The sequence below is a fragment of the Akkermansia muciniphila genome (assembly GCF_002884975.1).
In the GTDB taxonomy this organism is placed as follows: Bacteria; Verrucomicrobiota; Verrucomicrobiia; order Verrucomicrobiales; family Akkermansiaceae; genus Akkermansia; species Akkermansia muciniphila_C.
This window is the reverse complement of sequence record NZ_PJKB01000001.1, coordinates 517,329-748,014: the sequence shown is the minus strand read 5'-3', so window position 1 is coordinate 748,014 and position 230,686 is coordinate 517,329. Positions and strand designations below refer to the sequence as shown.

Here is a 230,686-nt window from a genome sequence, read left to right as displayed (position 1 = left end):
TTTATTGTGATATTATTTGGAAAATAATATAAGAGGTACTATATGATTCCAATGATGAAGGAAACAATGAAAGTTTGATCTTTTCAAAATCAGGTGCAATGACTTTGTGATCTGCCCTCCGAAGGGCTTGACGCTGGCGGGGGGGAGGGGTAAGCTCTTGCCCGTCAAATTTTATGAAGGAAGAGATTGTACGCATTCAACGGGACGCCCTGGCGCGCATCGCCCAGGTGTCTGACAGGCGCGGCGTGGAAGACGCGCGCGTAGCCATCCTCGGCAAGAAAGGGGAACTGACCATGGCCCAGACGGGCATGAAGGACGTTCCCAGGGAGGAAAAGCCCGCCGTCGGCCAGTTGCTTAACGAGGCCCGCAAGGCCATTACGGAAGCTCTGGACGCCAAGCTGGAGGAAGTGCAGGCCCTGGCGGACAAGGCCGCCGTGGCCGGCGTTGACCTGACGCTTCCGGCCCGCTCCCTGCAGCCGGGCGGCCTGCATCCCCTCACGATCGTGCGGGATGAAGCCATCCGCATTCTGCGCCACATGGGCTTTGCCCTGGCGGACGGCCCGGAGATTGAGGACGAGTTCCACTGCTTTGACGCGCTGAATACGCCGGAGGACCATCCGGCCCGCAATGAGAAGGATACGTTTTACTTTGATTCCGGCAAGCTGCTGCGTACGCACACCTCCACCGTGCAAATCCGTTCCATGGAGAAGCAGACGCCCCCCGTGCGCGTGATTTCCCCCGGCTCCGCCTACCGCCGTGACGAGATTGACGCCACGCACCTTTCCGCCTTCAACCAGCTGGAAGGCCTGTATGTGGATACGGACGTTTCCGTGGGCGACCTGAAAGGGACGCTGGAATATTTCCTGCGCGCCCTCTTCGGCTCCGATACGGAAGTGCGCTTCCGCCCCCATTTCTTCCCGTTCACGGAACCCAGCTTTGAAATTGACGTGAAGCTGAAGGTGGACGGCCAGGAACCGCGCTGGGTGGAGATCGCCGGCTGCGGCATGGTGGACCCGAATGTCTTTGAAGCCGTGGACCGCGAACTGGGGCTGGAACCCGGCGTGCAGGCCCGCTACACGGGGCTGACCGGATTTGCCTTCGGCATCGGCCTGGACCGCCTGGCCATGATCCGCTGGGGCATCCGGGACATCCGCGCCCTGATTGAGAACGACGTGCGCTTCCTTGCCCAATTCCAATAATTTTTACCTTACCCAGATATGAAAATTTCCCTTAACTGGCTTTCCCAGTATATTGACCTGGCCGGCCTGAGCGTGGATGAAATGTCGGACATGCTGACCTTTGCCGGCATTGAAGTGGAAGACATCCGCCAGCAGGGCGTGGACTCCCCGTACGTGGTGGTGGCCCGCGTGGCCTCCGCGGAACAGCATCCCCAGGCGGACCGCCTGAAGGTCTGCCAGGTGGACGTGGGAGACGGCACGCTGCACCAGATCGTGTGCGGCGCGCAGAACTACAAGGTGGGGGACAAGGTTCCCTGCGCCCTGCCGGGAGCGGTGCTGCCCGGCAACTTTGAAATCAAGGTGGGCAAGCTGCGCGGCGTGGAATCCCGCGGCATGCTCTGCTCCGCTTCCGAACTGGGGCTGCCCGACAAGGAGCACGGCCTCTGGATTCTTCCGCAGGAGCTGGAAATCGGCACGCCGATCTCCCAGGTCGTCAAGGCGGATACGATGGTGGAAGTGGAAGTGACGCCCAACCGTCCGGACCTGCTTTCCCACAACGGCATGGCGTATGAACTGGCCGCCATCTCCGGACGGGAGTACAGGCCCGTTTCCATTGATGACGCCGGGGTGGAGCTGGAACCCGCCGGGGATTTCGTGCGGCTGGACCAGCCGGACCTGAACCCGTACTACACCGCCGTGAAAATCAGCGGCGTGAAGGTGCAGGAAAGCCCGGAATGGCTGAAGGAACGCCTGGTCGCCATCGGTCTGCGCCCCATCAACAACATCGTGGACGTCACCAACTACGTCCTGCATGAACTGGGCACGCCCCTCCACGCGTTTGACGCGGCGAAGGTGCAGGGCGGCATCGTCACCCGCACCGCCTACGAAGGGGAAACCTTCAAGGCCCTGGACGGGCAGGAATACACCCTCAACTGCACGGACCTGGTCGTTGCGGACCAGTCCGGCAAGGCGCTCGCCATCGGCGGCGTGATGGGCGGGGAGGAAAGCGGCGTGACGGACGCCACTACGGACGTCATTCTGGAATCCGCCTGGTTCAAGCCCTCCTCCGTGCGCGCCACGTCCCGCAGGCTGGCCCTGTCTTCCGACTCCTCCTACCGCTTTGAACGCGGCACCTCCGCCTGGAACGTGTTGCGTGGTTCCGTGCGGGCCGTGGAACTGATTCTCCAACTGGCGGGCGGCACGGCCTCCCAAACGTATGTGGCCGGCGCCCCCGTGGCGAATCCGGCCCATGCCTGCATGCCTTCCTGCGGGGAGCCGGACGGCCCCGTTTCCGCGTTCGCTTCCCTGAAGCAGGGGAAGGGTGCCGCGGTGACCAATGAACTGGGCTTCGTGAAGCTTCCCTGGGAGGCTCTGGACCAGATGTCCGGCGGTTCCATTTCGCATGAGGAAGGCGCGCGCATCCTGGCGGCGCTGGGCCTGATGCAGGTCCCGGACGCCCCGGAATGCTGGCTGATCCCCCCCCACCGCCTGGACCTTACGCGCCCGTGCGACCTGCTGGAGGAAATCGTGCGCGTCTTCGGGCTGGACGGCATTCCGTCCCGCTTCTCCGGCCCCTTCGTCACGGAATCCCCGGTAGACGTGGCCTACAATTTCCAGATGGGCCTGCGCCGCAAGCTGGCGGCCCTGGGGTTCTATGAAACCCAGACCATCAAGCTCATCGCCTCTGAAGCCGCTGACGGCACGATTGCCCAGGTGAAGGACGCGCTGCCCCTGCGCCCCCTTCAGGACGGTGACCTCATCCGCGTGTCCCTGCCGCTCAGCGAGGACCACTCCGTGCTGCGCCCCGCGCACACGCCTGGCCTGATTGCCGCCGCCGTGCGCAACAGCAACCAGGGCGTCTCCGGCCTGCGCTTCTTTGAACTTGGCCGCGTCTTCCGCAATACGGGCGGCGGCAAGGGCAGGGACATTGAAACGGATACCCTGGGCATCCTGGTTTCCGGGGACCGCACGGCGCGCTCCTGGGCGGACCCCAGGCCGGAACAGGCCTCCTTTGAAGACCTGCTGGCCGTGATGGAAGCGCTGGCTCCGGGCCACCGCTTTACGCTGGCGCCCGCCAAACCGCGCGAACAGGCCGCCCTGGGGGCGGATGTGCAGCTTGACGGGAAGGCCTGCGGCTACTTCGCCCGCCTGTCCCTGGCGCGCTGCCGGGAGCTGGGCCTGGACCAGCCCGTTTACGTGGCGGAACTGGACCTGCGCAAGATGCAGGAAGTCCTCACCGCGCCCGTGAAGGCCGCGGAACTGCCCCAGTTCCCCGGCTCCTCCCGTGACGCGGCCATGGAACTGCCCCTCTCCACGCCCAATGCGGACATCGTGAAGGCCATTGAAGCCGCACGGGAAAAACTGCTCGCCGGCTACTCCTGCTTTGACGTATTCACGGACCCCTCCGGTGAAAAGCTCCCGGCGGACCGCAAATCCATTGCCTACACCTTCCTGTACAGGGACCCGGCCAAGACCCTCACGGCCGCGGAAGTGGACGCCGCGCACCAGCGCGTGCTGAAAGTCCTGGCAGACAAGGTAAAGGGCCTTTCCTTCAGATAACCCCCCAACAGGCCGCGCGTTTCATGAACCGGAACGCGCGGCCTCCTTTTTACCTTCCATGCACCTGCCAACCCTGCGCCATGCGGGCCTGATAGCTGCCCGTGTCCTGATGTTTTCGGCGTGGTTCGGCCTGTCCGTGTGGGCGGCCGGGGTGGTGTTTTACAATGTATGGGGCGGCGCCGTTCTGGTATGGCTTTACGTAGCCGCCATGGCCTGCGCTTTTGTTTTCCGCAGGAAGCGGCCCGTATTCTGGCGCGCCTCCTGGGGTGTGCTGGCCGTGCTGCTTGTGTATTACCTGTGCATTCCGGCGACGAACGGCAAGGAATGGCAGCCGTCATGGAGCCGCCTGCCCGCCGTGGAAATCAACGGGAATGAAATCCTGGTGAAAGACGTGCGCAGCTTTGTTTACCGGACGGAGCAGGACTTTGACGTGCGCTACGTGACGCGCCGCTTTGACCTGGACAAGCTGGCCACGCTGGACTTTGCCGTGAGCCACTGGGACGGAATGGAATTTGTGGCCCATACCATGCTCTCCTTCGGCTTTGAGGATGGGAAGCATCTGGCCCTGTCCGTAGAGACGCGCCTGCCGGAAGGGGTGGAGCAGGGGACCATCCCGGGCCTCTACAAGCAGTTCAACGTGATTTACATTCTGGCGGACGAGGAAGACCTGTTCGACTTGCGCACCACCTACCGGAAGGAGGACATGTACCTGTACCGCATCAACATAGACAGGGAGAACCTGAAAAAGGCCTTCCTGGGGTTTGCGGAGAAAATCAACAGCCTCCATGAACGCCCGCGTTACTACAACACCGTCACTGCCAACTGCACGACGGAACTGGTGGATACGTTCAAGAATTACCTGGGCGTGCGCCGCTGGCAATGGACTCCCGTTTTTAACGGCATGTGCGACCAGGACGCCTATGACCGGGGAGAGCTGCTCCATCTGCCCGGAGAAAACTTCCGGGAACTGAAAAAACGCTCCTTCCTGGGGCATGGCGGGGAAGGGCTGGACTGGGCAGCCCTCCGCCGCCGCTGGGAGGAGGGCTGGCGCACGGAATAAGCCGCACCGGTTAAAGGGTGGCGAACTGGAAGTGCATCCAGTCGTAATCCCGTGCGCGCCCCAGGGATACGGCCCCCTCCGCCTCCACGAACTGCCAGAAGGCCGCGTACTCCGGTCCGGACAGTACCGCTTTTGGTGCAGGGATGTTCAGGCCGTTTCTGTCCGGGTCCATGTCCACGGCGATGCCCCAGGCATGCATGGACGTGGCCTTGCCGCCGATGATGGAGCGGTTGTTGAAGCAGCCGCCGTACAGGTCCAGCCCCAGTTCCCGCACCTTCTCCATGCCGTAATGGTCCAGGGTGGCCTGGAAAATGCGGGTGAGCGGTTCCGCCACCAGCTTGTGGCAGCGCATGGTGGAAACGGTCGTGTCCCTGTCCCACGCAAGTCTCATGATGTAGGGCAGCCTGACGCTGGTCAGGTTGCTTTCATCCCCCGCCCGGCCGAAGATGGATTTTCCGGAGCGCACCTCCTCCTGGCTGGGCCAGGAATGCTCCGGCTGGGAGATCTCCAGTTTTTCCATCAGAGCCTGGGCCGTCCGGGGGCCGGGGATGCCGTCCGCATCCAGCCCCAGATGCTGCTGAATCAGTTTCCAGTGTTCTTTCATAGGGTGTCACGCTAGGGGCTTCCGCCGGGAAGTTCCACATTTTTCCTGCCAGCGGCATACCTGCCTTTCCGGAGGGCGCAAAAAGACGCGGGCATTCCTTTTATGTTGCGGAAAGAGTTCATTCTGCTATACTTTTACCCATCTTTTATTTTATGAATTCAGAACCATCCAACGTTGTCAAATTTTACAATGGAGAGCAGATTCCCCTGGAACTGCACAAAGTCCGTGTCGTGCAGAAGCTGCACCTCGTTCCCGTGGAACGCCGTCTGGAAGCCGCGCAGGAAGCCGGTTTCAACACGTTCCAGTTGAGCACGAATGACGTTTATCTGGACATGCTGACGGATTCCGGCGTCAACGCCATGAGCGACAACCAGATCGCCGCCATGTTCCGGGCGGATGACGCCTATGCCGGTTCCCAGAGCTTTGACCGCCTGAAAAAGGCCGTGCAGGACGTCTTCGGCAAGGAATACCTGCTTCCCGCCCACCAGGGCCGCGCCTGTGAAAACATCATCGCCCGCACCTTCGTGAAACCCGGTGACGTGGTTCCCATGAACTACCATTTCACGACCACGCACGCCCACATTGACCTGAACGGCGGCAAGATTGAGGAACTGGTGGCGGATGAAGCCATCAACCCGGTCAGCACCAACCCCTTCAAGGGCAATCTGGACCCGGCCAAGCTGCGCGACTGCATCGCCCGGCACGGAGCGGACAAGATTCCCTTCGTGCGCATGGAGGCCTCCACCAACCTCATCGGCGGCCAGCCCTTCTCCATTGCCAACATGCGGGAAATCCGCGGCATTTGCGATGAATTCGGCATCATGATGGTGCTGGACGCCTCCCTGATCGGGGAAAACGCCTACTTCATCAAGATGCGGGAGGATGAGTTCAAGGACTCCACCTGCGCTGAAATCCTGAAAACCATGTGCGGCCTGGCGGACCTGGTGTACTTCTCCGCCCGCAAGGTTTCCTCCTCCCGCGGCGGCGGCATCTGCACGAATGACCGGGCCATCGCCAAGAAGATGGAGCACCTCGTTCCCCTCTTTGAAGGCTTCCTGACCTATGGCGGCATCTCCGTGCGTGAAATTGAAGCCATGGCCGTGGGCCTGTATGAAACCACGGACCTGACCGTGATTTCCCAGAGCCCCTCCTTCATTGAATACTTCATCGGCCAGATGGTGGACATGGGCATTCCCTGCGTGACCCCTGCCGGGGGGCTTGGCGCCCACATTGACGCCGGGCGCTTCCTGCCCCACATTCCGCAGGAGGACTATCCCGCCGGGGCCCTGGCGGCGGCCTTCTTCATCGCCTCCGGCGTGCGCGGCATGGAACGCGGCACGCTCTCCAGCGTCCGCGACGAAAACGGCAACGACATTCTGGCGGATGTGGAACTGCTCCGCCTGGCCTTCCCGCGCCGCGTCTTCACGCTCTCCCAGGTCAAATACGTAGCGGACCGCATGAAGTGGCTCTACGACAACCGCGACCTGATCGGCGGCCTGGAATTCGTGGAGGAACCGCCCGTCCTGCGCTTCTTCATGGGCAAGCTCCGCGCCAAGAGCGACTGGCCTGAAAAACTGGCGGCCAAGTACCGCCAGGACTTCGGTGAAAGCCTGTAAAACGCGGCTTCCCGTTCACAACCGCATTTCAAGGGCTGAGCCGTTCGGTTCAGCCCTTGTTGCGCCGGGGCGCGGCAAGCCTCTGCGGCCATTCAACTTTAATGGAAAGATTTGAGCAGGTGCCTGCTGAAATGCCGGAAAGGCTTATCCTGTTTTACTGCTTCCCTTGACCGGACGGCTGGCCGGGCTGCTCCTGGCTGCGGATGAACTCAAGCATGGCGCGGATGTCCTCCGCGGCCATGGCCATCTTTGACTTTTCAATCAGGAGGTTGCGCCCCGTCATGATGTAGGAGGGGAAAACGCGGAGGCCCATGGCATGGAAGGGCGTCCTGCGGAGTTGATAGGTGGAGCCGGAGGGAATGGCGTTTTTCCCGGTCCTTTTGCGGACGATCAGGTTGAATGCCTTCTTGGCGACATCCCCCATCAGCATCACGGCGCGGAGGTTCGGGAAGAGGGACAATTCCCGTTCCAGCACGGGAAGGCTCTCTTCTATCATGGCCTGGGGAACCGTGGTTTCCCTTTTGGGCGTCTTGACGGCGTTGGTGATGTAAATGCCATTATCCGTCACCTCCCGGATGGAAGCGGCCTGAAGTCCGGCCCGGCGGAACAGGGGCAGGGCGGTGGACAGGTACAGGGGCGCGGGCGCGTTCCCGTAAAAGTCATCTTCCGGGCGCTCCGGAACCACCTCATTGATCATCACGGTCCGGATGGCGGCCGGGTCCAGGCGCAGGGGCGGCAGATGCATCCCCTGCATGGCCCTGGCTTTCAGTTCTTCCGTCAGGTCAATCATGGGAAGGAGCCGGGATCAGAAGTTGATCAGGCCCTGCTTCCAGCATATCCAGACGGCGGCGGCCGCAATGAGAAGAAGGATGAAGAAAGCGGTCCCGGCGGAGGATTTTTTCCTGGCCTTGGGCAGGGCCTTCCGCGCTACTCCTCCGGCCTGCAGGGTGCCTGCGGCGGCCATGGCGTTAATATAGTCGTTCCATGCCTTGGCGGAATGGAAGCGGTTGCGTTCATCCGGAGACAGGGCCTTGTCAATTCCGGAAAGGAAGTTCATGGGGTATGTCTGCCGCAAGGCGGCGTAACCGGTCACCTTCGGGTTGCGGTCCACCACGGAACGCTGGTCCGCGGGCTGGGGAACCTGGCCGGTGAGCAGTTCGTAGAACGTGGCTCCCAGCTCGTACATGTCGCACCAGGGGCCGATTTCACTGCGGCGTCCCGGATAGAATTCCGGCGGCGTGTAGCCGGGGGTGATTTGGACGAGGCCCTGGTGCTGGAGGGTCTTGGTGCGTACGGCGCCGAAGTCAATCAGCTTGGGCGTGCCGTCCGGCTGGATGAAGATGTTGCCCGGCTTGATGTCGCAATGGTACACCCCCATGGCATGAAGGTAATGCAGGATATCCAGCAGGCGGAACAGCAGGTCCGTGGCCCGGGCCGGCTCCATGCTCTGCCCGGTGGCGTGCATGGTGGTCATCAGGTCGAACAGGGTCTGCCCCTGGATATTCTCCATGACGTAATAGCAGGTGCCGTTGGCGTCAAACATGTCAAACACCTGCACCACGCCGGGGTGGCTGAGCTGGGCCAGCACGGACGCCTCCTGCCGGGAGTTGGAAATGCTCTGGGCAAAGTTGACGGCGGTCTGTTCGTCCCGCGGGTGCACGAACCCGGTTTCCATGTCCCGGTAGGCGTAGGCGTCAGGCATGCATTCCTTGATGACGACGTACCGGGAATTGGGATTGTCCAGAGCCAGGTAAGTGATGCCGAAGCCTCCGGCGTTCAGGACGTTTAATATTGTATACTTGTCTTGCAGAACGGTATTGTTCGCAAGCGGATAAACCAGGGTTTCTTGTTCCATGTCAGGGTTGGGGGCGGGTTGGGGCCGGGAAAATCTTTAATTCAATACGCAAGTTCTGTCAAGAATCTCTCTGCCGTGTTCAATAGCAGGAAACCCGGAATTCATATTCCTCCACGCTGCCGCGCTCCAGGCAGGCGGCCAGCCAGTCAAACAGGGCGCCGAATTCCCCGCCCAGGGTTTCCCCGGTATCGGCTTCAAGCGCTTTCACCCGGCCGGAAGCCAGGCGCACGGGCGTTAGCTCCGCCAGCAGGGCGGCGCATTCCTCATCCCCGGCCTTGAAAATCTCCTCCGCTCCCGGCAGTTCGCAAAGCCGTTCGTCCGCAATTTCCAGGCAGAGGACTCCTATGCCGAATTCTGCGGCCAGGCCGCGCAGGGCGGCGCATTCGGAATCATCCGGAAGTTCCCCCACGATGACGAGCTCCCCGCACTGCGCCCAGCGGGACGTGGCCAGGGTCCGGAAAAATTCCCTCCTGCCGTCTTCCCCTCCTGGCATGCGGGCCACGCATACGCCACGGATGCCCATCATGGGCGCGCCGATCATGCGGCGGCGCTGCAGCGCGCTTTTGTCAAACACCAGCGCGTTTCCTTCCCATTCCCCTTCCGGCCATTCCACCACGGCCAGGTCCGGCTTTACCCAGGAGGCTCCCGTTTCACTGGTGCTGAATACAAAGACGCCGCGGCCCGTGGTGTCATACTGGCGCACCGCCAGAGCCAGGGCCTTGGCGCGGCAGTTCAGGGCGTCCGGTTCGTTTTCCCCCAGGAACAGGGGCAAAAGCCCCCTGGCGGCCGGCTTTCCCTCCCGGTCCCGCACGCGTTTGTAATAACCCTGGCCGCGTTCCACCTTGGCGATTTCAGAGTCCGGCTCGGAGGCCATGAAGGAGAAATGATAGCGCAGGGAGGCGTCTGAATATTCCTCCCCCAGCCTCAGGCGGACCAGGCGGATGAGTTCGGTTCCCTTGATGGCCTGGGCCGGATCGGAAGGCAAAAGTTCCGGGAGCAGTTCTTCCAGTTGGGATCTTAAACTCATACGCGCCCCATGAGAGCACGGGAGGGGGGCTTCTTCAAGGCGGAAGGAGTTCAGCACATGAAATAAAAAGCTCTTTTATTTGTTCCGGAATACGGCAAGATGGTCCGCATGGCATGGATTACCTCCGGTTATATACCTTCGCCCAGGCGCATGGCCGTAATCGCCGGTACCACCTTCACGCAGCTGGTGCGCATGAAGGTGTTCCTTTTTCTGGGCCTCTTTGCCGTGGCGCTGCTGGCCCTGAGCTCCTTCCGCCTGAGCGCGGTGCTGGGGCCGGAGACCGGGGGAATCAATGAACTGGTGCTGCTGAAGAACTCCGCTTACGGCGCCATGCGGGTGTTCGGCCTGTTTTTCTGCGTGGCGGCCACGGCCCTGATTATCCCCAAGGATGCGGAGGACCGCATCCTGTACACCATCCTGTGCAAGCCGGTTCCGCGCATTGACTACCTGATGGGAAAGGTGCTGGGTGTGCTGGCCCTCACCCTGGTGGCCGTACTGCTGATGGACGCCGTGATGACGCTGGTGCTGTGGCTGCGGACGGATACGGTGGTGGCGGAGCAGATCGCCTCCCTGAAAGGGCGTTATACCGTGGAGGAAATGCAGCCGTACCTGGACCGGATACGCCTCCAGGGCGCTACCTGGAACGTGCAGACGGGGCTGGGCGTGATGATGTGCGAGTTCGTGGTGCTTTCCTCCCTGACACTGCTGATGTCCTGCATTACCAACGGAACCATCATCAGCGCGCTGCTGACGTTCATGGTGTACCTGGCGGGGCTGTTCCAGACGCAGGCTCTTTCCCTGTGGGTGGGCTCCGGAACCGGGGGTGTCTCCTGGTGGGAGCTGGCGGGCAGCCGCCTCTTCTCCCTGGTTTTTCCGAACTTCCAGATTTATTCCGTAACGGATTCCGCCCTGAACGGGCAGATGATCCCCCTTTCCCTGTTCGGCACGCTGGCTCTGATGACGCTGGGGTATTTTGTCTTTCACATGACGCTGGCCGCGTGGCTGTTCAGAAAAAAGGAATTTTAACCTGGAGACCTATGGAAGACATCATCAATGCGCGTTGCGGCTGGGCCGGAACAGACGAACTGTATATAAAATACCATGATGAAGAATGGGGGAAACCCGTCACGGATGACAAGACCCTCTTTGAATTTCTGGTGCTTGAAAGCGCCCAGGCGGGATTAGCCTGGATCACTATCCTCCGGAAACGCGAAGGATACCGGGCAGCCTTTCATGGCTTTGATGTGGAGAAAGTAGCGCAGATGACGCCAGAAGACATCGACCGGTTGATGCAATTTGACGGGATCGTCAGAAACCGGCTGAAAATCAATAGCACAGTCAATAATGCAAAATTATTTATGGCTATCCAGGAAGAATTCGGCAGTTTCTACAAGTATGCCTTGTCATTCTTTCCCAACCGGCAGCCTGTTGTTAATAATTTCAAGACTCTGAGTCAGATTCCCGCCACATCTCCCGAGTCGGATGCCATGAGCAAAGACATGAAAAAACGGGGTTTCAAATTCTTCGGCTCAACGATTTGCTACGCTTTTTTCCAGGCAGCCGGGTTTGTGAACGACCATGTGGAAGGCTGTTTCTGCAAAGGGAATTGATCATCATTACCTTTCATTTTCACAGACCGTCATTAATATTATTTTCTATAAAGCGCTTACGTTTTTAACCGCAAAAAATCTTCAACTATGAAAACAGGTATCATTGGACTGGGAAAAATGGGCGGAGCCCTGCTGAGGGGGATGCTGAAAGCCGGAGCGGTGGTTCCGGAGAACGTCTGGGTGTACGACCACCACCATGAAAACGTGCAGGCCCTTCAGGAGGAATACCCCGGCGTTCATGAAGCGCCCACGGAGGCAGCCGCGGCGGATGCGGTGGAAGTTCTTATTCTGGCCGTAAAACCGAATGGAATTCTGCCGCTTATCTCCTCCCTCTCCGAGCGCGGCGCAGAACTGCCGCTGTTGATCTCCATAGCTGCCGCCATCTCCCTGGATGACATGGAAGCCTGCGCCAGTGATGGAACGCGCATCGTGCGCGCCATGCCCAATACCCCGTGCATGGTGCTGGCCGGCGTCATTGCCTACAGTGCGGGCACCGGCGTGACGGATGAAGATGAGGAAGCCGCCCGGCGGCTGCTTTCCGGCTGCGGCTCCGTTTACAAGGTACAGGAATCCCAGATGAACGCCGTTTCCGCCATTTCCGGCTGCGGCCCCGCCTACATGTTCACGGTGCTGGATGCTCTTTCAGACGCGGGCGTAGCCATGGGGCTGCCCCGGAAAACCGCTCTGGAGCTGGCCGTGGGAACCATGCTGGGTTCCGCCCGCATGCAGGAGCAGACGGGGAAGCATCCCATGGCCCTGCGGGATGAGGTAACCTCCCCCGGCGGCACCACCATTGCCGCGCTGAACGCGCTGGATGAATGCGGTTTCCGCAATGCCTGGATCCAGGCCGTGAAAAGAGCCGTGCGGCGGGCGGAGGAGATGGAGGAGCACTGACGTGCGCCTGTGAGCGGTTTTTCCCCGGCAGGAAAGCGCAGGAGCACCTCTATTTGCTCCGGAACGGCGTTTCCCTCTGCTTCCGGAGTTCCGGATTTTGCAGGTTGAACTGGACCTTCCTGATGGATTGCAGAGGGATTCTGACCTTTCCGACCGCGGCGGAGCGCCCCTCCATGAAGCCGTCCCTGAGGGACTCCAGATTCAGGGAAAGGATGCTCTGGTCCGTCAGGAAAACGCGGGTGTCCGACGCCTCTTCCGGCAGTTTCTTCTCCCCCTGGTTTTTCTGGTCCAGGGCACGCACCTTGGCCGTGGGAAGGGTAACGTCATAGTGGTCCGACTTAATGCGGATGGTGCCGTTTTCCTGGAGGGAGATGGCGCCTCTGAGCACGTCCCCGTTCACCAGCAGGGCTTTGTCCCTGGGGGCGTCCCCGTCATATTTGGAAATAATGTCTTGTTCGTCCGCCAGGTGGGGGAGCGCGCCGTTCCAGTCAAACACGTTCAGGTTGAACATGGCCATGTTCAAGCCGTCATAACCGCTCACGACAAACGTGTTGCCCGGTTTGAACTCATGTTTTTTGGAGGCCTCCTTCTCTTCTTCCTCATCCCCGTTTTCATTCTCAAAGATATTGTCCATCTCCTTGAGCTCTTCCCACCGGGCCACCTGTTCGCCGTTAATGTACAGGTAATAATTTCCCTTTTCCGGATCCGCGTAAAAATGAACGTCGGAACGTTTAATGGTCTTGTCCGCATACCAGTTCCGCGCCGTATCCCGCTTGACCCTGCCGAGCGTCCGGTACTGGCCGGAGCTGTTCTTGGCAAGTTCCGCCTTTTCCAGGGAGAGGGCCAGGTCAATGCTGCTTCCGGAATCAGGATTCTGCCAGAGGGAAAGGGTAATCCGGAATGTATTGGTATGGTAAAGGGAAAACTGCACGTGGAGCCGGGACGGCGTGGGGAAGGTGGTTTGAAGGTCCGTATTGTTGGAGCCGCGCATGATCCAGTAGCCGTTGCGGCATTCCGGCAGCATGCTGTTGGCGGAGGATTTCCAGCCCTGAAGGGATTCCGTCGCGTTGCGGAGGTAGGCTTTCTGGGAATCGAATCCGATGTGCTGCACATACTTCCTGTTGACGGGAAGCAGGCCGCCCCACGCGGTTTGCAGTTGAAGGCTTTCCGTATCCAGCGCCTTCAGCGTGCCGTAAAATTCATCCCCGTTGGCAAGACGGATGACGGAAAACTGGGCCGGAATGTCCAGCGGACGGGAAGAAACCAGCTCGTCCAGTTCCTCCACCTTTACATCCACAGGCTTGGAAAGGATGGTGGACCGGACTTTCATGTACGGGCTGTCCAGCGTGTCCAGGCTGCCCGGCAGTTTTTCCCCGGATTTAAGCGTAATGACCCCTTCCGCCCGTGCACCGGGAAGATGGGCGGCAGCCAGCAGGACGCAGGCGCCCAGGAAAAGCGTTATTGCTTGTTTCATATGGTGGAGGGCATCAGGGGGTGGAGCGGGTGGGCTGTGCGGAATTCAGGAATTCCACGCGGGTGATATTTTTCAGGGGCAGTGAAATCTGGCCGAGCTGGGAATGCCGCAGGATGATTTTTCCGGAGTCCATGCTCAGGATGTCGCCATGCAGGCGGGAGCCGTCCTTCATCAGGATGCTGTGGCCCACGGGAGTACGGGAGTCATCCTTTTTTTCAGGTTCCGCGAAAAAGACCGTATCCAGATACCTGGCCGGGATGGAGAGCTCCCGGGGAATGTCCGGATATTCCTTGTCTGTGGAAAGCGTCAGTACCTTGTTCCTGCTGTTGTAGCTGCTGACGGAACCGGGAATGGCGTCCTCCTCCCTGGTCAGGACAAGATCCGTATCCGCGCTCCCGTTCTTGGTGACGGACTTGGCGCTCAGGGTGATGGAGGAGAGGGCAAGCCTGCTGATGGTCAGGGAGACGTGCCCTTCCATCTGAAGGCCGAAGGCGTCCCCCTGCAGCGGCTGTTCCGGGGGGCTGGGATCCGTCATCAGCTTGGGGGGCAGGTCTCCCACAAGCAGCTCGTAAACCTGTTCATGGTCTCCCTGCCGGGAGGCCGTCAGCCTGATGTCCACGCCTTCCGTCAGGGTAGGCGTTGGGATGTCCACTTCCCCCAGGATAATGATGCCGGACTTCTGTTCCCTGAGCAGGGTGCACTTGCCGGGGGCGATGCTCAGCATGAGCCTGTTCAGGCTGCTCCCGGAATTGGACCGGAAGGCGATATTCTCATTCCCTCCGAAGCAGAAGACAATGCCGGCGCGGTCATTGTTGCCGTCCATCGTCATGGTGGTGCGGAAGGTGAAGGAAGACGGGTCCAGGCCGATGTTCTTGTACAGGGGCGTCCAGGTGGGATAGTCGCTGTTGCCCAGCCTGTACTGGTACTTGTCACCCTGGATTTTCGGTTTCAGGGCGTTCATCAGTTTTCTTCCGGCCTGGGTGCGGTAATCCTCATCCCCCCTGTTGCTGGAATAAACCCAGCTGTTGTCAAAGATCAGGGGTTCCTGCCAGAATCCTTTTTCCTGGATGGTGTCCAGCCGGAAACCGGCCACCTGGCTGCGGGGGATGGAGCGTTCATTGCCCAGCATGTCCCGGTACTGCACCTTGTCCGGCGTGATGGAGATGATATTGCAGGGGATGATGTCCCGGTGCCCGGTAGCCATGAAAATCTTGTCTCTGGAACGGAGGTCCGGGGAGGAGGTTCCGGTGAAATAAAGGGCCCGGATTTCCGACGGGAGGATAACCGCGTTCTGGCGCATGGCCGGGTGCTTGATGACGATGCCCTGTTTGCCGTAGGAGACGATCTCTCCGCGGAGGCGGTAGTTGCTGTCCGTGACTACATCCACGACGGAATTGCCCCAGGCGGTCGGCAGGAACACCGGAGCCAGCAGGAGGGAAAGGAGGATGCTATTGTTCATAAATGGGTAGAAATCTGTAATTGAGCGCCAGGGAGAGCAGGGCCGCGGAGGTGGAGTAGGCCGCGGAATGGTCGGAAAGCCAGGACCCGTTGGGGGTCTGGGAGGCTCCCAGATAGCGCATGTTTTTATAGTTCCATTCCTTCCATGCCTCCTGGTCTGCATGGAACAGGGCCTGGGACATGTAATATTCAAAGTAGAACGGGTAGGAGGAATCCCGGTAATTCATGTTCTTTTTCAGGTAGGCCAGGGAGTCCTTGAAGGAGGGGTCCGCCTTGCGGCGCGCCAGGGACAGCGTCAGGGAGCCGATGGCCGTGAGGGTGACGCGGGGGCCCGTCGGGCTGGTATACCCGTAGGCTCCCTTCTTGTCACGGCAGGAGGCCATGTACTTGAGGCCGCGTTCAAAGGCCTCGTCCGGAACGGGAATGCCCGCGTTGCGCGCGGCAAACAGGGAGACGATCTGGCAGCCGGTCACCGTGCTGTCCGCATCCGTGGACTCCGGGGAATAACGCCAGCCGCCCGTCTTGTTCTTCTTCTGGGCGGTCAGCGTCAGGGCCACGGCTTTCCGCAGGGCGGGGCCGATGCGGTCGTCCCGCACCATGCCGTAAGCCTCAGACAGCGCCAGGGTAGCGAAGCCGTGGTTGTACATGGAATCCCCAATGTAGCCGGACCCTTTGTTCTGCTTGGCCAGGATGTAATTTACACAGCGGCGCACCATGGTGGCGTACGGGCCTGTGTTCGGGTCGTCCCCGTGGGCCAGCACGGACATGAGGCAGAAGCCGATGATGCCGGGCTCCTGCCCGTAGGTGCCTTCATAGGTTCCGTCCGTTTTCTGGGCGTTCTGGAGGTACCGGAGCCCTTTCACATACATCAGCTCCACCTGGGGCGGCACGGGGGAGGACATCCTCACGGGGGACTGGGCGGCGGCGTTCTGCGGGATAGCCGCCATGCAGCAGGCGAGGAGAAGGGTAAGGAGGATGGGGGCTTTTTTCATCGGGGAAATGGATTAATGGTTCTTCATGGGGCAGGCGCGTGCCGCGTTCATGGCGGCTACTTCTGAAGGGTCTTGTTGTAGGCGTCCAGCGCCTTGCGGAATTCGGCCGGCATGTCATCCGCGGACATGCCGGTGGATTTGGGGACGGAACGCGTTTCCGTAGCCATGTCCGGGTTGGAGACTCCTTTTTCCTGGGTGGAGGCCATGTTGGATTTCCCGTCCGCGCCATGTCCGGGATTGTTCCCCTTGCCTTTCTGGGAGCCGTTTTCTCCTTTTCCCTGGCCTTCTCCGTCCCCTTCCTGCTGCTCCATGGCCTGGGAATCACTGTCCATGCCCAGGAGCTGGCGCAGCATGTCCATCAGGGCCTGTCCTCCCGGCTTGGGTTCTCCGCCGGCGTTGGTCATCTTGGCCTTGGCAGCCTGGTAAATCAGCTCAATCACTTCCGACTGGGCGGCCAGCGTCTGGCCGCCGGTATTGTATATCTCCAGCAGGTCCACGGCGTCATTCATGGCATGGCGGCATTTTTTCAGCAGTTCCACCACTTCCTCATTGGTCTCTCCCATGATGAGGTCGGACGTGTCCGCCTGGAGTTCGTCCTGTTGCCCGGCCAGTTTGGCGGCCGTTTCCTTGTGCTTGGCGGAATATTCCGGAGCGGAATCCGGAGCGGCGGCGCAGGGCAGGGAAAGCGCCAGAATCATGGCTGGAAGGTTGGCGGTATTCATGCGGCGGGAGGGGTGGGTGCTTTGCGGTGTTCCTGTTCGGCGGCGCGGGTGCGCATGCGGATGTCCTGTTCCTGCTGGATCATGCGGATGACCTTCAGCATGAACTCAAACTCGGCGTCGGAAATGGAGTTCTGGTCTCCTCCTCCACCGCCGCCGCCACCGCCGCCGCGGTTCTTCTTATAGTCGTCTATCAGCTTGGCCCAGTGGCGCAGGGTGGAGGCGTACAGGCGGGACTCGTCAATGGAGCGCGCCGTGATCGCGTTCAGGATGTTTCCGTGCACCAGGTCCAGCTTTTCCCGGAGGGAGAAGGCGGTCATCTGGTTGTACAGATCACTGTAAATGCGTTCCTCCGTGCGGGACTTGTAGTAACTGAGGTCCTCCAGAATCCAGCCTATGTCCTGCGTGGAGGCGTTTTGAAGGGTGGCGATGGTTTCCATCTCCCGCTTGGTGGAGGGGTCCAGTTCATCCATGGTCATGCCCACGATAATGTTGATCTGGCCGGCCAGGGCGTTCGCGATGGAATCTTCCTTGCCCGCGGCCTGCTTGAGCCGCGCCACGAAGGTGCTGGCCTCCATGTCCTGCGCGGACTTGGAAAGCTGGTTCATGGCGTCCTTCAGGGCCTGGGTGGCGTCGGAATGGGAGCTCTCTCCGTCGTCCAGGTCCTTCCGGCTATCCTGCGCGGAGCGGTTCTCGGAGGCGGAGGCCCGGAACTGGTTCTGCGCCTTCTTCATGGGACCGTTGGGGATGGGTTTCAGCATGGAGATGCCCTTCATGAATTCCTTCATGCCGGCGGGATCTATCTGGGAATTGCGGGAGGCCTCCTTGAACAGGTCTTCCGAGCGGTTGAGCAGGTCGCTTAATTCACGCCTGTTGGCCTGTTCCTCGTCAGCCAGGGCATGCAGGCGCTCCTGGGTCTCCGGATTCTTCAACTCACTGCCCTCCATTCCCTTCATGCGCCTGGCCTCGTCCGTCATGGCGTCCATGCGGCGGATCATGCCTTCCAGCTCACTGGTGATGCGCTCCAGTTCGTTGCGGATCATCTGGGCATGCTCCGACTTGGAGAGGACGAAGATGATCATGGGTTCCGAATAAACGCGTTTGCCTCCGGGCTTGTAATCCTGCGTAAAGCCGCGCACGACGACGCGCTGGGGGGACAATTTCAGCGCTCTGGCCTGGAACAGGTAAGTGCCTTTCAGGCTGGTTTGCGTAGGATGGCCGTCCGCCAGCCCCTTTTCCCCGCGCAGGCCCGGGACGGGCTTGCCCGCCTTCGCCGGATCCGGAGCCGCGGAGCCGTTCTCTTCCTCGTCCTCGTAAAAAGACTTCTCCCCCTGCCATTCCACCCCCATTTCCCGGAGGCCGAAGTCGTCCGCCGCTTCCACTTCCAGTTCAATGCTGGTGTCTTCCAGCACGTAGCGGTCATTCTCCCCGCCTCTCAGGTAAATGGACGGCTGTTTGTCCTCAATGGGTTCCAGGCGTATCCGGACGGGCTGTGAGGCCGCCAGCCCGTCGCGGTCCGTCCAGGTAAGTTCTATTTCCTGCGGGTCCTTCTCCAGGCGGATATCCGGAATGATGACGCTGCTCCCCTTCACGCGGAGCGGTTTTCCCTGCGCGGTGACCGCGGACAGCAGGTTCTGGGAAGCGGTTACTTCCAGCGTCAGCGTGGAGCCTTCCGGAGCGGAAATGACCCCGGCGCGCATGGCCTCGTGCCCGTCGGGACGCGCCATATAGGCGGGGTAGGCCACCGTGGCTGTGGCGCCCAGCAGGGAGGGGCGCGCCTTCGGAATGATTTTCAGGCGGCGGGCGATGTCCCCCGCGAAGAACTCCAGCCTGTCCGGCTGCTGCATGGGCGGAATATGGATTTTATAAGCGCCATCCGCCAGGGGGGCCTGCTGGCGCACCCTGTTATGGAAGAAATATTCTCCCGTTTGCGGGCGCGACCTGGTGGTTTCCGCCAGCCGGAGTTCATACAGGAAGCTCTCCCCCAGGGGGATGACCAGGGAATCCGGCGTGGGGTTCAATTGGGTGAACGTGTAGCGTTCCGGAGGATTGAACGGGCGGAGCCAGCGTTCCAGGGCATTTCCCGCCGCTTCCGGGGTACCCAGGCATATGGCCGCCGTGCATAAGGCCAGGATGGCCAGCAGGACGAACAGCTTTTTGTGGCTGGGCCTGGGAATGTTCACCGTCAGGTCCCGCGCGGAAACTTCACGGGCCACCTGTTCCATGGCGGCCGCTTTCAATTTTTCAGAACTGTACTGGTAGCCGTACTTTTCGGAATCCAGTTCAATGACGCCCAGGAGCCGGTCGCCCAGGGCCGGATCAGTCCGGGAAATCAGGCGCGCGAGCTGGGCCTCCTTGCGCCGCTGCCACACCCACCGGAAACTCCACAGGGGGATGAAAACCGCCAGGCCGCCCACGGCGGTGAAAAAAAGAATCCAGCCCACGGCGGAGGGCGTTTCCCACAACCTGTCGGAGAGATACAGGAAAAGATAGGAGAGGATCACGGCAATGCCTGCAAGGCATGCGGCTTCCAGCATCTTAACCGTTCTGAGACGGCGCCGGAAGGAGTGAAGCTGCCTGACCAGCTGGTCAGGGAGTTTAACGGTAGTTGAGGAGGGCATGCTTAATCCCGGTATTTACGCTAATTACATCGTTTTTGCAAGCTCGCCGCGCGTGATGGAGTAAATTCACATTCATGGGGCTTGAAGTGTTTTTCTCGCTGGACTTTATAGTTTGATTTCCTAAAATAACGCTGCGCTTTAAATCTGGCCTGGTTTGCGCATGACTAAAAACCAACATATTAGGCCTTACCCATTGACTTCGCCATGCAACAGGGAAACAAAACAACGGCTCCGGAGGTTGACTTCGGAGAATTCGCACCAGCCACATACGCCGAATGGCGTGAGGCAGCCGTCGCTGCCTTGAAAGGGGCTGACTTTGACAAAAAGCTTTTCACCAAGCTTGTGGAGGGAATCACCCTGCATCCCATCTATAACAAGTGGGACGAACACGCTCCGGTGATGCCTGCCGGGCAGTTCCCGTACCGCCGCGGCACGCGTGCGCTGGGCTACATGGAAAAGCCCTGTGAAATTGCCCAGAGCATTCCTGCCTCCACCCCGGAAGATTTCAACAGCAAGCTGCTGCATGACCTGGACCGCGGCCTCACTGCCGTGAACGTCCAGCTTAACTGCAAGTGCGGCCTGAAGCTGCGCAAGCAGGCTGACTGGAATACCGCCCTCAAGGGCATCCAGCTTGACAAGCAGCCTGTCTACATCACCCCCGGCTCCTGCGGCCTGGGCACTTTCTCCATGTTCCTGAACACGTACAAGGCCGCCGGCTTCAACACGGCGGACCTGAAGGGCGGCGTTTTGTACGACCCGGTGGGCAAGGCCGTGATGAAAGGCTCCCTCTGCGGGGGGAAGGGCATCTGCGCCTACTATGACCAGATGGCCGTGATGACCAAATGGGCCGTTGCCAATGCTCCCGCCTTTCAGACCATCGGCGTCAGCGGACTGCCTTATGCGGACTCCGGCGCTTCCGCCTTTGAAGAAGTGGGCGCCATGCTGGCGACTGCCGTGGCCTACCTGCGCGCCATGGAGGAACGCGGTATTTCCGTGGATGAAGCCGCCGCGCACATGCGCTTTACGGTCTCCGTCGGCGCCAACCTGTTCCTGGAAATCGCCAAGATCCGCGCCCTGCGCGAACTCTGGGCCATCATTGTAAAGGAATGCGGCGGCAATGAAGAAACCGCCAGGATCAGGCTTCATGCCCGCACCTCCTTCTGGACCCTCTCCAAGGTGGACCCCTGGGTCAACCTGCTGCGCGGTTCCGCCCAGGCCTTCTCCGCCATCATGGGCGGCGTGGACAGCATTGACGTGCTTCCCTTTGACTCCGCCGTGCGCATGCCTGACGAATTCTCCCGCCGCATTGCCCGCAACTGCCCGCTGATCTTGCTGGGCGAATGCAACCTGGACAAGGTGGTAGACCCCGCCGGCGGTTCCTGGTACCTGGAAAACCTGACGGACGAAGTCTCCCGGAAAATCTGGGACGTCTTCCAGGGAATTGAAAAGGAAGGCGGCATCATCAAGGCCCTCAAGGCCGGTTCCATTCAAAAGAGCGTGAACGCTACCGCCGCCAAGCGCTATCAGCTGGCCGACCAGCGCCGCCAATCCATCGTGGGCGTCAACCAGTATGTCAACCTGGCTGAGAAAAAACTGGAAACGCCGGAAGGCTCCGCCTGCGCCGCTCCCAAGGGCCACGGCTGCTGCAAGAATGCGGACGTACAGCTCCCGGACGTGGAAATGAGCGTGGACTCCGCCTGCAAGGCCGCCAGTGAAGGCTTCTCCACCTGCCTCATCAACAAGGCCCTGGTGGCCGGCGCCGACTGCAAGTGCGGCGAACCGCTGGAAATGGAAGCCCTGCCGAAGCGCCGCCTGGCGGAACGCTTTGAATCCCTGCTTGCCAAGGCCGATGCCTGGGTGGAGGAAAAGGGCTCACGCCCGATGGTGTTCTTTGCCAACATGGGCCCGCTGCGCCAGCACAAGGCCCGGGCGGACTTCTCCCGCGACTTTCTGCGCGCCGGCGGCCTGGACGTGGTTTACCCGTCCGGCTTCCAGACTCCGGAAGACGCGGCCAAGGCGGCTGCGGAAAGCGGCTGCGCCGTGTGCGTGATCTGCTCCACGGACGACACCTATCCGGAAATCGTTCCCGCCTTCTGCAAGGCGCTCAAGGAAATCAAGCCGGACATGATGGTGGCCCTTGCCGGTTATCCGGCGGACCATGTGGAAGCGTTCAAGGAAGCCGGCGTGGATATCTTCATCCATGTCAAGGCCAACTGCTACGACACCGTTGAAGCCATCCAGAACAAGATCGGCCTCTAAAAACCACCAACCTATTTCATTCAATGAGCAATATTCCTGATTTTGCATCCGCCTCCTATCCTGAAATCAAGGCTGGTGCCCCGGCTGCGGCTTCCGAAACGGAAACGTGGATGACCAATGAACAGATTCCCGTGCCGCCCACCTACTCGGAAAGCGTGTACGACGACTGCCTGCACCTGGACTTTACCGCCGGTGTGGCCCCCAACCTCCGCGGACCGTACGCCACCATGTACGTGGCCCGTCCCTGGACCGTGCGCCAGTACGCCGGCTTCTCCACGGCGGAGGAATCCAACGCCTTCTACCGCCGCAACCTGGCGGCGGGCCAGAAGGGCCTTTCCATCGCCTTTGACCTGGCGACGCACCGCGGCTATGACTCCGACCACCCCCGCGTGGTGGGTGACGTGGGCAAGGCCGGCGTGGCCGTGGACTCCATCCTGGACATGGAAATCCTCTTCAAGGGCATTCCGCTGGACAAGATGTCCGTTTCCATGACCATGAACGGCGCCGTGCTGCCCGTGCTGGCCTTCTACATCGTGGCCGCCCAGGAACAGGGCTGCACGCTGGACCAGCTCTCCGGCACGATCCAGAACGACATTCTCAAGGAATACATGGTGCGCAACACCTACATCTATCCGCCTGATCCCTCCATGAAAATCATTGCGGACATCTTTGAGTTCACCTCCAAGTACATGCCCAAGTTCAACTCCATTTCCATCTCCGGCTACCACATGCAGGAAGCCGGCGCCACGGCGGACCTGGAAATGGCGTACACGCTTGCGGACGGCCTGGAATACGTGCGCACCGGGATCAAGGCCGGCATTGACATTGACGCCTTTGCCCCGCGCCTCTCCTTCTTCTGGGCCCAGGGCAAGAACTACTTCATGGAAGTGGCCAAAATGCGCGCCGCCCGCGTGCTGTGGGCCAAGCTCATCAAGCAGTTCAATCCCAAGAACCCGAAGTCCCTGGCCCTGCGCACGCACTCCCAGACTTCCGGCTGGTCCCTCACGGAACAGGACCCGTTCAACAACGTGACCCGCACCTGCATTGAAGCCCTGGCCGCCGCCTGCGGCCACACGCAGTCCCTGCACACGAACTCCCTGGACGAAGCGATCGCCCTGCCGACGGACTTCTCCGCCCGCATCGCCCGCAACACCCAGCTCCATCTTCAGGATGAAACCACCATCTGCAAGGTGATTGACCCGTGGGGCGGCTCCTACTACGTGGAATACCTGACCAATGAGCTTATCCGCAAGGGCTGGGCCCACCTTCAGGAAGTGGAAAAACTCGGCGGCATGGCCAAGGCCATTGAAACCGGGCTGCCCAAGATGCGCATTGAAGAAGCCGCGGCGCGCCGCCAGGCCGCCATTGACTCCGGCAAGGAGCCCATCATCGGCGTCAACAAATACCGTCTGGAACAGGAAGCCAAGATGGACATTCTGGAAGTGGACAACACCACCGTCCGGGACGCCCAGATCGCCCGCCTGCAGAAGCTGCGCGCGGAACGTGACTCCGCCGCGTGCGAAGCCGCGCTGGAAGCCCTGTCCGAATGCGCCCGCACGGGTGAAGGCAACCTCCTTGACCTTGCCATCAAGGCGGCCAAGGCCCGCGCCTCCCTGGGTGAAATCTCCTCCGCCCTGGAAAAACACTTCGGGCGCCACAAAGCACCAATCAAACTCATTACCGGCGTGTACGCTCAAACCTATGGTCAAGATCCGCTGGTGGAGGAAGTCCGCAAGATGACGGACGACTTCGCCGAACGCACGGGGCGCCGTCCCCGCATCCTCGTCGCCAAGATGGGCCAGGACGGCCACGACCGCGGCGCCAAGGTGGTCTCCTCCGCCTATGCCGACCTCGGCTTTGACGTGGACGTAGGCCCGCTCTTCCAGACGCCGGAAGAAACCGCCAAAATGGCGATTGAAAACGACGTGCACATGATCGGCATGAGCTCCCTGGCCGCCGGCCACAAGGTTCTGCTGCCCGCCCTGGTGGAGGAACTTGCCAAGCAGGGGCGTCCGGACATCCTGGTCTTCTGCGGCGGCGTCATTCCCGCCCAGGACTATGACTTCCTGAGGGAACACGGCGCGGTGGCCATCTTCGGCCCTGGCACCAACATCCCGGAAGCCTCCAAGGAAATCATGGAAGCCCTCAACGAGCAGTACGCCGACTAAGGCCCTCGTTGGGAAAACAGCCTCAATCCTTAGGGAGCCGGATCACGGGATCCGGCTCCCTTTTTTTGTGAGCTCCCCGGACTCTCTCCATGGGGGAATGGCAGTGAATAGACCTGATGGACAGAATGGACTTAATCTTTACTTTGTCCATGAAGTCCATGAAGTCCATTTCCGCGGCAATGGAACAGCCCTGCACCCACAGAATTCTCCCCTCTCTTTATTGCTTTTGCATTGCCCCCCGTCGTCAAATTCCGTAATCTCGCCCAGCCGTGAGCCGCACCTACCGCCATTGCCTGGACTGTAAAAAGGAATTGATTCCCGCTGATACCGACATCTTCCGCGTGATTGACGGGGAAGGAGACGGTCGCCCGGACGTATTTGCGGACCAGATGGGAGACCGCGTTCTGGTCTCCACGCGGGACTGCTCCATCCCTGCGGATTTGGAGCGCGAACTCCGGGAACTGGATATCCCCGTGTTCCACAAAAGGCTGGAACAGAATCAGAAGGAAGCGCCCGTGCAAATAGCCGGACCGGAACTCCCCCTGCAATTCACGGTCACGGAGCAGGGCGTGCGTTTCAAGATAGACATGTCCACCGGTTATTCCCAGGGAATCTTTCTGGACCAGCGCGACCACCGCCGCCGGGTGAGGGAACGGAGCGGTCCCGGCATGAGGGTGCTGAACACCTTTGCCTACACGGGGGCCTTTTCCGTTTATGCTGCCCTGGGAGGGGCTCAGACGACCACGCTGGACCTGGCTCAGCCGTGCCTGGACTGGGCCAGGGAAAACTTCAGCCTGAACGGCATTGACCCCGCCACCCAGTATTTCTGCAAGGGGGACGTGCGCCGCTGGCTGGAACGGTTCTCCAGGCAGGGCCGCACCTTCCACGGCATTATTCTGGACCCCCCCACCTTCTCCCGGGATGACCGGGGAAGGGTGTTCCGGGTGGAATCCCACTATGGGGAACTGGTGGCCCAGGCGCGCGAATGCCTGGAACCCGGCGGCTGGATGCTGTGCACCAGCAATTGCCGCAAGCTGAGCCACGCGGACTTCCGCAGGATGGTGGCGGAAGCCGTTCCGGGCTTCCGGCTGACCCATGATTCCATGCCCCCGGACTTCACGGGGGAGGATTATCTGAAAAGATTGTGGATAGATTGGAAATAAATATTTTATGAAAATTTTTCCTCACTTCCGCTGACGCATTTTATCCTTTTGAAAACCGTCCCGGTCTGGTAGGAAACCGCCCAATTACTTTTTCCATGAAAAAACTAGCCTATGTTGCGGGACTCTTCGCGCTTACGTGCGCCCCTCTGCTTGCCGCCCTGTATGAAAACCTGGAAGTGGGAATGGACAAGGACCAGGTGCTGAAAACCCTGAGGCAGAGCAAGCAGCTTGAAGGGCCGCCCACGGATGCCCTCCTTTCACGCACCGGCCTCAACGGCGTATTTAAGACCAGGCAGTCCATCGGCGGCCAGACCTTTTCCCTGAACTTTGACTATGACCCCTCCGGCGGTTTGAGGGCCGTTGTTTTCTACTCCCGCAGCAAATGCCGCGGTTCCGAGTATGAAACCAAGCTGAAATCCGCCTACAAGGCGCTTCTGGTGGGCCTGACGGAAAAGTTCGGGGAGCCGGCGAACATGCCGGAATGGGTGGCCAAGGAATCTCTCCAGGAAGGCCGCATCCAGTACATGCACATGTGGAGGGTGTCTCCCGGCGTCTTCCTGATGTCCGGCCTGGGCAACATGGGAGCCATGGAGGGATACTTCCCCATTTTCCGCTTTTCCGGGCCGTCCGGCATGCCCCCCAAGTCCAAAAGGGACCGGGAGGAACTGAAAAGGGAATGGGCCGCCATTCCGGAATTCCCCGGCTTGAAGGAAGCCGAGCTCCACATCTCCGACGCCGTGCGCGCCATGGGCTCCAAAAAATATGAGGACGCCTTTGAATGCTTCCAGCAGGCGGCGGAGCTGGGCAGCCCCCGCGGCTACTGGGGCATGGCGTTCCTGTCTGAGCTGGGCAAATACGGCGTGAAGAGGGACAAGAAAAAAGCGGATGAAATGAACCGCAAGGCCGCTGCTGCGGGATATGCCGCCTCCGCCTCCAAATTCGGCGCCACGTGGCCGGATGCCGCGCGGGCCCTGGGCCTCTCCGCCGCGGCAGCCAGGGAACAGCTCCATATGCGCCAGCGGGCGGCTGCGGAAGGCTATGCCTCGGAACAATACAACATGGGCATCATGTACCACACCGGTTTTGGCATGCCCAAGGACCCTGCCAAAGCCCGTGAATGGTTCCAGAAGGCGGCGGACCAGGATGACGTGCAGGCTAAAAGCATCCTGAAAAAACTCCAGTAACTCTTTTTCCAATCCATTACTATCATGAGCCTATACGCACAACAACTCGTTCGCTACCCTGAACTGGGCATCTCCCTTGACTTCTCCAAACTCCCGCTGGATGACGCCTTCCTGTCCTCCATGCAGGGGCGGATAGACAGGGCGTTCGCCGACATGAAGGCGCTGGAATCCGGCGCCATTGCCAACCCGGATGAAAAACGCATGGTGGGCCACTACTGGCTGCGCAACTCCGCACTGGCTCCCACGCCGGAACTGAAAGCCGCCATTGACGCTCCTCTGGCGGACGTCAAGGCCTTTGGCCGGGACATTTTGGAAGGCAAAATCACACCTCCCGGCGCGGAACAGTACTCCGCCGCCCTTGTCATCGGCATCGGCGGTTCCGCTCTTGGCCCGGAACTGGTGGCAGATGCCATCCCGGCCGCCGGGCTGGATATGTTCTTCCTGGACAACACGGACCCGGACGGCATGTACAAGGTGCTGGAAACCCTGCCGCTGGAAGAAACGCTCGTCGTCGTCATCTCCAAGTCCGGCGGCACGCCGGAAACCCGCAACGGCATGCTGGTGGCCCAGGACTTCTTCAAGAAAAACGGCGTGGAATTCGCGCCCCAGGCTGTTGCCGTCACGGGCGTAGGCTCCAAACTGGACAAGACGGCTGAAACGGAAGGCTGGCTCAAGCGCTTCCCGATGGAAGACTGGGTGGGCGGCCGCACGTCCGTCATGTCCGTAGTGGGCCTGGTTCCTGCCGTACTTCAGGGCGTGGACGTGGATGAACTGTTGGAAGGAGCGCGCCTGATGGATGAAAAGACCCGCCGGGACTGCGTGAAATGCAACGCCTCCATGAAGCTGGCGCTGGCCTGGTACAAGGCCACCAACGGCAAGGGGGAAAAGGACATGGTGGTTCTTCCTTACAAGGATGCCCTGGTGCTCTTCTCCAAATACCTTCAGCAGCTCATTATGGAATCCCTCGGCAAAAGGCTGGACCTGGACGGCATTGAAGTCTGCCAGGGCATCTCCGTATATGGCAACAAGGGTTCCACGGACCAGCACGCCTATGTGCAGCAGCTCCGCGACGGCGTGAACAACTTCTTCGCCACCTTCATTGAAGTGCGGGAATGTTCCGCGGATGCGGTGGAAGTGGAAGCGGGCGCCACCTGCGGAGACTTCCTCCAGGGCTTCCTGCGCGGCACCCGCCAGGCTCTGGCGGAATCCGGCCGTTCCTCCATCACCATCTCCATCCCGGAAGTGAACGCCAAGACGCTCGGCATGCTGGTCGCCCTGTTTGAGCGCGCCGTCTCCTTCTATGCCTCCCTGGTAAACATCAACGCCTACCACCAGCCCGGCGTGGAAGCCGGCAAAAAGGCCGCGGGCACCTTCCTGGCCCTGCTGGGCAAGGTAAGGGCGGCCCTTGGCTCCACCCCGGAAACCGCCGCCCAGGTGGCTGCCCGGCTGGATGCGGACCAGGAAGCCGTGTACCACTGCCTGGTGCACATCGCCTCCAGTGATTCCTCCGTCAAGTGGGTCCAGTCCTCCTGCGCGGATGAAGACACCTTCTGCAAGGCGTAAAAATAAAAAACATATTCCTTCCCACGGACGCTTATCTGGTTGATAAGCGTCCGCTTTTCATTTACAAGGAAACGCCCCTGTGAAGCCTGCCGCCGCTGCTGGCGTCTTTGTGAATCCTTAAAGCTGTTTTGAAGACCCCCATCTTCAGGCGGACAATTTATCCGTTCCGGAAAACTCGGGTTAATTTAATATTCTCTCTCAAGATCATGAAACCTATCCTTCTGGCGGGAAGCTGCCTGCTGGTTCTTTCCTCCTGCTCCATTACCCAGGAAAGCCCTGTGAACATAAAAGGCGTTCCAAACGTTTTTTCTTCCACCGCCTCGCAAGAATTGCAGAGGGCAGGGGAGGAAGCCTGCCGCAAGGCCGGGTATAGTAACCTCAGTTCCAATATTCTGGTTTTTTCCACGGATGTATCTTACTATTTTTTGGGTTCGTGGAGCGTGGACCGGGTGGCAAGGAAACAAAAGGAGATAAGGTATAATTCGGAACCTCCCAATGTACGGATCAAGGGTAAAATGACGGTAGCCCGCACCCGGAATTATAGAATCCCGGGGATCATTCTTCCATTACTCCGTTGGACGGGCGGCACCATTTATGTGGAATGTCCGGTGGATATCCTTTATTACGAGCCGGATTCCTCCTTCCGGGAATCGCTTTGAAAAATGGAGCCGGGAGCACGGAGGCGGGGAGAAAAAGCGGAAGGTATTTTTCCCTAAAAACCATAGAAAACATTTCCGTTTTCCTTACAATTTCGAGTTGACAAAGCGAGGGGCGGCGGGCATCCTTACTCGACCCTAACTCGCTATCGGGTCTTTTGTTGGCTCCTGTGGTTGATGTTTGGGCAGAATCATTAATTCGACTACAATAATCGATATGTCCACCAATTCCTGCGCATGCAGCGCATCTACTGACAAATTCGTCTATTCCTTCGGCGGAGGGTCCGCCGACGGCAATGGCAGCATGAAAAATCTTCTGGGCGGCAAGGGCGCCAACCTTGCGGAAATGGCCCGAATCGGCCTTCCTGTCCCTCCCGGATTCACCATTACCACGGAGGTCTGCACTTACTACTACGATCACGAATGCACCTATCCCGCCCAGCTTGACGCGCAGATCAAGGAAGGCGTCGCCAGGATGGAACAGATCCTGGGCCGCAAGTTCGGCGATACGGAAGCCATGCCCATGCTGGTGGCCGTGCGTTCCGGCGCCCGCGAATCCATGCCCGGCATGATGGACACGATTCTGAACCTCGGCCTGAATGAAAAATCCGTGGAAGCCATGGTAAAGGCCACGGGCAACCCCCGCTTCGCATGGGACTGCTACCGCCGCTTCGTCCAGATGTACGGCGATGTGGTGCTGGGCGTGCAGAAAAACCCGGATGAAGACCACGAACCCTTTGAAGCCGCCATCGCCGCCATCAAGGAAGAACGCTACGGCAGCCCGGATGTGGAAGACACCAAGCTCTCCGCGGACGACCTGAAGGAACTGGTCTCCCGCTTCAAGGCGCTGGTGCTGGAACGTACCGGCCATGAATTCCCGGAATGCCCCTGGGAACAGCTTCAGGGCGCCATCGGCGCCGTGTTCGGTTCCTGGAACAATGACCGCGCCATCGTTTACCGCCAGAAATACGGCATCCCGTCCGAATGGGGCACCGCCGTCAACGTGCAGGCCATGGTGTTCGGCAATACGGGTGAAGAATCCGGTTCCGGCGTGGCGTTCACCCGCAACCCCGCCTCCGGCGAAAACGAATTCTACGGTGAATTCCTGATGAACGCCCAGGGTGAAGACGTGGTGGCCGGCGTGCGTACGCCCGCTCCCGTAGCGGCCCTTCACGACGTGATGCCCGCCGCCTTCAATGAACTGATGCGCATCCGCGAAGTGCTGGAAAACCACTTCCACGACATGCAGGACTTTGAATTCACCATTCAGGACCGCACCGTGTACATGCTCCAGACCCGCAACGGCAAGCGCACCGGCGTAGCAGCCTTCCGCATCGCCTGTGAAATGGTGGAGCAGGGCCTGATCGACTGGAAAACCGCCGTGCGCCGCATCCCCGCGGACCAGGTGGACCAGCTGCTGACCCCCATCTTTGACCGTGAAGCCATCAAGCAGGCCAAGATGCTCACCCGCGGCCTTCCCGCCGGCCCCGGCGCCGCCACCGGCCGCATCTACCTGAACGCGGAACGCTGCGTGGAAGCTGCGGACAACGGTGAAAAAGTGCTTCTGGTTCGTCTGGAAACCTCTCCGGAAGACCTGCGCGGCATGATTGCCGCTGAAGGCATCCTGACCGCCCGCGGCGGCGTTTCCTCCCACGCGGCCCTCGTCGCCCGCCAGATGGGCAAGGTCTGCGTCTGCGGCGCTGATGAAGTCATCGTGGACTACAACACCCGCACCGTCACCGTTGGAGGCATGACCTTCAATGAAGGCGACTACATGTCCATCGACGGAACGAGCGGCCTGGTGTACGCCGGCAAGGTGGAAACCTCCCCCTCTGAAATCATCCAGGTTCTGATCTCCAAGACCATGAAGCCGGAAGACAGCCGCACCTACCAGAACTTCGCCAGGCTCATGCAGTGGTGCGACGACTGCACGAAGATGAAGGTCCGCACCAACGCGGACTCCCCCTCGCAGACGGAAGCCGCCCTCGCCTTTGGCGCCACGGGTATCGGCCTCTGCCGCACGGAGCACATGTTCTTTGAAGGGGACCGCATCGACTTCGTCCGTGAAATGATCCTCTCCACCAAGAAGAGCGACCGCGTGGCCGCCGTCTCCAAGCTCCTTCCCTACCAGAAGGGCGACTTCAAGGGCATCTTCAAGGCGCTCAAGGGCCTGCCGGGCACCATCCGCCTGCTGGACCCCCCCCTGCACGAATTCCTTCCCCAGACGAAGGAACAGCAGCTTGACCTGGCCCAGAAGATCGGCATGCCCGTGGAAGTCATCATGCGCCGCGTGGCTGAGCTCCATGAGTTCAACCCGATGCTCGGCCACCGCGGCTGCCGCCTTGGCATCGCCTACCCGGAAATCACGGAAATGCAGGCCCGCGCCATCTTTGAAGCCGCTGTGGAAGTCTCCCAGGAAGAAGGCTTCTCCGTGGTGCCTGAAATCATGGTTCCCCTGGTTGCCTTCAAGAAAGAGCTGGACATCCAGAAAGCCATCATTGACAAGGTGGCCAAGCAGGTATTTGAAGAAAAGGGCGCCAAGGTGGACTACCTCGTAGGCACCATGATTGAAATCCCGCGCGCCGCTGTCACGGCTGACGAAATCGCGGAAACCGCCCAGTTCTTCTCCTTCGGCACCAATGACCTGACCCAGACGGGCCTGGGCATGAGCCGCGACGACTCCGGCTCCTTCCTGCCGCAGTACCAGGAACTGGAAATCATCAAGAAGAACGTCTTCGCCTCCATTGACCAGGCTGGCGTCGGCAAGCTGATGAAGATTGCCGTGGAACTCGGCCGCTCCACCCGTCCGGACATCAAGCTGGGCATCTGCGGTGAACACGGCGGCGACCCCGCCTCCGTCAAGTTCTGCAACACGCTGGGCCTGACCTACGTGAGCTGCTCCCCCTACCGCGTCCCGACCGCCCGTCTGGCCGCCGCCCAGGCAGCTCTGGAACAGGCGTAAGCCTTTTTTGTTAAGGGTTAATAGACAGCCCGTGGTTCTCCGGAACCACGGGCTTTTTTGTGGAGACGGGGGAGGGATGGACTAAAGGGACTTGATGGACGGAGTGGACCAAATATTAAATAAGAAGATTATTTGCCCCGGTATTTGCGCTGCTCCATGCGTGCGCGGGTCATGCGTTCACGGATGCCGCCGTTCTGCATGAAATCCTTTTCCTGGGCTTGAATCAATTTAGCAAGCAGGCCAAGGGCTACGTTAATGAGGATAACGGCTGTATTTGCCCCAAAATGGTCCGGGCGGAAATTCCTGTGCTTGCCCACCCACCGGATAACTTCCTGTGCGGAAGGAAACCTGGCCCTGATCAGCTCTTGCGCGTAAAGGCTGTTATTTTCCCACTGTTCCAGTCCCCGCTGGCGCAGATAGGAAAGGTAGTCTTCCTTTAGTTCCTGAAGGCTTCCCTTGGCGATTCCCGTCAGTTTCAATTCAGACGCTTTGCTGACTCCTGAATCCACGCTCCCTTCCGCGATATTCTGCATGCCGGAACGGGCTGCCTGAACCATCTGGTCATAAGTCCGTCCTTGGTTTTTCACGTATTTATTGCAGAACCGGAAGGTGAAATCATAAATGATCTCCGCAATCCGGTACACCACCAGATTCCTGTATCCTCCATGCTTGGGAATAAATCCATGAGACATTCCGTCCATGGAGTTCATCCTGTCCATTTATTCCCATTTTGTCCATTAAAATAATAAAATACCAAACTTCCTCACCCCTCCAGCGCCCTCTTCAGCAGCTTCCGGTATTCCCCCGCCGGAACCTCGTACGTGCCGAATTTCAGCAAATGCGGCGTAGTCCACTGCGTATCCAGAAAAAGGAACTGGTGCGCACGCAGGTACTGCACCAGGGCCACCAGCGCAATCTTGCTGGCGTCCGTTTTCCGGTGAAACATGCTCTCCCCGAAGAACGCCTTCCCCAGGGAAACCCCGTAAAGTCCCCCCTGCAATCCTTCCTCATCCCAGCATTCCACGCTGTGGGCAAAGCCCATCTCGTGAAGCCTGCCATACACCTCCTCAATCTGCCCGTCTATCCATTGTTCCTCCGGTTCGTCCGTCCGGGCGCAGGCATGGACCACCTCCGGAAAGGCGGCGTCCATTCGTATTTCAAAAGGTTTCTTTTTCAGAATCCGCTTGAGTCCGTGCGGAAGGTGGAAGCGGTCATCCAGAGGAATCAGGGCGCGGGGGTCCGGTTCATAGAAGGAGATTTCCCCCGTTTCCGGATCCGCCATGGGAAAACACCCCTGGCAGTAGGCGGAAAGAACCAGTTCCGGTGTCAGTTCAGGAGTCATCTGATTTGGTCCAGCAATTTGCCTAGAATGGGGGAATTCAGGGCCTTGCGGTCCGGGGAGGCCATGGGCAGCTCGTGCACCTTGTCCAGGGGGACCAGTTCCTCCCCTTCCTGAAAGGCCGGGGATTCCGTCACATGGTGGATGTAGCGGGTTACCTTGTAGCGGGTGACGCTGTAGGTCTGTTTCAGCACATGGGGCAGGGAAAGGGTATGGTCATCCTCCCGCTGGGGGAAGCGGTACATCCCGGCGTGGCGTTTTCCTTCCGGGCATTTTGCCAGCAGGATGGACTTGCTGCGGAGGTACAGAATGTCGTGGTGCTCCACCCGCGTGATTTCCGGTTTGGGATTCTTGACGGGGAGCGTTTCCGGCTGTTCCGCGGAGCAGAAGGAGCGGACGGGGCACAGCAGGCAGTCCGGCGCGCTGATCCTGCAATAGGTCTGCCCCAGCTCCATGATGGCGGAATTGAATTCACGGGCATGTTCCGGGTCCACCAGGCTTTCCGCCCGGGTCCACAGGTACTTCAGGCCTTCCGTGGAATCCACGGGCACGGAATAATTGTCAATGCGGGCCAGTACGCGCGCCACGTTGGCGTCCACGATGGGGGCCGCCTTGTTGAAGGCGAAGGAAAGAAGAGCCCCCGACGTATACGGGCCGATGCCCGGCAGGCGTTTCAGCCCTTCCGGGTTGTCCGGGAACTCTCCGCCGAATTCGTGGACAATCTCCCTGGCGATGGCCTGGAGGGAACGCACGCGGCGGTAATACCCCAGCCCCTCCCAGGAGCGCAGGGCCGTCTGTTCGTCCACGGCGGCCAGATGCCCCGGAGTGGGAAACTGGCGCATCCACCGTTCATACCTTCCCAGAACGGTGGGAATGGTGGTCTGCTGGAGCATCAGCTCGGAAACCAGGATGTGCCACGGGTCCGTGGTCCGGCGCCACGGGTAATCCTTCCCCTCCCGCCGGAACCACTCCACCAGCGCCTTCTGGAACGCCCGGAGGTCAAAATCTGGAGCGGAGTCAGGCATGCTTTTGTTCCAGGGCTTGGCGCATGGCGGAGATGTCCGGCTTGATGCCGAACCAGCGTTCAAAGGACAGGGCTCCCTGGTGAACCAGCATGGAAAGGCCGTTGGAGACCCTGGCTCCCTGGAAGCGGGCTTCCATCTGGAACGTGTCGTCATGCGTCTGTAAATCATACACCAGGTGGTGGGCGGAGAGCAGGGCCGGCGGCACGGGGGACGGGTCCGTGGGCTTCAGGCCCAGGGAAGTAGCGTTCACAATCAGGTCCGCTTCCGCCACGGCGGCGTTGAAGCGCGGCGTGTTGTTCAGGTGGGCCGCCAGGCGGTCGGAAGCGCCTTCCAGCCTGTGTTCGTCAATAAAGAAGGAATTCAGCCTGTCCTTCAGGGACTGGAGCTTTTCTTCCGATCTTCCGGCCAGTGTCAGACGCTCGCAGTGCTGCATGGCGCAGGTGTACGCCAGGGCCAGTCCGGCTCCGCCGCAGGCGCCCAATAGAACAACCTTCAGATCGCGCAGGTCCACAGAGAATTCCTCCCGGATGGCGCGCGCAAAGCCCGGGCCGTCCGTATTGAAGCCGGAAACGGAGCCGTCTTTCTGAAAGACGAGCGTATTGACGGAGCCTGTGGCGCGGGAAAGGGCATCCGTATCGTCGCACAGGGAACACGCCGCCTGCTTGTGGGGCACCGTTACGTTGGCGCCGGTGAATCCCTTCTCACGGAGCAGGCGCACCACGTCCGCGAACTCTTCCGGAGAAGCCTGGATGCGGATGTAGCGCGCACGGATGCCCGCGGCATCCAGCGCGGCCTGCTGCATGGCGGGGGATTTGGAATGGGAGATGGGGAAGCCGATCACGGCCAGTCTGGCGGGAACGGGTTCTCCGGCATCAAACGGATGTTCTTCATCCAGAAGATCGGCCAGGGTGTAGTAGGGTTTCATGGAAAGATAGAGGAACAGCCTCAGGCGTTCACGCTGTACTATGAATAAAATTCCGCCGGATTTCAAGGCAAACGCCGATCATTCCTTCTTCCGGGCGTTTTTTGCCCCGTAGTCCGGAACGCGAGGAGGCGGCGCTGTTTTTTCCGCCGCCCACCGGGCAGGAGGTCAGCAGTTGATGCCGGCCTTCTTCGCCTGGCTGCATAGTTGCCTGACGTGCAGACGGTACATTTTCCCGTCTTTGATGAAGTGTGTCCCGCATTGCCTGAAGTCAAAATGGACCTTGCTCCGGATGCATTGTTCCCGGATGGATAAGACCCATTCATAATTCAGGGGCCTGGCGCAGCTGTTGGATTCTCCGCCTGCGACGACCAGTTCAATCTGGTTTAAATACGGGGCCAGGTCCACCTGCTCAAGAAGCGGCTGGCAAATGATGTTTTTATGCTTGATGGGAAGCTTGTTGAAGATGGGGAGCCTGAAATCCGCCCTGTCCTGGTTTTCCACCGTGCAGCCTACGGTGACGTTGTCATAGCCGTCCGCCCAGTCACCGGGGATGCATTCCATGAACCGTTCAATTCTTTTGGTCAGGAAAATAAAATTCAGGTCCCGGCGTTCCCGGATCATGTCCCAGCATTCGCCGCGCCACGGGTCCGCCTCCCGGATGAGAAAATCCGTGGAGAAGCCCAGATACACGGTCTGGCCGGATTTCATTCTGTAATCTCCCTTTTTATTCTTCAGCACGGGGGCATGGAACTTGTCCGTTTTCACGATCTCGTCCGTATTCATTCCCCTCCGTCTGTCGGCTTGATGAATATAACAGAATTTGCACCCGGCGCTGTACCGGTGGCATCCGCGCCATGGGTTCCACATAGCCATTTGATTGATTCTGATGGATTGGAGCTGGGGAAAACATCAGCAAGGCGGAACCCGGAAGCTGGCCGGGTTCCGCCTTGAAATAACAGGTACGGGAATAATCCGCTTATTCCCCGCAGCCGCCGTCCTTGTAGCCGCAGGAGCGGCAGGACTTGCATTTGCCGTCCTGGACATAGGCCAGGGAATGGCACTGCGGGCACAGGGAAGCGCCGTTGAGCATGGTCCCTTCCGGCGCCTTGCCGGCGGGAATCTCCGGAAGAGCCGGGGTCTGGGTGTGAACCGGAGTGGTGATGATGCGGGGGGGCAGCACGCTCACCGTGGTATCCGGAGACTGGCCGGGAAGGCTGACGCTCGGGATGGAGAACACGTCCCGCAGGCGGTAGCCGTTGCTTTCCGGGAAGAGCCACGCCAGAATCTTGGCGATCAGGTCCACCACGGAGGCGCAGGAGCGGATTTCCGTGCAGGTATCCGCCTCCGTATCGTCCCCCACGCGGCAGAAGCCGGAGGGCTCAAAGGAGTAATTGCGGAAGCCCTTGACCACTTCCTTGAGCGGCACGCCGAACTGGAGGGCCGTGGAGAGCAGTTTGCAATAGGCTTCAAACATGCCGGAGGCGAAGGAGCCCACCTGGCCTAGGCGTCCGAAGACTTCCCCGCAGGTGCCGTCCGCATACACGCCCACCGTCAGGTAGCCCGTGAGCTGGCCGCCCACGGAGAACTTCACGGTCTGGCCCAGGCGGCGGCCGGGCAGCTTGCGCTGGCGCGGCTTGGAGGCCTCCGCGATGATTTCGTCAATGGCTTCCGTTCCGGCGTTCACCAATTGTTCCCAGACGTGGTTGGCCTTGAACATGCGGGTTTCCGGCGTATCCACCACGTAAACGGCGTTCGCCTTGGATCCGGCGCGGAAAATGGCGATGCACTTCACGCCCAGGTCATGGGACATGATGAGGGAATCGTAGACTTCCTGCACGGTGGCGGAGACGGGCATGTTCACCGTCTTGGAGCAAGCTCCGGAAATGAAGGGCTGGAGGGCGCCCAGCATCAGCACGTGCCCGGCGGGGGAGATGGCGCGGATGCCGTTGCCGTTGGTGGCGGCGCAGTCAAAGACCGGAAGGTCCTTCTTGTCCATCCACGGGATGGATTCAATGTGGGCCGAGCCGTTGACCACGGTCAGTTCATCCGCCGTCAGCACGGACATGTTGGCCGGGTTGCTGATGTAGGCCACCTTTTCCTGGATTTCACTGCGGGATTCCGTGCCGGAGAGCAGGCGGCGCCACGCGAGGCGCACGGGGCCGGCCTGGTCGTTGCAGGGGTCCACGATGATCTGGTTCACCACGGCGTCCATATTTCCCTGGAAGGCGGAAATCAGGCCGTCCAGGCCCGCCACTTCCAGAGCGGCTTCGTTGACGAAGTCTTCCGGATACCCCAAGGAGCGGAGGCCTTCCAGAGCCAGGCGGTTGAACATTTTCAGAGAGCCGCCGCCCGCAAGCTGCTTCCACTTCACCAGCGTGTAGTCCGGTTCAATGGAGGTGGTGCCTTCATCATAACAGCCCAGCGGAGCGGAGATGGTGCCCGTGGGGGCCATCACGGAAACGAAGGCGTTGCGGTGCGCCGTAGCCTTGGCAACCTTGGCCCACATCCCGGAGGCGGCTTCCGCCAGTTTGGCGGCGGGGGCGATGCGCTCCTTGTTCATCATGGTGGGCGCCTTGAAGCTCTTGAGGTAGGCGTGCAGGGCGTAGGAGGCGGTCAGCCCCTGCGCTTCCGGCAGCACTCCGCCAGCGTTGGCGATGATGTTTTCAATCAGGTCGTCCAGAGTCTTGGAATCCTTCTGGGAGGGCAGGGCGCTTGCCAGCTTCTGGGCCGCGTTATGCAGCCGGAGCACGGCCAGGAGGTCCTTCTTGCTGGCGGGGTATTCCACATAGGAACCCAGTTCCGCGCCCATCTCCGCGGAGGCCGTCCAGCAGGCTGCCGTCAGGGCGCTGCAAAGCTGGGAGGAAATCCAGCGGCCTTCGTCGGAATCGTACGGAACGCCCAGGGCCATCAGGGAGCCGCCCACGTTGGCGAAGCCGATGCCCGTGGTGCGGTACTTGTAGGTGCCTTCCGCGATCTCTTCAATCGGGAAGCCGCCGCGTTCCACGTTCAGGTCCGCGCAGACCATCGCCAGGCGCGCGGCGTGGGTCAGGGCGTCCGCGTCAAAGACGGGCTTGCCGTCCTCGCCCTTCGTCAGGAAGCGGTAGGCGTTGAAGGAGGAAAGGTTGCAGCTCGTATTGTTCAGGAAGACGTATTCGGAGCAGGGGTTGGACGTGGTGATGGAGCCGATGGATTTGACGGGGTTCCACAGGTTGATCACGTCATTATTGTGCACGCCGGGCTCCCCGTTTTCCCAGATGGACTTGGCCATGGCTTCCAGCAGCTCCTGGGCGCGGAAGGTCTGTTCAATGTGGGCCGGGTTTGTGACCCAGCGCGTGTAGGTATTGCCGTTGTTGGCAAGCGCCTGCCAGAAGTCGCCCTTCAGGGAGACGGAATGGTTCGCGTTCTGGTGGGAAAGCGTTTCCCCGTACAGCAGGGCGTCCATGTGAGGGTCAAAGCTGTTCCGCGTAGCCAGGGGCAGGGAAAGAATGAGGCGGGCGGCGGCTTTTTCCGCCGGAGTGCCGGCCACCAGCTTGGTTTCCGCAATCTGCTTCAGTTCCACATGCACGTTGTGCTCGCGCAGGATCACCTTGGCGATGTCTTCCTGGCGGTTCTTCGTGTTGATGAATTCAAAAATGTCCGGGTGGTCGCTGAACATCAGCACCATGCGCGCGGCGCGGCGCGTCTTGCCGCCGGACTTGATGGCCCCTGCCATGCGGTCCCAGCCGCGGTCAAAGGAAATGGGCCCGGAAGAGCGGCCCTTGCCGCTGATAGGCTCCTTGGAGGAACGGAGGGTGGAAAGGTTGATGCCCACGCCGGAACCGGAGGCGAAAATGCGGCCTTCCGTGGTCAGGTGGTCCAGGATGTCCTCCATGCTGTCCCCCACTTCCGTCAGGAAGCAGGCGGAGCACTGGGGATATTCATACGTGGACTGGACCGTGAAGGTTTTCAGGTTATTCTTGGTGCCCTTGGTGTGGTAGGCCTTGTTGCCGTGGCCGGTGTAGTTTTCCCGCAGGTCCGGGCGCCCCCAGCGCCACTGCTCCCAGTGGCCGATGTTGAACCACACGGGAGAGTTGGGCGCCCATATCTGCTGCACCAGCATGGCCTTGATTTCCTCATTGAAAATCTCCGCGTCCTCCAGCGTGGCGAAGTAGCCTTCCTCCCAGCCCCACACGGTATAAGTATTGGAAATGCGGTCGTAAATATTGCGGAAGCTGTCTTCATATTCCAGGGACCCCGGTTCACTGCCGAAAAGGTACTTGTCCGCCGTGATCTTGACGGCATTGTCATCCCAGTGGGCGGGGGCTTCCAGTCCCAGGCGCTCGTAAATGGTCTTTCCGGTCTTCCAGTCCATGATGCGCACGTCGCGGCGCGTCCAGTCCACTTCATCATAAGGGTGGACTTCATTATGGGAAAATCTTCTGGTGAATTTCAAACCGCCCAGCAGGTCCTTCCTCTGGGGGAGGATGATTTCCTGTCCTGTGCGCAGTTTAAGCGTAGTTTGCGAGTTGTCTGTAGTCATGGCTTGCGAAATGGAAAGCATTTGGGAGGAGCCTCCCGGGGAGCAGCGCTTCGTCGCGGGGTTGGGGCGGCGCGTAGCGTGTGCATTATCTACTGAAAAATAATCGTGATGAAAAGGAAATATTGTACAGTCTTTTTTCATGTGTGCCACATCTTGTGTTTTCTACCTCTTTTTGAGAAATTACGCTCCTCTCTTGCGTAAATTTTTTTTGTCCGGCTGACACTGCATTTTTTTCGCTTGACGCACCCATGCCTGCGGAACATCCGGCGCCCCTTTCTGCGGTGCTCCTCTCATGGGAAATCCCGGCAATAAGAAGACGTTAACAGCCCTTGGAAATGGAAACCAGCGGGTGTTTCAAGGCCTGCCGCGACTTATGGGGAAATGGCTGTTGAATTTTATCAATGAATGAATTGTGTTGATAAATAACATGAGGCTTTCTTGGATTGTTGCTGATGGGTTCCCGCACGGTTGAAACTGGATTCCCTGATGGGGCGGGCCGGAACTTTTCATGCTTCCCGGAAATCACGGGAATCCCGCCTTCCCGGAGCCTGGAACGGTTTTTCCGCCCTCCGCCTCTATTCCGGCAAGGCCGGGGGCCTTTTCATGTTCCTTAAATCAGCCTTGATGAACGGAATGGGAAACGTTATTTTAAAGGTCATGAGATTAGCTACCCTCATCTGGCTGGCCAGCGCCGCATGTTGCATGCCGGGCATGGCCGCGGAGCCTGAGCAGCATGAACAGCCCGCTGCGGGAAAAGCGCTGCAGCGCCAGTCGCGTAACCTCTCCATCCAAAGCGTTGCCCCGGTGCCCGGCCTTCCGGTTCCCATGGACCTGGCGCAGGCGGACGGCATCCGTCTGAACGCCCTGGACGTTACCGTAGCCCTGAAACAGCACCAGGCCTTTCTGGTTTACACCTGCGCGCTGGATATTCCCAGAGGGGTAAAGGGTAAAACCATCTCCGTGGGCGTGCCCTTCCAGTATGCCCCGCCGGATGAGCAGGCCAATGCCGCCACGCCGGAACCCCTGCGCATCCTTCCGTTCACCAAGGCGGTGCAGGACGTCGTGACGTCCGTGGATGACTTGAAATGTGATTTCTCCCTGGTGGAGGGGAAGCATCTCCAGGAGGACGCCCCCACCATGTCCCCCGTAGCCGGAATTACCCACTGGCTGGTGGCCCAGGTTCCCAACAAGGCGGGAACCCACGTGCTCACCTTCCAGTTCTCCGTACCTTATATACAGGATACCGTCATCACTCCGGACCCGAAAGTCACGGTGGGGGAACCCCGCCTGACGCTGCTCACCTCTCCGGTCATGACCTGGACCGGGGGCACGCCCAAGGCGGTGGTGAATGTATATAGCTCTGAAATGACCAACCAGTCCGTCAAGCTGGACCCCTCCGCGGACGCCAAATCCATCGTGACCACGCCCAAGGGCGTTTTCACCTGGTCCCTGCTGGGTGCGGACGGCCGTCCCTACGCTCCTTCCATAGTGCTGGCGCCCGGTCCCTCCTGGGTGCTGGACAAGGACGGGCACGTCACCATCCGCAGTGAAAGAGGGAAGCTTACGGACCAGTATGACGTGACGGCCAGCTCCACCCTGGACAAGGACCCCTACGGCGCCCCGTGCTCACCGGACAACCTGAAGAACGGCACCGGATACTGGGCGGAAGGCGTTTCCGGAGACGGCCAGGGGGAAACCCTGGAGCTCAAGCTCAATAATCCGGGGCGTTTGCTCGGCATCATGCTGGAAACGGGCATTTCCCCGGTGACCAATCCGGCACGGGATTCGGAAGCGCGCCGGCACCCCAACATCGCTTACTCCATGTTCAGCCGGCCCAAGGGCATCCAGGTGACGTTGAATGGGGACTATACCTTTGACGCCACGCTGCGGGACGACTGGACGCCCCAGATTGTGGTTCCTCCCTATTACAAGCAGCCTGTCCGCACCATTAAAATCAGGATAGATTCCAGCTATCCCGGTACCGGCACATCTGATACCTACATAGGCATCCTCAAGCCGATCGTCAAATAGAAGGGCGCGTCACGGGACTCTCCTGCCGCCATTCCTTTAAGGGTGGAACAGGGAACTGCCCATGCGCCCCTTGGGATAATGGCGGAAGGGGAGCGTGAGCAGATACATCAGCACAAGCGCCGGAACCTGCATCCACAGCAGGTACCAGGGCCACGGGCCGAGCAAGTCCAGCACGGAGCCTCCCGCCGGCGTAGCGACCGTAAAGCCGTAATTGGTCCCCAGGAGCATGTTGACCGGATGGATAACGGCCAGATACACGTTGGCGAACAAAAGAGCCCACAGGAAGTCCCAGCGCGCCGGTTTCCATTCCAGGGCCAGCGGCAGGTAAAGGGCCGTGATGACCGTCACTCCGTGGGACAGGAAGAAGGCGAAGTACGTCCAGGACGGAAAATCATGGGATACGGAAGGAGTGATGAGGCCCTGAAGGGTGGCGCACAGCACGCAGTAATACACAATGGAGCGCAGCAGGCGGGAGGGTATCCACAGGCTCAGGGCGCAGAACACCTGCATGACGGAGCAGAAATGCAGGGGGAGCATCCCCGCCCAGCTCTTTTCCGGTTCATCCGCCAGTATGGCGGCCAGATCCGGAACCAGGCTGAACAGGCAGGCAATCCCCAGCCAGAACGTGGTGCGGTTCCGGACGGCTTTTTTATAGGACTGCCCCAGTTCCATGATGCACAGTCCCGCCGCCAGGAGAACGGCCAAAGCCGCCCAGTGGGAAACCCCTGCAAATTCCAGTGGAGGGACGCCGTTCATGCAACGGCTACCATAACAGATGGAGGGGCCCCGGCGCAACGTGAAAAGCGGGACGGGTTTCAGTCTTGCAAATTCGCCCTTCCCGGGCATACTTGCCGGCGGAATGAAACAGGGCTTGTTCATAGGGGTCAGCGCTTTGCTGATCATGGCCGGTCTGACCGGATGCGACGATTCCAGTGAACGGCGCGCCCGTTATGCGGAGAAGAAGCCTGCTCCGCGTCCCCTGGAAAGAACGTTTGATCCTCCCAGGAAAATTCTTCCTCCCGCCGCTCCCGTGAAAAAGGCGCCCGTGTGGATGGATTACAAGGGGGAGGACATGCGGCAGTTGACGGAGCTTTCCGGCCGCAAGGTGCTGATTGTCTTTTACGCTCCATGGAGCCGCCCTGCCATGGACTACGTCCAGGCGGTCAAATCCTACGCCGCGGCCCAGGACGGCAAGGCATTTGCCGTGCTGATTGATGCGGACGCCTATCCGGACGTAGCCCGCAAGTACCGGCTGGAAGCCGTCCCCCTGACGCTCCTGTACCTGGAAGGAATGAAGCTGAAGGAAATGGTGGGCTCCCTTTCCGCGCCGCGCCTGAATGAACTGATTGAACAGACCATACGGGTGCAGTAAAGGAACTGCCTATGATTGGGAGGTAAAACCCACGTGATCACCCGTGCCAGGGACATGGCCGCTTATGTGCAAAAGCTTTTGGGCGATCCGGACTATGCCGACGGCCAGGATACAGGCTATTGCAACCCGCAGCCGGACGACATTATTGTGTTTGCCGGAAAGGGCCACGCAGGAATGTGCCCGGGAGACAGTAGAAACGGATCAGGAGATAACGTACTACGCCCGCGTCGTCCAATCTCTCCGGGGGGACATTCCTGTGGAGGCTTTGATCCAGTGGAGCTGGGCTGCCAATAAACACTCTGCGGTCAGCTCCCCTAAAACGGAACTGTATTCCGGTAATTATATGTATTATGCCCTTGCCTCCTCCAAGGAGGTAAAAAACTGCCGGACACGCCGGAATCTTTTGCTCCGGCGGACAGTATCCCCGGCCTGGATACCTATGATCTGGGAAACGACGTCATTTACTTCCCGATGACGGAGAGCGGTCGGGGCCAAGCTATAAGGAAACTCCTTCATATCGAACCCGCCAGGATCACCGCAGAATCGGAGGCCGCCCGCTTCCAGCCCTCTTCCGGCAAATAACGTTCTTTCTCTCCTTCTTTCCGGCAGGCCCTTCCTTGTTGCCCGGGCATGCTTCATCCCTCCCGTCCCGTTCCTTTCAGGAAGCAGGCCTTTTTTGTATTTCAGCATTCCTCCCTGTCCCGGACAGGGAGGAAAAAACATGAAAAAACCGGTTCACGTTTCCGTGAACCGGTCCTGAAAAAGGGGGAAGGGTTAGACGCCCAGGTTGAACGCCTTGTGCACCACCCGGGCCGCTTCCTCAATGTCTGACTCGTCCACCATCACGGCAATCTTGATCTCCGAGGTGGAAATCATGCCGGTCTTGATGTTGGCGTCCGCCAGGGCCTTGAACGCGGTGGCGCCCACGCCGGAATGGGAACGCATGCCGATGCCCACCAGGGAAAGCTTGGCAAGACCCGCTTCCGTTTCCACCTTCACGGTGGAACCCAGGGCGGCCATGACCGGCTTGAGGGCGGCCTGGGCGCGGCCCAGTTCATTGGAAGGCATGGTGAAGGACTGGCGGACGTAGCCGTCATGAGCGGTATTGGCCAGAATCATGTCTAGGTTGATTTCCGCTTCAGCCAGGGCGCCCAGAACCTGCGCCGTATAGCCGATCTGGTCCGGAATGCCGGTGATGGTGACGCGGGCCTGGTTGCGGTCAATGGAGATGCCGCGGATGACGACGGCTTCCATGGAGGGAGTTTCTTCTTGCACGATTGTACCGGGGTTGTTGTTCATGGAGTTGCGAACTTCAAAGACGACGCCGAATTTTTTGGCGAATTCCACGGAGCGCGACTGCATCACCTTGGAACCGTTGGATGCCATTTCCAGCATTTCGTCATATGAAAGGGTTTGTATTTTCGTGGCGTCTTTCACCACGCGGGGATCGCAGGTGTACACGCCGTCCACATCTGTAAAAATCTGGCAAACGTCCGCTTTCAGCGCGGCCGCGATGGCGATGGCGGAAAGGTCCGACCCCCCGCGGCCCAGCGTCTGGACCATTCCTTCTTCCGTAGCCCCCTGGAAGCCGGCGCAGATGAGGATGTTGCCTTCCTGCAGGTACTTGTTCATCAGCGTGGGGTTGATGCTGTGGATGCGTCCGCGCGTATGGTTGCCGAAGGTGGTGATGCCCGCCTGAGCCCCCGTGAAGGACATGGCTTTTTCTCCCAGCTCATGAAGAGCCATGCAGAGAAGGGCAATGGATTGCTGCTCGCCGGTGGCCATCAGCACGTCCAGTTCGCGTTCACAGGGGGATTCGGACAATTCCTTGGCAAGGCTGATCAGCTTGTCCGTCACGCCGCTCATGGCGGAAACGACGGCCACCACCTGGTTGCCGTCCCTGGCGGTATCATGGATGCGGTGCGCCACGTTGCGGATGCGGTCAATGGTGCCGACGGAGCTGCCTCCGAATTTTTGAACGATAAGAGCCATGTAACAGGATGATTATGTGAGTTAGGATTGAGGGAGAAGATGTTCAATGCGGAGTACGCGGGGCTCCGCCGCCACGCAGGAAATACGCGCAATTTCCGCCAGGGCCTTCTGGAGCTGGCCCCACGGGCAGGTGTGCAGGATAAAGACCAGGTCATTCCAGGGTTCCCCGTTCTCGGCAATGTGGCTGGGCGCGGAGGAGGTGGCGGAAATGCCGATGCCGAAGGTTGCCAGAATGCGGGCTATTTCCGCAATGACGCCGGGCTGGTCCGCCACCTGGAAGCGGACGTAATACGGAGTGACCGTATCATTGATGTGCATGACTCCGCAGGACTTGGCGTAAGGATTGAAGCCCGTATGGTACTCCGGATAGCGGCTCTCACGCATGGCGGTGATGACATCGCTGATGACGGCGGAAGCCGTGGGATTCTTGCCCGCCCCGCGTCCGTAGAACAGCGTTTCCCCTACAATGTCTCCCGTGACGGAAATGGCGTTGAACACGCCGTTCACGGAGGCCAGGATGTGCCAGTCATGGACAAAGCAGGGCTGCACGCGCAGTTCCAGGGCGTCTTCCTGCCCTTCATGGTAGCGGATGACGACGAGAAGCTTGATCGTATAACCCAGCTTCCTGGCAAACTCGAAATCGCGGCTGGTGATGTTCTCAATGCCGCTCACGTAAATCTTGTCCGGGGAAATGGTGGTGCCGTACGCCAGCATCGCCAGGATGAGGGCCTTGTGGGCGGCGTCCCAGCCGTTCACGTCCAGGGAGGGGTCTTCTTCCGCAAAGCCCAGCTTCTGGGCCTGGACCAGGGCGTCCGCATAATCCGCCCCGTGTTCCCCCATGGCGGAAAGAATGTAATTGGATGTTCCGTTGATGATGCCTACAATGGAACTGATATGGTTGCAGATCAGGGAATTCTGAAGGCTCTGGATGATGGGGATGCCGCCTCCGGCGGAAGCTTCAAAATAAATGGGCGTGCCCATTTCCGCGGAAAGCTTGAAAATCTCCGCTCCGTACTCCGCCAGAAGTGCCTTGTTCCCCGTGACGACGGGCTTTCCTGCCCGCAGGGCCAGCGTCACCAGCTCGTAAGCCTGGCGGGTGCCGCCGATCAGTTCAATGACGATATCTATTTCCGGATCGTTCACCAGGTCATTCCAGTCGTCCGTCAGCAATTCCCGGGGAACGGCGGTTTCCCTGGGTTTTTCCAGGTTGCGCACGGCAATGCGCTTGATCCTGAAAGGGATCTTGCTCCGGGCTTCCAGAAGGGCATGGTTGCGGCACAGCGTTTCATACACGCCGGAACCGACCGTTCCCAGCCCAGCAAGCCCAAGTTGTATAGGTTTTTCCGTCATTCCTGCGGGGCGATTATGCAAAAAAATCCCTGTAACGCAAGAGCTTTTACCGTTCCGGAAGGCAGCATGACCGCACCCCGGACAGCGTGGAAACAAGGGAGGAAGGAAAGGGGGTGAATAAAAAAGACAGGCAGGTCTGGAAAGAAAGCCCGGAAAAGAATGAATACCGTTTTTGATAAGCGGAATGGACCTGGAATACTTTTCCTGTATTCCATCCGGCGTTCTTGCGAGGAACGGCGGCGCGGCTATCGGAATACGGGCTCCGTCCGGGCCGCAAAGCGGTTTCCTTCCCATGGCGGGTAAACCGGAAAGAACAAAAGGGCAATAAAAAACCCTCCGGGGAGGGAGGGTAGAATTGGCAGCCCCACCAGGACTCGAACCTAGAAATACTGAACCAAAATCAGGTGTGTTACCAATTACACTATGGGGCTGTCTTGCGCTGGCAATCCTGCCGTTGCGGGGCGTAGTAAACCATACGGGGCGTGGTCTGGCAAGAGAAAAATGCCCCGTTTCCGGCGTTGGAAGGTCAATGCCCCGGCTTGATGATCCGGGTATAGCTCAACCTCTTGAACATCAGCATGGGAATGGCTACTCCGATCACCAGGGAGAAGATGATGAAGAACGCCGTGATGCCATTCTTGCAAATATCCACGATCAGCCGGTTCATGGTGGCCGTATCCTGGTTCTCCTGCATGAACTGCATCAGGGCCAGAATAGTCTTGTAGGCGTACACGCCCGGAATCATCGGCAGCAGGGAGGGGAACGCGAAAATCTCCGCAGGGCACTTCACCAGCTTGGCCGTCATGACGCCCAGCATGCCTATGGTGAAAGCGGCGATAAAGGTGGCGCTGGAAATGTCAATGGACCAGGAATGCAGCATGTAAAACCGGAAGGCGTGGCCGATGGCCGCCAGCAGGGCGGAAACGGCAATGGCGCGCTTGGGCGGATTGGAGATGACGGCAAACCCCGTGGCGGCGATGGCTGCCATCAGGCCGTCCAGGAGGATGGAGGATAGGAAATCCGGGCTCATAAGCTGTTTACCCCCACGATGAGCATGGTTGCTGAAAGGCCGATGGTGATGCAGGTAATCATCATGATGGAATGGACGCCGCGGGAAATTCCCATCAGGATGTGGCCGTGCATCAGGTCCATGATGGAATTGATCATCTGGACGCCGGGCACCAGGAACAGGACGCTGGTGGCCAGGGCAATCTGCGGCGTAGCGCCGATCTGGAAAATGACGGCGCACGCGGCCGCCATGGAGGCCGCGAAGGCGGAAAGAATGATCACGCCCAGCGGATTGTATTTCCGCCGGGAGAGCTGCTGCTTGACCAGGAAGCCCAGCAGGGTGGCCACAAACACGGTCAGCATGGCCCACAGGTCCCCGTTGAACAGGCGGCAGAAGGCGGCGTTGCCCACGCTGACCAGCAGCAGGTCCGTCCAGCGGGAAAACCTTTTAGTACGCACGATGGAGCTGAACGCCTGCTCCATCTCCGCAATGCTGACGTTGTTATCCACCGGGAGCCAGCTCAATTCACTGAGCTGCTGGATCAGGTTCAAATTGAACGCCAGGGGCTTCAGCTTCCGGACGGAGGTGCGGCGCAGCGTCTCGTCATCCTTGCAGATCAGGCTCATGGTGATATTGCGCTGGAAGATGGTCATATCCGCGCTATACCCGTACGCGGCGGCGATGCGGGAAATATTGCGCACGGCGCGGTTGGTGTGCACCCCTGCGCCCATGAGCGTGGTGGCGTACTCCAGCAGGAACTCTGACAGGGCCTGTATTTGGTCGGTATGCTGCATAGGTGGAAAGCGGAATAAAAAAGAGGAAGGTCAGGAATGGGCGGCCTGCTTTCTGGCGGCGTAATCCTTCTGCTGGTCCTCCCCGGTGGCGCCTACGGTAAAATAAGTGCTTTCCGGGTGGGAGAACACGAGGGCGCAGACGGCGGAGACAGGCTGCATCATCCAGGTCTCCGTCAGGCTCATGCCCGCTTCCTCCTGTGCATGGAGGAGTCTGAACACGGTTTCCTTCTCCTGGTGGTCCGGCTGGCTGGGATAGCCGCAGGCGGGGCGCACGCCGGACTCTTCCGGAATATTCCACAGGAGGCGCAGCTTGTCATGGGAGATGGAGGCAAAGGCTTCCACCAGGCGGTCCGCCAGGGAGCTGACCAGCAGGGCGCGGTAGGAATCGTTCCTTTCTTCCCATTCCTTGGCCCAGCACCTGGAACCGTGGATGCTGACCGCGATGGCCCCCACATAATCCTTCACCCCCTCGGGAGCGATGAAATCCGCCAGCGCCAGCCGGGTCTTTCCCTGCTTGTCCAACTGCTGGCGCTGGGTCAGCAGGGTGGCCTGCGGAACGTTTCTGGACTCATCCGTCCAGACGGTGATATCATCATGGCTGGCCGTGGAATTGGCAGGGAAAATGCCGATCACGCCGCGGGCCTGGTAACGGTTCTCCCTGACGGCCTGCTCCAGCAGGTCGCGGGCGTCCTGGTACAGGGCCGCGGCCGCCTCCGCCTTGGAGGGATCCTTCGTCCGGAATTCCTGGGCGGCGCGGTTCCAGGAGCCGTGCAATTCCCAGGCGTGGAAAAAGGGTGTCCAGTCAATGCGCTCAATCAGCTCCTCCACGGTCACATAATAGCGCGGATTGTCACTGCAGCAGCCGCAGCTCACGGAGCTGTGCAGGCTGCCGATGGAAACCGGCCCCAGGCGTGCGGGCACGGGGGGGACGTAACCGTCCTCCGCCCCCTTCCAGCGCAGTTCACGGGCTTCCTCCAGGGACAGGAGGTCGCGGACGGGCTTGTTTTCATGCCTGTTGCGCAACTCCTCCTGCCGGGCCTTCACGGCGGCGATGTAGGAATTCTTCTTCCCGCTCACCAGGGAGGCCGCCGCGGGGACCACCTGGGAAGCGTCCACCGTATGCACCACGGCTCCCTTGTAATGGGGGGCGATTTTCAGGGCCGTATGCAGGGCGGACGTAGTAGCCCCCCCCACCATCAGGGGAATGGTCATCCCCCGGCGCTCCATCTCCGCGGCCACGTGGGACATCTCCTCCAGGGAAGGGGTGATCAGGCCGGAAAGCATCACCAGGTCCGCCTGTTCCGCCTCCGCCCGGTCCAGAATGGTATCACAATGGACCATCACGCCCAGGTCAATCATCTCAAAACCGTTGCAGCCCAGCACCACGCCCACGATATTCTTGCCGATGTCGTGCACGTCCCCCTTCACGGTGGCGATCACCGCCTTGCCCGTCTTGGAGGAGCCCTTGCTGTCCGCTTCAATATACGGGGTGAGCCATGCCACGGCCTGCTTCATCACGCGGGCGCTCTTCACCACCTGGGGCAGGAACATCTTGCCGTCCCCGAACAATTGGCCCACGGCCTTCATGCCGTCCATCAGCGGGCCTTCAATCACGTTCAGCGGGGAGCCCAGCTCCTGGAACGCCTCCGCCGTATCCGCGTCCACAAACTCGGTAATGCCCTTGATGAGGGAATACTCCAGGCGCTTGGCGACATCCTGTTCCCGCCATTCCAGCACAGGCTTCTTCTCCGCTCCGGCTTCTGACTTCTCCGCAGCCAGCTTTTCCGCGTAATCCGTCAGTCGCTCCGTGGCGTCCGGATCCCGGTTCAGCAGCACGTCTTCAATCAGCTTCAGCCTGTCCTTGGGAATATTATCATACACCTCCAGCATGCCGGCATTCACGATGCACATATCCAGACCCTGCCGGGTGGCGTGGTACAGGAAGGCTGAATGCATGGCCTCCCGCACCGGGTTGTTCCCGCGGAAGGCAAAGGACACATTGGAAATGCCGCCGGAAATGTGGGTGTGCGGCAGGTTTTGGGAAATCCAGCCTGCGGCCTTGAAGAAATCCAGGGCGTAATTGGCGTGCTCCGGAATCCCGGTGCCGACGGTCAGCACGTTCGGGTCAAAAATAATATCCTCCGGCGGGAACTGCACGCGGTTCACCAGCAGGTCATAAGCCCGTTTGCAGATGCGGACGCGGTCGTCGTAATTGGAGGCCTGCCCCTGCTCGTCAAAAGCCATCACCACGGCTGCCGCGCCGTACCTCTTAATCAGGGACGCCTTCTTCAGGAACTCCTCTTCACCCTCCTTCAGGGAAATGGAATTCACGATTCCCTTGCCCTGCATGCATTGCAGGCCCGCTTCCAGCACTTCCCACTTGGAGGAATCCACCATGAAAGGAACGCGGGCGATATCCGGCTCCGCGGAAACGAGGTTCAGGAACCGGACCATGGCCTCCGGCCCGTCAATCAGGCCGTCGTCAAAGCAGAAATCCAGCACCACGGCGCCGTTCTCCACCTGCTGGCGGGCGATGGAGACGGCCTCCTCATAGTTCCCTTCACGGATCAGGCGCGCGAATTTGGGAGAACCCGCCACATTGCAGCGTTCCCCCACGAAAAGGGTATTCTTCTCCGGAGTGTGGTTGTACGCCTCATAACCGGACAGGCGCAGAATGGGCTCCTGCATGGCGGGAACGCGGGGTGCCAGGCCTTCCACGGCCGCCGCAATGGCGCCGATATGTTCCGGCGTGGTGCCGCAGCAGCCGCCCACGATATTCAGCAGGCCCAGGGACGCATACTCCTTCATGAACCGGGCCATGTCCTCCGGAAGGAGGTCATACCCGGTGGGGCTGAGCGGGTTGGGAAGCCCGGCGTTCGCGTAAATGGACACATGGCAATCCGCCAGTCCGGAAAGCTCCTCCGCAAAGGAGCGCATCAGGTCCGGCCCCAGGGCGCAATTGATGCCCACGGAAAAAGGGCGGACGTGGCGGATGGAATTCCAGAACGCCTCAATCGTCTGGCCGGACAGCGTGCGTCCGGCCTTGTCCGTCAGCGTGACGGATACCATGACCGGAACGGCGGCGTCCGGCTGTTCCTCAAAAATCTCCTGAATGGCGAACAGGGCTGCCTTGGCGTTCAGCGTGTCAAAAATCGTCTCCACCAGCAGCAGGTCCGCGCCCCCTTCCAGCAGGGCCAGAACCTGGTCGCGGTAGGCTTGCCTCAGCTGGCGGAAATTCACGGCCCGGAACCCCGGATCATTCACGTCCGGAGACAGGGAGCAGGTGACGGGCATGGGACCGATGGATCCGGCCACCAGGCGCGGCCTGCCGTCTGACGCTTCCGCTTCGTCGCATGCCTGGCGGGCAAGGGCGCAGGCGGCCAAATTCACTTCCCGGACCAGGGACTTCAATTCAGGGGCGTCCACCACCTCCTGGAAATACTCCTGGTCCTTGCGGCGCCCTTCTTCCGGACGGTGCCAGAAATAATCATGCTGGCCGATGCTGGTAGCGCTGAACGTGCACGTTTCCAGGATATCCGCATGCCCCGTACCCAGAAAGCGGCAGTGGATGTCCAAGATCACCTCCGGTCTGGTCAGAACCAGCAGGTCGTTATTATTCTTCAGGTCGTTGGGGTAACGCTCCGTATCCGCAAAACGTTCCCCGCGGTAATCCTCCTCTCCCAGCCTGAACTTCTGGATATTGGTGCCCATGGCGCCATCCAGGATAACAATCCTTTTGCTCAATTGGTCCTTCAGATAATCAAGGCGTTCGATTCTGGATGCTCTGGTCATATGGCGCGGAAAATCTACCGTTCGTCCGCGTTTGGAACAAGGACAATTGGCGTCACGCTTGCCGTGGAAACAGGCATTCATGGCCATGCGTTTTTAAATCCTTCCATTTATTCTCGTTCTGTCCCGCGAGAATGGATGGAAAATCCGTATTCAGGGAGAGGACTGGACGCAAAATATCCGGGATGCCGTATAGCTGGTGATTGAAAAAAAGCACGGGAACGGTGTTTCTGAGACTTCCTGATATGTTTTTAGTAACGATAACGGTAATTTCCCATATTCAACAACAGCCGGAAGAAAATCTACGGGAAGGTCTTCTTTTGGCCGGAGCCGGCCCCGGGTATTTTCTATGGTGCTGCCCTGCGTCAAACTTTGCCGGTAACGGCAAAAATCGGAGAAGATCGCCCAAGATTTGATAACAAGATGTTAATAAAATGTGTATAACTATTGAGGCTGGTCCGGACATGGGAATGATCCAGGGTGGTTTGCTATCCTTTCCTGAAGCCTGTCACAAAAAATGGAAGGGCGGGGGAAGAATAGATTTTCTATTCTCCTGTTCGTCTTTTAAATGTTGGCTTGGAGGGACTCATTCCATTTCCATTCCCGTCTGGGGCTCTGCATTCATGATTTGGCGGGGTAAAAATAGGGTAGGTCGGATACCCTCCAAAGAGGAACCGTAATGTAAATAGAATGTGAATAATATGAGAATAACTAAAGGAAGGGATACGTAAAAATTAATGAAATAAATGAATTATGGTAAAAAAAATGAATGGAATCGTGAGGAGAGGTTCTGCCTCTCCCGGTCCATGCCGGAGAATTCTCCATTCCCATGGAACAGGTACTCCCGATATTTCCTCTATGTAAAACTGGTTTTCCCCAGTAGGTTAAGAACTTCAGCCCCTTAAAAAGAAATTTAATTTATCTGAATAAAGACGGATTTCTAATCCGTTCAACGCAGAGTGTACATGGACCCCATGGAGGAAAAAGCCGTTTCCAGAACTGGGAATTAACAGAATTTCCTCGGAGTCTTCACAGCATAACCAGCTGGAAACAAGAACCTCCCAGACCTTGAGAAATCATACTTACGAAAAGGAATTCCACTTCGCTGTGCTTCGGATGTTATATATTATGCACGAAAGCCGGAGGTTTCCGTCCCTGATTGGATGCTCAAGGAACACCCGGAGTTTTTCCTTCAAATCATTTCCCCTTAAGCTAGGAACTTGACCGCGGATTAGAAATCCGCTAGACTGATTTCAGTGGGTGTTTTGACATTTTTGGTGTCAGGCCGCTCCAATTAACTACGTGATATACGACGAGAAAGCCGGGCTTCCCTGAAGTGGGGAGGCCCGGTATTTTATCATCGCGGGGGAACGCTTCCGTTCTCCGGTTACCGCACCGTGTGAACCATACCCTTTCTTTTAAAGGTAATGGAGGATGTTCTGAAAAAGTTCCGGCGGCAACTGGCACAGAGCCTTACTCGGCCGTTTTAGGAGCCTGGGGCTTGTCTTCCGGGAGGATGCCGGGAGGCACGAACAGGGCCGTGGACGGAATGATGACCGGGGCAGGGATATCGGGCCCCGACCAGGCGACAGACATATGGTCCGGCCCACCGTCCTCCTTGTGAATCACCAGCAGAAAATAAAACCGGCCAGCTTCCAGCTGAACAGGCTCGGAAGCCTGGTTGGGCTGGTTGCTCCAATTATGGGGATCGGAATACCCTTTCACCGTAGCAATGCAGGCCATATCCTTCTGGGTGGCGTCCTTGCCAAGCCACAGCTCCGCGGAATCGTCGGAAGACAGGTAAAGACGGTACTTGCCGCTGACGGGTACCCGGAGCAGGGCGGAATAACGGGCTCCGTACTGGTCGCCCAGATTAGTTACATCCAGGCTGCTTATCCTGTGAACGGCTGATGCCGCTGTCTCAAAAACCTTCCCGTGCGTTAAATCTCTTACTGAGCTTCCCGGAATACCGAACCATAACTCCTGCGCTACGCCCGGGGAAGGCTCCCCGGCATCGGACGGGCCGGAAGCGGCTTCCGTCAGCAAGGCGCCGCACAGAAGGCTCAGGATGGGTAAAAAAACGTTCATGGATGAATGGGGCAGAGGGATACTCTCTGCAACGACTACGGACAGGATAGGGGCAACCTTTCAAAAACGGCGTCATTCCCGGGGTTCGGTGTCATGGGGGCTCTCCTGCTCCTGGCTGCCGTCCTTCTGGCGGCGGGAACCGCTTCTCCAGATCATCCAGCCGATCAGGAACGCCAGAACGCCCAGCCCGGCCACCCGCCGGGGTGTGGAAATGCCGCTCTCCGCCGTGGGAGCTGGCTGTCCGGCGGTTGCGGGTGGTTCCTGCGCGTGAAGGGAACCTGCCAGGAAAAAAGCCGCCAGGGCGGCAGCGGAAAGCATGCGATGCTGGAAAAGGAGCCGTTTCATCTTTCATGAAAGGTAAAACAGCCGTGCATCCCATTCAAACACATTTATTTGGGCTGTCCCGATTTCCGGGCGGACGCGGATGGATGAATCTTCCCCGTCGGAGATTTCCCGGAAAAATCCTCCGTCCGCATCTTTTTTTGCAGAAAAAGCTTGCGCGCCTGCGGCAATAATGATACTTTCTTCCCGTCCTCAACAGGACGCACCAAGACGAAAGTCAAGGGGTATTAGCTCAGTTGGTAGAGCGCCTCAATGGCATTGAGGAGGTCAGCGGTTCGAACCCGCTATGCTCCACCAAATAAAGGCCTTAAAGCATAAACGCTTTAAGGCCTTTTCCGTTTTATCAACCGCATTGAAAGTCTGGCGGTCAGTGTTTGGTAGAAGGAAGAGAAGTGGAACAAAAGATCTCATTTCAACATTTGTTGTTTGAGGAGACAATCTTGTTCCACTTCTTGTATGAATGTATGATATTAAGGAAATAAAAAACAGGTTTGAAACGTTGATTCTGTTTTGTTGTCCTTTACTTATTGGCGTGGAGCTGGTCAATCAGTGCCTTTCGGTCTTGGTATGCCTGCGAAGGAATTGTTAGCTTGCCATAATGAGCGTCTGCTTTTTTCCAAGCCGCTTTCCACATAGCATTAGATAACGCAGGCAGAGCGGAATCTGGAAGCAATTCTTCCGAATAAGCCATGAATTCCCGTTCATCCGGGGTCTTTGTTCTGAATTCCCCTTTGATTAATTGTGTTACATGCATCCTTTCATGACGCAGGGTGGAAATGCACTTGGCAAAAACTTCCTCCTCGTTAGTAGGGCTTGTCAGTATACGACGCAAATATGCAGGTTTGAACTTGATGCAGGGAGAGCTTTTCGTTCCTCCCGTTTTGGCATGCACGTGGTCTCCTTCAAAATCTTCCACTTTGAGTTGGTAGGTTTTGTCCCCTTGAAAATAGGTATTGTTCAGAAAGTTGATAGCTTCATCATTTTGATTATTAGTGAGGTATGTTTTAAATGTATCCAGATTGCTCATGATAATTGGTTAGTGTTGACCAGGAATGGGAGGCGGTTGATTCTGCCATGGGAACGCTCAGCCTACAGATTCCGGTAATGTTGTTCCTACTCTTTTATTAGTTGGCTTTTCGGATTCTGCCGTGTTGTCTGTCGACACCACGACTTTATCTTTGTTCAGGGCTCGTCCAAGTTTACCCTTTCGAACGGCATTCTCCTTTTTTTTAAAATAACGGCGAACTTTTCAAAAGATGGATGCATCGCAAGAATAACGTCATGGAAATAAACGATTCCATCGCTTTTAGAGGCAGAAACAGTTCTCTCGTACATGATGACGTTGCAGTAAGACGGATGCCAAAATGCCGCTAGGGTGGGGCGACATGGGCAATGATGCATTCATCATTTGCTTGCTGGGCCAACCATTTTATCAAGATATATTTTAATTGTGATGTTGGGGTTAAGTGTACTTTTCCCAGGGACTTACATCACCCTGAATTACCTGAAAAAGGGGATGGGGAAGGATAGATGTAGTCTGATATAATAGGGAATACTGCCGGGGAGACCTTTTTTGGAGCTTGGTCAGGAGATGGTGGAATTCGTGTTCCAGTTGTTTATCCGGAACGAGGAGACGGGGAGGCGGTTGGCACTCGCAGGGAGAAATTTTGCTTAAATCAAAGTTGTAGCCCCTGCGGACGGCTTCGTCATGGACGGCTTTCAGGTAGGCGTCTATGGTCTGAATGGGATTTTCCGTTTCCCGGAAGCGGATGAGCTGGGGATGGTGCGTATAGCCTTTCGTCTGGCCCAGCAGGACTTTCCGGGCGAGCAGGCCTTCACGCCACAGGGCAACCAGGCCGATGGAGTCCAGATAGGAAGGATGAAGGGACCAAAGTCTCATGGTTTTTTGGACTGTGAAAGGCCATACAGCGTTGATTTTTCCTGTGCAGCAGGCAAAAGGCCATAGAGGCGGATATTGAGTTCAGGCGATTCTGCAAGAGAGAAGCCGTTTCAGTCCAGGAGTTTTTCCAGTGGGTCTTTAGTTGCAGAAAAGAACTGGAGAAATGTACGGGAACTCCCGGACTCCGGAAATCGTGGATGGGGTAAGGGCTTTCCTTCACAGGGCCAGAGAGTCTTTTATTATGCTTTGGCTGTCAGGAAGCCTTCATTTCATGAAGGTTTTTCCGGACAGCCAGGATGGATTTTTCTATGTGCCCGGATAGCGGAACGCTCCGGGCAGTAAGTTTTCATCCGCCCGACATGCCGTACTCCAAACGGGAGAATGAGGGAATGGGAAAGCCCCTCTTTATTCCTGTTTGGAATGCTTTTTCATCAGCCGCGCCAGGGTTGGCTGAATGGCTTCCGCCATGAGGCGCTGCCCTTCCGTGTTGGGGTGCAGGGGGCCGGCTTTTTTCCCGTTGATGACGACAACTGCCGGGTCACAGAATAATTCCTCCCGTACCTTGCCTTTGGCGTCCAGAAAGACATTCCGGATGTCCAGAAATGTAACAAACGGATTTTTGGCATAGAGGCGTGCCAGCCTGTCATTGACGGCCATATCCATTTTAAATTTTTTATCCGGGTATGCCGCTGCGGCCACGTGCCAGTTGTAGATGTCGCTGGGAAGGATTCCGACCAGGAGAATGGAGGCATGGGGGAGTTTGGAATGGACTTTGTCCACCACGCGGCAGATGCCGTTGAAGGTTTCTTCTTCCGTATTGCCGCGTCCCGTGTCATTGGTGCCTATCATGATCTGGACCACTTTGGGGGAGACATGGTCCAGGATTCCCTTTCCTCCGATTCTTGCAAGGACGTCATCCGTCGTATTGCCGTTGAAGCCTGCATTGAAGGCGTTGTAGGGAGCATAGTATTTTTTCCATATGGGCAGAAAGTCCTGGCAGGGGAGGTTGTCTTTACGGTAGTTGTCCGTGATGGAGTCTCCAATGGCGACCAGGTGCACCTGGCCGGGGTCCATCCCGTCGATTTTGGCGGGGCGGGGCACTTTTCCTCCCTTGTACTGCGGGTCCATCCGGTGCAGCAGATCGGCTAGTTCATCGGCAAGGATGGAGTAGCCTGTGGATGACAGGTGGATGCCGTCCATGGTGCAGGCCTTGCGAAGGGCGCCGGAGTTGCCTTCCTGAAGCACCAGTCCGGGATTGGAGAAGAAGACATGCCGTTTGTCGGCCAGGCGGGAGAGCTGCTTGTTTGTTTCCCTGATGGCGTCAATCAGGTCTTTTTCTTTCCTCGGCAGAATGCCCAGCAGGAGGATTTTGGAAGAAGGGCATTTCCGGCGGATAAGGGAGATCAGGGCCCTGGTGTTGGCGGCGCATGCTCCGGGGGTGTCCTTCCTGTGGCCGAGGTTGTTCGTTCCGATCATCAGGATGATGACCCGCGGAGAGATTCCGTCCAGTTCTCCCTGCTGGATGCGGTAGTAGGCATTGTCCACGTAGTCGAACCCGAATCCCATGTTGGTGACGGCATGGGGGCCGAACAGCCTGAACCAGGAGTCCTTCCCATATTGCCCGAAGCCATCGGCCGGTTCTCCGGCCCAGTGGTGGGTAATGGAGTCTCCGATGAAGACGTATTCGGGCTTGATGTTCCGGTGGCGTTCCTTGACGGCTTCATGGCGCTTTTCCCAGGTGTAGGCGTGGTCCCGGTGCTGGGCTTCCGGTTTCAGGGTGGGCGGCAGGGACTCCGCTGCTTCCGATACAACGGGCATCAGGAGGAACAACAGACAGAGAAGGAGTTTTTTCATGCAAATAATAACGTCCCTGTTTCCCCCGTTCTATCTTCCGTTTTTCATTCTGCGTCATTGGCGGTAAAAACGGCAGCTTGCGCCATGCCCATGAATTGCACAGTGAGCCTGTCGTTGTCCGGGTCAGGCCAGGGATATTTCTCCCTGGATGTCTTCGGTGCCCGGTTCCGGAAGCGCGGGGTTCCTGACGGGGACCGTTTCCGCGGTGGAGGAGTCCGCCGTCCTGGTGCTGATGGCTTCCAGAATCAGTTCCACCGTGCGTTCCAGTCCGTAGTCGGACGTGTTGACGCACAGGTCGTAAAGGCGGGCGTTGCCCAGCTCCTGCCCGGTATAGTGCAGGCAGTGGGTGCGGCGGCGGGAGTCCATGGTGTCCATGGTTTTGGCTACGCGGGCAGGTTCCACTCCGTAGTTTTCCATGACGCGCTGCATGCGTACGGACGGATCCGCATGCAGGAAGACGCTGAACAGGTTGGGCCTTCCTTTCAGGATGAAGTTGGCGCAGCGGCCCACAATGACGCAGGCGTGTCTGGCCGTGATGTCCCGGATGACTTTGCTCTGGGCCAGGAAGGTGGCGTCTTCCGGCGGCAGTTCCTCCGCCGTGTAGGCGTAGTTCTGGGCGTAGAGTTCATGCAGGAAGCGGCTGGTGAGCTGTTGTTCATGCTTGCGGATGTAGTCCGGGGTAAGGCCGCTCCGGGAGGCGGTGAGGTACACCAGTTCCGAGTCATAGAATCGGATTCCCAGTTTCTCCGCCAGCATTTTGCCGATGGCGTGGCCGCCGGAGCCGTATTCCCGGTCAATGGAGATGACCAGCGGAGCGTCCGGCGCGTAAGCGGCGGTACGGGCCAGCGGAAGGAGTTCTCCCGCCGCGCCGGGGCGCGACAGCCGTTCCAGCAGCCTGTCCGGCCAGAAGACGTGCCTGTTGAAGAAGCGGACGATCATTCCCACCAGGACGGCCGCTACAATGGTTCCCTCCCGGATGCCCGCCAGGCCGGGAAGGAGCGTCAGGGAGCACACCAGGCCTATGCAGACCAGCGTGCAGTCCACACTGGTTTTCACGGCCCCGAATTCCCATTTGAATAGTTTGACGAAGGCCAGGCTCATTCCTTCCGCGGCCAGCAGGACGGCATCCGCCTTGACCTGGAGAAAGACGCCGAAGCCGATGACCAGGCAGCTCAGCAGGCAGAGTACGGTGGACCACAGGTAGCCGCCCGGTTCCAGCGGGGCCATCAGCCACATGGAGAAGTCCGTCAACGCCCCGAAGAGGAATACCACGGGTATCTGAAGCAGATGCGCCGGACGGAAGTCCTTTTTCAGCAGGGCCGCCTGCACGGCCACGAAGGTCAGGTGCATCAGGATGGTGACGGTTCCCATCGTCAGCGGAAGCGCCAGGCTGAGCACATACGGCGTGCAGGAGATGGGGGAGACTCCCAGGTTGGCCTTGGCGGACAGGGCGATGCCCAGGGACATGATGAAGAGCGCCACGATCAGGACGGAGCACCGCAGGATGTGTTCCCCAATGCTTCTCCGGACGTGATGATCTGCCATGATACCGGATGTTAGCCCTTCTGTCAGCGTCAAGTCAAGGGTTCAAGGGGAGGGAACGGCTTTTTCCCTTTCCGTGTGCGGGGGAGAAAGGTCCCCGGTCTTGTCAAAGGGCGCCGTTTTTCCTATTCTTGCGGGCAGATTCCGTTTCAAGCTTATGCCCAAGAAGAAGGAGGTAAAGACGAACGCCATGCGCCTGCTGGATACCCTGCAGGTTCCCTACAGGCATTATTCATATGAGTGCCATGAGTTTGTGGATGCCCGGCATACGGCGGAGGCTCTGGGGCTGCCGGTGGAGAAGATGTACAAGACGCTGGTGACGGTGGGCGCTCCCCGCCAGTATTACGTGTTCGTGATTCCCATTGGCGCGGAGCTTTCCCTGAAGAAGGCGGCGCGCGCCGCAGGCGCCAAGGCCGTTGCCATGCTTCCCGTGAAGGATATTACGGCGGTAACCGGATATGTCCGCGGCGGCTGTACGGCCCTGGGGATGAAGAAGAAGTTTCCCACGGTGATTGATTCCAGCGCGGAGGCCCTGCCGGAGATCGTGGTGAGCGGCGGCCGCCTGGGGTGCCAGATAGAACTGGATCCCCTGGATTTATGCCGGGCGGCGGAGGCCGTTTTTGCCGATGTAGCGGAGGCTTCCGCTTCCTGATGATTTCCGGTATTCCGGAAAAGGGGGAGGGCCGGGGTAAAAAGCTTTTCACGGAGGATTTTTTTCTATATTCCTGTTCCAGTCCGTTTCTCCGTTGCCATGGGCAGCCGCTCCGCTTCCTGTGCTTACGCAGGGGGCCGGATGCTGCACTTTGCATGAAGGAAGGGGAACGGTTCCGGCTTATGAGAAGAAAAGACAGGGAAGTAACCCGGCGGGAGGACCTGCTGGAGATGATGGCGCGGTTCAAGGTGTGCCGCCTGGGCTTATGGGACGGCAGGGAGGTGTACGTGGTGCCCCTGAACTTCGGTTATGAAGAGCGGGACGGCTCCCTGGAGCTGTTTTTTCACTGCGCCGGGGAGGGCCGGAAGCTGGATATCCTGCAATCACGCCCGGAGGCTTCTTTTGAAATGGACGGCGACCATGTGCTGGTGGAGGGGAAAACCCCGTGCCTGTACAGTTATGCCTATGCCTGCGTGATGGGCAGGGGGATGGTGGATTGTCTTCAGGAGGATGGGGAAAAGATGCATGCCTTGAGCCGCATCATGCTGCAACAGACGGGGCGGGAAGCGGCTTTTACCCCCGCCATGGTCCGCGCCGTATGCGTCCTGCGCCTCCGGGTGGAATCCATCAGCGGCAAGCTCCACGCATGCCCGGAACCTCCTTCCGCCTGATTTCCATGTCCGGAGACTCCGTCACCCTGTTTATCCGCTGGAGCCTGCCGCATTGGGTGGCGCTCGGCATCGTGGCGGCGGCTGCGGGCGCTCTCCTGTGGGGCTGCCGCCGGCTGGGTATGGAAAAACGCGTGCTTGTCGGCAAGGTACTGGGAGCCGTTTTCCTGCTCACTTTTTTGGTTGAAACCTTCGGGCGCATTGTCCGGGAGCACTGGGAACCCTGGCAGGACCGGCTTCCCCTGCATTTTTGCAGCCTGATGACGCTGGCCTGCTTCATCGCCCTGTGGTACCGCAGGCCCTGGGCGTGCGCCGCCGCTTATTTCGGCGTGCTGGCCGCCAGCATCCAGGGGCTGATTACTCCCATGCTGTATGAGGGGTTTCCCTCCGGCGCCTTTTTTGCCTTCTTCGTGGGGCACGGCCTGCTGCTGGTTTCCGCCCTGTACATCCCCGTGGTGCTGCAATGGCGCGCACGCCCCTGGGACGACGTGAAAACGCTGGCCTTGTGTGATGCGTACCTGTTGCTGATCATTCCCGTGAATATTTGGCTGGGCACGAATTACGGGTTCACCCGGCATGCCCCTCCCGGAACCGTTCTGGAGTACTTCGGGCCTGCGCCGTGGTACTTCCTGACGCTTCAGGTTCCGGCGCTGATTGTGCTCCGGCTGCTGTACCTGACGGTCCGCCCCGGGAAAAAGCAGGAGTGTTCAGGGGAAGATGCCTGACCGCCAGTTCCTATTTCAGCGTTTTCAGGTCTTCCTTCGTGAACAGGTGGATGTCCTTTTCACGGGCATGGCGTATCTTTTCCGCCCATTCCGCATCCGCCAGCAGCGCGCGCCCCACGGCAATGAGGTCGAACTCCCCGGCTTGCAGCCGTTCCACCAGCGGTTCCAGGCTGGCGGCTTCCGCCTCCGGGCCGCCGTCAAAGGCGTTCGTAAAATCTCCCTTGAGTCCCACGGAACCCACGGAGATGGTGGGTTTTCCGGTGAGTTTTTTGGTCCATCCGGCCAGGTTGAGGCGTGAACCCGCAAACTCCGGTTCCCAGAATCGGCGCGTAGAGCAGTCAAAGATGTCCACGCCCGCCTCCGCCAGGGGCGCCAGAAAGTCTTCCAGCTCCACGGGGGAATACGCCAGCTTGGTATCATAATGGCCCGTTTTCCATTGGGAGAAGCGGAAGATGATGGGGAACTGGCTGCCTACCGCCTTGCGTACGGCATGAATAATGCGGCTGGCAAAACGGGTGCGGCCCACCAGGTCGCCGCCGTATTCGTCCGTGCGCCTGTTGGTTTCCTTCCAGAAAAACTGGTCGATCAGGTAGCCGTGCGCTCCGTGCAGTTCCACGCCGTCAAAGCCCAGCCGTTTGGCATCCGCCGCCGCCCGTGCAAAAGCGTCAATGACTTCTTCAATCTTGGCGATGCTCATGGGTTCCGCCGTTTGCTCCAGCGTGTTCACGTCTATTCCGGAGGGGCCTATGGGCGGCAACTCCGGGTTGGGCAGGTTGTCCCCCTTGAAGGGCCGGTCCATGCCCACGTGCCAGAGCTGGGGGACTATTTTGCAGTCCGTGGTATGGACGGCTTCCAGCACCTTTTTCCATCCCCGCAGGGAGGCGCCGCCGAAGAAGTTGGGATAATTGGAGCAGGGGGAAGCGCTGGGCTCGTCAATGAAGGTGCCCTCCGTAATAATAAGGCCCACTTCATGCTTCGCCCGGCTCTTGTAATACTCGGCCACCTGGTCCGTGGGAACCCCGTTGGGGGAAAATCCCCGCGTCATGGCCGGAAGGACAAGACGCGTCGGGGTGTTGAGCTTGCGTGAATGAAAAGGCTGGAACAGGATTTCCATGTCCCTGATTTTAAGTTCGTCCTGTGCGTTCATGAGAATAAAAAGGCGTTATATCCTGACCTGGCCCCGTGAATGGGCCGGGATGGTACAGGAATGAGACACTTTACGGTTCCCTCCCGTTCATCCCTGGAAAATTTGATCACGGGATTCATGGGGTTTTATCCCTTCTCCGGAAGGGAGAGAAAATTCCGCAGCAGGAGCGCTCCGTCCGGGGTCAGGATGGATTCCGGGTGGAACTGGATGCCGTACAGGGGAAGTGACTTGTGGCGGATCGCCTGGATGTTCCCGCCGGAGTCTCTGGCCGTCACGGCCAGTTCTTCCGGCCACGGGGCGGAGGCAAGCCGCCAGGAATGATACAGGCCTGCGGGGAATTCCTCCGGCAATCCGTCAAGGACAGGGCATGATTTTACCCGGCGTATGGATTCCCGCGCCCCGTGCAGCGGCTGGGCAAGGTGTTCCAGCTCCGCCCCGGAATGGACGCCCAGGATTTGATGCCCCAGGCAGACGCCCAGCACCGGGGTGAAGGACGGCAGCCTGTCCAGAAGGCGGAAGGTGGCCTGGTGGCACGCGTCCCGCACCATGCCGGGCCCCGGAGACAGGATGAGCTTTTCCCCTGCCTGGACCGCCTGTTCCAGTTCCGGGGAATCATTGGGAACTACGCGCGGAACGGCCATTCCCGTCACCCGGACGAGTTCCGCGAGATTCCAGGTAAAGGAATCCCGGTGGTCAATGATCCAGACGTTCGGTTGACTCATGGCGCGCACATGATAAAGTAATTCCCGCCAATGTACACACGGGAAGAGACCATCCGCCGCATGAATGCCCTGGGCCGTGCGGAACAGCCGTTCTTTTTCGTGATCTCCCATGACCTGGAGCACAACCTGCTGGTGGAGCCTGCCGGAGCAGGGGAGGGGCGTACGGCGGCCTTTGCTCTTCCCCTGGGAAAGATGGAACTGAAGGGGGAGGCCCCTGCGCTTCCGGAACGGATACGGTTCACTCCTTCTCCCTGTTCCATGTCCCGGTATGCGGAGGCGTTTTCCTCCGTCCGGAAGCATCTGCTGAGGGGGGACTCCTACCTGCTGAATTTGTGCGTGGCCACTCCCGTGGAAACCAATCTGGCGCTGGTCCACCTGTTCCGGTTCGCCCGCGCGCCCTACCGGATGCTGCTGGGGCCGGACGCCCGCGTCCCCGGCGTGCATGGCCGCGGATGCGTCTGCTTTTCTCCGGAACCATTCGTCACGGTGCGCGGACGGACCGTCTCCACGTTTCCGATGAAGGGAACGGCTCCTGCCGCCACGCCGGAAGCCCGCCAATGGCTGGAGACGGATGAGAAGGAGAACCGGGAGTCCGCCACCATTGTGGACCTGATGCGCAATGACCTCTCCATGGTGGCGGCTGGCGTGCGGGTGAAGCGCTACCGCTATATCAGTTCTGTGGAAACGCGCGGCGGCGCCATCCTGCAGTGCAGTTCTGAAATTTCAGGCACTCTCCCGGAAGACTGGCGTTCCAGGCTGGGGGAGATGATGATGAAGCTGCTGCCCGCCGGAAGCGTGACCGGAGCGCCCAAGGAGGCCACCTGCCGGGCCATTGCGGAGGCGGAAGATATGGAACGGGGATTTTACACGGGGGTGTTCGGTTTTTTCAACGGGCGGGAACTGGATTCCGCCGTCGCCATCCGCTTCATGGAAGAGGCCGGGGAGGGAATGGTGTACAAAAGCGGAGGCGGCATCACCGTCATGAGCCGCATGGAGGAGGAATACCGGGAAGCTATTGCCAAAGTTTATGTGCCGTTTGATCTTTGAAACCGTAAAATGGAAGGATGGAGCCCCCTGCCTGCTGCCCTGGCACCAGCGGAGGGTGGAGAGGTCCATGAAACTTCACGGTGAGGGAGGTGCCTCCGTTCCGGATCTGGCCTCCGTGCTGGAAGGGTGCCCCGGTCTGGAGGGCGCAGGCGTTTACAAATGCCATATCACGTATGATACCCGGGGAAGGGTGAGACCCCCTTCTTATGAACCTTACCGCCCCCGGATGGTGAAAAGGCTGCGGTGCGTGGAAATTCCACGGCTGGATTACTCCTGCAAGTGGGAGGACCGGACGGAGCTTCAGGCGGCAGGGCTGGGGTTGGGCGAGGATGAAGAAGTTCTTATCCTTCAGCATGGGATGGTGACGGATACGCGGTACAGCAACGTCGTGTTCGGGGACGGCTCTTCCTGGGTAACTCCGGAGACGTTCCTTCTTCCGGGCACCAAGCGCGCATTCCTGCTGGCGCGCGGAGCCATTGAAGCGCGTTCCTTGAAAGCGGAGGATATAGGAAAATTCCGGTTCTGTTCCCTGATAAACGCCATGCTGGACCCCGGTGACGTGGTGGTGCGTACGGAGGATGTTCTGCTGTAACCGCGGGAAAAGCCGCAGATGAGGGGGAAGGGACGTTGTTTTCCTTTCATCCCGCCGGGCATAAAAAACGGCCATCCCGTAAAAACACGGGACGGCCGCCGGTTAGGAAACCGCTTTTAAATGGCGCCGCAGTAGTGGGCGCAGCACCACATGGCGCGGGGATGGTGGAAGAAGGACTTCCAGAGGCTGCCCTTGAGGGTGTTTGCCCTGGAGCCGTCCTTGTTCAGGTAGCCGAACCAGTCGCCGTGCTTCACGTCCTGGAAGTGGGAGAAGGCCCAGTTGTGCACCATGTCGTGATAGATGGCGTAGCGTTCTTCCCCGGTGAGCTTGTAGGCGAGCGTCATGGCGATGAGCGCTTCATCATGCGGCCACCAGAATTTCATGTTGTGCCAGTATTCCTGGACAGGCTTGCCATACACGTCCGTGAAGTAAAGCAGGCCGCCGTTTTCCTTGTCCCAGCCGCGGGCGAACGCCCAGTCGATCATGTCGCAGCCCACCTTGATGAGTTCCGGATCATTGCCGCGGTGGCGGGCTTCCTCCAGCACGAACCAGCCGCCTTCAATAGTATGGCCGGGATTCAGCGTGCGTTCGTCAAAGTGGTCAATGATGGCGCCGTCAGGGCTCACCACTTCCATCACGGCCTTGAGTTCCGGCTTCATGAACAGGGTGCGGAGGTCATTGATGCAGCGATTGATCCATCCGGTGTAAAAGCCGTCCCCGTCACCCAGGTACTTGCGCAGTTCCTGGGCGGTCGCCAGCGTGATCATGCGCGTTCCCAGTCCCGTGGAGGGACGGTTCCCGGTGAATTTGGGAACCATCTTGCCGGGGGTGAAGCAGATGTCCGTGAAGATATCGAACCAGTGGCGGGCGGCCCTGGCGGATTCCTCGCTTCCCACGGCTTTTGCGTGGGCGGCAAAAGCGATGGCGGCGAAGGATTCACTGTACGCATAACGGCGCTTGCGGATGGGGGTGCCGTCCGCCTCCACATGGAAGTACATGCGGCCGTCGGAAGGGTCCACGCATTTGGCCGTCAGGAAGGTCAGGGCGCTTTCCGCCCATTTGAGCCAGTCCGGGTTCTTTTCAATGCTGTTGTACATCGTCAGCAGCATCCAGGCCATGCGGCCCTGGGCCCACACGGATTTATCCGTGTCCACCAGGGTGCCGTCCGCGTCAAAGCAGTGGTAAAGGCCCCCGTTCTTCTCATCAAAAGCGCGGGGGAACCAGAACGGCAGAACGTTTTCCAGAAGCTGGCGGCGGTAGAATGCGCCCAGGACGGGCAGGTCAAGTGTGGCAGCCATAAGGGGGAAGCGGTTTAGTTCATGGACCACTGGAAGAAGCCGATGGCTTCCAGCTCGGAACGCAGTTCCTTGAGCTGTTCCGCGGTGGGGTTGCCCTGCGGCAGGCGGGCCGGGCCCAGGTCCACGCCCAGCCAGCCCATCAGGGCCTTGGCGCAGCCCATGTAGCCCTTGGAGGCCAGGATGTTGATCATCTGCACGGATTTCCACTGGCAGTCGCGCGCCGTTTCCACGTCCCCTTCCTCAAAGGATTTCATCAGCTTCTGGTACAGGGCCGGGGCAAAGTTGAAGGAGCTGCCCACCGCGCCCCTGGCGCCTACGGAGAGGGCTCCCGTGAACCATTCGTCCACACCCCAGGGGATGTCCACGTTTTCATCAAAGTTCAGCGTGGTCTGGTACAGGGCCAGGTCCGGATTGGTGAATTTGATGCCCGCAAAGTTCGGAATCTGTTCCTTGGCCAGCTTGATGAAGTCCACGGGATTGAAGCGCACGCCCGTCAGCACGGGGATGTCATAGTAGTAATAGGGCAGGTCGGGAGCTCCGGAAGCGGCAAAGGCGCAGCATTCCACCAGGCGCTGGACGGTGCCGGGCTTGTAATAGGAGGGGGAAAGGGAGCTGGTGGCCACAAAGCCGCATTCCTGGGCAAAGGCGGCCAGTTCGCGGGCGTCCCAGACGCTGTTGGAGCCGGTATGGGCAATGACGTCCACGCCGTGCCTGGCGGAAGCTTCCTTCCAGGCAGAGTAGATTTCCTTGCGTTCCGCAAGCTGCATGGAAGAGGATTCTCCGGTGCTGCCGGTAATGAAAGCTAGTTTGATGCCCTGGGCGGCAAGCAGTTTGGCCTGGGCGTCAACAATGGAAGGATTCAGGGAGCCGTCCGCCTTGAACGGGGTATGTACGGCGGCCACCAGGCCGTGGAGTTTCAATGTGGTGTTCATATATAATAAAGTGATATGAAAATGATTCGAAGGAAATAATGGCAAAGGGCCCCGGGAAAGACAACCCCTGAATCCTTTTGAATCAAAAAAGACCACATAAAAAAACGCGCATTCTCCAAAAGGGAATGCGCGCCGGAGCAAAAGCTGATTCAAAACATTAGCGGACAGGCTGTTGCTTGATGAGGGAAAACATGGCTCTGGCCAGGGATTTCGGGTGCGTCAGCGGTAAATCACCATCATAGCACCAGATCATCACGCCACCCAGCTTCTGGTTTTTCACATACGTGCATTTTTTCTTAATGGTGGTCATGCCGTTAAAATAGTGCTCCTGGCCGTCGATGGTGCACAGGTCCGTACCGGGGGCGATGTTGGGATAGAGCTGGATCACGTTGGAATAACCTTTCTGGGCATCCCAGTTGCGGTTGGAGCGCGTCTCGTTCGTATAGAACGGCAGGCCGACGACGATTTTGCAGTCCGGAATGCTTTTCCTGCGGATGGCTTCGATGTCCGTGAGCATGTCCGGATAGGTGGAGTGCTGTCCGGCACGGTCATAGCTCATGAGGTTGACGAAGTCCAGCAGGTCCATCATTTCACTGGTGGGCGCCAGGTAGTACGGGTTGATCGCCGCGCTCAGGGACATGCCGCTGGCACCCATGGCGGAGCGTACTTCTCCCAGCAGCAGGCAGAAGTTGTACCATTCGTTGGTGTTGTCCGGGTATTCCCAGTCAATGTCTATACCGTCAAATCCCTTTTCCTTGGCAAAGGAGACGAGCTGGTACGCGAATTGGCGCCTCTTCTCCGCATTCCCTGTGAAAGCCGTCAGCCCTGCGTCACAGTGGGCCACGCCCAGAATGATCTTGCTGCCCGCCGTGCCGCGCAGTTGTTTAAGCTTGTCCAGGCCGGCCAGGAACTGGGCGTTGTCCTGTCCCGTCAGGTTTCCCTGGGCGTCACAGCCCACGTTGAAGTAAATGAGGTCCGTGAATGATTTGAAGTGCTGGGGGGTCAGCTGGTCGGGATTCCACCTCATCAGGTTGGTGCTGCGGTAATAGGGCACCACGCGGAACTGGTAGGGGTACACCTGGGCGAAGCCTTCCGGGGAAGGATTGGTGACCGCCACGTTTGAATCTTCCAGCAGGGCTACGCCCGTACAGGAGGCGTCCACCTTGTTCAATCCCCGTACACGAAGAGGGTTAATATCCACGCACAGCCAGAAGTAGTTGTCACCCGGGGAGAGCGCCTGGCTTCCCTCGAACTGGAAGGTTTTGGCCCCCTTGGAGATGGTGTTGAGAATAGGGATGGCCCGGCGGTTGAGCTGCTCCGCATTCGGGGAGAAATAGGGCGTGGAGCCGGAGTAGAAAATCCGGGCCTTCGCGATGTCGGAAACGGTGGTGGTTCCGGCCATGGAGAAGGACATTCCCTTCAGGATCTGGCTGGTTTCCGTGACGGTCACCTTGATCTTCATGATGGCCTGGCTGGCCGCGCCCGCGTACAGGACGGAGTGCGTCTGTTCACAGGATGCCGTGGCGGAAGCCGCGTACAGGGGGGCTGCGCCGTACAGGCCCAGGGCCAGGGCGCACATGCCGGTTTTAAGAATATTATTCATGTTTTATTAACGGGTTAATTGTTTTTAGAGGGTGCGCTTTCTGACGGCGAGCATGCCGCCTGCGGCCAGAAGGAGCAGAAGGGCGGCGGCGGGTTCCGGGACTACGAGGCCGTTGGAAATCCAGTCCAGATGCAGGGAATTGTTCTCATCCCAGCGCAGTTCCCAGTGGCCCAGCTCCAGGGCAGGGTCATAGCCTTCCAGGCCCAGATGCCCCACGGTGACGGTAGCGGAGTTGGAAAGGGAGGAGAGGATTTCCGAGAAGGAGCCGTCCATGCTGGTGACGCCGGAGGCATCCATGACCAGGTAGGACTGGTCACTCTGCCAGATGGCGGAGGTGTAGTCCACCCGGTCATCCCCCAGGGTGAGCGTGCCGCCCAGCGTCAGGGTATCCGCATGCAGTTCCAGGCCTGCCACGGAGCCGCGGGAAAGGTCGATCGTGATTCCGTTGGAGATGTCAATGACATTAGCCGTCACGGAGAAGCTGCCTTCACCCGTACAAAGGACGGTGACGTTGTTCCCCAGGGTCAGCGTGTCTGCGTTCAGGCTGCCGGTCCCCATGACGGAGAGCTGCGTGCCGTCTTCCAGCCGCACGTCCGCCGCATTCAGGGTGGACTGTTCGCCGATGTGGAGCGTCCCGCCGCTGACCGTGAAGGAGGTGCGGGCTTCTTCCGTGCTCCAGTCTGCGGAATGGTAGCCGTAGGTCGCTCCCTTGGTGACGGCAAACGTGCCGCCGTAGACGGTCGTATTGGCCCGGATGCCGGACTGGCTGTTGGCACCGGACATGGCGACGGTGCCACTGGATCCGGCGGCGTCATTGATGCTGATGTCCGCCACGGATTCATCCTGGGAGCTGAGGCCGTCTTCAAACAGAATCCGGCGGTTGTCCCCCGCATTGAAGGACCCCGTGGAACCGTCGTTGAAATGGATGGCGTTGTAAACGCTCCCGTCCTGGGCCGTGTTTCCGCGGAAAATGATGTCCGCCTGGTCCGCCGTCAGGGAAACGGAACCTCCCGCCTGCAGGTTGATGGAACCCCCGGTGTTTTCCGCACTGTTGTTTTCAAACAGTACCGTTCCCGTATTGCCGGAAATGGAAACGTTGTAGGCGTCCAGGGCGCCTCCTTCATAGGCGGTATTGCCGGAAAAGGCGGCAGAGCCGGAATCGGAAATGGTGATGTCTCCATAGGCGCTGATGGCTCCCCCGTAGGAAAATGCGTGGTTGTCTGAGAAGGTCAGGGAGCCAGCGCCGGAGAAGGTAACGTTTCCGTCAGAGTAAATGGCGCCTCCGCTGCCGCCGCGGGCCTCGTTGCCCGTCATGCTGAAGGAGGAGGCGGTGTCAACCGTTACGTCTCCGCCTGACCAGACGGCGCCGCCCGCGCCGGCTTCCGCAATGTTGCCGGAGAAGGTAACGTGGCCCACATTGGACCACTCCACGGCTTCATAATCGTTATTGATGGCTCCGCCGTTCTCGCCCGCCGTATTTCCGGTGAAGGAGATGTCTTCCGCAATGTCGGAGAAGTTCAGGCTGCCCGTGGTGCCTCCCGTATGGATGGCGCCCCCGTTCGTCATGGCGGAGTTCCCGGAGAAGCTGATGGCCCCCGTGTTGGAGAAGGCCGCGCCGCCGGAGGCGTAAATGGCCCCGCCGGAGGCGGACTCATCTTCGATTGTACGTACACTGTTGTTGGTGAACGTAAGGGCTCCCGTGTTGCTGAAGGTGACCGTATCGTTGGCGGCAATGGCTCCTGCGCCGTAAAGGGCGTCCGAGTTGGACATGTCAGCGGCATTGTTGGAGAAGGTCAGGCTGCCGATGTCCTGGAAGGTGACGTTTTCCGAGAGAATGACGGCCCACTTGGCTCCGTAGTTGTCCATGTTGATTCCGTGGTCGCCCGTGAAGGTGATGCTCTGGAGGGTGTTGTTATACCCGCGGCCGCCTATCCAGCAGTTGACGTTTGCTCCCAGGGCTCCCAGATTCTGGTCCGCCGTGAGCGTAAAAACGGTATCCGTATCCGTCAGCACGCTTCCCGCCCATGCCTTGGAGCCCAGTTCCAGAGCGGCACGGGTCATGATGTTGAGCGTGCCCTTGTTGTTTTCCGTGTTCAGGAGAATGCCTCCTTCGTGCCAGTTAACCATGTAGGCATAGGAGCTGCCCCCCATGTCCAGCGTGGCCCCGTCCTGAACGTCGATGACGTTGGAAAGGGTGTGGCCGTTCATGAAGAACAGGGCGCCGGAAGCGATGCTTACATTGCCCAGATTGCCGCCGGTGCCAAAGGCGTTATCCACATCCAGCGTCAGCTTGCCGGAGTCCACGCGGACCACGCGTCCGGAGGAAATGGTATTGGCCCTCTGGATGACCAGTTCCCCGGCGCCGGATTTAATCAGGCTCAGGCCGGAGAAATTGGCGGTGGTGGGGTCTCCGTATTCATTGGACGTGTTCTTATTGGCAAAGACCTGGTTGAAGTAGAGTACGGAATTTTCTCCGATGGAGAGAGCCAGCGCACTGCCGCCGCCGGTTTCGCAGACGATGGCGTCCTGGTACTGCGCATTGGAGGAAGTCCATGTAAGTGTTTGGTTGGCCCCCAGTTCAATGGTGGCCGTCGTGCCCCAGCCGGCAATGTAAATGCCCCGGCTGGCCGTGCCCCCGGATTCATACCCCTGGGAAATGACGATGCGGCCGGAGGTTCCGGAAGCGAATTTAAGGGCGTAAAAGTTGTTGTGCAGCTTGCCCAGGGAGGCGGAATCATACCCGAACTGGTTCAGTTTGAGCGTTCCTCCATTCAGCGTGATAGTGGGGGACTGGAAATTGGCCGTGTAAGTGCCGTTATGGAACAGACGGCCGTTGCTGGCGTCCAGCACGGCTCCTGCACTGATGTTGATTTTCCCGTTAATCCGGTTGTTGTCCGCGGCCGTAATGTTTCTTTCCCCGGTAAAGACCAGCGTGCCCGCATTGATATTCCAGGCGCCGCTGGCCGTATGCGTTCCGCCCAGGGTGACGGTGCCGCTCCCTGTCTTGGTAAGCGTGGAAGTTCCTGTGAGGTTGGTATCCAGGACTTCATAGGAATCTTCCGCATTGGGTGCGTCCAGAATCAGCCCGGTATTGGAAAGAGTGGCGGAACCGCCGTTGCTGCCCGCGGCCGTGCCCGTCAGGGTAAGGGAACCCCCGTTCAGGGTAACGGACGCTCCGTCGTAAAGCAGGCCGGAGGCCGTTATTCCGTTTCCAACCGTGATGGAGGAATTCGTCTGGAACCGGGCCGTATTCCCGCTGTTCCAGTCTGTGGCGGATCCATCCATCTGCCACGTTCCGGAATCTGTCCAGGCTCCATTGCCTCCATTCCAGGTATAGTCTGCTCCATAGGCCGGAATGCAAGAAAGGCAACTGGCGAACACGCCAAAGAATAGTGCGGTTGTTTTCATGTAGTTTCTAACAGATAGGGTAATATCGAATAAAAAAGGGAAAACAAGAACCAACTTGTTTTCCCTTTAAAAAATCATGCTTAAAATTAAATTACCTTCTCCAGCGGAGCATGCACAGGGAGGCCAGCCCAAGCAGGCTCAGCGTGGCGGTGGCGGGTTCCGGAACGGGAAGGGCCGGATTGGCGGCCAGCGCGGCAATTTCCGCATCGTTCAGAACGCCGGAGTATAATTGAAGATCGTCCATGGTGGTATCCGCGGAGGATGCCAGCTTCAGGGACTGGACGTTTCCGGTGAAATTGACTCCGGAAGCGGTGATTCTCCGCTGTCCGTCCAGATAGATGTTCAGTTCCCCGTTCTGGAAGGTGATGATGATATTGGAAAATGAATCCTTGGAAACCGTCAGGTTGGCCCAGTTTCCTACATTTCCGCCGCAATAAGCCGCCCATGCGCCCGCGGTGGAGGTATCACCCGAATCCTTTTGAAGGTACATGTTCTGGTTATTGCCGGACGTGAAGGTCAGCATGCTGTTCCATTTGGTTGTGGAATGGTTGCTGCCCGGGGAGAAATCCTTCACGGCAATGGAAAGGCTGAAACCTTCCGTAGTATTCAGGCCAAGCCCGGTGCTGGAAGATCCCAGCGTAAGCTGTCCGCCGTTCGCGCGGCTGTCATATCCCAGACCCTCGTATCCTGCCGTATAATTCATCCAGCCTCCCCCGCTGAAAGTAGCGGAACCGGCGTCCGGTCCGGCCAGATTATTGCCGTTCAGGGAAGACAGGCTGCCGTCGAGCTTGTTGAAATCATAAAAATATTTCAGTTCGGCGGCCTGGGCCCCCAACCCCGAACAAAGCAGAAACATGGTAAGGTACAGAGACGGTTTCATCAATTTATGAATAAAGTAATTAAACAAGGGCAGTATCGGATTTACAATCCGGAAGGTGGCTTCAACTTAAAGAACTTCTTGTAAATAAATAAAGTTCCCGTATCAGCCGTGTTTTTTTATTCCTACCTTATATGTGGGAATATTTGTCGTTATGTTTTTGAGCTCAAAAAAATAGGTTGACTTCCGGATTGTAAATCCGCCGTAAAGTTATCCCATTCTTGCTGATTCACTTAGGGAAAATGAAACGATCGCTGGCAGGCGGAATGATAAGTCAAAATATCACGAATGTTCCCGTTTTTGACGGAAAACGCTTCCGTGCTGCATGAGCGGCTTTTTTAATGGAATGTTCCGTGCGGCGGAACGTTTTTCCTTTAATTCTTTCCGTGCAGGGACGGGATGGGAGCCTTGGCCGGAAGGGTGTATAATTTTTCAATATCGTCCAGATACCGGGAGATGGGGGTATTGGCCGGCTGGTCCTGTTCACGGAGCAGTTTGACGGCTGCCGCGTAGGAGGCAAAGGTTTTGCCGGTCCCGGTCCGCGTATTGATTTCATACCAGTCCATGTAGTCCCGCACGCGCCGGGCGGTTTTCATGGAAAGTTCCCTGATTTCCCGGAGCTGGCTGATTTTGGGCGCGGCTTCCCGGCTGTGGATCTTTCCCGTTTGCATCAGGGCGGCCAGTTTGGCGTATTCCACAATGACGGGCCGGTAGGCGGGAAAACAGCGGCGGCTGAGATTGAGCAGGCTGCCGGAGACGTTGGAGAGCTGCCTGTTCAGGTCCGTCAGGGAATTGGCCTGTTCCAGGTCATCCAGAGGGAAGGTGGCGGTGGTCCGGGTGTCCGGATCATACTTCACCAGGGTGAGGGCCTCCTGAAGGTGCCGTTCCGTTTCCGTGATCGTAAGGGTTTCCGTCAGGGGAGGGGTAGCCATGCGGGAAAGCTGGAGCGTCCACCATTTGTGAAGGGAGGATGGGGTCAGGTTGAGCTGCGGAAAATGGCGCTTGATGAGGTTTTTGGGGTCGTCATTGCCCAGAATGGCCTGGTCCAGAAGCTGTTTCATCCCTTCCGGGCCGTTTTCCTGGTTCAGCAGGCAGAGCACCAGGGCCCCGCAGGAGGTTTGATAGGCGGCGTAGGAAGTGGCGTCCAGTTCCTTTTCCGGTTCTTTGCAGTTCAGAATTTCTTCCGGAGTCATGATGCCTGACTGCTGGAACAGCGTAGAGTACATGGCACGGTCCGCCTCGTTGTTGTGCCACAGGACGGCCTGTTCCAGCCCGGAAATGAGCCAGGGGGGGAGCGTCACTTCATCTGGCAGGCCTTCCACGTCCACGGCGCGCAGCATCATTTCATAAAGCAGGGTGGAGACGATGCCGTGGCGGAGCCTGTCCTGGTTGATGCCGCGGCCCAGGTGGATGAAAATGTTGTAGGAGAGGCTGTTTCCCACAATCAGGGTTTGCAGGCGGATGGGGTTGGCGGGAACGGGGCTACCCGGCTCCCCCACCAGGCGGATGATGATTTTATTTTTCCATTCATCAGGCTGCTTGAGGATTTTCACCAGGGCGGTGCGTATGGAATCCGCACGCGTGGCGATGGCTCCGGCCAGCAGGGCGTCCATTCCGATGACGTGGAACTGCTTGGACGTGGAAATGCTGGTGAACGGCTGGCGTTTGATGGACGGCCCGTCCCTGCCGGCTCCGGCGGGGGCTTCCTCCGGCTGCTGCGGGGCAGGGGGAACGGGGCTGACGTTGGAGCTGCCTTCCGGAACGGCCCGGTCTGAAGCATCGTCAATCAGGGACATGTCCGGGACGGGAACGGAAGGCGTTTCCTGTGGCGCCTGCGGTTCCGCGGCAGAGGCTTCCTTCTTCTCCTGGCCCTGAACGGGCGGCAGGAGAAAAGCCAGCAGCAGGGCGGCGCATGTTCCTCTGAATTTCATCAACAGGGGAGGTTAGTCAAATTGTTCCGCCAGGCAGCCGAAGTCTTCTTCCGCGTGCCCTTCACGGCATAGTTTCCCCATGATGGAGGAGACCAGGGCGGCGGCGGGCGGGTGGATTCCCTTTTCCGCGGCCAGTTCCTGGGCGTAGATGCTGTCTTTCCGCATGTTGTCCAGGGAGAAATGGGTGCTGAAGTCGCGCTCCGCCATCAGGGGCAGCTTGAAGGCCGCCAGCGGGGAGGCGATGACGTTCCGGGAGATGGCCTGTCCCAGCAGTTCCGGGGAAATGCCGTATGCCTGGGTGATGGACAGGGCCTCGCTCAGGCTCTGCACCATGGTGGCGGAGACCATGTTGGTGACCAGCTTGACGACGGTTCCGGCCCCTACGCCGCCCAGATGCAGGATGTCCCGGGAGCTGTGTTCCAGAATGGGCCGTATGCGGTCCAGGGTGGAGGAATCCGTTCCCGCGTAATAGACCAGCTCCCCTTTTTCCGCAGGCAGGCGGGAGCCGGTGAACGGGCAGTCCACATACGTGCAGCCGATGGCGGAGCACATCAGGGATAGTTTTCCTACGGTGGCCAGGTCAATGGTGGAATGGTTCAGGATGATGTGTTCCGGGGTCAGCGCGCCCCTCATTTGTTCAAACACTTCCACGCAGGCGTTCCTGTCCTTGAGGTAGAGCTGGATGATTTTGGAAGCGCGGGCGGCATCTGCCGGCGTGGGGACCGCCTCCGGAAAGTCTTCCCGGGGCGTGCGGTTCCAGACGGTGACCTTGTCGCCCAGGCTGGTCATGTGGCGTGCAATCCGTGAGCCGATGAGGCCCAGGCCTAAAATGGAAACTTGATACATGGCTGTTTTCAGGAGAAAGGGTGGGGAGGGAAGCGAACGTCAGGAGCCGATGCGGAAGCGGCTTCTCCTGCGCGGCGCTTCCTGTTTTTCCGGCCTGGGCTGTTCTGCGGCGGCGGTCGCAGCTTCTGCCTGCGGCTGTGCGGGAAGAACCGTGGAGCTTGTTTCCCGGACTTGGGATTCCAGGGAGGCGGCCGTGGTTTCCGGACGGTGGCTGACGACGATCTGCTTGGGGCCCGCAGACGGTTTTTCCACGGCATTGGGGTCTTCCGCCACGCTGGCGGGCACCTCATAGGCGTCATGGGGGATGGCCGCCGGATCGCTCACAGCCGCCAGCTGCATTCCGGGTTCATTTGCGGCGTCCGCCGGGGCATTGCCCGGAGCCGTTTTTTTGACGGGAAGGGTGGTGGTGCCGGTGATGGCCAGTTCCAGGTCGGAATCCGGCAGTCCGCCGCAGCGGATGGCGGCATCATAACTCTTGCGCGCTTGCGCCGTGCGGCCCAGGCGGGAATAAGTCCAGGCCAGGTTGAAATGGGCGTCCGATGATTCCGGCTGGATTTTCAGGGCGTTTTCAAAATGCCCCACCGCTTTTTCATAATTGCCGGCGCTGGTTTCCAGGTTGCCCAGGTAAAGCAGGGCCGGAGCGTTGGCCGGGTCCAGCCGGACGGTTTCCGTCAGGGAGGCGATGGCATGCTGGTCCTGTCCGGAGCGGTACTGGGCCACGCCCATCATGAACCACGCGGGAGAAGAGGATGCGTCCAGCTCCGTGGCCTTTTTCAGGTATTCTATGGCTTCCTCCGCCTTGTTGCGCTGAAGCAGGATGGTGCCCAGGTTGACCAGGGCCGGAACGTGGGCCGGCTGGAAATCCAGCAGGGTGCGGTAAAGCTGTTCTGCGGCGGCATAGCGCTTTTTGGCGAAGGCCTCCGCGGCGCCCTGTCCCAGGGCTTCCGCTTCCAGCTTCCTGCGCACGGTGGTTTCCATGCTCCGGTTCAGCGTTTTTTCCTGGTCCGGCGTGATGGCTCCGGAGGAGATGGCGGCCAGGCGCGCCTGTTCCGCAAACCGGGTTTTCAGCTCATCCATCTGCCGGGTAAGTTCCTCCACCTGGAGGTTTTTCTGTTCCAGGGCCTTCTGGGTGCGGGCCAGGGCTTCCGTCTGGGCCTTGTCATTCTTGGCGGACTTGGCCGCTTTGGTTCTGGTCTGGGTGCGCGCCTGTTCCAGGTCCTTTGCCAGCTGGGCGGCCTTGTCCCGTTCTGCGGACAGGGCCAGCGCCAGCTTGCTGATTTTTTCCTTCTGCTGGTCCGTCAGGGGAATGTTGATCTTGTTGTCGCTGGCGATGGCATTGACAATCTGCTGTTCCGCCGGAGTAAGCTTGATGGCTTCTTCATTATCCATCAGGGAGGCGATTTCCGCCGTTTCCGGGTTCTGCTGGTGCAGGCGCTTGTACGTGCTGATGAGGAGGGAACGGCTCTGGTCCTGCACGGAAAGAATGCGGAGCTGCTTGGCTATGGTGGAGCGCAACAGCTGGTTTTCCTCCAGCAACAGGGGGCTTTTGCCCGGATTGGCTTCCAGCTTGGAGAGCTCCACGTCCGCATTGATCAGCTTGGTATTCAGCTCCGTAATGCGTTTGCGGTAACCAATGTTTTCATCCCGGATGGCAATGAGCTTCTGCTTCAGGTCCGCGGATTCGCCGCGCGCCTCCTCCAGGGCTTTCAGGTTGGCCTTACGCTGCTCTTCCGAGTCCGACTTGGCCGTCTCCAGGGCGCTTATTTTATTCTGGGCGTCCTTGAGCAGGGCCGCCAGCGTCAGGTTGCGGTCCAGCAGGTTCCTGGTCTTATCCGGACTGTTGAGTTCCACCAGGGCGGCGAGCTGGTCGCGTTCCTTCTTGAGGGCGTTCCTGTCATCCGTGACCTGGGCCAGCTTGTCCTGGTGCTCCTTGAGCTGAAGCTGCAAAGAGGCTATCTGCTCCAGATACTGGGTTTTTTCCCGGCTCAGGGTGGCGACAGTCAGTTCCAGTTCATCCACCCGCTTGGTGAGGGTCTTGAGAAGCTTGTTGCTGGTATTCCTCTCATCGTCCATCTGCTTCCTGACCTTGAGCAGTTCATCCCGGTAGACGGACTCCCCGGCGGACGCTACGGCCAGTTTTGCCAGAATGTCCTCCTGTTCCTTCCGGGTGCGTTTGAGCGCCAGAATCAGGGCCTTGTTCTCCATGGTGGTTTTGTCCAGCAGCCTGCGGATGCGCTCGTAATTGCTTTCCACCACTTCCGGGGCCGCGCCGGGGGCAACGGAGGAGGACGGAATGGTGTTGACCAGGGGCTCGCCGGGACGGTGGGGGAATTCCACTCCCTTGTAGCCGGGGGGAAGGGCGATGTTGGGCTTGGGCCGGGGGCGCGGCGCGTTGGCCGGGCGTTCCAGTTCCAGACCGGGGCCGGCGGGCGCGGCGGCGGCCTGCTGCTGGGCCAGTTTCTGCCACTTGTCCAGATTCTCCCTGTTGAGCTGGCGGCGCGTCTGGAGCATGTTGGGCTTCCATTGGGGATACTCCTTCACCAGGCGCCCGAACTTGTCTTCCGCCTGGTGCGTAAGGCGGATGGCCCCTATATAGTCCCGTTTTTCCACCAGGTCCGCGGCCCTGGTCACCAGCTTTAACGCTTCCAGGTACATGTCCGCAGGGTCCTGCCTGGCCCCGGCGGAGACGGGCATGGGGCCCGGCACATAAGTGCCCTGGGCCAGAAGGGGCAGGGCGCCGCAGGTCAGGGACAAAGCAAGGGTAATGCCAAGAGGGAGAGGAGTCATCATGGGGAGAAGCTTTGTTTACATACTGTAAACCATCCTGAATCGCAAGGATAAACCGTGTCTTGTGCTTGTGTTCGCGGGGGTAGGTGCTAGACTCTCGCCAATCCTTGATTTTCCTGATGAATATCTCCGTTTTAGACCGTTTTTTGAAGTATGTTTCCGTGGATTCCCAGTCTGATGCGGATTCCTCCGCCGTTCCTTCCACGCCCGGCCAGACGGCTCTGGCCCGGATGCTGGCCGCGGAGCTGGAGGAACTGGGGGCGCACGCGGAACTGGATGAGGCTTCCGGCATCGTGTACGCCTCCATCCCGTCCAATGTGGACAGGCAGGTTCCCGTCATCGGCTGGGTGGCCCATGTGGACACGGCCCCGGGCGTCTCCGGCAGCGGCGTGAAGCCCCGCATCGTGCCTTCCTATGACGGCGGAGACATCATTCTGGACCGGGAACAGGGAATTGTGCTCTCCCCGTCCGTTTTTCCGGAATTGGGCAGATATGCGGGCCAGGACCTGGTGGTGACGGACGGGACCACCCTGCTGGGTGCGGATGATAAGGCGGGAGTGGCGGAAATCATGGATATGGCCGCCTCCTTCCTGCTGCATCCGGAACGCCCTCACGGCGAAATACGGATTGCCTTCACGCCGGATGAGGAAATAGGCCGCGGAGCGGACTCCTTTGACGTGGCGCGCTTCGGCGCAGACTTTGCCTACACCGTGGACGGGGGAGCGGTGGGGGAAATTGAATACGAGAATTTCAACGCGGCCTCCGCCGTGGTGACGGTGCGGGGCACCAGCATCCACCCGGGCAGCGCCAAGGGACGGATGCTGAACGCGTGCCTGGTACTCATGGAATTCCAGGGGATGCTCCCCGTGTTCCAGAACCCGGCCTTTACGGAGGGCTATGAAGGCTTCTACCATCTGGACTCCCTCCGCGGGGATGTGGAGCAGGCGGCCGGAGAATACCTGATCCGGGACCACGGCAAGGAGGAATTTGAACGCAAGAAGGAATTCATGCGGGAGTGCGCGGCCCTGCTGAACCGGAAATACGGGGAGGGAACGGTGCGGGTGGAGGTGAAGGACTCCTATTACAACATGAAGGAAAAGATTCTCCCCCACATGCACCTGGTGGAACACGCCCGCAGGGCCATGAAGGCCGTGGGCGTGCAGCCGGAAATCATTCCGGTGCGCGGCGGCACGGATGGAGCCCGGCTCTCCTTCATGGGGCTGCCGTGCCCCAACCTGTGCGCCGGAGGCCATAACTTCCACGGAAGGTATGAATACGTTCCGGTCCAGTCCCTGGAGAAAATTTCCGCCATCCTCCAGGAAATCGTTTCCGGATACGCAAGGTACGGGCTGGAGCCCCCGGCGGCGGAAAAACAGGAATAACGGGGAGCTTTTCCCGCAGAAACCCGGAAGCCCCCTGAAAGGGGAAAGTGCTTGCTTTTTTCCCTTCCGTCATGATCATGGCGGTCCACCGTTTTTTATAACCCCTGCATACACACATTTTGATATGAGCGTGATTCCCAATGTCCTGGCTGAAAGGTACGCATCCTCCGCCATGAAATCCATCTGGTCCGCAGAGGGCCGCATCATTCTGGAACGCGAATTCTGGATTGCCGTGATGAAGGCCCAGAAGGATTTGGGACTGGATATTCCGGACGGCGTGATTGAGGCCTATGAACGGGTAAAGGACCAGGTGAACCTGCCCGCCATTGACGCCCGCGAACGCGTCACGCGCCATGACGTGAAGGCGCGCATTGAAGAATTCTGCGATCTGGCCGGGTGCGAGCATATCCACAAGGGCATGACCTCCCGCGACCTGACGGAAAACGTGGAACAGCTCCAGATCTGGAAATCCATGCAGATCATCCGTGACAAGGCCGTGGCCGTGCTGAACCGCATGAGCGCCCTGTCCGGACAGTGGAAGCACGTAACCATCGCCGGGCGCACGCATAACGTGGCCGCGCAGACCACCACCATGGGCAAGCGCGTCGCCATGTTCGGGGAAGACATCGTGCACGGCCTGGGGACCTGGATTTCCCTGATGGACCGTTACAGCGTCCGCGGGCTTAAAGGAGCCGTAGGCACCCAGCTTGACCAGCTCTCCCTCTTCGGGAAGGATGCCGCCCGCGTCCTGGAACTGGAGGACCGCGTGTGCGCCCACCTGGGCATCCCCTCCAAGTGGATGAACGTGGGGCAGGTATATCCCCGTTCCCTGGACTTCTCCGTGGTTTCCGGCCTGGTGGAACTGACCTCCGGCTGCTCCTCCTTTGCCAAGACCCTGCGCCTGATGGCCGGCCATGAACTGGCTACGGAAGGCTTTGCCAAGGGGCAGACCGGTTCCAGCGCCATGCCGCACAAGATGAACGCCCGCTCCTGCGAACGCGTCAACGGCTTCCACGTCATCCTGAAGGGCTACCTGATGATGGTTTCCGGACTGGCCGGGGAGCAGTGGAATGAGGGGGACGTATCCTGCTCCGTGGTGCGCCGCGTGGTGATGCCTGACTCCTTCTATGCTGCGGACGGCCTGTTTGAAACCTTCCTGACCGTCCTGAACCAGATGGGCGTGTATGAAGCCGTGGTGGCCGCGGAACTGCGCCGCTACCTGCCTTTCCTGATGACCACCACCATCCTGATGGAAGCCGTCAAGCGCGGCATTGGCCGTGAAACCGCCCATGAGGTCATCAAGGAGCACGCCGTAGCCGTCTCCAACGACCTGCGGGCCGGAAAGATCATGGAAAACAACTTGCTGGACCGCCTGGCGGAAGACGGCCGCCTGGGCATTGACAGGGCGGCTCTCCAGGACATCTTTGACTCCAACTCCTCCGCCACGGGCATGGCTGACGCCCAGGTGGAGGCGTTCCAGGCCATGGTGCGGGAGCTGACGGGCAGGTTCCCGGACGGCGCATGCTACATGCCCGGAGACATCCTGTAAACAAACGCCGGAAGAAGGCGCGCGTCACGCACGCATTGCATTTTCAGACGCCGTCCATCCGGGCGGCGTCTGTTTTCATGCCGGATGCGTACATGTTTTTTCAATTTCTTTGCGTCAGGAGAGCTTGACGAATCAGAAGGTTGCCAGTAAGCTTGAATCCAGTAAACGGGCGCGTACGTTGCATGCGCCTTTGCAAGCAACCCTCCTGTTAAACAATTTTCAATATGGAAAACCAGCAGCTCAGCCTTTTGGACCGTGTGTACACCGTTCTCAGAAAGAGAGGGGAAGAAACGGAATGGATCACTTCCGCGGACAACCTCAATCTCAGAACAGGCATCGCGTTCGTCCCCTGTGATACGTTCACGCCCGTGAGCCTCCTGTACACGATGATTGATCATCCGGAGACGCTGGTCATTGACGTGCTTTTCGCCGCCAAGGTGCCTGAACACCGCCGTGTGGAAGTCAGCATCATCCTCAGTGAACTGAATGCCGACCAGACGGCAGGCGCCTTCCAGCTGGACCCCAACAGCGGTTACGTCTACTACCGCCAGTCCTTCGTCCTGGAAGGCATGGACCTCACGGAAGCCCAGTTTGCCCAGTTGATGAAAAACATTGAAACCGTGGCTGTGGAAACGGCGGAAGCCTACTCCCACATCATGGAGACGGAATATCCCAAATAACGGGCCGCGTTCCCCCCGGAGCTGTTCATGAGCGAGGCCCCTCACAAAAAGGGAACATCCTGGTCCATAGGCATCGGCCTGGGGATCGTCGCTCTTTTGATCGGCACGGCCATTATAACGGACCCGTCTTTCTCCTCCTCGGGAGAAAAGGGCAAGGCATCCTCCTCCGGAACGGTGGAACCCCTGCATTTGCAGGAAAACGCCCTGACCATTTCCGCGCCCGGCGTGGTGAAGGCCTCCCACCTGACCATGCTTTCTCCCGGTGTTTCCGGAAAGGTGGACAAGGTGCATCCCCTCTTTAACGCGGGAGAAATCATCCTGAAGGGGACCCCCTTGCTGGAGCTGGAAAAATTTGAATACCGCGCCCGGCTGGCGAACGCCCAGGCGGAACTGGAACAGGCGCGCCTGGACGTTTCCACGGAACAGGCGGAAGCCCTGAAAGCCATTAAAAAAACGTACAGCTCCGTCTCCAAAAGCGGAAAGGAATCCGAGCTGGTGCTCCGGGTGCCGCAGCGCCGGGCCGTGAATGCGCGGCTGAACGCCGCGGAAGCGTACGTGGCTGAGGCGGAACAGGCCCTCCGGGATACGGTGCTGGAAGCTCCCTATACCTGCCAGGTGGTGGAATGTTCCGTAGGCGCCGGGGCCCGCGTGGTTGCCGGGCAGCCCGTGGGAAAGGTGATCCCCCTCCAGGAGCGGATGATACGCGTTCCCGTGCCGCTGGAAGAATTTTCCGCGCTGCCCAGGGATGAGCAGGGCAAGGTGAATACGGCCCTGACCGCCTCCTGTGTGCTGAACAACGGAAAACGGCTGCAATGGCTGGGCCATGTGACGGCGGTGGATTCCGCGCTGGATGCCGAGCGCAACTCCGCGGTGCTGATTGCCTCACTGGAGCCTAACGCCTCCCACGTTTCCGAATGGCAGGTGGCTCCCGTGAACATGGCCCTTCAGGTGAACATCAATGTGCAGGTTCCCTCTTCCGTATGGATTCCCTCCCATGCCGTCAGGGATGGAAGCTCCATCCAGGTGAAAACCCCGGAAGGCATGCAGGAGCGCAAGGTGCACGTGGTGGCGCTGAAAGACGGCAAATCCCTGGTGACCATTCCGGAATTCCAGGAAGGGGACGCCCTGGTTCTTTAAAACCTGCCGGGAGGCCTCCTTCCGCCTTCTCCGGGAAAGCCATTCTTTCCAAAGAGGTTCCGGCAACCGGGACCGGAACCGTAAAAAACCATGCCGTCCGCAAGGGAAGGCATGGTTTTCCATACAAGGCGGTTTCTTGTTGTCAGCGCCTGTCCGTTCTCATGTCAAACACCAGCACCTCGAAGGGCTGAAGCTCCACGCTTACGGGCTTGCCCTGTTCCAGTTTCAGCGTCTTGACGCGCTGGTCCGGATAAGAGGCCTTCATGGAGAAAACCGCAGGCTGCCCTTGAACGGGCTCAAAGACGGTCTTTGCATCCAGGTCAATCGACCGCGGCTTGTCGTCCGGATTGCGGAGGGCCAGCGTGCAGCCCCGCGGGCTCCAGGCCGCATAACCGTAAGGTTCCAGCTGGTCCGGGTTGCCGCCCACCCAGTGCGCGTCCGCCAGAACATCCTGGAAGCGCCGCGCCCAGCGCGCTCCGGCAGCTATGTCATCCCATGCCTTTTTGTCCATCATGGAGGGGGTAAGGTAAAGCTCCTGAAGATTGGCTCCGGAACCAAAATAGATGCGGGCGTCATTTTTCAGGTCCTTGTTATCCTGTTTTCCGTCCTGTCCCTTGCTGACGCGTGCCGCCTGGAATTTGGTGCCCAGCACCATGCCATGGTGCATGATGGAATTCAGCGGATAAAGGGGCCCCGGTTTGACAATGACGTTATAGCAGGCGCCGTCGCGGAATGTGATCCACTGTTCGCGGTCATTTCCCTTGCCGGTCCAGCCCACGTCCGCCGTACCGCTGCGCCAGGTGGAATCCACATGATTGAGCCAGAAGGGAGAGGGCCAGGTGCCTACCGTCGTGTTAATGAACAGACGGGGATTCTCCTGGCGGAGTTCCCTGGCGATGGAAAGAAGGGCCATGAAATGGGGGCTGATGCCGTCTCCGGCCTTGTCCCATTTGAAATAGGTCACCTTGTCCTTCTTCATCAGGTCGGAACAGCGCTTCTTGAACCACTCGTAATACTTGGGGAAGGAAAGGTCAAACCCTGCGGCGTCCGCGGGAAGAATGCCCTTGTCCTTGGCGTGCTGCACCCGTTTTTCCGGGCCGAAATACCCGCCCAGCGGGGAAATCCAGATGCCGAACCCGGCGGGAATCCTGCCCACCGCCTTCACGACGGGGCCGAATCCGTGCGGAAATTTTTTGGTAGAAGGCTGCCAGAGGTCTTCATTAACGTCATCCCACCCGTCATCCAGTACAAAGCCGTCCAGCTTGACATGGCGGGAACCCAGCTCCTTCCCGTATTCTCCGGCGGTCTTGACGAGCGTTTCCTCCGTAGGGTCCAGGCCGTCGTCATACCAGCCGTTATAATGCAGGAACTGGTGGTACGGCGCGGCGCGCTCCCGTTCCAGATAATAAAGAAAGCCGCGGCGCAGCTGGTTTTCCGGCCATACGCCCAGCACCGTAGTGAAGGTTTGGGCGTTTCCGGGCCCCATGGGCAGGTTGCAGTCAAACCCGACGGTTCCCGTTCCTCCTCCGGCCTGCGCCCTGGCTACGGGAAGCTCAATGCCGGCAAACGTGCCTTCCCGCTCGCTGACCAGGGGGCTGCCCGGTACGGAGCCCTTCACGGCCAGGGAATGGTCCTGCAAATCAATCAGCTGGATTTTCTTCAAATTCACGTTCCTGGACGCGTCAATCCTGTAGGTCTCCTTCACGTAGGAGGAACCCTTTCTCAATTCCGCCTTCCAATGGACCGTCAGCCCGCTTTTTTTATCCCTGAAGGTGGCGGAAATCACCGCTCCTTCCTGCCGTTCCCCCAGCCGGGAACTTGCGGCGTGCCCCTTCAGGGCGCTGATGGCGGGTGTTCCTTCCATCACAAACCGGGAGGAGGGAAGGTTGTAGCCTTCCTTCTCCGTGGAAAGGCGGAACAACTCCGGAGACTGTTCGCCGGAGGCGGGATTTTCCGCCTTGGCGTCCCGTTCCCGGTTCACGATTCCCAGGGGAACCAGCCTGTTGCCGGAAACCTTCCATGAAGCGCTCAGAACGTTGTTGCTCAAGGTATAGACATCCCCATCCCGATGGGCGGCGGGGGGGCCGGGAGGCGTTCCCGGATAAAATACGGACGCCGCGGCATCCTGAAGGCAAACGCAGGTACAGGCAGCCAGGGCAATCGCCGGAAGGGATGATGAATGCATGATCCGGAAGCGTCCACAATCTGAAAGCATCCGTCAATTCAAAAATACGGAGGAACGGAGAAGACCTGAAGGCATCCCCGTTCCTCGGTGAAATGAACAAACGGCTCAGTGGGCTTCCAGCCAGTTGCCGCCCGTTCTGGCTTCCACCAGGATGGGAACGCCGTTGGGGAGGGGCAGGGCGCTGATCATGGCTTCCTCAATCTTCGGGATGAGGTCCGTTTCATCCTTGTGCAGGTCCACCAGCAATTCATCATGAATCTGGAGGATCAGCCGGGACCTGGTTCCCTCCAGCAATTTATTCACATGGATCATGGCTATCTTGATCATGTCCGCCGCCGTTCCCTGAATGGGTGTGTTGATGGCGGTGCGTTCGGCCGCTGACTTGATAGTCTTGTTGGCGGAATTGATCTCCGGAATCATTCTCCTGCGGCCCAGCAGGGTTTCCGCGTAACCGGTCTTTTCCGCCTTGTGCACCAGGTTTTCCATGAAGGATTTGACCACGGGGAACTGGGTGAAATAATTCTCAATCAGGGTGGCGGCCTCACTGCGGGAGCAGCCCAGCCGCTGGGAAAGGCCAAAGGCGGAAATTCCGTAAATGATGCCGAAGTTCACCGTCTTGGCCGCGCGGCGCATGGTGACCTCCACCTCGTCGCGGGAAATGCCGTACACCCTGGCCGCGGTTTCCGTGTGAATGTCCCTGCCGGCCTGGAACGCCTCGCACATGGCGGGGTCTCCGGAAAGCGCCGCCATGATGCGCAGCTCAATCTGGGAATAGTCCGCGGAAAGCATGGTATACTCATCGGAAGCGGGGACGAAGGCCGTGCGGATCAGGCGCCCCTGTTCCGTCCTCACCGGAATATTCTGAAGGTTGGGGTCCTGGGAGGCCAGCCGCCCGGTGGTGGTCAGCATCTGGTGGAACTGGGTGTGAATGCGGCCGTCCCGCGGGCAGATGTACTTGGGCAGTGCGTCCAGGTACGTGCTTTTCAGCTTCATGTTCTCCCGGTAGGCCAGGATATCCGCCACAATGGGGTGGCTGGGGGCCAGGGCGGAAAGGGTGTCTTCATCCGTCACGAACTGGCCCGTCCGCGTCTTCTTGGGCTTCTTCACCAGCTCCAGCTCCCCGAACAGGAAATCGCCGAGCTGCTTGGGGGAATTCAGGTTCAGGGGGTGGCCTGCGGCTTCTTCAATCCTGTCCCGCAGGCCGTCAATGATGGCGCCCACCTTCACGGAAGCCTTTTCCAGGGATTCCGGAAGCACGCGTATTCCGGTAAACTCCATGTCAGCCAGCACGGGCAGCAGGGGCAGTTCCACCGTGCGGAAGAGTTCCTGCATGCCGCTCTCCTGCACCTGCTTTTTCAGGATGCCGGAAAGCTGGAGGGTAATATCCGCGTCCTCTGCGGAATACTTGCCCATGACCTCCACGGAAATGCCGCTGGTATCCAGTTCCCGCTTTTTGGCTCCCGGCGCGGCGATGTCCTTCAGCTTAATGGTGGAATATTGCAGGAAGCTCTCCGCCAGAAGGTCCAGGTCATGCTTCATGCCGGGAGCGATCAGGGCGTGAGCCAGCATCGTATCAAAAAAGGGCCCCTTCACCCGGATGCCGTTGGCCCGCAGGATTTCCAGGTCAAACTTCAGGTGGTGGCCGATCTTTTCCGCGGTTCCTTCCAGGAGCGGCCTCACCGCTTCCATATCCTCCGGCCCGGAAACGGGCAGGTACCATGCCTTGCGCGGTTCCGCGCAGAAGGCGATCCCCCGCAGCTCGTCCGTCAGCGGATTCTGGCCCGTGGCCTCCGCTTTGAAACACCAGGAATCATGCTTTTCCAGTTCGGACGCCATGGCGGCGCGGGCTTCCGCCGTATCCGCAATAAGGTATTCATGCTTGAAATCATCCGCCGTTTTCAGATGGCGTTCCTCAAACAAATCCATTTGGCCCGCGTCATTCCGTTGCCTGGGCTGCGCAGGAGCGGCGGGCGCTTCCACCACGGGCTCCGGCGTCCCGGCCGGGGCAAACAAATCATCTGCGGGAATGGGGGCTTTTCTGGCTTCCGGGGCTTTCTTGCCGAACAGCTTGGACTGCATGGAACGGAACTCCAGCTCCTGAAGAATGGCCAGCAGTTCCTCCGGGCTCGGTTCCTTCCTGGCCAGGTCTGGCAGGCTTACCGTCAGGGGCACTTCCCGGTCAATGGTGGCCAGTTGTTTGGAAAGTGTGGCCAGCGCGCCGTTCTCCTCCACCATCTGCCTGCGCTTCCCCTTCAGCTTGTCCGTGTTGGCCAGCAGGTTCTCCACGGAGCCGAACTCCCCGATCAGCAGCTTGGCCGTCTTTTCACCCACGCCGGGAATCCCGGGAATATTGTCGGAGCTGTCCCCCATCAGGGCCAGGATGTCAATCACCTGGTCTGCGCGTTCAATGCCCCAGTGCTCCTTGAGCTTTTCCAGGTCAATCACCTCATGGTCGTTGCCCCGCTTGCCGGGACGCCACAGATAGCAGGTGGGGGAAATGAGCTGGCCCAGGTCCTTGTCCTGGGAGACCATGTAGGTCTTGAACTCCTTCGTATCGTCCGCCAGGCGGGCCAGCGTGCCTATCGTATCATCCGCCTCATACCCTTCATAGCGCAGGATGGGAATATTCATGGCCTCCAGAAGCCGGAAAATCAGCGGCATCTGCGTGCTCAAGTCTTCCGGCATGGACTCCCGGTTGGCCTTGTAGGCCGGAAAAAGCTGATGGCGCTCCGTGGGAGCGGACGTATCAAAGCAGGCCGCGATGTGCGTGGGCCGCTCATGTTCCAGAATGCCCAGCAGCGTATTGGCAAAGCCGTACACGGCAGACGTGTTGACTCCCTTGGAATTGCGGATGGGATTGGAGAAAAAGGCAAAATGGGCTCTATACGCCAGAGCCATTCCATCCAGAATAAAAAGGCGCTTGGAAGGGGAATCAGTCATTTCTGCCCCACTCTACCATGCGGTGCAGGGGGACGCTACCGTTAAATGCGCCCCCGGCCGCCACTTTCCGTAAACCTTGGGCAACGGATAAAAACTCCGGTAAGCGGGAAGACGGAGGAAACGGCAGGAGCCGCGCGCAGGCGGGAATGGAGCCGTGCCTGGAGCGTTTCCTCCCGTCAATCATTCTTCTTCCAAGGTTGATTTCCATGTCCGGAACGCTATCATTCCTCCGCTTACATGACTTACACCATCACTCCCTTGATTGGGGAGCAGGCCATCAATGACCGCGTCAAGAAACTGGCCGCTTCCATTGACGCCGACATGGCGGGGCGGAGCTACGTCCTGCTTCTGCTGTTGAAGGGCGCCCTCCCTTTCGCAACCCTGTTGATGGGGCATTTGAAATCCCGTCCCGTGGTAAAAGCCGTGAAGGTCACCAGCTATGCGGGAATGGCGGCCTCCGGCTCCGTTGTCTGGGAAGGTGACTGCGGCTCCTTCCATCCGGAGGAACCCGTTCTGGTGGTGGATGACGTGCTGGACACGGGCGCCACGCTTGCCGAAGTCTGCCGGGAATTGAAAAACAGGGGAGTGAAGCAGGTGCTCACCGCCGTGGCCGTGGACAAGCATTGCTGCCGCAAAGTGCCCTTTGAGGCTGATTACGTCGCTTTTACCCAGGGAAATGACTTCCTGGTGGGGTTCGGAATGGACCTGGATGAACGTTACCGGGAATTGCCTTATATTGGAAAAGTGGACATGGATTGAAATAATCCTGTTTCAAATTGAACAACCTGCTGAATAAAAGTGTCCAAGTACGTTGGAGCGGTAGGATGATCCGCCGTCCCGCGTTCAACCAGGGAAACCGGAAAGGAGAACCAAGACATGAAAATCAACAGGGCAAGACAACAGGAAAGCGTGGCCGTCTTTGGCCATGAAACGTCCCTCATCAGGGATGTTTTGGACAATCTGGAACTGGAACACGCGCTGACGTGGCTGCTGGAGGCCATCAGCGGCCACCAGTCCGGAGAAACGGATGGAGAACCGTGGCATCTGTACCAGACCACGCTGTTCGCCATGTATGTGGATTATGACAACGGCATGGTGCGCGTATCCGCCGCTCTGGCGTGCCATGATGCGGACCTGGAAATGTCCCTGAAGGACTTTGTGGAAATATTAAGCCGGGAAGCCGCCAAGGAGGCGGACCCGCTCCATTACACCCCGGGCACCCCCAGGAACCGCATCCACCGCTACCGCAACCCTTATTTCAAGCGCAGGCAGGAAGAACGGGAACCCGACATCGGTTTTTATTCCTGAACGCGGGTCCCTGCTGAACGGGGCATCCTTTCCAATGGCCGGTTTCCGTCGGGAATCCGGCCGTTTTTTATGGACCGGGAAATACGCTCTTTTGCAAAGGCCCGGAAACCGGGTTATCCATGCGGGGCACAGGGAGAAAGAGTGACAGAACTTCCCCGGCAAGGTATGAAGAAAGGGCCATGAATACGTGCACGCCTTCAAAGTCCCTTACCGGACACGGACACAGGATCAGCCTGCGGGCGGCAACGGAACGGGACGCGGAGGCGTTCCTGTCCATTTACGCGCCCTATGTAGCGAAGACGGCGGTTACGTTTGAATATGAAATTCCTGCCACGGAAGAGTTTGCCGCCCGGATCAGGCGCGTACAGGAAAAATATCCCTGGCTGGTCGCGGAAGCGGACGGAAAAATTCTGGGATATGCCTATGCGGCCCCTTTCCATGAACGGGCGGCTTATGAGTGGGCCGTGGAGCTTTCCGTCTATGTGGCTCCGGACAAAAAAAGATTGGGCATCGGCGCCAGGCTGTATGAAGCCCTGGAACTCATTCTGAAGGAGCAGGGGATACTGAACCTGTATGCGTGCATTGCCTGCCCGGAGAAAGAGGATGAGTACCTTGCCGCGGACAGCGTAAGGTTTCATGAAAAGCTGGGATTTCAGATGGTGGGAAAATTCCACCGGTGCGGGTATAAATTCCACCGCTGGTACCACATGGTCTGGATGGAAAAACATATCGGCCTTCATGGGGAGAACCCGCCCGGAGTCAAAAGCTTTGGAGAAATTGGACCCGTGATCGGCGGGATACTGGAAGGAAACTGACAGGCTTGTTTCCCTTCTCCTGGGATAAAAAAACGGACTGGTAATAAAAATAGTGCTTTTGCGGCACGGTTCATCCAGAATAGCGCCGCCATGACCGCTCTTTCCGCCACCCCTGTCTTTCAGGGCCGTTTGCCCTGGGTGGAAATTGCGCGCCTGCTGGCCACGCTGGTGGTCATCATGCAGCATGTTCCTTCCGCGGGATTCCCTCCCAACCAGTGGCTGATCGGGCCTGCGCTGGCGACGTTTTTCCTGCTGGCGGGGTATTTTTCCGCTCCCCGCCTGCTGGGGGCGGGCGCGGGCAAATGGACCGCCGGGCGGCTGATGTCCCTGCTGCGGCCGTACCTATTCTGGTGCGCGGCCTATTGGCTGCTGGCGGGGATGCCCGTTTCTTCCGGCGCTCTGGCTTCCGTGTTCGGCCTGGGCGCGTGCCCCATGCTGACTCCCATGTGGTTTCTGCGTGACCTGATGGCGTTTACGCTGGCAGCGTTTCTTCTTTCCAGAGTCCGCTGGGCTCTTTACACGCTGGGCCTGCTGTGCCTTTTCCTGAACCGGTGGGATGATTCCCTGGCATGGCCCAGCCCCTACATGTTCGGGGATTTTGTGCTCGGCCTCATGCTGGCGTCTTCCGTGCCGGACAGCCTGAACCGCTGGGAAAAACTTCCCCTGGCCGTCCACGGCTCCATTCTGCTGGCCTGTGCGGCGCTGGTCTGGGCAAGCTGTACGGATACTTTCCTGATTCCGGACGCCGCTTTTTCCGGGCTGGCCGTGCTTGCCTTCCTGAGCTTCGGGATTGTGCTGAAAGCCGTCAGTTCCGGCGCGGCCCGGCGCATGGCGGAATGGGCCTCCGGCAGCTTCTTCGTATATTGTTCCCACATTTTTGTGCTGATTGCCCTGACAGGTGTGGAAATGTGTTTTCCATCCCCATGGCCAGCCTGGGTGTGGTGGTGTTTGGCTCCCGTGGTTTACATGCTGGCGCGGGGCGTTTATTTGTTGATTAAACGGTATTTCCCGCGCGCCCTCGTCCTGATGACCGGGGGAAAATGACCTCCGGAGCCGCGGGGGAAGGAGGCTGGGATGGAAAACCACCCCCGCCTCATGGGTCAGGGAGCCGCTACGCGGAAATCCTGCGCCGGAATGGCCTGCTTCCTGCCACCTTCCTTCTGCCAGAAGATGGAGGGAAGCCCGGAAAAGCCTTCCGTCTCCACCAGGAGGGAATGCCAGCCCTTCTCCAGAGGGATGGGTTTCAGGCCCGTCTGGGCAGTTGCGCCTTCCGTGGTATTTTCCCCCATGGAGGAGGATACCTCCGTGCCGGGCTTGTAACCGTATTCCGCATCCAGCAGATGGGCATCATGCAGCCTGACGAATGCCCTGGCCCCCTTTTTCGCCGGAGTTTTCATGAAAAAGACGTATTTTCCCGTTTCCGGAACGTTCAGATAAAGCACTCTTTTCATGCTGCCGTCCTTCCGGCTGGCACTCCGGGCGGAATCCGCGGCCAGGGGAAGCAGTTTTCCGGGCATTTCCTCTTTCCGGAGGGCCGGAACGGGTTCTGCATCATAGGGCCTCTGGGCAAAGGTACCGCGCTCCGGGTGGGTATAATCGTAAATGCGCCTCATTCTCAGCACCTTGTCATGCATGATGGGCTGCATCTTTTTCCCTTCCGGCGTGTCCTTCAGGTCATGGCGTTCCGCCGGGTCCTTCGCGGTATCGTAAATTTCAAACGGGTCCGCATGGGACTGGATGTTGGTGCGCACCCCCTTGTATTTGCCGATGTAGACCATCTGCTGGTCGCCCCGGACGGCGTTTCTTCTGGACGGGAGAAAATCCTGGTAGCCGGGCGTCGTTGTCTTGCTCCGGGACATCTTGGCGCTGTATTCCATGTACAGGCGGCTGTCCGGCTGGGTTCCCTTGTTCAGCAGGGTGGGGAGCAGGGAAACGCCGTCGCTCCGGAAGGGAACCCTGACGCCGCCGATGGCGGCCAGCGTCGCCATCCAGTCGTGGAACTGGGAAGGATGGTCACTTGCGGACCCGGCCGGAACATGGCCGGGCCAGCGGACGATGGTCGGCACGCGGAAGCCGCCTTCCCATGCGTCCTGCTTGATGCCGTCAAAAGGGCCGTAATTGCGGAAAAACTGCGGATTCTGGCCGCCTTCGTCATGGGGCCCGTTGTCCGACGTCATGATGATGACGGTGTTCTTGTCAATATTCAGGTCCTTCAGGGTCTGGATAAGGTCTTCAAAGGAATCGCTCAGCCGCGCGATCATGGTGGCGTACCTCTTCTGCGCCATGGGCCACTTCTTGTCGGCATACCGCGGGTAGATGTAGGAGTTGATCTTGCCCTCCGCGGTATTCACCAGCTTGTGGGGCTCTCCCAGCCATTGCACGCCGCCCTTCACGCCGCGGCCTTCCGGGTAGGGTCCGGTGGGTATTTGAAGCTGGGAGTGGGGGGCGATGTGGGTCAGCGCCAGGAAAAAGGGCTGGCGGGGATTCTGCCGGTTCGTGTCCACAATCCATTTTTTGGCGCGGGCCGTCAGCAGGTCCACGGAATACGCCTTGTCGCAATCCGCCGTGATGCACTTGTCCCCGTCCCATATTCCGCTTCTTTTGGTCGGGGCAATGGGGTTGGGGTCTTCCTTGGGATAATGGTGGTGGCCGCTGACGTGGTCCAGATAGCCGAAGTAGTAATCAAAACCGCGTTTGGTGGGGTAGGCCGTGGAATCCTGCGGGGTGCCCGCATGCTCCCGGCCGCCGCCTATCCCCCACTTGCCGATGAGGGCCGTCCTGTACCCGGCGGACTGCATGACGGTGCCGAGGGTGGGGGCATCTTCAATGGGCAGGTCAAAGGACCTGTCCCGGATCACCTTGGCATGGCCCTGGTGCACGCCCGTGAAGAGGGAGCTGCGGGCCGGGGCGCAGAGCGGGGCGGAGGAGTAGTGGCGCGTCAGCGTCATCCCTTCCCGTGCCAGTGTCCGGAGGCCCGGGTTATCCATGGCGGGAAGCCCCTCTTTCATGCGCTGGTCCTGGTAGGAGGGCAGGTCCCCCCAGCCCATGTCATCCATCAGGATGAGGATGACGTTGGGACGCTGGGCGGCCGTGGCGAAGGGGACCGCCAGCAGGAGGGCCAGCAGGGAGAATAAATGTTTACCTCTCATGGCAGCAGAAAGACGGAATCCTACTTTTCTCCCCCGGCCTTGGCATAATAGCTTGGATCGGCAATCCAGCGGTCTCCCGATTTTTTCACCGGAATGAAGCTGACGCCCCATGACTGGAAGTCCCCCGTGTACGGCTGTTCAATCAGGATTTTGTTTTCTCCTGCCTTGACCTGGAAGGGAACCGGAGGACGCGCCCACCAGAACTCTTCATTGTCAAAGGATATTTCATTGGCGGGAGAATTCCAGGTGTGCTTCTCATAACGCCGCTGGCCTGCCAGCTTGTAGGTCTGGGGATTCTTCACTTCCTTGCCGTTCACCCATATCCTGGTGCCGCACTGGGACCATTCCCCGGCAGCCGGGACCCCGGAACAGCGCCTCGTGGAGCGGGCCGGAGCGTCAAAACCCACCATGGCGTACATGGTGCCCGCCCTGGGCGCGTAAAAAGTCGTCTCCGCCCAGGCGGTGTTCCCCGGCTTTGTTTTGGAGAACAGGCCTTCCGCTCCAGCACGGGTGCGGAAGTACAGATTGCCGCCGCGCGCCTGGACCGGCTCCATCCCCGCGGGGGATTTCCCCGCCAGCAGGCCGTTCCTCACTTCTTCCTGCCTGTCCTTCGGAACGGGGCCGAACACGGTCCATTCCACAAAGGAATCCCGCCAGTAGGGGAAAGGCTTGTTTCCGGCCAGGGCTTCCATGCGTTTTTCAAACAGGGCGAAGGCCTGGTAGGCCTCCGTATCCTTCTCCGGCAGTTTGCCGGCAAAGCGGGAGCCGTCCTCCGGAATGCCCTTCCAGCTGCGTTCAGCCATGGCGAACATGGCGGGCCACTGGGGGCTCTGGATGGGAATATTCTTCTTGTCCTCCACCCGGGTATCCGGCCACAGGCACTGGATGACGCCCAGGGAGTGGTCGTCGCTCTTCGCCGTCCCGCAGGGCTGGCGGAAGAAATTCCTGCGCACCAGGATGCCGGGGTCAAAGGAATTGATGTAGCCTGCCGTGGAATCAAAATAGGGATTCTTCTGCTTGGCGGGGTCCGGCAATCCTACGGAATTTTCGTCATTCCACAACTGGGCGTAGCTGTCTCCGGAAACGGGCAGGTCGTTGTTGCCCGCCCACTGGATGGGCTGGCGGCCCAAAGATTTAACCTTGGCCGCCATCCGGTCCGCAAACTGCTTCCCGTTGGGAATGTGGATTTCATCCGCGCCGATGTGCAGGTAGGGAGACATCTCCACCGGAATTTCCTTGCAGAATTCTTCCAGCAGTTCCTCCAGTATCTTGATTCCCCTGGGATCGTGCATCGGAAAGCCAAAGCAGTTCTTGAAGTACGTGCTGTGCCCCGGCATGTCTATTTCCGGGATGATCTGGATGTGGCGCTTCCTGGCGTAGCGGAACAGGTCCCGGATCTGGTCGTAAGTGTAGGTGTCGTTGACGTCCCGGCCCTTGATCCTCTTGGAGGGATCATTCAGCACAGGGTACTTTTTGCACTGGATGCGCCATGCGGGGTAGTCCGTCAGGTGCCAGTGGAAGGCGTTCATCTTCAACCGGGCCATTTCATCAATATCCGCCTTGAGCGTCTCAATGGGACGGAAATTGCGGCCTACGTCATGCATGAAGCAGCGGATGGCGAACGCCGGGCTGTCCTTGATGTCGCAGCACGGATAATCCCCCCCGGCTCCCAACTGGTCCAGCGTCCTGCGGGCATAGAAAACTCCTGCGTCCGTGGCGGCCTTGATCGTGATTCCGTTGGGACGGACCTGGAGCTCGTAGCCTTCCTTGCCAAGCGTCTTGACCAGGGCCGCGTTCTTTTTCACGGTAACGGGAGCCTTTTTAGGGCATTTCCCCGTTTTCCAGTCCACCTGGGACGGGAAGGGGATGAGGGGCACAGGCGCGGCTTTTTCCTGCTGCAGGGGGTGCGGGGAAGTCCAGTCACCGTAGGAAGAGGGGGAACAGAGCATTAAGCCTGATGCCAGCAAAAGGAGGGAAGGGGCTAATCGCATAACATTACTACACTTAAACGAGGAACTGTCTTTCATCAAACTCAAAATGGAGAGAAATTCCGGACTTGGGGATGTTCCGGTTCCTGCCGCATTATCTCCTCTTTCTCCTCAGGCACAGGCTTCCCAGCCCAAGCAATGCGGCAGCGGCCGAGGAAGGCTCCGGAACCGTGAGGCCCTCCATGCGGAAATTTTTTACGGTAAGCACCTGATAAGCGTAGGAGCTGTTAAGAACATCGGTATTCATCACTAGATAAAAGGTGGCTCCCTGGTCAAACAGGGCGCCGTACTCCTCTTTGGAAATCGTCCAGCTATAGGATTTGTTGCTGACGCTGCCTGCCAGTCCGGAAATTGTGGAACCAGCCTGGAGAAAGGAATCTCCCTCTCCTCCCAGGCTGTACCACAAGCTGAAATTCTGGGGTTGCCCCGTTCTGCTGGTATTGGAAAGACCTCCCGTGTCAAAGGATATTCTCAAGGATTCATAATCGGCCAGGGTATTCACGGACAATTCATTGAATTTAACGGCAGTAAATCCTCCCCCTGCGCCGCTGGCGGAAATCAGATTGGTAGCGCCATCCGCCGTCACGGAGGCAAGCGTACCGGTATCGTTATTCTTGTTGCCGGAATACCATCCCGCATCCAGGGAGCCAAGGACGGACTGCACGGCGTTTGCGGAAGGCCCTCCATTCGCGATCAGAGCGCCTCCGGAGGAATAATCAATGCGGGAGATGGAGGTCTCCCCCATCTTCAGCTCCGGAATGATTCCGTCCAGGGAACTCCAGATTTCCGCTCCATGCGCTGACAGGGCTGCCGCTGTGAATAATGCCGGAAAGAGAATCGTTTTCATCTGTATATCACTTGCTGTTGGAAAGCAAAAAGCCCGCGCCGCCCGGCGCGAATTTCGCTTTATTCACGAAAACGCTATAGAATTTATAATCCGCTAGAGAAACATCAACAAGATAAATCAACTTAATTAACTTACAGAAATATAACAGCGAAAATATCCAACATTATTTTTTCTGTGGCTTTCATATTTCGGGAAGCCACGGGAAATGGCGGAAAGATACTGACCATAAATCAGGAAAGAGAAAAATCCGTTTGACAGCGGATTATAAATCCTGAAACACAATTTTAATCTCCGTTAACGCAATAAAAATCAGGAGATTAATAAAAGAAAAACCGTTCGTCGAAAAAAATTATCCTATCCGTATGCGGATGGAATGGACGGCCTCCCTGCCGAATTGCTCCTTCAGTTTCCCCAGCAGGGCGCCCTGCCACTGCTGGAGGTGGTAGCGCATGGCGGGCTGGAGCACCTGCACGGTGGCCACCCCCTTGACGATGGACAGCAAATTGGCCTGCTGGCCCAGGAAGGGGCCCGCGGCGGCCATCCAGCCTTTCCGGAGAAGTTCCGGATCCATCCCCTCTTCATCCAGGGGCAGTTTGGAGAGAATATCCCCCAGCAGGGATTCCGCCGTATGGATATTCCGCGTTTCACTGGTTCCGGGGGAAACCTGGAACCAGTCAGCCAGCGCCTGCCGCACCTCCCGTTCGTCACGGGAAAGGTATTCATACCGGGCAGGGGAGGCGTAGGGATCCGGACGGTCCCGGTCAGGGACGTATGGAGACTGCGGAAAAGGCATGAATATCAACTAAAAGCCCGGAGCGTTGAATGTCAACAGCCCCGGGCGGTTTGAAAAATAGTATGGAACTATATTATTCGCCGTCGTCACCGATGGCTTCCACGGGGCAGCCTTCCATGGCTTCCACGCAGGCAGTCAGTTCTTCGTCGTTGTCAGGCTGCTTCTTGACGTAGGATACGCCTTCGTCATCATCCCGGCCAAAGTTTTCCGGAGCCGTTTCACGGCAAAGGTCGCAGTCAATGCAGGAGCTGTCCACGTAAAACTTGCCGGGGACGTTAAGAGGTGTTTTTTCGTCGATATCTGCCATATGTGTGATGGGTTGTATGAACTGCTCCCACTATTTCCGCATTTGGCTGAATTTTGCAATCTTTTTTGTTGCAGGAATGAGTCAGCATAAGGAAGAATGCCGGCGTGCCTTTTCCGGAAAAGAAGGCTTTTCACCATGAATACCGCTTCCCCCTCCCCCCCCCGTCCGCTGCCCGTCTGGGCAGGGCTGCTGCTGGCGGCCCTTTCCGGCGTATTGACGGCCTGTTCCTTCATTCCCGTGGACTGGAGCGGCTGCGTATGGATAGGCTTTCTCCCTCTGCTGACGGCGCTGTGGTACGGCCCCCGCCGGAAGGGGAGGAAAGGAGCCGCGGCGTATGCCCTGTACGGCTGGCTCTTCGGCGTGGTGTACTACGGCATTTCCTTCTGGTGGGTGAATGAGGTCAGCACGCTGGGCTATATTCCGCTGATGATTTTTTACGGGGGCCTGTTTCCCGGCGTCTGGGCGCTGGTCATGGGCGTGTTTTTCCGTCCGGACGCGCAGCCCCTGCCGGATGCGCGGCAGGCGGGGACGGACCGCAGGACCGCCTGGAAAGCCTGGGCCATGGCGGACATGCCGCCCAGCGCCGCCGCCGCGCTGGGGGGAGCGGCCCTGTGGGTGTGCCTGGAATGGGTGCGGGGCTGGCTGATACCGGGCTTTGGCTGGAACAACCTGGGCGTGGCCCTGTACGGCAATCCCCTGGCCCAGTGGGCGGAATACGCCGGGGTGACGGCCCTGGCCTTTATTCCGGTAGTCTTTTCCATCTGGCTCTGGCGCGTCTGCCGCCGGGCCGGAACCATGGTGGTGCATGAAGGCAGGCGCACCGTGCCCTGGGACTTCTTTTCCCTGGTGTCCGTCCTGCTGGTCATGTTTGTGGCGGGCGTGGTTTGGACGGCGCGCTACTCCCCCCAGTCTGACGCAGCTACCGGGAACGGCAAATGGACCGTTCCCGTCATGACCGTGCAGTTGAACCTGAGCCAGAAGGAAAAATGGGACGCCGCCAACAGGGGAGCCGTTTACAAGGCTTTGCTGGATACGACGGAGCAGGGGCTGCTGGACCTTCAGGCCCGCACCCTGGAGGAGGCCGCCAAAAACGGGACGGAGGCCTCCCTGGACCTGCCGTCCTGGGTGATCTGGCCGGAGAGCTCCTTTCCCATCTCCACATTTTACCTTGATTCCACGGGGGAACGCTTTCCGGGCCAGGACAACGTCAACTTCCTGAGCGCGGAGGAGGACTACGTCCAGGCCATCCGGAACAATCTGTGCAACTTCATCCTGCTTACGGGAACGGATGACATTTACCTTTCCGATGAAGGCCGCGTGGCGCGGGCCTACAACTGCCTCACCGTGTTTGAGGGGGACTACTCCACGGCCAGGCCGCATGCCAAGGCCATGCTGGTTCCCTTTGGCGAATACATTCCCATGCGTGAGACCTTCCCGTTCCTGGAAAAGGCTTTTGAAGCCTCTGCCGGAACGGCCATGGGGCTGAATTACACGCCGGGAACCTCCACTGAGCCCGTTCCCGTTCCCATCCGTCCGGGAAGCTCCGCCACGGTGGGCGTCATCCCCCTGGTGTGCTTTGAAGACGTGGTGGGGGGCTGGGTGCGCCGCTTCGTGCGGCAGGAGCCCCAGCTGATGGTGAACGTCACCAATGACGGCTGGTTCAACCGCTCCAGCGCCAATGAACAGCACTGGCGCAATGCGGCGTTCCGGTGCATTGAACTGCGCCGCTCCATGGTCCGTGCTGCCAATACCGGGGTCAGCGTGGCCCTGGCGCCCAACGGCGCGGTCATTGCGGATTTGAGGGATTCCTCCGGCTCCCCGTTTACCAGGGGGGTGATGAACGCCACGCTGCCCGTGGGCTGTACGGAAATGACCCTGTACGCCCTGTTCGGGGACTGGGCCGTCCTGGCCTGCTTCCTGCTATTTGCGGCTCTTTTCCTGCGCAGGATGAATGCGGGAAAGAGAAACGCCGGACCCGTGAAGGACGGCGTTTACCGGCGCGGCGCTACGCCCAGGTAATTCCGGACCTGCTTGAACGCGGGGTAGGAAATGCCGGACTCATGGCACCAGAAGGCGGAGGAAGAGCCTCCGTCCAGATTCAGCGCCGTCTTTACCCGGAAATCCCCCAGCGCTCCGGGAGTAGCCAGCCAGTCCGCCAGTTCCTTCAGCGTGACGGAGGATGAAACGCCGATGCACCACCGCTTGCCGCCGTCCGTGGCGATGAAGGTGCGGTAGGTGGACTTCTGCGCATTAAGTCCCTTGACGGCTGCGCCGTTCTCCACCAGAAAGGGGCCGCCCTGGATGGCCGCCTGCATGGCGGGCAGTTTTTTCATGCGTTTCAGCGCGGAACTGCGGACAAGGGCCAGACCGCTTTTGCCGTCCTCATAAACGACACCGGAAACGGCGAAGGAGCCCGTAGCCAGCGGAGAAAGGCGCTTGCCGTCCTGGACGACGAGGCCCAGCGGGGTTCCCTCCGCGTCCGCGCCGAAGAATCCACCGTTGACTCCGGCCACGCAGGGGCTCTTCCGCATGGCCTTGTCCAGGGAGCCGTACCGGGGAACCCTGACGCTCCCTTCATCCCGCACCAGAAGGCGGTGCGTGCCGGACTGGAAAAAATAGACGTTCAGCTTGTCCCGCATGGACAGGAAGCCGTCTTTTCTGGTGAACACGCGGTGTTCCGCCTGAACCGTGCCGCAGAAGAATGTAAGGAGAAGGAGAAAACGCAGGAAAGGCATGGGTGGGCAGTCAAGGAGAGAGATGAAAAATACGCCGTTCCGCACGGGTGCCGGCGGGAATGCGGACGCCGGGCCACACGATGCACTCCCGCAGGCGGCAGCCTTCCTCCACGACGGCGAGGGGGCCGATCACGCTGGCAGCGTCCACGGAGGCACCGGGAGACACTTCCGCGTCCGGATGGATGCGCGGAGCAGGGGAGGGAAAGTCCAGATGGGCCTGGATGTAGGACTCCGGAGTGCCCATGTCCATCCACAAGCCGTCGTCCGTCAGCACGCCGCGCAGACGGTCCTGGCGGATGTAATCCAGAAAAACGGGAATGATGGAAACGGCCTCATGGGGAGGGATGCGGCTGAAAACCTCCGGCTCCATGCAATACGCCCCGGTAAACTGGCAGGAGCCGGGGTCGCACCCCAGGGCGTGCCGCATATCCGTCACCAGTCCGGAAGAAGGGTTAAAGCCCACATTCCTCTTGTCTCCGGCAGTCCGCAGGGCCAGCGTTACGGCGGGGCGGGTCCGGAGATGGTTCTCCAGCAGGCGGTGCAGGTCAAAGGTGGCGGCCATGTCCCCGTTCATCACCAGCAGGGGTTCCTCCGCGGAAGCCCATGGCTCAATCTTCCTGACGCCGCCGCCTGAATCCAGCAGCACGGCTTCATGGCTGAAATGGACGGGGCACCCGTTCCAGGAACGGTCCGGGAACACCTGGGCCCAGGCTTCCGCCAGATGGTGCGTGTTAATGATGAACTCCCGGATGCCGCAGTCATAGCAGCGGCGCATGGAATGCAGCACCAGGGGCTCATGGAAAAAGGGAATCAGCGGCTTGGGAAGCACATTGGTCAGGGGCCGCAGGCGGGTGCCCAGCCCGGCGCCGAGAATGAATGCGCGGGAAATGCCGGAGCCTGCGGTGATGTGCATGGAACATCACTACCGGGAGAAAGGCGTTTTTTCAAGCGCCTTCTCCGGATGACACGCCGGAATGCCGTCCCTTCCCTGAATTTACAGGAAAATCCGTGATTTCGTGCTTTCCAAACGGGAGCTCATTCACTAGCATTCCCCGCATGGCATGTGGAAACCAAAGAACTGTTGGCTCTCCGGCCTCTCTGGCCGGTACCTCTTTGCATACGGGGCAGCCCGTGACCCTGACCCTGAAGCCGGCCCCTGCCGACTTCGGCATTAAATTCCGCCGTGTGGATATTCCGGACCAGCCCTTCATCAACGCAGACGTGGAGAAGGTGCAGACCGTGGAGCGCGCCACCAGCCTGGCGGAAGGCTCCGTCAAGGTGCACACCGTGGAGCACATTCTTTCCGCCCTCACGGGCATGGGGATTGACAATGCCGTGATTGAAATGGACGCCAACGAGCCTCCCATCGGGGACGGTTCCTCCGCTCCCTACGTGGAGCTGATCAAGAGCGCCGGCATTGTGGAGCTCGAAGTGCCGCGCCGCTATCTGGAAGTGCGGGAAGCCGTCACCATTGAAACCAAGGGCGGTTCCATCCTGACCATCCTCCCCTCCAAGGAATTCCGCGTTTCCGTGACCTGCGTGGGCCCGGAAAACCGCATCACCCAGTACTTTGACGCGGTCATCACGCCTGAAACGTATGAAAAGGAACTGGCCCCGGCCCGCACCTTCACGTTTTACGAGGACATCAAGCCCCTGCTGGAAAAGGGCCTCATCAAGGGCGGCAGCCTGGAAAACGCCGTGGTTATCCGCGGGGAAGAACTCATGAGCAAGGAGCCCATGCGCTTCATCAATGAATTCGCCCGCCACAAGGCCATGGACCTCATCGGCGACCTCAGCCTGTGCGGAAAGCCCATCCTGGGCCACGTGATCGCCATCAAGCCGGGCCACGGCCCGAACACCGAGCTGACCGCCAAGCTGAAGAAGGAACACCGCCGCAACCAGCAGATGGCCCCCAACCCGGTCAACGTGCCGTACGGAGACGCCGTGCTGGACATCAATGAAGTGATGAACCTCCTGCCGCACCGCTATCCCTTCCTGATGGTGGACCGCATCATCGGCTTTGAAGGGGAAACCAAGTGCCGCGGCCTGAAAAACCTGACGATGAATGAACTCTTCTTCCAGGGCCACTTCCCGGGGCATCCGGTCATGCCGGGCGTCCTGCAGCTGGAAGCCATGGCCCAGGTGGCCTCCATCGTCATGCTGAGGCAGCCCGGCAACGCCACCAAGCTCGGCTACTTCATGAGCGCGGACAAGATCAAATTCCGCCGTCCCGTGGTGCCCGGTGATACGCTCATCATTGAAGCGGAGCTGACCAAGATGCGCGGCAACATCGGCCAGGCCCTCGGCCGCTGCCTGGTGAACGGCCAGGTGGTATCGGAAGCCGAGCTCAAATTCGGCCTTCAGGACATCTGACCTGCCTGAACGCAAACCCGTCTTTAGAAAACCCCGGCGTGCATGTCCACGCCGGGGTTTTCCTTGATTAATTCTCCCGTATGGAAACGCAGCCGGAGGGAATGCGGCACATGGCCACATACTCTTCCAGGCGTTTGCAGAAAGTCTCCGCCGTCATGGAAAGAAGGGCATCCGCGGAAAATGACTCGCAGGTGAAGGAGGCGGCTACCGTGCCGTAAATAATGCCCCGCTTCATCTCCTCAAAGGAAGGGAGGCCCGGCGGCAGGGTGGCAAGATAACCGGCCAGGGCGCCCAGGAACGTATCTCCCGCTCCGGTGGGATCCACCAGGGTTTTCAGGGGATAGGCCGGGCAGCGGAAAATGGCGGTTTCTCCCTCCGGGCCGCGGCCAAGGAGCGTGGCGCCGTATTCCCCCTGTTTCACCACCGCATAAACCGCCCCTTTGGAAAGGAGGAATTCCCCTGCCTCCAGTACGGTGGACGCGTGGGCGTACTCCTTGGCCTCATCCTCATTCATCATGGTGATATGGGAACGGCTGATCACGGCGTCCAGCAGCTCCGGCTGGCGGCGCAGCCACTTGTCCATGGAATCGGAAAGCACCAGGGAGGCGTCCGGGCACTGTTCCATGCACTTGAGCTGCTGGGCCGGAACCATGCAGCAGCATACCAGCACCGGGTGGTTCCGGAGGGCCTCCGGCACGTGAACGTTCCATTCCAGCATCACGGAATCATTGGCGCAGACGGTCCTGCGCTTGTTCATATTGTCAAAATATTCCCCGGTCCAGGAAAAAGACGGTCCCTTCTTCCTCTCCACGCCGTCCATGCGCAGCCCCTTGGCCGCCAGGGCTTCTTCATAATGGGAGGGAAAATCCTCGCCAATGATGCTGACGGCGTCCACCCGGTCCGCGAACATCAGGGCCGCCACGGCCGCAAAGGAAACAGAACCGCCCAGCACGCCCTCCGCGCGGTCGCGGGGAGTGAGGATGGTATCAATTCCGATGGTTCCGGTGACAAGGAGGGGCTGGGACATGGAAGAAAGGGAATACGGATTTAAACCCGTGATCAAGAATAAAAGGCTGGAGATATGGAAAAAACGGGGTATTTTATCTGCACGCGCTTAAAGGAAATGAGGCTCTTCCCTGGGAACGCGCCCTAAACCGCCTGCACGGCAGGCTGATGGCTTCTGTATCACACCGGATGCAGAAGCTTTGTATCCGGTGAAGGACATCCCCCTACGAACATGAATGCCTTTAAACCAATTCCCGGACACGCCGGACGCCGCCATTCCGTTCAAGCAAATGGGCCCTTCTCCTCCGTCTTTGGCCGTCTTTTCCTGAAGCATCCGGCCACGGCCTCCCTGGAACCGCGCCCGCAGCCTTATTCCCATTCAACCGGAGAAAAGCCGCTATGATGAAAATGCTGCTGATGGTCGGGCTGGGAAGCTTTGCGGGAGGCGTGCTGCGCTTCCTGCTGACCCGTTTTATCCAGATCAACTCCATGAGTTCCTTTCCGTGGGGAACGGCGGCGGTCAACCTGCTGGGCTGCCTGGTCCTGGGCGTTCTCTACGGGCTGTTCAGCCGGGGACTCCTGCTGCATACGGAAACGCGGCTCTTCCTTACCGTGGGGTTGTGCGGCGGTTTCACCACCTTCTCCACGCTGATGAATGAATCCTTCCTTCTGCTGAAGGAAGGGAACTTTCCCGCCTTCTTTCTTTACGCCCTCCTCAGCTTTGCCGGAGGGCTCATTGCCATTGGCCTGGGGTACCTGGCCGCCAGATAAGGAAACCATCTTATGAACACTCCGGAAGAAACCCTCATGCTGCGCATCTACGTCAGCAGCACTGACACCGTCAGGCACACCCCCGTCCATGAGGCCGTAGCCTATGCCACCAGGCGCTACGGCATGGCCGGCTGCACCGTTTACAAGGGACTGATGGGGGCCGGACGGCATACGCGCCTGACGAGTCCCAAATTCTGGGAAATTGTGGAGAAGGTGCCCGTCATCATTGAGATTGTAGACACCTCCGAACGCATTGAAACATTCCTGGAGAAAATCTCCTGCTGGCTGGACAGGCTGCCGCACGGCTGCCTGGTGTGCACGCAGCCTGTCCGCATTCATTCCGTGGGCGGTTCCCGCTCCTAGGAATAGGACTTTTCCAGGATGCTGACAACATCCGCCGGAGTAAACTTGCAGCGGTCCAGCTCAAACAGGTTGCCCATGGTGGAGAAGGCCGTTTTGGCGTACTCCTCAAACAAATCCGGAGTAATGCCGTACTCGGACATCTTCAGCTTGTCCACGCCGCAGGCCTCCTTCAGCTTGTTCAGCCCGTTCAGGAAGCCGTCCACGGAAGCTTCCTGCCCCATGGCGGCGGCTACCCTGGCGTAACGTTCCGGGCAGGAGGGGGCATAAGCTTCATGGTAGGCCCAGGAAATCATGATCAGCCCCGCGCCGTGGGGCAGGGACGGATGGAAGGCGCTCAGGGCGTGTTCAATGGAATGCTCCGAGGTGCAGCAGGAAATCGTTTCCACAAAGCCGGAATACGTATTGGCCAGCGCCACGTAGGCGCGCGCCTCCAGGTCATCCCCGTTATGCACGGCGCGGGGAAGATACTTGGCGACGTATTCAATGGCCTGAAGGGCGAACATATCCCCCATGGGAGAGGCAATGGTGGCCATATACCCCTCCACGGCGTGGAAAAAGGCGTCAAAGCCCTGGTAGGCCGTCAATTTGGGCGGAACGGAAAGCATCAGCTCCGGATCCACGATGGACATGGTGGGGAAGGTGCCCTTGAAGCCGAAGCCAATCTTCTCCTGCGTATCCTCCTTCGTGATGACGGTCCAGGGGTCCGCTTCCGTTCCCGTGCCTGCCGTGGTGGTGATGCAGACAATGGGAAGGGGCTTGTTGGGAATGGGCAGGCCCCTGCCGGAACCGCCCTGGATGTAATCCCAGTAGGTTCCCGGATTGGCGGCCATCACGGCAATGCTCTTGGCGGAATCCATGCTGCTGCCTCCGCCCAGGCCGATGACGAAATCACACCCTTCCTCCCTGGCCAGGGCGGCCGCTTCCATCACGTGCTCCACCACGGGGTTGGGTTGAACCTTGTCAAAAACGACGCTGTCCACTCCCTGGTTCTTCAGCAGAGCCTGCACGCGGTCCAGATATCCGAGCCGCCGGACGGACGTGCCGCCGATGACGATCAGGGCCTTGGCGCCGGGCAGGGGGGCGGAACCAAGATTGTCCAAAGAACCCGCGCCAAAGAAAATCTGAGCGGGCATGAAAAACTGAAATGGCTGATACATGCCCCTACTGTATAAAAGGACGGCTCCAAACGTCAAGGATGCTCTGTGCATTCCATGGACGCCGGAGCCGCCGTTCAGGCAATAACCTTGTCTAAAGTGTGTTACGCGTCTTCAAAAAAATCGTCGCTCCGGGTGGGGTCCTGCTTGGGCGGCTTCGGCACATCCGTGCCTATGGCGCCGGGATCATCCATTTCACGGCTGGTCGTAATCGTGGTGGGAGGCGTTTTCCTTCTGGGCGTCCGCACTGCGGGGCGGGGCGCGGCGGATGAAGAGAAAGAAGAACTATCCGCCATGCTCTCGTCTTCCGAGGCAGTAACCATGCTCTTCATGCTCTGGATCAGCTTGTCCCGGAGCGTCCGGATTCCCTGTTCCCGGCGCACGGGGTCCACCGTCGTCCGGATCAGCGTCATCATGTTCCGTGTGGCATTCGCCTGGTCGCCCAGGTCAAAGCAATCCAGTTCACAGCGCCAGCGCAGGCGGTCCAGGATGGAGGAATCCTGTTCGTCGAACTCGTCTTCGGACGCATTGGCAATGCGGCCCTGCATGCCGGACTTCTTGCCGGTGGAAATGGCATGGCTGACCTTGCCCAGAGCCACCTCCATGGAAATTCTCTTGCTCCACGCCTGCCTGAGGGCGGGAAGGTTGCGCGTCTTACGGTAGCCCGTGAAGAACAGCTTGTCAAAAATCTCATCACGGTTCTTCATGGAATCAGGAAAAGCCTTGGAGGACATGCTGCTGATGCCCAGGGCTTCCCCCACCTCCGTATTCAGGACGGACTGTTCCGCTATGCGGGCTCCGGCTTTGCCGGCACCTCCTCCGTTGTTTTTGGAGGAAGCCGTGGCGGAGGGATCAATGAAATCCGGGTCCGCGCAGGCGGTGAGGTAGGCGTTCAGCAAATCCATGGCGGGCTTCTGGAACTCCGTCACGTCCAGGGTCTCCTCCTCCGCTCCGCCAGTGGAGCTTGACGTGGCGTTCATCAGGTTTTCCTTGAGCCGGGCCCTGAGCACCAGCACACCCCATTGATATTGAAGCATCAATCCTTTGCGGGCATTCTTGTCCTGGTACTTCTTGGCCTCGCGGTCCATCCAGTCCTTCAGGGAATTGGAGGCGATCTTCGCGCTCTTTCCCTGGCTCTTGTCCTTCTCCTTTTCCGCCTCCATCAGGAACTTCTTGGACTGGATAAGCAGGTCGTACGCGGCGCTGGGGTCTCTGCCCGCGGAATTAAGCTTGCTGATGGCGGCATTGATCACTTTGGTTTCCGCAGACCTGTTCAGGGCCAGGAGATTCTCCAAATCCTTGATCACCTTCTTCTTGGCATCATTATCCATGTGCTGGGCATAGCAGAGGGACCCCAAACCGAGGCCTCCGATAAGGCAAAGAGAGACGAAAGTATTCATGCTTTTTTTATTATGACGGATGAAAGATGATCTGGCAAGAGAGAAGCGCAGGAAAGGGACATCTAAATAAAGGGGAGTGTTATCTTCCGGAAGGAGGCTACAGGAAGATTTTTAACCCGGGGTAAGAAACCGAGGAATAGGAAATCTTTTGGAGGAAGCAAGGCATGCAGGAAGTTTTACCAGGGCCGGAAAGTTCCTCCGGTTCCCCTGGAAATGCCAGGTAATAAGGTATTCCTTCCGCTGGCGCCTGATGAACGGGGCAGTTCAGAAACCCCGTTGGAGAAGAAAAACAGACTGGAGCGTACCCTTATTCAATACTTCGCATAATATATGTAATGCAAAATATAGAGGTAGTGGACAAAGCCCGGAGAATACTATCTTCAACACTGTCTTTAAATAAGATATATCCCATCTGATACCCCCTTGAATATCTCCACGCACGAAATCCTGCGCCGCGCTTCATCCCCTGGGATGAAAACGGTGATGAATAGCGTTCAGCCGCTGCTGTTCCAGATGCGTGTATATCTGCGTGGTGGAAATATCCGCGTGGCCCAGCATCTCCTGAATGATGCGGAGGTCCGCGCCATTCTCCAGCAGATGCGTGGCGAAGGAATGCCGCAGGATATGCGGAAAAACGTGCTGGTCTATTCCGGCGGCCCTGGCGCGTTCCTGAAGAATCTGGCGCACCCGTTCCCTGGTCAGCGGACGCCCGCGCACCGTCAGGAAAATGTGGCTCTTCGTTCCCGGCTTGACCAGTTTGGGCCGCCCTTTCTCCAGATACGCCTTCAAGGCCTCCAGGGCCGATCTTCCCACGGGAACCAGCCGCGTTTTGTCCCCCTTCCCCATGACTCTGACGAACGCGTCATCAGCATCAAAACTCTCTAACTTGCAGTTGATTACCTCACTCACACGCATGCCGCAGGCGTAAATCATCTCCAGCAGCGCCCTGTCTCTGCACCCAAGAGGAATGTCTTGAACATCAATGCTTTCAAGCAGCTTTGAAACGGTCTGCTGATCCAGCACATGGGGAAGAGACAGCCCCTGCCGGGGCATTTCCAGAAAAGCGGAGGGGTCTTTCTCCAGAATACCCATCCCGGCCAGCCAGCGGAAAAAAATACGCAGATGCACCATTTCCACCCGCATGGAACTGCGGGCCATGCCGCGGATTTGCAAATGCCGCAGAAACTCCGTAAGCCTGCCGATGTCCACTTGGGAAAGATCGGCGTCCTCCGTTCCCAGGAACCGGGCAAACTCCTCCAGCGTCTGCCTCACGGAAAGCTGGTAGGCGGCGCTCAAGCCTTTCTCTGCGGCCAGAAAACGGATGAAACGTTCCAGATGGGCTTGCATGTCGTCTACCTCCCCTTCCCGTTAAAAACGTTCCACCAGGAACAGGAACTCCGTCACGTTCTGCGGGCGGTTCCTCAGATTCCGGCTCCCCCGGAAGGTGGCGTACGGCGTTTCCAGCGTCACAATGCGGCCCAGGCGCCCCAGGAACTCCGTCATCTCCTCATAGCTGATGAATCCCTCCGAACTGTAGGAAAGCAGAATAAACCTGGCCGGGCACTCTTCCAGCAGCCGGAACAGGGCCGCCGGAGCATGCTGGCGGCTGTTGTACGTGGAGCGCTTCCAATCCGTGGGAATGCCGGAAACGCGGCTGGTCTCCTCCGGCTTTTCATAGGAAGACAGCAGGTTCAGCATGAAATAATTGGAGCCGTACGGATGCTGGTTATAAGGGGGGTCCAGATACACCACATCCATCTCCGGCAATTCCGCAACCAGTTCATTGGCATCCCGGCAATGAATGGAATACTGGCATCCAAATCTGGAAAACACGGGAAACGGCAGAGAAATATCCCCCAGGATGCGGGCCAGGGCGTTGCCGCCCGTGCCGCCGAATTTGCCCACTCCCTGCTTGTCCTTGTAAAATCCCTTGAACACGCCGGACGTGTTTGTATGCACGGAGGCCTCCGCCAGAAGAGGGGCGATGAAATACGGCCTGACTTCTTCCGGAAGCAGGTTGATGGTCCGCCGGGCCGTATCCAGGTACACGGCATTGCGGCGCGTATAAAAAACGCGGTCTTCCGGCGTGATGCTGTCCGGATTTTTGGGAGCGTACAAATCCGTGATGAAACCCGGGGATTCATGCTCCTCCATATACCGCAGCAGGCGCCGGTAATGCCTCTCCAGCTCCAGATTCTCCACTTCCTCCGGGTTGCTCAGATAGCAGGTGTTGACGATGCGGCTGTATTCCTCCAGATCATTGACAATCAATTCCTCCGAATGCTTCTTCAGAAAACGGGCCACAATGCCGCTGCCGGAAAACAAATCCCCTGCCTTCAATTTCTCCTTCCCCAGGCGGCTTTTCACCTGTTCCAGCCCCGTACCCAGGAAATGCAGCAGGGAACGCTTATTACCCAGATACGTCACAATCTGTTCCGTCAGGTATCTGGGGTCTTCCTCGATCGGCTGCGCTGGGAGGGATGATGGCTCGTTCCGGGTCATATTACAGGTCTGAACCATCATACGGCACTCCCGCCTTTCCGTCAAGTTGAGGCCGGTCAAATAAAAGCCACTCTCTCTTCTGAAACTCTGATTATCTTCTTAAAATTCTCTCTCTTGCGCTCAAATCCCTTTTCTGCTTCCTTAAGATAGTTCTGTGCCTCCTCCGATCGGTTTCGGTTTCCATTGATCCGGTTCAATCATATCACCTTCTTACACATGCCGGAAGAAAGGCCTTTCCAAAACGGACGCGCATGCTATAGTGCCAACAATCATGAAAAGACATCTTCTGCCCTGTTCCCTGCTCTGCATGATCCTGGCGTCCATGACGGCCCTTGGCGATCCCGGAGACACGTTTTACGAAGCCAACCTTTCCCTGACGCGAGCCGCGCGGCTGGAGAAGGAGGGCGATTACAAGGCAGCCATGGAAAGCGGCAAGAAAGCCGCGGAGCTCCTTCAATCCCTGAAAAGTTCAACCCCGGAATGGAATCCGGAGTGGGTGGACGGCAAGCTGGCCGCCGCCGCGCAGCTGCAGCAGCGCGTGGAACCCCTGGCTCAAAAGGCCGGAGAGTCCAAAAAGGCGGACTATTCCCTGAAACCCGGGGAACGGAGGGATTTTACCCTGCAGCGCGCCTACAAGGCCCATGAACAGCAGAAACTGGTGGCCGGAACAGCCCCGGCCCCTTCTCCGGTCCGCGCCGCGGAACCCGGGAAAACTGTTGTACCCGCTTCTCCCGGGCGCACGGAAATCCGCGTGGTCAGGCCGGCCGCAGCCAGACCAATTACTGTTTCCAGAAGATCCGCGCCTTCACGCGGGCTGCCTCCGCGCACGGAGCGGGACGGACGGTTCCGCATCGGCAGCTGATTTCCGGAAGGAATCAGCGGGAGCCCGGCCCCTTCTTCCTCACCCTTCCCTCGTTAACCGGGCTAAAAAAGAGCCGCCTCCCTGCATTCAGGGAAGCGGCTCTGTGAATTTCTCAACAGGGAACTCAGGCGTTCTGCTTGGCGGCTTCTTCAACAGCCACGGCCACCGCTACGGAAGCGCCGACCATCGGGTTGTTGCCCATGCCGATGAGACCCATCATTTCCACGTGGGCGGGCACGGAGGAGGAACCGGCGAACTGGGCGTCGGAGTGCATGCGGCCCATGGTATCAGTCATGCCGTAGGAGGCGGGACCGGCAGCCATGTTGTCCGGGTGCAGGGTGCGGCCCGTACCGCCGCCGGAAGCCACGGAGAAGTACTTCTTGCCCTTCTCGTTGCATTCCTTCTTGTAGGTGCCGGCCACCGGGTGCTGGAAGCGGGTGGGGTTGGTGGAGTTCCCGGTGATGGAAACGTCCACGCCTTCATTCCACATGACGGCCACGCCTTCGCGCACGTCGTCGCAGCCGTACACGCGCACGGCGGCCTTCGGGCCCTTGGAGAAAGCCTTCTCCTGGACGATGTTCAGCTTGCCGGAAGCGTAGTCGAACTTGGTCTGCACGTACGTGAACCCGTTGATGCGGGAGATGATGTACGCGGCGTCCTTGCCGAGGCCGTTCAGGCAGACGCGCAGGTCCTGCTTGCGGACGCGGTTGGCGGACTTGGCAATGCCGATGGCGCCTTCAGCGGCGGCAAAGGATTCGTGGCCGGCCAGGAAGCAGAAGCATTCCGTTTCATCACGCAGGAGCATGGCGGCCAGGTTGCCGTGGCCCAGGCCCACTTTGCGGTCGTCCGCAACGGAACCTGGAATGCAGAAGGACTGGAGGCCTTCACCGATAGCTTCAGCGGCGTCGGCGGCCTTCGTGCAGCCCTTCTTGATGGCGATGGCGGCGCCCACCACGTAGGCCCAGCCGGCGTTTTCAAACGCGATGGGCTGGATGCCGTTCACGATTTCGCGAACGTTGATGCCCTTGGAAAGGCAGAGTTGTTCCGCTTCTTCAATGGAGCCGATGCCGTACTTGGCCAGGGCTTCATTGATCTGCTTGATGCGGCGGTCGTAGGATTCGAAAAGAGGCATAATGGTAATAGTGCTTGAAGTTGATAATCTCTTCTTAATTCAATCTCATTCGTGACGAGGATCGATGTACTTGGCGGCCTCGTCAAAACGACCGTAGTTGCCCGTGCACTTGGCCAGGGCTTCATTGGCATCCATGCCCTTCTTGATCATTTCCATCATCGGGCCCATGCGGACGAACTCGTAGCCGATGATTTCACCGTCTTCGTCCAAAGCCAGCTTGGTGATGTAGCCTTCAGCCATTTCCAGGTAGCGGGGGCCCTTGGCGCGGGTGCCGTACAGGGTGCCGATCTGGGAGCGGAGGCCCTTGCCGAGGTCTTCAAGGCCGGCGCCGATGGGCAGGCCGCCTTCGGAGAAAGCGCTCTGGGTGCGGCCGTACACGATCTGCAGGAACAGTTCGCGCATGGCGGTGTTGATGGCGTCGCACACGAGGTCCGTGTTCATCGCTTCCAGCACGGTCTTGCCGGGCAGGATTTCCGCGGCCATGGCGGCGGAGTGGGTCATGCCGGAGCAGCCGCTGGTTTCCACAAGGGCTTCTTCAACGATGCCGTTCTTGACGTTCAGCGTCAGCTTGCAGGTGCCCTGCTGGGGAGCGCACCAGCCCACGCCGTGGGTCAGGCCGGAAATATCCGTGATCTCCTTGGATTGCGTCCAGTTGCCTTCCTGCGGGATGGGGGCCGGACCATGGTTGCAGCCTTTCTTGACGCAACACATTTGTTCGATTTCGTGTGTAAACTGCATGGTATTAGGATGTTAATATGAAGATGGGCCTGCAGTCATCGGACAGCCCCACCTTGAGCGGGACAGATCATACCAGCAAAATCCCGATTGGCAAACACGAATGATTGAAAACCGGGCGAAATGCTTCATCATCAGTCCGGAGCCCGCCCCGCATGAAGTCACGCCCGCGTCATCCCCTTCTCAACAAACTTGCAATCATCTCTGTCTCAATACTGATGATCGGCTTTTCCTTATTCATGTGGGCGTGGCAGGTGGAACCCAGGCGCGTGGAAACCGTCACAACCGCGCAGGAAGTGCCGCAGTGGAAGGAAAAAGGCGGCTCCCCGCTCCGGATCGTGATCGCCGGAGACTTCCACCTGCGCCCGAACGGCGGCGACCAGGCGCGCCGGTACATGGAAAAAATCATGGAGGCGCAGCCGGACATGATCTTCCTGCTGGGGGACTACGCCAACGGCCACACCCGGGAGAGCAGCATGAGCCCGGAAACCGCCCGGGAATACTTCAAGATGCTGAAAGCCCCCCTCGGCGTCTTCGCCGTGCAGGGCAACCATGACCAGTACTACGGCTGGGACCTGTGGCGGAACATGTTCTCAGAGCTGGGCATCCTGCCCATGTGGAACGATTCCCTGCTGCTGCACCTCCCCGGAGGGAGGGACCTCCAGCTTTCCTCCGTGCGGGACGACTACCACCTGAGAATCAGGCCGGAGGAACTGCCGCTGCGCTTCTCCCCGGACATCCCCCACATCCTGCTCTCCCACGTGCCGGACATCTTCCCCCTGCTGGAGCCCGGCACGGCGGACGCCGTTATCAGCGCCCACACCCACGGCGGACAGATTTGCCTGCCCGGCGGCAAGCCCCTGGCTAACATCTCCCGGGAGAAGGCCAAATTCTCCTATCCCTGGTCCCAGCTGAACGGCACGCCCTTCCTCATCACGCGCGGGCTGGGGTGCAGCGTTCTTCCCCTCCGCTTCTGCTGCCCTCCGGAAATCATCGTGCTGGAAATCCAATAAAAGCAACCCTTCGGAACACTCCCTGTCAACCTATGCCTTCTCCCTTTTATTCACATGATATTTACCTGTTATTAACAATGGTGGGCATGGCCGTGGCGCTGGACTCGTGCTCCGCTCCCGTCAAGGCTCCGGAAGCCGTGGCCGGATGGTATGAAGGAACCCTCTACGAAGACAAACCCTTCTACATCACTAAAAACGCTGTCAGCTGGACCAGTGGTAGGAAAAAGGCGGACTTTGGCCACTGGACCGCCGCCAGCGTGTATGACCCCGCCATCCATCTGAAAGCGGAGGGCGGCACATTCACCATCTCTCCCGGCTACGGCTGGGACGGCGTCACCTGGGGAACCACCCCGCCGGACATGCTCCTCCCTTCCCTGTTCCACGACGCCATGCTGCACGCCAAAATGAACGGCGCGCCCATCGCCAGAAGCCAGATTGACCTGGCCTTCTACGATCTGATGACCACCCAGCACGCCAGCCACAAAGGTCTTTACTACCGCTTTGTGCGCCTCTTCGGTTGGTGCTTCACCCTTCCCCAGCACCCGCAGACATTGACGGTCCAACAGGCGCAGAAGGGAATATAATAGACGGATTCCTCTTGCCGCGCCAAAGTTGTAGCGAAGACTTTTCTCCCAACTCCCCAAATTCAACTTAAAGGCGCCTGCGACTGGCAAAATTCCACTTCCTTCTTTCCTCCCAAACGATGAAGCCTGAATTTGGCCACATCCACCAGGTTGGGAAAATCCCTCAATTTAGGTCCGGCAATCACCTTCTCCAGATATTCCTCCTCCTCATGAATGACTGACAAATAGTCGACCGACAGGCAGTTTTTGCCCGGCAATACCTTGAGGGACGAATCATGGTCATTGTAGGGATGCAAAGACAGAATTCTTAACTCTTTTTCGTCCTTGAAGGCGGCATCCTTCACCAGATGCCTCAGGTAAATAAGCATTTCCAGGGCAGTCTGCTGATATTCTTTGCTAATTGCCTTAAAATGATCCCGGATCCTCTTCAACGATTTTCCAATGTCCTCAACTTTCTTCAAGTCAGTTTTTTTCACAGAATTTTTTTTCATCTTAAATTCTTTATTCAAGCTGTATTCGATACATGCGGGAGTATAATAAACATGTTCGGAATCACGGTCATAATACAGCACCCAATAAAGCGGCAGCTTGCGGCATGCTGCTCCCTCTTCCTCGGAGGATTGTTCCTGATCCCTCTTCACGGCAACCATGGATGTTTCTCCGGGCCCGGCAAAAAAAGACCGGTTAAATACCAGGCAAAGCCCCGTTCCTTCCTCTCCGTTGTTCTTTCCATAAAGACGGAACTGGTTCAAGGAACCAATGGAAGAGGAAAAAGAGGTTTGCAATACGGCAAGATTACTGTGGATTCTTTGGAAAGGCATGCAGTCTACCCCCAGCAAGGACTGGAATACGGTCCCCTCCGTAGGGTCGTTGGCTGCCGCCAGACTGCATAACAGCAAGGGCGTTGCTTTACCCTTTGTTTCCTCTTGTTCCTGAAGCAAGGTTTCAAAGACGTTCGTGGAAGTATAATGCCCGACCTGATCAAGATCAGCACTAAGCAGATGCAGTAACCGATATTGCTCTACCCATAGATGACGGATACTCTGCAAATCCTTCCCAGAGCAGTCTTTCAATTTTTCCCTGCTTGCCAAAATATTGAAGTCTTCGTCCCCACTCCATAAATCCGGGAGGCTATCCCCGGACAAGCTGTCCCAAAATTCATCGCTTCCTATTAAAACTCTACGATTTCGCCTAATTTTTTCATGATTGGCATTAATCTGGAGAGCTTTAATGTAGCAGTCTAAAGCTTCTTTTTTTCTTCCGCAATAGCCTAATAAAACACCTTTATTATTCCAGGCCTTCTCATACTCAGGGTTGATCTCCAGAGCCCTGTTGTAGCTGTCCAGTGCTTCCTTCTTCCTCCCTAGAACAAACAATACAGTTCCTCTTTTGGAGTAAGCCTCAGCATTTTCAGGATTAAGAGCAATCTCATGCTCCCATTTCTCCAATTCTTCCTTCCATTTTTCTTCATCCATGCCAAATCAATCTTGAATGTATCCAATACTACCCAACAGGAAAGCCTTTGAAAAGCGGATAAATAGGAATGAAAACAATTCAGGGGAGAGAAGAATCCCCGCTTATTCCTCAATCGGCGTGGCTTCGGGAATGTATTCATTCCCGGCGGGAGCCGTCTGGCGGGTTTCCGTGACGAAGCCAAGCACGCGGTCCACGTCCAACTGGGACAGGACGGAGCGCACGTCCTGATCTTCCAGGAAGCGGGTGAGCTTGACGTCGTTGTAAAGGCCCTGCATGTCCCCCTTCTCCACCAGCAGGCGGATGGCGGGGTCTTCACTCAGGCTTTTCAGGCTCAGCACGCGGCTGGTGATGCGGGAGCGGGGCATGTAGCAGTCCAGCTGGGTGCGGCGCTGGTCGGAGAGTTCCGGGCTGAGCGTCACCAGGTAGGCAATCATTTTTGCCAGGGAGAGGCGTTCCGGATCGTGCTCCGGTGAGATAGTCACCAGCCATTTCAGATGGGGGTTGTCCGTGATGGACTTCTTGACGGAATAAATGGTAGGCAGGGAGATGGTGCGGCTGGGGTCCATATGGTACAGGGCCAGTTCACGGACGCGCTTCATTTCCGCCATGGAGCCGTAGTAGAAGATGCACATGACGCCCACCCAGCAGACAACCGCCGCCATCAGGATGGTGGTGACGATGCCCTTGGCCCCGCCGAAGCCCATGCGCCGCCCCCAGGAGAAGACGTCGCTGAACCAGAAGAGGCCGTGCATGAAGATGAAGAAGACCGCAGCCGCCCCCCCGACGGACAGCACGGTGACCATCCATTCCCGCGGATCGCTGGTGATGAAGGAGAGGTAGGTAAAGCCGTATTTGGACAGCCAGAAGTAAGCCGCCACGGCGGAGAGCACCGCCGCGCCGAACAGGAGCATCTTGATCATCCCTTTCAGCATGCCGAGCACGATGAAGCCGACCAGCAGCGCGCCCAATACCAGGTAGAATGTGAGGGAGGAGTCCATGAATGACGGGAAAGAAGCCGCGGAACCGGTTGTTACAGCGCCCGCTGGCAGCGCTGGCGCAGGTAGTGGTCGCACAGGCAGAGCCAGGCCATGGCCTCCACAATGGGCACGGCGCGCGGCAGCACGCAGGCGTCATGCCGTCCCCTGCCCTTGAGCCGGGCGTCCTCCCCTGCCTGGTTGACCGTCTGCTGGTCAATCATCAGGGTGGCGGTGGGCTTGAAGCCAATGCGCATCAGGATGTCCTCCCCGTTGGAGATGCCGCCCTGGATGCCGCCGGAGTGGTTGGTGACGGTGTGCACATGGCCGTCCCGCATGTAAAAAGGATCGTTGTGTTCCAGCCCGGTCATGTCCGCCGCCTCAAAGCCGGAGCCCACGGCAAAGGCCTTGGTGGCGGGAATGCTCATCATGGCATGGGCCAGCGTGGCGTCCAGCTTGTCAAAGACGGGGTCCCCCAGTCCGGGAGGACAGCCGCGCACCACGCACTTGACCACGCCGCCCAGGGAGTTGCCGGAGTCCCTCGCCTCCTTGATGGCGGCGATCATGGCTTCCACCACGGAGGGGTCCGCCGTGCGGACGATGTTGCTTTCAATGACGGAGGCCGTGACGGCTTCCCAGTCCACGGAGGCTTTCACATGGTGCACCCGGTCCACCCAGGCAAGGACGTCCATGTCCGGAAAGGCCTGCTTCAGCACGGCCCTGGCCACGGCCCCGGCGGCCACGCGGCCGATGGTTTCCCGCGCGGAGGCCCTGCCCCCGCCCGCCCAGGCGCGGATGCCATATTTGGTGTCATACGTGTAGTCCGCATGGGAGGGGCGGTACGTATGGGCCATTTCATCATAGGCGGAGGAACGGTGGTCCTTGTTCCGCACGCTGATGGCGATGGGCGTTCCCAGGGTTTTGCCGTCCAGCACGCCGGAGAGGATTTCCGCGCAGTCTTCCTCCTTGCGTGGGGTCACGATGTCGCTCTGCCCCGGCCTGCGCCGGTCCAGCTCCCGCTGAATGACTTCTTCCGTCACCGGGACAAGGGACGGACAGCCGTCAATCACCACACCCACCCCGGCTCCATGGGATTCACCCCAGGTGGAGATTCTGAACACCTGACCAAAACTGCTGGACATGGCGGCATTCTAGACGGCGGACCCCATCCGGTCAAGCCGTGGACAGCCCCAGCGGGACATAAAAAACACCCCGGTCCGCGGAGGACGGGGTGCTGAAAGAAAAGTGCTCTTTTTAGAAGCAGCTGCCTTCTTAGTCCTTCAGAGCGGAAGAGGCCTTGAAAGCAACCGTCTTGGAAGCGGGAATATTGATCGCCTTGCCGGTCTTCGGGTTGCGGCCGGTACGGGCTTCACGGGTCTTGGTAGCGAACGTACCAAAGCCGATGATCTGCACCTTGCCGGATTCCTGCACGCCTTCCTTGATGGATTCCAGCACAGCGGCCAGAGCTTCTTCAGCGTGTTTCTTGGTGGTATCGGCACCCAGCTTGTTTTGAATCAATTCGATCAGTTGAGCCTTGTTCATAGGACTTCGGTGAATAGCATACGGAATCCTGGCAGTAAAGAAAAAATGCGGTACACAAGCCCAAAACGGCGTTAATTGTCGTCATCCGGCTGCCTTTCCACGGCAGCGCCGATGGCCAGGAGCTTTTCATCAATCATTTCATAGCCGCGGTCAATGTGGTACAAACGGTGTATTTCCGTGGTGCCTTCAGCTTTCAAGGCCGCCAGCACCAGCGCGGCGGACGCGCGCAGGTCGGACGCCATGACGGGGGCGCCGCTCAGGGTTTCCACACCGGAGATGACGGCGGTGCCGTTGTCCACCTTGATGTTCGCGCCCATGCGCTTGAGCTCGGAGCAGTGCATGAAGCGCTGCGGGAAGATGGTGTCCTTCACCACGGAGATGCCTGGCGTGGTGGCGAAGAGGGCGGTCATCTGGGCCTGCATGTCCGTGGGATAGCCGGGATAGGGAGCTGTTTTGATTTCCCCGCATTTGGGGGTATTCCCGGCAATGATGGTGACGGTGTCCCCGCGTTCGTTGAATTCCACGTGGTGGCCGCATTTCCGGAGCAGGTCCGTCACCACGGCCATGTGCTCTTCACAGACGCGCCTCAGGGTCACGCCGTCCCCCATCATGGCGGCGGCCACCATGAAGGTGCCTGCTTCAATGCGGTCCGGAATGACGGTGTGGTTGCAGCCGCGGAGTTTTTCAACCCCTTCAATGACGATGCGGCGCGTTCCGGCGCCCTGGATATTGGCGCCCAGCTTGATCAGGAAGTTGGCCAGGTCCACCACTTCCGGCTCGGAGGCGGCGGATTCAATGACGGTGGTGCCTTCCGCCAGCACGGCGGCCATCATCAGGTTGTCCGTTCCCAGGACGGTAGGGCCGTGATCCCCGCTCAAATCCACCGTGGCGCCCTTCAGGCCCCCGGGGGCCTCAATAATCAGGTTGCCGCGTTCAATCTGCACCCGGGCGCCCAGCGCCTGGATGGCCCTGATGTGCAGGTCCACGGGACGGTCACCGATGACGCAGCCGCCCGGCAAGGGAATCACGCACCGTTGCATGCGGGCCATCAGGGGGCCCATCAGGCAGATGGAGGCGCGCATCTTGCGCACCTGTTCATAGGTGGCTTCCGAGTGCAGGTTCCTGGCTTCCACGCGCACGTTGCCGCTGGACCTCTCCACGGAAGCGCCAAGCTGGCCCATGATCTGCACCATGAAATTGGTATCGGAAACATCCGGCACACGGCGCACCACCACAGGCTCATCCGTCAGCAGGGACGCGGCCAGAATGGGCAGGGACGCATTTTTGGACCCGCTGATATTGACGGCTCCCCTCAGCGTAAAACCTCCGTGTACAACAAGCTTCTCCATAGTGGGTGGCAATTAGGTGACGGATTCTACACATTTGAGACGTCCATGCAACCCCAAAGAGCCCCCGGAACCGGACAATTTCCCGGAGGTTTCCCTTCCCGGAAAAGGCGGCGGAAAGCCGCAGGGCAAAAAAGACAGATGCCGATCAGGTTCTGTAAGCCAGATTTTGTCCGCCGGCGCAGGGCCGGCTGTGTGGCCATTTTTCTCACGCGGACTGCGGTGAAGCATTCCGCGCGCCCGTTCGTCTTACGGAACGGGTGCGACTAATACCCGGGGATCCGGCGGGCAGGCAACCCTTCCCCTGTTTGTCTTGCATCGCGCGGGGTTTACCATGCCTCCTTGGTCGCCCTCGGAGCGGTGAGCTCTTACCTCCCCTTTTCACCCTTGCCTGAACGGGGATGAACCCCGTCCGGGCGGTTTGTTTTCTGTGGCACTTTCCGTCCGGGAACCCTTGGGAGGTTCCCGTCTCCCGCTTTCACGGGACACGCTGCCTTGTGATGTCCGGACTTTCCTCTATCCCGGCCCGAAGACCGGAACAGCGGCCACCCGAACCTGATCGGCACGGACTACATACGCTTTCAGCGGCGCGCGGTAAAGCCCAAAGCAGGCAAGGAGGGCATTTTTGTTTCTTCACGGCGGGGCGATATCCTGAACAAGGCAGAGCGGCCACAGGATTACTCCCGTGGCCGCTCCAACTTACTACCTATGAAAACCAGCTTGATCCATTGATCCGGAAAGGCTCTCTCCTTCCTTTCCGGAGGACGCAGCCGATAACGGCCCGAATATACGTCACCGTCCCGGAAAATCAACCCCATTATGGGTCGTTCCCCGCCCCGCCTCCAGCGCCTTTCCGGGAAGCCGGCGCCATCCGCCCCGCTCCCCGCCTTCTCGCAATTGGCTTGATTCAGCGGCCAATACAGGGTAGTTCTTCCGGGACACCGCCATGAACCTTCACTCCCATTCCATTCCGTCCCTGCAAGGGGTACTGACCGTACCCGGAGACAAGAGCATCTCCCACCGCGCCGCCATTCTGGGCGGCCTGGCCAAAGGAGTGACGGAAGTGGACAATTTCCTGTGCAGTGAAGACTGCCTGAATACCCTGCGCGCCATGGAACAGCTGGGAGCGAAGGTGGAGGTGCTGGAAGAACGGGAGGGGTACGGCCCCGTCCGCTTCCGCATCACGGGCGTGGCCATGAAGCCCGCGGCCCCCGGGCGGCCCATTGACTGCGGCAATTCCGGCACCGGCATGAGGCTGCTGGCAGGCATGCTGGCCGCCTGCCCCTTTGATTCCGAGATGTTCGGAGACGCTTCCCTGAGTTCCCGCCCCATGGGCCGCATCATGCAGCCGCTGGAACAGATGGGCGCACGGATTGAAGCCCGCGGCGCCAGGCCCGGCTGCGCCCCCCTGTTTATCCATGGCGGACGGGTCCACCCCATTTCCTACACGCTTCCCATGGCTAGCGCCCAGGTGAAAAGCGCCATCCTGCTGGCCGCCATGTTTGCAGACGGCGTTACCACCGTGCGCCAGCCCGCCGTCACCCGTGACCACACGGAACGCCTGTTCCGCCACTTCTGCGTGCCCTGCACCGTGGACGGCCTGGCCGTGGGAACAACCGGCCCGGCGCTCCCCCTGGCCCATGACCTGACGGTTCCCGCAGACATTTCTTCCGCCGCCTTCTGGATGGTGGCCGCCGCCAGCCGTCCCGGCTCACGGCTCACGCTGCGCCAGGTGGGCCTGAACGATACCCGGAACGCCGTCATCAGCGCCCTGAAGAGGATGGGCGTGCGGATGGACATTGCCACCACCTCCCCGGAGGATGCGGGGGAACCGTACGGGGATATCACCGTGTACGGCTCGGACGCCCTGCACGGAACCAGCCTGCTTCCGGAGGAGATTCCCAACCTGATTGACGAGATTCCCATCCTGGCCGTGGCCGGAGCCCTGGGCCAGGGCGATTTCATCGTCCGCAACGCCCATGAACTCCGCGTGAAGGAGACGGACCGCATCGCCACCACGGCGGCCAACCTCCGGTTCATGGGCGTGGATGTGGAGGAATTTGACGACGGCATGATCGTTCACGGCGGCACGGCCCTAAAGGGCGCGGAACTTCCCAGCTACGGGGACCACCGCATTGCCATGAGCTTCCTGGTGGCCGGCTTCAGCGCCCAGGGAGATACCGTGCTGACGGATGCGGAATGCATTAATACATCCTACCCGGGGTTTGAACAGGATTTAAGAAAGTTTATTTAATCCTGTAAGCTCTCCCCCTTTTTCCTCCTTCACTTCCCTGGCGCGGCACCGTTCCCGCCAGCTGGGGAAATTCCATTGGTTGGGGAAGCCTAGGCACTGGCGTGGTTTGACGGGATTAATCCGGCAACCGTTTTCCGTGAGCATCATGCAAGCGCCGTCCTCCGCGTCCCGGATGGATAATCCCTGCCTGTTGGCGCGCAGACGGCAGCATTCGTCAATGAACGCCTGTTCCTCCATATGCAGGAAACGGGAGATTTCCCGCACTTCATCCTCTTCTATGCACACGTCCCCTGCCCAGCGGCAGCACGCGCCGCACCTGGCGCATTCATACCGCACCGCCTTTCCGCTTTCCGTCATGCGCTCCTCCCTAAGTGAAAATTCCCCGGATAACGCCTATGTTCATGTGGGCGTCCCTCCACCGCGGATTATTGACGGCGGTTTCAAAGTCCTGGGGCAATTTCCCGATGGTGCCGGGGGCCTGCGCCAGTCCCGTCAGGATCTGCCTGAGCCTGGAACGGGAGATGAGGGTGGGCTGATTAGTCCATTGGAATACTTCACTGTCAATGATATAACCTTCATCAATCTTGGTGATGTACTTGGGGAAGCGCAGGTGGGGGTTCTGCTCCACATATACGCAGCGGCCGATGGACCGCTTGGAGCGGAACGGATGGAAGAAGCGCCGGAGGCTCTTGACCCAGTCCGGAGCCTCGGACAGCCCTTCCGCGTGCACCCACATGGTAGCCAGCTGTTCCACGGGATAAAAGTAGGAGTACGTGTAGGCGGCCTTGTAACGCGTGCTGCCCCGCCACGCATGACGCAGGCGCACCATGTCCGCCTGGCCGGACGTCAGCAGCTCCAATGCCCGCTTCAACTGCTTTTCCAGGGTTTCCCCGCGCAGATGCTCCCAGATCATGCAGTCATCCTCCGCCAGCAGGATATAGTCCGTATCCAGGGAGTTGACCGCCGTATGGAGCGCCCCTATAAAGCCGCCGTCCGCGGGGGATGCCTCCGCGGCAAGCCCGTAGGAAAGGGCCGTTTCACACACCTTGACCGCATTCTCCGGAAAAACGATGCAGGCCTCGTCAAAATATTCCAGCAGGCCTGCCCTGTCATAAGACGCCAGCGTCATGGCCAGCGTATACGGGGCATTATCACACAGCAGGGCCAGACCAACTTTTTTATCTTGAAAGAGAATTCCCATCACGTAGAACGTTTTTGGAGTCTAAGACAAGAGGAAGCCCGTTTCCAAGCAAAATAATTTTAAACAAATGTACTTTTCTCCCGCCGCTTTCCAGGCAAAGGGAAAAAACACCCCACTCCATTTCAACATCATGAAAGCATACGGTATTTTAAAGAATTCACTGCTGGCGGCAGCCATCGGCTGCGCCCTGTCCAGCTGCTATGACCCCTATTACGACAGTTTCAGCGTATCAGGCTCCTACAGCAGCGGCGGCTCCGGCGCGTCCTACATGTATGACAACGCCGGCTATCCCATTTACGGGTATTACGGGGGCAGGCCCATTTATGCCTATGACACGTTCGGCAGCCCCATTTACTCCATCAGCCTGATCCGTCCGAATTATTATATTCCCACGTGGGGGCCCGCCCCCTATTACCGCGGGCACTACATCCGGCCCCATTACTGCCGCCCCATGGCGCGTCCGCCCATGAAGCCCCAGTACAGGCCGGATCATTTCCGCCCGGACCACCGCCCGGGGGGCAACAGGCCGGTTCCCCAGCCAGGCAGGCCTGGCCACCGTCCGGACTTCGGCAAGCCCGGCAATCCCTCCCGTCCTCCCGCGGTTCATCCCGGGGGCGGCCATAACCGTCCGGACCGTCCCGGAATCAGCCAGCCCGGCGGCAGCCAGGGCAGACCGGACTTTGGAAAACCCAGCCGGCCTTCACGCCCTTCCGTAAGCAACCCCCACCGTCCCGGCGGCAATAATCCGGGCAGTTCGCACCGTCCGGGCATAAGCCGCCCGGAGGGCAACCGCCCCTCCAGACCGGATTTCGGCCGTCCCAGCCGGCCTTCCATGCCGTCATCACGGCCAACCCCGTCCAATCCGGGCATAAGCCGTCCCGTCAGCCCGCCTTCCGTCTCCAGGCCTTCTTCCCCGCCGCCGTCCGCCAGCGCGCCCGTCCGGCCCTCATCTCCACCCTCTGCCGCGCCGTCACGTCCCTCCCCCCGGCCTTCCAGTCCGGGCGGAGCCCATGGCCCGCAGAGAAGATAGCCGCCTCTGCAAGGTTCTTCCCGCAGAGCTTGCCTTGAGAAGATTTAATAAACCGGAAAAAAAGACAGCCCCGTTTATTACCTGCCTCTCCCAGGTAATAAACGGGGCTGAAAGCATGGTGTTCCCCGCCATGAACGGCTTGAGGAGGGGCGGCAGACCGCCTTATTGCTTTTTCCAGCGTTTCAGCGTGGGGAAAAACTGGCTCATTTGAGCAACGGCTTCTTCCCTGGTAAAAGAAGAGCCATTTTCCTTATTGAACTCCTCCACAAATCCGGCGCAATGCTCAATCATCTCCTCCATGGTGCAATCTGAGGTAAAGGCTCCGTTTTGAAAGCAATAGCAGCAATATTCCTCACTGGTGCTTCCGTCATGGCTGGTGCCGCAATCTTCTTTGCTTTTCAGAGGCATGCCGCAGCTTTGGCAGAATGGCGTGTTCATTAAAAGGGATTAAAACCCATCCGCACGCTTTTTTGAAGAAAAATGTTTCCTGGCGGAACAGGGCCCTTACACCCTGGAAAAAGGTATCCTGAGGGCAAACCGGCATCCGTGCCCGGAGCTTTCCTCCAGGCACAAGTCCCCGCCCATGCTCCGGGCCAGCTCCCGGGACAAAGCCAGCCCCAGCCCCACGCCCGGCTGTTTTCCGGCGGCTTCCTCCGCAGACCTGGAAAAGGGGCGGAACAGCTTGCCCTTCAGGGAATCGGAAACGCCTTTCCCTTCATCCTCCACGCGGATGACCAGAAAACGCTTCTCCGCCTTAAGCTCCACTTTCAGGATGCTTCCGTCAAACCGCGCGTACTTGGCGGCGTTGTCCGCCAGATTGTAGACGATCTGCTCCACGGCCGTCATGTCCGCCATCACGGCTTCCGGGTGCAGCTCCGGAGCCACGGAAAGCTGGGAGTCCATGCCGGCGGCCGCCAGCCGGGGGGAAATGCGGGCAATAACGGCGGAGGCCAGTTCCGGGACAGGAATTTTTTCCGGCTGGAGGGAGGCCGAATTTTTCTCCACCCGCGCATAACTCAATACATTGTCCACCAGATGCGTCAGCCTGCCCGCCTCGTTTTTCAGGATGTCCACATAATCCATTTCCCTGCCCTTGGGCACCAGGCCGGAGGAGAGCATTTCCGTGTACATGTTAAAGGTGGTCAGCGGCGTTCTCAGTTCATGAGTCACGGCGGAAACGAAGACGGCGCGGCGTTCGCTCAACCGGATAAGGCCAATCATGAAGCCGATGACGCCGCACAGGGCCAGAATGCCGCAGAACCACGCCATGGCGATGGAATTCCACACCGTGCGCAGGGAGTTGGCGGCCATGGGGAGCAGATTTCCCGGGTTCAGCATGGCGGGAATTCCAGCCAGGGTCAGATAGCTTTCCTCCCGGCCGTCCGCCGGCGCCAGGGTGGCGTCCGGCAAAATATCCGCCACGGATTCCAGAAGGTAGGCGGATAATTTATCCCAGTCCAGCCAGATGCCCTGCACCCATACCTGGCCGTGGTCTGAAATGCGGCGCGTCAGGAAGCATTCCTTCCCCTGCTGCCATCTGGGCTGGAGGGAGGAAATGGAGAGCTCCCTGTAACTTTCCAGAGTGCTGGCGATCCTTTCACGGCGGGTGACGGCCATCTCCGCCAAACTTTCCTGCGGCGGGCTTGCCGGAGCCGCCTTTTTTTCATGGACCTCAAACTGAACCCTCCTCCCGTCCAGAGACAATCCCCCGGCGCCTGTATCCAGAAGAGCCACAATGCCGCCGGAGCCGCTTTCCCGCTTTTTCCCGGCCTTCACGGAATCTGCATATCCCTTCCGATCCGGATTTTCCATGCCATTTACCGCCCTTGAAACGGTCATCCGGCCTGACACCTTAACATCCTTTTTCTCGCGTTGGAGGGATTCCGCGGCTTTCTTTTTTACCTTGACGCTGACATTGTACTCCTGCTGGCTGTTGGAAAGGTTTTTACGCATATTGTAGTCTTCCATTCCCTGCTGGAAGGCCTTCCGGCTTTCTACCGCCAGTTCCTGCTGCACGCCGTTTTTCTGCTGCTCTTTTCCGTCCGCGATGGTTACGGAAGAAATCTGCACCGTTTCCACCGGGGGAGAGACGGAAAAAACATCTGTCTGCGGCTGTACTACTTCCTCTCTGTCAATGGAGGAAGGCTGCGGAAAATTCTTCATGGCGTCCACCACATGGCTGCCCCATCCGGATTTTCCCAGTTGAATGACATATTCCAGACGCTCCGCACCTTTCTGGGGAGAGGAAACTTTCCCCTGCGGGTCTATCTGGAAGTACAGCTTGGCAAACCCGGATAAATCCGGCATGGAGCCCTCCTTCTTGAGGGATTCCGCCAGCGCGCCCCTCTGGAAATATTCTCCGGGAGAACGGTTGTTTTCCCCGGCAATCATGGAGGCCAGCAGGGAATCCATGCGCCACAGGGCCAGGCGGCTCTGCTCCACCAGGCGTATCTGGTGCGTTTCCGCCAGCCTGCGCTTCTCCGCGTCCAGCATGGAATGGCTGAGCCACCCCATCACCCCCAGCAGAATCAGCAGGCAGGACCACAACAGAAGATGGAAGGAAAAACGGCTGCTCATGCATCATCCTCCCAAATGTAGCCCTGCCCCCTGAGGGTGCGGATGACGGCAGCGTTCCTTTTCCCCATTTTTTCCCGCAAACGGGCGATCGTGGTGTCAATGCTCCGCGTTTCCACCAGCCGGGGGTCCATCTTCCAGACCCTCGCCAGAATTTCCTCACGGGTGATGATTCTTCCGGCATTGGCCGCCAGGTGGCGCGCCAGGTCAAATTCCTTGGTCGTCAGCGTCACAGGGCCCTCCTCCAGCACCAGGGCGCGGGTGGCGAAATCCAGATGCCCTTCCGGCAGCATGACGCGGCTGACGGCGCTGGGCCTTTCCGGGGACCGCCTCAGCACGGCCTCTATCCTGGCGAGCACCTCCAGCAGGCTGAACGGCTTCACCACATAATCATCCGCCCCCAGCTTCAGCCCCTTGACCTTGTCCGCCTCCGCCCCCTTGGCGGTAAGCATCAGCACGGGAACGGTAGCCCGGTCTTCCCGGATGCGCCTCAGCAGGTCAAATCCGTTCGCTCCGGGCAGCACCACATCCAGCAGGGCCAGGTCATACTCCTCTGCATGGATCATCTCCAGGGCTTCATAACCGTCCCTGGCGGACAGCACGTCGTAGCCGGACACCGCCAGGGCGTCCGACAGGCCGTTTCTGATGGCATGGTCGTCTTCTACGACCAGAATGCGGTAGCGGTGCATGTATGCAGGGCAATCTATCAAATATAAACGTTCCGGTAAAACCGGTTTTTTCAGAAAGAAAAATCCTGCGGGACCGCCCGTACTCCCGGACAGCCCCGCAGGGCACTCATTTCTTCACTCTGTTATTTCATAGGGGAGTTTTTTCCTTCCGCTCCGTTCTCTTTCACAAAGGAAAACTGCTTTTTGGAAGCCTGCTTCCGTACGGCACGGATAATGGCGTCATCCAGGCTGTCCGGCCCGGCATTCCCGGAAACGCTCTGCTGCGCCTTCCACTTGGCCAGCCATTCGCTGCGCTGCGCATCCAGCTCCATCACCTTCTTTTGCAAGGCTCCGCGCTCTTCCGCCTTCTTTTTCACCACGGCCTCCACTTCTTCCGGGGTTTTGCCTTCCAGTTCCTTGGGAAGCTGCCCGGCGCCATTCAAATTACCCAGAGCCTTGGTTCCGTCCCGTTCATAAAGGTCCACCAGGTCCCAGGAGGTGTTGCGGTACGCTGCCTTGTTGGCCTTCGCCTTGACGCGACCCGCGTAAGCCGTGGATGACAGCTCCTGGGCCAGCCTGTCCTGGCTTTCCTGCTTGCTCAGCCTTTCAGCCTGCACCTCCCGGGAACCGTAGGCCAGATACGTCCCGTTCAGGGAGGAACTCAGCTTGGCAAGCTCTCCGTCATAGGGCGTTTCCGGGTCCGGGGGAGTGGCATTATGGTCAATATTCAGGAAACTGCCGTCCCCTTTCTTGGCTCCGTCCTTCCACAGGGCCGTATCCCGGTCCCCTGCATTCCCACAATGAATGGTGTTGACGGTAATGCCCTTGGCCAGCCCCCGCGCGATGGACTCCGCATACGGCACGCTGCCCTGGTTGAAGGGTTCATTGCCTGCAATAAACACCAGTTTCAGCGCATTGGGATCCTCCGTGTTCCATTTCAGCTCCTTCACGGCCCGGTCAATGACGGCGCCGCAGCATTCCGTGCCGCCGTTGGTTTTCAGCTTGAACAGCTCCTCGGAAACCTTGTCCAGGTCATCCGTGAGCGGAAGCACCTGGCGGATCCAGGCATCTTTGGAAGACAGCCCGTCATTTCCGTACTCATACAGGGCAATCCGGATGTCGGGCAATTTGCCGTTCTGGCGCGCCAGCGTCATGTCATTGACAATCTTCCACAGGTACGTGCGCGCCTGGTTGATGAGTCCGGTCATGCTGCCGGAGGTATCCAGCAAAAGGGCAATCTGGATCACGGCGCGGTCATCCTTTTTTACAGCCGCCTGGTCCGGCGCGGCAGGCGTTCCGGAAGAAGCTTCCTCCTTCACGGGAACCACGCTGATCTTCATGCTGCCGGGAACGGCATCCTTTGCGGTGGTAATGGAATAAGCGGCTTCCTTCACCCCCTCAGCCTTCTCCCCTTTCACCGTACTTATGATGATGCCGGAGCTGGCGCCGTCCCCGCCCATGAACTCCATGGCAGGAGCCGTTCCCCTGGACTGTGTAATGACAACTACCTGTTCTTTTCCCTGAACGGCTGAAATTTCGTCAGAAACTCCTTCCTGCCGGGGCGTCACAATCATTTCCATCTTTCCGGAGTTGTCCTTTTCCTGCGTCTTGATGGAATAGGCAGCTTCCTTGAACGCCCCTGCCTTATCCGTGGGAACGCACCCTGCCCCGGCGGAAACCGCCACTTTCCGGGTGAGGAGGGCTTCCGTCTTTGGAGTTACGCTGATCTCCATCTCTCCCGGAGCGGGACCATTCCTGGTCGTGACGGAATAGGCGCCACTCTTCATTCCCTCAGCCTTTTCCGGTTCAGACGTGCTTATTTTCACGCAGGAGGCGTGCCCCATGGCGGAACTCACGGTAACGGAAGCCACGGATTTTTTCACCTCCTGCGCATTCCCCTGCCGTCCCGGCGTGATGGAGTATTTATCCTTTTCCGGCGCAACGGGGCGCCCGTTCGCGGGAGCGGCAGCGGATTCGCCATGCGAGCAAAGTGCTCCGGCGCCCAGCAGCCCCAATGTACATGCAATAATATGGTTCATGATTGTTGATTATTATTTATTTGTTTGTTCGTTTACGGAAAACTGTTCTGCATCAGCACGGTTTCTCCATCCAGGAGAAGCATCACGGAGCCGTCCAGGGCCAGGAGCCCCTGGCGGTTGGTCTTAACCAGCTTGTCCGCCACGGCGGCATATTCCGGCGTGCCCACCTGGACCGTCCTCACGGCGCGGCCCCTGTCCGGACGGGAAAGCACCGTGTTTTCCATCCAGACCCCGTTCCTGTTAAAATATCCGTTCTGCGCAATTTGCGCCGTATGGAGGAAGGAAACGGCACGGCCCCTGCGGTCCAGCTGGATGTTGTACTTGTTCAGGGTCAGCTCCTTCTTCTTGGCTACGGCATTCTCCTGCAGGGAAATCGCATCCATCCCTTCCCGTGACTCCTGCATCACTCTTCCCATCTGCCCCCCCAGCGGGGAAGCTCCCGGAACGTGCCATGAACCGGAACTCCCGTCATCCGCAAAAAAGGCGGTGGCTGAACTCATGATCCCGAAATCCCGTGAAAGCCGCATAATTTCCTCCGTCAATTCCAGTGTTTCAGGATAATTCCTCAGCTCTCCCGTACCGGAAGAATCTTCCCCCATATCCATCAGGGCCGTTTCCAAACTGCCTATTTTACGCGCGGCCCACAGCCGGGCCACAAAATCATCCTTCATGCTGGCGATGCGCTGCGGGTCCACAGTGATGGAAAAAGTCCATTCCGTGTTATTCCGGTCCACACAGGTTCCCTTGACCAGGAACGGTTCCGTACCTATGTACCTGCCGGCCAGCACGGCGGGGGCGCCGGAATAAATATCCGGCAGCGTCCCGGAGGGAATGGCGTCCTGCACCCTTCCCGGCTGTTCCCTGCCATCCGGAGAACAGACGGTATAGCGGACCTTCCGGAAAACAGGGCCGTACAACTGCCGGAACACCTGCCCCAGCTTGACTTCAAGGTTTTCTCCGGAAAGAACGTAGGACGGCAGCCCTCCGGAAATTTCAGCCATGCGCCTCAGCAGGGGGGCATTCACGTCTTCCCCCACTCCGATGGTGAAAATGCGCCTCTCCGCCTTGTTCCCCTCTCCCGCGAGAGCCACAATGTCTTTTTCAGAAGTGCGGCCGATCGTGGGAAGGCCGTCCGTCAGGAAAAGCACCACGGGCAGCATTCCCTCATGGGAGGGCTGGGCCAGCGCGGCGGACAGGGCCTCATGAACGTTGGTGCCGCCCCTCGCCACCACGGCGTCCAGCCAAGCATGAACCGCTTTCTCCGTCTTTCCGCTTTTTTCCACAGGAGCCGCCTCAAACAGGTTGACCCCTTCATTATAAGTGATGATGTTGAAGCGTTCTCCGGGATTCAGGCCGGAAACAATCTGCTTGGCCGCTTCCTTCATGCTGGCCAGCTTTTCCCCCCGCATGCTGCCGGACCTGTCCAGCACCAGCGTAACTTCCCGCAGGATGGTGTTTGCGCCGGGAGTGCCGTCCTTGCCCACCATCGCCAGGAAATAGCCGTTTTTGCCGCCTTCCGCGTCAGGAGAAGCATAAATGCTGGTATCCGGAGCGGCGTGGGCTTCCCCCTTTTTTCCGCGCGCCTCCAGCCATGACAGGCGGAAGGGCCCGGGGCTCATCCTCTCCTCCGCCAGGGTCAGAACCACGGTTCCATCCTCCAGCTCATGGCGCTTCATCTGATGGGAGGGGGTGAAAACGTTGCCCGGAGCGCCCTTTCCGGGGGCCAGCTCCACCCTCACCGTCCACGGCGCGCCGCCGGACAGGGCTTCCGTTCTGGGCAGGACATAATCCAGACGGTGGTCCGTGGGGGCCAGCAGTTGTTCGTAAACCATGCCCAGTTTCACGGAAGACCGGGGCGGCACCGGAAACACGCTGGTCCGGATGGCGCCATAGCCCGCAAATTCCAGCAGGGCCGGATCTTTTCTGCGCGCCACAATGCGGTCATACAGGCGGCGGGCTTCTGCCGCAGGCATCAGGGACGCCTGCCATGCCGTCTTTCCGTCCCCGTAATAAAATCCCTTCACCACCACGCCTTCCGGAACGGGCAGCAGCAGCTCCGCCTCCGCCGGGGAGGAACCGTCATTGCGCACGTTCAGTTCCAGAGTGGTTACGGCGCTGCGTCCGTTCACCAGAACGCGGGCGTTCACCTTTTCCATCCCCACCGCCTGCCGGACCGCCCGGTCCGCCGGGAGAATGACGCGCCTCTGCGGCAGGATGATGTTCCGGGCAGCCAGCCCGTCATCAGCATCCCGGGAATGGGCCGGAACGGCTATTCCCGCCCATACGGCTATCAGGCACCACATGATGTTCATGCCTCCATGATGCCGGAAAAATCCATCCCGTGTGTTACAATCAGGTTACATTTTCAAAACCTCCTTTCCCCGCGGCTGAAAAATAAAAGAGCCGCCTTCCCGGACCGGGCAGCGGCTCTTGACATTCAATAAAGAGGAATCAATTTTAATGCATCAACCCCGCTCCCAGCAGAACCAGGGTCACGATGCCGATGGCGATGCGGTACCAGCCGAATACGGCAAAACTGTGCTTTTGGAGGTAGGAGACCATCCATTTTACAGCCAGCCATGCGGACAGCCAGCTCACGACCGTTCCCACGGCCAGGGCTTCCCACCCGAAGGCTTCCAGCATCAGCGCCCCATCCTTGTACGCATCATGCGCCGTGGCCGCGCCCAGGGTAATCAGGCCCAGCAGGAAGCTGAATTCCACGGCGGCTTCCACGCTAAGCCCCACGAACATGCCTCCCAGCATGGTCATCAGGCTCCGGCTGGTGCCGGGAACCATGGCCACGCACTGGAGCGCGCCCACCGTCAGGGCCTTGGCCGGGGTCAGGCTTTCAATGGAGGCACCGGAGTTCCCCTCATTGGAACGTCCCTGCCTGGCGCGCCAGGCGCAGTACGCCAGAATCACGCCGCCGCCCACAATCCAGGAATAGGCCACCGTGTACGTATTGAACAGGTACTCCTTGATCAGGGAGGCGCAGCACAGGCCCACCACGGCGGCGGGGAGAAAGGCCAGAATGAGGTTCACCAGCAGCTTCAGCCCGGCGGGATTATTGCCGCGCAAGCCCTGCGCCATGGCCTTCACCCGGGGGAAATACAGGCTCAGCACCGCCAGGATGGCCCCGCCCTGGATGCAGACGGCCAGGGCGTCCAGGGCCTCCTTGCTCTGGGACATGTTCAGCAGGGATTCCGTCAGGAGAAGGTGCCCGGTGGAGCTGACCGGCAGGTACTCGGTCAGGCCTTCCACAATGCCCAGGATGATGATGTCCAGGAGATTCATGTTATGGTGTCAGTTGGATGTGTGTTTTAGTGGTTGTAGGGAGAATTGTCGTTGTTGAAGTCTTCTTCAAACCGGGCTACTTCCTCCCGGGCACGGGCGGCCTCCTTGCGCTCATGCATCCAGGCCAGGATGATGCATATTTCATACAGCGCGTACATGGGGACGGCCATCAGCATCATGGTGGCTACGTCCGGCGTAGGGGTGATGACCGCGGCCAGGATGGCGATCGCCACAATGGCGTAGCGGCGCGTGGCCTTCATCATGTCATAGGTCAGCACGCCCAGCTTGACGAAGGGCATCACCACCACGGGCAGTTCAAACGCCAGGCCGAACATCAGGATCATCTGCGTGGCGAAGGACAGGTAATAGCCGATGCGCCATTCATTGGAAATGCCGAATTCCAGGGAATACGTGTAAAAGAAGGTGAGCACCCTGGGGAGCACGATGAAGTAGCAGAACAGCGTTCCGGCCAGGAACAGGCCGAAGCCGACCGCCATGCACTTGTACAGCAGCTTGCGCTCATGCTCCAGCAGCCCCGGAATAATGAACTGGAGCAGGAAGTACAGCAACAGGGGAAAGGAGATCACCACCCCGGCATACAGGGAAAGCTTGATGGTCAGCATGAACGCCTCCCCGGGCTGGAACGCGCTCATCATCTTGAGGGCCCCCCGTCCCGTGCCGTCCGTCAGAATGGCCTCCTTGGCAAACAGGGATTCCGCCAGTTCCCGCACCGTGGAGCTGGGGCTTCCCTCCCTGATGAAAATCTCCTTCCTGTCCTCCGGCAGGGACTCCGCTCCGCGGAGCACCAGGGCCGCCTCCGTCAAGTCCGCCAGGGACGGGGAAATCTGCCGGAGAAGCAGCTTCCGCTGGGCGCCGTCCAGGCTCATCATGGCCGTGGCCGTTTCCTTGGCCTTTCCCCAGGCGTCCAGCCCGATTCCCGCGGGCAGGTGGGATTCCTCAAACATGTCCCACACCTGGTTGACGGGGCGCCTCAGGATGTCCATCAGATTGGACGCGAACCCGGCGCACAGAATCGTGCTGACGGTCAGGCACAGGGCCATCCTCAGCAGCATGGTGCGCAGGTCGTCCAGATGCTCCAGAAAGGGCTTTTCCTCGTCCTCCCGCTCAATCTGCCACTTCTCCCGCAGACGGAATATGTGCTTTAAAAAGAACACGGCGTTAAATGAACCCTAAAAACCCCTTCCAGGCAAGCCGCAAGGCCGACAACACCCGTAAAAAACGCCTGTCCCCCTCCCCGCCGCAGCGCCGCCCTTTTTGGCATGCACCCCCTGTATCTGCTTGACGCGGGCAGGCAGGCCCTTACTCTCTTACCCATCATGAGTCACGTCAGAACAAGATTCGCACCTTCCCCCACGGGCTACCTCCACATCGGCGGCGCACGCACCGCCCTGTTCAACTGGCTGTTCGCCCGCAAGACGGGCGGCACCTTCATCCTTCGCATTGAGGATACGGACAACGCCCGCAACACGGAGGAAGCCACCCGCGCAATCTTCACCGGCATGGAATGGCTGGGGCTGGACTGGGATGAAGGCCCCATGAAGGGCGGCGACTGCGGCCCCTACTTCCAAAGCCAGCGCAATGATATTTACGACGCCTATTTCAAGAAGCTCCAGGACGCCGGACGCGTGTACGAGGACGACGGCGCCTGGCGCTTCCGCTTTGACCGCTCCAAGCCCGTCACCTTCCATGACCTGATCTGCGGGGACATCACCATTGACTACCGGGACGCCTCCAACACGCCGGACATGGCCATCCGCCGGGCGGACGGCTCCTACATCTTCCACTTCGTCAACGTGGTGGACGACATTGAAATGAAGATGACCCACGTCATCCGCGGGGAAGACCACATCATGAACACGCCCAAGCACATCCAGCTGTTTGAGGCCTTCGGCGTCACTCCCCCGGTCTTCGCCCACATGCCGCTGATCCTGAACCAGGACGGTTCCAAGATGTCCAAGCGCGACGTGGGCGCGGCCCTGGGCACATATCCGGAAGAAGGCTTCCTGCCGGAAGGCGTGATGAACTTCCTGGCCCTGCTGGGCTGGTCCCCCAAGGACGACACGGAAATCTTCTCCCCGCAGGAGCTCATTGAACGCTTCTCCCTGGAAGCCGTCAACCACTCCGCCGCCAAATTTGACATCACCAAGTGCCGCTGGGTCAACCAGCAGCACATCATCGCCCTGGCTCCGGAGGAATTCACGGCCCAGGCGCGGCCCTTCTGCCTGAACGCCGGGCTGCCGGACTCCCCCATTCTGGATGACGCCATCGCCACCGTGCAGACGAAGGTGCAGACGCTGGCGGAAGTGCCGGACAAAATCCGCTTCTTCTTTGAACTCAGCATGGACCCGGAAGCCGTTGCCAAGGTCCAGCCGGAAGCCCTGGAACTGCTTTCCAAACTGGCGGACAGGCTGGAGCAGGAACCGGAATGGGACGGCCACGAACTCATTGGCGTGCTGAAAGCCTTTGCCAAGGAAAACGGCGTGAAGATGGGAGCCGTCATGTTCCCCGCCCGCGTGGCCCTCACCGGGCTGAGCGGCGGACCGGACCTTTCCTCCGTCTTCTCCCTGCTGGGCCGGGAGGAATCCGTGCGGAGAATCCGTGCGTTCTCCCTGAACTGATTCCCGCCGGGAACGGTCCTTCTTTCAAACGCTCCGGACATTCCTCCGGAGCGTTTCCTGTTTCCGTCAGGACAATCCCAGGAAGTCGGAAGGGTTGGCCGTCATCAGCTCCCGCCTTTCCTGCTCCGTGAACGTGTTCCGGAAATTCTCCATGTACTCCCTCATCCCGTCCAGAAAAAGAAGGTTCAGATAAAAATCACTGCCGAACAGGAATTTGCGGCGCACCTGTTCCGGAGCCCTGAGGAAGTACTCCCGCATCTCCCTGAGCCTGGACGCCTCCGTAATGCAGGACAAATCCGTATGAAGGCCGGGGAACTTCTCCATCATGCCGTAAATCAGTTCCGTCCACTCCGTGCCCTCGTCCTGGCAGCCAAAGTGGGCCAGGTTCAGCCGGAGGCGCGGAAAAGCCTCCATTACCTTCTCCCACAGCCGGGGATGGTTCAGGAGTTCCGCCTTCTCCTTCACCCGGAGCTTGTCCGTCAGGCGGTAGTGCCTGAACTCCAGAACGCCGTCATGCGGAACAACCTCTCCATTCCGGTAAACATGGCCGTGCACCGCGATGGAAGGGGAAAAACTGGCAAAACCGCCGCCGGAGCAATGGGCCGTCAGCGGCGCCCCGTGCCGTTCGCAATACTCGTACAGGGCCATCAGCGCCGGGTCCGTAGGGGAATAGCCGTTGGGGCAATACAGCTTGAAGCCGTAAAAACCGCCCTTCCCGCCCAGCCTTGGAACCAGCCTGTCCGTCAGGGGGGAAACGTCCATCGTCCCGTCCGGACCGTGCACGCAGTTGCCGGGGCGGCGCGGGTCCACCACGTAAAACGGAAGCACCCTGCCGGGATGCGCCGCCGCCAGTTTGAGCAGTTCTTCCTCCTGCGCCCGGAACGCATCCCGTTTTCCCAGGGAAAGCCGTTCCGTCTTTCTGGACAGGCGGCGGAGGGCCTGCTTCATCTCCCCCAGCTCCCTTCTCTCCCCCTTCCCGGCGCGGGACGCCAGCTCATCAAGTTCCTTCCGGAGCGCGGCCCATTCCTTCCGCGCCGCTTTTTTTACATTCTTCTTATACCCCTTGCGCCGCCGGAGTCCATCGGAACACCCGGCGCCCTTCATGCAGTAATCCAGGTCAAACATCAGCGGCACGACGGTATTGCAGCCGCCCTCCGCCAGCAGCTTGCCGTAAATATTCTCCGTATCCATCAAGCCCGTCTTGAAAAAACGGATGATCCTCTTCAACTCGCTGATGCCTCCCGCCGTTTCCAGACGCGCCCGCGTTCCCCGTGGACGCATGCGGGAAAGGATGAAATCCATCAGGAGCCTCCAGGAAAGAACCTCGTGGTTGAATAAATGGCAATGGGCGTCTATGGTTAAAATTTCCGGCTCCTTCATACAATTCATGGAATTATTTTCAAATTAACCAATATTCCGTTAAAAAATCAATCATGAAATCAATAAGGGCATGGAATGCCGGTTCCTGAAAAAGCGGCCGGACGAGGCGCCGGAAAGCGCGCGCCTTCCCCCCGCAAAGCCGTCTCAGGCAGCGGGGGAATATAGCCTTGACCGTAATGCCCCCAGCCCCTAGAACTGGAACCGTTCATGAGCATCCCTGATTACCGGACGTTTTTCCGCTGCTGCGCCGCCTTCCTCCTGGCGGGTTTCCTGGCCATGGGCCACGCTGCGGCACAGCAGGCTGAAGCGCCCCCCGCCGTTCCGGAACAGGCGCGGGAAACGCCCCCTGCGGAGCCGCAGGCGGCGGAACCGGACCATACGGAAATGGACACCGTCATCATGGCCCTGTGCCATGAAATAGCCATCCTGAAAAAGAATGAAGAGAAGAGGATGGCTATCCGGGAGACGCTGGTGAAGGAGGCGGACGACACCTACAATTACTTTGACACCAGGGTTTATGAAATGTCCGCCGTGCTCTACGCGCTGGACGACCAGAAAATCTTTACGCTGGCCTTTTACTGCAAGGCCGCCACCAGCCTGGTGAAGCAGTACTACTCCCGGAGGCCGGACTTCCAGGGGCAGGAAGAGCGGCTGGACAAGGAAATAGGGCGCATCAAAAAACTGATGGAATCCCTGGAGGAAGTGAATACGGACAACCTCTCGGAACCGTCCCTGGTGCAGAGGGATGAAGCCCTGTACACCTGCCGCTCCCTGGAGGAAGCCCTTCAAAAGGAAAAGGAGCAGATCAGCTACCTCAAGGAGCTGTTCAACAGCATGACGGCAAAAATAGACATCCTGAACAATGAAAGCGGCAAGCTGTTCACCTCCCTGTTCAACCGGGTATTCTACACCCCGTCCAATGCGGCCAAATACATCTTCCTGAAGCCGGTCAAGACTTATGAAGTGTGCATGGCGGCGTGGGAAACCTCCGCGGACAGCAAGCTCCAGCTCCCGTCGGACCCGCAGACGCTCAAGCACTACGGCTTCATCCTGCTGGGCATCATCTTCTGCTCCTACTGGCTTTCCCGCTTCATCGTCTTTCTCGGTTTCAAAAAAACGCTGGAAAAGACGGGCCACGTCAACAAGCGCCACGCCTTCACCAACGTCACCACCATCCTCATCGTGGCGCTGGTCCTCGTCATCTCCTCCCTGCGCACGCCGGACTACCTGCTGAAAAGCGCGGCCTCCCTGGGCGCGGAATTCCTCCTGCTGGTCAGCGCTATCCTGTTCTCCCTGGTGACGCGCCTCAAATACGGTACCATTAACGCCGGCATACGCATCTACATGCCCTACCTGCTCCTGGGCGGCTTCTTCATGCTGCTGCGCATGTTCATGGCCCCCAACATCATCGTGGACATCTTCATGCCCGTCCTGTTCACGTTGGTCTCCCTCTTTTCCCTGCTGACCTGGGTGCGCCAGAGGCACAAGCTGCCCCGGCTGGACCGCTTCTTCGCCACCATCTCCCTGGTGCTCACCATCCTGGGCAGCGGCCTGTGCTGGGCCGGGTTCAGCTTCATGGCCTTCCTGGTGCTGATGACGTGGATCATGCTCATGACCAGCATCCTGCTCCTGGTGGGGCTGTGGGACCTGCTGCACCACTATGAAAACCACCGCAAGGAACGGAACAAAAAGGACATCGTGTGGTTCCGCCCCTTCGTCTCCAAGCTGGTGCTCCCGTGCCTGGCCATCTTCCTCATCCTGTTCAGCCTCATCTGGCCCGCCGCCACCTTCGACATGGGGGACCTCATCATCAGCAAAATCTTCGCCACCACGGAAGTCAAGGACCTGCTCACCTTCAGCTGGAGCCACGTCATCACGGTCATCCTGATTGCCATCGTGCTCAACTACCTGATCTTCATCGGTAAAAACACCCTGTATGAAATTTACGGGGAGGACTATGAGGTGGGCATCATCCCCACCTTCATCACCCTCTCCTCCCTGTTCCTGTGGGGGCTCTTCGTCTTCACGGCCCTCATCATCATGGACGCCAACTACAACGGGCTGCTGATGGTCATGGGCGGCTTGAGCATGGGCATCGGCTTTGCCCTGAAAGACACCATTGAAAACATCATCAGCGGCCTGTCCCTGATGCTGGGCCGCCTGCGCCAGGGGGACATGATTGAATGCGACGGCTACCGGGGGCGCGTCTCCTCCCTGGGCTACCGCTCCACCATGATTGAGACGCTGGACGGCTCCATCATCGCCTTCCAGAACTCCCAGCTCTTCAACAAGAACTTCCGCAACATGACCCGCAACCACAAGTTCGAATGCTCCAAGGTGGAAGTGGGCATCTCCTACGGAACGGATGTGGAGCGTGCGCGCGGCATCATTCTGGAAACGCTCTCCTCCCTGCCCTTCCTTTCCAAGGTGAAGAAAACCAGCGTGGTGCTGGACAGCTTCGGGGACAGCTCCGTCAACCTGGGCGTATGGGTATGGGTTCCCGTCATGACGAAGGCATCCAGCCTTTCCACCGTGCGGGAAAACATCTATAATGCGTTCAACGAACACGGCATCTCCATCCCCTTCCCCCAGCAGGACCTGTACGTGAAGGAATTCCCCGGCAGGGAACCCGTTCAGGAAAAAGACGCCGCCGCGCAGGAAAACTGAATCTCCACTACAACACAACATCAACCATCCATGTCCGAACCTCTGACTCTACTCGGCTCACAAAGCTCCTTCTTCACCAGCCCTGACGACGCCAAGCTGGAATCCTTCCCCAACCGCGGCACGCGTCCCTACACCATCACGCTGGACACGCATGAATTCTCCTCCCTCTGCCCCGTCACCGGGCAGCCGGATTCCTGCCACCTGGTGATCACCTACGTTCCGGACGAAAAATGCGTGGAAACCAAATCCCTTAAATACTACCTGGCCTCCTACCGCAACTACCCGGCCTTCAATGAACAGATCGTCAACCGCATCACGGATGACCTGGTGGCCGCCATCTCCCCCCGGTGGCTGAAGGTGGAGGGCCGCTTCTCCCCCCGCGGCGGCATCCAGCTCAGCGCCATGGCGGAGCACAACCCGGAAAACCGCCCCCTCTAACGCACCGCCATGGACAAGACGGAAACCGCCGTGCTGCTCAGCGGAGGGCTGGACTCCAGCGTAGCCCTGCACTGGGCGCACCGGAACCACCGCGTGCGGGTGGCCCTCAGCTTTGACTACGCCTCCAACCACGCGGAACGGGAGCTGGAATGCGCCGCCTGGCAGGCCGCCAGCCTGGGCATAGAACACCGCGTGATTGACATCTCCGCCATCTCCGCCCATTTGAAATCAGCCCTCCTCTCCGGCGCGGAAGACATCCCGGACGGCTCCTATGACGAGGAGCTGATGAAGCAGACTGTCGTCCCCTTCCGCAACGGCATCTTCCTGTCCATCGCCGCCGGAGTGGCGGAAAGCTGCGGAGCGCAGCAGCTCGTCATTGCGGCCCACTCCGGGGACCACAGCATTTATCCGGACTGCCGGGAGGAATTCATGGCCGCCATGACGGAGGCCGTCCGCCTGGGGACCTATGCCGGGCTGGGCATCCTGCGGCCCTTCATCCACACGTCCAAGGGGGGCATCGCCGCCATGGGCCGTGAACTGGGCGTAGACTTCTCCCGCACCTACTCCTGCTACAAGGGCGGCCCCGTCCACTGCGGCGCCTGCTCCACCTGCATGGAACGCCGGGAAGCCTTCCGGGAAGCGGGAATCCCGGACCCGACGGTTTATGCGCCTGCGGCGCAGCGGCCAAATACCAGGGATTAAATATTAAAGGAAAACTCCCGGCCTCCGGCCAGTGGAATAAACCTACTCACCTGTCACTTCGGGAAAATGCCCGGAAAGGGCCTTCCGTACTCTTGCCGCCACTTCCTCCTTCCCGGCGTCCGCGTCCACGCGGAGCATCCAGGGTTCATGGATGGAGGCGAATACATTGCGGCAGGCCGCCAGGCCCGCCTCCGTTTCAAAAGCGTCGCGTTCCCCACGGCTCCCGATGCGCTCCAGCGCCACGGAAACGGGAATATCCAGCCAGACCACGGCGTCCGGCACCGGGGCAAACTCTTCATTGGCGGCGCGGATGACGGAAGTATCCACCCCCCGCGCGCCCTGGTAGGCCATCATGGAAAGATAATAGCGGTCCAGCAGGACCCACGCGCCGCGCGCCAGCGCAGGGGCGATCAGCGTCTCCACATGCTCCCGCCTGTCTTTCAGGAACAGGTCTACCTCCTCCTCCACGGAAAGGCGGCCCGTCACGGCGGAATCCCGGAGCATACGGCCCCACTGCCCGCGGGTGGGCTCAAAGCTCTGCACCACTTCCAGCCCCTTCCCCTCCAGATGCTTCCGCAACTGGCCGATGTGGGTGGACTTTCCGGTGCCGTCAATGCCTTCAAAGACGATCAGACGGCCCTTTCTCTCTCCGGTAAAACTCATGACTCAAACGTGTAGCGCTGTCCCGGCACGGGCGCGATGATAGTGGAATCCGGCATCTTGGCGGAAAGCGTATCATGCATCCACTCCACGGCGTCCGGATCACCATGCACCAGAACCACCTGCCTGGGATTCAGCTTCACGGCATAATTGACCAGGGCGTCACGGGTGGCGTGCCCGGAAAAGTCAAAACAATCCACGGTACAGTTGCGGCGCACCGGCTGGCCTTTGGGACGCATCTTCACCAGTTCCCCCGCCGGAGCGGCCCTCAACTGGCCCGCCGGGGAATCCGGATCCGCATACCCCACAAAAAGAATGGCGTTTTTCTCATGCGGAAGAACCTGCTCCGCCATCACGTTGGAGAGCGTGTTCTCCGTCATCATGCCGCTGGAAACCACGTAAATATTACCGGGGGAACATACCAGGGGCGCCTTTCCCTTGCGCGGCAGGGGCACGGTCTTGATCTCCTCCTTCAGCTTGAACTCATGGTCATGCCTGCGGGTCAGCCCGGCAAAACGGTCGTAAAGCAGGGAAACCTTGGCGCTCAACCCGCCGAAGTACACGGGCGTATTGGCGGGAATCACCCCCTGCTGCTTGAAACGGTGGATATTAAACAGCATCTCCTGGCTCTTGCCGATGGCGAATACCGGAATCAGTACCGCGCCGCCGCGTTCCAGCGTCTCCGCGATCGCCTTGCCGAACCGCACCATCTCCTCCGGGCGGGAATAATGGGCGCTGCGCTGGAAGCCGCCGCGCGTGCACTCCATAATCAGCGTATCAACGCCTGACTCCGGAAAATCCGCGCCGGGAATCATGCTCTGGTCCTCAAACTGCACATCCCCCGTATAAAACACGGTGTGGCCGCTCTCGCCCTCCAGCATCACGCCTGCGGAACCCAGAATGTGCCCGGCGTCATAAAACGTAGCCAGCACGTTCTGGCGGAACCCTACGCGGAACACCTCGTTGCAGGACTTGGCATGCCAGGCGTCGCTCAGCCTGTCCAGGTCGTTATGGGTGAAAAAGGGATACTCCACAATGCCCAGGTCCAGCCTCTTGGAGCTCATCACATTCACGGAATTGTGCAGCATCACTTCAGACAGGGCGGCGGCGGCGGGCGTCATGAACACATCCGCCGCGGGCTGCTTCTCCTGAAGCACGGGCAGCGTTCCCAGGTGGTCCAGGTGGGAATGGCTTAAAAAAACGGCTTCCACGGAATTGGGCTCCATGGAATCAAAATCCGGCATGGCCGCCAGCCCCTCCCTCTTGGGGTGCATCCCGCTGTCAAGGATGATCCGGGTGCCGTCCATCTCAAGCAAATAGCAATTGGCCCCAATCTCCTCGGCCCCGCTGATATTCGTAAAACTGATCATTATATGCGGCAGGAGAGTACCCCGCGCCCTCCGCCGTGTCAATGCCGCCTTCATGTTTGCGGGAGCAGGACGGTCCCGTTCCCGGAAATGGCGGCGAATCAAGGGAAAAACCGCCCTGTTTCATCCTCCGCGGAACCATTCAGCCCCGGAATCCGTTTGGCTGGCAGTTCCGTACAAACGTCCTTAGGGCAGCATCATTTCATAATCAATGTAGTCCCCGAAAAAGGCGGTATGGCTTTCGTTCCTCCTTTTCCCGCAAACCTTGAAACCCACGCTTTCATACATCCGCCGGGCGGGAAGCATCCGGGCATTCGTGGTGACGACTATTTTCCCCGCATCCTGCCCGGCTATTCTACGGAGCGCTTCCCGGAGCTGAACCGCGCCGTAACCATTGCCCTTGTGGGATGATATGATGCAATTGTGGCCTATCTCCACATATTCGGGCATCTTCCTCGGGTCCCACGACGCCAGCCCGACGGCCTTGCCATTCAAGACGGTTATAAAACCGTATCGGTCCGCAATCTGCGGGTTATCAAAGAAAAAATCATCAAACTCCTTCCAGTCTGCGCCGCAACAATCTTCCCACCTCCCGTCAAAGGAATAGGCGTCCGACAGTAATTCAAACAACGTTCCCCGCTTAAAGCCGCTTACTTTCCTGAATTCAATGTTTCCGTGGTTCATGAACAAAATAATTAGGGATTAAGGCAACTGGGAGTCCCCGCCGGAAGATTCTCCTTTTTATCCTGCAACAGGCGCAATTTGCCGCTCCACGGCTTGCTCCGGAGAATGCGAACCCTTTCACAATAGGTATCCGACTCCTTCTGCGATTGCCTCAGGACATCCGGATTACGTTGGACATAAGCCATTCTTGCATCAACGGGAACGCTTCCTTCCAGCAATATCCAGAAAGTATAATCCATGATTTCATAAGCCCAGCTCTTTTCCAGCGCCAGCGCCTGTTTTTCATCCGTCATCCGTTCAAGAATGCCGATGGACATTTTTACGGATTTAATAATTTGATGCTGGTAGCTTTGTAAAACGGATTCCTGCAAAAGGGAAAGAGCCTGAGGGGTGTTTTCCTTCACCAGAGAGGGATAAGCTCCCGCATCACGCCACCGCCGGGGTTCTTCTTCCGCTCCGGAGGGGATCAGGAGGGGAATAATCCCGCAGCAGGGCGTGCCTCCTGCAAAAGACGTGAACCCCGCAGGCTTCTTTTCCAAAGCCACGGTCATCGGTTCCGGCAGTTCATGACTGTTAAGGGAAATAATATCAATTTCCCACCTGCTCCGCTTGTGCATGACTCCTGTAAAATAAACGGGAGCCAAATGGAGTGATTCACCATTGATCCAGACGGAAGAATCAACCTGCTCCCTGCCGCTGTCAGGGGGAGAACTCTCGGCTTCACCTGCCAGCAAAGGTGAAAGCACTGCACCGAACAACATGCACAGAGAAAACAAAAACCACTTGTTCATCAGACGATTCCAGCACATCTCAAAAGGGAGTGCAACAAGATTCGGAGAAACGGAAGCAATTCCCCAGGAGCCCTCTCTTTCCCTGCCGCGTTCCCTTGTCGGCACGCCATACCGCTCCTTCCTTTCAGCATTTATTGGCTCCTGATTCTCTTTCCCCCCCTGCCGGTTTAAATGTCATGAAGGGATATCCGGGAAAGACGTTTCTCCTGTCTAACGTAATTACCGTAAACATTCCGCTCTCTTTGAAACGACAGGAAACATACACCCAGCGGCATCCGGGAATTGCTCTGGACGCAGCCGGGGGCGCATGAGATAATTTTTATGTCACCCTTCCAGCCCCCCATGAGCAGCAAGCTTCCTATTCCGCCCCACGGCCCCAAGCAGCAATTCCTGGCCAGAGCCATCAATTATTTCCGCAGCCGGGAAGGAGAACCGCGCCTTTTCACCAAACGCAAGCTTGTTCTCCTCATCCTGACGGCGCTCTACGCCTTTTCCCCCATTGACCTGATTCCGGATTTCATTCCCGGAGTAGGCCAGATAGACGACCTGACCGTCATCGCCTTTGCGTTCCTGGCCATGTTCCTGCCTCCTATCAAAAAGGATGGCTCCCATGAAGACCCGGAACCCTGAGTTCCCGTCCCGTACAACGTTTCATGAGTGATACCCCCCCATCCTCCTTCCTGCATTCCCCTGCTGTCGTCGTTCTGGTTAAAGGCGCCGTCCTGATCGGGGCGCTGGCCGTGCTGTTCTGGGGCGTGCGGTCCTGCCTTACGGCTCCGGTGGAAAAACCGATGGAGGTGGCGGAAAAATTGATTGAAGCAGGCAGGGAGGTAGGCCTCACCCTGATCAACAAGGGGTTTTCCTCCGACCACGGCGGCGTGGCCCTGATCGTGCAGAAGGATGAAAAAGTAGCCAACCTGGTGACCGTGGAACGGACGTTCGAGTATGAATACCGCTATTCCACCACGTGGTGGTGGAGTAAAAAGACGCTGGTCCTGAAAGCGGCCTACCGCGCCCACGGGGGCATCGACCTGGAGGGGCCCGAGCCGCTCCGGATCATCATTCCCGCGGAGAACAAAGGCCCCATTACCGCGGAAGGGCTTCACGGAAAACTGATTTCATGCGAGATGGTGGAAGGCACACTCCGCGTTGTAAAGGATGATGCCGGAATCTGGAACAGGCTGACCCCTGAGGACTCCGCCATCGCCGTCAACCAGTTGAATGAAAGCGCCCGGAAGCACATCATGGAGAGCGATTTAAAACGCCAGGCGGAAGAAAATTTCATGCGCCGCCTCCGTGAGGAAGCCCGGCAGCCGGAAGAACAGCCCGGAAAAGACCGCTGGTTCTGATTGTACGCTCATGGAGCCCGGCAAGCCCCTGTGTCACCTAAAACCAGCGTGAGGGGCGGCGGATATTTTTTAAAAGAGGCACGCCCCGCGGCCGTCTCCCGGTTCAGTTGCCGCAGAAGTACGCGGCGTTCCCTGCCGTTCTTTTATCTTGCCAAAACGCGCTGGGTCCTATAAAGGAACGCACGTCATGGCCAATTTAACATTCACCCCTCCCACGGACGGCGCAGCCGTCACCATGCAGAACGGCAGGCTTTGCGTTCCGGACAGGCCCGTCATTCCCTTCATCATCGGTGACGGAACCGGGCCTGAAATCTGGGCGGCGGCTTCCCGGGTGATTGACGCGGCCGTGAAGAAGGCATACCAGGGCAAGCGCTCCATTGCCTGGTATGAAGTTTTTGCCGGGCAAAAGTCCTTTGACAACCTGGGAACCTGGCTCCCGAATGAGACGGTGGAAGCCTTCCGCACGTACCTGGTCGGCATCAAGGGCCCCCTCACCACCCCGGTGGGCGGCGGCATCCGCAGCCTGAACGTCACGCTGCGGCAGGATCTGGACCTGTTCGTCTGCCTGCGCCCGGTGCGCTATTTCAACGGCATTGAAACTCCCGTGAAGGCCCCGGAAAAAGTGGACATGGTCGTTTTCCGGGAAAATACGGAGGACATTTACGCCGGAATCGAATTCAAGGAAGGGTCGGAGGACGCCCAACTGTTTTTCGACACCATGAACCGCATCTTCCCGGAGCGCATGAAGAAGGTGCGCTTCCCGGAGAGCTCCGGCTTCGGCATCAAGCCCGTTTCCCGTGAAGGCACGGAGCGCCTGGTGCGCGCCGCCATTGATTACGCCGTGGAAAACGGGCGCAAGAGCGTCACGCTGGTGCACAAGGGCAATATCATGAAGTTCACGGAAGGCGGCTTCCGCGACTGGGGGTACGACGTCGCGCGCCGGGAATACGGAGCCCAGCCCATCGGAGACGGCCCCTGGCTGAAGCTCCCCAACGGAATCGTGATCAAGGATTGCATTGCAGACGCCTTCCTTCAGGAAATCCTGCTGCATCCGGAAAACTTTGACGTGGTCGCCACGCTGAACCTGAACGGGGATTATATTTCCGACGCCCTGGCGGCGCAGGTAGGCGGCATCGGCATCGCCCCCGGCGGCAACATCAATTACCTGACGGGCCATTCCATTTTTGAAGCCACGCACGGCACCGGGCCCAAACTGGCCGGACTGGACAAAGCCAATCCCAGTTCCGTCATCCTGTCCGCGGAAATGATGCTGCGCTACATGGGCTGGACGGAAGCGGCGGACCTGCTGATCCAGGCCATTGACCGGGTGATTGCCGCAAAAACAGTCACGTTTGACCTCGCGGAAATGATTCCCGGCTCCACGGAGCTTTCCTGCTCCGCCTATGGCGACAAGCTGGTGGAAGCCCTGAGCTGACCTTTTTCCCCGCCACTTTCTCATATGGCTGCCTTCCCGGTACATGGTGCGGGGGGCAGCCCTTTTTTGCAAAGGAACCGATATCCGGGCCATCCCCCATCAAACATTTCAAATACCATCCCATGAAGAAGAACATGAACAGAATGAACATCGTCTGCCTTGGAGTCAGGGACATGAAGAAAGCGCTGCAATTTTACCGTGACGGACTCGGTTTTAAAACGGATGAGACGGGCGACCACCCGGACGTCGTCTTTTTCAGCACTCCCGGCACCAAACTGGAGCTGTATCCGCTGGATTTGCTGGCAAAGGACATCAACGGAGAGAATCCTCCGCCCATCGGCGCCGGGTTCGGAGGAATTACGCTTGCCTATAATGCAAAAACGAAGGAGGAGGTAGTTGAAGTCATTGAACTGGCGCGGAATGCGGGAGCCAGAATCGTCAAGGAACCCCAGGATGTTTTCTGGGGCGGCTTCCATGGCTATTTTACGGACCCGGACGGCTATTACTGGGAGGTTGCCTGGGGACCGAACGATGAATTTGACGACCGGGACATGCTCGTCCTGTAAGCCGGAACTATTTAAATAAAAGGGCTGCCGCACTTGGATATGGCGCGGCAGCCCCGTCATGTTTCCTGGGAAACGGCGTCAGTCCGTCACGGAAACTCTTTTCATTCAGACGCTCCCCTTTTCCGTCAGTTCGTAGGGTTCCGGCGGAACGGTCCGTTCAGGCGCCGCTTCCCGGGATTTCCGGGAAGACAAAGCGGCGGGGGAAGGTTCCGATAACAACGTTTTTGTCCGGAGCAATGGCGGACGTATTTTCCAAATTCATAGAATGGCATTTGCTTCTATTCCCGCCGCGCATTCAAGAAGTGTAAAGCGTGGGATTTTTCCACGGCCGCCCCTCTGCCCCGCTTGAAACGGGGGGAGGAAAAAACAATGCCGCGCGCCGTTACAGCTCCCGGCGGATGGCGTCCATCTGTTCCGGCGTATAGGCCGCCTTTTCCACGCCGCCGAACTGGCGGCGAAGGAACGTGAGCAGGTTCGCCAGGTCACGGGAATCCGTAACGCCGGGCGGCAGCATGGTGGAATCCCATTCCTTCCCGTTCACCGTTATTGGTCCGGTCAGCCCCTGGAGGATGATCTTCACGATTTCCGCGTCAGGCTTTTCCTTCAGCCATTCGGACCCGGCCAGGGGCGGATAGGTCACCTTGTCCCCCATGCCGCCGTTGCCGTGGCAGATGGCGCATTTGGAAAGGTATACGCCCCTGCCCTTTTCCATCACGGCGGCGGCGCGGGCCTTTTTCAGGCATTCCATGTCCACGGCGGGAGGATGGGCGGCATAATCCGGATGAATATGGGACAAGGCCGGGAGGGAATGGATCCGGTCACGCTTCACGGAGGGCTCCACCCTCCGGAGGGAAGCCAGGTAGTTCAGCAGGCGCTCCCCCCGGCGGGACGGAACCAGCTCCCGGCCCTGCTCCATCCGGACAGGCAGGGCGTTTGTGGATGGTGCGTTCCCCTCTACCGGGCGTTCCTCAAATAATCCGGGCATGGCGGGGCACACGGTCCAGGGCTTTTTGAACTGCGTCTCCCGCGGGTTGTAAAGATGCAGGGCCAGCCATTCCCGGACCTGCGCGGCCCGGAGCGTGCCGCCGGACACGGCGTCTTCATATTCCAGCCTTCCGGCGGCGTATTCCGCCGCATTGCTCAGGTCCGGGCCTATGGCCGCCACGCCCGCCTGCGGGGCCCCTTCCCTGTTGAACTCGGCATCCATGTCTTCCGGTTCACTGACGCGGTAGGGAAAATCCGGGTCCGTCCCGCGGTCAATCGCCGTCTGCCAGTCCCTGCCGGACATGGAACGCCGGATCATCTGCGTATGGCACAGGGCGCACCCCTCCGCGGCATAAATCCGGGCTCCTTCCGCATCCTGGGCGGGACGCCTCACCTCCAGGGAATCCGGAGCCGGGGCATGCAGCAGCACGACGGCGGCCGTCACCAGAACAAGCGCCGCAGGAACGGTAAAGACGGAAAAAAGACGTCCGGGAACCGGAGTTTCCGTTTCCGGCGCTCCGGCCTCCGCCCGCGCCGGACGCCACAGGCAGAGGCTGCCCGCCAGGCACAGGGCCATGGCGGCGGCATGGACGCAGGCAGCCATGCCCACCCAGCCGCTCATCAATTCCGCGCGCCGGGCTACGGGAAAGGCCTGAACATCCATCGCGGCGACCACGCCCACGGCATAAGCCAGCAGCACGCCGCAGACGCCCGCGGAAAACAGCCACCACGCCACGGGAAACCGTGCGGGGCTCTTCCTCCCGGCCATCATCAGCACCGCGGCGGCCAGCAGCACCCATAATTCCGCCTCATGCCACACGCACAGGGAAAACTGCATCAGTTCCAGGCAGGAACCAGAGAGAACGTTCCACGCCGCCAGCAACGCGAGCGCGGAGCAGCCGGATTTCAGCCACATTCCCGGTTCCGGACCGGATTTCATCCAGAATAGTACAACCATCAGCACGGCGGGGAGAGCGGCGCACCAGGCCCAGACCGCTCCGGCCTCCACCAGCGCCCACGGCACGGGAAAACCGCGGAGCCCCGCCAGGCCGCCAATCACCGGAGCCGCCAGCAGCACCACGGCCGCCCAGACGGACAGGATTCCGAACATCCGGCCATGCGCCGCATCCAGGCGGAGGGCCGCCGCCCCCAGGGCGGCAAACATCAGCCCGCAGGACAGGGAGCCTCCCAGGGAGGAGGCGTCCAGCAAGCCGTTCATGGACAAAGCCTGCGTATGCCCCAGAGCCAGGAGAGCGGCCGCCGCGCCCACTGCGGAAGAACTGAACAGCAGACGCACGGACCAGGGAGAGGGCTTGAACCACGCAGCGCACGCCATCACGGCGGAAAGAAGGGCAAAAACCGGGCAAACCCACCAGTCAAAAGGCATCAGGAGCAGGCCGCTTCCGTCACCCGCAGCTATCGTCCCCAGCCCCAGAAGGACGCAGGCATGCCAGAGCCATTCCGCGGGTTTCAGCCATCGCCCCCCGGTTCCCGTCATGCAGGAGAACAGGCAGGGGAAAGCCCAGCCATACACCAGGACGCCGTAAAAGGCGAACATGAGGCGCCCCGCCGACCAGGGGAGCGGAGCCCCCGCCACCAGCCCGGAGGCATGGACCAGGGACCACACCAGCCCTAGCACGCAGGCCGCCGCCAGCCAGAAAAGCGGCAGCCACTCGTCCGGACGGCGGCGGAACAGGGAGGAAACGGAGGCGGAAAGGTTCATCATGATTCGGGAAATACCCTGCGGACGCTCAAGGCCCCCAGGAAGGAAAAACAGCAGATGGCGCCCATCACCCCCAGGAGCAGAACCAGGGGGACCCACGTTCCCCACGCATCCGGCGGCAGCCCCAGCCCGGGGCCGAACATCCAGCACGCTTCCAGCAGGGAGCCAAGCAGCATGCTGGCGCTGACGGCGGCCAGCGCAGACGGGCGGCGCCTCAACGCGGGAAAGAGCAGGACCAGGAAGGGCAGCAGCAGCTCCAGCCCCAGCCCCGCGGACAGGAGTCCGGACCAGCCGGAGGATGCGGCGTCATAAAAGGACATTTCATCAGGAATGGAGGCATACCAGGTAATCATGTACTGGGAGTACGTGATATACGCCTTCACCAGCACCACGGCAGCCAGCATGCCCCCCAGGTGGGGCCAGGGCAGCCCTTTGCCCCCGGCCAGCTTCCTCAGGCCGGCGGCGGCCAGCACGGCAAATGCCAGGGAAACCAGCAGGGCGTAAGCAATCATGTACACGGGGAACATGGAAAGAACGGGCTTCCCGGTGCCCCCCAGCAAGTCAAAGCCCAGCACGCCCAGCACCATGACGGCGGCAATCATGCAGAACGCCGCCGCTCCCCTGTGGAAGGAGGGCTGCCAGACCTCCTTTTCCGCGGACAGGACGGCCCACACCTGGGCCATGCTCCAGGCCAGGACCACCATGATGCCCATGCGCACATACAGCCACGCCGGGTTCCACCACGCGGCATCCGTCAAATCCAGCACGCCGAAGGCCCTGACGCCGGGAAGGGAAATATCCGCAACGCCCCAGTACCGGGCCGCTTCCGGAAAAATCACGGTGGTCAGGCAGCCGGCCGTACCCGCCAGCACCAGAACGCCCGGCAGGAACCCCCAGCATCCCGCCGCCAGCACGCGCCTCAGCTCAATGCCCCAGCGGGCTCCCGTCACGGAAGACAGGCAGAGCCAGAACAGGGTTCCCAGGCACACGCCGGTTCCCAGCATGCCCACGGCCATTCCGGCGACGGCAAACGGCCGCCTCAATTCCTGGAGCCGTTCCCCGGCCACCGTCATGTCATCCCACGGCATGGCCGTAAAGGACTGGCGCATCAGCACGCACCAGAGCAGGACGGAGATGATCCACAGGGCGAGGGCGGCGGAACGCCCGGCCCAGCCGAATCCCGGCCTGTCCCGGTGCTCCCTTCCGGTTGACGATGTATTTCTGTTCATGGACGGTGTTTCTCCTGTTTCATGAAGGCCTGCTCCTCCGGGGAACCCGGCAGCGCCTGAAGCTGGCGGATGAACGCCACCAGGCACCAGATTTCCCGTGCCGGAAGAATGTTCCCGAACGCGGGCATGTTCCCCTGCCCCAGCCGGATGCTCCGGAACATCTTTCCGGGGGAGTAGGCGGCGTACTTTTCATCCCGGAAGGAGCCTATCTGGGGGTAGGTGTCATAGGCCGCCATGCCGCCGCGGCCGCGGCCGTCTGCTCCGTGGCAGACGGCGCAGTGCGCCAGATACAGCGCGCGGCCTTCCGCCAGCACGTCACGGCTGCGGGAAACGCCGCCCAGCTCCAGAGGCATGGAATCCTCCTCCCCGCCCTGCATGCGGCCTGAAGAAAAATAGGAACCGTCCGCGGCAAAGGAATCCCGGCCGCCTCCGCGTTCCATTCCGGCCCCTCCCAGGGACCGGGCCACGGCGCGGGGCGGAGTCAGGCGCACGTTACGGCCTGCGGGGGTAAAAACGGGTTCCTGCACCTGCTGGGCGTCCGCCAGCGGACGCTCATTCATATTGTCAAACAAATGGGGAACGGGATTCCTGCCGCCGTCATCCCGCACCAGGAACCAGGCCGCCCCCAGCACCGCCAGGGCGGCGACCGCCATCACGCCGCCTCTCATGACAGCCCCCCTTCCGCATGGATGTGTTCGCTAGCCTCCGGCTGCAGGGCCACGGCCAGGGCGGCTCCTTCTTGTCCCCCTTCCAGCAGAATGAAGTAACCGTTTCCGTGTTCGTCCGTCCTGAAAAAATCACATTCAAACGCCCAGTCGTTCCACCTGGGGAGAACGGCCCCTTTCAGGAATCCGGCGGCGGTCAGCAGGCCCGCCCCCAGCAGCGTACCTTCAAACACGGGCGGAACGTACGCGGGCCAGTTATCCCAGCCCTGCACCCGGCCCTGGGCCACCAGGGGGTCCGCGCAGAACTGCGTCCAGTAAATCCACAGGGCCACGGCCAGGAACCCGCACAGGGCGCCCGCCACGGCCCACAGGCGCACGCCTGCGCCCACGGCCCTTCCGGCATGGCGGTTGGCAAGCCGCACGGCGGCGCAGGGATAGGGGGCGCAGACCTCCCAATGCACGCCATCCTCCTTCACCAGCCTTCTGACGGCCTGGTAAAGGTCTTCTTCCGAACGGAATGAAAGCACCCATCCGGAGGTGATGCGCCTCTTCTTCATGCGCCGCCCTCCTTGTTCAGGGACTGCTGTTCCCGCACGTCGCACAGGGAAAAGAACGGAGTCACGCGCACCAGCGCCATGTACAGCGCCGTGAACAGTCCCGCGCTCCCGGCCATCATCGCCAGATCCGTCAGGCTGGGGTAATAATCCCCGATGTTGGCGGCCAGCAGGGACGCCTTCAGGGAATTCACCACAATCCAGAAGCGTTCCATCCACATGCCCGCCAGCACGCCCAGGGCCACGACGGCAATCACCCAGCGGCTGGTGCGCAGGGAACGGAACCAGAACAGCTGGGGCAGCAGCACGTTCCCGGCGACCATGGCCGCCAGGAACACGGCATTGACCGGATTCCTGCCCGGGAACAGCTCCGGACCGCCGCCATTCAGCAGAACGGCCATGTGCTCCCACAGGTACATGGCCCCCATCACCAGGCTCAGGGCCAGGACAAACCGGGAACTCAAATCCAGAATGGCGGGAGTGATGGCCTGCCGGACGCCGCTGCCGGACATCAGGCGGCGCACCCCCAGCAAAATCAGCTGGACCATGGCCATGCCGCTTAAAATGGCCCCGCCCACGAAATAAGGGGGAAAAATGCTCTGGTGCCAGCCCGGCACCTGCGTCACGGAAAAGTCAAAGCTCACGACGGAATGGACGGATACCACCAGGGGAGTCAGGATGACCGCAAAAAGGAGGCTGGCCTTCTCATAGGCGCGCCATTGGCGGCCTGTTCCCTGCCAGCCCAGCGCCAGCCAGCCGTACCGCCGCCGCAGGCGCCCCGTACAGCAATCTCGCAGCAGGGCGAAATCCGGAATCAGCCCGATGTACCAGTACAACGCAGAGAGCAGAAAATACGTGCTGACAGCCATCACATCCCACATCAGGGGGGAGGCCATGTCCGGCCAGATGCCGCTCACCTCCGGCAGGGGGGAGGCCATCCACGCCATCCAGACGCGCCCCACGTGCACCACGGGGAAGACGGCGGCGCAGATGACCGCGCACAGGGTCATCTGTTCCGCTCCGCGGGCGATAGGGCTTCTCCATGACTGGCGGGTCAGGAGCAGAACGGCGGAAATCAGGGTGCCCGCGTGGCCCAGGCCTATCCAGAAGACGAAGTGAACGATGTCCAGCCCCCACACCACGTTATTGTTCAGCCCCAGCACCCCCACGCCCTCCGCGGCGATGCGCCAGGAACTCCACCCCACGCCCCATGCCGCCAGCAACGCGCTGGCAAGGAACACGCACCACCATACAGGCCCCAGCGGCCTGCGAACCTCCGCCAGCATGGTCTTCACCGGAACGGCGGCGGAAGAAACGGCTGGTGCTGGTCTGGTCATCATCTGCATGGGCGGAAGCTCGCTAGAGCTTACTTGAGTGCGTTTTCCCGTCAATTCAAAAGGGAAGGCGCGTGACATGGCGCGCGGTTCCCGGCAATGGCGGCGTTACGGAATATCATGCGGAGTGAAAGTCCGTATTCTTTCAAAAAATCTGTTAACCGTTATGGAGAGCCACAGGCCCGTGCGGCGCGCCATGGGTGGTTGAGGACATGATAAACAAACGGGAACTGCGCCGTTTTCTTAACGGCCCGCCGTGCTGGAAACAAGGGGATTCCGGCCCTTGCAACAACCTTTCCACAGGGTAAGGGGCTGATTCGTCCGCCCTGCGGGCTTCAAACGGCCCTTCACAAACATTCAAATAGCTGGAATTCCCCCACCTGGCATTTTAAGATGGGCTGCGCATGGACATAAGCACGCTGACTTCCGGAGCCCTGATCAGACACCCTTCCCGCGGACTGCTTCTCGGAACCGGGCCGTTCCGGGAATCAGCCGCGCCCCCGGAATCCGGTCCCGCCTTTTACGTCAACACGTTCCGGCTGGACGACCCGCAACCCTGGAAGATACCCACCGCCCTCCACTCCATTCCGGAACCCGAAGGCGCCCTGCCCCCCGCTCCGGAAATCCGGTGGGCGGAACCGTCACCGGACGCGTACGCCCAGGTTTTTGCGGAAATCATTGAACAAATCGCTTCCGGGCAGCTGGTGAAAAGCGTTCCCGCCACGCCCCAGTTCGGAGAAATGCAGGCTCCCCACGTTCCACGGGAACTCATCCTGCGGGCCGTCAACGGTTCCACGGTTCATTACCCCTATGCCTGGTGGACGGAGCAGGAAGGCTTCTGCGGAGCCACTCCGGAAACCCTGTTCCACCAGCAGGGCCGCCGCCTGGCGACCATGGCCCTGGCCGGAACGGCGCGCCCCGAGGACGAGGGGGTGTTCATCAATGACGACAAGGAAATCCGCGAGCATGAAATCGTGGCAGGGAGCATCCTTTCCCGCCTGTCCCCCTACGGCAGCGTCACCAGAACGTCCCGCGGCGTGCTGAACCTGGATACCCTGATTCACTTCGTCACGCACCTCACCCTGGAAGCGGACGCCCCCATGCCCCCGGACCACTGGATACGGCTGCTGCACCCCACCCCGGCCCTGGGGTCCCAGCCCCGCACGGAAAAGACGCTGGCCCAACTGGACGACTGGCGTTCACGCCTGCGCTGCCCGGCCCATTTCGGTGCCCCCTTCGGATTCCTGGAGGACGGGGACTTCTTCTGCCTGGTGGGTATCCGGTCCCTGTACTGGCAGGGACAGCGGCTGGCGCTATGCACCGGAGGGGGAGTCGTGGCCTCCTCCACCCTGACGCATGAATGGCGGGAGCTGAAATTAAAGAGGGATACCGTCAGGCACAGTTTCCAGCTTCCGTAAGCACTATACACGGAAGGGATTATTCCCCCGCCCAGCTCACGGAAAGAGTCTCAAATTTGGCCCTCACCGGGATTCTCCATACCCGGCCATCCCTGGCCACGCCGCTGCACGGGACTCCATCCATCAATGCGCTGACGGGAATCCCCGCCGGCAGGCCGTGCAGGACCACTTCCGCGGACTCATGGAACGCGCAGGCGTCCCCCACGCACTTCCAGCCCAGTTCCAGGGAGCTTGAGCCGCCGCGGTACAGGAACTCATGCATGGCGCATTCCCCGTTCCTGTACCCGTAGCCGTCCCCGGCGTCTTCATACAGGTGGGAGGTCGCTTCCGCCTCCGGAGCCCACCAGACGTCCAGCGACAGCGGAGGCCGCGGCAGCTCGCCCGCGTGCTGCTGGACGGGCCAGTGAGGCACTACCGCCCCGCCGCGGACGTATACGGGGAGGAAGGAAAGCGGGCACTTCACCCACACGTCCTTTCCGGTCTCCTCCATCAGCCTGTCCGTGTGGTAGGAATACCAGACGCCTTCCGGGATATACAGGAAACGCCCTCCTTCCTGCGGCTCATGGATGGGGACGACGTACAAATGGTCCCCAAAGAAATATTCCGCTCCGCGCCAGTAGGTATCCCGGTTCTCATGGCATTGCAGCGCCAGGGAGCGCAGCACGGGCATGCCCGTTTCCGCATAACGGCGGAACTGGGTATAGATATAGGGAAGAAGGCGGTACCGCCCTTCAATGGCGGCCTTCACGTATCCAGTCACCTCCTGGCCGAACACCCAGGGCTCCTGCCCGCCGAATTCCCCGGAGGAATGATTGCGGAAAAGGCCGTGGAACGCGGCCATCTGCATCCAGCGGCAGAACAGCTCCGGGGTGGGATGGCCCATGAAGCCCCCCGCATCCGCCCCCGCAAAGGAAATGCCGGAGGCGGCAAGCCGCTGGCACTGGAAGTTGGCCAGCTTCAAGTGCTCCCAGTTGGAACGGTTGTCCCCCGTCCAGGTGGCGGCAAACCGCTGGAGCCCGGCAAAACCGGAGCGGGACAGCAGGAAGGGGCGCCTGTCCGGCGCGTGGCGTTTCATGCCCAGCCAGGAGGCTTCCGCCATGCACTGCCCGTAAATGTTATGGGCCTTTTCATGGGAACAGGGCATGCCGTCATATTCATGCCGCGTATCCATCGGGAACGTGCGGTCCGGAAAAATGACCGGTTCGTTCATGTCGTTCCATAGTCCGCGCACGCCTACCTCCCGGAGGTCATGCCGGAACAGGTCCGCCCACCAGCTCCGGACGGCAGGAGCCGTGAAATCCGGGAAATTGCAGAGTCCGGGCCAGACTTCCTCCGATAAAAGGCTGCCTTCCGCCCGGCGGCAGAAATAATTACGTTCCAGGCCCTCCGCCCAGACCGGGCTGGCCGGATTGATCTTCACGCCGGGATTCACGATCAGGACCGTCTTCACCCCGTCCTCCTCCAGGGAGCGGACCATGCCCGCCGCATCCGGAAAATTATACTTGTCCCACGTGAACCCCTCCTTCTTCTCCATGTAATGGTGGTCCAGATGGACGGCGTCACACGGAATGCCCAGGTCCCGGAAACGCTCCACCAGGTTGTACACCGCCTTGTCAGGGTAATAGCTCCATTTGGACTGGTGGTAGCCCAGCGCCCACAGCGGCGGCAGTTCCGGCGTGCCGGTAAGGCGGGTGTAGGCGGCCACGATGTCCAGCGGGCGGCGGTCGTAAATGAAATAATAATTCATCAGGCCCCCAAACGAACCGAAGGTCAGCACCTTTTCATCCGTAGCGCCGAAGTCGAAGTAGGAGCGGCAGGTATTGTCAAAAAGCAGGCCGTACGCTTTCCCGTCCCGGAGGCTCAGGAAGAACGGGATGCTCTTGTACAGGGGGTCTGACTCCTCATGGAAATCATAATGGTCCGCCCCCCACATGGAAAAATACTTGCCCCGGAGGTTCAGGGCGCAGGGCTTGTCCCCCAGGCCGAAGAAGTGCTCCGTTTCCTGGAGTTTTTTCCGTATCCACACGCGGGCGTCCCCCGTCCAGTCCTTGGACTCCCGGCCAAAGCCGCCTTCATCCGCCAGCAGGGGCTCATCCGTGACAATATCGTAAAAATCCACCTTTTGCTCCTCCGTGCGGATGCGTATCCGCAACAGGGATGTTTCAATGACATGCACTCCCGCTTCGTCATGCTCCCGGATTTCCGCTCCCGGGGCCTCATACGCGGGACTCACGGCATAACTGGGCTCGTCTTCGGGCACCGGTCCGGTGAAATACGTCACGCGGACAATTCCGGCGTCCGCAATGCACACGCTGAGAGTTATTTTAGAAACGGCATTCGTATACTCCCATTTAACGAGCCGCCCCCGGAGAGGGGGCGTTTTCCGCTTTTCAGGGATGTTGGAAAAGGAGCGCATTGAAGCCAAACAGAAGAAAGTACCAGAGCGTTCGATTCAGATTAAATCAATTTTATGACGAACGCAAGATTGAACTAAACCACCGCTTTTCTTTTCATTATTAAGACAAAATTACTAATATTACTCTAGACCGCACATGAAAAATCTGGTTTTATTGCCTTGGTGTACAATACGGCATGGCGCCGCATCCTTCCCGACACCAACAACCCACATCAACCAATGAGCACAATCCGAGTTCTTACATTAGGATGGGAATTCCCACCCCTGGTTAACGGGGGGCTGGGCATTGCCTGCCTTGGCCTTTCCAAGGCGCTGGCAAAAAAAGTGAATTTAAGGGTGATCGTTCCCAAAGCCGATCCCTCCGCCCTTTTCGACGGGTTCCAGCTCACTGGCCTCAACAATGTCTCCTACCGGGAAGTGGAGCAGGTGGACCAGAAATATTCCTATGACAGCTTCGCCCTGGTGGAGCATGCCCCGATTGAACTGGACCCCTACACCACGGTGGAAGGGGAATCCGGCACCGTGCAGTTCACCAAGGAAGGCCGCATCACCTTCTCCAGGACGCATGAAGCTGACCTCCAGCTGTTCAAGAACAAGGAAGACCTCTATGCCGGAGACCTGGCCCTGAAAGTCATCCAGTTCTCCAAAATAGCGGTGAAAGTGGCCATGCAGCAGGATTTTGACATCATCCATGCCCATGACTGGATGACCTACCTGGCCGGGGTGGAAGTGAAAAAAGCCACGGGCAAGCCCCTGGTGGTTCATCTGCACGCCTCCCAGTTTGACCGCGCCGGGGCGGACGCCCGGGGCTGGATTTACGACATTGAAAAATTCGGCATGGAACAGGCGGACGCCGTCATTCCGGTCAGCAAATACACGGGCACGATCGCCAGCGGGCACTATGCCATTGACCCCCACAAGATTTTCCCCATCCACAACGGAGCGGATCCCGTCAAGGTGTTCAAGGGAAAGAAAAAATTCCCGGAAAAGCTCGTGCTCTTCCTGGGGCGCCTCACGGCCCAGAAAGGCCCGGGCTTCTTCCTGCAAATCGCCGCCAAGGTGCTGGAACAGACGGACGACGTACGCTTCGTCATGGCCGGTACCGGGGAAAAACTCCGCCAGCTGATTGAATCCGGCGCATTCAAGGGGGTGGGAGATAAATTCCACTTCACCGGATTCCTGAACAAGGACAAGGTCAATGACCTGCTCTCCATCACGGACATCTACTGCATGCCGTCCGTCTCGGAACCCTTCGGCCTTTCCGCCCTGGAAGCGGCCCAGTTCAACATACCCGCCGTCATCTCCAAACAATCCGGCGTGGCGGAAGTCATGAAAGGAGCCCTGAAAGCGGACTTCTGGGACGTCAACAAGATGGCGGAACACATCGTGCACCTCTGCACGGATGAGGAGCTGTACCGGAAAGTGGTGGAACAGAGCACGGAAGACATCAAGGCTTCCACCTGGGACGCCGCCGCGGACAAGGTCATCCGGGTTTATGAACACGTGCTGAACCGCTGAAAACTTCCCCTTTCAACCCACACGATAACTCACAGCCCTCTCCCCCCTTCCAATGAGCAATATTTCCCTCACTTTCGTGGCACACCAGCCCAACCGGCTGATTCATTACGATTTCTTCAAAATTGGAGAACACGCCTTTTATGAAGATGACGATCTGAATGCCCGCGTGCTCAGCACAGTGGCGGAACGCTGCTATTTCCCGGCCACCCGGCTGATGAAGCAGCTCATTGAACTGACGGAGGGCAAATTCCGTTTCGGGCTGGCCCTCAGCGGCGTCATTCTGGAACAGGCCCTGTACCACAGGCCGGACCTCATCGCCGCCTTCAAGGAACTGGCGGAAACCGGCTGCGTGGACTTTCTGGTGATGCCGTACTACAACTCCCTGGCCTCCGTCTATTCCCCCCAGGAATTCGCGGAACAGATTGAAGAACACCGGGAACTTCTCAAAAAACTTTTCCGCCAGGAATCAGACGTGCTGATGAACACCGGGATGCTGTACTCCAACGCCATTGCGGCGCAGGCGGAAACGCTCGGATTCAAAGGAATCATGGCGGACGGCAACCCTGCCATGCTCAAGGGATTCACCAGCAATGAAGTATTTCTGGCTCCGTGGGTGTACAACACCACTACCATCTTCCGCAACCGGGAACTCTCCAATGACCTGGCCATCATGCGGACTGATCCGGAATGGCCGGAATACCCGCTTTCCCCCACCACCTTCGCAGACTGGCTGACGCACCAGCAGGGCAGCGTCACCACCCTGTCCATGGACTATGAAACGCTGGGCGAACGCCAGTCCGACGCTACGGGCGTCTTTGAATTCTGGCGCACCATGATTCTCGCCTGCCTGGACGCGGGCAACCGGTTCATGACCCCGTCCGAAGTAGTGCAGGAAATCAAGCCCGTCTCCGTCTGTGAATGCACCCAGGAAATGACCTGCTCCACCTTCGGAACCATGTCCCACTGGAACGGCAACGTCATGCAGGATGAAGCCATCCGCAAAATCTACCGGCTGGAAAAACCGGTGAAGGCGGCCAATGACAAGGACCTCACCCACGTCTGGCGCAAGCTCCAGAGTGCGGACCACTTCCATTACATGCAGAAGGAAAACTCCTTCACCCCGTATGCCTCCGCCTTTGACGCGTACATTTACTACATGAACGCTCTGGCGGACCTTCAAATCCGCGTTAAAAGGGAATCACAGAACGCTCCGGTCCCTGCGGCAGTCTCCTAAGCTCCCCTTGGAACGCAGCGGGCATTTGCAGCATTCGGCCTGAAACTGAAAGCGTCAGCGAACGCTCCTCCCCACAACGTACGTTCTCCATCCGTACAATGATTCAGTTTGCTGCAAAGGTTTGCGGCGCGGGAAAGTTTTAGACTATTTTATCCTTGGAATCCGTCGGCAGTCCGGTTTCAGGAATGATCCCATCAGAGGGGCTATCACGACACGCAGTAACGTGGTAAACAAGCGTTCCCGTTCGTTCCTTCTCTTCATTTTTGTTGACCTCGCCGGGAATCCATATTAGAAACATTTAACATTAAAGTTAAATGTAAAATGAATAATCCCTCTTCCCTGCAACCTACGCTCAGAGCCCTGGCTGACCCCACGCGCCGTGAAATTCTGGAAATACTTAAAAACGGCGCCATGCCGGCCGGAGAAATCGCGGAACATTTCAGTATTACCGGAGCCGCTATCTCCCGCCACCTGTCTGTTTTAAAAGAAGCCGACCTCGTCCGCGACCACAGGGAAGGCAAATTCATCTTTTACGATGTCAACCTGAGCGTTCTCCAAGAAATACTGGTCTGGATAGGCAATTTCAAGGCGGCCCGCGAAACATCCTCCGGAAAATGGAACAAAATCATCGGAACCCAGCCCAATCATTAAACGCCATGCAGCCAGCCTCGCCCTCTGCTCAATCTTCCCCATCCTGGTGGATCGGGCCAATTTTCAACGAACTTGTCATAGCCCTGTTTCCCATGCTGACTTACTATGCAGCCGTATCGTCACGGCTGCCCGCCCGCGTCGCCGTCCATTTCAATGAATACGGCATTCCCACCCGTTTTGAGGACAAGGACGGCATGGACGCCCTTCTGGGACTCATTGGCCTGGGAATCCTCGGCTTCCTCATCGGGAAGATTCTCCGTCTGATCATCCTTTTGCCCATTCATTTCAGCAGGAATGAAAATAACAGGCAGATTGGTGCGAGGATAGCCACGTACGCGGAATTCTTCCTGGTCGGACTGTTTTCCTATCTTTGCCTGGCCATTCAAAAGACAAGCCTGACAAATACGGTCAGCCTGGGAGACACGGCCAAAGTCATCTTCATAAGTATGAACATATTTCTTCTGCTCCTGGCCAACGTTTGTCCCAAGATAACTCCCAACAAATGGTTCGGAATACGCACCCCTTACGCCTTCAGTAGTGATGGAGCATGGGTAAGTGTTCAGCGCCTGGGCGGCAGGCTTCTATTCTGCGGAAGCCTGTTCAACATCCTTGTGACGCTTCTCCTGCCCGGCTCCTTTCCTGCAATCTTCATTTTTAACATGGCCTCCCTTCTGCTTCAGGCATTGATCATACTTCTTTGGAAGCCCCGCAGGAACAGGACGGAACCTCCATCTTCATCTGACAGCGGCGTTTGTTGATGACCGGCCTAATCATTGGCTGGAGAAAGAGGCGACACTCCTCCCTCCTCTGCACCGCAGGAAACCATGCCGGATATGAATAACGGGACCACGGGAAATCATCACTCTGTTTGAAGAAAAAGAGATCAAGATTTTCTGCGCACCCCAATCTGGCTCCCTGAGCAGATGCGGAGTGAAATAAAGTTCATGGAGAAGGATTCAGGCACGTGCAGAAAGAAACCCAGTCCAGAAATTTCACAGACCGTTATACCTCAGGGTGCAACAGACCAGTTAAACCCGCGCTTTATCGTGGCAACTCAAAAGTGATTTCCCCTGACGGCGGGACTTTTTGCCAAACAGGCGGCCCCATCCGGGAAACCCGTCAATACCCGGTTGCCAGGCGCTTCAATTTATTGCGCAGGGTGATCTTCTGGGCGGAAGAAACGCGCTCCACAAACAGGATGCCGTTCAAATGGTCGCATTCGTGCTGCAGGCACCTTGCCAGCAGCCCGTTGCAGTCAATCGTCACTTCCCTGCCATCTATCAGAAGCACCGTAGCTTTGACAAAATCCGGTCGCACGACGGAGGCGCGTATCTTGAGCACGCTCAGGCAGCCTTCATGGAAAGGGTGCATGGGACCGTAAGGCTCCAGAACGGGATTGGCGAACATCAGGGGCATGATGTCGGACAACTCCTTGTCTTCCCCGTTCACTTTCAGCCACGTCACGGATTCTTCCTCCTGGGGAATGTCAATCACCACCAGTTGAACGGGAATGCTCACCTGCGGAGCCGCCAGGCCGATTCCTTCCGCGGCGTACATGGTTTCCAGCATGTTTTCCGCCAGAGCTTTCAGGCCTTCGTCAAAATGTTCCACGGGACGGCATTTTTCTTTCAATACCGGACTTCCATACTGTGCGATTTCCAACAACATCGGGAGGGAGAAGTGTTATGTGTTAAGGCGTTTACCGGGCGCCGGACTTGTTGATTTCTATTCTGGCAGGAACATCCCCTGCGTCAATACCCACAGATGTCAGCGCATCCCAAATGCCTACAATGACACCAAACTCCGCCTTCTTATCCACGTCAAGCTGCAGCTTGACCTCAGGATTTTCCTTCTTCAGGGCTTCCAGGGCGGCTGCCAGCTCCTTCATCTCCACCAGGTTCCCATTCAGGGAAATGGAGGATTCCCCCGTCACGGCCAGAACGGCGCGCTGTTCCGCGGAAGGAGCCCCTTCCATGAACTCCGCGCCCGGAACGTCTATCTTCAGCAGGGACTGCGGCTTTTTCCACTGGGTATGGACAATGAAAAAGATGAGCAGAATGGTTAAAATGTCAATCATGGGGACAATCGGCACCCCCATGGTTCTTGCTTTCTTGCGGTAAAACTGCATGGCCGGGTCAGTGTTGGGGATGATGGCAGCGGAAGGAAATCAGCTCCGTCAGCAGGACTTCCATGGAGGCGGAGATGCGCTCCAGCTTGCGGGAATAATAAACGTGCGCGATTACGGCGGGAGTGGCGATGGCAAGGCCGGCGATCGTCGTATTCAGCGCCTGGGCAATCCCCTGGGCAATCATGCCGTGGCTTTCATCCATGCCGAACACGCTGAAAATCTGTACCAGGCCGCTGGCCGTCCCCAGAATGCCGAACATGGGGGCAATCATTACAATCATGTCCAGCAGGGGGAGGCCCGCCTGGAGCATCACGAATTCTTCACGGGCCTTCACCTGGATCATCTCCTTCAGGGAGGCTTCATCCTCCAGGGGGGAATTCAGTGCCTCCAGCACCAGGCGGCCTTCCACGGAATTGGAAGCCGCGGCGATCTTCTCCAGCTCACCGCGCTCCAGGGAGCCGCCGGTGTACTGTTCCACGGCCCGGATCAGCCTGGCGGGGCAGATGATGCTCCTCTTCATATTGAACATGCGGTAAATGACGGCCGCAATGAGGAGGATGGAACAGGCCGCCAGCGGATACATGAAGACGCCGCCTGCCTGGAAGAATATGATGCAATCCTTGATAAAGTTCATAATGATGTATCAGTGAATAGTGTTTGTAGGATGGTAGGTTATTAGAAATTAAAGTCGAAATACATTTCCAGGGACTCCCCGACGAGCGTGCTCTTCACTTCCGGCGGCATCGCGGGAAGCCGCGCGAGCTTAATGGCGAGGAAAGTGAAGGATTTCTGCACCTCACTGGCCCCCACGCGGGAAGTTTGACGCATGGAGGAGACCTTGCCATTCTTGCCGATCAGGATGCGGATGCGCACGGTCCCGGTAACGATCAGGTCCCGGTTCAAGTCACACTGGCGGTACCACTGCTCCCCGATGGCCCGGTAAACCATCGCCTGGTACATGCCCATGGGCGTAGCCTCCACATCCAGCGTGGGACGGCGCCCGAAACTGAATTTGCCCGTTTGCTTGGTCTTCTGCTCATGGGTCTTGAAGCCGGGCTGGCTCTCCGCATTGAACATGGGGTCATACAGGGGCTGCTTCTGCACCGGGCGCGTATTGGGGGGCAGGTTCAGGTTCGGAAGATTCAGATGGGGATTTTCGGCTCCCTTCGCAATGCTCCTGGCCAGCTCCTCAAGGGGATCCGGCTTTTCCGGGCCGCCGGGCCGGGGCAGTGTCACCGCATGGGGAAGCTGCATGGCCCTTTCCTGCGCGGGGCGGCGGTTCTGCCGGGCCAAGCCTTCCTCGCTTGATTTGCCGGGCGCGCCTGTCTTGTTGGAGGAAGGGTCCATGGAATCCGGATGCCCCGCGGGAGGCATGGACGGCTCCAGGGGCTGGGGCGGAACGTTGGCGGAAGCCCCGGGAGCGGCCTCCTTGTTGCCTTCCCGCTCGTGGCTCATATCGCCATCCTGCCTCTCCTGGTCAAAAAGGACAATCTCTCCGTTTTCACGCTCCACGCCGTCCTGCGCAGGCATATCCCTGCTGCTGTCCGGGTCCTTGCGGCCGCCTTCCGCCCGCGTATTCCTGTTGCTCTGGAATTTGGGCGTTTCCGGCCTGGTGGCGCTCTCCTGCTCCTCACTGGTCTTCACGATGGAAGGCTGGCGTTCCTCCGGCGCCTGTCTCCGGCCCTCCTGCGGGGCCTCTACCTTCTTCACCATGCGGGCGCTCACCACCACCTGCCGCTTTTCCGCTTCCGGCGGCCGCGGGGAAACCAGCCATTCCTCCGGAACCAGGTAGCTTCCCGCCAGTAAAAACAGGTGCACAAGCACGGACAGCAGCAGGCACATGCCCCAGGAAACCCGGAACAGTCCGTTTCGCCGTCGTTGCTTGAAACTCATGGAGGTAAAGTTTTCACGGTTCCATGACAAATGCAATGTAGAAAGGAGACATGATTGAAGGACGATTCCGCAATTTAGTATTGCACAAGAGCCCGCTCAGGCCCATAGTTGCTAGCGACCAACCACACGCCCCGACAGGCAAGGCGTCTCTCCTATACATTACCATATACACCTCGTTAACACCCACCCCATATGGCCAATCTCAACAAAGTCTTCTTAATGGGCAACCTGACCGCTGATCCCGAACTGCGCTACACCCCCAAGGGCACCGCCGTCACGGACATTCGCCTTGCCATCAACCGCTACTATGCGGGCGACAACAGCGAACGCCAGGAAGAAACCACCTTCGTGGACGTCACCCTCTGGAACCGTCAGGCGGAAGTGGCCGGCAACTACCTCAGCAAGGGCCGCGGAGTCTTTGTGGAAGGACGCCTGCAACTGGACTCCTGGGAAGACAAGGCCTCCGGCCAGAAGCGCACCAAGCTGCGGGTAATCGGTGAAAACATCCAGCTCTTCCCCCGCGGCGGTGAAGGCGACATGGGCGGCGCTCCGCGCCAGCAGTCCCAGGGCGCTCCTCGCTCCAGCAACTACGGGCAGTCCCAACCCCGCCCGGCCCAGAACTACAATCCTCCCCCCATGCCGTCCAACAATCAGTCTTCCAACGACTTTGGAGATATGGACGACGAAATTCCATTCTAAACTCCAGGAGCTCTCCCCTTCTTTTTCCAGGCCGCCTTTCCTCCGTGTCAGGCGGCTTTTTCATGCCCTGAATTCCGGGGGGAGGCGGCACGCTCCCCATGCGGAAGCGCATTCACAGGAAAATATTCTGCGGAATCATGAATTCCCCGGGAAAGCACGGAAACGCCCAGTGCCCTTCACCAGTTGACGGAGCGCGCTTCCCGTTCATTTCAGCTTGGCAAAACAGGTCCGTCCCGGCATACTTCCCGCGTATGAAAATAGCCGTCATTGGAAAAGGTGGGCGTGAACACGCACTGGTCAAGGCTCTCAAGGAATCCCCCTCCGCCCCGGAAATGTACTGTTTCCCGGGCAGCGACGCCATCAACCGCCTGGCCACCCCCATCCCCGCCAGGGATCTGCCTACGCTGATCGACTGGATGGTTTCCAATAAAGTGGACCTCTGCGTAGCCGGGGAGGAAAGCTATCTGGTGAAGGATGAAGGCCTGGCGAACGCCTGTGCCCGTGTCGGCATCCCCTGCTGGGGCCCCGTGAAGGAAAGCGCCCAGCTGGAAGCCAGCAAGGAATTTGCCAAGGAATTCCTGCTCCGCCACCAAATCCCCACCGGACAGGCCCGTGTGGCCGCCACCCTGGAGGAGGCGCAGCAATTCATCGGCGGCGTTTACCCCACCGTGCTGAAATTTGACGGTCTGGCCGCCGGCAAGGGCGTGGCCGTCTGCATGACCAGGGAGGAAGCGGACGCGTTCCTGAAGGAAGTATTTACGGACAGGCGCTTCGGTGAAGGACGACTGCTGGTGGAAGAATTTTTAACGGGGCCGGAAGTATCCATCTTCGGCGCCCTGGTGGATGACCATTACCTCATCCTCTGCCCGGCGCGCGACTACAAGCGCCTCAAGGAAGGCGACGCGGGCCCCAATACAGGCGGCATGGGCGCCGTGGCCTCACGCCGGCTCGTGGAACCTGACATGCTGGAACGCATTGAAAAGGAAATCGTGGCCCCCACGGTAGCCGGACTGAAAAAGGACGGACTGCCCTACCGCGGCTTCCTGTACTTCGGCCTGATGCTGACCCCGAACGGGCCCAAGGTGATTGAATACAACTGCCGCTTTGGCGACCCGGAATGCCAGGCTGTCATGCCCCTGCTTTCCGGAGACCTGGCCTCCTTCTGCCTCCATGGAGCCAGGGGGGAATTCACCCCGGAAGAAATCTCCTTCCAAAACGGGTGGAGCGTCTGCTGCGTGCTGGCCTCCCGGGGGTACCCGGAAACCTCCCATTCCGGTGACTGCATCCAGGGGCTGGACGACGTGGTGAACGCCTCCGTTTACCACGCGGGCACCAAATGGAACGCGGACAAAAACTGTTATGAAACCAACGGCGGCCGCGTGCTGGCCGTGGTGGCGCAGGGAGAAACCCTGTCAGAAGCGCGCCAGCGCGCCCATAATGAAACCAAGAAGGTCAAATTTGACGGCATGCAGCGCCGTCCGGACATAGGCTTTACCAGCTTCGTCTGATTTTCCCCATCCCCACCCGGCTACCCCATGAAAATACCCGCCCTTCTCTCCCTCCTGCTCCTCTCCTGTTCCGCGTGCCTGATGGCGGACAACGCCGCGCTGGCCGCCAAGGCTCGCGAACAGATAGGAATAACGGTCTCCTATAACGGAGGCTACCAGTCCATCCCCTACCCCAACGGGGATGTTCCCAGGGAAACCGGAGTGTGCACGGACGTGGTCATCCGCGCCATGAGGGCCTTTGGCTTGGACCTTCAGAAAGCCGTGCATGAGGATATGAAGGCCCACTTCTCCAAATACCCTAAAAACTGGGGCCTGAAAACCACGGACCGCAGCATTGACCACCGGAGGGTACCCAACCTCCGCACCTTCTTCAGCCGTCAGGGATGGTCCGTCCCCATCACTAAAACAGCGGCGGACTACAGGCCCGGAGACCTGGTTACCTGGAACCTTGGGGATGCGGTTCCCCATATCGGCATCGTTTCCGACAAAAAGACGGAGGAAGGCACGCCGCTGATCATTCACAACATCGGCTGCGGCACGCAGGAGGAAGACTGCCTGTTCCTTTATACCATCACGGGCCACTACCGCCCCGTGCTGAATGTGGCAAAACAGGATGCCGGTTCCTGAATTCCCCGGCTTGGCGCAGCTGGCCATCACAGGCTCCCGGTGGCGCTCCCCGGAATGGCCCGGCCCACTTCAGGAGCACAGGGTGGAAGCCGTGTTCATCCATCCGGCGCAGGTTCCTTATGCAAGGTCCGGAATGCCCCTGAACCTTCTTGCAAAAAGAGAGGGCTTCCGTCATCATGCATTCATGGTCACACCTGCATTCTCCGATTGTGTCAACAAGCTGGGCGTCGATGAAAACGACGTGATCCCCTTCGGCCGCAACAAGGCCAAGATTTCCCTGGACGTACTGAACAAGCCGTCCGCTCCCGGCAAACTTATCCTGGTCTCCGCCATCACGCCCACCCCTTCCGGAGAAGGAAAAACCACCGTTTCCATCGGTTTGGCGCAGGGACTGCAGGCCATCGGTAAAAAAGCCTGCCTGGCGCTCCGCCAGCCCTCCATGGGCCCGGTATTCGGCCGCAAGGGCGGTGCCACCGGCGGCGGTAAAAGCTCCCTGACGCCTCCGGATGAAATCAACATGCACTTCACGGGGGACTTCCATGCCATCACGTCCGCCCACAACCTGATCAGCGCCATCCTTGACAACGCCATGTTCTTCCACACGCTGAACATTGACGAACGCAAAGTCACCTGGAAGCGCGTCATGGACATGAATGACCGCTCCCTGCGCTCCGTCATCGTGGGACTTAACAAGCAGGGCTTTCCGCGTGAAACGGGCTTTGACATCACCCCGGCTTCGGAAATCATGGCATGCCTCTGCCTCGCTACCTCCTACAAGGACATGGAAGACCGCATCAACCGCATCGTCATCGGCTTCACGTCGGATGACAAGCCCGTGTTCGCGCGGGAACTGGGCATTACCGGCTCCGTCATGGCCCTGCTGAAAGACGCCCTGATGCCCAACCTGGTGCAGACCGTGGAAGGCGTGCCCTGCTTCCTGCACGGCGGCCCGTTCGCCAACATCGCCCACGGCTGCAACTCCGTGCTGGCTACCAAAATGGCCCTGCACTTCGGTGACTATGCCGTCACGGAAGCCGGCTTCGCCTTTGACCTGGGTGCGGAAAAATTCCTGGACATCAAATGCCGCCAGTCCGGCTTGGACCCGGCGGCCATCGTGATCGTAGCTACGGCGCGCGCCCTGAAAATGCACGGAGGCACCGCCCTGGCGGACCTGAAAAACACGGACGTGGCCGCACTGAAAAAAGGCCTCGCCAACCTGGACGCCCATCTGGACGCCGCCGCCCACTACAAGCGGCCCGTGGTGGTGGCCGTCAACAAATTCTTTGACGACTCCCAGGAGGAACTGGACGCCATCGTGGCGCACTGTGCGGAACGCGGCATCCCCTGCGCCATTGCGGACATCTTCTCCCAGGGAGGGGAAGGCGGCAAAGACCTGGCCCAAATGGTGGTGGAAGCCGCGGAAACGCCCTCCACCCCCTTCAAGCCCCTGTATGAATCCGCCCTTCCGGTGGAAGAAAAACTCAACATCATCGCCCGCAGCATTTACGGTGCGGACGGCGTGGAACTGACGCCCGCGGCCAAAAAGAAGCTGACCCAGTTTGAAGCCAGCCGCCTCACGGACCTGCCCATCTGCATGGCAAAAACCCAGAACTCCCTTTCCGACAATAGCCGCCTCCGCGGACGCCCCACCGGCTTCACCGTTACCGTCCGCGACTTTGAAATCGCTAACGGAGCCGGCTTCCTGGTGGCCCTCTGCGGGGAAATCATGCGCATGCCCGCCCTGCCCGTCTCCCCCAACGCCATGCACATCTATCTGGACAACAAAGGCAACGTCCAGGGACTCTGAACAATCTCAACGCAAGAATCAACACCTCACCGCACACCATGAAAATCGCCATTCTGGGAGCCGGGGCCCTCGGCTGCTACTACGGAGCCAGGCTTCAGGAATCTGGCCAGGACGTCTCCTTCATTGTACGTTCGGAATACGGCTACCTGAAAGAACACGGCCTGGAAGTCAAAAGCCTGCATGGAGACATCTCCCTGCCCCATGTCAAGGTATACCGGAACCCGGCGGAAGTTGGGCCGGTGGACCTCGTCGTGGTTGCGTGGAAAAGCACGGCAAATGCCGGGTTCGCCAAAGCTCTTCCCCCGTTGATGGGACCGGATACGGTCGTGGTGACCCTGCAAAACGGCATGGGGAACGCAGAAGAAATCGCCCGCATCATCCCGGCTGACCGCATCTATGTGGGCCTCTGCTTCATCTGCGCCATGCGCGCGGAACCGGGCCACGTCACCCATCTGGAAGGCGGCAACATCCAGTTTGCCCCCTTCGTCCCCTCTCCGGAAGGCTCTGAAAAGGCCCGGGAACTCTCCGAATTGTTTGCCAGCGCCGGCATCAAGACGCGCGCCTTTGACGCCGCGGAGCAAATCCAGTGGTACAAGCTCGTCTGGAACATCCCGTTCAACGGGCTGTGCCTGGCGCTGGGCGGCATCAGCATTGCGGAACTCTATCAAAACCCGGAAAACGTCGCCCGGGCGCGCCGCATCATGGAGGAAGTAGTGCAGGCGGCCAGGGCCCGCGGCTACACCCTGCCTGACGATCTGGTGGAATTCCACCTTTCCCGCACGGAAAGCATGGGCTCCTTCATCCCGTCCAGCGCCGTGGACTACAACGCAGGGCGCCCCATTGAATATACGGCCATCTGGGGCGATCCCCTCGCCAAGGCGCACCAGGCCGGAGCCTCCCTGCCGGAATGGGAACAGCTGGACCGTGACATCCGCAAGCGCCTGAATATGGACTGATTCTCCTGATTTTGTTCAACTACTCTAGAGAAGATGCAACAAGCCTATTATTCTAATGATATACACTCATTTTGTACCCAATCTCTAGAAGAAATTTTAGGTCAACTTGCTGTTAATAACTCATTTAACTTAGAACAAAATCTGCGTGATTCATGGATTCACGAAATCAAATTACTCCAACACGTTCTTCAAGATCTTCCTACTGGTTCACTGGCCTTTGAATACACAATTCCCCGTATTGGAGAACGGATAGACGTAGTGATAGCCTATGCAGGTATTCTCTACATCCTTGAATTTAAAGTAGGAGAAACATACTATCCCAGATACGCTAGGGATCAGGTAGTAGACTATGCCCTGGCTCTTAAATATTTTCATCAAGAGAGCCACCATAAGAAAATTATCCCTCTTGTTGTTTGCACTAACGCTCCCCCTAAGGAACATGAACTTAAAGCATACGAAGATGGAGTACATCACCCTCTTTTCTGTAATGCTGATACTTTAGGTCCCACCTTAAGAAAGCTTACTGATCAGTTATTTGATGAGGAGTTCTCTTTTGAACAATGGCTAGCTTCACCATACATGCCAACTCCAACCATTATTGAAGCAGCACAAGCGCTTTACCGTGGGCATGATGTTAAAGAAATTTCACGGAGTGATGCGGGAGCTTACAACTTGAGCCGTACCACACAGACACTGAACCGTATTATTGATCAAAGTAAACAAAACCATGAAAAATCTATTTGCTTTGTCACAGGAGTGCCTGGTGCAGGAAAAACGTTGGTAGGTCTTAACATTGCCAATGAACGGCATCAATATGATGAACAAGAACATGCTGTTTTTCTTTCCGGTAATGGTCCATTAGTTTCTGTCTTACGAGAAGCTCTGACGCGGGATGAAGTTACACGTTCTAAAGGTGAAATTACAAAAACAGAATCTAAAAGAAAAGTTTCTGCCTTTATTCAGAACATTCATCACTTTCGTAATGCAGCCTTACCTCCCACTACCAAAGCTCCTGCGGAGAAAGTAGCCATTTTTGACGAGGCACAACGTGCTTGGACAAAAGAACAAACGGCTAAGTTTATGCTGAAACGCCATGGCCTTTCATGGGACATGTCTGAACCTGAATTTCTAATTAGTGTAATGGACCGCCACCAAGATTGGGCAGTTATTATCTGTTTAATCGGAGGGGGGCAAGAAATCCACACAGGAGAAGCAGGATTGCCTGCTTGGTTTGACGCGTTAAGGGAACGTTTTCCCCATTGGAATGTTTATGCCTCTCCTCAAATCTCTGACACAGAATATACGAGAGGAACCTCCCTTAAAACTTTCTTTAAAGGGTTACCTCTTTATGAAACCACAGACCTGCACCTTTCTATTTCTATCCGTTCTTTCCGGAATGAACAAGTCTCAGCATTTGTAAAATCACTCTTGGATAAAGATTTGCCAGCAGCCCAGCACCTCTATTCTGCCCTCTCATCTAACTATCCCATTGTGCTTACTCGTAACCTGGAAAAAGCGCGTCAATGGATACGAGAGCAAGCTAGAGGAACAGAACGTTATGGAGTCATTGCCAGTTCTGGGGCCAAACGTTTACGCCAATTTGGAATTTGGGTACAAAGTAGTATTCAGGCAGAAAACTGGTTTTTAAATGGTAAGGAGGACGTCCGTTCTTCCTATTTCCTGGAAGATACGGCCACGGAATTTGATATTCAAGGCTTGGAAATTGATTGGGCCATTGTAGCGTGGGACGCAGATTACCGCATTGAAAACGGACATTTTAAATCTTACAACTTTACAGGATCTAGCTGGAAAACAGTAGGTAAAAGAGATGCCCAGCTCTATCTTAAAAATACCTACCGTGTCTTATTGACACGGGCCCGACAAGGATTTGTGATCTTTATACCAGAAGGTTGTGACGCGGATTTGACTCGGCAATGCTCCTTTTATGATGGTATTTATTATTATTTAAAGGAAATAGGAATAAAGGAGCTATAAGGATTACCAGGAAGTATTTTTTCTTGAGGTGAACAGCTGAATCATTCTGTATACTATCATGCTGAAAACCATCGTCATTTTCATCATTGCCCTGCTGGGCTTCGGCATGATCCGGCTGCCTTTGCAGAACCATATTCTGGAACAGGAGAAGGCGGCGGGGCTGCTGGATGACCCGGTGGAGCTTTCCTCTTCCGATTATCTGGAACAACAGCTCGCCATGGTTTCCCTGGGCGGGCTGCGCTCCCTGGTAGCGGCCGTGCTGAGCATGGAGGCCTTTGACTGCTTCCTGATTTCCGACTGGACCAATCTGGAACGCCGCTACAACCAGATTACCTCCCTCGCCCCCCATTCCGATTTTTACTGGGATAACGGTTCGTGGCATTTGGGAAACAACGCCTCCTCCAGTTACCTGGACAATAAACGGCTTTCCCCCATGGAACGCCGGGAAGGATTCCGGAAGTACATCCAGAAAGGCCGCCATTTTCTGGAAAAAGGCGTCAGCGTCAACCCCGGCAGCTGGTATTTGCAGTCCCTGCTGGGCAACATGTACAGTGATACCTACCGGCAGCCGGATTTTGAAAAGGCGGCGGAAGCCTACCGCAAGGCCCGGGAGCTGGGCGCTCCCCCCCTGACGGCCCGCAAGGAGTTTTACGCGCTTGCCCGCGTTCCCTCCAAATCCCGTGAGGCGCTGGAACTGGGCAAGGAATTGTTCAAGGACCCGCGGAACCGGACACCCAGCCTGGTGAGCAATATTTTCGTCCTGGAAAACAGGCTGAAAGTTCCGGAAAAGGACCGCATCCCCTTCCGGGAATTGTTCCCTACGGATGAGATCGCCCGCGACCTGATGACCAGCCACCTGGCCAATTCCCTCAGATACCCCGTGGACGGCCTGAAGGAGACTCTGGAGTCTTTACCGGAAGAAAAGACCAAGACTGAAGATCAAAATCCTGAACGGGGAAAACTTTAGTCCCCGGCCTTTCGTATTTAGCATTTATTTTACGGGCCGCGCTTGGCAAAGCCCCGGAAAGATGCTATGCTTTTTGCCCGCAACATCATGAGTAGAATAGCCCTGATCAGTGACATCCATGCCAACCTGCCCGCTCTGGAAGCGGTGATGAAGGATATAGAACAGCTGCAATGCGATGCCGTTTACTGCCTGGGTGATATTGTAGGCTACAACGCCAATCCTTCCGAATGCCTTGAATTCATCCGCGCACGCCAGATTCCCACCGTGCGCGGCAACCATGATGAGGAAGCCATCGGGGAGGACAATCCCGCAGGCATGAATCCCGTGGCGTACAATGCCCTGATGTGGACGCGGCAGCAGCTTTCCGAGGAACAGAAAAAATGGCTGCGCCGCGCGCCGTTCCAGCGCATCCTGCCCAATGAAATCGTTCTGGTGCACGCCACTCAGGACAAGCCCAATTCCTGGTCCTACGTCACGAATGTGGATACGGCCACGCACAGCATCAACATGCTGCGCGACAACCAGTTCCTGTGCTTCAACGGCCACACGCACGTCCCGCGCACCTTCATCCGCCATGAAGGGAGCATCCAGGAATATGAATCCGGGGATATCCAGCTTCTCAAGGCCAACAAGTACCTTATCAATGTGGGTTCCGTCGGCCAGCCCCGGGACGGAGACCCCCGCGCCGCCTACGGCGTGCTGGATGTGGACAGCATGGTTTACTACCAGCGCCGGGTGGAGTACGACGTGGAGGAGGCGCAGAGGCGCATCCTGGACGCCGGGCTTCCGGACATGCTGGCACGCCGCCTGGGGGAAGGCATTTAGTGTTCCGCCGCCCTTCCAGGATCATGCAGGTTCAGCCCTCTGATCCCCTGCGGCATTGTTCATTGTTTCTCCGCCCCTCCGCACCGGCATTGAGAAAAACAGGGATGCCCGCATGTTAGCAAAGGCTCACAAATTTGCATTGCTACTTGCCTCGCATGCCACAAACCAGTAGAGTTCTGCGCGACGAATGAAGACCTATATCATCAGACGACTCCTTCTCATGCCCCTGACGCTTCTGGGGGTCACGTTCCTCGTCTTTTGCATAACCCGCTTTGTCCCGGGAGGTCCCATTGAGCAGATGATGCAGCAGCAGAGCATGAGCGCCCTGTCCGGCCAGAAGGCGGGCTCCCAGCGCGGAGACAACAACCTGAGTGAAGCGGATATGGAGCGGCTGGAAGAACAGTACAGCCTCCAGGAGCCCATCATCACCGCCTATCTGCAATGGCTGGGAGTGCTTCCGAAAAAGATTTTCATTTCCCGCGAGGAATTCGGAGACATCGGCGGCATGGAACCGTCCGACAAGGAGGATGAATATTCCGGCATTTCCGATACGCACACGCGGATCAACCTGAATGAAACCGGGGAGCAGGTCGTTGTCGTCCGTCCGGACAAAAATTCCGGGAGCGTGAAAGACGCCTTCTTTTCCGGCACTCCGTCCCGGAAAGCCGCCACGGAAGGCTGGACCGTGGACATTGAATCCCCCATGGACCGGGCGGAACGCTGGGCGCGCCGCATGAGGCAGACGGACAATACGGCAGCCGTGCAGGACAAGGCGAAGAGTTATGCGTGGCGCGCCGTGATGTACAAGACCAGCTTTGACGGCCTGCTGCAGGGCACCATGGGCAATTCCTTCAAGTATAATGAACCCGTGTGGGACATGATCAAGGAGCGCATCCCCGTTTCCCTGTACTTCGGCATCCTGAGCGCCATTATCACCTACTCCGTCTGCATTCCCCTGGGGGTGGTGAAGGCCATCCGGCACAAGAGCCTGGTGGACAACATCTCCTCCGTCCTGATTTTCCTGGGGTACTCCGTCCCCGGCTTCGCCCTGGGCGCGGTGCTGGTGGTGTATCTGGGCGCGCGGCTGGAATGGTTCCCGCTCTGCGGCCTGACCTCGCCGGATTTTGCGGACATGGGCTTCTGGGGACAGGCCGGGGACCTGCTGCACCATACGGTGCTCCCGCTGATCTGTTACGTGGTCAGCTCCTTCGCCATCACCACCATGATGATGAAGAACAACCTGATGGACAACCTTTCCTCCGACTACATCAGGACGGCCATGGCCAAGGGCGTGAGCTTCAAGGGCGCCGTCATCAAGCACGCCTTCCGCAACTCCTTCATCCCGATCGCCTCCACGCTGGGCAGCCTCATCAGCCTCATTGTAGCTGGCTCCATGCTGGTGGAAAAGGTCTTTGATATCCAGGGCTTCGGCATGTTGAGCTACCAGGCCCTGATGGACAAGGACTACGCCCTGATCATGGGCACGCTGCTGCTTACCTCCTTCCTGATGGTGCTGGGCAACCTGCTTTCAGACATCATCGTGGCCGCCGTGGATCCCCGCATTAAATTTGAATAACACACATGGTTAGAAAACTGGCATACCTTCTGGTCATTCTGGCGGTCCTCACCGCCGTGGGAGAGCTGTGCGGCCTGCTCCTGCCCACACTGAGCTGGCCCTTTACCGTCTCACGGGAAATGAGCATGCTTAACATCGTCTGCACGGACCAGAACAACGGCGGCCTCCTGACGCCGCAGGGAAAATTCCTGTGGTTCGGCTGGGCCTGCGTGCTGGTCATGGCCGGAGTGGGGGTCTGGATCATGCTGAAAGGCCCGCGCCGTTTTAATCCCACGCCCATCACCAGGCGCCGCATCCAGCGCTTTAAAAGCATCTCCCGCGGATATGTTTCCCTGATCATCCTGCTGGTGCTGACGCTGCTGGCCTGCATGGACCAGTGCCTGGTGGGCAAGCGGGCGCTCCTTGTGGTCCAGGACGGTTCCTGGTACTTCCCCGCCATCATGCGCAAGGTGTACCAGGGTTCCACCTTTGGCCAGACCGGGGACTTTGCGGATGCGGAAGCCAATTACCGCGAACTGAAAAAACAGGCCGGACAACCCGGCAAGCCCTCCCTGGTCATCATGCCCCTGGTTCCGTACGATCCCACGGGGGATTCCACCAATCCCGGTTCCGAGGCCCTGGTGGTAAATGAAGACGGCCTCGTCTGCGAGTCCAGCGGCAAACCATACTCCGGCCTGGCCTCCCGGCTGCACAAGGATGAAGAAGCACTCCCCCACGTCAGCTACAAATTCCGAAAGGGAAAAAAGGTGGACCGCGCCACCGGCTGGCTGGAAGACCGGACGGAGGTGTACAGCGCCACGTATGAAAACAACCAGATCGTGGCGGAGCACTACAGCGGCCCCGGCACCAAGGAGGACTTCCTGAAACAAACGGACGAAAACAAGATCAGCCGCATCTTCTACCACCCGGCCCCTCCCCTCAAGGGCGGCCACCTGCTGGGCACCAACACCCAGGGCGCGGACATCCTGGCGTACCTGTACGGCGGGCTCCAGGTGAACATGAAGGCCGCCATCTTCTATCTCCCCATCGTGTACTTCATCGGCATCACCTTCGGGATGATGATGGGGTACTTCGGCGGCATGTTCGACCTCGGCATGCAGCGCCTCATTGAAATCTTCTCCCAGGTTCCCTTCCTGTTCATCATCATGATCATTTCAGACATGGTGCCGCTCCAGATGAAGGGCATGTTCCTGATCATCAGCCTGCTCATCATGTTCGGGTGGATGTCCATGACCTACCAGCTCAGGACCTCCACCATGAAGGAAAAGGCGCGGGACTACGTGGCGGCCGCCCGCGTGCTGGGGGCCTCCACCAGCCGCATCCTCTTCATCCACATTCTCCCGAACCTGGTAGCCATTCTGGTCACGCTGGTTCCGTTCAGCGTTTCCGCCCTGATCCTGGCCCTGGCCTCCCTGGACTACCTGGGCTTCGGCCTGCCGGATACGTACGCCAGCTGGGGGCGCCTGCTCAATGACGGCCTGGCGGACCTCTCCGCAAGCTGGGTGGTCACCTCCGCCTTCGCCGCCCTGGTAATCACGCTCTTGCTCGTCACCTTCATCGGAGAGGCTATCCGCGAGGCCTTCGACCCCAAGAAATTCACCACCTATAAATAACAAAAGACATCCGTTCCTCCACATACCCATGCTCAAGCTGTCCTCCATCCTCCGCACCCTCCTTTCTTCCGTGACGCTGTCCCTTCTGCTGGCAGCCGGCTCCGGCTGCAAGGATTCCTCCCAATCCCAGGGGGTGGGCTGGCAGCCTAACGTGCCTTTCGGCACGCTTCCCCCCGGGTTTGACTCCTTCCCGGAACGGTGGAACAAGCAGATCAATGACCGCCTGGCAAGGGAAGAAGCCGCCAAGCAAAAGGAAATCAAGAACCTTCGTGATCAATTCTTCAAAGAGGAAGACCCCAAAATCAGGGAAAAGCTGCAAAGCAAGCTCATTGCGGATGAAGCGGCCCTGTCCGTCATCCACCGCAGGCAGACGGAAGGAGACTACATCAAGTTCAAGACTCCGGCAGACATCCCCCGGGACCTTAAATGGGAAGACGGGATGGATAATCCGGAAATAGGCGACCCGAACGCCAAAAAAGGCGGCGTGCTGCGCCAGTGGGCTCCGGGGTCCTATCCGGACACATTCCGCCCCAACGGCCCGAACAGCAACAGCGGCTTCCGCGGCCCCCTGTATGATGAAATCATCATAGGCCTCGTCTCCATCCATCCGGTCACCGGGAAAATCATCCCCGGCATCGCCCATAAATGGGCGGAAACCGCAGACAGGCGCACCGTTTACTTTGAGCTGGACCCGGACGCCCGCTACTCGGACGGGGCCAAGGTAAAAGCCATTGATCTGCTGGTGAACATGTACATCCGCACCTCGGAATACAGCCGGGACGTCTTCTACAACAACTTCTTTTACCAGAACGCGTCAAACATCACCATCTACGACGACAGCCACTTCTCCATCACCCTCCCCTTCGCCAAGCCGCTGCTCCCGTACTACTGCACGCTGTTCATCCCTTCCCCACCGCACTTCTACTGCGAATTCGGCCCCAGTTACGTGGAACGCTACCAGTGGCGCGTGCCGCCCACCACGGGCGCCTACGTCGTCAAGCCGGACGGCATCATCCGCGGCCGCCAGGTAACGCTCCAGCGCGTGCCGGACTGGTGGGCCAGGGACAAGAAATTCACGAAGTACATGTATAACGTGGACCAGATCGTGTACAACTTCATCGCGGAACCGTCCAAGGCCATTGAGCTCTTCCGCATCGGCGAGCTGGACGTGATGAACATCACGAAGCCGGAGCTGTGGCACGAACGCATGGAAATTCCGGAAGTCCACAACGGCTACATCAACCGCAGCACGTTTTACACCATTTACCCCCGGCCTCCGTACGGCCTCTTCCTGAACACCTCCAAAGCCCCCTTCAATAACCTGGACGTGCGCCTGGGCTTCCAGTACGCCCTGAACATCCAGAACATCATTGACATCACCTTCCGCGGAGACTACCAGAGGCTCAACTCCTACAACTCCGGCTTCGGCAAATTCACCAACCCCTACATCAAGGCGCGGCCCTACTCACCGGAACAGGCCCGCTCCTGCTTTGCCAAAGCCGGATACACCATCCCGTGCCCGGATGGAATCCTCCGCAAGCCGGACGGCACCCGGCTCACCGCCGCCATCACCTTCCCCAACTCTTCCCCCTCCCTGGCCTCCACGCTGGGCAAGCTGAAGGAAGACGCCCGCAAGTGCGGCCTGGAAATCCAGCTGGACCCGCTGGACTCCACCGTAGCCTTCCGCAAAATCATGGAAAAGCGCGTTCAGGCCTCCTTCATGGCCTGGGGCTTCACTCCGCCCCATCCGATGAACGAGCAGGGCTTCCATTCCCGCTACGCCTATGACGAACGCGGCAGCCTCATCACCTACACCAACAACATCTGCGCCTATGCGGACAAGGAGATGGACAAGCTGCTGGACGACGAAACGAATGCCGCTACGGAAGACGAGCTGCAAAAGGCCACGTGGAAGGTGCAGCAGAAAATCCATGATGAAGCCCTGTGGGTTCCGGCCTGGACCACGGAATTCGTCCGGCTGGGCTACTGGCGCTGGGTCAGGTGGCCTGACAGCTCCACCACGCAATTCTGCCATCCCGTCGTATTTGACCCGATGGAAAGCTACCTCTACTGGGTGGATAATGACATCAAGAAGGAAACGATGGAAGCCAAGCGGGAGGGAAGAACCTTCGAGGAAGTGGACGCCGTGTACGACCAGTACCGCTACATGGACTCCATCGACAGCCTGGACAATAAGGAAGGAAGCGGCAAACTGCCGTCCGTGCCCGTCATTCCGGAAAACGGCGGCCCCCTGGAACCCTCTGCCACGGAGAAATAACAAATGAGCGAACCCCTGTTGGAAATCAAGAACCTGGTCACCGGATTCGAGACGGAATCCGGCCTGCTGAAAGCGGTGGACGGCGTCAGCTTCACCGTACCCAAGGGTACCTGTGTAGGCATCGTGGGGGAATCCGGCTGCGGCAAGAGCGTCACGGCCATGTCCATCGTGCGCCTGCTGCCCCAGCCCATGGGAAAAATCCTGGACGGGCAAATCCTGTTCAAGGGCCGTGACTTGGTCCAGGCGAAGGAGACGGACATGCACGGCATCCGCGGCCGCCACATCGGCGTCATCTTCCAGGAACCGATGACAGCTCTCAACCCTGTGCACAGCATCGGCAGGCAGATAGGGGAATCCCTGATGCTCCACCGGGGAATGAACGCCAGGGAAGCCCGGGACGCCGCCATCCAGCTCCTGCAGCGCGTCCGCATCCCCGCGCCGGAACAGCGCGTGGACGAATTCCCCCACCAGCTCTCCGGAGGCATGCGCCAGCGCGTCGTCATCGCCATCGCCCTGGCCTGTCATCCGGAACTCATCATTGCGGATGAACCCACCACGGCGCTGGACGTCACCGTGCAGGCGCAGATTCTTTCCCTCCTCAAGGACCTCCAGGCGGAAATGGGTTCCTCCTCCATCCTCATCACCCATGATCTGGGCGTCATCGCGCAAAGCTGTGACTCCGTGGTGGTCATGTACGCCGGCCGGGTAGTGGAAAAAGCTCCGGTGGGAGAACTCTTTGCCAATCCGCGCCACGCCTATACCAAGGGATTGCTGGCCTCCATCCCGCAGCTAAGCTCCGTGCGCAAGACCAAGCTGCCCACTATCCCCGGCCAGGTGGCCTCCATTGCTGACTTCGTGCCCGGCTGCCGCTTCTGCCAGCGCCAGGGCGTACCTGTGGAAGAACTCACGGAACGCCCGCCCCTCGTGGAAATATCCCCGGACCACTTTGTGGAAGCCTGCCCCCGCTGCGCAAACCTTTAACCCCCTTTTTCTCCCAGCCATGCCGGAACCAATCTTGCAAGTCAACAACCTGAAAATGTACTTCCCCGTCCGCTCCGGAATCTTCCTGCGGCAGGCGGGCTGGGTCAAGGCGGTAGACGACGTCTCCTTCAGCATCTACCCCGGAGAAACCCTGGGGCTGGTAGGGGAATCCGGCTGCGGAAAATCCACCATCGGGAAAAGCATCGTGCGCCTGCTGAAACCTACGGGCGGCTCCATCCAATTCAACGGAAAAAACATCGCCACGCTCTCCCAGCGCAAAATGCGGCCCCTGCGCCCCCATATTCAAATGGTCTTCCAGGACCCGGCGGAATCCCTCAACCAGCGCCAATCCATCGGCCAGATTGTAGCGGAGCCCTTCGTCATCCACCGCATGGGCACACCCGCCGCGCGCCGGGAATGGGTGCGCGGCCTGCTGGACCGCGTAGGAATGCCGGACAGCGCCATCGACCGCTTCCCCTTTGAATTCTCCGGGGGCCAGCGCCAGCGCATCGGCATCGCGCGCGCCCTCACGCTGAACCCCAGCCTCATCATTCTGGACGAACCTGTTTCCGCGCTGGACGTATCCGTCCAGTCACAGGTGCTCAACCTGCTGCTGGAGCTTCAGGAAGAGCGCAAGCTCTCCTACCTCTTCATCGCCCATGACCTGGCGGTGGTCAAGCACATCTCCGACCGCGTGGCAGTCATGTACCTCGGTAAAATCGTGGAAATGTCAGATGCGGAAACCATCTACCGAGCCCCTAAGCATGCCTATACCAAGGCGCTGCTGGACGCCATTCCGGAACCGGACCCCGCCCGGGCCAACAAGCACCAGCCCCTGCCGGGGGATGTACCCTCCCCCATCAACCCGCCGCTCGGCTCCGCCTTCGGCCACCGCATCCAGCACCCCTCCTATCCGGAAACAGTGGGTGCGGACCTCACCCCCGTGGAAATAGAACCGGGCCACTGGGTAGCCCCGGACCCCTGCTCCCTGGAACCGGAGGACTGGAACAAAGTGCGCCAGAGGTAGAGCCGGAACCAGAAACGTCTCCCAAGTAAAAACCGGGAGTCCACCTGGTCGGCAACCGCAGCGGACTCCCGGTTGGGATATTTCTTAACTATTCCTGTCGGCAGGAACCAGTACGGTAACACGGTTTTCCTCGTCATGGACAAGAATCACTTTCCCCATGGCTCCATGATTCCCGGCTGTCCCTCCCTCCCCTGAGGCTCCCGGTGTTCCTCCGGTTCCTCCTGCCACAGAACTGCTGCCACCGTCTCCTCCCACACCACCTTTTCCACCTTTGCCTCCACTGCCGCCGTTCCCTCCAAGTCCTTCATGGGGATCAGGAGACTGAATCAACTGTACAGAACCGTCAAGGGTCCAATAATGGATGGTAACATTCGCTCCGGAGCCCCCGGCGGCTCCTTTGCCACCTTTTCCTCCTTTCCCTCCGTTACCGCCGTTTCCCCCTTCGCCTGCGCCATCCCCTCCATCCTTTCCTCCTGTACCACCTTTGCCTCCTTGGCCTCCTTCACCACCATCTCCTCCGTTGCCTCCCTTACCTCCATAACTGGCTACCAGGACATCCCCTTTGATGGTTGCCACCGACATGGAAACAGGAGTCGGATTAGAACCGGCAATGCCGTTACTGCCATTTCCTCCATCATGTCCTGCCGTACCGTTACTTCCTTTTTCCCCTGCCGACTTACTTCCTCCATCAGCTCCTTTTGCCCCCTGGGCACCGTCTCCCCCGTCTCCGCCATCTCCTCCGTCTCCGCCACCCTCTCCTGTAAATACAAAGGAACCTTTCATGTCGGGACGTCCTTCCTGCCGCAGATAATCTGATTCCAAATGAACCAGGGCTCCCTTCTTGGAGATGATCTTTGCCCCTTCCTCAAGAGTAATACTGTCGTAATGAAGCACAACCGGATAAGGACTGGAACCTGGATCAATGATAAGGGGATGGTCCTTGGTCACCACAATACTTTCTCCTGTAAAACAAGCAATTTTCATGGGAAAATACTTGCGGTTAAGTACATCCTCATAGGCTGCCACCTTCCGAGAATCTCCGTAAATATAGGCTTGGCAGACACGGCACAAAATGGCTTTCCACCTTGCGGGTAAATCCTTCCACACCGTATGATCATAAGTGGAATCCCATACGGGGAATTCCAGTTCTTCAGAAGAGAAAACTCCCAAATCAAATAAACTGTCGTCGCAGCCTGTCAACTTTTTCAGTTTCTGAATGCTGTCAATTTCACAAATCACGGGCGGGGGACCATTATTAAGCGAGGAATCCGGCGAAAGAAGGAATTCTCCCTTCTTCGTGTCTGTCCTCAGGGAACCCTTTGACGGTTCATGGAAATCCAGGGATTTCCAGAACTCACTGCGGGCGGATTTTGATTGGCCCAAAATGGCCTGCATTTGTACTTCATGCTGGTCTTTATTCATGATATGTTATTTCTATTATTTTTATATTCAATGGCTTGATCATGGCATTGCATTGACGGACAATGGTACCGAACAACCGCCATGCGATATGAAAAACCATGGAGGTTTTTACATTATTCACATTACATTATCCTCATACAAAAACAAACAATTATCATTTTAAAATGTAAAATATTTATGAAGAAACAAAGATTAGTTAATTTAAAACTGCCATTAAGCCGCATTCAACCTCGCATCGGCTTGGGAGAAAAAAGATATGGTCGATCCCTCTCTTGAAAGCGATCAATAGATACGCCAGGCGCCGGAACAAAACTTACCGGCCATCTTAAAAACCACCCTCCAAAAACTGTACGGAGCGTATTTTGCGTATCCCAGCCATCCCAGCTTGGCCCAAAATGACTTTTCCCCTTTCGAATAATCCAGGAACGGCTTAAAAACTGAAACTTCCGGAGCGCGAAAGAGTACAGAAAATAAAAACCAGCCTCCCTCTAAAGGTACCGTTTACACATAAATCCGCGGCACGCGGGCGCTGATGCTGGTCAGCACATTGCTGGGAATGGTATTGGCGCGGCGCGTCAGCTCCTCCCAGCTCACATTGGGGCCCATGATCTCCACCAGGTCCCCGGTCTCCACATGGTCCATGTAGGTAACGTCCACCATAATCTGGTCCATCGTAACACGGCCCAGCACGGGACAATACTGGCCATTGATATACACGCGGGCACCCTGGTTGGACAGGTATTGAAGATAGCCGTCCGCATAGCCGATGCCGATGGTAGCCACCTTCGTGCTCCCCTTGGTGATATAACAATGGTTGTAGGAAACGCCGTGGTTGCCCGGCAGCCTGCGGATCAGGGTGATGCGGCTGTACAGGGTCATGGTGGGCTTCAATTCCTTGTTATAGGGGGAAGGCATGGGGGAAAAACCGTACAGGATTCTCCCCAGCCTCACCATGTTGGCGCAGGGAACCTTGTAATTGAACACGGCCGCGCTGCTGCACAGGTGCCGGAACTCATACTGGTAGCCGGAGGAAAGCTCATTCACCGCCTCCGTAAAACCGCTGATCTGTCCGTGCGTGAAAGAAATATCGTCAGAAGCCGCGGATAAATGGGAAAACACGCCTTCCAGATGAAGGTGGTCCAGCTTCCTGAGCTTCTCCGTCAGGCTGTGCAGTTCACTGGGCAGAAAACCGCTGCGTCCCATCCCGGTATCCACGCCCACATGGACGTGTACGGGCTTGTTATACAGGGCGCCCAGGGAATTGAAATGCTCCGCCTCTTCCATGCTGGAAAGAGCGGCGCGCCAGCCGTTCTGCACAATCTCCTCCCGTTCTCCGGCAAAACAGGGCCCCAGAATAAAAGGGCACGTCTTGACGCCCGTATCCCGCACCCGCGCAGCTTCCGCCACAGTCGCCACGCCGAAAAAGGCGCACCCTTCGTTATCCAAAGCCTTCACCACCCCCTCAAGACCGTGGCCGTAAGCCTCCGCCTTCACAATGGCCATCTGCCGCTGGTCCGGCATAATGCGGCGAACGACACTCAAATTATGCCGCAGCGCGTTCGTATCAACCTCGGCCCAGGCTCTGGGAGGGCTTGTGCAACTCATGCCCGAAGTGTAGAAAGGCGCACCATGCTGTACAAGCCGGAAATCAGCCACCTTCCTACTTTCCGGAAGGGAGCCCGGAAAAAATGCCCACCCGCTCACAGTAATGAATCCGGGAACATTGACGGAAGAAAAACCACGCCTCTTTTTCACCCGCCTTCAAAAAACTCCTTGCCAATCTCCTGCTTGAACGATATATTCCCTCCCGCACTGCAAACGCGCGGTTAGCTCAGTGGTAGAGCACATGCTTCACACGCATGGGGTCACTGGTTCGAAACCAGTACCGCGTACCATCTTTAATCCCCGCAAGTTTAACGACTTGCGGGGATTCTTTTTTCACCTCGCTTTTAGAGTAGCCACACGTCAGGCCACACGTCAATGTGGAAAAATGTTGTGTTGGGGCCGCAGGAATGGCAAGAGATGGACATGCGCCAGTATTTCGAGCCGACTGATTACGCCCATCTGTACCGGGAAAAGAATTCCGGTATTTACTATGCCCGCATGGATTCCAGGCAGGGAGGCCGAAAAACAGTGAGACGATCTCTCAAGACAAAGGAACTGACCGAGGCCATTGCCAAAATGGCGGCTTTTTTGCAGGAGATGGGGGCCGATACTCCAGCCATTGGGAATGTCTCTTGGTATGTAGCAGTGGATACCTACATAGCCCGTCAGAAGATGCGGCCCAATTTAAAGCCTCTGGCATTACAATCCATTCTCTTATTTGCCAGACATGCTAAGGAGTTGGTTGCATCTGACGTACCGGCAATATCCATTACGCCTCACATGTGTCGGTTGTGGTGGGCGGCAAAAACAAAAAATAACACGCCAAGAACAGCTAATGGAACACTTTGTGCTATACGGAAGATATTTTCCATCCTGATTGAGTCTGGTTCCGTCAAGGAAGACCCTACCTCCAAGTTGGAGCTGATGAGGGTAAAGCCCACTGATTTTTTCATTCCTGGTAAAGATGATTTTGCCCGGATAGTTCAAGAGATTCGGAGAGCTCCCGTATTACGGGGCCACACAGGCAAGAAGGCGTTGGAGTCTCCTGCTGCTGACATGGTGGAATTTTTGGCATATTCAGGCTTGAGGATTGAAGAGGCCAGACGCCTTACATGGGGCGACATTGGCCCCAATGTTGTGAAGGTGCCGGCCATCAAGCACGCAGTGAAGCCAAGGATGCTTTATATTAATCCGGCATTACAGGGCGTGATTGAAGGGATGAAGAAGCTACGTGGTTATTATGCAGCGACGGATTCTGTATTATTACTCGATAATCCCCGGAAAGCACTGACAAATGCCTGCACCCGGCTTGGATTACCACACATGAGGGTGCATGATCTTCGCCACTTCTTCGCCACAACGTGCATCGAGCAAGGGGTGGATATTCCGACTGTGGCAAAGTGGCTGGGGCACCAGGACGGAGGCGCCCTTGCCATGCGGGTATACGGACATCTCCGTGACGAGCACAGCAAGGAACAAGCTTCAAAACTCAAGTTCTGACAGTCATTTCTGAATTACTTGATTTAGAGCGGTATTTATTTTGATGCCGGTGTGCCATGGTTGAGGCATGGCAATGACAATTCCAGACCAATATCAGGTCAAGTACACAAATAAGTGGGGCACGCTGCTTCAACAGACGATCGCCCGTTTCCGAAATTACACGAGCACGGATACAGGACTTTCCGGCAAGGTTGTTTTCATGGACCAGTTCGGCTTGCTGGACTTCGATGAAAAGACGTCCCGTCTTGGCAAGACTGTCCTCGATGAGGCGCCGACAGACTGCCGCTCCATGCGTCCGCGTATTTTCACCAAGGCCATCGGCTATGATGAATTTGACGGCACGCAACTCGGCAATATCGACGTTCCCGTCAGCAAGACAATCGAAGGTCTCCGGGCCGCCGCCGGGCGCCGCATGGACGACGTAATGATTTCCGGCTTCCTGGGCACGAATTACATCGGTGAAGACGGTATGAAGGCAGTAGAGCTTCCTTCTGATCAGATTGTGGCAGCCAATTACGTAGAGACAGGCTCCGCCAAAGCGTCCAACCTGACAATCGACAAGCTGCGTGTAGCCCTTCAACGGTTCCAGGAGGAAGAGGCGTGGGGTCAAGATTCCGAAAATTACGGCGATCAGCTAGTGATTGCTGTGACCAGTTCCCAGATCATGAGCCTGCTGCGCACGACGGAGGCAACTTCCGCTGATTTCGTCAATGTGAAGGCATTGGTGAATGGGGAGATTGATACCCTCCTTGGCTTCAAATTCATTCGCACCCAGCGCCTGCCTTTGGATGAGGACGGAAAGACGCGCTCCTGCCTGGCCTGGGTGAAGAGCAAGGCGAAATTCGGACTTTGGGAAGATTTCAAGGTGAAGCTTTCCGTTCGCGACGACATGGAGGAAGCCCTTCAAATCCGCGCCAAGTTCGCCTGTGGGGCCACCCGCCTTCAGGAAGAAGGCTTCGTGAAAATCCTGTGTGATGAATCTGCAAACTAAGGAAGGGAATCAAGTACAATGACTACATTTTTTTCCGACATTGCAGGTAAGCAGAACCAGATCATTAACGGAACGGGCCCGCTGACGGCATCCGGCCAGAGTGTAAGCGGCAACGTGGTGATGGCCCGTGCCGTAGTGACTTTGACCGGGGCCGAAGTAACCGGTGACGTGATGAATTTGGTGCGTCTTCCCAAACATGTTGTGGTCCTCCCCAATCTGTGTTCGGTGACTTCCGAGGCAACCGGCCTTACTGTGAAAGTCGGAGATGGACGGGATTCTTCCCGCTACGCCAGTTCCCTGCCCATCTCCACGGCTAAAACGACCAACGGTTTTACGGGGGGCACGGATGCCATGGATCCTGTGCCGACGGAGGAACCGTGCTGGATGACCGCCACAGTAGTCAGCGGAACGGCGGCTGCTGGCAAGAAGGCTGTGTTCTGTATCGCATACATTCTTCCATAAACCGGGAAGGAAAAGAGGAAGTAGGGCGGCGGGAAGTTGATTGGTTTTCCTCCCGCCGCATTTCCACCCACGGAAAGAAGCTATGACGGAGGTAGAAATTTGCAATTTAGCATTGGACCGGCTTGGAGAACGGGCCGTAAGCGACGATGAGTATGCCCAGGCAAAGGGAGTCCCCGCGGAAGGAAATGGGAATTTCACCCCTTCCCGTCTGCCAGGGCGCTTGTGAGCAATTATGAGGTGGCGCGAAAAGATGTGCTGGTACGCGTCAGATGGTCTTTTGCTATGGGATGGGCGTTACTTCCCAGGTCCAGTAATAACGCCGTGATGCCTGCCTCCATGGCGGCAGCCTACGACCTTCCGGAAGATTGCCTGCGGGTGTGTGATGTGCCGGCAGATCGGTTTGTGCTGGGTGGACGGGTTTTATTCACCGGTCAAGATGCGGGGGACATGCTGAAGATTTCCTATGTCCGGGATATTAAAGAGGTGGATTTATTCGACCCGTTGTTTGTGGATGCCCTGGCATGCCGTTTGGCTATTAACGTGTGCATGTCCATCACAGGGCGCCCCCAGTTACGGCAGGCATTGATGGAAGAGTTTCTGAAAGTAGTGCTCCCGGACGCTGCGTTCGCCAATAAGGTGCAGGATTCTTCCAATGACCAGGACCCCCTGGATTTGATACGGGGCATGAGTCTCAAAAGGAGGAGGGGTTTACCATGGAAGTAACCCGTTTTACTCTGAATGGTGGCGAACAGTCGCCATATATTGCAGTGCTTGTCGAGCTGGAAGCACACACGCGCGGGTGCAGGAGCGTGTTGAATATGGAATTGCTGCAAACCGGAGGGGCCAAAAGGCGCCGTGGGATGCGTCATGTGAGTAATTTGGATAAAATTCCTCTTGGCATGTCCTCTGCCACGTTGTCCGACGGAGCGAACGTTCTGCTGCTGGTTTACGATGATGCCGTGGAGATTCGCGCCACGGATGGGACCCTTCCGATGAATCATTCCCACGGCAATCCGGATGACGGCAGTCCGCGCAGCGGTACCCCAGCGGCTCTCCGCATAAATCGTCCACCAGAACCTTGAGTCCGACAGCCAGCCTGCCTTGTCGGTCGACCTCCAGATTCTGGACGACATAACGGTGCATGGCCCGTTCGACGAGCATCAGTTGGTGGCCTCCGCATCGGGGGCAAGTGAACTGGATGATATTTTTCATTGCTTGTATCTCGTTTGCATTGCTTGTATGCCTCTTTTTTGCGACTTTAGTCAACATAAAAATCTCATTATGATCTCAGAAATAGGAATGTTATATAACCATATTGCCATTACAGAGCGATAATGCTACATTCCGAAGCATGGCAGGAGTGAATCAGGATGAGCTGAAAATGAACGTGAAGCTGTGGCTCAAGGCCAACAACTTCGATTATTCATGGCTCGCCGAACGATGTTTCGTGACGGAAGCGACCGTCCGCAACTGGATGGCGAAAAAGCCCATTCCCGCCGCCAAGGAACACATCATCCGGGAACTCATCAAGCAGCTCCCGTTGACCCTTCCGAGCCGGGTGCAGGTGGAAGAGGAAACGCTGATTACCCTAAAGCTCGATCCGGATACCCGCAAGGTTCTTGAGAAAAAAGCCTTCTCCCAGGGCAAGACCCTGAAGGAGTTCCTGGCCGACGAAGTGCCGAGGCTCGGCAATCCCCCGCTTGCCTGATTGTATGGATGTCTCTGGCTTCGCATTGCCTCCGGGAACTCTGCTGGGCAATTACAAGTTGCTCAAGGCGCTGGGCCAGGGAGGCTTCGGCATCACTTACATCGCCTGGGATAATCAGCTCAGGCGCAATATCGTTCTCAAGGAATGTTTTCCTCTGGGATTGTGCAGCCGGGACTCGGATACGGGAGAGATCATCCCCTTGCCGCACGCATCCATGCAGGTCTACCGGACGGCCATGGATTCCCTCCGCAGAGAGGCTCAGACTCTTGCTTCGCTGAACCACGAGAGTATCGTTCGGGTGTATGATGTCTTCGAATCCCATGGCAGTATTTTCTATGTGATGCCGTGGCTGGAAGGCGGTTCGCTGCGGGAACGCATGGATGAAGCAGCCAAGGGGGCCAGCACGATGACTACGGAGCAAGCCGCCGAGTGGCTTCTGCTCCTGCTGGATGGGCTGGACTATCTGCATGGCAGGGGGATTTATCATCGCGATATCAAGCCCGGCAACATCCTCTTTGACGAACGGGAGCTGCCTGTGCTGATCGACTTCGGGGCGGCGCTCAACAAACCGGAAGCGGCGTATACAATCACTCAGAGAGAATTCTCCTATGCATACGCCTCCCCGGAACAAATCACCGGGAAAGGAGCAATCGGCCCATGGACGGATTTTTATGCGCTGGCCGCTACCTGGTACGAGTTGATCTCGGGAATTTCCGTCGAACCGGCCGACAGGAGGCTGATGCGGGATGATGTCGCCCCGCTCTCGGGCATGAAGTTTCCTTTGCTATGGACCCGGGAATTGCTGGCATCCATTGACAGGAACCTGCGGCTCAGGCCTGAAGAGCGTTGTCAGACAGCCGGACAATGGAAGGAATGGCTGCAACAGGGGAAGCCCAGAGGATTACGGAAAACGGGAGCTTCCGGAAAATCCGTTTCCTCCGCAGTCACTGTTGCCGTCATCATTCTTGCACTTGCCGGCGTATGGCTATGGTAACAGTCGTCCCGGACTGACGTTCCTTCTTCTGCATCCCGTCCGTCCGAACAATGGGCAGCCAAGCCATCTCAAGAATTCAAAGACGCCCTGGACAGAAAAATCCGAACCTACTACAAATTGGATGACTACCTTGGCAAGGCGAAGGAATACGAACGAAAAGTCGAGACAGTGCAACGCCAGTGCCTCAAGGAGATGGATGAATTGAAACAGGAGCTGGAAAAGGAGATTTTGTCCCTTGCAACCTACAATGACGCCATGGATTACCTCGACATCATCGGGAAGAGACATGATACATTGATGAAAAAATGGGGGACAACCTGTGATGAATTGAATAAGGGGTATCTCAACGAAGTCCGACTGCCCCTGTCAAATATCACTGATAATGTCATTGCCGCCTATCCGGCTGAAACCAGGGAGGAGGAACTATTGCTTCCTGCCATGGAAGACAGGATTCAGAAAGAATGCAATGATGCGCTAGTGGCAGCATTTTTCTGGAAGTTGAATGATGTTATCAGTAAGGACTCCACGGATCAAATGAGCTTCCTGATGAACATGGCCCAGAAACGGGCACAGGAATTACCCGTTTCTCAAGAATGACGATACGTCAACAACCCATTGTCAATAATGGGTGTCAGAAAATCAAAAAGTGCGGGGGACAGAATGCTGCTGCTTTCTTCAAAGAAAATACATCACCATATACCGAAGCGTTTAACGGCCTGGGGCTGAAAATTACTTGCGGCCCTTCTTATTCTCCAGCTTTTTGATATCCTGCTCCAGTTCTTTCACATAGTCCTGTTCCGCCTGATGTTCAGCCTCCAGCCTGCGGCGTTCCTCATAAAGCCGGTATTGCCCCCGAACATGCGTCTGGGCCTGCTTCTTTGACCGCTGCCCCTTGCCTTTCAGTACACGCCTTCCCATGAGACGAAGCAGTTCGTTAAGCTTGTCTTCCCACTCATGCAGAAATATCTCACGGCGGTTCTTTGCTTGATCCTCGACAAAGTCCAGGCACAGGGAGGTCAAACGATTGAAATCGCTGATTTCTTCCTCGTTAAGGTAGTTCTTTGCGACCGTAACATCACTGACATGGATTCGGTCTCCAACCCAGCTGGTCAACCCCATGTTGGGCGCTGATGCGTCTGCCCGAATCATCATCAATTCCGCAGCACTGTGTCCGGTAATGGCATAGTGCAGTTTGTTCTGAATCGAGCTGAAAAACTCCGTCGTTTCCTTTCCGGACGGCATATAGTCAGCCGCCATGGCAAAAACATCCTTGATGCGCAGGTACATGCGCCGTTCGCTGGCACGAATGTCCCGAATACGTTCGAGCAATTCATCAAAGTAGTCCGGCAACGGTGTCGTTCCGGGAATCGGCGGGTTCTTCAAGCGTTCGTCATCAATAGCAAATCCCTTGATCATGTATTCCTTCAGGCGCTGGGTCGCCCATATGCGAAATTGAGTGCCCCGTATGCTATTCACCCGGTAACCGACGGAAATGATCATATCGAGGTTGTAGAAGATAACAGAACGTTTCACTTTCCGTTTCCCTTCGAATCGAACTGTAAAGAAATCCTTTACAGTTCCATCCTCTTGAAGCTCACCTTCTTGCAGAATATTCGCAACATGCTGCCCGATGTTCTGTTTACTTGTCTGGAACAGTTCAGCCATCATCTGCTGAGTCATCCACAAAGTCTCATCATGGATGCGAAGATCCAGACGGATTTTACCATCCGGAGAAGTATACAATAGCAACTCTCCGGGAACCGGATTTTCATCTTCTGTTGGTAGATGGGTCATACCTTGTCTTCTTTTCGATCAATCCATATTGCAGCCCGAATAATGACAATCATTCTGGCACAACAAGCCTAATGGAGCATAGCAAAACTGACATGCATGCAAAGCTCAAAGCTCACATCATCTGACGACTTTCATCAAAAGGAATCGTAACGAAAAGAACGGGACAAGATTTATAGCTATGCCCAATGTGAAAGTTTTGAACTGTCGCAAATTTTGCGACAATTGATTTTCTTGCGATTCTGTCGTAACTAAAAGAAAGCCCCCATGAGAGAGACTTTCTGATGTTCCCTGTCCTACACCTGCCACACATCCTCCGTGGGAGGAGTCAGAGATACCCCGTCACCCGGCATGGACATACTGACCATACGGACACTGCGGCTCAGCCATGAGAAGAGTTCCGTGAACTTCTGATCGTTGATCTGCATGGGAGGACGGACCGGGCTGATGCAGGAGAGCTCTGACAGGTCAGCACGACCGATACCGAAGACGAACACGCTGAGCTTGCGACTGGCCGACAGTTCTTTCAGGCGTTCCTGCAATTCCCGATGCCGGGTACTCGTCGGTACGCCGTCTGTCATCACGACGAGCCAGGGCTGGTAGTATTCCACTCCGTGTTCCCGATAGATACGTTTGCGACTGTCGAGTTCGGCCAGAGCCAGTTCAACAGCTTCGCCCAAGAGCGTTTCATCCTCCTGCGACGCGGTGATCCTAAGCTCACTGTCAGATTCCCGGATCGGACCGAACTCCTTCACCGTCGCCACTGTCCGGGCGAATGTGATCACTGCTACGTCAGCGGCCAGTTTTGCCAAAGGATCGGCGAGAATGTCGCTGACGAACCGCTGAAGACCAGTATTGAGTTCATCCATCCGGGTGACGAGATTATCTCCCGTGACGATATTCCAGTTGATTCCGTCGGAGTGCTCCTGACGCAGGATGTGTTGGTTGTCGCCCCGGATAATGCCGTTCATACTGCTGCTGGCATCCAGCAGGAAGAGAACGAGAAGCCGGGCGTTGGTGTTGTTGCCGAACTCGCGCATGGCGGCGAGCTGTTCCTGTCTGGTTGGGTGTGTCGATGATGATATAGACATGGTTAATTCGAGTTAATGGTTGGTGGTTGAATTCCGGAATGCCTGATTCAACGCGCTACGACGTCGTATGCAGAGCTTGCATAAAGATTTGGCATGAGATTGCCGTAAACGCCGTGCGACATCGTCTGGAGCCTCCCGGAAGCGAATCCCGCAGTCCGTACAGATGTTGGGTATCATCTGTTCCATCAGATTGCGGGGTGGACAGGGGCGGTCATGCAGAATCTCCCGGTAAATGGGATGATCTCTTCTGCCGTCCGGCTCCATATCCCTGAGGTATTGCTGCAAACAACGCGCCAGATACCCCGGTATGACGCGTGGACGCAAATCGCGACGCTGGACACAGGTGAAGTTGTGACCGAGGGCATCACGGAGCTTGCGGGGGAGATACGACCAGACATAGCGTCCGGGGGTATCGGGCGGGTAGAATCCCGTCGGAGGCTTGTACGAAGCAAACGGGTATGGCAGCACTCCCTTCCCGACGGACTCCAGCATGTCTTCTTCACTGCCTTGCCGGGCAAAGGGAGACAGGCCGAGAGCCAATGTCATGAAGAGCAGGACGGACAGGGCGTAGGCATCGTGGCTGCGGGTGCGGAGGAAGTCTCCGAAGTTGCCGTGAAGCTCCGGTGCCCGGAACTGTTCCGTGCCGACGGAACAGGGATAGTCTTCGATCTGGAAACTGTCAGCATCCACCCAGCAGACGGAGCCATCAGGAGAAACCATCACGTTACCGGGATGCAGATCACCTAGAACGACACCGTATCGATGCAGAGTATGGACTGATTCCGACAGGTTCAGGCATAGCCTGGTCAGATCGTAACGAGTCCATGATGGGAACTGTTTTTGCAACAGCTCCGCATGAAACGCGAAAGCCCCGAGCGGAACACCGTCCGCCCGGGGCATCAGTACGCCGACAAAGCGCCGCAGTTCGTCGTACAGGATCTCACGCCACGGGGAACGAATAGGCCGGGAACACATCAGCCGAAGCTTCTGTTCGCGCCAACGCATCCGTTGGTTCGGGTGGTAGAGCTTCGCTACAAGTGGTGATGCCGATGCGGCATGGGCAGTGAAGACGGAACCTTCACCTCCTTCCGCAATGAGCTTCCCGAGAACGATTCGTTTCCCCCGGCCTGAGAACAGAACATCTTCGGTCGAGTACTTCCTGCCATTGCCGCAGAGTTCTTCATCCAGCCGCCTCACCTGATGGTGGAGTGTGTAGATAGGCATAAATTAACACAATGTATTGGTATTGTATCAATTATATATAACTCACGATATTTCCGTTTTACAAAGTGGCCAAATGGGCCGTCCATTGTGTGATCCGTATGACAGAAATACCTTGTCAAATAAGGCTAAAAACGGACTGAACGTGTACACAGATTGGGGACGTTTCATAAAATTTACACGACTCCTCCTGAAACAAATAACCCCTTCCAAGCTGTTAACTTAAAAAAAAGTATTTTTTCATCCGAAAAAATCTACTCTGTACTCCTTTCGATCCCAGAGTTTACTTGATAAGTTTCCGAATTAACCTATCAGAGAGGTGAAGCGGTAGGGGAAACGAATTAAAGAGTATCGCCGAGCGCTTCTCTGAAATTTGTTTTCACAGGAGCCTTGATTCCTCCGGAGTTTGGTTGGGTAATCTGGTTGTTGTCTGGTGGGGTATAAGTACCTGTATGTTGGGCAATCATATTCTTCAATGTCTTATTCACAGAATGCTGTGAAGCAGCACTCAGCAATGAAAAATCCGGAGTCCATGTTCCGTCAGATTGTTTGGTAAAATGGCCGCGAACAAGGATGCCGCTCCCCACAAGACGAGAATCAAGCATAATGGTTTGAGCGATATCAGCTTCATGTACGATATCCACGAGGCGTTCTTTTTCATGAATAATTCCAATTTTACCGGGAAGGCCAATGGGATTGACTGTATAGCCTTTGAGTCTGGAGGAAGATATGTGTCTTAGCACATATTGAACAGTGGCTCCTCCCAGAGAATGCCCGACAAGAATAAACTGGTGTTTGGGATATTTTCCCAGAAGTTCGCGAGTAACTCGTAAGGCTACTGTAAAGCGCCCCATGTGTTCCAGCTTCTCATCAGAAAAAATCATTTGCCCATCGTCCAAGGCATCGGCAAGAGTCATGCTGCCCCTGAAAAGAATATAGACCGTATTCGTTATTTCAAGGTTGCCGGGATAGGGGGAATTCAGAGAACGATTCGCCTTGGCCATCAAGGCATAGGTCAATCCCCCATCGTTCAGGTTCGGTTTTTCCAGAAGGAAATATCCCTTGTCCTGCAGACGAGTTAAATCATTGCCCCAAGCGTTCGCATCCAGATAGACAAAGGAAGCCATTTCCGTCATATCAATCAATTCCTGCCGCTCCTCGTAAGGAAGAGTATGAAAGAGGGTCATGGAGTTCCAGGGCGATTTGTCTACTACTTCCTGTTCAAAGAGTTTGATAAAAACTCCAAAGACGATCAACATCATAGGAATGTACAGGAAAAATGCGACAAACGGCCCGAAGCTCTTTGATATGATCTGGTAAGGTAGCTTTAAGAGCGTGAACGCGGTTGACCCGAAAAATTTGATTAATCGGGCAAATACGGCAAAAATACCCATAGCATTCAATTATCTGCTTCGTCCCTCTTGTTCCCGGCTGCGTTCCTTCTCTTCGAAACGTCCCTGCTTTTCTTCCCGAAAGCGATCTTGTTGAAACCGTTCACGTTCCTTTTGGCGTTCCTTCTCGGCTTCCTCATGTTGTCTGGCTCTCTCTTTTTCACGGCATTCCTCCTGCCACTGACGATATTGCTCTTCCTTTGCCTCTTGAGTCTTACGTTGTTCCTCCTCCCATCTCTGTTGTTCCGTGTGGTCGTCTTCCCGGCCCTGGTTCATTTCCTTTCGATTTTCCATGCTCTCTTGCCGGGCTTTTTGCTCCATGGCTTTGGCACGATCCAGTTCCATTTGGGCTTCATGTTCCTCCTGTTTGGCCTTTTCCACCTCATTATTCAGTTCTTCAAGCTTTTTCTGATGTTCTTCGAGGCGTTCGTTGAAGGGACGTCCATCATCCGGAAAATTATCCTGATGTGCATTGCGTTTAGATTCGAGATTTTTGTGTTTTTCTTCGCATTCACGTAAACGATCTTCTGCCTGTTCTCTCATTTCCATGGCTGTCTGTTTATTTTCTTGTGAAATTGTTGCTAAAATAGGGGTTGGAGGAAGCTTTTCCAGAGAACATGTGATCGCTGTAATAAGTAAGGCGTTCCGCCAGAATGGGAGGAATACCCTGGACGAAAGTGAGCACAGCTTCGCGATTCAGACGACGAACTTCGTCTGGATTGAGAAGTTTTCGTGTAATTTCCGAAAATGATTCGCTTTCACTCTTATTTTTGACAAATTCCGTAAACTTGCCGCTTTGACTGTGAGAAACGGATTTGCAGGTTATGGTGGCCGCCCCCAGCATTTCGGAGATATACTTGGCCGTTTCGTGATCGTTAATACCGAAAAACTGCTGAATCTTGGCATTTGCCAGAAAGGTAGGCCAGTCGTGTTCATACAGTGCTTTAAGCTGGGAAAGATCCTGCCATACCATCCAGATACTCATGCCGTATCCGGCCAGCAGACTCACCGCTTGCTTCATCATGGGCAAAGAACCCAGCTGGGCCATTTCGTCCAGCATGAAGAGAACAGGACATCCGTCTACCGGTTTCCGGCTGCACCTGGTCATGGCGGACATGGCCATCGTGACCCACAGACGAATAAGGCGCGAATAGCGTACCAGATGCTGCGGAGGAATAATCATATAAATGGAAACCCCTCCTATGTTTTTGAGATCGGCTAGGTCATACGTACCGATACCACCGTCATTCATATCCCCCAGAGATTTGCAGGCCAGCCCCGAATCCAGGAATTCCGTGTGCTTGAGGGCATTGGATATGATGCTCTTTAATTCTTCATTGCCGGTGGAGAGGATTTCATTGCCCGCACGGCTCAGCAACCCTCCTACAGCAACCTTATCCTGGCACATGGCATCCAGAATGAAATTCCCAATGACGTGGAAAGGTTGAGCCAGTAACTCCCGTACTTCGGACAGATGACGCAAGCGGTGCGGACCTTTCCCACAGATAACGGCAAGAATAAGTCCTCTGAGCAGGGTACGGGCCTTATCATCCCAGTGCGGATCCTTGGCGCCGGCATCGCGCACAATGATGGCATCGGCAATATTGGCGGCGATATCGCCCAATTCCGGATTTTGGGTGAGATAGGTAGACGTTGGTTTCCGATAGTCGACAAGGCTGTCAAGCGGGTTAATGCTGTCCGTTTCTTCCGTCATCACATGGAAAGGATCCAGACAAATGATTTCCTGACGGAACATTTTGCGGCGGAAGTCAGCCGTAATGGCGTAATTTTCCCCTTTCGGGTCAATGACCAGTACAGAGCCGGGATAGTGCAACAGATTCGGAACTACCAGACCTACGCCCTTGCCGGAACGTGTAGGAGCCACTGTAATGATATGACCATCACCTGACCACCCCAAAAGCTGATTTTCATGTCCATTGCTGATCAGGCTGAACAAACCGGACATCAGTGAACCCATGGAAGCCTCATAGCCCTGACGTATGCCGGATACCAGTTTTTCCGGATTGACCAGACGTCCCAGCACCATGCAACGATTAGCCGGTTCCCGTTCCACAAAGTCCCGTCGAATTCGGCTGTTGATAAAACAATCCGGCGAGTGTTGGAAATTGGGGAAAGTAAACAGGCCTTCCTCTGCCAAATCGTGAGCATTCGCCCATCGGGCGCTCCCGTAACAGTCTGTATTTTTATTGGCCATACGTATATCATTTGATTCCCGTCATTCTCTTCTGTGAAAAAATCCACAGAAGAGGATCTTCTACGCGCAAAGCCGGCTCCTTTGTGCTGACGCCGAAGAAAAGCTTTCGAGTGAATGCTTTGCAGGCTTCCATAATGTTCACATCAGCCGCTGCCACCCAACTTTCCATTTCACAACTCACCGTTTCCATTTCTTCCTGATCAAGCGAGCCTCGGTACGAGCTATCGTGGCATACCAGACGTTCGGTTGTTTTCAGTCTCCAACGGCCTGTGTAATTGATGTCCGGGCAAGCCAATGTATCAAGTTTGGAAACGGCAACAGCCAGCGGTACTGTATGACATGTACGACTCATTTTCAGGAGGATACGATGGGGTTCCGTTCCGTTCAGAGGCGGCAAAACGATGTTGGTTATTTCCAGTTCATTCCGCAGCGCTTCAACCTGCAAAGGATCTACAAGACAAACAATACCCGAAAGCGCTGTCATGAGGGCGGGAGAAAGCTTCTCTTCGGTGACTTCGGCAAATACGATCAGGCGGCCCTTGTCTGACTTTTTTTTACGAATCAGATACATGGAATTTTTGCTTGAGCCAACATCTTGTTCCATAATCGTCCAGCCGCATATCTCACTAAGCTTGCGAAGTTGATTGATCACAGCGCGGATATAACTGCTTTTTCCTGAACCGGCCGTACCGGCAATGGCTATGATGAGCGGCTTGCCCTCTCTGTTAGCCGATATGCCCCCTTTACAAATCGGGCACGCACGGAATGACAGGATACGGTCGCAGATCTTGCAGGTACTTTTGTTATTTCTGGTGCATGAAATGCTTGAAGGTGTACCGCCGATTCCCAGCTTTTGCAAAACGGAAGGGGTGGGGGGAGGCAATTTATCTCCGCAAGAAGGTTTGAAAAACAACAACTCCTTGTCGTTGATTTGCTTGTAACAATGTGGGCAATATAATTCGCCAGCCATATGTTTATTCTATGGAAAGAGATTTGCGATTGAAAATCAAATCATAGTGTGAGTCTTCAGATACAAAGGGCATGAAGCAATTACCGGTTGCAACCATGTTATCCGGAATGGAGACTGATGCCCGGGATTGTCCGGAGGCTTCAACTGCCAGAGCTTTCTTCCCATCCTGTCTGGAAAGAGGAAATACGCGACGAGCGCACCGTACCTCCATGGCAGGAATGCCTTTTTTGCTTTTTACTTCAAATACCCACCCTTGACCACGTTTAGCTATCCGGCAGTTCACCCTGTTCCCTCCGCCCGGAGCGGGAGAATACACGTTGCGTGGGGCAGACCAGCTTGAAGAGGACGTACTCCCCACTTGCATGAAAACGGAAAAATAATAATCCTTGTCTTCCATGACGGGAATAATGAGCTCATGTGCCTGTTCGGAGCCGTTGCGTTTGCAAGTACGTATCTCATTGGCATTCAAATCATCCAGATTTTCCGCAAATGATTTGTTTCCATAGGCCACGGTCACTTCACTGCAGCCTTCCGGCCAGGTCCATTGGAGGTATATTCGGCCTGGATTTCTGCGCAGGCGAAGATTTTGCAATCCGCCGTGCCGGCCCGTACATATGAGAGCAGTATCACCCTTGATCACCAGAGGAATGAGGAACTTCCCGCAGAGATTGATTTCTCGAAGTATGGTAACCTGGGCATCCTTGTCGGTTTCTCCGACTGTTTTGAAACGATTGGCTGTTACTATGCTGCCTGGGGTAATCGGCACTTTGTCGGAAACCATCCAGCGCACTTCATCAGCGCCGGAAGGCAGTTCCCAATGAATACGGATATCTGTTCCCAAACATTTGTAATTCCACTGGTCAAGTTCCAGTCTCGGCGGGGGAAGTTGAGGCGTACCGGAACCATGGGCGTTTAATTCGTGTCCGCTGCCATACAATACCAGCAGATATCCGTACTGCCGGCCATTGGTCAATCCGGTATCATGAAAACTGTTACTGCCTCCATCAACCGGCAGGCGTGTGCCATCATTGATGGATTTAGGTTCTCCCCCTTCTTTTCGGATGAGAGCGGCAGACCATCCTGCCGGTAACGCGCACCATGTGAGCCGGGCGCTGCCATCCCCCATGGAAATATGGAAATCCGCCTCCGGCAGCACCATGCCCTTGCCGCCCGCAAGGCTCTTTAGAATGCGCTTGTTCACTACGGCAAAAACGGCATAGCCATATTCCACGCCAGGTTTTGCCAGCTTGTCCGTACAAGGGGAGGACACACTGCCGCCAAGCTCTTCCCCATCATCCGGACTAACGGGAATCCCATTGCGTTTGCGACGCAGCATGTAATTGATCGGAGTACCGTTGGCATCCGGCAGGCGGTCAAGTTCATTTCCTTGATGGCGAGCCTTGATCCAGACGATTTCCAGCTCTTTTCCTGATGCCCGCACACTCTTGATGACCGGAGGTTCCAGCGTATCCAGCAATTTGGCTGTTCTGGCTTTTCCCAGTTCATCCAGAAGCGCACGGGCCGGCACATAATCCGGGAAGGAACGCAGAATTCCTTGTATTTCTTTCTGAGCCGTATCTAGTTCTTCACTGCTTCCCTTGAGATTATTTCCGCATTTTTCCAGACTTTCATACACTTTCCGGGCAGCATCAAAGCGAGTACCGCAATGACATTTCGAGCTTGAGGCCTGAATGAACTTTCCGCATTTCGGGCACATGATACGGAATAATTCACCGCATTGAGAACATCGGCTGCTGTTGGCTTCATTTCTGGACTTACACTTCGGGCACTCCGTAAATTGTTCCTGCCACGGAAAAGGGACTTTGTCCTTGCCCTGACAACACCGGCGGTATACCAGCCACTGCGCGTCTGCGGCATCCAGCCCCTCGGCGCATAGGGTATCGTATAACCTGGTGTAGTATATGGGCGATATGGTACCGGGTGAACCCTCCACATAGTTTGGAAAGGCAGCAAACACACGTTCGCAAATTTCCTGCCCCCGCCATGCGTAATCGTAACGTTTCTTTGATTCTTCGTTCTTGAAGTATTTGGCGCCAATAGTCGTAACCTCTACCTTAATAGTATTGACCGGATTATTGGCGGATCCTCCCTTGTTGGGTTCACTACTCTTATCCGAATTGATTTTGAGCAGTTGCTCGGGCGAAAGAGAATTCTTGCAATTCAGATACTCATAAATACTAGCTTTTCCCGCAGCTTCCAGGCAACATTTCAATTTCTGAATATCACGAGACGCAGAAATCAGATGTACGGGATGACTGTTTGCCGGTTTGGGAGGGACACTGAGAGCTTTACATGATTTGTCAACCGCCTGACTGCTGATGACAATGCCCAGTTCATCGGCAAGAGAGGAAACCGAATCTATTTCCAGCTGTACATTATTGCAGATGTTCCGGAAGATTGCCCTGGAAATCTGACCGTCGACAGCGGCATTTTGCAGGAAATTTTTGACCCGTTTTTGTTCATTCTTCAGGGCTTCTTCTGCCTGCTTTTGAAGAGATTGAGGATTTGAAAGAACCTTTTCCATCTCGGGAACGGCTTCCATCCATGTCTTCCGCAAAACATCATCCTGAGGGGCACTACTCCACTCGGCAGTGCATTGCTTGAGCCTGGCCATTGCGTTGTCAACATTGGTCTCCAGAGGATCAAGGGATAAATTCAGGATTTCAAAATAATTTCTTTTTTTCATATCCGTTTCAGCAGGAAATAAAGTGAGTGGAAAACTCTCAAAAGAGAAGTTATTCGATGGTAACTCGCTCCAACTCTTTCCGCATGGCGTTCAGTTGTTCCGCCGGAATTGTACAAGCCGTCTGAACTTCTCCTTTGATTTCCTGACCGGAGGCAGGATCCCGTGAGAAGATGGTGAGCAGCCCGCTTTCATCCAGCTTGAAAACGGTTTCTATGGGAGACTCAGCCGGGAGTCCCGGTTGAATAGGCAGATTTCCTTCCCAGATGAGACGAGCGTCGTTGGGATCAATTCCTTCTCTATTGAGTTTTCTCTCTTCTTCGGGTGTGGCTGGATATTCAACCAGATTATCCACTACTTGTATATGTACGGTACTTTGATTGTCTTCAATAGTATAACTGGGCATGTTTGCTTCGACAGGCAGGTTGGTATTCCGGTAAATGAGGTTATAAATACGCGACACCTTATCGGAGTAACGGAGTAAAATTTGACCGAAGCTGCGGCTGCATACATTGGAACATGGAGTCAGTATGTTGCTGACCGCTTCCAGGGTAAATCCGCTGTCATCCGCCAACTCCTGAAGCTTCCCTTCCGTTTCCAGCGTAAATTCACCGGTATCGTCTGTTTCCAGAGTGAATCCATCTCCAATCTGTTCGCGCATCAGATGAGCCAGTGCGGAGATAGCTGCACCCTTGGCTACCGATTCGTCCGGATCATAGGAAATGGGAGTAATCCCCAATTCTCTTTCAACTGCAACGGAAACCTGAGGCATGTAGGTACTGCCTCCCACCAGAATGATTTCATCGATTCTGTTTACTCCCTTTCCCCGGGCAATATCCAGGGCGCGTTTCGTTCCACTGATTGTACTTTGAAGAAGGGATTCCGTCTCTGAATCAAATTCTTCACGTGTGATGTGGGCGTACAGTTTTTCGCCTTCGAATTTATAGGAAACCTGTGCCTCTGTACGAGATGTAAGTGTTTTCTTGGCCTTTTCAGCTAATAACTGCATATCCTGACTGGCGGCAGGGTCAGACAAGAGGTCGATTGCGCTTTCCGACGACATCTGCAAACGGTCCACCAGCATTCCTTGCATGACTTCATCCCAGTTTTTTCCACCCAAGTGATGATTGCCATCGGTACAGACTACATTCAGTCCCTTGGGGGAAACATTAATAATGGTCACGTCGAAGGTTCCTCCACCCAAATCGTAGACCAGAATATTGCGTTCTTCGGCATGGTGGTTTTGGGTGAGTCCATAGGCCATGGCGGCGGCAGTGGGCTCATTGAGTATTTCCAGAACATTGAGGCCGGCAATCTCCCCGGCCGCCTTGGTGGCTTCGCGCTCCTGATGGGAAAAGTAGGCCGGACAGGTAATAACCACATCCTGAATTTCCTGACCCAGACGCTCGGACGCATCATTCACCAGTTTACGCAGAATGCAGGCCGAGACCTGCTCCGGCCTGTAAGAACCCTTTGAACAGGAAAAGCGGTAGTTCTCCGAACCCATTTCGCGTTTAATGAAGGTACACACTTCGCCGGGACTCATGGAAGCCTCCTGCTTGGCTTCATCGCCTACGACAATTCGATCGTCATCGAACCAGACAACGGAAGGCGTCGTGCGTTCGCCTTCACTGTTCAGCAAAACCTGGGGTCGGCCATCCCTGCCCACATATGCCACACAGCTGTATGTTGTGCCCAGATCAATTCCCACGGCTATCCTGTTCATGATTTATGTTGGTTAATCGACCATCTCCAGATCGGCTACAACTTCCTCCAGCTTTTTCCGTTCTTCTTCACTGAGGACTCCTTCTACCTGGAAGGGCACAACAATTTTCTTGTCATTAGTAACATCCCGGGCAGTCAATTCGAGCCGGCCTTCAGGATCCAGCGCGAATGTTACTTCAATAGGAGCCCCTGCGGGCAAGCCGGGAGTCAATTCCATGGTTGCTTTACCAAGTTCCAGGCAACAGTCCAGATCCGCCTGTTTTCCCACAATGTTATTGGAATAGACGATGAGAGGCAGAGTGGCTGCATTAGCGGCAGAAACAGGGAAAGTTTGAGTATTGTTACAAGGAACTTCATTCTGTTTTTCGATCAGGTTGTAACAGACAAATTTACCTTCCTTGTTCTTCACCCGAATACCGATACTTTTGGAAGCCACCGTAATCATCTCGGTGTTAACCGCAGTTTCAATCGTTTCAGGTGCCAACGAAAATTCGTCTGCAACTTTCTTATTTGCCTCGTCTTCGAGTTTTCCTGTCGGGGTATCGGGATTTTTTTCCTTCAGATCTTTAAGAACCTTTTCATAAAGATCCCTGATAGCCTTATTATTCCCATAGAGGGCAGCGCCCTTGGAAACAGCATGGTTGGGCTCATACAGTTTGGGCTCTACCCTCAAAGTGTCCTTGTAGCGGCTATTAACCATCTCCATCACCTGCGGCATATAGGTAGAACCGCCGACCAGCAGGAATTCATCTATTTTTTCCACACCTGTTTTTTCACGAGCCATGGCAATCATGGCATCCGTGAATTCTATCGTACGGTTAAGCAGAGGCTGAGTCGCTTCATTGAATTCCTCCCGAGTCACACTCACCTTGCTCTTGCTGCCGTCGCAGCAGGTAATGCGGGCAGTAGCTGTTTCTTTCTGGCTGAGACTCATTTTTGTCTTTTCCACTGTCGTGATCAAGGCAGCCCTGGTTTCCGGGTCGGCCATCAGGTCACCTGCCTCGGGGTTTTCTATGAGAAGCTTTTCAAGCAACAGGTCACGCAGAGCGGCATCCCAGTCAGCCCCCCCCAGCTTGTGATCTCCATCGGAGCAAATGACCTTTACTCCCTTGGGAGAAATCTCCACGACGGTCACGTCGAACGTACCGCCGCCCAGGTCATAGACGATGATCTGCCTTGTCTCCTGTGTTTCTCCCTGATCGTTTCCGGTTATCCCCATTCCGTAGGAAATAGCTGCGGCAATGGGCTCGTCCACAACGGCCAGTACATTGAGTTTTGCCAGTTCGCCGGCTGCTTTCGTGGCCATGCGTTCGGCTTCATTGAAATAGGCAGGGCACGTGATGACGACATCCTTTACTTCGTGGCCGCTCATTTCAGCGCCTTTCACCATGTATTTAAGAATGAGGGAAGAAATGGATTCGGGAGAATGTTCCTTATCCAGGAAAGTTTTACGCCAGGTTGTTCCCATTTCACGCTTGATCAGGTGGACAAAGTTATCCGGATCGGTATAGGCGGATTCCTTGGCACCTTCCCCGACGACAATACCGCCATCTTCAAAGAAGACGGCGGAAGCTGTAATGGAACCGCCGTCCGGGTTATTGATGATTTCAACATTGCCGCTGTCGCCCACATGGGAAATGGCGGAATACGTGGTACCCAGATCGATACCGTATACTTTGATTTTAGTGTTTTCGCTCATAATGAAAATATGTGTGATGTCATGGAATGGATGGCAGAGGAAAAAGTGATTATTCCGTTGCCAGTACGTAGACGGCTACTTTTTCGGGGCGGATGACTTTTCCGTCTTTTTCGAATCCCCAGCGCAAAGAGGCCTGAATGGTTTTGGCCAGGGAAGGATCGTCGGTCACAACGGTCTTGAGTACGCTGTGGCGTTTGTGATTGAAAGCGGCCCCTGCTTCGGTACGAAAGGAATCGATGTCGTTGTTTTCGAGCAGGTCGCGCAGGTCTTCGGCATGGGCCAGGACCAGTTTCCTGAGTTTGGCATAGTTTTCCGGAGTGGCTTCCAGAGCGCTGTAATGTTCGGCGCTTCGTTCCGCGCCGTCGATCTCAGCAATAAGATCCATCACGATAGCCTTGTTGAGTTTTTCATGTGTTTCACGGCGGTAGGCATCGAGTTCCTGATATTGCCTGTCAATGATTTCCTTTTTGGAGGCATCATAGCGCATTTTGCTGTTGAACTCTTCCTGAAGGCTGGATATTTGCGATTGCAGGGTGGTCAGGATATTCAGTATGGGAGTCTGGTCAGCTGTCGCCTGGTGAGGGGTTGGCTCTTCAATGACGGACTGAGGAGAAGAATCCGGAGCAACTTCCGGAGAGGATTCCAATTCTGGGCTTGTCTCCGAATGAGTATCTGACGCAATTTCCTCCGGCGCGGCTACAGGAGCAGACTCTGGTGAGGATTCCACTTCAGCATCTGATCCGGTTTTACTCTCCGGTGTGAATTCCTGCCGTAGCTCGACTTCGGAGACGGAGTCTTCTTCCGGCTCCATTTCCTGTGGAGATTCCGGTTGATCCTTCTGCTCCGGAGCGGTTTCCGGAACGGAAGAACCTTCCATACCGGAATTTTCTATTATGATATTTTCTTCAGCTGATTCAAATATGCATTCGCTGATGCAGTCTTCTGGATTATCCTGGTTAGTCATGATGGTGGTGTATGAATTGATGGAGAGGGAAAGATAAGTGCGGGATCAGGCGGGAATATTTTGTAACAGCCATTTGGCGAGAGCGTAAACGCCGGGACATTCGTTCAATTCCTGGTCGCTGGAGGAGATGGAAAAAAATGCCGTATTTCGGAAAAGATCGGCTTTTCCAAGAACATCAGCCCATTGGAGGTCATGAAGGAAATGACGGCAGGCAGCTTGATCCGCACCGGCATCAAGCTCACATGCTCCATCAAAGGGCAGAATCTTGCCATTCGACCGGATGACCACGGCGCATTTAAGCTTTTGCAATCTTGCTTTGTAGGCCGTGCTCATCAGTTCATGCCACTTGTCGAAGGCTTGTGCAAATGAGGCGCTGCCAGCCGTTTCTTCCACCACAAAAACGGCGCCTTGCAAAAAAGAGTAGAAGGGCATGGCATCCAACGAATTAATAGAGGCCGCATCGCTTCCTTCGAAATCGCAAATTTGCAGACAAAGCGCAGGTTGTTTGTCGTTTCTCTTGCGGCTGAGCAACAATTCGATGTAGTTGTATCTGGGTTGAGTGCGGGTAGAATTGATGCGAGGAGTATCGTACGTGTACCATCGGGGTACGGATACGTTTCCCAAGGTTGAAACAAGGGCTCGCAAAAGAGAAGTCCTTGTTGTATCCGAACCGGCTACACAGGTGACAGGCAGCATGCGGACCCCATTTTCATTCGTTTCTTCGCTGGAAAAACGGGAAGTTTGCAGTTTAAAGAAAGATAGAGGAAGAATGAAGAGTGCGGACAGGAGAGCATATGCAGCCAGAACAGCCAGAGAAACGATCGGGCGCATGATGTAGACTTCCACCATGGATACCAGCCTGACCAACAGGTTTCCCTGACCAGATAGCTCCCGGTAAACCTTGACAGGGGCAACGATGCTGGTTTTACCGGCTCCCAGAAGTGTTTGCGACCAGATTTGCAGAGCAGTGTTCAGTCCCTTGCTTCCGGCATATTTGCGGCGTGCAATACGGTTGAACGAGAGAATATTGGACAGAACCATTCCCAGTACCCACAGGCCGTATCCTGCGTAGAAACCGTACTCGATCGAGATATCCGCCACTCTGCGCGTCTCCTCCTCCAGATAACCGGAGATGATAAAACCATACAGCAACGAAGCGCCGATAAGAAGAACAAAGGCGAGACGGACAAAGTTGATGCTGGACGGTTTATTCATGTACCGTTATCACGTAGGAGACAAACGCAATGAGGAAGCTGGCTACATATTTCCCAGTTCAGCCTCAATATCTTTGATTGCCGCGTTGATCGATTCCTTATCCTGCAGTGAGGAAGAGGCTTCCTTGCGGGCTTGCAACTCGTTACGTTTTTTCAGAAGATCGTCTCGAGTATTAGCGTAACTACTTGTCGTCTTTTTTATCTTATTGTATGTCGCTTGTTTGACCGACTGTTCCGACAGTAGACTTTGACGGCGCTCCATGGCCTTATCGGGAGACCAGAAAATACCTCCTTGGGTGGGATCTCCGGTAGTGCTGCAGGAGGAGAGCAAGGTACAAGCGACAACAAAAACGCTTGTTAGACAGAGGTGATTGTTCGTATTCATAAGAAAGGCAGGTTCATTAAATGGGAATTTTTTCGGAAATATAAGATTCGTGTCTTTACCGGGCCTGGTGGAGCCAAGCCCGGTAAATAATTTTTGACTTTTATGCAGAAAGGGTAGAAAGAGCTTTCTTGTGTTTTGCCAGAGAATTGATTTCATGACTGAGCGTGCTGATCTTGCCTCGCAGAGCGATTTTTTGATTGCCGGAAGCATTATCGGCTGCTTTTCGCGCCAGGGTTACTTCTTCATTGAGAATAGAAATGCGCTTATCGACTTCCCTCGTCATTTTTTGTGATTTTGTTTTGACGTCGGAAGAGGCGAGATTCCTTTTTTCTTTTTTCAGATTGGCAATAGACTGAGCCAATTCCGCGTTTCTGGATTTCGTCTGTGCAATGAGCTTGTCCATAACCTGATTGCTGTGTCTGATCTGTTCTTCTACACTGGCGTATTCTTTTTTCTGCTGGACAACGTAATCCCCCCAGAACCAGCCGGCGATTGCGCCAATGCTCCCCCCAATGGCAGCTCCGATAACAGTAGATTTAGTATCACCTCCTATAGCCTGACCTGCCAGAGCTCCCACACCAGCTCCGCCAGCTGCTCCTATTCCTGTAGCCTGAGCATACGTCTTTGTTGTATCTGACATGTTGGCACAGGAACCCAGACCGAAGGTTAGTACGCCGGCTTCCATGAGTAATACGAATGATTTCTTAAAGTAATGTTTGTTGTTCATGTTTATTGGTTGTTGCTGATAGTTTTCTGTCGGGAGTATTCAATGGGGGTGAAACCTTTGCTTAGTTCGGCAGGAGTATCCTGAATGTCATCAGACAATCCTGTGATTTGACCCTCCGCATCCAGCATGACAACGGTCTTGCCATACACATCCAGCCGCGCTCCGTCTGCATCCAGAAAGATTCGTCTGGTATTTATTTCCAACATCCGGTCTTTTCTTCCTACGGAGGCTAGCCTGACAACGCGTACGGGAAATCTGGCAAGGAACCCGTTCATACTTTCCAGAATATCGTCACGGGATGTTTTGATATCCAATGACATATTAAGGATTTCTTCTGAAAACATGGTAGAAATGGATTCTCCCTCAGGATACCTGCCGACCAGAAGGTGCAGCATATGATAGGCCTTCTTTTCCAGTAATTCGGGGGTTAGTGCTTTCGGTTCTGCTTTCGGTTCTACTTTCGGTTCTGCTTTCGGTTCTACTTTCGGTTCTGCTTTCGGTTCTGCTTTCGGTTCTGCTTTCGGTTCTGCTTTCGGTTCTACTTTCGGTTCTGCTTTCGGTTCTACTTTCGGTTCTACTTTCGGTTCTACTTTCGGTTTCGGTTCAGAGGAAAGTGGAGTTGCCGGGTCAAGAATTATGGGAATGAACTCTTCTGGTTCCTCGATCTGCCTGTTCAGTCGATCTGCAATATTGTAGTGGTTAAAACAGAAAACAGCAGCCATGCCGGCCAGAATGAAGAACGGCAGCAGAGGACCGGTTTGTGAGAGATAACGAGCTGTAGAATGGGGCAAACCGCAATGGCTGCACACATCGCCTCCATGCGTTTGATTGCAAATACATTTAACCAGTTGACCCGATCCCATAAATTTTCTTGTCGGAGAATACGATACAGCATTCATAATGCTGATTCCGTGTTTATTCTTTGATAACCAAACATTAACAGGAATAACCCATGACAATTTCATCCATAATTCACGGAAGAATCAGAGAAAAAAATCCCCTTAAATCCTTCCCAATTATTTCAAAAATATCATTTTGATTTTTTTTTTTTGACATCAGCATTATGAATGAAGAACTCACTGAAAATCTCATTGCAAAAGAATTACTGAAGAAGGTCGACCTTACACAGTGCGATTTGGCTCGTCTTATACTAGAAGCTATTGAAAATCTGGGGAATTTGGCTCGGGGGCTCAACCGGGTAGAACTGATTGTTCTTCTGCGCAACACGTTGCAAAAAGGAGTGTCCGTTGTAAAATCTGCCACTCATACAGTCACTTTGGAAGTAGCAGCCTGGGCAAGTGTCGATGCCCGGAAGGATTTGAGGCCGTCATCGAAAAGAGACTTGCGCCATTTCGTTCGTCGGATTCTACGTGTCGAGGGTGTTGCCCAATTGCCTTTGCGTTCCATGACTCCTATTCAATGCAAGAAAATTTTAGAGACGGCATTCGGTTCAAGTCCAAGCAGTTATACGAAGGGTCGCGTCATTCTTCACAGCATATTTACTTACGGCATTCGCCAGGAATGGTGTGATGTAAACCCGGTAATCCGCATTGAAGTGCCCAAGATAAAAGAAAGGTACATTGAGCCGCTTTCCCTGAAGGATGTGGAAAAACTGAAGGAAGCAACTACACGCCCCGAATTCAGGAATATGCGTTTTTCCTTGAATTTGATGCTTTACGCCGGAATCAGGCCGACTGAGGTAAGCCGTTTGCAGAAAACTGACTTCCAGTGGGATGAGCGTCTGGTAATCGTGCGGTCTACCATCAGTAAGACTGGCGGCGGCAGAGCCGTACCTCTAAGAGGGATTCACAATATCAGGAAGAAAGACCGCTATATTCCTCGAAATTGGAAACGCAAATGGAAAGCTTTGCGCAGAGTTGCCGGTTTCCAGAGTAACTGGGTGCCCGATATTTGTCGCCACACGTTTGCAAGTTATCACGCTGCTTATTTCCGAAACCTGTCGGAGTTACAGATGGAAATGGGACACCGTGACACCTCACTATTGAGGAGCCGCTATATGGCTCCTGTTCTGCGAAAAGATGCTGCTGCGTTCTGGCGAGAAGCTAAATAGTAAGGCAAGGGACTCGGTATGCGAAACCAGAACGCAAGTGCTTTTCCTGGTGCCTTACCTGATGGTGAAGAGCATATAGAGGAGTCATGAGTACATGATGGCAGATAATAAACCGTCATGTATAGATGACATGGAGGTGGAAAATATTTCAATTACGATTGATAAAATCGCCGTTGATACAGAAATCATCAATCATAATTGAAACGATTATCAGGAATGCGCCTCTATAATTTTTCTCTGAGGTACGATAGTCTCAAGACTTTCATCATTGTCTTCCACTTTTTTCCTGATTCCAATTCCGAATATTCCCCTATGGAAAGATTGAGAATCCGGAAACTTAGAGTTCAGGTAAGTTACCCAATGCATTTCGAACGTTATCCCTGCCCAGTTTGACATATCGGCTATGAACTTCTGCTGAGTCATGGCCGACGATGTCCTGTACCATGGCCGGGGGAACATTTGCCGCATGCAACATGGTGGCGGCAGTCGCCCGCAGGGAGTGAAAGGACAGAACCGATGCTTCTCTGCGCCCGGATTTGTAATTAGGGTCTGGTGCCTTACGGGATGCCTGAGGGTGTGTATCCCTTAAGCCAGCCCGGTACAGGATTATGCCGAACTCGCTCGATAAGCGGGGCGATCCCTGGGCTTCAAAAGAAACGGCGGCACGGGGGTGTACGAAGGTATTTGATGATTCAGGAGGCGTCAGACTGTTGATATGTTTCAACAGAGGAGGAATGATGGGGATGACAATCTGGCGGCCTGTCTTTTTGGTCTGGAAGTGGACCACCTGCTCCTGAAGGTCGATATTAGCCCATTTCAGCAGGGCAATGTCGCCGAGACGCTGACCGCCCGTATACAAGGCAAAGCGGATCATGCTTTTCCACTCGGGGTCTGCCAGATCCACGATTCTCTGTAATTCCTCCGCAGAAAAGGCCTGCCTGCCGCTTTCCTGCCTGCGGCGTTTGACGATGTTGACGTCATCCGTCGGGTCAATGCTGATGTAGGCTTTCTTTTTGGCGTCTGCAAAAATCCGCCGAAGCAATTTCAGGTGTTTGTTGACCGTTGCCCCGGAACGCTGTTTTTCTGTAGTGTTACGGAAGTCGACAATGTCTTTTTGCGTGACAAGGTTGATCTCCTGATCAGACCGTTCCCCGAACCATGACAGGAACGCCTCAATACTTCCCCTGTAAGCAAGAAGTGAATTGCGGCTGATTCCCCCGGACTGGTTGTTGAGCCATTCTTCAAAGACTTCCCGAACGGTCTTTACCACTACGTTATTCCCCGTGATCCGGGTATGAAGATCATTCAGCACCTTTCTGACCTGAATCTCTGTACGAACCTTTTTTGTCTCTTCCTCGAATTCATCAGCTACGTCCTGAGCCTTTCGACGATTGCCAGCCTTGGCTTCTATTTTAGTCGAGCGACTAATGATCCTTCCCGTTTGAGGGTCTTTCCATTGTGCAAACCAATACGGAGAGCGTTCTTTCTTACGCAGATAGGCCATATATTAGTGGCATACATAGTGGCATACCGCGCCCTTGTTCAGCCCAATTCGCGGCTGTTCGTATTTTTCATAACTTATTGCATTATGAACAAAACAGAACATTTGTAAACATGAGCGAACACCCATGGTCGGATTCACTGGTTCGAAACCAGTACCGCGTACCATCTTCTTAAACACCCCGGAATCCAGCATTCCGGGGTGTTTTGCGTTCGGATAGGATTAATTAAACAAGTCCTGTTTTGCTGCATGTTGATTGTCTTGTCATCTACTCCCTGCAGGGATAGCATGTTCCCAGCATCCCACATCTTCTGCCATGCCGCTTTTTAATTCGAATTCCAAACTGGAAATACTGAACCAGATCAAGGAAACTCCGTTCAAGCTGGAACGGGAAATTCAACATCTGGTGGAAGCGAATTTGAATACACTGCTTGGGCTGGAATTCGTCAAATCCGAGTTCACAATCTCCGGTTCCGTTCAGCAACTGCGAATTGACACGCTGGCTTTTGACAGGAAAAACAAGGCTTTCGTCATCATTGAATACAAGCAGGACAAGAGTTTCAGCGTGGTCGACCAGGGGTACGCCTATCTTTCCGCGATGCTTAACAATAAGGCCGATTTCATTCTGGAATATAACGAATCCCGGAACGAGCCGTTGAAACGCAATAGTGTGGACTGGTCCCAATCCCGCGTTATTTTCATTTCCCAAGGTTTTACCCCTTATCAAAAAGAGGCGATTAATTTCAAAGACCTGCCCATTGCCCTATGGGAGATTAAAAAATACAGCAATCAGACCATCAGCTTTGAAGAAGTCCGGAAGCTCAACGCAACGGAAAGCATTAAAACGGTTTCATCTGAAAACAGCGCCGTGAATGCCGTCAACAAGGAGGTCGTAGTCTACACGGAGCAAGACCGCCTGAAGGGGATTCCGGAAGAGGTGCAGGATATTTACAACAGCCTCAGAGAAAAAATTCTTGATTTGGGGAATGTTGAAATCAAGGCCACCAAGCTTTATGTCGCCTTCACGGTCAACGGCTCGAATTTCACGGATATCGCCTTGCAGAAACAAGGCCTGAAACTCTGGATCAACCTTCCCCAGGGCGAATTGGATGATCCCTACAAACTAGCCAGGGATGTTTCCAGCATCGGCCATCACGGCAACGGCGCGTATGAGTTGACTGTAAAAAATGCGGACAAGCTGGATTACCTCCTTACCTTGATCAAGCAGTCTTATATGCAAAAAGCTTAAGCCGCCTGATCGGGGAAATTCCCTCTCTCCGATTGGAAACAGTGCGCCTCATGCCACGGGCATTGACTTGCCGGAGCGTGCCCCGTATTGTTTCTGTCCTTCATGTCTGCGCTGCTGATCACGTCTCTTATTTGGGCGTTGTCATTCGGGTTGTTGGGAAACTTCCTGTCTGACCTGCCGGCCAGTTTTGTCGCCATGGCGCGCATGGCCGGGGCACTGGCCGTTTTTATTCCTTTCCTGCGGAAGACCCCGCCGCGCCATGCCCTGGCCATGATGGGCATAGGTGCCGTGCAGTTCGGGGGAATGTACCTCTGTTACATTGCCGCCTTTCATTACCTGCCCTCCCATCAGGTAGCCCTGTTCACGGCTACAACTCCCATTTACGTTGTGCTGGCGAGCGGACTGATCAAGAGAAAGCTGGCATCCCTTCACATCACGGCCGCCGTTCTCGCCGCAGCAGGCGGCGCAGGCATTCTCTGGAACGGATACACTGCCGGCAAGGGAGTTTTTACGGGCATTCTTCTGGTGCAGCTTTCCAATCTCTGTTTTGCGGCGGGCCAGATAGCCTATGTGTCCTTGAAGGATTCGTGGTTCAAAGGCGGCGAGGCTTCCAGTTTTGCCTATGCCTATGCGGGAGCCCTGCTTGTTACTTTGCCAACGGGACTTCCCGCAGGGCTGGCATGCTGGCAGGATATTTCAGCCCCGCAATGGTGGCTGCTGGCCTATCTGGGCGTGGTAGCCTCCGGGGTCTGCTTTTTCCTGTGGAATTACGGAGCGCGCAGAGTGACGTCCGTCAAGCTCGCCATCATGAACAATCTCAAAATCCCCCTGGCGGCGTTTACCTCCCTGATCCTGTTCGGAGAGAGCACCAGCATTCCTCTGCTTGCCCTGGGCAGCGTTCTTATCCTGGCTTCTTTCCTGGTTACACCCGTTTCTCCGGAGAAACGCCTTTAAGAATAAGCCCGGCGTTAAATACGGCAGCTTATTATTCTCCTTTCCCTCTCCCACGTGAACCATGACACGGCGGTCCGGGATTCATTTTGAACCGGAGATGGAATGGGCAGGTCTTTTCTGGAGGTAATTTTTTCTTGTTCATGTTCAAGCTTTCCTCCCATTTTTTTCCATTCCTGTGCTTCCTGATGGCACAATTTTCTCTATCCCTCGCAAAAAAGGTGGAATACGATTTATATGTCCAGAACGCTCCGGTCAATTTTACCGGGGTCACGCGCCCGGCCATGACCATCAATGGGAGCATTCCCGGCCCCACCCTGCATTTTACGGAGGGGGATACGGCCGTGATCCGCGTGCACAATATGATGGATACGGAGACGTCTTTCCACTGGCACGGCCTGCTGGTGCCCAATGACCAGGACGGCGTGCCGTACCTGACTTCCGCCCCCGTGAAGCCCCACACCACGCATACCTATACTTTCCCCATCATCCAGAACGGCACGTACTGGTACCATTCCCACAGCGGCCTTCAGGAGCAGAGCGGGCTGTACGGCGCGTTCGTCATCCGCAAAAGGCCCGGCGCCCCGGCACGCAGGATGGAGGATGCCCTGCCGGAGTATACGCTGGTGCTGAGCGACTGGACTAATGAGAATCCCAACGAGGTCAACAGGAAGCTTCACACGGGTTCGGACTGGTTTTCCATCCGCAAGGGGAGCGTGCAGAGCTACTGGGAGGCCCTGCGCGCCGGCTACCTGGGAACCAAGCTGACCAGCGAATGGAAGCGCATGAACGCCATGGATGTGAGCGACGTGTTTTACAACCGCTTTCTTCTTAACGGTACTCCGCAGGCTTCCCTGCCCCGGCTGAAGGGCGGAGACCACATCAGGCTGCGCATCGTCAACGGGGCTTCCTCCACGTATTTCTGGCTGAGGTACGCGGGCGGAAAAATCCGGGTGGTGGCCAGCGACGGCAAGGACGTGGTTCCCGTAGATGTGGACCGCATGATTATTGCGGTTTCCGAGACTTACGATGTGATCCTGACCGTGCCGGAGTCTGGCAAATCCTTTGAGTTCCAGGCGACGGCGGAGGATACCACCGGCTCTTCCTCCCTGTGGCTGGGCCATGGGGAGAGACAGCCGCTGCGCCCCTTTCCCAAATTGAATTACTTCAAGAATATGAAGCAGATGAACGGGATGATGACCATGGGCGGGAATATGAAGATGATGAAGATGAATTCCGGCCCCATGCCCCACCAGATGCATCATCATGGCATGTCCGGCGGCATGCCGGACTCCCATTCCAGAAACATGGGGATGACGGGCATGAAGTCCGGCTCCTCCCATGGGGGAGACCACGGCAGCATGCAGGAGGACGGGGAGGGAACCACCCTAACGTATGACATGCTGAAGTCCCCCTCCCGCACCAATCTCCCTTCCGGCGTGCCCGTGAAGGAACTGCATTTCATGCTGACCGGGAATATGAACCGCTATGTGTGGAGCATGAACGGGAAGACTCTTTCAGAGACGGACCGCATCATGATCAAGGAAGGGCAGAATGTACGCATTATCCTGACCAATAATACCATGATGAGGCATCCCATGCACCTGCACGGCCATTTTTTCCGGCTGGTGAACAGGCACGGGGATTTTTCACCGCTCAAGTTCACGGCGGATATCCAGCCCATGGCCACCCAGGTGATTGAGTTCAATGCTGCGGAGAAGACGCGCGGCAACTGGTTTTTCCACTGCCATATCCTGTACCACATGATGAGCGGCATGGGCCGCATTTTCACGTATGAGGATTCTCCGCCCAATCCGCAGCTTCCCCATCCCATGCGCGCGCTTCAGCACGTTTATGATATGGACCGGATGTGGTACTTGACCGTGAATAATGATTTCGCGTCCAATGGGAACATAGGGGACCTGGAGTTCGGGGGCACCCGCTGGAGCATCCAGGGAGAGTGGCAGATAGGCTACAAGGATACCCGCGGTTACGAGGCGGAGGGACGGTTTGGAAGGTACATTGGAGAGAAGCAGTGGCTTTATCCCTATATCGGCGTGGATTGGACCTACCGCAAGGGGGAGGCGGGTGAACGCAACATGTTCCGCCAGACCACCAGGAAGGACCGGGAAGTGGACGGCACCCTGGGCGCCCGGTACACGCTCCCCCTGTTCCTGATTGCGGACGCGCGCATTGACACGGACGGGAAGGTGCGCCTGCAATTGGAACGGGACGATATTCCGCTTACCTCACGCCTGCGCCTGTCCTTTTCCCTGAATACGGACCGTGATTATTCCGTGGGGCTGCATTACATCCTGACCTCCCACCTCAGCATTTCCACCAATTATGATAATAACCTGCACTGGGGCGTGGGCCTGATGCTGACTTATTGAACGTTTTCCCTCGATTTTCTCCTGTTCCATCCGGGCAATCCCCTGTAGCATTCCTTCATCATGTCAGAGATGATGAATTGGCAACAGCTTTTGTCCGATATTCGGTGTGGTTCATCGCACCAGAGCACCACACGTTCGCAAAAGGAACGGAATGAATATGACAAGGATTATGGACGCGTTTTGTTCTCCAGTGCTTTCCGCCGTCTTCAAGACAAAACCCAGGTCTTTCCGCTGGGACGCAATGATTACGTGCGTACCCGCCTAACGCACAGCCTAGAGGTCGCCCATATTGGTTCCTCCCTAGGCATGCGGGCGGGTAATTTGCTCCGTAAAAAACGGAAAGAACTTAAATCCATCATTGAACCTTCCAAACTGGCCACAATCGTTTCCACCGCCTGCTTGGCCCACGACATCGGCAATCCGCCTTTTGGCCATTCCGGGGAGGACGCTATTGAGACCGCTCTCAAACGGCACGATCTGGAGCTGCCGTTTGAAGGGAACGCCCAAGGATTTCGCATCCTTACCCGAACAGGCGACCCGATGGAAGGCAAAGGCCTGAAGCTAACGTCAGCCGTCCTGGGTGCTTTCATGAAATATCCCTGCACCCAATCCTATTCCGCAGCCGTCGAACAAGGCTGCATAACGGCAATCAACAAGCTCGAATGCAAAAAATTCGGTATTGGGGAACAGGAAAGGGAAGCTGCTTCCTTCGTGGCAGACCATCTGGGGCTGATTCCTCGTTCCGCTCAGGATGGAAAAAACCTTTGCTGGTGCCGCCATCCCCTGGCGTATTTGATGGAGGCGGCAGACGACATTTGCTACCGCATTGCAGACATTGAAGACGGTTATTTTTCCGGGATTCTAGATTTCAACCATGTTAGAAAGTTATTCAGTCCCTTTCTAACAAAAAAGGAACTCCAATATATGAAAGATTTGATCCAAAAAAAAGAAGAATCTTCCTGTGTTCACTACATGCGAGCTCTTGCCATCAATAAAAGCATCGACGCCGTCGTGAAAACTTTCATAATGTATGAAGAAGATCTTCTCCAAGGGAAGATGGCAAAGTCTCTGATTGAAACCTCAAAATTAGCCGACAGTTTGAAAAAACTGTATGATGATGCAAAAGAGAATGTGTACCAGAGCTGGGAAGTGATTCAAGTAGAGGCAATGGGGTATAAAGTACTAGGTGAACTGATCGACTTTTTCATGGAATGGGTAAACAATCCAACTTCTGGACAATCTAAAAAAGTAGCTATTCTGCTTCAAGCAGCCAAAGTTTTCAAGGATAATGAAGGGAGGGAAGCTCGGGAAGCACGCCTAACACACATGCTTGATTATATCTCCGGCATGACGGATTCCTTTGCCCTGGAGACCTACCGGAAATTGACCGGAATTCTGTAATTCCCGCCGCACTCCGTTGTTCAAAAGGCGTTCAGACCGGTCCTCCGGCCGCCTCAGGCGCAGGATGTCCTTGGAAAAGTGGCAGGGCCTTTCTTTTTCCGGAGCAGGGAACAAAAAAGGCTGCCCCACCCGGGGCAGCCGTCCTTAACACAATGATCATGGATTTCTCCACTATTTCATGAAGTTGTTAAAAGCAGAAGTTGGTCTCTATGTTTTTCAGGCGTTCCCTGACGGCCTCCGGAACGGCTTCCTTTTCCTCCTGCGTATTGTAGGGGCCGGAGTACAGGACTTTACCGGAGGCGTCCGTCACATGAACGGTCGTGCCCGTCTGGGAGCTGGAAGACACCACGATGGTTCCATTGGCATCCGACATCTGGACGGAAGACGAGCTCTGCCCTCTGCCGGAAACCTTGCCCATGGGAGGCATGGGCATCTGGTGGAGCCCCTGCAGGCTCCGGAGCATTTGGGCCGCCCCGGGCGTCAGGTCCATCCGGCTGATGATGTCATCCATCCGGGAATCATCAATGGCGGAGTCCTTCAAAAAATCATCCATCATCTGCTGCATGTCCAGAATGCGCTGCGGAAGAGCGGCCCGTCCGGCCATTCCTGAGGGTGGTGCCATTTGGCGCCGTACGGAGGGGACCACGCGCGGCTGTGTGCGGGGGTCTCCCTGGGCCGCGAGTATTTCCTCAGCGGAAAGCGTTCCTCCATCCAGCGTGATGTCCGCCGTTTCCCGCTTGCCCTTGCGGTAGAAAACCGCCGTGACCTTGTCTCCCGGCACTTTGTCAGTGAGGGCCTCCGTCACGGACTGCGGACCGGACAGGGAGATGTCCCCCAGTTTGACAATGACGTCATTTTCCTTGAGTCCGGCCTTGGCGGCGGGGCTGTCCGGCATGATCCGGGTCACCAGCACTCCGGGGAATCCGCTCAGCTCCAATTGGGCCACAACCGCCTGCGGCACCGTACCGGGCACAATGCCCAGCCTGGCGGGCCTGGAGGAGGGGAGAGGCTTGGTCTGCGGGGTATATGGCGTCAGGGGCGGAGGTTGAAGGGGGTCCGTACTTCCGGCGGGCCGGTCAATGGAATATCCGGAGCCCGAACCTATCAGCAGTCCCAATGTCAGAAAGATACAGGTTTTCATATCCATGTGAGATAATATACAGCATCCGTCCGTGCAATGTTCAAAATTTACACATTTTTTTTACAGCCGCCCCTTCCCATCATGGAGCGCCGGAAAAAACCGCAGAAGGAAGCGTCACGGAAATAAGGGAGCCGGACCTCCAGGCGGGAAGGCTCTTTTTCCAAACGGGGCCTCCGGAGGCGTACTCACCTGTTGCTTCAGTTGCCGCAGAGGACTGCGGCCTTCCTGACTGCTCCCGGGCGCAACGAGTATCATGTGAACAACCGGGCAATACCCGCTTATGGCCGCGCTGGCGGGAGCAGGAGATTCCGGCCTGCGCAATATCACAGACGGCAAACGGAAATAGAAAATTCCTCCACTGCGCTTAGACGGCAGCCTCTCAGTATTCCTTTTCAGGAAGAATCCTGCGGATGACGGCGGGGGCGATCACAGGCACGCGTTCATCACCACCCTGCAATTCAAAAAGGGTAGGCTTCCGCAGTTCCCGTTTTTCTCCGGGGATCATCGGCGCCTGCGCCTTTTCAACCCCGGCTTCCACGCCGTTCCCTCCGGCTACCGTGCCGCCGGGCGGCACCAGCGTATTCTGGACAATCAGAACGGCTCCCACGGCGGCGGCCACGGAAATGCCGGAAATATAGACCAGCCGGCGCCACAGGGGCATTTTTACCGTTTTTTCCCGCTTCACTTCTCCGGCATAGTCCATGGCACGGGCCATTTTGCACACGGAGAATTCCAGGATGGACGAGGCGGAAAGCCTTTTCAACCGGGTTTCCATTTCACGCTCGGATTCAGCGCACATCAGGGAACAGCACTGTTCCCGGTACAGGACCCTCGCGGGAGAAGGGCGTAAACGTTTCAACAGGGATTCCATCTCACGGATTTCTTCATCAGAGATTTCATCATGCCGGAGGCGGGCATTCAGGGGAAAGATTTCCTCACACCTTCCGGCCAGGCGGGAAATCAGTTCATCGGATACGGGAAGGGGCTGCATGGCTGCAGTACCGCCGCTTTCCTCCCCTGCGGCGGATGATGTTGTTTCATGTTTCATAAGAGTGGAGCGGCATTAGAGTTGGTCTTTTTTGTTTCTCAGCGCCTTGCGGAGCAGGTCGATTCCATAGCGGTACCGGCTCGCCACCGTGTTCTGTGAGATTTCCAGCGTTTCCGCAATTTGCTGAAAGGTTTGTTCCCCCCATATTTTCAGGACAATGACCTCTGAGAATTTGGAGGGGAGCTTCTTGAGCTGCATTTCCATGAACTGTTTGAGTTCCTCGTCCGCCGCGGCGCTGGAAAACCAGGGGTCCGCATAAACATCCCCGTCCTGTTCGGCGGCGCAGGCTTCATCCTCCCTTTTCTGGCGCCGGTCGGATTTGCGGCCATAGTCCACCGCCAGACGCCGGATGGAGGCAAAGACATAGGAAAGCCATGCCTCCTGCCCTCCCACAAATTCCCCGGAAGCTTCTTTCCGGGCCAGCCGTACCAGGGCATCCTGAAGGATGTCTTCCGCATCTTCCGGAGAACGGGACTGCTGGCGGGCAAATAGCAACAGTTGAGCGACGTACCTCCGCAGCCATTCATCCCAGCTCAGCAAATGGCTGTCTTCTTCTTTCACTTCCTCTTCCCTGATATAGGCGGACGTATTCATTTCTGCATGTTCGGTTCCTTCATCTACCATAGCGCAGCAAGTTCATTTTTTTGTTTAAAATAAAAGATGGAATATAGTTCTCTTCTTCACGGGAAGAGGGGAATGCCTTCCGGAACAGGGGTTATTTCCCCTTATTGATTACTTTCTGCATATTGCCGATCCATGGCTCCAGCTTCTTGGCCGCCTGGGATTCCGGGTCGGCGTCACGGGCCATTTTCAGATATTCCAGGGCCTTGGGATAATTGCGCTCCAGCGCATACCCGTCACTGACGTATTTGGTTATTTCCAGGCGGATCGCCGGCAGAATGTCCTGCTTCTCCAGCATTTGCAACGCTTCCTCCCGGCCCGCGCGGATTTTTTCTGCGGAAAAGGGGCCCGCATACTTTTTGTAAAACCGCTCCATCATGAGCCGTTGCGCCGCCATGGTTACGGCTTTTTCTGCCTTTCCGGCAAATCCGTATTGGTCTTCCGGGTCCAGGACGGAGATTTCCGCGATTAATTCCTTTTGATAAGGCTGCAAGTCCTCCGGAAGCAGCTTGAGGGCCTGAACCAGTTTTTCCAGTTTTTCCTTTCCTTTCAGCGCGCTGGCCGCAGCCACGGCTTCTTTCAATTTCAGCCTCGTCTCTCCGGCAGCTTCCAGTTTCTTCAAATATTCCTCCACGGTCCTGGAGGGCCCCACTATTTTGGCATAGGGAGCGCCATTCCCCTCCATCATCAGGACGGAGGGAAACACGGAGATTCCGTAACGGCGCATTAATTCCTCATGAAACTTGAGCTTTTCCGGGGGCATTTTCCCCTCTTTCCTGGGAAAATCCAGCTCCACCAGCATGAAGTTATTGTCTTCCGCGTATTTGGCGAAGGCCTCCGCATCAAAAATATTTTGGCGCAGATAAATACACCCCGGGCACCAGTCGGAGCCGGTAAAGTCAACCAGCACCGGCTGCCCGCTTTTACCGGCTTTCTCCAGGGCCTTGTTCCAATCCGTCTCCCAGACGGGAGAAGCGGAACAAATCACAGCAGAAGCCAGGGAAAGAATGCCAAACGCAGGAATATATGAATTCTTCATCTTGTGGGCATCATAGCACCCTCCCTGCCCTTGTCATTCTTTTTCAGATATTCCCGCAGCCGGAATGCCGCGCCTTCGGGTTCCCTACTGCTGTGAACGGCGGCGGATGTCCTGGCTCAGGCGCATGGCGCAGAAGTCCGGACCGCACATGGAACAGAAGTGGGCCTTTTTGGCGTTGGCATGCGGAAGCGTCAGGTCGTGGTAGGAACGCGCCTTCTGCGGGTCCAGGGAAAGGTTGAACTGGTCCTCCCAGCGGAATTCAAACCTGGCCTGCGCCAGCGCGTTGTCCCGCCACTGGGCGGAGGGGTGCCCCTTGGCCAGGTCCGCGGCGTGGGCCGCCAGCTTGTAGGTGACTACGCCTTCCCGCACGTCCTCCCGGTCCGGAAGGCCCAGGTGTTCCTTCCGCGTCACATAGCAGAGCATGGCGCAGCCGCGCTGCCCAATGATCGCGCCGCCGATGGCCCCGGTGATGTGGTCATAGCCGGGGGCTATGTCCGTCACCAGCGGCCCCAGCGTATAGAACGGGGCTTCCATGCACCATTCCAGCTGTTTGCTCATGTTCTCCGCAATGAGGTGCATGGGCACGTGGCCGGGCCCTTCATTCATGACCTGGACTCCCGCCTTCCATGCGCGCATGGTCAGGTCCCCCTGCACTTCCAGCTCCGCCAGCTGGGCAAAGTCATTGGCATCCGCCACGGAGCCGGGGCGCAGTCCGTCCCCGATGGAGACGGCAATGTCATAAGCCGCCAGAATGGAACAGATTTCATCCCAGTGGGTGTAAAGGAAATTCTCCTGTTCATGAATCATGCTCCACTGCGCCATGATGGAACCTCCGCGGGAAACGATGCCCGTCATGCGCCGGGCGGTGTGGTTCACGAACCTGAACAGCAGGGCGGCGTGCACCGTCACATAGTCCACGCCCTGACGGGCCTGTTCCAGAAGAGTGTCGCGGAAGATTTCCCAGCTCAGGTCCGCCACCTTGCCGCCCACCTTTTCCAGCGCCTGGTAGATGGGCACGGTCCCGATGGGCACGGGGGAGTTCCTCAGTATCCATTCCCGGGTGGCGTGAATGTTCTTTCCGGTGGAAAGGTCCATCACGGTGTCCGCCCCCCAATGGATGGCCCAGCGCAGTTTTTCCACTTCTTCCTCAATGCTGGAGCCCAGGGCGGAGTTGCCGATGTTGGCATTGATTTTTACCAGGAAGTTGCGGCCTATGGCCATGGGTTCGCACTCCGGATGGTTGATGTTGGCGGGAATCAGGGCGCGTCCGGCAGCAATTTCATCCCTGACGAATTCCGGCGTAAAATAAGCGGGCATCCGGCAGCCGTTCCGGCGCTCCGGCGCGTGCTGGTGGTCCAGGCGGTCACGGGCCACCATGCTGGACGGGCCGAACCCCTCCCGCGCTTCCAGCTCGGAAGGCCGCGGCATCATCGTCAGTTCATCCAGTGCGGTCTGGGCCTCTTCCGGGCGGCTCTTTTCACGGGGGTAGCGGTCATATACCGCTTTGAACGCCTGTTCCCTGCCCAGATTTTCCCGGATGGCTACAAATTCCATTTCCGGCGTAATGACGCCCTGGCGGGCGTAATGCCGCTGAGTCACAGGCGTGCCCCCCGCAGCCCGGAGGCAGCGGCCCTGTTCCGTTTCAACCTCCTCCACATCTCCGCGGGCCCGTATCCAGGCGGCGCGCAGGGCCGGCAGCCCCTGCTCCGCCGTTCCTTCATAAGCTTCATCCCCCCACGGGCCGGAACAGTCGTAAACGCGCACGGGCGCGTTTTCATGGGTGGCGCCGTCAGGCAGCAGGGTGTCGCTCAGGAGGACTTCCCTCATGGGGACCTGCACGTCCGGATGCAGATGGCCCGGAACATAAATGCGGCGGGACCCGGGATAGGACAATTTGGCGGTATCGTTCATGGCATGGTTGCTCTGTTCAAGTACCGGCAACGGGGGAAAAACAAACTCCGCACAAAACGGGCACGCCCGCTTGATCGAACTCCCTGCGGCGGAATTATCCGCATCAGGTTTGAAGGGTTCCGCGCAGACGGCATGCCGCCGCGCAATCTCAGCCTTTATATTGTCTGGCACCCCTGCCGAACTTGGAAGAAAAGTACCACGGCATCCGGCGGCATCCAAGCGTTTTCCTTCCTTCCGTGCTTTAAACCGGAAAAAGAAAGACCTTTTTTCGGCTCGTCAGCTCGGGGAAAATGGGATAAAAATTTTTTACAGGCCCATCAGGCCGCCAAATGCAACCTTCCTCCCCCCACGGGGTTTATACAAGGGAATTTCATGGACGAAGCACAACACATGCCATCCGCCGAACCGGACGAGGACGCCCAGCTGATGCTGAGAGTCAGGAATGGCGACGCTTCCGCCATGGAAATGCTGGTCCGCAAACACCAGAATTCCGTGTACGCCACCGTGGCCCGCATGCTGAACAATGGGCCGGAGGTGGAGGACATCGCCCAGCAGGTTTTCATCCGCGTCTGGAAAGGAGCCGGGAATTATGAACCCTCCGCCCGGTTCACCACCTGGATGTTCACCATCCTGCGCAATCTGGTGTTCAATGAAGTGCGCCGCCAGAAGCGCAAGCCCACCACCTCCGCGGACGCCATGGAGGAGGAAGGCGGCATGACCGTGTTTCTGGAGCCCTCCCAGGCTCCGGATGAGGCCCTGGAGCATACCGAACTCCAGCGGGCCGTGGATAACGCCATCGCTGCCCTGCCTGAAAAGGCGCGCCTGGCCGTCCAGCTGCGCCGCTTTGAAAACATGCCTTACGAGGAAATAGCCCGGACGCTTGACATGACGGTTCCCGCCACCAAAAGCCTGCTGTTCCGCGCCAGGAACATGCTGAAGGACGCGCTGGCTTCTTTTCTGGAGTGACCGCCGGGAAACAGGAAAACGGGGTTATCCAGGCAAAGCTTTTTTACAAGGCCCGGAACCTCTTGTTCCCAAGTAGCGCGGCCATCAGGAAACACAGTGAAGGAACACATTGCCGCGGCCTGAAAAAACACCGCCGCATGGGAGCGGGGGTTTTGGAGGAAGTCCTGCCCAAGGACCACCGCCACAAAAACGGGCCGCTCCCGGAAGGAAACGGCCCGTAAACGATTAACGGGAAGCGGCGTCAGCGCGCACTGCCCGCATTGAGAACCTCCTTGTACGGGATTTTCAGGAAGTTCAGCGCCCCCTGGGATTCATACAGCACGCCCACGTGGTTTTTATCCACGGGAGCCAGGCAGGAATAGCCCCAGCCGTTGCGGGCGTCGTAAAGGAGCCACTTGTCCTCCGGCCATGAACCGGCGTCATCCGTGGAAGCCTTCAGGGTCATGTGGGAACGCCCGGAGGTGGTGTTGGGGTTGGAGAACAGGACCACCCTGCCCGCGCCCGGCACTCCGTCCACGGCAAGCAGGCTGCCCTGGCAGACGGGTTCCCTCAACTGGGGAGTGCGGTTGGTGGGGTGTTTTTCCCATGTTTTGCCCAGGTCCTTCGTAACGCCCACCACGCGGGAGCCGCCCCAGTTGCAGCGGGCATTGATCATGATGGAGCCGTCTTTCAACTCAATCACCTGGGCTTCCGTCGTCTGCTCATTGACGCCCGTGCCGCAGTGCCAGGTCTTGCCCTGGTCCTTGGAATAAACGATGGTGGACCACGGCACACCCTTGCCGTCCCAGTACTGGGCGGCAAAGACCAGCGTGCCGTCCTTCATGCAGATGCCGTTGCCGGGGCCGTTGAACAGAATGCGCCAGTCCTTGTCCTTGGTCTGTTCCGTAATGTTGATGGGCTTGGACCAGGTAAGGCCGTCGTCATCGCTGTACGCCAGCGCCAGCTGCCCGCAGGCATCCGGGGAATTGTCTCCGGACTTGCTGCCCCAGATGGAGTGCTTGTGGCTCCAGAGGGCGGCTGCCCAGACGCGGCCGGTCTTTTCATCCACCAGAATGGCGGGGTCCCCCACGCCGTTGGTAGCGCCCAGGGAGGGATCAATCTTGGAATCGTCCATGGCGATCTTGACGTCGGACCAGGTGCGGCCTCCGTCCGTGGAGCGGCTCACGCCCACGTCAATATTGGCCGGCAGGTCGTTGGAACGGTCATAGCGGATATCATACACAGCCAGAAGGGAACCCTTTTTCGTCCGGACCAGGCCGGGAATGCGGTAGAATTTGGAATTGAAATCCCCGTGCTTCACTACGGCAACGCCGATGCGCTGCGCCACCGGGGCGGCATTGGCCACCTTCATCAGCTTGTTCCCCGCCACAACGCTGGCCGGGCGCACCACCACCCTGCCGTCCAGGGAGGCGCCTTCCTTCATCGTCACGCAGGCCCACAGGTAATTGTCGCCGGGATCCAGCTCCAGTTTCCCCTTCACGGGAACCTGGGGCTTGGAGGCGCCGGAAAGCTTCACCGTGCCCAGTATCTGGGAGGCATCCACCTGGAGCGTCTTCTCTCCCTGGAGAACGGGAGGTGCCTCGTCTCCCCGCATCACCGTCACGGATTCAATGTCGGAAAGCTTCGTCGTGCCCGTGAAATCCAGATTGACGGCCGTCAGGAACTGCGGATTGAGGCAGCCGTCCGTTTGAACCTTCAGGGAAAGAACGGGATTGCACGGAATGCGCACCATCACCGGATAGGCGGAAGAAGCCATCTCCACCTGCGGATTCACCTTCATGGGAATGCTGGGCACGATGAACAGGTCATCCAGCCTCAACCCCTTGTTTTCCGGAGATGTCAGCTTGAACACCAGGGAGCGCGTTCCGGCGGGGACATGGGTCTTTATCTTGGTATTGAAGCCGCCCGTCCTGATGTCCTTGCCGTCATAAATCTTCTTTTCCCCCTTGGGCCCTACGGCCACAATGGAGAATTCAAAGGGGGCCTGCCCAGTCCAGCGCTCCGCCCAGGCGGACAGCAGAACTTCCTTGGACGGGGTATCCTTCAAGTCCAGCTTCAGTTCGGTATCCTGGCCGCCGAACATCCGCAGGGAAGATTTCCCGGATTTTCCTCCTCCCCCGATTTCCGCCACCCCGTCCCGGCAGGACATGGAGCCGTACTTGGTGGAAAGCGTCGTAAACTTGCCGTGTTTGGCCTGCTCAAAGCTTTCCGTGCCGCGGGCGGCGGGAACAGACATGCCCAGGGCACACAGCAGGGCAAGCCCCGTTAATGTATTCAAAGATAAACGCATCGTATTTATGGTGTGTTTCGCAGGACAATACGCAACGAACCGGAACAATCTTGCCCGGAGCTGCGTCATTGCCAGCCCGTTTCCTAACACACGCTTTTCCGCCGCGTCCAGCCTTGCCTGGGAGGCATGTAGAAAGACCAGTCCTCAACCTTCCGTTTTTCCACTGGAAGGAACCGCCGGCTCTATGGAAATCACGGGACGTTCCGGAAAGGAGCTGGAATCCCGGTGCATGTAGTAATGGGACCAGTGAAGGACAACCTTGTCCCCCGGCTTCAGGGCGGCTACCTTTTTCAGGATGTCCGCCCCCTGCAGGATGGGCTTGTGCGCCGGATTAACGTCAATCATCAACTGCTCCTGCTTTTCATCCCCGTACTTGCCGGGTTTCTGGTAATCCAGATACTTGATAATCCGGAAGGCGGCGAAATCCTTGGCGTGGTCACACTTGTCCGGACAGAGGGAGGTAAGGAACCTGCACTTGCGGTGAATAATACCCGTAAACTCCGCCTCCGCCACATGGTCTGACAGCAGTTCTCCGGACGGCAGCGTCACGCCGCTTTTTTCATCCGTCTTTTCCGGATTGGCGACGGGGGAATCTTCCGCCTGAACGCCCCAAAAACCGGCTAGCCCAAGACAAACGGCAAGAATGCACTTCTTCATCAGCCCATCCTTAGCCGCCTCGGAAACAGGAGTCAAGGAGAAGCCGGGTCTCCCGTGAACGCTGACAGGATATCCCAACCCAAACATACCGCTTTGTTTTATTTGTCAACATGTTGGATGATTTCTAGACTCTTTTCCGTTTCCAGATTGACGCACCGCCGTCCTTGTGAGAGATTGACAAAAGCAATATGGACAAAAACCGTACCTCTACCGTGCCGATCGTTCCCAAACAGTACCGGCTGCCGTTCTTCATGCTGGTCTCCTGTTTTGCGCTGTGGGGCCTGCTGAACAACATGACGGACAACCTGGTCCCGGCATTCAGCAAGATATTCATGATCAACGCTTCGGAATCAGCAGGGGTGCAAATCTCCTTTTACGGGGCGTATGCGGTGCTTGCCATTTTCGCGTCCATCCTGCTGGAGGAATTCTCCTACAAGGCCGGCGTGCTCATCGGCCTGGGGTTCTACATGATCGGCGCGCTGTGCTACATTCCCGCCGCCATCGGGCAAAGTTTTGACATTTACCTGGTAGCCATCTTCGTGCTGGCGGGCGGCCTCTCCATTCTGGAAACCACCTGCAACCCGTTCGTCCTCTCCATGGGGTCCCAGGAGACGAGCGTACGCCGCCTGAACTTCGCCCAGGCCTTCAACCCAATCGGCTCCCTGACGGGCATCTTCCTGGCCAAATACTTCATCCTGGCGCACTTGAATGATGCGGACATGGACACCCGCAAGGCCATGGACCCGGAACAACTGAACGCCATCGTCAGCGACGAGCTCTTCTGGGTGTGCGTTCCCTATGTGGGCCTGGTCGCCATCGCCGCCGTCATCTGGTTCTTCTTCTGCCGCTACAAGTCCGACGATGAAAGCGTGCCCACCCAGGAAAACACGCAGCCCCTTTCCTCCAAGCTCGGCCGCCTGGGCCTGTGCGTCGCTTTCATCCTCATTCCCTTCCTGTTCCAGTACTACTCCACCTTTGAATTCAGCATGGTGCAGCAAATCCTGATCATGATGATCGGGCCCATCGCCTTCCTGCTCATCATGCCGGACTACCGCTGCCAGCTCATGAAGCTGGTGAAGCTGCCGCGCTACTTCTGCGGCGTGGTGGCCCAGTTCTTCTACGTGGGCGTTCAGATCGCCGTCTGGACATGGACCATCAAGTACATCATGTCCGTCTTCCCCGGCATGCAGGAAGCGGCGGCCTCCAACTACTACATCTTCTCCATCGTCCTGTTCATCGCCTGCCGCGCCATCACCACGGCCCTGATGAAAAAATTCAACCCGGCCAACATGATGTCCCTCTTTGCCATTGCGGGCATCCTCTGCTGCCTGGGCACCATGTACCTGCCCAAGGAAATCTCCGTCTGGACGCTGGTGGGCATCTCCGGCTGCATGTCCCTGATGTTCCCCACCATTTACGGCATCGCCCTGCGCGGACTGGGTTCCGAAGTGAAGCTGGGCGCCGCGGGCCTCATCATGGCCATTCTGGGCGGAGCGGTCATCACCCCGTACATGGGCTCCTTCATTGACAACACCACGGTGAAAAACCAGGTGGCCTACTTTGAATCCATTGACCGCCCCCTGATCGCGCAGGCGGAAGCAGCGGACTCCCGCAAATCCGTCTCCGGCGCCATGCTGGCCCTCTACAAGATGTCGGAAGCCAATCCCGCGGGGGGGGAAGAACAGGCCAAAGCCGCCGCCAAATTCCAGAAAAACCTGGATACCTTCCTTTCCCTCCATACTCTGGACGGGGAAGCCTTTGACCAGGCGGCCAAATCCCTGCCCGGCTGCTCCGGCCTCAAGCCGGAAGAACTGGCGGTCTTCAAGGCCAACCTGGACCGCCTGCCCGCCCCCGCCGGGAGAGAACAGCAAATTCAGCAATTCTCCCTGATTCCGGCGCTCACCACGCTCTCCGGGAACCAGGCCGAGGTACTTGGCAACCTGATTTCCGACCCCCTGGACATGAAGCAATTCCAGACGGCCCAGGAAAACTTTGTGGAAAAAGCGGTGCGGTCATCCTTCTTTATTCCCATCATCTGCTTCGCCGTGGTACTAATTTACGGCTTCTTCTTCCGCAACACCCATTTGAAAAAGGAAGAGGATGCGCCTGCCCAGGCCTGAACCAGCTTCACATCACCTACGCAAGATATGAAAACAGCATTACCAACCATCGGTATCCGCCCCACGATTGACGGCCGCCGCCTCGGCGTCCGGGAATCCCTGGAAGATCAAACCATGAACATGGCCAAGGCGGCCGCGGCTCTCATTGAGGCCAACATCCGCCACGCCTCCGGCGAACCCGTCCAGTGCGTGATCGCAGACACCTGCATCGGCGGTCCGGCGGAAGCCGCCGCCTGCGCGGACAAGTTCAAGGCCAACAACGTCGGCGTCTCCCTGGCCGTCACGCCCTGCTGGTGCTACGGCAGCGAGACCTTTGACATGGACCCGTTCACGCCCAAGGCCATCTGGGGCTTCAACGGCACGGAACGCCCCGGCGCCGTGTACCTGGCCGCCGCCCTGGCCGGACTGAACCAGAAGGGGTTCCCCGCC

At 57.7% G+C, this 230,686-nt stretch carries 186 protein-coding genes, 3 tRNA genes, 1 other RNA gene, 1 pseudogene and 2 riboswitches (1 of these 193 running past the window's edge); of the genes and pseudogenes, 82 read left to right on the top strand and 109 right to left on the bottom strand.

From position 1 onward, the window contains the following. Window positions 1-173: 173 nt before the first annotated feature. Genes pheS through CXU21_RS03125 form a run of 3 tightly spaced genes read left to right on the top strand, consistent with a single transcriptional unit; the run spans window position 174 to window position 4,797 of the window. Complete coding sequence (gene pheS / locus CXU21_RS03135) at window positions 174-1,199, top strand: phenylalanine--tRNA ligase subunit alpha (protein ID WP_102715891.1); 1,026 nt, start codon at window positions 174-176, stop codon at window positions 1,197-1,199. 18 nt (window positions 1,200-1,217) lie between these two features. Then, a complete protein-coding gene (pheT, locus tag CXU21_RS03130) occupies window positions 1,218-3,737 on the top strand; it encodes a phenylalanine--tRNA ligase subunit beta (protein ID WP_102725022.1) in 2,520 nt (839 codons plus the stop codon). A gap of 58 nt (window positions 3,738-3,795) precedes the next feature. Next, a complete protein-coding gene (locus CXU21_RS03125) occupies window positions 3,796-4,797 on the top strand; it encodes a DUF4105 domain-containing protein (RefSeq protein WP_102725021.1) in 1,002 nt (333 codons plus the stop codon). 10 nt (window positions 4,798-4,807) lie between these two features. Here the strand turns inward: CXU21_RS03125 and CXU21_RS03120 are convergent, their stop codons facing one another. Then, complete coding sequence (locus CXU21_RS03120) at window positions 4,808-5,401, bottom strand: M15 family metallopeptidase (protein ID WP_102725020.1); 594 nt, start codon at window positions 5,399-5,401, stop codon at window positions 4,808-4,810. Window positions 5,402-5,553: 152 nt separating this feature from the next. On the opposite strand from CXU21_RS03120, the gene CXU21_RS03115 reads away from it, so the two are divergent. Further along, window positions 5,554-7,017 (top strand): tryptophanase, encoded by a 1,464-nt coding sequence (locus CXU21_RS03115; RefSeq protein ID WP_102725019.1) that lies wholly within the window; start codon window positions 5,554-5,556, stop codon window positions 7,015-7,017. A gap of 154 nt (window positions 7,018-7,171) precedes the next feature. Here the strand turns inward: CXU21_RS03115 and CXU21_RS03110 are convergent, their stop codons facing one another. From CXU21_RS03110 to CXU21_RS03100, 3 genes are all read right to left on the bottom strand, one after another. Beyond that, a complete protein-coding gene (locus CXU21_RS03110; RefSeq protein ID WP_428992366.1) occupies window positions 7,172-7,804 on the bottom strand; it encodes a uracil-DNA glycosylase family protein in 633 nt (210 codons plus the stop codon). Between the two features lie 18 nt (window positions 7,805-7,822). Beyond that, window positions 7,823-8,872: a serine/threonine protein kinase gene (locus CXU21_RS03105; RefSeq protein ID WP_102715903.1), complete on the bottom strand. Its 1,050-nt coding sequence runs from the start codon at window positions 8,870-8,872 to the stop codon at window positions 7,823-7,825. A gap of 79 nt (window positions 8,873-8,951) precedes the next feature. Then, entirely contained in the window at window positions 8,952-9,899 is a 948-nt protein-coding gene (locus CXU21_RS03100) for a hypothetical protein (protein ID WP_102715905.1), read from the bottom strand. Between the two features lie 150 nt (window positions 9,900-10,049). Here CXU21_RS03100 and CXU21_RS03095 point away from each other — a divergent pair, with 150 nt between their 5' ends. The 3 genes from CXU21_RS03095 to proC all read left to right on the top strand — a co-directional run bounded on the left by CXU21_RS03095 (window position 10,050) and on the right by proC (window position 12,403). Next, complete coding sequence (locus tag CXU21_RS03095; protein ID WP_146016933.1) at window positions 10,050-10,925, top strand: hypothetical protein; 876 nt, start codon at window positions 10,050-10,052, stop codon at window positions 10,923-10,925. Between the two features lie 11 nt (window positions 10,926-10,936). Then, the gene (locus CXU21_RS03090; protein ID WP_102725016.1) at window positions 10,937-11,509 is read left to right on the top strand and encodes a DNA-3-methyladenine glycosylase I; all 573 of its coding nucleotides are present in this window, start codon (window positions 10,937-10,939) and stop codon (window positions 11,507-11,509) included. Window positions 11,510-11,596: 87 nt separating this feature from the next. Next, a complete protein-coding gene (gene proC, locus CXU21_RS03085) occupies window positions 11,597-12,403 on the top strand; it encodes a pyrroline-5-carboxylate reductase (protein ID WP_102725015.1) in 807 nt (268 codons plus the stop codon). Between the two features lie 49 nt (window positions 12,404-12,452). Here proC and CXU21_RS03080 read toward each other — a convergent pair whose 3' ends face one another. Genes CXU21_RS03080 through CXU21_RS03060 form a run of 5 tightly spaced genes read right to left on the bottom strand, consistent with a single transcriptional unit; the run spans window position 12,453 to window position 19,667 of the window. Next, window positions 12,453-13,877 (bottom strand): hypothetical protein, encoded by a 1,425-nt coding sequence (locus CXU21_RS03080; RefSeq protein ID WP_102725014.1) that lies wholly within the window; start codon window positions 13,875-13,877, stop codon window positions 12,453-12,455. Between the two features lie 13 nt (window positions 13,878-13,890). Continuing rightward, complete coding sequence (locus CXU21_RS03075) at window positions 13,891-15,336, bottom strand: hypothetical protein (RefSeq protein WP_102715915.1); 1,446 nt, start codon at window positions 15,334-15,336, stop codon at window positions 13,891-13,893. Then, window positions 15,326-16,327: a prenyltransferase/squalene oxidase repeat-containing protein gene (locus CXU21_RS03070; RefSeq protein ID WP_102725013.1), complete on the bottom strand. Its 1,002-nt coding sequence runs from the start codon at window positions 16,325-16,327 to the stop codon at window positions 15,326-15,328. Before CXU21_RS03070 ends, CXU21_RS03075 begins: the two co-directional genes overlap by 11 nt. 56 nt (window positions 16,328-16,383) lie before the next feature. Next, on the bottom strand, window positions 16,384-17,049 hold the full coding sequence (locus CXU21_RS03065; protein ID WP_102715919.1) for a hypothetical protein: 666 nt from the start codon (window positions 17,047-17,049) through the stop codon (window positions 16,384-16,386). After that, complete coding sequence (locus tag CXU21_RS03060) at window positions 17,046-19,667, bottom strand: hypothetical protein (protein ID WP_146016932.1); 2,622 nt, start codon at window positions 19,665-19,667, stop codon at window positions 17,046-17,048. The genes CXU21_RS03065 and CXU21_RS03060 overlap by 4 nt, the downstream gene beginning before the upstream one ends. Before the next feature lie 204 nt (window positions 19,668-19,871). Between CXU21_RS03060 and CXU21_RS03055 the strand changes: the two genes are divergently transcribed. The 7 genes from CXU21_RS03055 to ppdK all read left to right on the top strand — a co-directional run bounded on the left by CXU21_RS03055 (window position 19,872) and on the right by ppdK (window position 31,622). Then, window positions 19,872-21,926, top strand: coding sequence for a methylmalonyl-CoA mutase family protein (locus CXU21_RS03055; protein WP_102725011.1), 2,055 nt, complete (start codon window positions 19,872-19,874; stop codon window positions 21,924-21,926). A gap of 23 nt (window positions 21,927-21,949) precedes the next feature. Next, a complete protein-coding gene (gene scpA / locus CXU21_RS03050; protein ID WP_102715926.1) occupies window positions 21,950-24,094 on the top strand; it encodes a methylmalonyl-CoA mutase in 2,145 nt (714 codons plus the stop codon). Between the two features lie 269 nt (window positions 24,095-24,363). After that, a complete protein-coding gene (locus CXU21_RS03045) occupies window positions 24,364-25,257 on the top strand; it encodes a class I SAM-dependent methyltransferase (protein ID WP_102725010.1) in 894 nt (297 codons plus the stop codon). 95 nt (window positions 25,258-25,352) lie between these two features. Continuing rightward, a complete protein-coding gene (locus tag CXU21_RS03040; protein ID WP_102725009.1) occupies window positions 25,353-26,441 on the top strand; it encodes a tetratricopeptide repeat protein in 1,089 nt (362 codons plus the stop codon). Window positions 26,442-26,465: 24 nt separating this feature from the next. Further along, entirely contained in the window at window positions 26,466-28,004 is a 1,539-nt protein-coding gene (locus tag CXU21_RS03035; RefSeq protein ID WP_102725008.1) for a glucose-6-phosphate isomerase, read from the top strand. Between the two features lie 206 nt (window positions 28,005-28,210). Beyond that, window positions 28,211-28,663, top strand: coding sequence for a hypothetical protein (locus CXU21_RS03030; RefSeq protein ID WP_102715936.1), 453 nt, complete (start codon window positions 28,211-28,213; stop codon window positions 28,661-28,663). Window positions 28,664-28,877: 214 nt separating this feature from the next. After that, window positions 28,878-31,622: a pyruvate, phosphate dikinase gene (gene ppdK, locus CXU21_RS03025; RefSeq protein WP_102725007.1), complete on the top strand. Its 2,745-nt coding sequence runs from the start codon at window positions 28,878-28,880 to the stop codon at window positions 31,620-31,622. A 128-nt stretch (window positions 31,623-31,750) separates the two neighbouring features. Here ppdK and CXU21_RS03020 read toward each other — a convergent pair whose 3' ends face one another. The 6 genes from CXU21_RS03020 to CXU21_RS02995 all read right to left on the bottom strand — a co-directional run bounded on the left by CXU21_RS03020 (window position 31,751) and on the right by CXU21_RS02995 (window position 39,430). Beyond that, window positions 31,751-32,332 (bottom strand): four helix bundle suffix domain-containing protein, encoded by a 582-nt coding sequence (locus CXU21_RS03020; protein WP_219723151.1) that lies wholly within the window; start codon window positions 32,330-32,332, stop codon window positions 31,751-31,753. Window positions 32,333-32,385: 53 nt separating this feature from the next. Continuing rightward, entirely contained in the window at window positions 32,386-32,964 is a 579-nt protein-coding gene (gene aat / locus CXU21_RS03015; protein WP_102715939.1) for a leucyl/phenylalanyl-tRNA--protein transferase, read from the bottom strand. Next, window positions 32,961-33,986 (bottom strand): A/G-specific adenine glycosylase, encoded by a 1,026-nt coding sequence (locus tag CXU21_RS03010; RefSeq protein WP_146016931.1) that lies wholly within the window; start codon window positions 33,984-33,986, stop codon window positions 32,961-32,963. Before CXU21_RS03010 ends, aat begins: the two co-directional genes overlap by 4 nt. Continuing rightward, window positions 33,979-34,911: a shikimate dehydrogenase gene (gene aroE, locus CXU21_RS03005; RefSeq protein WP_146016930.1), complete on the bottom strand. Its 933-nt coding sequence runs from the start codon at window positions 34,909-34,911 to the stop codon at window positions 33,979-33,981. The genes CXU21_RS03010 and aroE overlap by 8 nt, the downstream gene beginning before the upstream one ends. Window positions 34,912-35,076: 165 nt before the next feature. Further along, on the bottom strand, window positions 35,077-35,784 hold the full coding sequence (locus tag CXU21_RS03000; protein WP_102725004.1) for a DUF5131 family protein: 708 nt from the start codon (window positions 35,782-35,784) through the stop codon (window positions 35,077-35,079). A 103-nt stretch (window positions 35,785-35,887) separates the two neighbouring features. Then, window positions 35,888-39,430 (bottom strand): adenosylcobalamin-dependent ribonucleoside-diphosphate reductase, encoded by a 3,543-nt coding sequence (locus CXU21_RS02995; protein WP_102725424.1) that lies wholly within the window; start codon window positions 39,428-39,430, stop codon window positions 35,888-35,890. 657 nt (window positions 39,431-40,087) lie between these two features. On the opposite strand from CXU21_RS02995, the gene CXU21_RS02990 reads away from it, so the two are divergent. Beyond that, on the top strand, window positions 40,088-41,461 hold the full coding sequence (locus tag CXU21_RS02990) for an NADase-type glycan-binding domain-containing protein (protein ID WP_146016929.1): 1,374 nt from the start codon (window positions 40,088-40,090) through the stop codon (window positions 41,459-41,461). A 36-nt stretch (window positions 41,462-41,497) separates the two neighbouring features. Here CXU21_RS02990 and CXU21_RS02985 read toward each other — a convergent pair whose 3' ends face one another. After that, complete coding sequence (locus CXU21_RS02985) at window positions 41,498-42,217, bottom strand: TIGR02206 family membrane protein (RefSeq protein ID WP_180972602.1); 720 nt, start codon at window positions 42,215-42,217, stop codon at window positions 41,498-41,500. 145 nt (window positions 42,218-42,362) lie between these two features. Here CXU21_RS02985 and CXU21_RS02980 point away from each other — a divergent pair, with 145 nt between their 5' ends. Continuing rightward, window positions 42,363-42,833, top strand: a complete 471-nt coding sequence (locus CXU21_RS02980) for a thioredoxin family protein (RefSeq protein ID WP_180972546.1) — start codon at window positions 42,363-42,365, stop codon at window positions 42,831-42,833. Window positions 42,834-43,607: 774 nt separating this feature from the next. Here the strand turns inward: CXU21_RS02980 and CXU21_RS02960 are convergent. From CXU21_RS02960 to CXU21_RS02920, 8 genes are all read right to left on the bottom strand, one after another. Further along, window positions 43,608-44,825, bottom strand: coding sequence for an aspartate kinase (locus tag CXU21_RS02960; RefSeq protein ID WP_102724997.1), 1,218 nt, complete (start codon window positions 44,823-44,825; stop codon window positions 43,608-43,610). Window positions 44,826-44,846: 21 nt separating this feature from the next. Further along, a complete protein-coding gene (locus CXU21_RS02955) occupies window positions 44,847-46,175 on the bottom strand; it encodes a homoserine dehydrogenase (protein ID WP_102724996.1) in 1,329 nt (442 codons plus the stop codon). A 356-nt stretch (window positions 46,176-46,531) separates the two neighbouring features. Continuing rightward, window positions 46,532-46,606: transfer RNA gene (locus CXU21_RS02945), tRNA-Gln, on the bottom strand. A 95-nt stretch (window positions 46,607-46,701) separates the two neighbouring features. Beyond that, window positions 46,702-47,205, bottom strand: a complete 504-nt coding sequence (locus CXU21_RS02940; RefSeq protein ID WP_102715960.1) for a threonine/serine exporter family protein — start codon at window positions 47,203-47,205, stop codon at window positions 46,702-46,704. Beyond that, on the bottom strand, window positions 47,202-47,978 hold the full coding sequence (locus CXU21_RS02935; protein ID WP_102715962.1) for a threonine/serine ThrE exporter family protein: 777 nt from the start codon (window positions 47,976-47,978) through the stop codon (window positions 47,202-47,204). Before CXU21_RS02935 ends, CXU21_RS02940 begins: the two co-directional genes overlap by 4 nt. Before the next feature lie 30 nt (window positions 47,979-48,008). Then, the gene (gene metH / locus CXU21_RS02930; RefSeq protein WP_102725423.1) at window positions 48,009-51,770 is read right to left on the bottom strand and encodes a methionine synthase; all 3,762 of its coding nucleotides are present in this window, start codon (window positions 51,768-51,770) and stop codon (window positions 48,009-48,011) included. A gap of 1,470 nt (window positions 51,771-53,240) precedes the next feature. Further along, on the bottom strand, window positions 53,241-53,855 hold the full coding sequence (locus CXU21_RS02925) for a PA14 domain-containing protein (protein WP_102724994.1): 615 nt from the start codon (window positions 53,853-53,855) through the stop codon (window positions 53,241-53,243). Between the two features lie 72 nt (window positions 53,856-53,927). Further along, window positions 53,928-54,200, bottom strand: a complete 273-nt coding sequence (locus CXU21_RS02920) for a hypothetical protein (RefSeq protein WP_180972601.1) — start codon at window positions 54,198-54,200, stop codon at window positions 53,928-53,930. 218 nt (window positions 54,201-54,418) lie between these two features. Here CXU21_RS02920 and CXU21_RS02915 point away from each other — a divergent pair. Further along, window positions 54,419-54,494: transfer RNA gene (locus tag CXU21_RS02915), tRNA-Ala, on the top strand. A 223-nt stretch (window positions 54,495-54,717) separates the two neighbouring features. Here the strand turns inward: CXU21_RS02915 and CXU21_RS02910 are convergent. From CXU21_RS02910 to CXU21_RS02895, 4 genes are all read right to left on the bottom strand, one after another. Then, on the bottom strand, window positions 54,718-55,224 hold the full coding sequence (locus tag CXU21_RS02910; RefSeq protein WP_102724992.1) for a hypothetical protein: 507 nt from the start codon (window positions 55,222-55,224) through the stop codon (window positions 54,718-54,720). Window positions 55,225-55,659: 435 nt separating this feature from the next. Then, a complete protein-coding gene (locus tag CXU21_RS02905; RefSeq protein ID WP_102724991.1) occupies window positions 55,660-56,097 on the bottom strand; it encodes a pyrimidine dimer DNA glycosylase/endonuclease V in 438 nt (145 codons plus the stop codon). A 405-nt stretch (window positions 56,098-56,502) separates the two neighbouring features. Beyond that, window positions 56,503-57,951, bottom strand: coding sequence for a GDSL-type esterase/lipase family protein (locus CXU21_RS12300; protein ID WP_180972600.1), 1,449 nt, complete (start codon window positions 57,949-57,951; stop codon window positions 56,503-56,505). Between the two features lie 123 nt (window positions 57,952-58,074). Further along, window positions 58,075-59,496 carry a cytidylate kinase family protein gene (locus tag CXU21_RS02895; RefSeq protein ID WP_102724990.1) on the bottom strand — a complete coding sequence of 474 codons (1,422 nt, stop codon included), beginning with the start codon at window positions 59,494-59,496 and terminating at the stop codon, window positions 58,075-58,077. 154 nt (window positions 59,497-59,650) lie between these two features. On the opposite strand from CXU21_RS02895, the gene ybaK reads away from it, so the two are divergent. From ybaK to CXU21_RS02880, 3 genes are all read left to right on the top strand, one after another. Next, on the top strand, window positions 59,651-60,145 hold the full coding sequence (gene ybaK / locus CXU21_RS02890; RefSeq protein ID WP_102725422.1) for a Cys-tRNA(Pro) deacylase: 495 nt from the start codon (window positions 59,651-59,653) through the stop codon (window positions 60,143-60,145). Window positions 60,146-60,327: 182 nt separating this feature from the next. Then, window positions 60,328-60,816 (top strand): pyridoxamine 5'-phosphate oxidase family protein, encoded by a 489-nt coding sequence (locus CXU21_RS02885; protein ID WP_180972599.1) that lies wholly within the window; start codon window positions 60,328-60,330, stop codon window positions 60,814-60,816. Further along, a complete protein-coding gene (locus CXU21_RS02880) occupies window positions 60,792-61,538 on the top strand; it encodes a TIGR02206 family membrane protein (RefSeq protein WP_180972598.1) in 747 nt (248 codons plus the stop codon). Before CXU21_RS02885 ends, CXU21_RS02880 begins: the two co-directional genes overlap by 25 nt. A 10-nt stretch (window positions 61,539-61,548) precedes the next feature. Here CXU21_RS02880 and CXU21_RS02875 read toward each other — a convergent pair whose 3' ends face one another. Both CXU21_RS02875 and CXU21_RS02870 read right to left on the bottom strand, forming a co-directional pair. After that, window positions 61,549-62,685: an NADH:flavin oxidoreductase gene (locus CXU21_RS02875; protein ID WP_102724987.1), complete on the bottom strand. Its 1,137-nt coding sequence runs from the start codon at window positions 62,683-62,685 to the stop codon at window positions 61,549-61,551. A 125-nt stretch (window positions 62,686-62,810) separates the two neighbouring features. Then, window positions 62,811-63,407: an anthranilate synthase component II gene (locus CXU21_RS02870; protein WP_180972597.1), complete on the bottom strand. Its 597-nt coding sequence runs from the start codon at window positions 63,405-63,407 to the stop codon at window positions 62,811-62,813. 30 nt (window positions 63,408-63,437) lie between these two features. Between CXU21_RS02870 and CXU21_RS02865 the strand changes: the two genes are divergently transcribed. Continuing rightward, a complete protein-coding gene (locus tag CXU21_RS02865) occupies window positions 63,438-64,454 on the top strand; it encodes an aminodeoxychorismate synthase component I (RefSeq protein WP_102724985.1) in 1,017 nt (338 codons plus the stop codon). Continuing rightward, window positions 64,435-65,046 (top strand): aminotransferase class IV, encoded by a 612-nt coding sequence (locus tag CXU21_RS02860; protein ID WP_102724984.1) that lies wholly within the window; start codon window positions 64,435-64,437, stop codon window positions 65,044-65,046. The genes CXU21_RS02865 and CXU21_RS02860 overlap by 20 nt, the downstream gene beginning before the upstream one ends. Before the next feature lie 116 nt (window positions 65,047-65,162). Here CXU21_RS02860 and CXU21_RS02855 read toward each other — a convergent pair whose 3' ends face one another. From CXU21_RS02855 to CXU21_RS02820, 8 genes are all read right to left on the bottom strand, one after another. Continuing rightward, a complete protein-coding gene (locus CXU21_RS02855) occupies window positions 65,163-66,344 on the bottom strand; it encodes an AGE family epimerase/isomerase (RefSeq protein WP_102724983.1) in 1,182 nt (393 codons plus the stop codon). 14 nt (window positions 66,345-66,358) lie between these two features. Next, the gene (locus CXU21_RS02850; protein ID WP_102724982.1) at window positions 66,359-67,276 is read right to left on the bottom strand and encodes a dihydrodipicolinate synthase family protein; all 918 of its coding nucleotides are present in this window, start codon (window positions 67,274-67,276) and stop codon (window positions 66,359-66,361) included. A gap of 157 nt (window positions 67,277-67,433) precedes the next feature. After that, a complete protein-coding gene (locus CXU21_RS02845) occupies window positions 67,434-68,879 on the bottom strand; it encodes a glycosyl hydrolase family 18 protein (protein WP_102724981.1) in 1,446 nt (481 codons plus the stop codon). A 24-nt stretch (window positions 68,880-68,903) separates the two neighbouring features. Next, entirely contained in the window at window positions 68,904-72,287 is a 3,384-nt protein-coding gene (locus CXU21_RS02840) for a beta strand repeat-containing protein (protein ID WP_102724980.1), read from the bottom strand. A 91-nt stretch (window positions 72,288-72,378) separates the two neighbouring features. Further along, a complete protein-coding gene (locus tag CXU21_RS02835; RefSeq protein WP_146016928.1) occupies window positions 72,379-73,167 on the bottom strand; it encodes a LamG-like jellyroll fold domain-containing protein in 789 nt (262 codons plus the stop codon). A gap of 371 nt (window positions 73,168-73,538) precedes the next feature. Continuing rightward, entirely contained in the window at window positions 73,539-75,098 is a 1,560-nt protein-coding gene (locus tag CXU21_RS02830; protein ID WP_180972596.1) for a hypothetical protein, read from the bottom strand. Between the two features lie 9 nt (window positions 75,099-75,107). Continuing rightward, the gene (locus CXU21_RS02825) at window positions 75,108-75,941 is read right to left on the bottom strand and encodes an NAD(P)-dependent oxidoreductase (RefSeq protein WP_102711656.1); all 834 of its coding nucleotides are present in this window, start codon (window positions 75,939-75,941) and stop codon (window positions 75,108-75,110) included. 39 nt (window positions 75,942-75,980) lie between these two features. Beyond that, window positions 75,981-78,731 carry a tetratricopeptide repeat protein gene (locus CXU21_RS02820; RefSeq protein WP_102724977.1) on the bottom strand — a complete coding sequence of 917 codons (2,751 nt, stop codon included), beginning with the start codon at window positions 78,729-78,731 and terminating at the stop codon, window positions 75,981-75,983. 116 nt (window positions 78,732-78,847) lie between these two features. On the opposite strand from CXU21_RS02820, the gene pepT reads away from it, so the two are divergent. The 4 genes from pepT (at window position 78,848) to CXU21_RS02800 (ending at window position 83,476) form a co-directional block, all read left to right on the top strand. After that, window positions 78,848-80,110, top strand: a complete 1,263-nt coding sequence (gene pepT, locus CXU21_RS02815; protein WP_102725421.1) for a peptidase T — start codon at window positions 78,848-78,850, stop codon at window positions 80,108-80,110. Between the two features lie 124 nt (window positions 80,111-80,234). Continuing rightward, window positions 80,235-81,659 (top strand): adenylosuccinate lyase, encoded by a 1,425-nt coding sequence (purB, locus tag CXU21_RS02810; RefSeq protein WP_102711652.1) that lies wholly within the window; start codon window positions 80,235-80,237, stop codon window positions 81,657-81,659. 224 nt (window positions 81,660-81,883) lie between these two features. Further along, on the top strand, window positions 81,884-82,339 hold the full coding sequence (locus CXU21_RS02805; RefSeq protein ID WP_102711650.1) for a YbjN domain-containing protein: 456 nt from the start codon (window positions 81,884-81,886) through the stop codon (window positions 82,337-82,339). A gap of 27 nt (window positions 82,340-82,366) precedes the next feature. Continuing rightward, window positions 82,367-83,476 (top strand): efflux RND transporter periplasmic adaptor subunit, encoded by a 1,110-nt coding sequence (locus tag CXU21_RS02800; RefSeq protein ID WP_102711648.1) that lies wholly within the window; start codon window positions 82,367-82,369, stop codon window positions 83,474-83,476. Window positions 83,477-83,618: 142 nt separating this feature from the next. On the opposite strand, the gene CXU21_RS02795 is transcribed toward CXU21_RS02800, so the two are convergent. After that, window positions 83,619-85,661, bottom strand: a complete 2,043-nt coding sequence (locus CXU21_RS02795; RefSeq protein ID WP_102724976.1) for an alpha-galactosidase — start codon at window positions 85,659-85,661, stop codon at window positions 83,619-83,621. Between the two features lie 105 nt (window positions 85,662-85,766). Then, window positions 85,767-88,601 (bottom strand): DNA polymerase I, encoded by a 2,835-nt coding sequence (gene polA / locus CXU21_RS02790; protein ID WP_102724975.1) that lies wholly within the window; start codon window positions 88,599-88,601, stop codon window positions 85,767-85,769. Between the two features lie 237 nt (window positions 88,602-88,838). Between polA and CXU21_RS02785 the strand changes: the two genes are divergently transcribed. The 4 genes from CXU21_RS02785 to CXU21_RS02770 all read left to right on the top strand — a co-directional run bounded on the left by CXU21_RS02785 (window position 88,839) and on the right by CXU21_RS02770 (window position 91,768). Further along, the gene (locus CXU21_RS02785; RefSeq protein WP_102724974.1) at window positions 88,839-89,360 is read left to right on the top strand and encodes a phosphoribosyltransferase; all 522 of its coding nucleotides are present in this window, start codon (window positions 88,839-88,841) and stop codon (window positions 89,358-89,360) included. A gap of 117 nt (window positions 89,361-89,477) precedes the next feature. Next, a complete protein-coding gene (locus CXU21_RS02780; protein ID WP_102711638.1) occupies window positions 89,478-89,909 on the top strand; it encodes a hypothetical protein in 432 nt (143 codons plus the stop codon). A 179-nt stretch (window positions 89,910-90,088) separates the two neighbouring features. Continuing rightward, window positions 90,089-90,724 (top strand): GNAT family N-acetyltransferase, encoded by a 636-nt coding sequence (locus CXU21_RS02775; RefSeq protein WP_102724973.1) that lies wholly within the window; start codon window positions 90,089-90,091, stop codon window positions 90,722-90,724. 90 nt (window positions 90,725-90,814) lie between these two features. Continuing rightward, complete coding sequence (locus CXU21_RS02770; RefSeq protein WP_102724972.1) at window positions 90,815-91,768, top strand: acyltransferase family protein; 954 nt, start codon at window positions 90,815-90,817, stop codon at window positions 91,766-91,768. Between the two features lie 56 nt (window positions 91,769-91,824). Here CXU21_RS02770 and CXU21_RS02765 read toward each other — a convergent pair whose 3' ends face one another. The 5 genes from CXU21_RS02765 to CXU21_RS02745 form a co-directional block, all read right to left on the bottom strand. Further along, window positions 91,825-93,873, bottom strand: coding sequence for a sulfatase-like hydrolase/transferase (locus tag CXU21_RS02765; RefSeq protein ID WP_180972595.1), 2,049 nt, complete (start codon window positions 93,871-93,873; stop codon window positions 91,825-91,827). 20 nt (window positions 93,874-93,893) lie between these two features. Continuing rightward, window positions 93,894-95,864 (bottom strand): family 20 glycosylhydrolase, encoded by a 1,971-nt coding sequence (locus CXU21_RS02760; protein WP_180972594.1) that lies wholly within the window; start codon window positions 95,862-95,864, stop codon window positions 93,894-93,896. Between the two features lie 91 nt (window positions 95,865-95,955). Next, a complete protein-coding gene (locus CXU21_RS02755; RefSeq protein WP_102724969.1) occupies window positions 95,956-96,708 on the bottom strand; it encodes a PEP-CTERM sorting domain-containing protein in 753 nt (250 codons plus the stop codon). A 349-nt stretch (window positions 96,709-97,057) separates the two neighbouring features. After that, window positions 97,058-97,501, bottom strand: a complete 444-nt coding sequence (locus CXU21_RS02750; protein ID WP_102724968.1) for a DciA family protein — start codon at window positions 97,499-97,501, stop codon at window positions 97,058-97,060. 73 nt (window positions 97,502-97,574) lie between these two features. Continuing rightward, window positions 97,575-97,808 carry a ferredoxin gene (locus tag CXU21_RS02745; RefSeq protein WP_102711624.1) on the bottom strand — a complete coding sequence of 78 codons (234 nt, stop codon included), beginning with the start codon at window positions 97,806-97,808 and terminating at the stop codon, window positions 97,575-97,577. Between the two features lie 135 nt (window positions 97,809-97,943). Between CXU21_RS02745 and lnt the strand changes: the two genes are divergently transcribed. Then, window positions 97,944-99,827 (top strand): apolipoprotein N-acyltransferase, encoded by a 1,884-nt coding sequence (lnt, locus tag CXU21_RS02740; RefSeq protein WP_180972593.1) that lies wholly within the window; start codon window positions 97,944-97,946, stop codon window positions 99,825-99,827. Here lnt and CXU21_RS02735 read toward each other — a convergent pair. Then, window positions 99,800-100,543 carry a phosphodiester glycosidase family protein gene (locus tag CXU21_RS02735; protein WP_102711603.1) on the bottom strand — a complete coding sequence of 248 codons (744 nt, stop codon included), beginning with the start codon at window positions 100,541-100,543 and terminating at the stop codon, window positions 99,800-99,802. The genes lnt and CXU21_RS02735 overlap by 28 nt on opposite strands. A 10-nt stretch (window positions 100,544-100,553) precedes the next feature. After that, a complete protein-coding gene (locus CXU21_RS02730; protein WP_102724966.1) occupies window positions 100,554-101,456 on the bottom strand; it encodes a nucleotidyltransferase family protein in 903 nt (300 codons plus the stop codon). 143 nt (window positions 101,457-101,599) lie between these two features. On the opposite strand from CXU21_RS02730, the gene CXU21_RS02725 reads away from it, so the two are divergent. Then, a complete protein-coding gene (locus CXU21_RS02725) occupies window positions 101,600-102,916 on the top strand; it encodes a bifunctional UDP-3-O-[3-hydroxymyristoyl] N-acetylglucosamine deacetylase/3-hydroxyacyl-ACP dehydratase (RefSeq protein WP_102711599.1) in 1,317 nt (438 codons plus the stop codon). Window positions 102,917-102,983: 67 nt separating this feature from the next. On the opposite strand, the gene CXU21_RS02720 is transcribed toward CXU21_RS02725, so the two are convergent. Next, on the bottom strand, window positions 102,984-103,943 hold the full coding sequence (locus CXU21_RS02720; protein ID WP_102724965.1) for a PfkB family carbohydrate kinase: 960 nt from the start codon (window positions 103,941-103,943) through the stop codon (window positions 102,984-102,986). 83 nt (window positions 103,944-104,026) lie between these two features. After that, window positions 104,027-104,106: riboswitch (Fluoride riboswitch) on the top strand. A 217-nt stretch (window positions 104,107-104,323) separates the two neighbouring features. Between CXU21_RS02720 and crcB the strand changes: the two genes are divergently transcribed. Both crcB and CXU21_RS02710 read left to right on the top strand, forming a co-directional pair. Continuing rightward, on the top strand, window positions 104,324-104,692 hold the full coding sequence (gene crcB, locus CXU21_RS02715) for a fluoride efflux transporter CrcB (protein ID WP_102711715.1): 369 nt from the start codon (window positions 104,324-104,326) through the stop codon (window positions 104,690-104,692). A gap of 12 nt (window positions 104,693-104,704) precedes the next feature. Then, the gene (locus CXU21_RS02710) at window positions 104,705-105,055 is read left to right on the top strand and encodes a DUF190 domain-containing protein (protein WP_102724964.1); all 351 of its coding nucleotides are present in this window, start codon (window positions 104,705-104,707) and stop codon (window positions 105,053-105,055) included. On the opposite strand, the gene CXU21_RS02705 is transcribed toward CXU21_RS02710, so the two are convergent. The 4 genes from CXU21_RS02705 to CXU21_RS02690 all read right to left on the bottom strand — a co-directional run bounded on the left by CXU21_RS02705 (window position 105,052) and on the right by CXU21_RS02690 (window position 110,111). Next, window positions 105,052-106,212 carry an iron-containing alcohol dehydrogenase gene (locus tag CXU21_RS02705; protein ID WP_102711593.1) on the bottom strand — a complete coding sequence of 387 codons (1,161 nt, stop codon included), beginning with the start codon at window positions 106,210-106,212 and terminating at the stop codon, window positions 105,052-105,054. The two genes, CXU21_RS02710 and CXU21_RS02705, sit on opposite strands and share 4 nt — an antisense overlap. Before the next feature lie 101 nt (window positions 106,213-106,313). After that, window positions 106,314-107,609, bottom strand: coding sequence for a hypothetical protein (locus tag CXU21_RS02700; protein WP_146016925.1), 1,296 nt, complete (start codon window positions 107,607-107,609; stop codon window positions 106,314-106,316). A 459-nt stretch (window positions 107,610-108,068) separates the two neighbouring features. Continuing rightward, window positions 108,069-108,956, bottom strand: coding sequence for a tyrosine recombinase (locus tag CXU21_RS02695; RefSeq protein ID WP_102724962.1), 888 nt, complete (start codon window positions 108,954-108,956; stop codon window positions 108,069-108,071). Between the two features lie 21 nt (window positions 108,957-108,977). After that, a complete protein-coding gene (locus tag CXU21_RS02690; protein WP_102724961.1) occupies window positions 108,978-110,111 on the bottom strand; it encodes a DNA adenine methylase in 1,134 nt (377 codons plus the stop codon). A gap of 271 nt (window positions 110,112-110,382) precedes the next feature. Here CXU21_RS02690 and CXU21_RS02685 point away from each other — a divergent pair, with 271 nt between their 5' ends. Next, a complete protein-coding gene (locus CXU21_RS02685; protein WP_146016924.1) occupies window positions 110,383-110,973 on the top strand; it encodes a hypothetical protein in 591 nt (196 codons plus the stop codon). Window positions 110,974-111,097: 124 nt separating this feature from the next. On the opposite strand, the gene CXU21_RS02680 is transcribed toward CXU21_RS02685, so the two are convergent. After that, window positions 111,098-112,105, bottom strand: a complete 1,008-nt coding sequence (locus CXU21_RS02680; RefSeq protein WP_102711581.1) for a GGGtGRT protein — start codon at window positions 112,103-112,105, stop codon at window positions 111,098-111,100. A gap of 45 nt (window positions 112,106-112,150) precedes the next feature. Beyond that, window positions 112,151-112,843, bottom strand: coding sequence for an iron-sulfur cluster assembly scaffold protein (locus CXU21_RS02675; protein WP_102711579.1), 693 nt, complete (start codon window positions 112,841-112,843; stop codon window positions 112,151-112,153). 215 nt (window positions 112,844-113,058) lie between these two features. Here CXU21_RS02675 and CXU21_RS02670 point away from each other — a divergent pair, with 215 nt between their 5' ends. Further along, a complete protein-coding gene (locus CXU21_RS02670) occupies window positions 113,059-113,853 on the top strand; it encodes a metallophosphoesterase (protein ID WP_180972592.1) in 795 nt (264 codons plus the stop codon). A gap of 32 nt (window positions 113,854-113,885) precedes the next feature. Then, the gene (locus CXU21_RS02665; RefSeq protein ID WP_146016923.1) at window positions 113,886-114,437 is read left to right on the top strand and encodes a hypothetical protein; all 552 of its coding nucleotides are present in this window, start codon (window positions 113,886-113,888) and stop codon (window positions 114,435-114,437) included. A gap of 62 nt (window positions 114,438-114,499) precedes the next feature. Here the strand turns inward: CXU21_RS02665 and CXU21_RS02660 are convergent, their stop codons facing one another. From CXU21_RS02660 to rnpB, 6 genes are all read right to left on the bottom strand, one after another. Next, window positions 114,500-115,912: a tetratricopeptide repeat protein gene (locus CXU21_RS02660; RefSeq protein ID WP_102724957.1), complete on the bottom strand. Its 1,413-nt coding sequence runs from the start codon at window positions 115,910-115,912 to the stop codon at window positions 114,500-114,502. 102 nt (window positions 115,913-116,014) lie between these two features. Further along, window positions 116,015-116,911, bottom strand: a complete 897-nt coding sequence (locus CXU21_RS02655) for a hypothetical protein (RefSeq protein ID WP_102724956.1) — start codon at window positions 116,909-116,911, stop codon at window positions 116,015-116,017. Between the two features lie 32 nt (window positions 116,912-116,943). Beyond that, entirely contained in the window at window positions 116,944-118,029 is a 1,086-nt protein-coding gene (gene aroC / locus CXU21_RS02650) for a chorismate synthase (RefSeq protein WP_102724955.1), read from the bottom strand. A gap of 130 nt (window positions 118,030-118,159) precedes the next feature. Next, the gene (locus tag CXU21_RS02645; protein WP_022398307.1) at window positions 118,160-118,429 is read right to left on the bottom strand and encodes an HU family DNA-binding protein; all 270 of its coding nucleotides are present in this window, start codon (window positions 118,427-118,429) and stop codon (window positions 118,160-118,162) included. Window positions 118,430-118,500: 71 nt separating this feature from the next. Next, window positions 118,501-119,778, bottom strand: coding sequence for a UDP-N-acetylglucosamine 1-carboxyvinyltransferase (murA, locus tag CXU21_RS02640; protein ID WP_102711567.1), 1,278 nt, complete (start codon window positions 119,776-119,778; stop codon window positions 118,501-118,503). A 139-nt stretch (window positions 119,779-119,917) separates the two neighbouring features. Further along, an RNA gene (rnpB, locus tag CXU21_RS02635) (RNase P RNA component class A) lies at window positions 119,918-120,336 on the bottom strand. Window positions 120,337-120,721: 385 nt separating this feature from the next. On the opposite strand from rnpB, the gene aroA reads away from it, so the two are divergent. Next, a complete protein-coding gene (gene aroA, locus CXU21_RS02630) occupies window positions 120,722-122,029 on the top strand; it encodes a 3-phosphoshikimate 1-carboxyvinyltransferase (RefSeq protein WP_102724954.1) in 1,308 nt (435 codons plus the stop codon). Here the strand turns inward: aroA and CXU21_RS02625 are convergent. Both CXU21_RS02625 and CXU21_RS02620 read right to left on the bottom strand, forming a co-directional pair. After that, complete coding sequence (locus CXU21_RS02625; protein ID WP_102724953.1) at window positions 122,012-122,386, bottom strand: YkgJ family cysteine cluster protein; 375 nt, start codon at window positions 122,384-122,386, stop codon at window positions 122,012-122,014. The two genes, aroA and CXU21_RS02625, sit on opposite strands and share 18 nt — an antisense overlap. A gap of 10 nt (window positions 122,387-122,396) precedes the next feature. Continuing rightward, window positions 122,397-123,230 (bottom strand): hypothetical protein, encoded by an 834-nt coding sequence (locus CXU21_RS02620; RefSeq protein ID WP_102724952.1) that lies wholly within the window; start codon window positions 123,228-123,230, stop codon window positions 122,397-122,399. Between the two features lie 130 nt (window positions 123,231-123,360). Here CXU21_RS02620 and CXU21_RS02615 point away from each other — a divergent pair, with 130 nt between their 5' ends. After that, window positions 123,361-124,260 (top strand): hypothetical protein, encoded by a 900-nt coding sequence (locus tag CXU21_RS02615; RefSeq protein WP_146016921.1) that lies wholly within the window; start codon window positions 123,361-123,363, stop codon window positions 124,258-124,260. A gap of 162 nt (window positions 124,261-124,422) precedes the next feature. Here CXU21_RS02615 and CXU21_RS02610 read toward each other — a convergent pair whose 3' ends face one another. The 7 genes from CXU21_RS02610 to tatC form a co-directional block, all read right to left on the bottom strand. Next, on the bottom strand, window positions 124,423-124,698 hold the full coding sequence (locus tag CXU21_RS02610; RefSeq protein WP_102724950.1) for a zinc ribbon domain-containing protein: 276 nt from the start codon (window positions 124,696-124,698) through the stop codon (window positions 124,423-124,425). A 66-nt stretch (window positions 124,699-124,764) separates the two neighbouring features. Next, a complete protein-coding gene (locus CXU21_RS02605) occupies window positions 124,765-126,837 on the bottom strand; it encodes a sensor histidine kinase (RefSeq protein WP_102724949.1) in 2,073 nt (690 codons plus the stop codon). Next, on the bottom strand, window positions 126,834-127,523 hold the full coding sequence (locus CXU21_RS02600) for a response regulator transcription factor (RefSeq protein ID WP_102724948.1): 690 nt from the start codon (window positions 127,521-127,523) through the stop codon (window positions 126,834-126,836). Before CXU21_RS02600 ends, CXU21_RS02605 begins: the two co-directional genes overlap by 4 nt. A gap of 122 nt (window positions 127,524-127,645) precedes the next feature. After that, a complete protein-coding gene (locus CXU21_RS02595) occupies window positions 127,646-129,541 on the bottom strand; it encodes a vWA domain-containing protein (protein WP_102724947.1) in 1,896 nt (631 codons plus the stop codon). 32 nt (window positions 129,542-129,573) lie between these two features. Beyond that, window positions 129,574-131,853, bottom strand: coding sequence for a VWA domain-containing protein (locus CXU21_RS02590; protein ID WP_102724946.1), 2,280 nt, complete (start codon window positions 131,851-131,853; stop codon window positions 129,574-129,576). A gap of 145 nt (window positions 131,854-131,998) precedes the next feature. Next, a complete protein-coding gene (locus tag CXU21_RS02585; protein ID WP_102711545.1) occupies window positions 131,999-132,835 on the bottom strand; it encodes an undecaprenyl-diphosphate phosphatase in 837 nt (278 codons plus the stop codon). Between the two features lie 26 nt (window positions 132,836-132,861). Beyond that, window positions 132,862-134,010 carry a twin-arginine translocase subunit TatC gene (tatC, locus tag CXU21_RS02580; RefSeq protein WP_102724945.1) on the bottom strand — a complete coding sequence of 383 codons (1,149 nt, stop codon included), beginning with the start codon at window positions 134,008-134,010 and terminating at the stop codon, window positions 132,862-132,864. A 162-nt stretch (window positions 134,011-134,172) separates the two neighbouring features. Between tatC and gltX the strand changes: the two genes are divergently transcribed. Continuing rightward, entirely contained in the window at window positions 134,173-135,474 is a 1,302-nt protein-coding gene (gene gltX, locus CXU21_RS02575; protein WP_102725420.1) for a glutamate--tRNA ligase, read from the top strand. A gap of 66 nt (window positions 135,475-135,540) precedes the next feature. On the opposite strand, the gene CXU21_RS02570 is transcribed toward gltX, so the two are convergent. Further along, window positions 135,541-136,863, bottom strand: coding sequence for an amidohydrolase family protein (locus tag CXU21_RS02570; RefSeq protein WP_102724944.1), 1,323 nt, complete (start codon window positions 136,861-136,863; stop codon window positions 135,541-135,543). Window positions 136,864-137,061: 198 nt separating this feature from the next. Here CXU21_RS02570 and CXU21_RS02565 point away from each other — a divergent pair, with 198 nt between their 5' ends. Genes CXU21_RS02565 through queC form a run of 3 tightly spaced genes read left to right on the top strand, consistent with a single transcriptional unit; the run spans window position 137,062 to window position 140,661 of the window. Beyond that, entirely contained in the window at window positions 137,062-139,521 is a 2,460-nt protein-coding gene (locus tag CXU21_RS02565) for a mechanosensitive ion channel family protein (RefSeq protein ID WP_102711539.1), read from the top strand. Window positions 139,522-139,551: 30 nt separating this feature from the next. Next, the gene (gene queF, locus CXU21_RS02560; protein WP_102724943.1) at window positions 139,552-139,959 is read left to right on the top strand and encodes a preQ(1) synthase; all 408 of its coding nucleotides are present in this window, start codon (window positions 139,552-139,554) and stop codon (window positions 139,957-139,959) included. Window positions 139,960-139,968: 9 nt separating this feature from the next. Further along, complete coding sequence (queC, locus tag CXU21_RS02555) at window positions 139,969-140,661, top strand: 7-cyano-7-deazaguanine synthase QueC (protein WP_102724942.1); 693 nt, start codon at window positions 139,969-139,971, stop codon at window positions 140,659-140,661. 42 nt (window positions 140,662-140,703) lie between these two features. Here queC and tmk read toward each other — a convergent pair whose 3' ends face one another. From tmk to CXU21_RS02535, 4 genes are all read right to left on the bottom strand, one after another. Further along, complete coding sequence (tmk, locus tag CXU21_RS02550; RefSeq protein ID WP_102711533.1) at window positions 140,704-141,324, bottom strand: dTMP kinase; 621 nt, start codon at window positions 141,322-141,324, stop codon at window positions 140,704-140,706. Beyond that, window positions 141,321-142,691, bottom strand: a complete 1,371-nt coding sequence (locus CXU21_RS02545) for an MBL fold metallo-hydrolase (RefSeq protein WP_180972244.1) — start codon at window positions 142,689-142,691, stop codon at window positions 141,321-141,323. Before CXU21_RS02545 ends, tmk begins: the two co-directional genes overlap by 4 nt. Window positions 142,692-142,874: 183 nt before the next feature. Continuing rightward, window positions 142,875-143,372: a GNAT family N-acetyltransferase gene (locus tag CXU21_RS02540; RefSeq protein ID WP_102724940.1), complete on the bottom strand. Its 498-nt coding sequence runs from the start codon at window positions 143,370-143,372 to the stop codon at window positions 142,875-142,877. Window positions 143,373-143,383: 11 nt separating this feature from the next. Then, window positions 143,384-144,133 carry a hypothetical protein gene (locus CXU21_RS02535; RefSeq protein WP_146016919.1) on the bottom strand — a complete coding sequence of 250 codons (750 nt, stop codon included), beginning with the start codon at window positions 144,131-144,133 and terminating at the stop codon, window positions 143,384-143,386. A gap of 372 nt (window positions 144,134-144,505) precedes the next feature. On the opposite strand from CXU21_RS02535, the gene CXU21_RS02530 reads away from it, so the two are divergent. The 4 genes from CXU21_RS02530 (at window position 144,506) to CXU21_RS02515 (ending at window position 147,513) form a co-directional block, all read left to right on the top strand. Continuing rightward, window positions 144,506-144,793, top strand: a complete 288-nt coding sequence (locus CXU21_RS02530; protein WP_102725419.1) for a YkvA family protein — start codon at window positions 144,506-144,508, stop codon at window positions 144,791-144,793. A gap of 23 nt (window positions 144,794-144,816) precedes the next feature. After that, window positions 144,817-145,512, top strand: coding sequence for a DUF4230 domain-containing protein (locus CXU21_RS02525; protein WP_102724938.1), 696 nt, complete (start codon window positions 144,817-144,819; stop codon window positions 145,510-145,512). 187 nt (window positions 145,513-145,699) lie between these two features. Next, the gene (icd, locus tag CXU21_RS02520) at window positions 145,700-146,947 is read left to right on the top strand and encodes an NADP-dependent isocitrate dehydrogenase (protein WP_102724937.1); all 1,248 of its coding nucleotides are present in this window, start codon (window positions 145,700-145,702) and stop codon (window positions 146,945-146,947) included. 134 nt (window positions 146,948-147,081) lie between these two features. Beyond that, window positions 147,082-147,513: a VOC family protein gene (locus CXU21_RS02515; RefSeq protein WP_102725418.1), complete on the top strand. Its 432-nt coding sequence runs from the start codon at window positions 147,082-147,084 to the stop codon at window positions 147,511-147,513. 382 nt (window positions 147,514-147,895) lie between these two features. Here CXU21_RS02515 and CXU21_RS02510 read toward each other — a convergent pair whose 3' ends face one another. The 5 genes from CXU21_RS02510 to nrfD are packed head-to-tail and all read right to left on the bottom strand — an operon-like array spanning window position 147,896 to window position 154,014. After that, complete coding sequence (locus CXU21_RS02510; RefSeq protein WP_102724936.1) at window positions 147,896-150,223, bottom strand: c-type cytochrome; 2,328 nt, start codon at window positions 150,221-150,223, stop codon at window positions 147,896-147,898. After that, the gene (locus CXU21_RS02505) at window positions 150,220-151,449 is read right to left on the bottom strand and encodes a hypothetical protein (protein WP_102724935.1); all 1,230 of its coding nucleotides are present in this window, start codon (window positions 151,447-151,449) and stop codon (window positions 150,220-150,222) included. The genes CXU21_RS02510 and CXU21_RS02505 overlap by 4 nt, the downstream gene beginning before the upstream one ends. Next, window positions 151,446-152,117 carry a c-type cytochrome gene (locus CXU21_RS02500; protein WP_102724934.1) on the bottom strand — a complete coding sequence of 224 codons (672 nt, stop codon included), beginning with the start codon at window positions 152,115-152,117 and terminating at the stop codon, window positions 151,446-151,448. Before CXU21_RS02500 ends, CXU21_RS02505 begins: the two co-directional genes overlap by 4 nt. Beyond that, window positions 152,114-152,671, bottom strand: coding sequence for a quinol:electron acceptor oxidoreductase subunit ActD (locus CXU21_RS02495; protein WP_102724933.1), 558 nt, complete (start codon window positions 152,669-152,671; stop codon window positions 152,114-152,116). Before CXU21_RS02495 ends, CXU21_RS02500 begins: the two co-directional genes overlap by 4 nt. Beyond that, window positions 152,668-154,014, bottom strand: coding sequence for an NrfD/PsrC family molybdoenzyme membrane anchor subunit (gene nrfD, locus CXU21_RS02490; protein ID WP_180972591.1), 1,347 nt, complete (start codon window positions 154,012-154,014; stop codon window positions 152,668-152,670). Before nrfD ends, CXU21_RS02495 begins: the two co-directional genes overlap by 4 nt. Window positions 154,015-154,406: 392 nt before the next feature. Between nrfD and CXU21_RS02485 the strand changes: the two genes are divergently transcribed. After that, on the top strand, window positions 154,407-155,420 hold the full coding sequence (locus CXU21_RS02485; RefSeq protein WP_102724931.1) for a chorismate-binding protein: 1,014 nt from the start codon (window positions 154,407-154,409) through the stop codon (window positions 155,418-155,420). 19 nt (window positions 155,421-155,439) lie between these two features. On the opposite strand, the gene CXU21_RS02480 is transcribed toward CXU21_RS02485, so the two are convergent. Then, on the bottom strand, window positions 155,440-157,836 hold the full coding sequence (locus tag CXU21_RS02480) for a glycoside hydrolase family 31 protein (RefSeq protein ID WP_102724930.1): 2,397 nt from the start codon (window positions 157,834-157,836) through the stop codon (window positions 155,440-155,442). Between the two features lie 219 nt (window positions 157,837-158,055). Here CXU21_RS02480 and CXU21_RS02475 point away from each other — a divergent pair, with 219 nt between their 5' ends. The 4 genes from CXU21_RS02475 (at window position 158,056) to CXU21_RS02460 (ending at window position 161,997) form a co-directional block, all read left to right on the top strand. Then, window positions 158,056-159,354, top strand: a complete 1,299-nt coding sequence (locus CXU21_RS02475) for a glycosyltransferase (RefSeq protein ID WP_102711507.1) — start codon at window positions 158,056-158,058, stop codon at window positions 159,352-159,354. 52 nt (window positions 159,355-159,406) lie between these two features. Next, window positions 159,407-160,588 (top strand): glycoside hydrolase family 57 protein, encoded by a 1,182-nt coding sequence (locus tag CXU21_RS02470; protein ID WP_102711505.1) that lies wholly within the window; start codon window positions 159,407-159,409, stop codon window positions 160,586-160,588. A gap of 321 nt (window positions 160,589-160,909) precedes the next feature. Beyond that, window positions 160,910-161,239 (top strand): autorepressor SdpR family transcription factor, encoded by a 330-nt coding sequence (locus CXU21_RS02465; RefSeq protein WP_102724929.1) that lies wholly within the window; start codon window positions 160,910-160,912, stop codon window positions 161,237-161,239. 92 nt (window positions 161,240-161,331) lie between these two features. After that, entirely contained in the window at window positions 161,332-161,997 is a 666-nt protein-coding gene (locus CXU21_RS02460) for an SdpI family protein (protein ID WP_180972590.1), read from the top strand. A 361-nt stretch (window positions 161,998-162,358) separates the two neighbouring features. Here CXU21_RS02460 and def read toward each other — a convergent pair whose 3' ends face one another. The 4 genes from def to CXU21_RS02440 are packed head-to-tail and all read right to left on the bottom strand — an operon-like array spanning window position 162,359 to window position 165,260. Then, window positions 162,359-162,907, bottom strand: a complete 549-nt coding sequence (def, locus tag CXU21_RS02455; protein WP_102711499.1) for a peptide deformylase — start codon at window positions 162,905-162,907, stop codon at window positions 162,359-162,361. 31 nt (window positions 162,908-162,938) lie between these two features. Continuing rightward, window positions 162,939-163,367 (bottom strand): ExbD/TolR family protein, encoded by a 429-nt coding sequence (locus CXU21_RS02450; protein WP_102711497.1) that lies wholly within the window; start codon window positions 163,365-163,367, stop codon window positions 162,939-162,941. A gap of 7 nt (window positions 163,368-163,374) precedes the next feature. Beyond that, window positions 163,375-164,001 carry a MotA/TolQ/ExbB proton channel family protein gene (locus CXU21_RS02445; RefSeq protein ID WP_102724927.1) on the bottom strand — a complete coding sequence of 209 codons (627 nt, stop codon included), beginning with the start codon at window positions 163,999-164,001 and terminating at the stop codon, window positions 163,375-163,377. Window positions 164,002-164,042: 41 nt separating this feature from the next. Continuing rightward, window positions 164,043-165,260 carry a cell envelope integrity protein TolA gene (locus CXU21_RS02440; RefSeq protein WP_146016918.1) on the bottom strand — a complete coding sequence of 406 codons (1,218 nt, stop codon included), beginning with the start codon at window positions 165,258-165,260 and terminating at the stop codon, window positions 164,043-164,045. Between the two features lie 192 nt (window positions 165,261-165,452). Between CXU21_RS02440 and CXU21_RS02435 the strand changes: the two genes are divergently transcribed. The 13 genes from CXU21_RS02435 (at window position 165,453) to CXU21_RS02375 (ending at window position 182,119) form a co-directional block, all read left to right on the top strand. Further along, window positions 165,453-165,959: a single-stranded DNA-binding protein gene (locus CXU21_RS02435; protein ID WP_102711491.1), complete on the top strand. Its 507-nt coding sequence runs from the start codon at window positions 165,453-165,455 to the stop codon at window positions 165,957-165,959. Between the two features lie 251 nt (window positions 165,960-166,210). Then, window positions 166,211-167,467 carry a phosphoribosylamine--glycine ligase gene (gene purD / locus CXU21_RS02430; RefSeq protein ID WP_102724925.1) on the top strand — a complete coding sequence of 419 codons (1,257 nt, stop codon included), beginning with the start codon at window positions 166,211-166,213 and terminating at the stop codon, window positions 167,465-167,467. 27 nt (window positions 167,468-167,494) lie between these two features. Then, the gene (locus CXU21_RS02425) at window positions 167,495-168,094 is read left to right on the top strand and encodes a DUF1287 domain-containing protein (RefSeq protein WP_102711485.1); all 600 of its coding nucleotides are present in this window, start codon (window positions 167,495-167,497) and stop codon (window positions 168,092-168,094) included. 184 nt (window positions 168,095-168,278) lie between these two features. Next, window positions 168,279-169,901 carry a formate--tetrahydrofolate ligase gene (locus CXU21_RS02420; RefSeq protein WP_102725417.1) on the top strand — a complete coding sequence of 541 codons (1,623 nt, stop codon included), beginning with the start codon at window positions 168,279-168,281 and terminating at the stop codon, window positions 169,899-169,901. A gap of 38 nt (window positions 169,902-169,939) precedes the next feature. After that, a complete protein-coding gene (locus CXU21_RS02415) occupies window positions 169,940-170,857 on the top strand; it encodes a 2-dehydropantoate 2-reductase (protein ID WP_102724924.1) in 918 nt (305 codons plus the stop codon). 33 nt (window positions 170,858-170,890) lie between these two features. Then, window positions 170,891-172,852 carry a DUF2075 domain-containing protein gene (locus CXU21_RS02410; RefSeq protein ID WP_102724923.1) on the top strand — a complete coding sequence of 654 codons (1,962 nt, stop codon included), beginning with the start codon at window positions 170,891-170,893 and terminating at the stop codon, window positions 172,850-172,852. A 58-nt stretch (window positions 172,853-172,910) separates the two neighbouring features. Further along, window positions 172,911-173,819 (top strand): hypothetical protein, encoded by a 909-nt coding sequence (locus CXU21_RS02405; protein WP_102724922.1) that lies wholly within the window; start codon window positions 172,911-172,913, stop codon window positions 173,817-173,819. An 87-nt stretch (window positions 173,820-173,906) separates the two neighbouring features. Then, on the top strand, window positions 173,907-174,644 hold the full coding sequence (locus CXU21_RS02400) for a metallophosphoesterase family protein (protein ID WP_102711705.1): 738 nt from the start codon (window positions 173,907-173,909) through the stop codon (window positions 174,642-174,644). A 187-nt stretch (window positions 174,645-174,831) separates the two neighbouring features. Next, window positions 174,832-176,220, top strand: a complete 1,389-nt coding sequence (locus CXU21_RS02395) for an ABC transporter permease (RefSeq protein WP_102724921.1) — start codon at window positions 174,832-174,834, stop codon at window positions 176,218-176,220. A 5-nt stretch (window positions 176,221-176,225) separates the two neighbouring features. Then, on the top strand, window positions 176,226-177,833 hold the full coding sequence (locus CXU21_RS02390) for an ABC transporter permease subunit (protein ID WP_102724920.1): 1,608 nt from the start codon (window positions 176,226-176,228) through the stop codon (window positions 177,831-177,833). A gap of 28 nt (window positions 177,834-177,861) precedes the next feature. Beyond that, complete coding sequence (locus tag CXU21_RS02385) at window positions 177,862-180,111, top strand: extracellular solute-binding protein (RefSeq protein ID WP_102724919.1); 2,250 nt, start codon at window positions 177,862-177,864, stop codon at window positions 180,109-180,111. 3 nt (window positions 180,112-180,114) lie between these two features. Further along, window positions 180,115-181,092: an ABC transporter ATP-binding protein gene (locus CXU21_RS02380; protein WP_102724918.1), complete on the top strand. Its 978-nt coding sequence runs from the start codon at window positions 180,115-180,117 to the stop codon at window positions 181,090-181,092. Between the two features lie 19 nt (window positions 181,093-181,111). Then, window positions 181,112-182,119, top strand: a complete 1,008-nt coding sequence (locus CXU21_RS02375) for an ABC transporter ATP-binding protein (protein WP_102711471.1) — start codon at window positions 181,112-181,114, stop codon at window positions 182,117-182,119. Between the two features lie 84 nt (window positions 182,120-182,203). Here the strand turns inward: CXU21_RS02375 and CXU21_RS12295 are convergent, their stop codons facing one another. Beyond that, complete coding sequence (locus CXU21_RS12295; protein WP_180972589.1) at window positions 182,204-183,541, bottom strand: collagen-like protein; 1,338 nt, start codon at window positions 183,539-183,541, stop codon at window positions 182,204-182,206. Window positions 183,542-184,042: 501 nt separating this feature from the next. After that, window positions 184,043-185,146 carry an alanine racemase gene (gene alr / locus CXU21_RS02365; RefSeq protein ID WP_102711703.1) on the bottom strand — a complete coding sequence of 368 codons (1,104 nt, stop codon included), beginning with the start codon at window positions 185,144-185,146 and terminating at the stop codon, window positions 184,043-184,045. Window positions 185,147-185,361: 215 nt separating this feature from the next. On the opposite strand from alr, the gene CXU21_RS02360 reads away from it, so the two are divergent. The 9 genes from CXU21_RS02360 to CXU21_RS02315 all read left to right on the top strand — a co-directional run bounded on the left by CXU21_RS02360 (window position 185,362) and on the right by CXU21_RS02315 (window position 191,398). Next, window positions 185,362-185,436: transfer RNA gene (locus tag CXU21_RS02360), tRNA-Val, on the top strand. A gap of 85 nt (window positions 185,437-185,521) precedes the next feature. After that, a complete protein-coding gene (locus CXU21_RS02355) occupies window positions 185,522-186,646 on the top strand; it encodes a site-specific integrase (RefSeq protein ID WP_102724917.1) in 1,125 nt (374 codons plus the stop codon). 67 nt (window positions 186,647-186,713) lie between these two features. Beyond that, window positions 186,714-187,637 carry a phage capsid protein gene (locus CXU21_RS02350; protein WP_102724916.1) on the top strand — a complete coding sequence of 308 codons (924 nt, stop codon included), beginning with the start codon at window positions 186,714-186,716 and terminating at the stop codon, window positions 187,635-187,637. 18 nt (window positions 187,638-187,655) lie between these two features. After that, the gene (locus CXU21_RS02345; RefSeq protein ID WP_102724915.1) at window positions 187,656-188,099 is read left to right on the top strand and encodes a hypothetical protein; all 444 of its coding nucleotides are present in this window, start codon (window positions 187,656-187,658) and stop codon (window positions 188,097-188,099) included. 321 nt (window positions 188,100-188,420) lie between these two features. Further along, window positions 188,421-188,822 (top strand): hypothetical protein, encoded by a 402-nt coding sequence (locus tag CXU21_RS02340; RefSeq protein ID WP_180972588.1) that lies wholly within the window; start codon window positions 188,421-188,423, stop codon window positions 188,820-188,822. 176 nt (window positions 188,823-188,998) lie between these two features. After that, a complete protein-coding gene (locus CXU21_RS12290; protein ID WP_180972587.1) occupies window positions 188,999-189,181 on the top strand; it encodes a hypothetical protein in 183 nt (60 codons plus the stop codon). A gap of 269 nt (window positions 189,182-189,450) precedes the next feature. Beyond that, complete coding sequence (locus CXU21_RS02325) at window positions 189,451-189,807, top strand: hypothetical protein (RefSeq protein WP_102724911.1); 357 nt, start codon at window positions 189,451-189,453, stop codon at window positions 189,805-189,807. A 25-nt stretch (window positions 189,808-189,832) separates the two neighbouring features. Then, the gene (locus CXU21_RS02320) at window positions 189,833-190,801 is read left to right on the top strand and encodes a serine/threonine protein kinase (RefSeq protein WP_180972586.1); all 969 of its coding nucleotides are present in this window, start codon (window positions 189,833-189,835) and stop codon (window positions 190,799-190,801) included. Window positions 190,802-190,918: 117 nt separating this feature from the next. Then, the gene (locus tag CXU21_RS02315) at window positions 190,919-191,398 is read left to right on the top strand and encodes a hypothetical protein (protein ID WP_102724909.1); all 480 of its coding nucleotides are present in this window, start codon (window positions 190,919-190,921) and stop codon (window positions 191,396-191,398) included. Window positions 191,399-191,530: 132 nt separating this feature from the next. Here the strand turns inward: CXU21_RS02315 and CXU21_RS02310 are convergent, their stop codons facing one another. The 15 genes from CXU21_RS02310 to CXU21_RS02235 all read right to left on the bottom strand — a co-directional run bounded on the left by CXU21_RS02310 (window position 191,531) and on the right by CXU21_RS02235 (window position 209,863). Beyond that, the gene (locus CXU21_RS02310) at window positions 191,531-192,595 is read right to left on the bottom strand and encodes a virulence RhuM family protein (RefSeq protein ID WP_102724908.1); all 1,065 of its coding nucleotides are present in this window, start codon (window positions 192,593-192,595) and stop codon (window positions 191,531-191,533) included. Between the two features lie 293 nt (window positions 192,596-192,888). Continuing rightward, window positions 192,889-193,683: a vWA domain-containing protein gene (locus CXU21_RS02305; RefSeq protein ID WP_102724907.1), complete on the bottom strand. Its 795-nt coding sequence runs from the start codon at window positions 193,681-193,683 to the stop codon at window positions 192,889-192,891. Window positions 193,684-193,695: 12 nt separating this feature from the next. Further along, entirely contained in the window at window positions 193,696-194,907 is a 1,212-nt protein-coding gene (locus tag CXU21_RS02300) for a hypothetical protein (RefSeq protein WP_102724906.1), read from the bottom strand. A 338-nt stretch (window positions 194,908-195,245) separates the two neighbouring features. Further along, window positions 195,246-196,298 carry a DUF2974 domain-containing protein gene (locus CXU21_RS02295; RefSeq protein ID WP_102724905.1) on the bottom strand — a complete coding sequence of 351 codons (1,053 nt, stop codon included), beginning with the start codon at window positions 196,296-196,298 and terminating at the stop codon, window positions 195,246-195,248. Between the two features lie 9 nt (window positions 196,299-196,307). Further along, on the bottom strand, window positions 196,308-196,844 hold the full coding sequence (locus CXU21_RS12085; RefSeq protein WP_146016916.1) for a hypothetical protein: 537 nt from the start codon (window positions 196,842-196,844) through the stop codon (window positions 196,308-196,310). A gap of 10 nt (window positions 196,845-196,854) precedes the next feature. Next, complete coding sequence (locus tag CXU21_RS02285; RefSeq protein ID WP_102724903.1) at window positions 196,855-198,510, bottom strand: type IV secretory system conjugative DNA transfer family protein; 1,656 nt, start codon at window positions 198,508-198,510, stop codon at window positions 196,855-196,857. Between the two features lie 7 nt (window positions 198,511-198,517). After that, a complete protein-coding gene (locus CXU21_RS02280) occupies window positions 198,518-199,480 on the bottom strand; it encodes a hypothetical protein (protein WP_146016915.1) in 963 nt (320 codons plus the stop codon). 4 nt (window positions 199,481-199,484) lie between these two features. After that, the gene (locus CXU21_RS02270; RefSeq protein WP_102724900.1) at window positions 199,485-202,187 is read right to left on the bottom strand and encodes a zinc ribbon domain-containing protein; all 2,703 of its coding nucleotides are present in this window, start codon (window positions 202,185-202,187) and stop codon (window positions 199,485-199,487) included. A gap of 49 nt (window positions 202,188-202,236) precedes the next feature. Beyond that, the gene (locus tag CXU21_RS02265) at window positions 202,237-203,910 is read right to left on the bottom strand and encodes an Hsp70 family protein (protein WP_102724899.1); all 1,674 of its coding nucleotides are present in this window, start codon (window positions 203,908-203,910) and stop codon (window positions 202,237-202,239) included. 12 nt (window positions 203,911-203,922) lie between these two features. Next, window positions 203,923-205,608, bottom strand: coding sequence for an Hsp70 family protein (locus CXU21_RS02260; protein ID WP_102724898.1), 1,686 nt, complete (start codon window positions 205,606-205,608; stop codon window positions 203,923-203,925). A 49-nt stretch (window positions 205,609-205,657) separates the two neighbouring features. After that, window positions 205,658-206,572, bottom strand: coding sequence for a nucleotide exchange factor GrpE (grpE, locus tag CXU21_RS02255; RefSeq protein WP_102724897.1), 915 nt, complete (start codon window positions 206,570-206,572; stop codon window positions 205,658-205,660). A gap of 45 nt (window positions 206,573-206,617) precedes the next feature. After that, on the bottom strand, window positions 206,618-207,787 hold the full coding sequence (locus CXU21_RS02250; protein WP_102724896.1) for a hypothetical protein: 1,170 nt from the start codon (window positions 207,785-207,787) through the stop codon (window positions 206,618-206,620). 42 nt (window positions 207,788-207,829) lie between these two features. Next, a complete protein-coding gene (locus CXU21_RS02245; RefSeq protein ID WP_102724895.1) occupies window positions 207,830-208,171 on the bottom strand; it encodes a hypothetical protein in 342 nt (113 codons plus the stop codon). A 100-nt stretch (window positions 208,172-208,271) separates the two neighbouring features. Continuing rightward, a complete protein-coding gene (locus CXU21_RS02240; RefSeq protein WP_102724894.1) occupies window positions 208,272-208,898 on the bottom strand; it encodes a glycine zipper domain-containing protein in 627 nt (208 codons plus the stop codon). A gap of 2 nt (window positions 208,899-208,900) precedes the next feature. Further along, a complete protein-coding gene (locus CXU21_RS02235) occupies window positions 208,901-209,863 on the bottom strand; it encodes a hypothetical protein (protein ID WP_146016914.1) in 963 nt (320 codons plus the stop codon). 98 nt (window positions 209,864-209,961) lie between these two features. Here CXU21_RS02235 and CXU21_RS02230 point away from each other — a divergent pair, with 98 nt between their 5' ends. Further along, on the top strand, window positions 209,962-210,969 hold the full coding sequence (locus tag CXU21_RS02230) for a tyrosine-type recombinase/integrase (RefSeq protein ID WP_102724892.1): 1,008 nt from the start codon (window positions 209,962-209,964) through the stop codon (window positions 210,967-210,969). Between the two features lie 337 nt (window positions 210,970-211,306). Here the strand turns inward: CXU21_RS02230 and CXU21_RS02225 are convergent, their stop codons facing one another. After that, complete coding sequence (locus tag CXU21_RS02225) at window positions 211,307-212,473, bottom strand: tyrosine-type recombinase/integrase (RefSeq protein ID WP_102724891.1); 1,167 nt, start codon at window positions 212,471-212,473, stop codon at window positions 211,307-211,309. Window positions 212,474-212,786: 313 nt separating this feature from the next. On the opposite strand from CXU21_RS02225, the gene CXU21_RS02220 reads away from it, so the two are divergent. The 4 genes from CXU21_RS02220 to dgt all read left to right on the top strand — a co-directional run bounded on the left by CXU21_RS02220 (window position 212,787) and on the right by dgt (window position 218,464). Next, window positions 212,787-213,719, top strand: coding sequence for a DUF5655 domain-containing protein (locus CXU21_RS02220; protein WP_102724890.1), 933 nt, complete (start codon window positions 212,787-212,789; stop codon window positions 213,717-213,719). Between the two features lie 102 nt (window positions 213,720-213,821). Continuing rightward, on the top strand, window positions 213,822-214,673 hold the full coding sequence (locus tag CXU21_RS02215; protein ID WP_146016913.1) for an EamA family transporter: 852 nt from the start codon (window positions 213,822-213,824) through the stop codon (window positions 214,671-214,673). A 185-nt stretch (window positions 214,674-214,858) separates the two neighbouring features. Continuing rightward, window positions 214,859-217,063: a multicopper oxidase domain-containing protein gene (locus CXU21_RS02210; RefSeq protein WP_219723148.1), complete on the top strand. Its 2,205-nt coding sequence runs from the start codon at window positions 214,859-214,861 to the stop codon at window positions 217,061-217,063. A 60-nt stretch (window positions 217,064-217,123) separates the two neighbouring features. Then, on the top strand, window positions 217,124-218,464 hold the full coding sequence (dgt, locus tag CXU21_RS02205; protein WP_102724888.1) for a dGTP triphosphohydrolase: 1,341 nt from the start codon (window positions 217,124-217,126) through the stop codon (window positions 218,462-218,464). 187 nt (window positions 218,465-218,651) lie between these two features. On the opposite strand, the gene CXU21_RS02200 is transcribed toward dgt, so the two are convergent. From CXU21_RS02200 to thiC, 5 genes are all read right to left on the bottom strand, one after another. Beyond that, window positions 218,652-219,605 carry a S1C family serine protease gene (locus tag CXU21_RS02200; RefSeq protein ID WP_180972240.1) on the bottom strand — a complete coding sequence of 318 codons (954 nt, stop codon included), beginning with the start codon at window positions 219,603-219,605 and terminating at the stop codon, window positions 218,652-218,654. 379 nt (window positions 219,606-219,984) lie between these two features. Next, complete coding sequence (locus CXU21_RS02195) at window positions 219,985-220,653, bottom strand: hypothetical protein (protein ID WP_146016519.1); 669 nt, start codon at window positions 220,651-220,653, stop codon at window positions 219,985-219,987. Window positions 220,654-220,668: 15 nt separating this feature from the next. Beyond that, window positions 220,669-221,247, bottom strand: coding sequence for an RNA polymerase sigma factor (locus tag CXU21_RS02190; protein ID WP_257997345.1), 579 nt, complete (start codon window positions 221,245-221,247; stop codon window positions 220,669-220,671). A gap of 121 nt (window positions 221,248-221,368) precedes the next feature. Then, entirely contained in the window at window positions 221,369-222,313 is a 945-nt protein-coding gene (locus tag CXU21_RS02185) for a thioredoxin family protein (RefSeq protein ID WP_102724886.1), read from the bottom strand. A gap of 84 nt (window positions 222,314-222,397) precedes the next feature. After that, entirely contained in the window at window positions 222,398-224,224 is a 1,827-nt protein-coding gene (gene thiC / locus CXU21_RS02180; protein ID WP_102724885.1) for a phosphomethylpyrimidine synthase ThiC, read from the bottom strand. Window positions 224,225-224,286: 62 nt separating this feature from the next. Next, window positions 224,287-224,409, bottom strand: a riboswitch (TPP riboswitch). Window positions 224,410-224,596: 187 nt separating this feature from the next. Between thiC and CXU21_RS02175 the strand changes: the two genes are divergently transcribed. Then, window positions 224,597-225,190, top strand: a complete 594-nt coding sequence (locus CXU21_RS02175) for an RNA polymerase sigma factor (protein WP_102711450.1) — start codon at window positions 224,597-224,599, stop codon at window positions 225,188-225,190. A 241-nt stretch (window positions 225,191-225,431) separates the two neighbouring features. On the opposite strand, the gene CXU21_RS02165 is transcribed toward CXU21_RS02175, so the two are convergent. Both CXU21_RS02165 and CXU21_RS02160 read right to left on the bottom strand, forming a co-directional pair. Further along, a complete protein-coding gene (locus CXU21_RS02165) occupies window positions 225,432-227,480 on the bottom strand; it encodes a sialidase family protein (protein WP_180972239.1) in 2,049 nt (682 codons plus the stop codon). 144 nt (window positions 227,481-227,624) lie between these two features. Then, window positions 227,625-228,137, bottom strand: coding sequence for a hypothetical protein (locus CXU21_RS02160; protein WP_102711443.1), 513 nt, complete (start codon window positions 228,135-228,137; stop codon window positions 227,625-227,627). 188 nt (window positions 228,138-228,325) lie between these two features. Here CXU21_RS02160 and CXU21_RS02155 point away from each other — a divergent pair. Both CXU21_RS02155 and CXU21_RS02150 read left to right on the top strand, forming a co-directional pair. Beyond that, window positions 228,326-229,711 (top strand): annotated as a pseudogene (locus tag CXU21_RS02155) (sugar MFS transporter); the annotation flags it as partial. A 573-nt stretch (window positions 229,712-230,284) separates the two neighbouring features. Then, window positions 230,285-230,686, top strand: partial view of an L-fucose isomerase gene (locus CXU21_RS02150; protein ID WP_102711439.1) — the beginning only. It continues 1,377 nt past the right edge of the window; only the first 402 of its 1,779 coding nucleotides appear in the window; the start codon lies at window positions 230,285-230,287; its stop codon lies beyond the right edge, outside the window.

Coding starts and splice junctions, on each gene's coding strand:
- CXU21_RS02475 (WP_102711507.1), top strand. CDS start 158,056: ATGAGCACAATCCGAGTTCTTACATTAGGATGGGAATTCCCACCCCTG.
- CXU21_RS02735 (WP_102711603.1), bottom strand. CDS start 100,543: ATGCCTTTCCTGCGTTTTCTCCTTCTCCTTACATTCTTCTGCGGCACG.
- CXU21_RS02940 (WP_102715960.1), bottom strand. CDS start 47,205: ATGAGCCCGGATTTCCTATCCTCCATCCTCCTGGACGGCCTGATGGCA.
- CXU21_RS02540 (WP_102724940.1), bottom strand. CDS start 143,372: ATGAACCACGGAAACATTGAATTCAGGAAAGTAAGCGGCTTTAAGCGG.
- CXU21_RS03090 (WP_102725016.1), top strand. CDS start 10,937: ATGGAAGACATCATCAATGCGCGTTGCGGCTGGGCCGGAACAGACGAA.
- CXU21_RS02355 (WP_102724917.1), top strand. CDS start 185,522: ATGTGGAAAAATGTTGTGTTGGGGCCGCAGGAATGGCAAGAGATGGAC.
- CXU21_RS02260 (WP_102724898.1), bottom strand. CDS start 205,608: ATGAGCGAAAACACTAAAATCAAAGTATACGGTATCGATCTGGGTACC.
- CXU21_RS02820 (WP_102724977.1), bottom strand. CDS start 78,731: ATGATGACTCCTCTCCCTCTTGGCATTACCCTTGCTTTGTCCCTGACC.
- CXU21_RS02380 (WP_102724918.1), top strand. CDS start 180,115: ATGAGCGAACCCCTGTTGGAAATCAAGAACCTGGTCACCGGATTCGAG.
- queF (WP_102724943.1), top strand. CDS start 139,552: ATGTCCGAACCTCTGACTCTACTCGGCTCACAAAGCTCCTTCTTCACC.
- CXU21_RS02990 (WP_146016929.1), top strand. CDS start 40,088: ATGAGATTAGCTACCCTCATCTGGCTGGCCAGCGCCGCATGTTGCATG.
- CXU21_RS02845 (WP_102724981.1), bottom strand. CDS start 68,879: ATGAATAATATTCTTAAAACCGGCATGTGCGCCCTGGCCCTGGGCCTG.
- tmk (WP_102711533.1), bottom strand. CDS start 141,324: ATGAGTTTTACCGGAGAGAGAAAGGGCCGTCTGATCGTCTTTGAAGGC.
- CXU21_RS03060 (WP_146016932.1), bottom strand. CDS start 19,667: ATGCCCTCCTCAACTACCGTTAAACTCCCTGACCAGCTGGTCAGGCAG.
- CXU21_RS02645 (WP_022398307.1), bottom strand. CDS start 118,429: ATGAACAAGGCTCAACTGATCGAATTGATTCAAAACAAGCTGGGTGCC.
- CXU21_RS02775 (WP_102724973.1), top strand. CDS start 90,089: ATGAATACGTGCACGCCTTCAAAGTCCCTTACCGGACACGGACACAGG.
- aroE (WP_146016930.1), bottom strand. CDS start 34,911: ATGAAACCCTACTACACCCTGGCCGATCTTCTGGATGAAGAACATCCG.
- CXU21_RS02755 (WP_102724969.1), bottom strand. CDS start 96,708: ATGAAAACGATTCTCTTTCCGGCATTATTCACAGCGGCAGCCCTGTCA.
- CXU21_RS02980 (WP_180972546.1), top strand. CDS start 42,363: ATGGCCGGTCTGACCGGATGCGACGATTCCAGTGAACGGCGCGCCCGT.
- CXU21_RS02375 (WP_102711471.1), top strand. CDS start 181,112: ATGCCGGAACCAATCTTGCAAGTCAACAACCTGAAAATGTACTTCCCC.
- thiC (WP_102724885.1), bottom strand. CDS start 224,224: ATGAACGATACCGCCAAATTGTCCTATCCCGGGTCCCGCCGCATTTAT.
- CXU21_RS03070 (WP_102725013.1), bottom strand. CDS start 16,327: ATGAAAAAAGCCCCCATCCTCCTTACCCTTCTCCTCGCCTGCTGCATG.
- CXU21_RS03105 (WP_102715903.1), bottom strand. CDS start 8,872: ATGGAACAAGAAACCCTGGTTTATCCGCTTGCGAACAATACCGTTCTG.
- queC (WP_102724942.1), top strand. CDS start 139,969: ATGGACAAGACGGAAACCGCCGTGCTGCTCAGCGGAGGGCTGGACTCC.
- CXU21_RS02310 (WP_102724908.1), bottom strand. CDS start 192,595: ATGACCCATCTACCAACAGAAGATGAAAATCCGGTTCCCGGAGAGTTG.
- CXU21_RS02730 (WP_102724966.1), bottom strand. CDS start 101,456: ATGCACATCACCGCAGGCTCCGGCATTTCCCGCGCATTCATTCTCGGC.
- CXU21_RS02295 (WP_102724905.1), bottom strand. CDS start 196,298: ATGGGTATTTTTGCCGTATTTGCCCGATTAATCAAATTTTTCGGGTCA.
- CXU21_RS03080 (WP_102725014.1), bottom strand. CDS start 13,877: ATGAAACAAGCAATAACGCTTTTCCTGGGCGCCTGCGTCCTGCTGGCT.
- CXU21_RS02350 (WP_102724916.1), top strand. CDS start 186,714: ATGGCAATGACAATTCCAGACCAATATCAGGTCAAGTACACAAATAAG.
- CXU21_RS02325 (WP_102724911.1), top strand. CDS start 189,451: ATGGCAGGAGTGAATCAGGATGAGCTGAAAATGAACGTGAAGCTGTGG.
- CXU21_RS02700 (WP_146016925.1), bottom strand. CDS start 107,609: ATGAATACTTTCGTCTCTCTTTGCCTTATCGGAGGCCTCGGTTTGGGG.
- CXU21_RS02190 (WP_257997345.1), bottom strand. CDS start 221,247: ATGAATACGTCCGCCTATATCAGGGAAGAGGAAGTGAAAGAAGAAGAC.
- CXU21_RS02625 (WP_102724953.1), bottom strand. CDS start 122,386: ATGACGGAAAGCGGAAAGGCGGTGCGGTATGAATGCGCCAGGTGCGGC.
- CXU21_RS02240 (WP_102724894.1), bottom strand. CDS start 208,898: ATGAACAACAAACATTACTTTAAGAAATCATTCGTATTACTCATGGAA.
- CXU21_RS02985 (WP_180972602.1), bottom strand. CDS start 42,217: ATGAACGGCGTCCCTCCACTGGAATTTGCAGGGGTTTCCCACTGGGCG.
- CXU21_RS02440 (WP_146016918.1), bottom strand. CDS start 165,260: ATGAGTTTCAAGCAACGACGGCGAAACGGACTGTTCCGGGTTTCCTGG.
- CXU21_RS02875 (WP_102724987.1), bottom strand. CDS start 62,685: ATGAACGCACAGGACGAACTTAAAATCAGGGACATGGAAATCCTGTTC.
- purD (WP_102724925.1), top strand. CDS start 166,211: ATGAAAATAGCCGTCATTGGAAAAGGTGGGCGTGAACACGCACTGGTC.
- CXU21_RS02405 (WP_102724922.1), top strand. CDS start 172,911: ATGCTGAAAACCATCGTCATTTTCATCATTGCCCTGCTGGGCTTCGGC.
- polA (WP_102724975.1), bottom strand. CDS start 88,601: ATGACTGATTCCCCTTCCAAGCGCCTTTTTATTCTGGATGGAATGGCT.
- CXU21_RS02385 (WP_102724919.1), top strand. CDS start 177,862: ATGCTCAAGCTGTCCTCCATCCTCCGCACCCTCCTTTCTTCCGTGACG.
- CXU21_RS02175 (WP_102711450.1), top strand. CDS start 224,597: ATGGACGAAGCACAACACATGCCATCCGCCGAACCGGACGAGGACGCC.
- CXU21_RS02165 (WP_180972239.1), bottom strand. CDS start 227,480: ATGCGTTTATCTTTGAATACATTAACGGGGCTTGCCCTGCTGTGTGCC.
- CXU21_RS02525 (WP_102724938.1), top strand. CDS start 144,817: ATGAGTGATACCCCCCCATCCTCCTTCCTGCATTCCCCTGCTGTCGTC.
- CXU21_RS02885 (WP_180972599.1), top strand. CDS start 60,328: ATGAGAAGAAAAGACAGGGAAGTAACCCGGCGGGAGGACCTGCTGGAG.
- CXU21_RS02250 (WP_102724896.1), bottom strand. CDS start 207,787: ATGAATAAACCGTCCAGCATCAACTTTGTCCGTCTCGCCTTTGTTCTT.
- CXU21_RS02655 (WP_102724956.1), bottom strand. CDS start 116,911: ATGGACTCCTCCCTCACATTCTACCTGGTATTGGGCGCGCTGCTGGTC.
- aroC (WP_102724955.1), bottom strand. CDS start 118,029: ATGTCCAGCAGTTTTGGTCAGGTGTTCAGAATCTCCACCTGGGGTGAA.
- CXU21_RS12085 (WP_146016916.1), bottom strand. CDS start 196,844: ATGGAAATGAGAGAACAGGCAGAAGATCGTTTACGTGAATGCGAAGAA.
- CXU21_RS02870 (WP_180972597.1), bottom strand. CDS start 63,407: ATGAGTCAACCGAACGTCTGGATCATTGACCACCGGGATTCCTTTACC.
- CXU21_RS02230 (WP_102724892.1), top strand. CDS start 209,962: ATGAATGAAGAACTCACTGAAAATCTCATTGCAAAAGAATTACTGAAG.
- pheT (WP_102725022.1), top strand. CDS start 1,218: ATGAAAATTTCCCTTAACTGGCTTTCCCAGTATATTGACCTGGCCGGC.
- CXU21_RS02840 (WP_102724980.1), bottom strand. CDS start 72,287: ATGAAAACAACCGCACTATTCTTTGGCGTGTTCGCCAGTTGCCTTTCT.
- CXU21_RS03030 (WP_102715936.1), top strand. CDS start 28,211: ATGAAACCTATCCTTCTGGCGGGAAGCTGCCTGCTGGTTCTTTCCTCC.
- CXU21_RS02925 (WP_102724994.1), bottom strand. CDS start 53,855: ATGAACGTTTTTTTACCCATCCTGAGCCTTCTGTGCGGCGCCTTGCTG.
- CXU21_RS02485 (WP_102724931.1), top strand. CDS start 154,407: ATGGACATAAGCACGCTGACTTCCGGAGCCCTGATCAGACACCCTTCC.
- CXU21_RS02285 (WP_102724903.1), bottom strand. CDS start 198,510: ATGGCCAATAAAAATACAGACTGTTACGGGAGCGCCCGATGGGCGAAT.
- CXU21_RS02825 (WP_102711656.1), bottom strand. CDS start 75,941: ATGTATCAAGTTTCCATTTTAGGCCTGGGCCTCATCGGCTCACGGATT.
- CXU21_RS02215 (WP_146016913.1), top strand. CDS start 213,822: ATGTCTGCGCTGCTGATCACGTCTCTTATTTGGGCGTTGTCATTCGGG.
- pheS (WP_102715891.1), top strand. CDS start 174: ATGAAGGAAGAGATTGTACGCATTCAACGGGACGCCCTGGCGCGCATC.
- purB (WP_102711652.1), top strand. CDS start 80,235: ATGAGCGTGATTCCCAATGTCCTGGCTGAAAGGTACGCATCCTCCGCC.
- ybaK (WP_102725422.1), top strand. CDS start 59,651: ATGCCCAAGAAGAAGGAGGTAAAGACGAACGCCATGCGCCTGCTGGAT.
- CXU21_RS02400 (WP_102711705.1), top strand. CDS start 173,907: ATGAGTAGAATAGCCCTGATCAGTGACATCCATGCCAACCTGCCCGCT.
- CXU21_RS03075 (WP_102715915.1), bottom strand. CDS start 15,336: ATGAACAATAGCATCCTCCTTTCCCTCCTGCTGGCTCCGGTGTTCCTG.
- CXU21_RS02445 (WP_102724927.1), bottom strand. CDS start 164,001: ATGAACTTTATCAAGGATTGCATCATATTCTTCCAGGCAGGCGGCGTC.
- CXU21_RS02435 (WP_102711491.1), top strand. CDS start 165,453: ATGGCCAATCTCAACAAAGTCTTCTTAATGGGCAACCTGACCGCTGAT.
- CXU21_RS03020 (WP_219723151.1), bottom strand. CDS start 32,332: ATGAACTCCATGGACGGAATGTCTCATGGATTTATTCCCAAGCATGGA.
- CXU21_RS02935 (WP_102715962.1), bottom strand. CDS start 47,978: ATGCAGCATACCGACCAAATACAGGCCCTGTCAGAGTTCCTGCTGGAG.
- CXU21_RS02500 (WP_102724934.1), bottom strand. CDS start 152,117: ATGAGAGGCGGCGTGATGGCGGTCGCCGCCCTGGCGGTGCTGGGGGCG.
- CXU21_RS12295 (WP_180972589.1), bottom strand. CDS start 183,541: ATGAATAAAGACCAGCATGAAGTACAAATGCAGGCCATTTTGGGCCAA.
- def (WP_102711499.1), bottom strand. CDS start 162,907: ATGTTGTTGGAAATCGCACAGTATGGAAGTCCGGTATTGAAAGAAAAA.
- aat (WP_102715939.1), bottom strand. CDS start 32,964: ATGACTCCTGAACTGACACCGGAACTGGTTCTTTCCGCCTACTGCCAG.
- dgt (WP_102724888.1), top strand. CDS start 217,124: ATGTCAGAGATGATGAATTGGCAACAGCTTTTGTCCGATATTCGGTGT.
- CXU21_RS02680 (WP_102711581.1), bottom strand. CDS start 112,105: ATGCCTCTTTTCGAATCCTACGACCGCCGCATCAAGCAGATCAATGAA.
- CXU21_RS02710 (WP_102724964.1), top strand. CDS start 104,705: ATGAACACTCCGGAAGAAACCCTCATGCTGCGCATCTACGTCAGCAGC.
- CXU21_RS02410 (WP_102724923.1), top strand. CDS start 170,891: ATGCAACAAGCCTATTATTCTAATGATATACACTCATTTTGTACCCAA.
- CXU21_RS03065 (WP_102715919.1), bottom strand. CDS start 17,049: ATGAATACCGCCAACCTTCCAGCCATGATTCTGGCGCTTTCCCTGCCC.
- CXU21_RS03010 (WP_146016931.1), bottom strand. CDS start 33,986: ATGCCTGACTCCGCTCCAGATTTTGACCTCCGGGCGTTCCAGAAGGCG.
- grpE (WP_102724897.1), bottom strand. CDS start 206,572: ATGACTAACCAGGATAATCCAGAAGACTGCATCAGCGAATGCATATTT.
- crcB (WP_102711715.1), top strand. CDS start 104,324: ATGAAAATGCTGCTGATGGTCGGGCTGGGAAGCTTTGCGGGAGGCGTG.
- CXU21_RS02620 (WP_102724952.1), bottom strand. CDS start 123,230: ATGGGAATTCTCTTTCAAGATAAAAAAGTTGGTCTGGCCCTGCTGTGT.
- CXU21_RS02480 (WP_102724930.1), bottom strand. CDS start 157,836: ATGCGCTCCTTTTCCAACATCCCTGAAAAGCGGAAAACGCCCCCTCTC.
- CXU21_RS02200 (WP_180972240.1), bottom strand. CDS start 219,605: ATGAAAACCTGTATCTTTCTGACATTGGGACTGCTGATAGGTTCGGGC.
- proC (WP_102725015.1), top strand. CDS start 11,597: ATGAAAACAGGTATCATTGGACTGGGAAAAATGGGCGGAGCCCTGCTG.
- ppdK (WP_102725007.1), top strand. CDS start 28,878: ATGTCCACCAATTCCTGCGCATGCAGCGCATCTACTGACAAATTCGTC.
- CXU21_RS02800 (WP_102711648.1), top strand. CDS start 82,367: ATGAGCGAGGCCCCTCACAAAAAGGGAACATCCTGGTCCATAGGCATC.
- CXU21_RS02305 (WP_102724907.1), bottom strand. CDS start 193,683: ATGTCTATATCATCATCGACACACCCAACCAGACAGGAACAGCTCGCC.
- CXU21_RS02665 (WP_146016923.1), top strand. CDS start 113,886: ATGCCTTCTCCCTTTTATTCACATGATATTTACCTGTTATTAACAATG.
- CXU21_RS02865 (WP_102724985.1), top strand. CDS start 63,438: ATGTACACACGGGAAGAGACCATCCGCCGCATGAATGCCCTGGGCCGT.
- CXU21_RS03055 (WP_102725011.1), top strand. CDS start 19,872: ATGCAACAGGGAAACAAAACAACGGCTCCGGAGGTTGACTTCGGAGAA.
- CXU21_RS03095 (WP_146016933.1), top strand. CDS start 10,050: ATGGCCGTAATCGCCGGTACCACCTTCACGCAGCTGGTGCGCATGAAG.
- CXU21_RS02235 (WP_146016914.1), bottom strand. CDS start 209,863: ATGAAATTGTCATGGGTTATTCCTGTTAATGTTTGGTTATCAAAGAAT.
- CXU21_RS02470 (WP_102711505.1), top strand. CDS start 159,407: ATGAGCAATATTTCCCTCACTTTCGTGGCACACCAGCCCAACCGGCTG.
- CXU21_RS02420 (WP_102725417.1), top strand. CDS start 168,279: ATGGTCACACCTGCATTCTCCGATTGTGTCAACAAGCTGGGCGTCGAT.
- CXU21_RS02920 (WP_180972601.1), bottom strand. CDS start 54,200: ATGAAACGGCTCCTTTTCCAGCATCGCATGCTTTCCGCTGCCGCCCTG.
- CXU21_RS02670 (WP_180972592.1), top strand. CDS start 113,059: ATGATCGGCTTTTCCTTATTCATGTGGGCGTGGCAGGTGGAACCCAGG.
- CXU21_RS02245 (WP_102724895.1), bottom strand. CDS start 208,171: ATGAATACGAACAATCACCTCTGTCTAACAAGCGTTTTTGTTGTCGCT.
- CXU21_RS02465 (WP_102724929.1), top strand. CDS start 160,910: ATGAATAATCCCTCTTCCCTGCAACCTACGCTCAGAGCCCTGGCTGAC.
- nrfD (WP_180972591.1), bottom strand. CDS start 154,014: ATGCAGATGATGACCAGACCAGCACCAGCCGTTTCTTCCGCCGCCGTT.
- CXU21_RS03000 (WP_102725004.1), bottom strand. CDS start 35,784: ATGGCTATGTGGAACCCATGGCGCGGATGCCACCGGTACAGCGCCGGG.
- CXU21_RS02765 (WP_180972595.1), bottom strand. CDS start 93,873: ATGAGAGGTAAACATTTATTCTCCCTGCTGGCCCTCCTGCTGGCGGTC.
- CXU21_RS02505 (WP_102724935.1), bottom strand. CDS start 151,449: ATGAACAGAAATACATCGTCAACCGGAAGGGAGCACCGGGACAGGCCG.
- CXU21_RS02270 (WP_102724900.1), bottom strand. CDS start 202,187: ATGAAAAAAAGAAATTATTTTGAAATCCTGAATTTATCCCTTGATCCT.
- CXU21_RS02530 (WP_102725419.1), top strand. CDS start 144,506: ATGAGCAGCAAGCTTCCTATTCCGCCCCACGGCCCCAAGCAGCAATTC.
- CXU21_RS02610 (WP_102724950.1), bottom strand. CDS start 124,698: ATGAACACGCCATTCTGCCAAAGCTGCGGCATGCCTCTGAAAAGCAAA.
- CXU21_RS02835 (WP_146016928.1), bottom strand. CDS start 73,167: ATGAAACCGTCTCTGTACCTTACCATGTTTCTGCTTTGTTCGGGGTTG.
- CXU21_RS02195 (WP_146016519.1), bottom strand. CDS start 220,653: ATGAAACATGAAACAACATCATCCGCCGCAGGGGAGGAAAGCGGCGGT.
- pepT (WP_102725421.1), top strand. CDS start 78,848: ATGAATATCTCCGTTTTAGACCGTTTTTTGAAGTATGTTTCCGTGGAT.
- CXU21_RS02160 (WP_102711443.1), bottom strand. CDS start 228,137: ATGAAGAAGTGCATTCTTGCCGTTTGTCTTGGGCTAGCCGGTTTTTGG.
- CXU21_RS03100 (WP_102715905.1), bottom strand. CDS start 9,899: ATGAGTTTAAGATCCCAACTGGAAGAACTGCTCCCGGAACTTTTGCCT.
- CXU21_RS02515 (WP_102725418.1), top strand. CDS start 147,082: ATGAACAGAATGAACATCGTCTGCCTTGGAGTCAGGGACATGAAGAAA.
- CXU21_RS02565 (WP_102711539.1), top strand. CDS start 137,062: ATGAGCATCCCTGATTACCGGACGTTTTTCCGCTGCTGCGCCGCCTTC.
- CXU21_RS02725 (WP_102711599.1), top strand. CDS start 101,600: ATGGCATGTGGAAACCAAAGAACTGTTGGCTCTCCGGCCTCTCTGGCC.
- CXU21_RS02225 (WP_102724891.1), bottom strand. CDS start 212,473: ATGGCCTATCTGCGTAAGAAAGAACGCTCTCCGTATTGGTTTGCACAA.
- CXU21_RS02300 (WP_102724906.1), bottom strand. CDS start 194,907: ATGCCTATCTACACACTCCACCATCAGGTGAGGCGGCTGGATGAAGAA.
- CXU21_RS02720 (WP_102724965.1), bottom strand. CDS start 103,943: ATGTCCCAGCCCCTCCTTGTCACCGGAACCATCGGAATTGATACCATC.
- CXU21_RS02390 (WP_102724920.1), top strand. CDS start 176,226: ATGGTTAGAAAACTGGCATACCTTCTGGTCATTCTGGCGGTCCTCACC.
- CXU21_RS02450 (WP_102711497.1), bottom strand. CDS start 163,367: ATGCAGTTTTACCGCAAGAAAGCAAGAACCATGGGGGTGCCGATTGTC.
- CXU21_RS02905 (WP_102724991.1), bottom strand. CDS start 56,097: ATGAGACTTTGGTCCCTTCATCCTTCCTATCTGGACTCCATCGGCCTG.
- CXU21_RS02860 (WP_102724984.1), top strand. CDS start 64,435: ATGTGCCGTTTGATCTTTGAAACCGTAAAATGGAAGGATGGAGCCCCC.
- CXU21_RS02780 (WP_102711638.1), top strand. CDS start 89,478: ATGAAAATCAACAGGGCAAGACAACAGGAAAGCGTGGCCGTCTTTGGC.
- CXU21_RS02995 (WP_102725424.1), bottom strand. CDS start 39,430: ATGACTACAGACAACTCGCAAACTACGCTTAAACTGCGCACAGGACAG.
- CXU21_RS02210 (WP_219723148.1), top strand. CDS start 214,859: ATGGCACAATTTTCTCTATCCCTCGCAAAAAAGGTGGAATACGATTTA.
- CXU21_RS02855 (WP_102724983.1), bottom strand. CDS start 66,344: ATGGCTGCCACACTTGACCTGCCCGTCCTGGGCGCATTCTACCGCCGC.
- icd (WP_102724937.1), top strand. CDS start 145,700: ATGGCCAATTTAACATTCACCCCTCCCACGGACGGCGCAGCCGTCACC.
- CXU21_RS02570 (WP_102724944.1), bottom strand. CDS start 136,863: ATGAATTGTATGAAGGAGCCGGAAATTTTAACCATAGACGCCCATTGC.
- CXU21_RS02745 (WP_102711624.1), bottom strand. CDS start 97,808: ATGGCAGATATCGACGAAAAAACACCTCTTAACGTCCCCGGCAAGTTT.
- lnt (WP_180972593.1), top strand. CDS start 97,944: ATGAATACCGCTTCCCCCTCCCCCCCCCGTCCGCTGCCCGTCTGGGCA.
- CXU21_RS02785 (WP_102724974.1), top strand. CDS start 88,839: ATGACTTACACCATCACTCCCTTGATTGGGGAGCAGGCCATCAATGAC.
- aroA (WP_102724954.1), top strand. CDS start 120,722: ATGAACCTTCACTCCCATTCCATTCCGTCCCTGCAAGGGGTACTGACC.
- CXU21_RS02895 (WP_102724990.1), bottom strand. CDS start 59,496: ATGGCAGATCATCACGTCCGGAGAAGCATTGGGGAACACATCCTGCGG.
- CXU21_RS02770 (WP_102724972.1), top strand. CDS start 90,815: ATGACCGCTCTTTCCGCCACCCCTGTCTTTCAGGGCCGTTTGCCCTGG.
- CXU21_RS02675 (WP_102711579.1), bottom strand. CDS start 112,843: ATGCAGTTTACACACGAAATCGAACAAATGTGTTGCGTCAAGAAAGGC.
- CXU21_RS02460 (WP_180972590.1), top strand. CDS start 161,332: ATGCTGACTTACTATGCAGCCGTATCGTCACGGCTGCCCGCCCGCGTC.
- CXU21_RS02510 (WP_102724936.1), bottom strand. CDS start 150,223: ATGATGAACCTTTCCGCCTCCGTTTCCTCCCTGTTCCGCCGCCGTCCG.
- CXU21_RS02795 (WP_102724976.1), bottom strand. CDS start 85,661: ATGCATTCATCATCCCTTCCGGCGATTGCCCTGGCTGCCTGTACCTGC.
- CXU21_RS12290 (WP_180972587.1), top strand. CDS start 188,999: ATGTCCTCTGCCACGTTGTCCGACGGAGCGAACGTTCTGCTGCTGGTT.
- CXU21_RS02590 (WP_102724946.1), bottom strand. CDS start 131,853: ATGAACATCATGTGGTGCCTGATAGCCGTATGGGCGGGAATAGCCGTT.
- CXU21_RS02425 (WP_102711485.1), top strand. CDS start 167,495: ATGAAAATACCCGCCCTTCTCTCCCTCCTGCTCCTCTCCTGTTCCGCG.
- CXU21_RS02185 (WP_102724886.1), bottom strand. CDS start 222,313: ATGAAGAATTCATATATTCCTGCGTTTGGCATTCTTTCCCTGGCTTCT.
- CXU21_RS02960 (WP_102724997.1), bottom strand. CDS start 44,825: ATGGCTCTTATCGTTCAAAAATTCGGAGGCAGCTCCGTCGGCACCATT.
- CXU21_RS12300 (WP_180972600.1), bottom strand. CDS start 57,951: ATGAAAAAACTCCTTCTCTGTCTGTTGTTCCTCCTGATGCCCGTTGTA.
- CXU21_RS02585 (WP_102711545.1), bottom strand. CDS start 132,835: ATGAATCTCCTGGACATCATCATCCTGGGCATTGTGGAAGGCCTGACC.
- CXU21_RS02660 (WP_102724957.1), bottom strand. CDS start 115,912: ATGGATGAAGAAAAATGGAAGGAAGAATTGGAGAAATGGGAGCATGAG.
- CXU21_RS02615 (WP_146016921.1), top strand. CDS start 123,361: ATGAAAGCATACGGTATTTTAAAGAATTCACTGCTGGCGGCAGCCATC.
- CXU21_RS02545 (WP_180972244.1), bottom strand. CDS start 142,691: ATGATCAGTTTTACGAATATCAGCGGGGCCGAGGAGATTGGGGCCAAT.
- gltX (WP_102725420.1), top strand. CDS start 134,173: ATGAGTCACGTCAGAACAAGATTCGCACCTTCCCCCACGGGCTACCTC.
- CXU21_RS02695 (WP_102724962.1), bottom strand. CDS start 108,956: ATGCAAGCCCATCTGGAACGTTTCATCCGTTTTCTGGCCGCAGAGAAA.
- scpA (WP_102715926.1), top strand. CDS start 21,950: ATGAGCAATATTCCTGATTTTGCATCCGCCTCCTATCCTGAAATCAAG.
- CXU21_RS02750 (WP_102724968.1), bottom strand. CDS start 97,501: ATGCCTTTTCCGCAGTCTCCATACGTCCCTGACCGGGACCGTCCGGAT.
- CXU21_RS02910 (WP_102724992.1), bottom strand. CDS start 55,224: ATGAGCAATCTGGATACATTTAAAACATACCTCACTAATAATCAAAAT.
- CXU21_RS02395 (WP_102724921.1), top strand. CDS start 174,832: ATGAAGACCTATATCATCAGACGACTCCTTCTCATGCCCCTGACGCTT.
- CXU21_RS02955 (WP_102724996.1), bottom strand. CDS start 46,175: ATGACGGAAAAACCTATACAACTTGGGCTTGCTGGGCTGGGAACGGTC.
- CXU21_RS02415 (WP_102724924.1), top strand. CDS start 169,940: ATGAAAATCGCCATTCTGGGAGCCGGGGCCCTCGGCTGCTACTACGGA.
- CXU21_RS03115 (WP_102725019.1), top strand. CDS start 5,554: ATGAATTCAGAACCATCCAACGTTGTCAAATTTTACAATGGAGAGCAG.
- CXU21_RS02760 (WP_180972594.1), bottom strand. CDS start 95,864: ATGCGATTAGCCCCTTCCCTCCTTTTGCTGGCATCAGGCTTAATGCTC.
- CXU21_RS02220 (WP_102724890.1), top strand. CDS start 212,787: ATGCCGCTTTTTAATTCGAATTCCAAACTGGAAATACTGAACCAGATC.
- CXU21_RS02805 (WP_102711650.1), top strand. CDS start 81,884: ATGGAAAACCAGCAGCTCAGCCTTTTGGACCGTGTGTACACCGTTCTC.
- CXU21_RS02880 (WP_180972598.1), top strand. CDS start 60,792: ATGCCCGGAACCTCCTTCCGCCTGATTTCCATGTCCGGAGACTCCGTC.
- CXU21_RS02605 (WP_102724949.1), bottom strand. CDS start 126,837: ATGAGCAGCCGTTTTTCCTTCCATCTTCTGTTGTGGTCCTGCCTGCTG.
- CXU21_RS02705 (WP_102711593.1), bottom strand. CDS start 106,212: ATGTATCAGCCATTTCAGTTTTTCATGCCCGCTCAGATTTTCTTTGGC.
- CXU21_RS02600 (WP_102724948.1), bottom strand. CDS start 127,523: ATGCACCGCTACCGCATTCTGGTCGTAGAAGACGACCATGCCATCAGA.
- CXU21_RS03120 (WP_102725020.1), bottom strand. CDS start 5,401: ATGAAAGAACACTGGAAACTGATTCAGCAGCATCTGGGGCTGGATGCG.
- CXU21_RS02280 (WP_146016915.1), bottom strand. CDS start 199,480: ATGGCTGGCGAATTATATTGCCCACATTGTTACAAGCAAATCAACGAC.
- CXU21_RS02685 (WP_146016924.1), top strand. CDS start 110,383: ATGAAAAGACATCTTCTGCCCTGTTCCCTGCTCTGCATGATCCTGGCG.
- CXU21_RS02495 (WP_102724933.1), bottom strand. CDS start 152,671: ATGAAGAAGAGGCGCATCACCTCCGGATGGGTGCTTTCATTCCGTTCG.
- CXU21_RS02690 (WP_102724961.1), bottom strand. CDS start 110,111: ATGACCCGGAACGAGCCATCATCCCTCCCAGCGCAGCCGATCGAGGAA.
- CXU21_RS03035 (WP_102725008.1), top strand. CDS start 26,466: ATGAGCCTATACGCACAACAACTCGTTCGCTACCCTGAACTGGGCATC.
- murA (WP_102711567.1), bottom strand. CDS start 119,778: ATGGAGAAGCTTGTTGTACACGGAGGTTTTACGCTGAGGGGAGCCGTC.
- CXU21_RS02345 (WP_102724915.1), top strand. CDS start 187,656: ATGACTACATTTTTTTCCGACATTGCAGGTAAGCAGAACCAGATCATT.
- CXU21_RS03125 (WP_102725021.1), top strand. CDS start 3,796: ATGCACCTGCCAACCCTGCGCCATGCGGGCCTGATAGCTGCCCGTGTC.
- metH (WP_102725423.1), bottom strand. CDS start 51,770: ATGACCAGAGCATCCAGAATCGAACGCCTTGATTATCTGAAGGACCAA.
- CXU21_RS02595 (WP_102724947.1), bottom strand. CDS start 129,541: ATGAACCATATTATTGCATGTACATTGGGGCTGCTGGGCGCCGGAGCA.
- CXU21_RS02535 (WP_146016919.1), bottom strand. CDS start 144,133: ATGTTGTTCGGTGCAGTGCTTTCACCTTTGCTGGCAGGTGAAGCCGAG.
- CXU21_RS02850 (WP_102724982.1), bottom strand. CDS start 67,276: ATGAACACCACATTGAAACTCCACGGCCTGGTGGCCGCCGTACATACC.
- CXU21_RS03040 (WP_102725009.1), top strand. CDS start 25,353: ATGAAAAAACTAGCCTATGTTGCGGGACTCTTCGCGCTTACGTGCGCC.
- CXU21_RS02265 (WP_102724899.1), bottom strand. CDS start 203,910: ATGAACAGGATAGCCGTGGGAATTGATCTGGGCACAACATACAGCTGT.
- alr (WP_102711703.1), bottom strand. CDS start 185,146: ATGAGTTGCACAAGCCCTCCCAGAGCCTGGGCCGAGGTTGATACGAAC.